The organism is Clostridium sp. CM028 (assembly GCF_030585565.1).
Lineage (GTDB): Bacteria > Bacillota > Clostridia > Clostridiales > Clostridiaceae > Clostridium_AD > Clostridium_AD estertheticum_B.
Map to the genome: position 1 here is coordinate 1268771 of NZ_CP077766.1, position 230686 is coordinate 1499456.

Annotated in this window: 187 protein-coding genes, 2 tRNA genes, 3 pseudogenes and 3 riboswitches (2 of these 195 cut by a window edge); of the genes and pseudogenes, 39 read left to right on the plus strand and 153 right to left on the minus strand. The window is 31.1% G+C overall.

Translation table 11 applies throughout. The annotated features are described in order from the left end of the window. The 5 genes from KTC94_RS06095 to KTC94_RS06115 form a co-directional block, all read right to left on the minus strand. Positions 1-528, minus strand: the beginning of a protein-coding gene (locus KTC94_RS06095; protein WP_220320538.1) for a sugar porter family MFS transporter. It extends 882 nt beyond the left edge of the window; the window shows 528 of its 1410 coding nt (coding positions 1-528); it begins with the start codon at positions 526-528; its stop codon lies beyond the left edge, outside the window. A gap of 146 nt (positions 529-674) precedes the next feature. Then, on the minus strand, positions 675-1571 hold the full coding sequence (gene iolE / locus KTC94_RS06100) for a myo-inosose-2 dehydratase (protein ID WP_220287598.1): 897 nt from the start codon (positions 1569-1571) through the stop codon (positions 675-677). A gap of 18 nt (positions 1572-1589) precedes the next feature. After that, the gene (iolG, locus tag KTC94_RS06105) at positions 1590-2603 is read right to left on the minus strand and encodes an inositol 2-dehydrogenase (protein ID WP_216304652.1); all 1014 of its coding nucleotides are present in this window, start codon (positions 2601-2603) and stop codon (positions 1590-1592) included. A gap of 40 nt (positions 2604-2643) precedes the next feature. Next, on the minus strand, positions 2644-3696 hold the full coding sequence (locus KTC94_RS06110; protein WP_220320517.1) for a zinc-binding dehydrogenase: 1053 nt from the start codon (positions 3694-3696) through the stop codon (positions 2644-2646). 85 nt (positions 3697-3781) lie between these two features. Beyond that, a complete protein-coding gene (locus tag KTC94_RS06115) occupies positions 3782-4609 on the minus strand; it encodes a sugar phosphate isomerase/epimerase (RefSeq protein ID WP_220320518.1) in 828 nt (275 codons plus the stop codon). Positions 4610-4884: 275 nt separating this feature from the next. Between KTC94_RS06115 and KTC94_RS06120 the strand changes: the two genes are divergently transcribed. Then, positions 4885-5529, plus strand: coding sequence for an AraC family transcriptional regulator (locus KTC94_RS06120; RefSeq protein WP_216304111.1), 645 nt, complete (start codon positions 4885-4887; stop codon positions 5527-5529). Positions 5530-5897: 368 nt separating this feature from the next. Here KTC94_RS06120 and KTC94_RS06125 read toward each other — a convergent pair whose 3' ends face one another. The 14 genes from KTC94_RS06125 to KTC94_RS06190 all read right to left on the minus strand — a co-directional run bounded on the left by KTC94_RS06125 (position 5898) and on the right by KTC94_RS06190 (position 18040). Continuing rightward, positions 5898-6389, minus strand: coding sequence for a hypothetical protein (locus KTC94_RS06125; RefSeq protein ID WP_220320519.1), 492 nt, complete (start codon positions 6387-6389; stop codon positions 5898-5900). A 218-nt stretch (positions 6390-6607) separates the two neighbouring features. Next, positions 6608-7054, minus strand: coding sequence for a PTS sugar transporter subunit IIA (locus KTC94_RS06130; RefSeq protein ID WP_258876465.1), 447 nt, complete (start codon positions 7052-7054; stop codon positions 6608-6610). Between the two features lie 27 nt (positions 7055-7081). Continuing rightward, entirely contained in the window at positions 7082-8497 is a 1416-nt protein-coding gene (locus KTC94_RS06135) for a PTS fructose transporter subunit IIC (RefSeq protein WP_253198271.1), read from the minus strand. Between the two features lie 287 nt (positions 8498-8784). Then, positions 8785-10719, minus strand: coding sequence for a BglG family transcription antiterminator (locus tag KTC94_RS06140; protein WP_220320520.1), 1935 nt, complete (start codon positions 10717-10719; stop codon positions 8785-8787). Positions 10720-11086: 367 nt separating this feature from the next. After that, a complete protein-coding gene (locus tag KTC94_RS06145; RefSeq protein ID WP_258876466.1) occupies positions 11087-11245 on the minus strand; it encodes a nucleotidyltransferase substrate binding protein in 159 nt (52 codons plus the stop codon). Continuing rightward, positions 11193-11387, minus strand: a complete 195-nt coding sequence (locus KTC94_RS06150) for a hypothetical protein (protein WP_220320521.1) — start codon at positions 11385-11387, stop codon at positions 11193-11195. The genes KTC94_RS06145 and KTC94_RS06150 overlap by 53 nt, the downstream gene beginning before the upstream one ends. 227 nt (positions 11388-11614) lie before the next feature. Next, on the minus strand, positions 11615-13369 hold the full coding sequence (locus tag KTC94_RS06155; RefSeq protein ID WP_220320522.1) for a lipopolysaccharide assembly protein LapB: 1755 nt from the start codon (positions 13367-13369) through the stop codon (positions 11615-11617). 20 nt (positions 13370-13389) lie between these two features. Beyond that, positions 13390-13758, minus strand: coding sequence for a hypothetical protein (locus tag KTC94_RS06160; protein WP_220287005.1), 369 nt, complete (start codon positions 13756-13758; stop codon positions 13390-13392). A gap of 185 nt (positions 13759-13943) precedes the next feature. Further along, positions 13944-14147, minus strand: a complete 204-nt coding sequence (locus KTC94_RS06165; protein ID WP_220320523.1) for a hypothetical protein — start codon at positions 14145-14147, stop codon at positions 13944-13946. A 267-nt stretch (positions 14148-14414) separates the two neighbouring features. Continuing rightward, positions 14415-14807: a nucleotidyltransferase substrate binding protein gene (locus KTC94_RS06170; protein ID WP_220287007.1), complete on the minus strand. Its 393-nt coding sequence runs from the start codon at positions 14805-14807 to the stop codon at positions 14415-14417. Next, the gene (locus tag KTC94_RS06175; RefSeq protein WP_220287008.1) at positions 14788-15093 is read right to left on the minus strand and encodes a nucleotidyltransferase domain-containing protein; all 306 of its coding nucleotides are present in this window, start codon (positions 15091-15093) and stop codon (positions 14788-14790) included. The genes KTC94_RS06170 and KTC94_RS06175 overlap by 20 nt, the downstream gene beginning before the upstream one ends. A 458-nt stretch (positions 15094-15551) precedes the next feature. Then, positions 15552-16643 carry a hypothetical protein gene (locus KTC94_RS06180; RefSeq protein ID WP_220320524.1) on the minus strand — a complete coding sequence of 364 codons (1092 nt, stop codon included), beginning with the start codon at positions 16641-16643 and terminating at the stop codon, positions 15552-15554. 2 nt (positions 16644-16645) lie between these two features. Continuing rightward, positions 16646-17344 (minus strand): DUF998 domain-containing protein, encoded by a 699-nt coding sequence (locus KTC94_RS06185; protein WP_258876468.1) that lies wholly within the window; start codon positions 17342-17344, stop codon positions 16646-16648. Positions 17345-17434: 90 nt separating this feature from the next. Beyond that, entirely contained in the window at positions 17435-18040 is a 606-nt protein-coding gene (locus KTC94_RS06190; RefSeq protein ID WP_220287010.1) for a sugar O-acetyltransferase, read from the minus strand. A gap of 441 nt (positions 18041-18481) precedes the next feature. Between KTC94_RS06190 and KTC94_RS06195 the strand changes: the two genes are divergently transcribed. Then, the gene (locus KTC94_RS06195; protein WP_220320525.1) at positions 18482-19834 is read left to right on the plus strand and encodes an APC family permease; all 1353 of its coding nucleotides are present in this window, start codon (positions 18482-18484) and stop codon (positions 19832-19834) included. Between the two features lie 182 nt (positions 19835-20016). On the opposite strand, the gene KTC94_RS06200 is transcribed toward KTC94_RS06195, so the two are convergent. From KTC94_RS06200 to KTC94_RS06225, 7 genes are all read right to left on the minus strand, one after another. After that, positions 20017-20463, minus strand: coding sequence for a hypothetical protein (locus KTC94_RS06200; RefSeq protein WP_220320526.1), 447 nt, complete (start codon positions 20461-20463; stop codon positions 20017-20019). A gap of 517 nt (positions 20464-20980) precedes the next feature. Continuing rightward, positions 20981-23413, minus strand: a complete 2433-nt coding sequence (locus KTC94_RS06205) for a S24 family peptidase (protein ID WP_220320527.1) — start codon at positions 23411-23413, stop codon at positions 20981-20983. Next, positions 23403-24035 (minus strand): NERD domain-containing protein, encoded by a 633-nt coding sequence (locus KTC94_RS06210; RefSeq protein WP_220320528.1) that lies wholly within the window; start codon positions 24033-24035, stop codon positions 23403-23405. Before KTC94_RS06210 ends, KTC94_RS06205 begins: the two co-directional genes overlap by 11 nt. Before the next feature lie 212 nt (positions 24036-24247). Further along, positions 24248-25657 (minus strand): group II intron reverse transcriptase/maturase, encoded by a 1410-nt coding sequence (gene ltrA, locus KTC94_RS06215; protein ID WP_258280593.1) that lies wholly within the window; start codon positions 25655-25657, stop codon positions 24248-24250. A 1114-nt stretch (positions 25658-26771) separates the two neighbouring features. Beyond that, positions 26772-26969, minus strand: a complete 198-nt coding sequence (locus tag KTC94_RS17740; RefSeq protein WP_369811886.1) for a nuclease domain-containing protein — start codon at positions 26967-26969, stop codon at positions 26772-26774. A 75-nt stretch (positions 26970-27044) separates the two neighbouring features. Next, positions 27045-27425, minus strand: a complete 381-nt coding sequence (locus KTC94_RS17745; RefSeq protein WP_220320427.1) for a DUF2357 domain-containing protein — start codon at positions 27423-27425, stop codon at positions 27045-27047. 217 nt (positions 27426-27642) lie between these two features. After that, entirely contained in the window at positions 27643-27768 is a 126-nt protein-coding gene (locus tag KTC94_RS06225) for a hypothetical protein (RefSeq protein WP_258876455.1), read from the minus strand. A gap of 1090 nt (positions 27769-28858) precedes the next feature. On the opposite strand from KTC94_RS06225, the gene KTC94_RS06230 reads away from it, so the two are divergent. Then, entirely contained in the window at positions 28859-29746 is an 888-nt protein-coding gene (locus tag KTC94_RS06230) for a hypothetical protein (RefSeq protein WP_220320423.1), read from the plus strand. Positions 29747-29836: 90 nt separating this feature from the next. On the opposite strand, the gene KTC94_RS06235 is transcribed toward KTC94_RS06230, so the two are convergent. The 13 genes from KTC94_RS06235 to KTC94_RS06295 all read right to left on the minus strand — a co-directional run bounded on the left by KTC94_RS06235 (position 29837) and on the right by KTC94_RS06295 (position 51400). Further along, positions 29837-30148, minus strand: coding sequence for a hypothetical protein (locus tag KTC94_RS06235; protein WP_220320422.1), 312 nt, complete (start codon positions 30146-30148; stop codon positions 29837-29839). A 542-nt stretch (positions 30149-30690) separates the two neighbouring features. Beyond that, positions 30691-36195, minus strand: a complete 5505-nt coding sequence (locus tag KTC94_RS06240) for an ATP-binding protein (protein WP_220320421.1) — start codon at positions 36193-36195, stop codon at positions 30691-30693. Between the two features lie 18 nt (positions 36196-36213). Next, positions 36214-37725, minus strand: coding sequence for a hypothetical protein (locus KTC94_RS06245; protein WP_220320420.1), 1512 nt, complete (start codon positions 37723-37725; stop codon positions 36214-36216). 14 nt (positions 37726-37739) lie between these two features. Next, the gene (locus KTC94_RS06250; RefSeq protein ID WP_220320419.1) at positions 37740-39632 is read right to left on the minus strand and encodes a hypothetical protein; all 1893 of its coding nucleotides are present in this window, start codon (positions 39630-39632) and stop codon (positions 37740-37742) included. Positions 39633-39652: 20 nt separating this feature from the next. Next, positions 39653-40807 (minus strand): aminotransferase class V-fold PLP-dependent enzyme, encoded by a 1155-nt coding sequence (locus KTC94_RS06255; RefSeq protein ID WP_220320418.1) that lies wholly within the window; start codon positions 40805-40807, stop codon positions 39653-39655. A 34-nt stretch (positions 40808-40841) separates the two neighbouring features. Continuing rightward, entirely contained in the window at positions 40842-44429 is a 3588-nt protein-coding gene (locus KTC94_RS06260) for a hypothetical protein (RefSeq protein ID WP_304518706.1), read from the minus strand. A 10-nt stretch (positions 44430-44439) separates the two neighbouring features. Further along, complete coding sequence (locus KTC94_RS06265; protein ID WP_220320416.1) at positions 44440-45342, minus strand: DUF4007 family protein; 903 nt, start codon at positions 45340-45342, stop codon at positions 44440-44442. 2 nt (positions 45343-45344) lie between these two features. Continuing rightward, positions 45345-47066 (minus strand): phosphoadenosine phosphosulfate reductase family protein, encoded by a 1722-nt coding sequence (locus tag KTC94_RS06270; RefSeq protein ID WP_220320415.1) that lies wholly within the window; start codon positions 47064-47066, stop codon positions 45345-45347. A gap of 467 nt (positions 47067-47533) precedes the next feature. Continuing rightward, positions 47534-48145: a phospholipase D-like domain-containing protein gene (locus KTC94_RS06275; RefSeq protein WP_220320414.1), complete on the minus strand. Its 612-nt coding sequence runs from the start codon at positions 48143-48145 to the stop codon at positions 47534-47536. Further along, a complete protein-coding gene (locus tag KTC94_RS06280) occupies positions 48135-48512 on the minus strand; it encodes an HIT family protein (protein ID WP_220320413.1) in 378 nt (125 codons plus the stop codon). The genes KTC94_RS06275 and KTC94_RS06280 overlap by 11 nt, the downstream gene beginning before the upstream one ends. A 392-nt stretch (positions 48513-48904) precedes the next feature. Further along, positions 48905-49783, minus strand: a complete 879-nt coding sequence (locus tag KTC94_RS06285) for a MerR family transcriptional regulator (RefSeq protein ID WP_220320412.1) — start codon at positions 49781-49783, stop codon at positions 48905-48907. A 226-nt stretch (positions 49784-50009) separates the two neighbouring features. Further along, the gene (locus KTC94_RS06290) at positions 50010-50243 is read right to left on the minus strand and encodes a PspC domain-containing protein (protein ID WP_220320411.1); all 234 of its coding nucleotides are present in this window, start codon (positions 50241-50243) and stop codon (positions 50010-50012) included. A gap of 359 nt (positions 50244-50602) precedes the next feature. Beyond that, positions 50603-51400 carry a nitroreductase family protein gene (locus KTC94_RS06295; protein ID WP_220320410.1) on the minus strand — a complete coding sequence of 266 codons (798 nt, stop codon included), beginning with the start codon at positions 51398-51400 and terminating at the stop codon, positions 50603-50605. A gap of 179 nt (positions 51401-51579) precedes the next feature. On the opposite strand from KTC94_RS06295, the gene KTC94_RS06300 reads away from it, so the two are divergent. Next, a complete protein-coding gene (locus KTC94_RS06300) occupies positions 51580-52155 on the plus strand; it encodes a C40 family peptidase (protein ID WP_220320409.1) in 576 nt (191 codons plus the stop codon). A 52-nt stretch (positions 52156-52207) separates the two neighbouring features. On the opposite strand, the gene KTC94_RS06305 is transcribed toward KTC94_RS06300, so the two are convergent. From KTC94_RS06305 to KTC94_RS06340, 8 genes are all read right to left on the minus strand, one after another. Beyond that, positions 52208-53392, minus strand: a complete 1185-nt coding sequence (locus KTC94_RS06305; protein WP_220320408.1) for an ABC transporter permease — start codon at positions 53390-53392, stop codon at positions 52208-52210. Further along, entirely contained in the window at positions 53385-54113 is a 729-nt protein-coding gene (locus KTC94_RS06310; RefSeq protein WP_220320407.1) for an ATP-binding cassette domain-containing protein, read from the minus strand. Before KTC94_RS06310 ends, KTC94_RS06305 begins: the two co-directional genes overlap by 8 nt. A 195-nt stretch (positions 54114-54308) precedes the next feature. Continuing rightward, a complete protein-coding gene (locus KTC94_RS06315; protein ID WP_220320406.1) occupies positions 54309-56054 on the minus strand; it encodes a PocR ligand-binding domain-containing protein in 1746 nt (581 codons plus the stop codon). A gap of 271 nt (positions 56055-56325) precedes the next feature. Further along, positions 56326-57081: a sulfite exporter TauE/SafE family protein gene (locus KTC94_RS06320; RefSeq protein ID WP_216302854.1), complete on the minus strand. Its 756-nt coding sequence runs from the start codon at positions 57079-57081 to the stop codon at positions 56326-56328. A 24-nt stretch (positions 57082-57105) separates the two neighbouring features. Then, positions 57106-58362, minus strand: coding sequence for a Bcr/CflA family efflux MFS transporter (locus tag KTC94_RS06325; protein WP_220320405.1), 1257 nt, complete (start codon positions 58360-58362; stop codon positions 57106-57108). A 373-nt stretch (positions 58363-58735) separates the two neighbouring features. Next, positions 58736-59335 (minus strand): acetylglutamate kinase, encoded by a 600-nt coding sequence (locus KTC94_RS06330; RefSeq protein WP_258876454.1) that lies wholly within the window; start codon positions 59333-59335, stop codon positions 58736-58738. A gap of 156 nt (positions 59336-59491) precedes the next feature. Further along, positions 59492-59803, minus strand: a complete 312-nt coding sequence (locus KTC94_RS06335; RefSeq protein ID WP_165413217.1) for a hypothetical protein — start codon at positions 59801-59803, stop codon at positions 59492-59494. Positions 59804-60060: 257 nt separating this feature from the next. Further along, entirely contained in the window at positions 60061-60672 is a 612-nt protein-coding gene (locus KTC94_RS06340; RefSeq protein WP_216302856.1) for a DNA-3-methyladenine glycosylase, read from the minus strand. Positions 60673-60960: 288 nt separating this feature from the next. On the opposite strand from KTC94_RS06340, the gene KTC94_RS06345 reads away from it, so the two are divergent. Next, positions 60961-62292: a complement C1q domain-containing protein gene (locus KTC94_RS06345; protein ID WP_220320404.1), complete on the plus strand. Its 1332-nt coding sequence runs from the start codon at positions 60961-60963 to the stop codon at positions 62290-62292. A gap of 189 nt (positions 62293-62481) precedes the next feature. On the opposite strand, the gene KTC94_RS06350 is transcribed toward KTC94_RS06345, so the two are convergent. Genes KTC94_RS06350 through KTC94_RS06365 form a run of 4 tightly spaced genes read right to left on the minus strand, consistent with a single transcriptional unit; the run spans position 62482 to position 65976 of the window. Next, positions 62482-62907 carry a hypothetical protein gene (locus KTC94_RS06350; RefSeq protein ID WP_220320403.1) on the minus strand — a complete coding sequence of 142 codons (426 nt, stop codon included), beginning with the start codon at positions 62905-62907 and terminating at the stop codon, positions 62482-62484. Positions 62908-62964: 57 nt separating this feature from the next. Beyond that, on the minus strand, positions 62965-64149 hold the full coding sequence (locus KTC94_RS06355; RefSeq protein ID WP_220320402.1) for an ABC transporter permease: 1185 nt from the start codon (positions 64147-64149) through the stop codon (positions 62965-62967). Positions 64150-64151: 2 nt separating this feature from the next. Beyond that, positions 64152-64841, minus strand: coding sequence for an ABC transporter ATP-binding protein (locus KTC94_RS06360; RefSeq protein ID WP_220320425.1), 690 nt, complete (start codon positions 64839-64841; stop codon positions 64152-64154). Further along, the gene (locus KTC94_RS06365; RefSeq protein WP_220320401.1) at positions 64831-65976 is read right to left on the minus strand and encodes an efflux RND transporter periplasmic adaptor subunit; all 1146 of its coding nucleotides are present in this window, start codon (positions 65974-65976) and stop codon (positions 64831-64833) included. The genes KTC94_RS06360 and KTC94_RS06365 overlap by 11 nt, the downstream gene beginning before the upstream one ends. A gap of 430 nt (positions 65977-66406) precedes the next feature. Here KTC94_RS06365 and istA point away from each other — a divergent pair, with 430 nt between their 5' ends. Both istA and istB read left to right on the plus strand, forming a co-directional pair. Then, positions 66407-67969 carry an IS21 family transposase gene (gene istA, locus KTC94_RS06370; protein ID WP_304518694.1) on the plus strand — a complete coding sequence of 521 codons (1563 nt, stop codon included), beginning with the start codon at positions 66407-66409 and terminating at the stop codon, positions 67967-67969. After that, positions 67957-68700: an IS21-like element helper ATPase IstB gene (gene istB / locus KTC94_RS06375; RefSeq protein ID WP_220320588.1), complete on the plus strand. Its 744-nt coding sequence runs from the start codon at positions 67957-67959 to the stop codon at positions 68698-68700. The genes istA and istB overlap by 13 nt, the downstream gene beginning before the upstream one ends. 158 nt (positions 68701-68858) lie before the next feature. Here the strand turns inward: istB and KTC94_RS06380 are convergent, their stop codons facing one another. Continuing rightward, the gene (locus KTC94_RS06380) at positions 68859-69551 is read right to left on the minus strand and encodes a DUF3793 family protein (protein ID WP_220320019.1); all 693 of its coding nucleotides are present in this window, start codon (positions 69549-69551) and stop codon (positions 68859-68861) included. Positions 69552-69613: 62 nt separating this feature from the next. Further along, complete coding sequence (locus KTC94_RS06385; protein WP_165413210.1) at positions 69614-70042, minus strand: flavodoxin; 429 nt, start codon at positions 70040-70042, stop codon at positions 69614-69616. Positions 70043-70231: 189 nt separating this feature from the next. Here KTC94_RS06385 and KTC94_RS06390 point away from each other — a divergent pair, with 189 nt between their 5' ends. After that, a complete protein-coding gene (locus tag KTC94_RS06390) occupies positions 70232-70876 on the plus strand; it encodes a helix-turn-helix transcriptional regulator (protein WP_220320018.1) in 645 nt (214 codons plus the stop codon). 221 nt (positions 70877-71097) lie between these two features. Here the strand turns inward: KTC94_RS06390 and KTC94_RS06395 are convergent, their stop codons facing one another. From KTC94_RS06395 to KTC94_RS06420, 6 genes are all read right to left on the minus strand, one after another. Further along, positions 71098-72033, minus strand: coding sequence for an AEC family transporter (locus tag KTC94_RS06395; RefSeq protein ID WP_165413204.1), 936 nt, complete (start codon positions 72031-72033; stop codon positions 71098-71100). A gap of 38 nt (positions 72034-72071) precedes the next feature. Beyond that, complete coding sequence (locus KTC94_RS06400; protein WP_220320017.1) at positions 72072-72434, minus strand: DUF1667 domain-containing protein; 363 nt, start codon at positions 72432-72434, stop codon at positions 72072-72074. After that, the gene (locus tag KTC94_RS06405; RefSeq protein ID WP_258876424.1) at positions 72431-73672 is read right to left on the minus strand and encodes an NAD(P)/FAD-dependent oxidoreductase; all 1242 of its coding nucleotides are present in this window, start codon (positions 73670-73672) and stop codon (positions 72431-72433) included. Before KTC94_RS06405 ends, KTC94_RS06400 begins: the two co-directional genes overlap by 4 nt. After that, a complete protein-coding gene (locus tag KTC94_RS06410) occupies positions 73663-75132 on the minus strand; it encodes an NAD(P)/FAD-dependent oxidoreductase (protein ID WP_220320016.1) in 1470 nt (489 codons plus the stop codon). Before KTC94_RS06410 ends, KTC94_RS06405 begins: the two co-directional genes overlap by 10 nt. Before the next feature lie 231 nt (positions 75133-75363). Further along, the gene (gene thrC, locus KTC94_RS06415) at positions 75364-76854 is read right to left on the minus strand and encodes a threonine synthase (RefSeq protein ID WP_220320015.1); all 1491 of its coding nucleotides are present in this window, start codon (positions 76852-76854) and stop codon (positions 75364-75366) included. A 14-nt stretch (positions 76855-76868) separates the two neighbouring features. Then, complete coding sequence (locus KTC94_RS06420; protein WP_216302872.1) at positions 76869-78086, minus strand: cofactor-independent phosphoglycerate mutase; 1218 nt, start codon at positions 78084-78086, stop codon at positions 76869-76871. Positions 78087-78323: 237 nt separating this feature from the next. Between KTC94_RS06420 and KTC94_RS06425 the strand changes: the two genes are divergently transcribed. Together KTC94_RS06425 and KTC94_RS06430 are read left to right on the plus strand one after the other, a co-directional pair. Further along, the gene (locus KTC94_RS06425) at positions 78324-78995 is read left to right on the plus strand and encodes a vitamin B12 dependent-methionine synthase activation domain-containing protein (protein ID WP_216302873.1); all 672 of its coding nucleotides are present in this window, start codon (positions 78324-78326) and stop codon (positions 78993-78995) included. Further along, entirely contained in the window at positions 78976-81357 is a 2382-nt protein-coding gene (locus tag KTC94_RS06430) for a homocysteine S-methyltransferase family protein (protein WP_216302933.1), read from the plus strand. The genes KTC94_RS06425 and KTC94_RS06430 overlap by 20 nt, the downstream gene beginning before the upstream one ends. Positions 81358-81707: 350 nt before the next feature. Here the strand turns inward: KTC94_RS06430 and KTC94_RS06435 are convergent, their stop codons facing one another. The 11 genes from KTC94_RS06435 to KTC94_RS06485 all read right to left on the minus strand — a co-directional run bounded on the left by KTC94_RS06435 (position 81708) and on the right by KTC94_RS06485 (position 95571). Continuing rightward, on the minus strand, positions 81708-82997 hold the full coding sequence (locus KTC94_RS06435; RefSeq protein ID WP_220320014.1) for a homoserine dehydrogenase: 1290 nt from the start codon (positions 82995-82997) through the stop codon (positions 81708-81710). Positions 82998-83064: 67 nt separating this feature from the next. Then, the gene (locus KTC94_RS06440) at positions 83065-84378 is read right to left on the minus strand and encodes an aspartate kinase (RefSeq protein WP_165414486.1); all 1314 of its coding nucleotides are present in this window, start codon (positions 84376-84378) and stop codon (positions 83065-83067) included. A 377-nt stretch (positions 84379-84755) separates the two neighbouring features. Further along, entirely contained in the window at positions 84756-85511 is a 756-nt protein-coding gene (locus tag KTC94_RS06445; RefSeq protein ID WP_165414485.1) for an NYN domain-containing protein, read from the minus strand. 146 nt (positions 85512-85657) lie between these two features. Beyond that, complete coding sequence (locus tag KTC94_RS06450; protein ID WP_165414484.1) at positions 85658-86821, minus strand: AI-2E family transporter; 1164 nt, start codon at positions 86819-86821, stop codon at positions 85658-85660. A gap of 80 nt (positions 86822-86901) precedes the next feature. Further along, positions 86902-86997, minus strand: a riboswitch (NiCo riboswitch). A gap of 84 nt (positions 86998-87081) precedes the next feature. Beyond that, positions 87082-88188 carry an alanine racemase gene (locus tag KTC94_RS06455; protein WP_220320013.1) on the minus strand — a complete coding sequence of 369 codons (1107 nt, stop codon included), beginning with the start codon at positions 88186-88188 and terminating at the stop codon, positions 87082-87084. A 168-nt stretch (positions 88189-88356) separates the two neighbouring features. Then, the gene (locus KTC94_RS06460; RefSeq protein WP_216302876.1) at positions 88357-89175 is read right to left on the minus strand and encodes a Cof-type HAD-IIB family hydrolase; all 819 of its coding nucleotides are present in this window, start codon (positions 89173-89175) and stop codon (positions 88357-88359) included. Further along, on the minus strand, positions 89162-89980 hold the full coding sequence (locus tag KTC94_RS06465; RefSeq protein ID WP_216302877.1) for a response regulator: 819 nt from the start codon (positions 89978-89980) through the stop codon (positions 89162-89164). The genes KTC94_RS06460 and KTC94_RS06465 overlap by 14 nt, the downstream gene beginning before the upstream one ends. Positions 89981-89983: 3 nt before the next feature. Continuing rightward, the gene (locus KTC94_RS06470; protein WP_220320012.1) at positions 89984-91669 is read right to left on the minus strand and encodes a sensor histidine kinase; all 1686 of its coding nucleotides are present in this window, start codon (positions 91667-91669) and stop codon (positions 89984-89986) included. Positions 91670-91692: 23 nt separating this feature from the next. After that, positions 91693-93357: an iron ABC transporter permease gene (locus tag KTC94_RS06475; RefSeq protein ID WP_216302879.1), complete on the minus strand. Its 1665-nt coding sequence runs from the start codon at positions 93355-93357 to the stop codon at positions 91693-91695. Then, positions 93347-94456 carry an ABC transporter ATP-binding protein gene (locus tag KTC94_RS06480; protein ID WP_216302880.1) on the minus strand — a complete coding sequence of 370 codons (1110 nt, stop codon included), beginning with the start codon at positions 94454-94456 and terminating at the stop codon, positions 93347-93349. The genes KTC94_RS06475 and KTC94_RS06480 overlap by 11 nt, the downstream gene beginning before the upstream one ends. A 95-nt stretch (positions 94457-94551) precedes the next feature. Continuing rightward, on the minus strand, positions 94552-95571 hold the full coding sequence (locus tag KTC94_RS06485; protein ID WP_216302881.1) for an ABC transporter substrate-binding protein: 1020 nt from the start codon (positions 95569-95571) through the stop codon (positions 94552-94554). Positions 95572-95946: 375 nt separating this feature from the next. Here KTC94_RS06485 and KTC94_RS06490 point away from each other — a divergent pair, with 375 nt between their 5' ends. The 7 genes from KTC94_RS06490 (at position 95947) to fetB (ending at position 102949) form a co-directional block, all read left to right on the plus strand. Next, a complete protein-coding gene (locus KTC94_RS06490) occupies positions 95947-96954 on the plus strand; it encodes an ABC transporter permease (RefSeq protein ID WP_369811887.1) in 1008 nt (335 codons plus the stop codon). Then, positions 96924-97829, plus strand: a complete 906-nt coding sequence (locus KTC94_RS06495) for an ABC transporter permease (protein WP_220320011.1) — start codon at positions 96924-96926, stop codon at positions 97827-97829. Before KTC94_RS06490 ends, KTC94_RS06495 begins: the two co-directional genes overlap by 31 nt. A 75-nt stretch (positions 97830-97904) precedes the next feature. Further along, complete coding sequence (locus KTC94_RS06500) at positions 97905-99464, plus strand: ABC transporter substrate-binding protein (RefSeq protein ID WP_220320010.1); 1560 nt, start codon at positions 97905-97907, stop codon at positions 99462-99464. A 75-nt stretch (positions 99465-99539) separates the two neighbouring features. Continuing rightward, positions 99540-100550, plus strand: coding sequence for an ABC transporter ATP-binding protein (locus KTC94_RS06505; RefSeq protein ID WP_220320009.1), 1011 nt, complete (start codon positions 99540-99542; stop codon positions 100548-100550). Positions 100551-100556: 6 nt separating this feature from the next. Next, the gene (locus tag KTC94_RS06510; RefSeq protein WP_220320008.1) at positions 100557-101459 is read left to right on the plus strand and encodes an ABC transporter ATP-binding protein; all 903 of its coding nucleotides are present in this window, start codon (positions 100557-100559) and stop codon (positions 101457-101459) included. A gap of 87 nt (positions 101460-101546) precedes the next feature. Continuing rightward, positions 101547-102176, plus strand: a complete 630-nt coding sequence (locus KTC94_RS06515; protein ID WP_220320007.1) for an ATP-binding cassette domain-containing protein — start codon at positions 101547-101549, stop codon at positions 102174-102176. Positions 102177-102178: 2 nt separating this feature from the next. Then, a complete protein-coding gene (gene fetB, locus KTC94_RS06520) occupies positions 102179-102949 on the plus strand; it encodes an iron export ABC transporter permease subunit FetB (protein WP_220320006.1) in 771 nt (256 codons plus the stop codon). Positions 102950-103052: 103 nt separating this feature from the next. Here the strand turns inward: fetB and KTC94_RS06525 are convergent, their stop codons facing one another. The 3 genes from KTC94_RS06525 to KTC94_RS06535 all read right to left on the minus strand — a co-directional run bounded on the left by KTC94_RS06525 (position 103053) and on the right by KTC94_RS06535 (position 107397). Further along, complete coding sequence (locus tag KTC94_RS06525) at positions 103053-104963, minus strand: family 20 glycosylhydrolase (RefSeq protein WP_216302889.1); 1911 nt, start codon at positions 104961-104963, stop codon at positions 103053-103055. A gap of 196 nt (positions 104964-105159) precedes the next feature. Further along, on the minus strand, positions 105160-106575 hold the full coding sequence (gndA, locus tag KTC94_RS06530; protein WP_220320005.1) for an NADP-dependent phosphogluconate dehydrogenase: 1416 nt from the start codon (positions 106573-106575) through the stop codon (positions 105160-105162). A 186-nt stretch (positions 106576-106761) separates the two neighbouring features. Further along, positions 106762-107397: a phosphoribosyltransferase gene (locus KTC94_RS06535; RefSeq protein ID WP_258876423.1), complete on the minus strand. Its 636-nt coding sequence runs from the start codon at positions 107395-107397 to the stop codon at positions 106762-106764. Positions 107398-107790: 393 nt separating this feature from the next. Between KTC94_RS06535 and KTC94_RS06540 the strand changes: the two genes are divergently transcribed. From KTC94_RS06540 to KTC94_RS06550, 3 genes are all read left to right on the plus strand, one after another. Then, on the plus strand, positions 107791-109230 hold the full coding sequence (locus KTC94_RS06540) for a PTS transporter subunit EIIC (protein ID WP_220320004.1): 1440 nt from the start codon (positions 107791-107793) through the stop codon (positions 109228-109230). 111 nt (positions 109231-109341) lie between these two features. After that, complete coding sequence (locus tag KTC94_RS06545; RefSeq protein WP_216302894.1) at positions 109342-110667, plus strand: 6-phospho-alpha-glucosidase; 1326 nt, start codon at positions 109342-109344, stop codon at positions 110665-110667. Between the two features lie 330 nt (positions 110668-110997). Continuing rightward, positions 110998-111753: a MurR/RpiR family transcriptional regulator gene (locus KTC94_RS06550; RefSeq protein WP_220320003.1), complete on the plus strand. Its 756-nt coding sequence runs from the start codon at positions 110998-111000 to the stop codon at positions 111751-111753. A 283-nt stretch (positions 111754-112036) separates the two neighbouring features. Here the strand turns inward: KTC94_RS06550 and KTC94_RS06555 are convergent, their stop codons facing one another. The 7 genes and pseudogenes from KTC94_RS06555 to KTC94_RS06585 form a co-directional block, all read right to left on the minus strand. Next, positions 112037-114454, minus strand: coding sequence for an ABC transporter permease (locus KTC94_RS06555; protein WP_258876422.1), 2418 nt, complete (start codon positions 114452-114454; stop codon positions 112037-112039). Positions 114455-114540: 86 nt separating this feature from the next. Further along, positions 114541-115245 carry an ABC transporter ATP-binding protein gene (locus KTC94_RS06560; RefSeq protein WP_216302897.1) on the minus strand — a complete coding sequence of 235 codons (705 nt, stop codon included), beginning with the start codon at positions 115243-115245 and terminating at the stop codon, positions 114541-114543. Between the two features lie 10 nt (positions 115246-115255). Then, on the minus strand, positions 115256-115861 hold the full coding sequence (locus tag KTC94_RS06565; protein ID WP_216302898.1) for a TetR/AcrR family transcriptional regulator: 606 nt from the start codon (positions 115859-115861) through the stop codon (positions 115256-115258). A gap of 218 nt (positions 115862-116079) precedes the next feature. Next, a pseudogene (locus tag KTC94_RS06570) lies at positions 116080-116499 on the minus strand (nucleotidyltransferase domain-containing protein). Positions 116500-116586: 87 nt separating this feature from the next. Continuing rightward, positions 116587-117387 (minus strand): hypothetical protein, encoded by an 801-nt coding sequence (locus KTC94_RS06575; RefSeq protein ID WP_220286494.1) that lies wholly within the window; start codon positions 117385-117387, stop codon positions 116587-116589. 271 nt (positions 117388-117658) lie between these two features. Next, a complete protein-coding gene (gene clpB / locus KTC94_RS06580) occupies positions 117659-120256 on the minus strand; it encodes an ATP-dependent chaperone ClpB (RefSeq protein ID WP_220320002.1) in 2598 nt (865 codons plus the stop codon). A 115-nt stretch (positions 120257-120371) separates the two neighbouring features. Next, positions 120372-120533, minus strand: a complete 162-nt coding sequence (locus KTC94_RS06585; protein ID WP_165413130.1) for a hypothetical protein — start codon at positions 120531-120533, stop codon at positions 120372-120374. A gap of 519 nt (positions 120534-121052) precedes the next feature. Here KTC94_RS06585 and KTC94_RS06590 point away from each other — a divergent pair. Beyond that, the gene (locus KTC94_RS06590; RefSeq protein WP_165413131.1) at positions 121053-121379 is read left to right on the plus strand and encodes a helix-turn-helix domain-containing protein; all 327 of its coding nucleotides are present in this window, start codon (positions 121053-121055) and stop codon (positions 121377-121379) included. A 50-nt stretch (positions 121380-121429) separates the two neighbouring features. Beyond that, entirely contained in the window at positions 121430-122923 is a 1494-nt protein-coding gene (locus KTC94_RS06595) for a DUF1538 domain-containing protein (RefSeq protein WP_216302902.1), read from the plus strand. Between the two features lie 107 nt (positions 122924-123030). Here the strand turns inward: KTC94_RS06595 and KTC94_RS06600 are convergent, their stop codons facing one another. The 4 genes from KTC94_RS06600 to KTC94_RS06615 form a co-directional block, all read right to left on the minus strand. Continuing rightward, complete coding sequence (locus KTC94_RS06600; protein WP_220320001.1) at positions 123031-124809, minus strand: penicillin-binding protein 2; 1779 nt, start codon at positions 124807-124809, stop codon at positions 123031-123033. Positions 124810-125329: 520 nt separating this feature from the next. Beyond that, positions 125330-126322, minus strand: a complete 993-nt coding sequence (add, locus tag KTC94_RS06605; RefSeq protein WP_216302904.1) for an adenosine deaminase — start codon at positions 126320-126322, stop codon at positions 125330-125332. A 92-nt stretch (positions 126323-126414) separates the two neighbouring features. Continuing rightward, a riboswitch (purine riboswitch) is annotated at positions 126415-126514 on the minus strand. 68 nt (positions 126515-126582) lie between these two features. Further along, positions 126583-127593 (minus strand): CPBP family intramembrane glutamic endopeptidase, encoded by a 1011-nt coding sequence (locus tag KTC94_RS06610; RefSeq protein WP_220320000.1) that lies wholly within the window; start codon positions 127591-127593, stop codon positions 126583-126585. Between the two features lie 243 nt (positions 127594-127836). Further along, entirely contained in the window at positions 127837-129948 is a 2112-nt protein-coding gene (locus KTC94_RS06615; protein WP_220319999.1) for a PAS domain-containing sensor histidine kinase, read from the minus strand. A gap of 281 nt (positions 129949-130229) precedes the next feature. Between KTC94_RS06615 and KTC94_RS06620 the strand changes: the two genes are divergently transcribed. Continuing rightward, positions 130230-131444 carry a DHHA1 domain-containing protein gene (locus tag KTC94_RS06620; RefSeq protein ID WP_220319998.1) on the plus strand — a complete coding sequence of 405 codons (1215 nt, stop codon included), beginning with the start codon at positions 130230-130232 and terminating at the stop codon, positions 131442-131444. Between the two features lie 177 nt (positions 131445-131621). Here the strand turns inward: KTC94_RS06620 and KTC94_RS06625 are convergent, their stop codons facing one another. The 5 genes from KTC94_RS06625 to glpK form a co-directional block, all read right to left on the minus strand. Then, a complete protein-coding gene (locus KTC94_RS06625) occupies positions 131622-132995 on the minus strand; it encodes an SH3 domain-containing protein (protein WP_220319997.1) in 1374 nt (457 codons plus the stop codon). 18 nt (positions 132996-133013) lie between these two features. After that, positions 133014-133643: a thiamine phosphate synthase gene (gene thiE, locus KTC94_RS06630; protein WP_216302909.1), complete on the minus strand. Its 630-nt coding sequence runs from the start codon at positions 133641-133643 to the stop codon at positions 133014-133016. Then, entirely contained in the window at positions 133633-134469 is an 837-nt protein-coding gene (thiM, locus tag KTC94_RS06635) for a hydroxyethylthiazole kinase (protein WP_216302910.1), read from the minus strand. Before thiM ends, thiE begins: the two co-directional genes overlap by 11 nt. Positions 134470-134674: 205 nt before the next feature. Then, positions 134675-135499 carry a bifunctional hydroxymethylpyrimidine kinase/phosphomethylpyrimidine kinase gene (gene thiD / locus KTC94_RS06640; RefSeq protein WP_216302911.1) on the minus strand — a complete coding sequence of 275 codons (825 nt, stop codon included), beginning with the start codon at positions 135497-135499 and terminating at the stop codon, positions 134675-134677. 146 nt (positions 135500-135645) lie between these two features. Beyond that, positions 135646-135756, minus strand: a riboswitch (TPP riboswitch). A gap of 69 nt (positions 135757-135825) precedes the next feature. Continuing rightward, positions 135826-137316: a glycerol kinase GlpK gene (gene glpK, locus KTC94_RS06645; RefSeq protein WP_216302912.1), complete on the minus strand. Its 1491-nt coding sequence runs from the start codon at positions 137314-137316 to the stop codon at positions 135826-135828. Positions 137317-137639: 323 nt separating this feature from the next. Here glpK and KTC94_RS06650 point away from each other — a divergent pair, with 323 nt between their 5' ends. Further along, positions 137640-137999, plus strand: a complete 360-nt coding sequence (locus tag KTC94_RS06650) for a hypothetical protein (protein ID WP_216302913.1) — start codon at positions 137640-137642, stop codon at positions 137997-137999. Between the two features lie 119 nt (positions 138000-138118). Here KTC94_RS06650 and KTC94_RS06655 read toward each other — a convergent pair whose 3' ends face one another. Next, positions 138119-138406, minus strand: a complete 288-nt coding sequence (locus tag KTC94_RS06655; protein WP_216302914.1) for a hypothetical protein — start codon at positions 138404-138406, stop codon at positions 138119-138121. 156 nt (positions 138407-138562) lie between these two features. Next, a complete protein-coding gene (locus KTC94_RS06660; protein ID WP_216302915.1) occupies positions 138563-139162 on the minus strand; it encodes a 50S ribosomal protein L25 in 600 nt (199 codons plus the stop codon). Between the two features lie 543 nt (positions 139163-139705). Between KTC94_RS06660 and KTC94_RS06665 the strand changes: the two genes are divergently transcribed. Beyond that, a complete protein-coding gene (locus KTC94_RS06665; RefSeq protein WP_220319996.1) occupies positions 139706-140824 on the plus strand; it encodes an AI-2E family transporter in 1119 nt (372 codons plus the stop codon). A gap of 1 nt (position 140825) precedes the next feature. Here KTC94_RS06665 and KTC94_RS06670 read toward each other — a convergent pair whose 3' ends face one another. The 11 genes from KTC94_RS06670 to KTC94_RS06720 form a co-directional block, all read right to left on the minus strand. Further along, positions 140826-142268 (minus strand): MDR family MFS transporter, encoded by a 1443-nt coding sequence (locus KTC94_RS06670; protein ID WP_220319995.1) that lies wholly within the window; start codon positions 142266-142268, stop codon positions 140826-140828. A 135-nt stretch (positions 142269-142403) separates the two neighbouring features. Continuing rightward, positions 142404-142769 (minus strand): DUF956 family protein, encoded by a 366-nt coding sequence (locus KTC94_RS06675; protein WP_220319994.1) that lies wholly within the window; start codon positions 142767-142769, stop codon positions 142404-142406. A gap of 245 nt (positions 142770-143014) precedes the next feature. After that, a complete protein-coding gene (locus tag KTC94_RS06680) occupies positions 143015-143926 on the minus strand; it encodes a PTS system mannose/fructose/sorbose family transporter subunit IID (RefSeq protein ID WP_220319993.1) in 912 nt (303 codons plus the stop codon). A 19-nt stretch (positions 143927-143945) separates the two neighbouring features. After that, the gene (locus KTC94_RS06685) at positions 143946-144752 is read right to left on the minus strand and encodes a PTS mannose/fructose/sorbose transporter subunit IIC (RefSeq protein ID WP_220319992.1); all 807 of its coding nucleotides are present in this window, start codon (positions 144750-144752) and stop codon (positions 143946-143948) included. A gap of 43 nt (positions 144753-144795) precedes the next feature. Beyond that, positions 144796-145773 (minus strand): mannose/fructose/sorbose PTS transporter subunit IIA, encoded by a 978-nt coding sequence (locus tag KTC94_RS06690; protein ID WP_220319991.1) that lies wholly within the window; start codon positions 145771-145773, stop codon positions 144796-144798. A 259-nt stretch (positions 145774-146032) separates the two neighbouring features. Continuing rightward, the gene (locus tag KTC94_RS06695; protein WP_216302922.1) at positions 146033-146506 is read right to left on the minus strand and encodes a mannose/fructose/sorbose PTS transporter subunit IIB; all 474 of its coding nucleotides are present in this window, start codon (positions 146504-146506) and stop codon (positions 146033-146035) included. A 356-nt stretch (positions 146507-146862) separates the two neighbouring features. Beyond that, positions 146863-149658: a sigma-54-dependent transcriptional regulator gene (locus KTC94_RS06700; protein WP_216302923.1), complete on the minus strand. Its 2796-nt coding sequence runs from the start codon at positions 149656-149658 to the stop codon at positions 146863-146865. A 214-nt stretch (positions 149659-149872) separates the two neighbouring features. Beyond that, positions 149873-150367 carry a TspO/MBR family protein gene (locus KTC94_RS06705; RefSeq protein ID WP_216302924.1) on the minus strand — a complete coding sequence of 165 codons (495 nt, stop codon included), beginning with the start codon at positions 150365-150367 and terminating at the stop codon, positions 149873-149875. A gap of 342 nt (positions 150368-150709) precedes the next feature. Beyond that, positions 150710-151264, minus strand: coding sequence for a GNAT family N-acetyltransferase (locus tag KTC94_RS06710; RefSeq protein ID WP_258280746.1), 555 nt, complete (start codon positions 151262-151264; stop codon positions 150710-150712). 119 nt (positions 151265-151383) lie between these two features. Continuing rightward, complete coding sequence (locus KTC94_RS06715) at positions 151384-152289, minus strand: DUF2156 domain-containing protein (protein WP_216302925.1); 906 nt, start codon at positions 152287-152289, stop codon at positions 151384-151386. Between the two features lie 274 nt (positions 152290-152563). Next, on the minus strand, positions 152564-155968 hold the full coding sequence (locus KTC94_RS06720) for an ATP-binding protein (RefSeq protein ID WP_220286505.1): 3405 nt from the start codon (positions 155966-155968) through the stop codon (positions 152564-152566). Between the two features lie 338 nt (positions 155969-156306). Between KTC94_RS06720 and KTC94_RS06725 the strand changes: the two genes are divergently transcribed. Further along, on the plus strand, positions 156307-157551 hold the full coding sequence (locus tag KTC94_RS06725; protein ID WP_165413161.1) for an HlyC/CorC family transporter: 1245 nt from the start codon (positions 156307-156309) through the stop codon (positions 157549-157551). A 62-nt stretch (positions 157552-157613) separates the two neighbouring features. Here KTC94_RS06725 and KTC94_RS06730 read toward each other — a convergent pair whose 3' ends face one another. The 3 genes from KTC94_RS06730 to KTC94_RS06740 form a co-directional block, all read right to left on the minus strand. After that, the gene (locus KTC94_RS06730) at positions 157614-158720 is read right to left on the minus strand and encodes a DEAD/DEAH box helicase (protein WP_216302927.1); all 1107 of its coding nucleotides are present in this window, start codon (positions 158718-158720) and stop codon (positions 157614-157616) included. 213 nt (positions 158721-158933) lie between these two features. Next, the gene (locus KTC94_RS06735) at positions 158934-159494 is read right to left on the minus strand and encodes a hypothetical protein (RefSeq protein WP_216302928.1); all 561 of its coding nucleotides are present in this window, start codon (positions 159492-159494) and stop codon (positions 158934-158936) included. A 317-nt stretch (positions 159495-159811) separates the two neighbouring features. Beyond that, positions 159812-160627, minus strand: a complete 816-nt coding sequence (locus tag KTC94_RS06740) for a ZIP family metal transporter (protein WP_216302929.1) — start codon at positions 160625-160627, stop codon at positions 159812-159814. A 164-nt stretch (positions 160628-160791) separates the two neighbouring features. Here KTC94_RS06740 and KTC94_RS06745 point away from each other — a divergent pair, with 164 nt between their 5' ends. Further along, positions 160792-161544: a lipopolysaccharide assembly protein LapB gene (locus KTC94_RS06745; protein WP_220286507.1), complete on the plus strand. Its 753-nt coding sequence runs from the start codon at positions 160792-160794 to the stop codon at positions 161542-161544. A 48-nt stretch (positions 161545-161592) separates the two neighbouring features. Here KTC94_RS06745 and KTC94_RS06750 read toward each other — a convergent pair whose 3' ends face one another. The 12 genes and pseudogenes from KTC94_RS06750 to KTC94_RS06805 all read right to left on the minus strand — a co-directional run bounded on the left by KTC94_RS06750 (position 161593) and on the right by KTC94_RS06805 (position 179596). Beyond that, complete coding sequence (locus KTC94_RS06750; RefSeq protein ID WP_220286508.1) at positions 161593-162039, minus strand: DUF2383 domain-containing protein; 447 nt, start codon at positions 162037-162039, stop codon at positions 161593-161595. An 83-nt stretch (positions 162040-162122) separates the two neighbouring features. After that, the gene (locus KTC94_RS06755; protein WP_220319989.1) at positions 162123-163253 is read right to left on the minus strand and encodes an ABC transporter permease; all 1131 of its coding nucleotides are present in this window, start codon (positions 163251-163253) and stop codon (positions 162123-162125) included. Further along, positions 163231-163935 (minus strand): ABC transporter ATP-binding protein, encoded by a 705-nt coding sequence (locus KTC94_RS06760; RefSeq protein WP_220319988.1) that lies wholly within the window; start codon positions 163933-163935, stop codon positions 163231-163233. Before KTC94_RS06760 ends, KTC94_RS06755 begins: the two co-directional genes overlap by 23 nt. A gap of 16 nt (positions 163936-163951) precedes the next feature. After that, the gene (locus tag KTC94_RS06765) at positions 163952-165091 is read right to left on the minus strand and encodes an ABC transporter permease (RefSeq protein ID WP_220319987.1); all 1140 of its coding nucleotides are present in this window, start codon (positions 165089-165091) and stop codon (positions 163952-163954) included. A gap of 126 nt (positions 165092-165217) precedes the next feature. Then, positions 165218-165892 (minus strand): response regulator transcription factor, encoded by a 675-nt coding sequence (locus KTC94_RS06770; RefSeq protein ID WP_220319986.1) that lies wholly within the window; start codon positions 165890-165892, stop codon positions 165218-165220. A 52-nt stretch (positions 165893-165944) separates the two neighbouring features. Then, the gene (locus KTC94_RS06775) at positions 165945-167135 is read right to left on the minus strand and encodes a sensor histidine kinase (protein ID WP_220319985.1); all 1191 of its coding nucleotides are present in this window, start codon (positions 167133-167135) and stop codon (positions 165945-165947) included. A gap of 70 nt (positions 167136-167205) precedes the next feature. Further along, complete coding sequence (locus tag KTC94_RS06780) at positions 167206-170457, minus strand: DEAD/DEAH box helicase (RefSeq protein WP_220319984.1); 3252 nt, start codon at positions 170455-170457, stop codon at positions 167206-167208. Between the two features lie 143 nt (positions 170458-170600). Continuing rightward, positions 170601-173654, minus strand: coding sequence for an insulinase family protein (locus KTC94_RS06785; protein ID WP_220319983.1), 3054 nt, complete (start codon positions 173652-173654; stop codon positions 170601-170603). 242 nt (positions 173655-173896) lie between these two features. Next, positions 173897-175144 (minus strand): annotated as a pseudogene (locus KTC94_RS06790) (IS1182 family transposase); the annotation flags it as partial. A gap of 172 nt (positions 175145-175316) precedes the next feature. Continuing rightward, positions 175317-176999 (minus strand): reverse transcriptase domain-containing protein, encoded by a 1683-nt coding sequence (locus tag KTC94_RS06795; protein WP_304518707.1) that lies wholly within the window; start codon positions 176997-176999, stop codon positions 175317-175319. Positions 177000-177801: 802 nt separating this feature from the next. Next, positions 177802-177984: pseudogene (locus tag KTC94_RS06800) on the minus strand (IS5/IS1182 family transposase); the annotation flags it as partial. Positions 177985-178168: 184 nt separating this feature from the next. Continuing rightward, positions 178169-179596: a Na+/H+ antiporter NhaC family protein gene (locus KTC94_RS06805; RefSeq protein WP_258876420.1), complete on the minus strand. Its 1428-nt coding sequence runs from the start codon at positions 179594-179596 to the stop codon at positions 178169-178171. Positions 179597-180388: 792 nt separating this feature from the next. Here KTC94_RS06805 and KTC94_RS06810 point away from each other — a divergent pair. Further along, on the plus strand, positions 180389-180673 hold the full coding sequence (locus KTC94_RS06810; RefSeq protein WP_220319981.1) for a hypothetical protein: 285 nt from the start codon (positions 180389-180391) through the stop codon (positions 180671-180673). 45 nt (positions 180674-180718) lie between these two features. Further along, positions 180719-181297, plus strand: a complete 579-nt coding sequence (locus KTC94_RS06815; protein ID WP_165413113.1) for an NUDIX hydrolase — start codon at positions 180719-180721, stop codon at positions 181295-181297. A gap of 68 nt (positions 181298-181365) precedes the next feature. On the opposite strand, the gene KTC94_RS06820 is transcribed toward KTC94_RS06815, so the two are convergent. The 9 genes from KTC94_RS06820 to KTC94_RS06860 all read right to left on the minus strand — a co-directional run bounded on the left by KTC94_RS06820 (position 181366) and on the right by KTC94_RS06860 (position 190869). Next, positions 181366-183588, minus strand: coding sequence for a flotillin family protein (locus KTC94_RS06820; RefSeq protein WP_220319980.1), 2223 nt, complete (start codon positions 183586-183588; stop codon positions 181366-181368). A 107-nt stretch (positions 183589-183695) separates the two neighbouring features. Beyond that, a tRNA-Lys gene (locus KTC94_RS06825) sits at positions 183696-183772 on the minus strand. Between the two features lie 259 nt (positions 183773-184031). Then, positions 184032-184592: a nitroreductase family protein gene (locus KTC94_RS06830; RefSeq protein WP_216303126.1), complete on the minus strand. Its 561-nt coding sequence runs from the start codon at positions 184590-184592 to the stop codon at positions 184032-184034. 210 nt (positions 184593-184802) lie between these two features. Beyond that, positions 184803-185153, minus strand: a complete 351-nt coding sequence (locus tag KTC94_RS06835; protein WP_216303127.1) for a hypothetical protein — start codon at positions 185151-185153, stop codon at positions 184803-184805. Positions 185154-185198: 45 nt separating this feature from the next. Beyond that, positions 185199-186167: an ABC transporter ATP-binding protein gene (locus KTC94_RS06840; RefSeq protein WP_216303128.1), complete on the minus strand. Its 969-nt coding sequence runs from the start codon at positions 186165-186167 to the stop codon at positions 185199-185201. Then, on the minus strand, positions 186164-187189 hold the full coding sequence (locus KTC94_RS06845) for an ABC transporter ATP-binding protein (RefSeq protein ID WP_220319979.1): 1026 nt from the start codon (positions 187187-187189) through the stop codon (positions 186164-186166). The genes KTC94_RS06840 and KTC94_RS06845 overlap by 4 nt, the downstream gene beginning before the upstream one ends. Before the next feature lie 13 nt (positions 187190-187202). Further along, positions 187203-188120, minus strand: coding sequence for an ABC transporter permease (locus tag KTC94_RS06850; protein WP_220319978.1), 918 nt, complete (start codon positions 188118-188120; stop codon positions 187203-187205). 15 nt (positions 188121-188135) lie between these two features. Beyond that, positions 188136-189197: an ABC transporter permease gene (locus KTC94_RS06855; RefSeq protein WP_309550865.1), complete on the minus strand. Its 1062-nt coding sequence runs from the start codon at positions 189195-189197 to the stop codon at positions 188136-188138. Further along, complete coding sequence (locus tag KTC94_RS06860) at positions 189160-190869, minus strand: peptide ABC transporter substrate-binding protein (RefSeq protein WP_220319977.1); 1710 nt, start codon at positions 190867-190869, stop codon at positions 189160-189162. Before KTC94_RS06860 ends, KTC94_RS06855 begins: the two co-directional genes overlap by 38 nt. A gap of 292 nt (positions 190870-191161) precedes the next feature. On the opposite strand from KTC94_RS06860, the gene KTC94_RS06865 reads away from it, so the two are divergent. Further along, a complete protein-coding gene (locus KTC94_RS06865) occupies positions 191162-192787 on the plus strand; it encodes a methyltransferase domain-containing protein (protein WP_220319976.1) in 1626 nt (541 codons plus the stop codon). Between the two features lie 87 nt (positions 192788-192874). Here the strand turns inward: KTC94_RS06865 and nadE are convergent, their stop codons facing one another. The 11 genes from nadE to zwf form a co-directional block, all read right to left on the minus strand. Continuing rightward, positions 192875-193678 (minus strand): NAD(+) synthase, encoded by an 804-nt coding sequence (gene nadE, locus KTC94_RS06870; protein ID WP_216303133.1) that lies wholly within the window; start codon positions 193676-193678, stop codon positions 192875-192877. A 130-nt stretch (positions 193679-193808) separates the two neighbouring features. Continuing rightward, positions 193809-194675: an RnfABCDGE type electron transport complex subunit B gene (rnfB, locus tag KTC94_RS06875; protein ID WP_165413126.1), complete on the minus strand. Its 867-nt coding sequence runs from the start codon at positions 194673-194675 to the stop codon at positions 193809-193811. Positions 194676-194704: 29 nt separating this feature from the next. Continuing rightward, the gene (locus tag KTC94_RS06880; RefSeq protein WP_165413102.1) at positions 194705-195286 is read right to left on the minus strand and encodes an electron transport complex protein RnfA; all 582 of its coding nucleotides are present in this window, start codon (positions 195284-195286) and stop codon (positions 194705-194707) included. After that, positions 195286-195909 carry an electron transport complex subunit RsxE gene (rsxE, locus tag KTC94_RS06885; RefSeq protein WP_165413101.1) on the minus strand — a complete coding sequence of 208 codons (624 nt, stop codon included), beginning with the start codon at positions 195907-195909 and terminating at the stop codon, positions 195286-195288. The genes KTC94_RS06880 and rsxE overlap by 1 nt, the downstream gene beginning before the upstream one ends. A gap of 1 nt (position 195910) precedes the next feature. Further along, positions 195911-196483 carry an RnfABCDGE type electron transport complex subunit G gene (locus tag KTC94_RS06890; protein WP_220286519.1) on the minus strand — a complete coding sequence of 191 codons (573 nt, stop codon included), beginning with the start codon at positions 196481-196483 and terminating at the stop codon, positions 195911-195913. A gap of 6 nt (positions 196484-196489) precedes the next feature. Then, the gene (locus KTC94_RS06895) at positions 196490-197482 is read right to left on the minus strand and encodes an RnfABCDGE type electron transport complex subunit D (protein WP_220286520.1); all 993 of its coding nucleotides are present in this window, start codon (positions 197480-197482) and stop codon (positions 196490-196492) included. Next, the gene (rsxC, locus tag KTC94_RS06900) at positions 197479-198816 is read right to left on the minus strand and encodes an electron transport complex subunit RsxC (RefSeq protein WP_220319975.1); all 1338 of its coding nucleotides are present in this window, start codon (positions 198814-198816) and stop codon (positions 197479-197481) included. Before rsxC ends, KTC94_RS06895 begins: the two co-directional genes overlap by 4 nt. A 72-nt stretch (positions 198817-198888) precedes the next feature. Next, complete coding sequence (locus KTC94_RS06905) at positions 198889-199308, minus strand: SoxR reducing system RseC family protein (protein ID WP_309137243.1); 420 nt, start codon at positions 199306-199308, stop codon at positions 198889-198891. 560 nt (positions 199309-199868) lie between these two features. Next, entirely contained in the window at positions 199869-201641 is a 1773-nt protein-coding gene (locus KTC94_RS06910; protein WP_220319974.1) for an aminopeptidase P family protein, read from the minus strand. 136 nt (positions 201642-201777) lie between these two features. Beyond that, positions 201778-202404, minus strand: a complete 627-nt coding sequence (locus KTC94_RS06915; RefSeq protein ID WP_220319973.1) for a cyclase family protein — start codon at positions 202402-202404, stop codon at positions 201778-201780. Positions 202405-202415: 11 nt separating this feature from the next. Then, positions 202416-203921 carry a glucose-6-phosphate dehydrogenase gene (gene zwf, locus KTC94_RS06920; protein ID WP_216303138.1) on the minus strand — a complete coding sequence of 502 codons (1506 nt, stop codon included), beginning with the start codon at positions 203919-203921 and terminating at the stop codon, positions 202416-202418. Between the two features lie 504 nt (positions 203922-204425). Between zwf and KTC94_RS06925 the strand changes: the two genes are divergently transcribed. Further along, the gene (locus tag KTC94_RS06925; RefSeq protein WP_220319972.1) at positions 204426-205793 is read left to right on the plus strand and encodes a hypothetical protein; all 1368 of its coding nucleotides are present in this window, start codon (positions 204426-204428) and stop codon (positions 205791-205793) included. A 165-nt stretch (positions 205794-205958) separates the two neighbouring features. On the opposite strand, the gene KTC94_RS06930 is transcribed toward KTC94_RS06925, so the two are convergent. The 3 genes from KTC94_RS06930 to KTC94_RS06940 form a co-directional block, all read right to left on the minus strand. Then, positions 205959-206417, minus strand: coding sequence for a hypothetical protein (locus KTC94_RS06930; RefSeq protein WP_165413093.1), 459 nt, complete (start codon positions 206415-206417; stop codon positions 205959-205961). Between the two features lie 143 nt (positions 206418-206560). Beyond that, positions 206561-207523: an aromatic acid exporter family protein gene (locus KTC94_RS06935; RefSeq protein WP_220319971.1), complete on the minus strand. Its 963-nt coding sequence runs from the start codon at positions 207521-207523 to the stop codon at positions 206561-206563. Between the two features lie 150 nt (positions 207524-207673). Beyond that, a complete protein-coding gene (locus tag KTC94_RS06940; RefSeq protein ID WP_165413091.1) occupies positions 207674-208363 on the minus strand; it encodes a transcriptional regulator in 690 nt (229 codons plus the stop codon). Between the two features lie 433 nt (positions 208364-208796). Here KTC94_RS06940 and KTC94_RS06945 point away from each other — a divergent pair, with 433 nt between their 5' ends. Continuing rightward, a complete protein-coding gene (locus KTC94_RS06945; RefSeq protein ID WP_216303142.1) occupies positions 208797-210182 on the plus strand; it encodes a tryptophanase in 1386 nt (461 codons plus the stop codon). Between the two features lie 49 nt (positions 210183-210231). Here KTC94_RS06945 and KTC94_RS06950 read toward each other — a convergent pair whose 3' ends face one another. Next, the gene (locus KTC94_RS06950) at positions 210232-211149 is read right to left on the minus strand and encodes an LD-carboxypeptidase (protein WP_216303143.1); all 918 of its coding nucleotides are present in this window, start codon (positions 211147-211149) and stop codon (positions 210232-210234) included. Between the two features lie 38 nt (positions 211150-211187). Beyond that, positions 211188-212051, minus strand: coding sequence for a YitT family protein (locus KTC94_RS06955; protein ID WP_220319970.1), 864 nt, complete (start codon positions 212049-212051; stop codon positions 211188-211190). A 326-nt stretch (positions 212052-212377) separates the two neighbouring features. Between KTC94_RS06955 and KTC94_RS06960 the strand changes: the two genes are divergently transcribed. The 4 genes from KTC94_RS06960 to KTC94_RS06975 all read left to right on the plus strand — a co-directional run bounded on the left by KTC94_RS06960 (position 212378) and on the right by KTC94_RS06975 (position 216268). Next, entirely contained in the window at positions 212378-213316 is a 939-nt protein-coding gene (locus tag KTC94_RS06960; protein ID WP_220286524.1) for an iron-hydroxamate ABC transporter substrate-binding protein, read from the plus strand. A 106-nt stretch (positions 213317-213422) separates the two neighbouring features. Continuing rightward, entirely contained in the window at positions 213423-214454 is a 1032-nt protein-coding gene (locus KTC94_RS06965) for an iron ABC transporter permease (protein ID WP_258280747.1), read from the plus strand. Beyond that, positions 214454-215470 (plus strand): iron ABC transporter permease, encoded by a 1017-nt coding sequence (locus KTC94_RS06970; RefSeq protein WP_216303146.1) that lies wholly within the window; start codon positions 214454-214456, stop codon positions 215468-215470. The genes KTC94_RS06965 and KTC94_RS06970 overlap by 1 nt, the downstream gene beginning before the upstream one ends. Positions 215471-215485: 15 nt before the next feature. Then, positions 215486-216268, plus strand: a complete 783-nt coding sequence (locus KTC94_RS06975; RefSeq protein WP_220286525.1) for an ABC transporter ATP-binding protein — start codon at positions 215486-215488, stop codon at positions 216266-216268. A 127-nt stretch (positions 216269-216395) separates the two neighbouring features. On the opposite strand, the gene KTC94_RS06980 is transcribed toward KTC94_RS06975, so the two are convergent. From KTC94_RS06980 to KTC94_RS07005, 6 genes are all read right to left on the minus strand, one after another. Next, positions 216396-217535 (minus strand): MFS transporter, encoded by a 1140-nt coding sequence (locus KTC94_RS06980; protein ID WP_220286526.1) that lies wholly within the window; start codon positions 217533-217535, stop codon positions 216396-216398. A 249-nt stretch (positions 217536-217784) separates the two neighbouring features. Next, the gene (locus KTC94_RS06985) at positions 217785-217979 is read right to left on the minus strand and encodes a hypothetical protein (protein ID WP_258280748.1); all 195 of its coding nucleotides are present in this window, start codon (positions 217977-217979) and stop codon (positions 217785-217787) included. 84 nt (positions 217980-218063) lie between these two features. Beyond that, positions 218064-219383 carry a hypothetical protein gene (locus tag KTC94_RS06990; protein ID WP_220286527.1) on the minus strand — a complete coding sequence of 440 codons (1320 nt, stop codon included), beginning with the start codon at positions 219381-219383 and terminating at the stop codon, positions 218064-218066. A gap of 86 nt (positions 219384-219469) precedes the next feature. Further along, positions 219470-220933 carry a cell wall metabolism sensor histidine kinase WalK gene (locus KTC94_RS06995; RefSeq protein ID WP_258876419.1) on the minus strand — a complete coding sequence of 488 codons (1464 nt, stop codon included), beginning with the start codon at positions 220931-220933 and terminating at the stop codon, positions 219470-219472. Then, complete coding sequence (locus KTC94_RS07000) at positions 220908-221609, minus strand: response regulator transcription factor (protein ID WP_220319969.1); 702 nt, start codon at positions 221607-221609, stop codon at positions 220908-220910. The genes KTC94_RS06995 and KTC94_RS07000 overlap by 26 nt, the downstream gene beginning before the upstream one ends. A gap of 469 nt (positions 221610-222078) precedes the next feature. After that, a tRNA-Ser gene (locus tag KTC94_RS07005) sits at positions 222079-222170 on the minus strand. A gap of 206 nt (positions 222171-222376) precedes the next feature. Between KTC94_RS07005 and KTC94_RS07010 the strand changes: the two genes are divergently transcribed. From KTC94_RS07010 to KTC94_RS07020, 3 genes are all read left to right on the plus strand, one after another. Continuing rightward, complete coding sequence (locus tag KTC94_RS07010) at positions 222377-223420, plus strand: iron ABC transporter permease (protein WP_220320021.1); 1044 nt, start codon at positions 222377-222379, stop codon at positions 223418-223420. Positions 223421-223506: 86 nt separating this feature from the next. Further along, a complete protein-coding gene (locus tag KTC94_RS07015) occupies positions 223507-224289 on the plus strand; it encodes an ABC transporter ATP-binding protein (protein ID WP_220319968.1) in 783 nt (260 codons plus the stop codon). 74 nt (positions 224290-224363) lie between these two features. After that, complete coding sequence (locus tag KTC94_RS07020) at positions 224364-225395, plus strand: ABC transporter substrate-binding protein (protein WP_258876418.1); 1032 nt, start codon at positions 224364-224366, stop codon at positions 225393-225395. A 174-nt stretch (positions 225396-225569) separates the two neighbouring features. On the opposite strand, the gene KTC94_RS07025 is transcribed toward KTC94_RS07020, so the two are convergent. The 5 genes in view from KTC94_RS07025 to KTC94_RS07045 are tightly spaced (at most 31 nt apart) and all read right to left on the minus strand, a layout consistent with a single transcriptional unit that may run on beyond the window. Further along, a complete protein-coding gene (locus tag KTC94_RS07025; protein ID WP_220286531.1) occupies positions 225570-227366 on the minus strand; it encodes an aldehyde ferredoxin oxidoreductase family protein in 1797 nt (598 codons plus the stop codon). A 31-nt stretch (positions 227367-227397) separates the two neighbouring features. Beyond that, positions 227398-227832: an MOSC domain-containing protein gene (locus KTC94_RS07030; protein WP_165411605.1), complete on the minus strand. Its 435-nt coding sequence runs from the start codon at positions 227830-227832 to the stop codon at positions 227398-227400. Next, the gene (gene moaC / locus KTC94_RS07035; protein ID WP_253198186.1) at positions 227832-228311 is read right to left on the minus strand and encodes a cyclic pyranopterin monophosphate synthase MoaC; all 480 of its coding nucleotides are present in this window, start codon (positions 228309-228311) and stop codon (positions 227832-227834) included. Before moaC ends, KTC94_RS07030 begins: the two co-directional genes overlap by 1 nt. Before the next feature lie 4 nt (positions 228312-228315). Then, complete coding sequence (gene moaA / locus KTC94_RS07040; protein ID WP_220286532.1) at positions 228316-229275, minus strand: GTP 3',8-cyclase MoaA; 960 nt, start codon at positions 229273-229275, stop codon at positions 228316-228318. A gap of 11 nt (positions 229276-229286) precedes the next feature. Beyond that, positions 229287-230686, minus strand: partial view of a molybdopterin biosynthesis protein gene (locus tag KTC94_RS07045; protein ID WP_220319967.1) — the 3' portion only. 508 nt of this gene lie beyond the right edge of the window; the window shows 1400 of its 1908 coding nt (coding positions 509-1908); its start codon lies beyond the right edge, outside the window — the gene reads right to left on this strand; it ends in the stop codon at positions 229287-229289.

The window sequence follows — 230686 nt, forward strand, 5'->3', positions numbered from 1 at the left end:
TATCATATAGCGCCAAATACCAGGAGTATCAAAAACATTTCCTAAAATAGCATTCAATATATAAGCTAATAGTTGTCCAATAACAATCATAACTTCATTTTGGGTGACAATACTTCCCCTTAAGTGCGTAGGAGATATTTCAGCTAAAAATGTTGGTACAATAACTGATGCTCCTCCCACCGCTAGTCCTAATATAAATCTACAAAAGATTAAAATTGATGCACTAGATGAAATTGAGCAACCTAAAGTTGCAAAGACGAAAACTATAGCAAGAAATTTAATTATTGTTTTTCTACCGTATCTATCAGATAAACGTCCTCCTACTACTGCACCTATAGCTGCACCAAATAATAATCCGCTTGTAACAAGTCCTTCAGTGATAGTGTTTAAATCCAATTGATCCTTTCTAGCCATATAACTTAAGGACCCATTGATTACCCCCGTATCATATCCAAATAAAAGTCCACCCAAAGTTGATATAAAAGCTATTTTGCTTAGGAATTTTTTTTTCTTAAGATTTTGTTCCATACTAATTCCTCCTACTTCATAATTAGTAGCTTGTTAAATTCAGAAAGCATTGGTTTCCCTAACTTTTAACCGGTAAACTTTTATATTTCCCTTCATTGTAGTATAGTAAAAATACACCACATAAATTTAATATACTTACAGGGAGATTATAGTCCGCATGTCTCTTTAATATATTTTCTTGCCTTTACTGCATATTCAAATGGATTTGCCTTTGCAGGGTCTTGTTCTGCTTCCACCAATAGCCAACCCTCATAATTGTTTTCTGCTAAAATTTTGAATATTGCATTAAAATCAATGCTTCCATCACCTGGTACTGTAAAAGCTCCTAATCGAACTCCTTTTAAGAAACTAAGTTTTTCATCTTTAACCTTTTTTGCTATCTCCGGTCTAATATCTTTTAAATGAACATGCTTGATTCTATTTATATATTTTTTAAGTATTTCTATATGCTCCTCACCTGAATATACTAAATGACCTGAATCAAACAACAAGTAAACTAACTTTTCATCAGTAATGCTCATAAGCTTGTCGATTTCTTCTGTTGTTTGTACTCCTGTTCCCATATGATGATGGTAAACGAGCTTCATTCCCTTATCTTGGGCCAACTTTCCTAGCTTGTTTAATCCATTTCCAAGCAGCTTCCATTCTTCCTCATTAAAATGGTACTTTTCATCAAACACTGGAGTATCTACTTCACCTTGTACGCTATGTCCCTGCTCAGCTACAACGATTATATTAGCTCCCAAAGCATGTAGAAAATCTCTATGCTTAATGAATTCCGCCTTAGTTTCTTCATATGGTTTCGTGGTTAAGAATGAACTAAACCAACCGCTTGCAATTTCCAACCCTCTAAGCTCTAAAGCCTTTTTTAAAACTTTAACATCCTTTGGATACTTATTTCCTACCTCTGTTCCTTGGAAACCAGCTAATGCGGCTTCACTCAAGCACTGATCAAAAGTGTTTTCTTTTCCTAAATCTGGCATATCATCATTTGTCCATGCAATTGGAGCAATACCTAATTTGACCTTTTTACTATCTAACATAATTAACACCCCTCATAATTAAAATTTAATTTCAGATAATTTAACTGGTCTGTTCTCATGTAATGATTTTGTAGCAGCTTCACCAATTAATACAGCTTGTAACCCATCTTCACCATCTACAGGTGTATCTGTATTATTTACAATTGCGTCAATAAATTCTGTTACTTCCTGCGCATAAGCCTGCATATATCTTTCTAGGAAGAAGAATAATGGTTTTTCTCCTGTAACACCATTTTCATTTGATATTACTGCCGATGAAGTGCTATCATTTGCTATTGAAACCTGACCTAATGATCCAAACACTTCAGCCCTTTGATCATATCCATAAGCTGACTGCCTTGAGTTATCAATTACTGCTAAAGTTCCGTTTTGCATCTTTAATGTTATAATAGCTGTATCAATGTCCCCAGCTTCGCCTATAGCGTTGTCTATCAATACATTACCGAGTGCATAAACTTCTTCAACTTCACTATCTAAAAGATATCTAGCCATATCAAAATCATGAATTGTCATATCTAAGAACATGCCACCAGAAATCTTCACATAATCTATTGAAGGTGGCTCAGGATCTCTTGAAGTTATTTTCAAAATATGAGGTTCTCCAATTTTTCCACTAGCAACCGCATTCTTAATTGATTTAAAGTTGTGGTCAAATCTTCTATTAAACCCTACTTGATACTTAACCTTAGATTTACCTAATTCATTAATGACTTCTTTTATTCTAGTTAAATCATGATCAATTGGTTTTTCACAGAAAACATGCTTTCCTGCTCTTATTGCTTCTATTGAGATTGGTGAGTGTGTATCTGTTGAGGAGCAAATTAATACTGCATCAATTTCTGGATCTTCTAATATTTTTTTATAGTCAGTATATACCTCAAGTATTCCCTTACTCTTTGCCCATTCTCTTGTAGCATCGTTTAAGTATGCATCAGCAATTGATTTAATTTCAGCATTTTTAACATATTTTGATATACTTTCTCCATGTACCTTCCCAATTCTTCCTACACCAATAATTCCAACCTTTAACATATTGCCCCGTACCCCCTCTTAATCAGCATATGATACTTGTTTATACTTGTAAATTTATCGCAATTTTAATATTATCTGATATTTTTAATCCATCAATAAACTCTTTTTCAACGTCGTCCAATGGTATTGTCTCAGTAATTACTTTTGAAATATTTTCACTGTTCTTCTCTATTATTTGTATTGCTTTTTCAAATCCTCCTGTACCGCCAATACTGCCATAAACACTTAATGCTTTTTTAATAACTGTTCCAAAATCTAAATCAATATAGTTCTGATGACCAATGCATATGACAGTTCCACATCTTTCAGCTAGAATAAGTGCTTTCTTAAACGCTTCTCCACTTCCAGTAGCCTCAATGATAAGATCATAACAATTATTTGACTCCCCTATACTATCCTTAAAATCCATGTTAACTGTATTTACATTAGAAAAATCAAATGAAGAAATCAACTCTAGTTTCTTGCTTTCTATATCTGCCACTGTAATATTAGGGATACCTATCTCTCGTAATACAAATAATGACATCACGCCTATCCCGCCGGCACCTAGTACCAAAGCATTATTAATTTTTTTTAATTTTGATTTTTCAATTCTGTTGGTTATTGCTTGTACAGCAACAGCCATAGGTTCTGCTAGAACAAACGCCTTATGTTTGCTAATTTTTGGGCAATGATAAATATACTTCTCATTTTCAATAATATATTGTGCACATGCTCCGTCAATTGTTATACCTCTTTTTTCTACATTGTCACATTGATTTTTATTCTCTTTACAGAGAGTACATTCATCACAATAGATAGAACAATCTCCAGTTACTAAATCTCCAATATTCCAATTTCCTTTTACATTTTCCCCAATAGAACTTATTTTTCCTACCCATTCATGTCCCAAAATGATGGGATAACTATGTGGACCTAAGTATTTTCCTTCATATAGTTTTATATCGGAACCACAAAGGGCTACATAATTAACCTTTATGAGTATTTCACCATCCTTGATTGGGTTCAATTTTATTTCTTTAACTTCTATCTTTTGGGGACCACTTAACATTACAGCTTTGTTTTTAAAAAGCTCCGTTTTTTCTAAAACCATATTTATTACCCTCTTCCTTTATTTGTTTATTTGTTTTGAGACCATCTATATATCCTTTTATATCTAATAATGCATTCCCACTATACTAAAAACTATCGATTACATTAGTTAGGTACTCTTTACTTTCCTTTAATGCCTTATCACACATTTCTGAATGGTTATATAACTCTACACTTACATAATCTTCATAGTTATATTTCTTTAGGATTTCAAACACCTTTTGAAAGTTTATATCTCCTTCTCCAGGTATTTGATGATAATGTACCTTATTCTTAATATCTTCTATATGAATATGGCGTGTATATTGCAAAGAATTTTCTAAAGCTCCATAAAAATCATTTTCACAGCAATAAACATGTCCAATATCTAAATTCAACCTAAATCTTGGATTATTTATCTTTTTAATTAATTCTACTGCAACCGCTGATGTACCGACAAAAAAATTAGGTTCTGGTTCTATTGCTAGTATTATTTTGTCATCTTCTTCTAATAAGGTATCAATTCCCTCACAAAGATACTCCATAGCTTTTTCTTTATCCATACCTTCTTTTAATTTTCCACTTGCAAAATTTAAAACAGGTACTTCTAAATATTTAGCTACAGCTATTGATTTTTTTAACAAATCAATTCTTTTTCTTCTGCCCTCCTTTTCAGTATTTATTAATGATGGTTCAAATGGTTCAGAACTTAATAACTTATCAGCGCCAGTAGCAATACATACGATATCTATATCTATATCTTTGCATATTTTTTTTACTTGCAATAATCGCTCTCTACTCACGTTTAATGGATTAATATGGTTATCGTGAAATGACATTTCTAAGCCATCGTAGCCAAAATTCTTTACCTTGTTGATGGCTTCAATCAACTCCAGTTTTCTTAATCCATTAGTGTTGTAACTTATTTTAGGCATACACAATCACCTCTTTCTTAGTTCCACTCCAATAAATAATTACTAATTTTTTCATTTTTTTCCTCCTCTTGATAATATTATGTACATTCATATTGCTATTGGTATAGTAACTGCTGATAACCCTTACCGTCCCTCTTCATTATGATAGGGAACAATTTTATTTACATTTTTTATTGTGTTGATATTGATTATCGTTCTTATTTACATTATAATGGTTTTAAATTAGATTTTTTTAACATTATTACTATATTTTTTTAAAATATTAAGGAGATGCTATGAAAAATTTACTCAATCACACAGAACTTGCCTTAAGCATTAAGAATAATAACTTAGAAAATGCCAATATGATATATATGAAAAAGGTAAAAGTACTTTTAGTATTATCCAGTAATACAAATGAATTAAGGAAACTGCTCTACTCAATTAACATCTTTATATACACCTATTTCTGCAACAACAATTCCATAACCTTGGAGGATTTATGCTATAAAAATCTTAATCTTATGGACAATTATCACTTAAAGGAAGATTTAATTTCTTTAGGGAAATCAATTATTAAGAGCTACATAAAAGCCATTCATCATGATAAATCAATATCAGAAAACGAAATTATAAAACATGCTTTGATCTATATTCATTCAAATATTGAAAAAAAGATAACCTTACAAAAAGTTGCAACTCACATTCATATAAGCAGAAACTACTTGTGTTATCTTTTTAAAGAGAATACTAGTTTTAAATTTTGTGAATACATAAACATATGTAGAACAAATGTAGCAAAAAATTTCTTAGACAACTCATCCTATCCACTAGATGTGATTTATTTTAAATCTGGTTTTAATAGTCAAAGTCATTTTTGTACTACATTTAAGAAATATGTGAATGTTTCCCCCAATGAATATAGAAAAAGAACGCGGTAGTAGACTTAAACATTAATATCTCATAATAAAATAGGCAGAATTTTATTGCATTAAATACAATTATCGTAAAATCTAAATAGAAAAGTAAATAAGAGGGGAATAGATATAACTATTTGTTCTTGCTGTGGCAGGGTGAAATGATTACAAAAGAGGAGAAAGATTTAATCTCCATAGTAGAGCTAACGCGGGATCGTTCAATAGCTCGTTTCAGACATTGAGCAACTTTCGTAGCTATCATCCCTTAAGTATATACTTAAGGTGATAGTTTTTATCGGCTCAACATCTGAATCCGAACCTGGTCATTTCATAACATTTTTATATATTAATATCGTTGCAATCGCGATAATTAGTTGGTTGATAATTTATTTTTATATCCACTTTTCATCGTCTGAAATCCATTCCATATTTATTAGATCAAAAGATCTTATATCGTCATGTAAACATAAGTACGAAGGAATGTTGATTTTTGTTCCAATAATTTTCTTCCACATTTCCGAGAACCATCTAATAAGTTCAAAAGAATCTTCTTCATAGGCATCGATCCCTACTTCCTCATAATGCTCGATCTCATCATAAGAAAATATATGTTCAACTTCTTGAAGCAAATCATATCCTCCTGAAAAATAAATATCTCCATCAATTTTTTCGTCATGGAAAAATTCATTAGCGTCTCTTGTCATAGAAAACATACGGATATAAAATCCAGATGTAAAGCCTTCATTAAAAATTTCGAAGTCCAAAACTTCGATTTCTGGATGAAAATTAAAATTTGATATCTTCATTAGTTCATCTGACAAAGCACCAGAAAGTTTATCAAGGTAGTTTCTCACTTTATTTCTATACATATATATATCTGACATCTTTATCAACTCCTTCTATCCACAATATTTTTCAATACTTCCATATTGCTTTATAGCCATTTTAGCAATCTTATCAATTGTAGTTTCCTTAGATTTTAAACGTTCAATAAATTCGTTATATTTATCTATACTCCCCCCCGCTTTTAATTATATCGTTATTATTATATAAAAAAGCTATGAATTTAGAAATTTTCTACATTCATAGCTTACTATTTTACTTATCCCTCTGTATTGTGATTTAATAATTCTTCTATAACTTTTTTATCTGTTGCATTTACTATTTCTTCTTTAATGTCATCGTCCATTAAGCTTATAGCAAGTCTTTGAAGAATCTTTAAGTGTTCATTCTTTCCATCTTCCGGTACTGCTATTAGGAATACAATGTTTACCGGCTCATCATCAAGACTTTCCCATTCTATTCCACTTGAACTTTTCCCCACAACAACTGTTGGTACTTTAACCCAGGCTGACTTTGCATGTGGAATAGCAACTCCATCACCTATTCCTGTTGTTGATATTGATTCTCTTGCATTAACATCTTCTACATATTTATCTACGTCTATTAATCTTTCATCTATTAAGTTTGCTAAATGTTTTATAGTTTCAAACTTTTCAGATGTATTTAAATCTAAATCCATATATTTCACATCAAATAATTTACTCATATTTTTTCTCCTTGTATTCCTTATTTTTTAAGCTTTTTGCTCTTTTCTTATTTTCATACCTTTTAGATAGTTAATCATTAATGCTGTAACAATTGAACCTACAATTATTGCTATTAAAAACATTAATATTCCGTCAATACCACCCATTAAAGCAACTATTGGGCCACCGTGTGGTACTCTATCAGCAACTCCACCTAACATAGCTATGTTAGCACCAACTATTGAACCTACCATTAATGATGGTATAACTCTTAAAGGATCAAGTGAAGCAAATGGAATTGCTCCTTCTGTTATTCCACAAAGCCCCATTGCAAATGCTGCTTTACCAGCATCTAATTCTTCACTACTGTAGTATTTCTTTTTTAAGAATGTTGCAATACCCATTCCTATTGGAGGAATTGCTATTGCTGCTGCAATAGGACCCATTATTTCTGGATTGCCTGCTGTTATCATTGAAACACCAAATAAGAATGCTGTTTTATTTACTGGTCCACCCATATCAAATGCGACCATTGCACCTAATATAGTAGCTAAAATTACTGAACTTGTGCCCGACAAACCTACTAGAAAACTTTTTAATGCTTCAAATGTTATTGTTATTGGTCCACCTACAACTAATATAAATACTAATCCCGTTACCAATGTTGATATAATTGGAATTACTATTATCGGCATTATTGGCTTAATCATGTCTGGAACTTTAATTGATTTTAATCCCTTAACTATATATCCAGCTAAAAATCCTGTTACTATACCGCCTAAAAATCCAGCATTCGCTTCTGACCCATAAAAAGATCCATTCGATGCAATATATCCACCAATTAGTCCTGGTACTAAACCTGGTCTATCACCTATTGAATACGCAATAAATCCAGACAATACTGGTACCATGAATAGGAATCCTGCTCCACCTATCTTCTCTATAATTTTCCAAAATGATTCATCTGGTATTACAAGTCCTGCATTAGTAGGTTTTCCACCAAATGCAAGTGCCATTGCTATTAATAGTCCTGCAACAACTACAACTGGAATCATATATGAAACGCCACCCATTAAGTGCTTATAAAAAGTTGGTTGCTTAGATTTTAATTCCTTCTTACTTTCATCAACACTCTTCATCCTTTTTTCTTTCTTCTTTTCTACTTTTCCATCTAAAAACATTTGTATTAGAACATCTGGTTCTTTAATAGCTCTAGTTATTGGACACTCTATCATTGGAAGCCCTTCAAATCTTTCTAAACTTACTGCTTTATCAGCTGCAATTATTATTCCATCAGCTTCTCTTATATCTTCTTCTGTTATTACATTTTCTGCGCCCGTTGCTCCTTGAGTTTCAACTTTAATTTCTACTCCCATTTTCTTTGCCATCTTACTTAACTTTGCTGCGGCTATATAAGTATGTGCAATTCCAACTGGACATGATGTAACTGCTAATAATTTCATATCTTTCATCCTCCGTTTACTTTATTAATTAAGAAACTTCAAATGCTTTATTCATTTCTTGTCTTTATTATATATTGGATGTAAACATATTCATAGATACACTTTTTCCTGTTATAGCGGAAATTAAATATCTACTTTTAGTTAATTACAATTCTTTTAAATCATCATCTTAGATGCTGCAAAAAGAAAACTTCAGAAGGAGATTTATCCTCCCACTGAAGTTTTCTTTTTGTTATAACACGGAGCTCCTACTTATAGAAATGAGAGGCTTTCCTTCTGAAATGTCGTTAAAATTTGCTTATTATCTTATTTAATTCTTCAAAATCATTACATTTAATAATATTTTTCACAACTTCAATGTCTATAATATTTTTATATAAATGCTCTAAACAATTTTTCCATTCATACCTATCTTTAACCGCCATACCTATAAGTAAAACTAATTGTACTTGTTCTTTACTCCAAGTAATTCCCTTCCTTAATACGGCAACAGCAATAAAAGACTCATTTATGTCCTCGCTCATATGATGTGGCACCGCAACTAATTCGCCTATTTCTGTACTAGCTATCTCTTCTCTTTTAAAAATACTCTCTCTTACATTTTCATTTATATACTCTCTTTTAATTAGTTCTTTTGTCATAAAATCTAGTAAATCGTCTCTATTACTAGCCACAACATTCTTAAAGAATAAATTTTCTTTAAGTTTACTTACAAGACCATTTGTATTATTAATGTTATTGTCTATCTTTTCTTCAATTAGCTTAATTTCTTCACTATCTAATAAGCTTTTAATATATATAACCTTATCTAATCTAATATCTAAAGGAACTGTAGATATTATTAAATCTGCTTTTTCTATTACGTCATCATTTAATTCATATCGCGGAATAGTATCTACGATATTTAACCTATTTTTAAAATGGGATTCTAACTTTACTTTAAGAAGCAGAGATGTCCCAACACCTGTTGTACATACTATTATGACTTTCTTTGCAGTAGATTCTCTGTTTTTATTTTTTCTTTCAATGGCTGCTGCAAAATGTAGAGCAATAAATCCAATATCATCTTCTGTTAAATTAAGGTCTGTTTCCTCTTTAATAATCTTGTTTGCGAGAAGTGAAAGCTCTAATGCAAAAGGATAGTTATTTTTTATTACACTCAGCATAGAATTTTCTACCCTAATTCCATATCTCGCTCTATTTATTGATACTTTAAGATGATGACCTAAGAAATTGATAAGTATATTATCATTAGTAAAATTGATATTAAAACTATTATTTATTGATGCTAATATTTTTCGTAGTATTGCATCTTCCTCTACATAATATTCTTCTGTTTCTTTGCTTGTTTCCATATGACTACTTGCCATTATATGTTTAGTCAGATATAACATTTCCTCTTCGATTAAATCAATTCCAAATTCATCCTTTATTTCATTACATATACTTTTAGCTATCTTAATTTTTGATTCTCTTTTTAACTTTTTTCTAATATCCGCATCATAAGAAATATTTTTATGATAATAGTTTCTAATAATCATTATTATTAAATAAGATTGTATATCTCTATATGCTATGTCCGATAATCTAAAATTAAATTTAGAAATATTATTTTTAATTATATAATTTATATACGTATTTTTTTCTCCTAAAATTTTCTTTATTTGGAAATGCATATTATTTTTTATTTCTTTATTACTAGCTAAAACATATCTATTGATGCAATAACGTATATTCTCTTCACTTCCAGTTATTTTAATTCCCTTATTACCAATCTTCTCTATATCAGCACTAAATTTTACTAGAGTATTTTTTGCAAGTTTAATATCATTCTTTAATGATGATAAACTTACATATAATTCATCTGCGAGTTCAATTTGAGTTATTCCTTCCATTCCTTTTAACTCATTTATTAATAACCTTGTTATTATATATTCTGCCCTTTCTATAGCTGTTAAATTATTAGATATATCCTTTTCTTCGTTCTCACTTAAGAACTCCTTAAATGTTTTCTCTTTAAGAATTTCAATTCTATACCCTCTTGATTTTTCAGATAAAATAATTGCACCTTTATCTTCTAATATATAGTTTAATTCCTTTATATCACTTCTTATAGTTCTAGATGATACGCCTAATGTATTACAGAGATATTCTCCAGTAACTATCTTATCAACACATAATAATATGTGTAAAATCTTTTGCAATCTTAAATTACATATCATGTTTACCACCCTTATATTAATATTTAATTGTTTTTTATTCCTCTCATTCTTAATCTTCTAAAATGTATACTTTTTATACATGATAACATATCTATTACACCTCACAAATTATATTATACCAAAACCCATCTTTATAATATCTCTAATATAAACATATTCAAATTTACACTTTTCCCATAAATCAGTATATTAAGATAATAAAAAAAGAACCTTCCAAACATTTGTTTTGTTTGCTTTGGTTCTTTTTTTATCTTAAATATAAAGATAAGTCATCTTCTATATAAAACAATTTCACAAAATTAAATGACGTTCTTGCTTCGCGACATCTCATTAATATGTTTGCAAAAAAGCTTTTAAATTATTAAATTCACTTCATAACTTTCCAACTTTGCTCAAATGTAAATTCAAATCTTTGAATAATTCCATCAATAATTATATCATCTGTAATATCCTTTTTTAATGCTTCGTCCAATCTAGCTAAGGCTTTTACAAAATCGCTTACTTTTTCGCCTAATCTCTTTCCCATTGTATATAACAACCCCTTCCTTTAATATATTCTTTATTAATTCTTCTTTATTTAACTCATTAAATGATAATATATCAAAACTTAAAGGCGTATTTATTCCCCTTATATCCATATTAATATTAGCTAATGTCAAGTGCATCATTCCTGCTCCAACTATACAAATATCTATATCTGAATTATATTTATTATTTTAGCACATATAAAATTATTTAAAACTAAAATATTGAAAAACACTTGAAAATAATAAACTATAAAAAGCTTTTAGGTGAATATATGAATGCTTTAATAACTTTTACACTATTGACTACATTCATTATTTGGTACTGGGCATAAATCACGTTAATTAAATTTTCTATCCATAAAAGATTTTTAATTGCATAACTTAATAGCAAAGGGCATTTCTTTTGTTCCATCAAGATTCGACCAACTACCAATGTACTCCCCGTTTGAAAAAATCTTCCCTTTGAATACGCCTGTAATGTTTTCATTATTATCCAACTCATTCATGGTAACATTATTGTCCATATCATAAACGCCTTTAAGTATAATGTCCGTTTTATACTTATCATAATAATATGTTCCTGAAACCTCATTGCTGTTAAAAAAAAGTTTCATATGAACATTTAGATTCCTATTTATCGCCCCACTCATAGATAACTCTTTTTGATCTAAATAAGATTCTTTTACTTCCCCATTGCTGTTATTATTCAACTTATTTGCTAAGGATACCTTTAACGCTATATTATCTTCTGCAATATTGCTATTAATTGTACTCTTCAATTTTTTAGCATCAGCACTCTTACTATCCAATTTTAAAAGTTCATTTATATATTTCTCAGCGTTATCATATTCCTTGCTACTTATAGCCTCATTTGCCAATGTTACATTTAACTTTATAAATTGTTTTTTACATTCTTCTATATTTTCTTGTGCATTAGAATAAAATTCAACATTTCCTTTTGTTATTTTATTGAAGTTTTCTATACTAATTAAGTAATCTTTATCATTCATTAATTTTCTACCAAATTGATAGTGTGTCTTATCTATTAGTTTTTTACTATCTTTATATTTCAATATTTGCTGCAACTGCGACAATGCTTTGTCAAATTCATTGCTTTTTAATAGCTCAGTTCCATATCTATAATGTGTTTCCTTAATTTCTTCATCAGCATTTTTATAATGTAGTAAATTTTCAAATATTAGTAATGCTTCGTTATACTTTCCATCGTTTAATAACTTTATTGCATTTCCATATTGTTGGTTTTTTATTACCATTGGTTTTATATACCTAATAGATGCAAAAATAATAAAAAATAATAATATTGTCAATAGAGAACTAACTTTAGCTGTTTGAATCATTTTGTATTTTTTCTTTTGTGCTATATCTTTTTGAATTTTAATTTGTTCTTCTCTTTCTTCCTCATCTCTTTGTTTTTCCTTTTTCACTTTTAACCTTATTTTTTCTTGGTAAATTTGATAATCATTATAGGACTTTTCTAAATACACTTTATTGATAATATCAAACTGCCATGTTTTATCTCGTCCACATCTGCAACACGCTAAGTTAGAGATATTATTTAATCTTCCGCAGCAACATAACCAACCTAACCCTTCTAAAGTTTCTGGAATGAACTCAATACCGAAAGAATTCCCTTCTAATTTAATTCTTTTTAATTCGCCGATTAACATGTCCCCTAAAACATTTATCCTAGTTCTTTCGGTTATTTTATTTAATTGACATTCTTTATTTATTTTCTTAATATCTCCATTTTTATAAACAACTTTTTGAACATGTATGTTAACTTTTCTTACATTTTTATTTATAAGTGGTACAGCCACATTTTCACCAAAAGTATTATTGGGTTTTACGTCCAAGTCTTGATAAGAATGTATAATGATATTATTGTTTTCATTCATTTTATCTCCAGCATCATCAAAACATTCAACTGAAATATATACTGATGAAATATTTTCATTTGATATATTACATATTTTCAACTGAAGAACAACATTATCGTAAGTAACATCATAAAGTAAAGAACCGTTAATTATTTCTATTGGCCAATCTTTAAACCAATAATTAAGATCTATATACCTGATATTTGTATATCTATTTCCAGCCATTATTGTCCCCCCCGGATTTATTAAAGTGGTGGTAGAGTATTATTTAAATTATCGTTTTTAGGTCCACTATTTTCGTTTAAACCCTCTAAAAGATTGATGATTCTCTCACTTTGCTTTATATTGCTGATTTTATCCAAATATCCAATCATAATGAAGCTAACTCCAAGGATAGCAAACATTGTTGCTAAGACAAAAAAAGAAGTTGCCCTAGTTCCATTAATAATATAATTGTATGCATCTCCTCCAACATAAGAATTTTTAGTTAAAGATGACACATCACTAGAGTAATAGTTTGTAAGTTTATCATATCCTAGATAAATCATAACTGATGACACAATGAACATAACTGCAGATAATAAATTCCACTTTTCTTGCTTACTTTTATTCATTTCTAATACTTCCCTTCACTCAAAACATATTATGAGGTCCCTCGAATAATATTTAAATATATAAAATAAATTATAACGACTATCTTAATACTATTTATAAGTAATTCTCAATATGCCATATATTACACCATACTAATATTTAGAAGCTAAAAACTTAGAATAACTTGGAGATGTGTTGGGGGGGGTTATTGCTTAATATATGAATCTATTTTTAAAAACAAAGCGAGATGTCCACCACTTAAATAATCACATATTTTCGGATTTGGCATTAGTTCAATCAATCCCTGCTTTATTCCCCCACTAAATGTCTCATCATCCTTGGATAGAATCAGTAATACTTTCCCATCGAGATATGCAAAATCATTTCTACTGCCTCTATTTAAATTCAATAAGTCTATCATTGGGCTACATATATGGCGCTCCTTCGATTAGTCAATCTATGAAACACTATCTCAAATAATTCTTGCATATACCCTTGCTCTTCTTCTGTGCATCAACATAAATCAGTATATTAATGTAATAAAAAAAGAACCAGAGCAAACATTTGTTTTGTTTGCTCTGGTTCAAGTTTATTTTTCTTAAATATAAAGATAAGTCATCTTCTATATAAAACAATTTCACAAAATTAAATGACGTTCTTGCTTCTCGATATCTCATTAATATGTTTGCAAAAAAACTTTTAAATTATTAAATTCAGTAATATAACTTTTTCTAATTCGCTCAACTATATTTCTAGCTATTGTTTCATCATACATATGTGATGTTCTATTCCTATCTAACATCATTTCGATCCAAATTTCCCCATCAACAATTATCCTATGCTTATATGCTATCTTAATAGTACTCCGTGGAGATATTGCCTCGTCTATTATACCCTGTTCTTCTAAATACGACTTCATAACTTTCCAACTTTGCTCAAATGTAAATTCAAATCTCTGAATAATTCCATCAATTATTATATCATCTGTAATATCCTTTTTTAATGCTTCGTCCAATCTAGCTAAGGCATTTACAAAATCGCTTACTTTTTCACCTAATCTCTTTCCCATTGTATATAACAACCCCTTCCTTTAATATATTCTTTATTAATTCTTCTTTATTTAACTCATTAAATGATAATATATCAAAACTTAAAGGCGTATTTATTTCGCTTATATCCATATTTATATTAGCTAATGTCAAGTGCATCATTCCTGCCCCAACTATACAAATATCTATATCTGAATTATATTTATTATCGCCCCTCGCTCTCGAGCCAAATAATATTACTTTTTCAATTTCTTTATACTTTTCAAAAATTTCTTTTAATTTAACAACCAATTTTTCATCAATCATTTTATTATTACCTTTCTAGATATATTTCTTGAATTTTATGCATTTTTTAGATACTAGTTTTCACCATATTTATTATTTTAGCACATATAAAATTATTTAAAACTAAAATATTGAAAAACACTTAAAAATAATAAACTATAAAAAGCTTTTAGGTGAATATATGAATGCTTTAATAATTTTTACACTATAAACTTAAAAACTATAATGGGTATTCTATAAATGTCATCAAATTATATTTTACGAAGAACTGAAGTTACAGCCTTCTAACCGCCTTGCTACTACACTATTGACTAACAGTTCTTCTAAATGTTAAGACCATTTTCAACTCAATTGTAACTTGTGACGGTAAATATTTCACTATAGTTTCATGCATTGTATAAGCAAATTTTTCTCATATTAATAGAACGCAGGTAAAATTTCATCAATACATAAAAAATAAGGTTTATCTATATTTACCTCTATTTAGTAAAAAATCCGGATACATAATAAAATAGGATATTTTTTCTCTTTGTATAAATATCAACATTGTTTATTAATTTAAAAGTTTTATTGTTAATACTGTAAACATATAAATATTCTCCATCCTTTGAATAAAGCTTATCATCTTTAATACTTATTTGTCCCAAATTGTTTTCAAGAGTTACAACATCTTGTTCATTAGTCCCGGGGTCATATATAGTAATTTTATTTCCTTGCATTTGAACTAAATCATAATGAGATATTATTAATTTATTTTTATAATTTAATATTTGAAATGGATACCTTTCTTTAAGCTTTATGTTTGAAACAGTTTTATTTTTAATATTAAATTTACTTAAATTATAGGATCCTCGCTCAGTATCAGATACTTCATATTGGTTAGTAAAATAAATATCATCACCTATTTTAGTTGAGTAATTGTGGCCTTCACCACTTTTACTTATATCTATTATATCTGTAATCTTAAAACTTTTTGTATCAATTAAATACAAATGAGATTTATTTCCATCGTTATCTTTCTCCATTGCAAAAGCATATAAAGTACCATTATACAAGTCAATACGGTCAATATAAATCCCTTCCTTCGATATTGTTTTTACATTTCCCGAACGCTTATCATACCAACTTATTATGGATTCATTACTTAAAGTGTTTGCGCTGTAGATTGCTTTATCATTAACAGCAAAACTATTTATACCGTGCTGCTTCATATCATATGTTTTATATTTACTAGTTTCAGTATTATATTCCATAATTACAGTTAACTCTTTCTGATTACCTATTCCTTTTGGAACAACATACATATTCTTACCATACATTCTTGGAAGGTCAAATGACGAACCCATGGACCCTAATTTAATTTTTTGTGTTCCAGTTTTTTTTAAATCTTTATTGTAAAAAGTTAAGTTGCTTTTATTATCTTGTTCAGTTGTTTCAATTACTCCTATGTTAAAGTCTTTATTAGAAGTTGCTTTCTCTCTAAATTGTTTCATATGGACTAAAAAAAGTAATACTAGTACTGATAACATTGATGCTATTATTAATATAAATGGTGATTTGAACTTACGCATAATCACAATTTCTCCTTCACCATAAACTTATAAAATACCCCCACTTTTAAATCTGAGGTATCCAAATAACTTTTCTCATCTTTATTGAAAGTATAATAATAGGATAGTGTAAACATCATAAATTGCAAGGAATAAATAACCAATCGTTCTGTTAATCCTAAAATATTAAGTCTCATACCCATTCCTATGGGATTGGTTGCTCCTGTTAGTGTTATAACAATGGACATTATTAAAACAAACCTTCCGAGTTTTTTTATTTTTTCTTGCTTTAAGTATCCAACTGCAAGTATAAAACAGGATGAAATTGTAGTGAACATTACCACAACTGTTACTACGATGTGCATCCTATTTTGAAAATTCATAACCGTTTTATCACCCGTCAATGGAAAAATGCTATAGCCAACCATGGAAACAATCTGCATAATCATCATCACAACATATCCTACTCGTGTTACCAAGTGATATTTTCTAAAAGATTTAATGATAAGTCCTGCCACAAATAAAATTGTGCAAATACCATATACACTTGTAAAAAATTTAAGGATTACAGCATTTGGAGCACCAACTGCTGTTAGAGAACTAATATCTGTTGTAATGGCATTATATTGTTTCCATAGCAAGTTTCCAATAATAGTATGTAGCATATATCCAATTACACCAACCATCCCCAGTGGCATAGATATTTTTTCAATTTTTTTCATTGGTTACACCCTCCCGATATTATCTTATTATTACATAACAAATTTATTAATTAATTATAATATTATTACCGTATACTGGATATTAAAAAATTACAGTAAGCTTAACTTTGAATCTTTTTCTGTAATTAATCTTATTGGCTTGCACGGATTACCGTATGCAATATAATTATCTGGGATATCTTTTGTAACAACGCTGCCAGCGCCGATGACTGCGTTATTTCCAATATGAACACCGCCACAAACCACCACGTTGCAAGCAATCCAAACATTGTTTCCAATGTAGATTTCCTTTGCGTATTCGGACATAGACACATGGCCATCCATATATTTCATGGCACTTCTCTCTTCCGAAATGAGTGGATGTGATGATGCCATGAGGGAAACGTTAGGTCCGAACATAACATTATTACCAATATAAATTTTACCATCATCTAAAATCGTGGTATTAAAGTTCGCAAAGAAATTCTCACCGATGAACGTATGACACCCATAATTAAATTGTATAGGGCCTTGGAAATAATATTTTTCTCCTATTTTTCCGATAAATTCTTTAATAATTGGCAGACGACTTTCATCATACTCTTCAAGCAAATTGAATTTCTGACAGAGAATATGTGCCTTATGCTTAATATCTCGAAGTTCTTTCGTACGGGCATCAAACAGCCTGCCCGCAAATATTTTTTCTTCTTCTTTCATAGTTTGCCTCCTAAAAATAATAGATTTAATTCACAGAATATAAAAGATTCATACGTCGTATCTTTTTACAACTTTGTCATAAAATATATATTTAATCATACCATAATTACCATGAATTATGTATATTTACAATTCTTTAAAAATGGGTAATAGCCTCAATATGAAAGTAACTCAATTGATATTGTGTTACTTTCAGAATATCAATACACTCTTAATAAAGTAAACCAATATCTAATGATATGAGCTGTCGCTTTGCTACCTTTTTTCAGGTTGCTGTCCAGGCCCCTTAGGCGATAGTATTTATCAAAATACAAATTTGAAGGATATACAAAGATGTAAATATTGGCAACAATAATATTGGTTTTATCCCTATAAAAAAGTAAAATATAATGATATAATCAATTATCTGAAAATTATAAATTACGAAAGGAATGGTTAATTATGAAGCCAAAATTAGAAAAAAAGTACGGGCTAATGACTGCAATAGCAATGGTTGTTGGCATCGTAATCGGCAGTGGTGTTTTTTTTAAGGCAGAAAAAGTATTAACTGCAACTGGAGGAAGTCTTCCACTAGGTATTTTGGCTTGGATTATTGGCGGTATTATTATGATTTCTTGCGCCTATACTTTTGCTGTAATGGCAACTAAATACGAGAAAGTAAATGGTATAGTTGATTATGCAGAAGCTGCTATGGGTGAGAAATATGGATATTATGTTGGCTGGTTTATGGCACTAATTTACTATCCAACATTGACATCGGTTTTATCATGGGTTTCAGCTAGATATACCTGCGTATTATTGGGATTTCCAATTACAGGTGGAGAGTGTATGACTATCGCATGTCTATATTTGATAGGTAGCTATGCTTTAAATGCATTATCACCAGTTTTAGCTGGTAAATTTCAAGTTAGTACAACTATTATAAAACTAATCCCACTGATTTTAATGGGTATAATTGGGACAATCGTAGGTATCAATAGTGGTATGACTATGTTTAATTTTACAACAGTAGTAAAAGAAGTAAATACTACGAATGCATTATTTACAGCAGTTGTTGCTACAGCTTTTGCATATGAGGGTTGGATTATTGCTACAAGTATCAATGCTGAATTAAAAGATGCAAAGAGAAATCTTCCACTTGCTCTTATTGGAGGAACTTTTCTAATTATGGCTGTTTATATTCTTTACTACATAGGACTAGCTGGAGCTGTAACAAACGAAGTTATGATGAAAGGCGGAGAAGCTGGAGCTAAATTGGCATTTCAAAAAACATTCTCCTCTACATTTGGTTCTCTAATATTTGTATTTGTTATTATTTCTTGCCTCGGAACTTTAAATGGATTAATGCTCGGATGTACTCGTGGTATTTATTCATTAGCAGCAAGGGGCTTTGGACCAAAACCAAAAATATTTAAACAAATAGATAGTGAGACTAATATGCCAACAAATTCATCTATACTGGGACTACTTCTTTGTGCTATATGGTTATTATACTTCTATGGCGCTAACTTAACAAACCCTTGGTTCGGATTCTTTTGTTTTGATTCATCAGAATTACCTATAGTTACTATTTATGCATTATATATTCCTATTTTTATTATGATAATGAAAAAAGAAAAGGATCTAAGCTCATTTAAAAGATTCGTAATGCCTATTATTTCATTAGCAGGATGCATATTCATGATAATTGCTGCTTGTTTTTCTCATAAAATGGCAGTTGTTGCATATCTAATTATCTTTGCAATTATAATGGCTATTGGTTCTATGTTTTCGAACAAAACAGAACTTAATTAGAAGCTAATATCTAATTAAAAGATGTTGTAATGAAGATAAGTTTCTAATCACGATTATTGATATACCATATTAACAAATAAGCAGAAGCCACTTCCTTTCGGAAGTGGCTTTTAAAGTATTTATATATGTATTAACAATAAAGCTTAGAGGTTGCTAATAATTTTATATGATACAAAGAATACCTAGTAATAAAACTTCACTATATTATCAATTTCTTTAGCAAAATTAGGATGTTTTAATTTATGTTTATTAATCACTCGCCGTACCCGTGGCCGATTATACCGCTGGACAATAATAGGGTATATGTTAAGAAATACATTAAAAAATATTAACCATATTGTTTGCTTAAATGAATATGCCATACAAACATATACGGTAATGATTGCAATTATAATAGCTATAATTACGTGTCCAAATTCAGAAGTCCGGGTTCTGTATTCATAATACTCTAATAAAATTAAAGATTTTCTGATAGGAGTTTCCTTTTTTCTACTTCTCTCCCAATTACTTAATACTAGTAATTTTCTAAAAAAACTAACACCAAGATACTTGTATATTTTACCTTCATCCTCAATACGGTGACAATTAAAATAAGATGATTTGAGTTCCGGCCTCAATAATGTTTCCACTATAGACATCCAAATCATCAGTAAGAGGTTTAGTGAAATACTATATGTTAAGGAGCTCATACTCATAAAAGGGAATAGAATTAAAAACCCTACCCCACCTGTGGTCATCACTACAATAACACACTCGAGAAATGTGTTTTGCTTTACTTTGATCATGTTGTATGCACCACCCTTCTTAATTTCTAAGTTAACGTCCAGCCAGATTTATGACCAGAGCCTCATAAGTTTGAAATAGTTTTTATAATTGCATCATAATTAAGGAGATTCCTTGTTAGGTTTTTCAATATATGCTACTTAACTAGTTTAGTTGGATCTTTTTTGTAAATACATTCTAATTATAGTCTTAATATCTATTATTTTCCACAATATTATACATGTTTTATTTTATTTTGAATTTACATACAATTAAAAAAGAGCCAACAAAATTGACTCATCATCACTTTGATTGGATCTTTTGAATCTTCTATTTATAACAGCATATCACTCACTACCATCAAAAGTAATATGCTTATTTTTTCTAATTACTACTCTTTACTACCCCAACAGCAACCCCTAAAATACTCATCTGAGTCTCTGCAACATTAATTGGTTCATAATTTGGATTTTCAGACATAAGAAGCACTGTGTCCCCCATTTTAACAAATCTTTTTAATGTAGTATTTCCATCCAAATCTACTGCTACAATTTCATAATTATTTGCAGTGTTTTGCTGTCGTATAACTACTAATTCGCCATCATTAATATTAGCATTTATCATACTATCCCCTCTTACTTTTATCATATAGTTAGTGCTATTTTTTTGGGTCCATATCTCAGGAATGTAAAATTGTTCATCAACAGTAGAGTTTAATAAAATAGGATCTCCAGCGGCTATTCCACTAAATACATTCAATTTTTTCATGTCCTTAAGTTCTGATACCTCTTCATTTTCAAAAATCAATTCACTAATATTATTGTAATCTCTCATAAATTTATGATTAACATTGTTTCTTAGATCCACGTAACAATAGTTTTCTAAACTAGAAGGCAGCATTGAAGCCTTAAATGGAGGCATATCCTCAATTACTTCCAAATCGCTATTTATGAATAACAAATCTACTCCATCTGTAGCTAACCCATACTTACAAGTTGGTGTCGTACTCATGTAACTCTTTAGTTGCTCAAAGCAATTTACAATCCCAGCACCCTGTCTTTTAACCTCAATGAAAATATAAGGAGTCTTTGTATTATTCCTATAAGTTGAAACAACTACATCCACGTACCCAATTTTAGAAAATATATTAACTTGATACTCTATATCTAAAAGCTTCTCAGGGTATTTATAGTTTTCCTTGAGTTCATTAATAATCCACTGTCTCACTTTTTCTTCGGCTGAATATACATCCGTAAGTTTTTCTTTAAATGAAAAATCTTCTTGCTTAAGGGAATAAAAATTACTCATTAATGTGCTTTCATCATGCTTTAAGAACTTAGGATTTATATCACTAATAAATTTTGAAGGTGTTCCATCCGCAGTCAAATAAAGCCTTTCAGTAGCCCTAGTCATACCAACATACATAAGTTTTCTTTCTCTCGTTTCAAAAGTTCCATCATCGTCAATACTAATACGTTTTAGTGGAATCGATTTAGAATTTAAACCAATCATTATTACAACTTTAAACTCTAGCCCTTTAATTGAATGCATGGTTAGAATTTTAACTTTATCATCACCAAATTCATAACCATCTTGCTTTGTCATAAGTTTAAAAGGTACATTGGCGGTTTCAAGGTAGGTGCTTAATTCTTTAATCTGACCATTAGTCCTTGCTATTATTGCTATATCTCCATACTCATAGTTTTTGAAAAGTTTAGAAATAAGTCTTGTTAAATAATTTGCTTCCAAAGGTTTGTCGGCAAATGCCCTAAATACAGGATAAACACCTTGTTTATCTAATAATGATGGCTTAACATAGTTTTCGTCCTCTATAATTAGTAAATCTTTCTCTAATAGGCTATAGGCCGCCTGAGCAATCTGGGTAGTGGTTCTATAATTTTTAGCAAGAGAATTGCTTCTACCTTTAACATCAAATCCTACGCTCAAAAAGCTTCTTCCTTTAACCAACCAAGATTGAGGGTAAATGCTTTGTGCATTATCGGATACAAACATGGTAGAAGAATAATCTTTTTTATTCATTAACTCATATATAAATTCTAACTGAACCCTAGTAAGGTCTTGGCTCTCATCTGAAATTATATGCGTATACTTTTTAATTGGTTTTTGCTTAATCTGTTCTAGTGCTAAAAGTGAAACATCATTAAAGTCAACTTTGTTATTTTCCCTCATACTAATATCATAGAGCTGCATTACTTTATAGATAGCACTTCTAGTCTTTGAATTTTTTTGGAGTTTTTGAGGTCCATCATGATTTGACATTCTACCAATTCTATCAGCACTCTGATATTCCTCCACATCTAGGTATCTACAAGCTTTAATCCATCCAATTTCTTCTGATATAAAATTTAAATTACTATGCTCTAGTATTTTAACATCAGAATAATATTGTTTGGCATCATAGATAGCTTTTATAATTATACTTGAGATAATCGCCTGTCTGCTCTCAACTTGTAATTGCAGATGATTAGACTTACAGTATTCCATAAAGTATCTATACATTAAAGCATCTATATTTTTAATTTCTAACTTACTCTTATCTATTTCAAAAAGAGAAATAACTTCATATCCCCTGTCTTTTTCAACCTTATCGTAAATATACTTAATATAACTTATTAAACTTTTATTATAAGTTACCATTAAAATTTTATCATCCTTATCAAAACAATAATTTTCTAATAAAAATGGTATTCTATACACTGCAACAGTGGTTTTTCCTGAACCTGCAACTCCCTTGATTAAGGAATGCCCAGCAGGTTTACTTTGAACGAGTTTTCTCTGTTCTACATTAAGTTGCATAATTCTCCCCCCTACACGTAAATCTTTTTATTATATTTATAATATCTTCACCATACTTCTCAAACTTAACTTCTCCAAATCCTTTAATTGCAATAAACTCCTGTTTATCTGTAGCTTTAGGATTTGTAAAAACTGTTAAAGAAACTACTGGCAACTTATCGAGACTATACACCTTTAATATTTTCTTTAAAACAATCTCAGCTTTCTTTACAAATCTTGAAAAATCACCTTGACTATCGATTTCAATGTTTCCCTGAAGACTCTTACACTTTATAATGTAACAGAACTGATGAGTAATCATTAAAAAGTCTATGTCCGCAATACCATCTCCCAGTCCTAACCTAATGTTATGTAATGCATAAAACGGTGCTGGTGAATTTTTAAGTTCAAAATACACTTTGCTAAGACCTTCTTGGACATATTTTTGAAGGTTAAGTTCATTATCAATTCTATTTTTTGCAACCTGATCAGTTGAATTGTTTAAAAGTTCCTTAAAATTAAGTATATTCTTACTTTCCTTGTTAAATTCCTTTATGAAAATTGGTGTAGTTATTGTTTTCATAAGTTTACTTTCGAAGCTAACACCAAGTATACTTTTCTTTATTACATCAAAAATACCCATAATACCCCACTTTTTTTCATTAATTGATTAATTATAACATATTGTGCTTAATTCCTCCATTACAGAATATTAATGGTAGTTCAATCTATTATTAACATGATTTTTTACATACTAAAATATTATCAAATCGAGTAGGAGCTAAATAATTAATTTATTTAGCGACCTCTCACACCACCGTGCATACCGTTCGGTACACGGCGGTTCAATAGAAATTAATGTTTTAATAAATATGTCTCAGATATAGAAACTAATCCTATATTTTTAAGGTATTTATTGGTCAATGTTTTGTTTAATATAGGGCTATTGGATGTTCTCCAATAGCCTTTCCTTGTATTTGCATATTGCAAAGCTTTATTGTTTGGTATTCCTAATTTAACAAGGTTCCCATATTTTGTTTTAATCTTTTTCCATTGTTTCCAAAAACACATTCTAATTCTTCGCCTTAACCATTCATCAAGTGTTTTAAGAATACTTTTAATGTCTGCAATAGCAAAATAATTTATCCATCCAACTATCACTTGCTTAAGTTTCATAAACCTATATTTCATGCTCATCGCATTACTTCTTGAAGTTAATTCTTTTAGCTTTGCTTTGAATTTGATTATAGGTTTTTGAGGAACTCTCATTCTGTATTCACCTTTTGCTCGGTAAAATGAAAATCCTAAAAATTTAAGTTTCCAAGGTCTATCTACTGTACTCTTTTCTTTATTCACTCTAAGCTTTAACTTTTCCTCAATAAATCTCGTAATACTCTTCATTACTCTATTTGCTGATTTCTCACTTTTGACGTATATATTCGCATCATCAGCATATCTACAAAAGTTTAGTCCTCGTTTTGTTAGTTCTACATCGAGTTCATGTAACATTACGTTACTTAATAATGGGGACAAAGGCCCGCCTTGAGGTGCTCCTTCTTCTGTATTCATAAATACCCCATTTATCATCACTCCACTTTGTAGATACTTTCGTATCAGAGAAATTACTCTACTATCTTTAATATCTTCCGATAGTATCCTTATTAATTTATCATGATTTATCGTATCAAAGTATTTAGAAAGGTCTATATTCACCGTCCATGTATGTCCAGCATTAATATATCCCCTACATTTTTCAACAGCTTGTTTTCCACTTCTTAAAGGTCTAAAACCGTAACTATTATCAGAAAATTTCTTTTCATATACTGGTATTAGAGTTTGTGATATCGCTTGTTGAATAACTCTATCTAATACAGTAGGTATTCCAAGTAGCCTAATTCCACCGTCAGGTTTTGGTATTTCTACCCTTCTTACGGCTAGAGGTCTATATCTACTTTCTAATAATGATTGCCTTAATTCTTGTCCATGCTCTTTTAGATAATGTAGAAGTTCATCTACTGTCAAACCATCAATCCCATGACTTCCTTTATTGGCTTTTACTCTTTTATATGCTTTATTCATATTATCTCTCGATAATATCTGCTCGAGTAAACCATTATCATATTCATTCACATCGTTTCTTCCTTCTTCTGACATAGAGGAAATACTATGCACTTCTACATTACCTTCGAGTTCCACTCTATTCTCTCGTAGAGAGCCTTCTTTATGAAGTTGTCTGCTTTTATCATATTTTCTCGTATCCTTCAAAATTCCAAAACCTCCTATTGTTCAGTCCTTCCCACGCTAACGCGTTTTGCATGGTACTATGACGTCTGCTGACTTCTGATAGTTCAGCCATACATCACTGTATGGGTTGTTATTTCTAAATTCATATCCACAACTTACCTATCAGATCTCCCCGGGTAAGAACGCAATCTTTCACTCCATCTATCTGCTACATTTACACCACTTGTTTCGAATAGTTTTGGGCTTCGTTTTGTATTGCAAACTTACCCACAAGCATATGCCTTATATGTAGTTTCTGTTCGTCAGACCGGAGTTTGGCCGCCAACTTCCTTCAGATTCCATCTCACGATGGACACCCTTGTCTTAAGCTATGCACTTGGCACTATTAACCCGTGCTAGGGACTTTCACCCATTAGATTGCGCCCATGCCGGGCGCACAATAAAAATCTAGCATTCTTTAAATGCTAGATTTAACTTCATATAGTATGTATTTATATCCTTTCCCCACTTGGTATCCCTTTACTTCGATTTTTCTTTAAAGCTTCTTCCATGTATCTATTTTAAAAACATAATAATCTATATCGGAATCACTTGGGATTTCCTTTATTGAATTTCTCTTCACAACTTTAATGTCTACTACCTTGCCATAATAAGTTACGCCAACTTCACCTACAAATTCGCTAAAGCTACAAACTTAATATTGTACTCTGCAAAATTTATGTTGCTGCATTTGGTGTGATAAAACTTCCCTTTTAAATTTATTTCAAGTTGCCCTTTATTTCTTAAGGATCCCACAAGAACTGTTCTATCCTTAAATCATCACCTGCGGTGCTGCAACATCTTTACAGAAGATGCATTGACGACTTCAGAAGGAGATTTATACCCCCACTTAGTTTTCTATTTGTTAGGGCAAGTTACTCCTACTTATAGTAGGTACTCCCACTTATGAAATTGGGAGACTTTCCTTCTGAAATGACTTTAAAGTATTCATCTTTTATATAATTCTCTCGTCCCATGGACTCAAGGGATCTTTCAAATGTTGAGTAAGAATATTCATTTATTAACTTATCTAAAAACTCTTCCATTAATCCAGTAGTTGATGGAACAAATAGAATGCCACCTGTATTTACTTCCTCTATACTCTTGTAAAAGTAATGATTTTTATATTCCCGCTCTTTCTGTTAACTGCTATAAAGTCTGTACTTATTAGTTTATATCTCTTCCTAAGTAAAGGGTTTATCTTTATAGAACACCAATACTCATATAGCAAACTAAGTTGCTTCATTGATAATGAAAATATATTACTATTAATGCACAGTCCCTTTTGTAACATCAATCATCACCTGCGGTGCTGCAATATTAATGCCTTCAGAAGGAAATTTAAACTATCACTTAAGTTTTATATTTGTTAAAGTATGTTACTCACACTTGTAAAAGTTGGATACTTTCCTTCTAAAATGTCATTAACACCTTTTAATATAGCTTCATAAGCTTCTTTATAATCAATTTTACTAGATAATACCTCTATAATTATTTTCATATGAGTATTTCCATTTACCTTTACATAAAGATCTGAATAACCTATATCTCCTCTGAAATTGATTATTCCACTTAAGATATTACCATCTCTACCTGTGGGTGGTACTTTATTTCTTATATTAGCATTTTCATGATAAAACTCTATGGTAGTTTTATTTTTTCGTTCAATAACTATTTCATAATTGCTATATTCCTTGTAGTAAAGGCACCGATCGATATTATCTACACGTTCTTTACCTTCTATTATGATAGTGAGTGATTTTGACTCACCGCATCTAACAGCGGCCTTATTTCCTTTTTAAAAAAATAAACTTCATCTGTTTCTATAAATAATAGCTCAGACTATTGCCAGAAGGTTGTGAATCCATCTCTCAAGGACCTCCTGATTATATACATAATATTTTCACTACACAATATATATTCACTGCGTACGCAAATATTTTCCATAATTCTTATTTGATTATCCTCTATGCATCCATCATTTTTATATTTCTTGTTTCCATAGACGAGAGAATATCACTGAAATAATACTCCATTCTTGCTAAATTCATTTCATCATGACATAGAAAATAAGGTTTATCTATGTTCTTCATGGCTTCATAGGCAGCCTCCATAATAATACCTGGAATAAACTTATTTTCAATATTTCTATATCCTAATAGATCTGTTGCATCTGACTAATCTGGTCTAGCTGGTATCAGCTTAATCATCACCTGCGTTGCTGTAATATTAACGACTTCAGAAGGAAATGTAGACTTCCACTGAATTTTTCTCTTTGTTATAGCATGTAACTACCATTTTTAAAAGTAGGAGACTTTCCTTCTGAAATGTCGTTAAATCTTTCATTATCCCTATTAGCACCAATTGCCTTTGCAAATAATTCTACTATTTTAATTTAGATATGTTTTAAGGGATTCCATGTTTTTAAATTCCTTTTACTATTTACTTAAACACTATGATTGATATTCTATAACTGTCATTGGATTATGTTTTAACGACGAAAAAGCTGCCAAAATATATGTTTCAGCAGTTTCCTCGCTGGCTGTAGCTTTGCCCCCTTTTTTTAGGTTGCTGTCCAGACCCCTTAGGCTGTAACTGAAAGTTACCGCCTTGCTAATAATGGTAGAATTTTATTTAAATACGCCTTTATAGAATGTTATGATATTCTACATGAATTTTATATTCCCTTTATTCCAAAATAAAATCCACCAATTGATCTTAATTTGTATAAGTGTGCGTTCCATTCTATAAAAAATAAAACAATACCGCACTGGGTTCCCCCTAGGTGCAGTATTGTTATTTTTATCTGTAATCTAAGAACTAAATCTTAAATAGTATCTACCTACTTAACTCATATTTGAGCTCATATAGCCTTTCAGATCCACTAATAAAACAAATTATATTTATGATTTGTTCACATCCCCCGATGGATTTTTTGAAGGAGCTTGCGACTGAGATTGCTAATTAAAACCATAATTAATGTAAAAGTTGACATACAAGTTTCCCACTTGAACTATATATACGTATCTAGTTCTACTAACTTCCTTTAATTCCTTTTAATATTATAAATTGCTTTACTAATCAAAAAAAGATCTCAGGAGATTCACTATTGAGCGTTTTTTCGTTTTATTGTATAATTATATATATATGTATATTATTATTAGATAAATTAGGAGGTTTGAAATGTTTGATTTAATTGATTCAGAAGAAACTATTGTATTAGCTAAAATGTCTAAGTTATTGACTAAATATTCCTCTAGAGTAATCCTAGAAAATGGTGATGGGAAGAGTTTGTTGGAATGCTCCGGCCTGTCATTATTAGTTGAAGAATATAATGAATATTTAACACCACATTCTTTTAATGGAAGTTGGAAAAATCCTAATACTACATTTAACCCGGGATTTGCAATAAATGAGATATGCGATAAAATTAAAAGTAATAAAAAGGCACTAGGTATGTTCTTAAATGAATTCTTAAGTAGGATAAGAGAAATTGATAACGCTGATATTGATAGTACAACAAATTATCTATCAGTATTAGGATATAACTTAGAAGTTACCGATAGAGATGGTAATTATAGTAACTCGTATCAATACTCTTTGTCTCCATATACAGAAGGCGCTTTTGAAAGACGGGAAGATGTTTCTTATTTAGTTAATATGATAAACCAAAAGCATAGTGAATTAATGACGTACTATACTGAAGCCATTTCTACATATGGGAATACTGAATATCAAGGTTGTATTGGTAATTGTAGAACATTATTTGAGAAGTTCTTTGAAAAGTTAGACGCTATTGATAATAATCATACTAAAGGAATTTTAAATGCAACAGAAGAAACTGTAACTGGTTCAAACATTCCAAAATTTTCAATTAAGGGAATTTTCACTTATTGGATTGAGCATAAAAAAGGATTCAATAGATATAGACTGTTTGTTTCTATGTATAGTTTACTGTCTGCATTAGGACCTCATGGCGAAGAGATACCGAGCAAAGAAGATGCATTAATGTGCCTAAGGCTTACTGAAGATGCTCTAATTTGGTGTTTTCAGAATAATATAGGTCGTTAATTATAAATAATAGTTAAAAAATAAAAAGAGCCTGAAGCTAGATTTCTCTAACCTCAGACTTTTATGGTTGTCCACTTTTATAATATTATTTTAAATATAAAGGATTGCTTGTCTGGGTATAAATGAATTTTTGGTAGCATCTACCTTACCTTTGTAGGTTAGAGATAGATTAATAGCCACTGTATATTTCTTAGTAGCTCTGCTTATCTTAACTGTTATTATTGCATTACCATTTAAACCAATCGTTGCTCCGTATGTAGTATTTGTATATTTATAATGGCAAACTATTTTAACAGAACCTTTTGTAGGACCATTTACAGTTGCCGATACTTTCACAATTTTTGCTATTACTTTAGATACTAACTTAGCAATTGACTTAGATGCATTTTCAAATAATATCATTTACAAGCACCAAATTCATATTTAAATTCATATCTTTTCTCAACATTTTCAGCTCAGCCCAGACAATCAAATAAAGTCATAATTTCATATTATTTTATTCAGTTTAAGATTAAGTGTAACCGCCAATCACAAATGAGTATATTTGGCAAGTAAAAAGGGTGAATTTCTTCCAGTTCAAAAACTAAGGTTGGCGTAGCGAACTATTTACATTGAGGATGGGTATGATAGTCTATCCACTGCAACGCCTTATTTATAAGGCGTTCTTAAGGGATCATATTCATACACATAGAGGCTTAATGTCAATAGCAACCTTTTTACTACTGGTAAAAATTCAGTAAATATAGTTGCCGAAAATTTGCCGGTAACAGCTTTCGCCAAGTTGTCGCTTTACCACCTTTTTAAGGTTGCTAGCCATACCCCTTAGGCGTTAAGTGAAAGTTACCGCCTTACTAATCTACTCCCTCTCATTTAAAACAACAGAAGTTTTAGTTTATCCCATGCTCATAAAAACAATGTACTAATTTTCAAATGAACTGAGCTTGTTATAAGAAATACTTTACAACTAACTTACCTGATTCAGTTAGTATATACTTATTATTAATTGATAATGATGTAAATTTCATTTTTTCTAGATGCATTAGTAGTTCATTTTGCATTTCAACCCTAACCCCCGCAATTATAGAATTAAAATCAACTGAACCATTTTTAAAAATTTCTATTAATATTAAAGCATGGGGATAAGATAAAGTTTCAACGAATGCTTTATTATATTGTCCATTAACAACAATTGAGTCAAAAAGTCCTAAATTTATAATTTTTTCTGTTGGTCCATCAAATCCTGTTACTTCTCTAATGGCATTTACATTCTCATCACTATTATCATTTCCATGTACAATTTTTGTTTCTAAGTTTCCACTTATTTCTTTAATATAATCTTTTGGGTATTGAGATGATAACCAAATTGCTAATCCATATGCTCTGCATTCTCTTATTAAAGTATTAAGCCTAGGTTCTTTTAAAAATCTATGAGCTTCATCAAATACAAAAACATTCTTTATTCTTTCACTATGCTCTAAAGTATTCAAATACTGATGAGCACTCACAATTATTAATTTAGATATTGCCATTTTAATTTCATCATTTGTTATAGAATTCAAACTCAAAACATAAGATTTACTCAATATATCTGATAAAGCTATTTGCCTAGATTCATTAGAGAATAATCCATAATTAAAAACTGGTTCTAATCTATTATAAGCTTTTATATCTTTTTCTTTAAGCAACTCACCAACTTCATCAAGTATAGGAAATTGCAATTTATTGTTAAACTCAATATTTTTACTATTCACACTAATTCCATGCTTTTCATAAATTTCTCTAAGGACATCTTTTAATGCCACTTCTTGTTGCGCCCCTAATTTATAAACATCTTTAAATACACCTGCAATTTCATACACATGTGCTCGAATATTAATAAACTTCTTACCCATATTATTTTTTTTTGGGGGTATTAAAGGATTGTAAGGCAATGATTTAAACTCTAAATCAACATACTCTAAATCTGCACCACTTAAAAATTCATCATCACCAAAGTCATTCTTAAAATCAAAAATTAAATAGTTTGCTCTTTTTTTTCTACCTTGAATTATCATTGATTTTAGTAATTGAGTTTTTCCTCTCCCTGAACTACCTGTTATCATTATATTCATATTTGATAACTTTGAACCTTCTCTTTTAGGATCATAAAATACCAACTCACCTGATGACGTTGACCTGCGCCCTATAAATATTTTAAACTCATTATTTAATCCATTTTTATCTTCATTTAAGTCCTCATATTTTTGTGCTTGATTTTCATTATCAACTTCCACTTCGATAGTTTGTACACATTTTTCATTTTTTTCAAAAATGATTAACTCATCATTTATGCCTTCAAATTTATCAGCAACTAAATTTTCATATTTAAATCCTGTAGTATAATTTTTAATATCATCTTTGCTAGTTTCTTCGCCCACAAGAGAGATTAATCTATCATTCTTAATTTTTAACTTAAACAATTCTAGAACTTTTTTATACGAAGCAACATTAAAATCACTATTATTAATTAATTTAATAAATGTATCTTCATTTACAGGTACATATTCTCTTATTGCATGACTTTCAATTTCATCAGTTAAATCTGGGGCATTAATATTCAAGAGAATTCCTTTTTCAATATTAAAGCTTACATCTCCATGATTGATTTTTTCAATAACTACTTTTAAATTTTCAGAAAATTCATCGCTCCACATAGAATTTATATCAAGGTAACTATCACTAAATATACAATATTTATTTCTATAATAAATCAGCCAGTCTACAATTTCCTTGGCTCTAAAATTTTTAACCCTATCGTCTACTTCAACAAATATTCTAGATAACATTTTCTCTGTAGCTTCCAATTGACCGAATCCTTTTTTTACATAATCTAGTATTTTAGAGTTTTTCACTTCAACTAATCGTAATTGAATATTTAATTTTGATTTATCATACTTAACATTTTTGGGTAAAGTTAAAATTGCCAAATCGTCACAGTATAGATTATCCCCTTCATCGTTAAATCTATCTTTCATTTTATTGGAGTATTCTGGTGATACACCAATGAACTGTTCAATACCAATTATTAAATGCCAATTTTCATTGTCTTCTTTTAAAATTCTTTGTAACAGTCTGAAAGCAGCAATAGTTCCAATTATTCCTTTTGTCTTATTAACATTATTAGCTCCCTTTAACAAATCCAATACCCAAAACCCATTTAACAAATTTAAGTCATTAAATAGGCCCTCTAAACTTTGTGTACTTGTATTTATTCCTTTATCCAAATAGCATTTCAGTGTATTCCTGAACATTTCCATAAATGGTTCTTTTTGATTTGTGATAGTTAAGAACTTTATATTATCTGTGCCATTAGGTTTTTCTGAATAATTCGAATAATCTACTAAAAATGGTCTTTCAATTTCCTTTATATTTTCTCTATTAAATATATCTATATTAATTTCTCGATCTAAGAAAATAACCATGAAAGCCTTTGAAAATAATTTAAAAGGTATATCTTTAGTTAACACATTAACCATTCTCAATGGATGTTTAGAATTAGAAATATTATTAGCGAAACTCTGTGTATAATATGCATTAGAGTTTATTAATAATTCTTCATATAAACTCATATTATCATATTGTCCAATTGTTTTATAATTACTATATGTTTTATAAGTAACAGAATTAGAGCCATATTCTGATTTTGTTAAAAAGCTAGAATTAAATCCATTATAAAAATAAGTATTAACATATTCACTCTCTTTATTTTTCATACTATCATCATTATTTGATACTTTAAAGATATCTTTGACGAATAAGAGATGATAAAAACTCTTATTCGTATTACTAAAATTATCATAATTCATTTTAGAATATGATAATTTTGATAATAATCCTTCTTCTTCTGAACTCTTATTTTCTTTTTCATAAAGTTTTTCTAATTCATTATAGAGAAATAAATCTTTTGCATTCATATACATCAATGTTATATGAAAGTCTGGCATACTATCAGTATTATCTTTGTAATTGTTTTTTATATAATCAATCATTCCATTAACTATAAATTTACAATCACCAGGATTTATTACTCCTATGTGAACAGTCTTTTTATTATCTATAAATAAATACTTATAAATCTGGGACAATTGTTTTATTTTATTTCCAAACACTGTATCTAAATACCTGTCTTTCCCATAAAAATCTCTAGCATCTTCTTTTACATAATATGTCCATAAAAAAGCAGGACTACTTTTTGCTATGTACCAGCAATTATCATCTCTAACATATTTAATTGCTTCAGAATTATCTATTAGCTTATTAAATAAGTTTGAAACTTTTTTATCAATATTATTTTTACCTACATAATTATCCCAACATAAAAGATAAAAAGCTAAATTAATTGGTGCAAAAGGGCTAAATACTCTTATTTCTCCTATTTCAATTATATCTAATTTTATAATATTTAAGTCTAAATTTAAATTATTAATAAATTCATGCAAATATGCTCTTACTACTTCATTAAATCTTTCTATCCTACAAACTAATTTTTCATTATTAAAATTCTCATATAATTGTATAAAGCATTTAATCATTTCTTTCCTTTTTAAAAGTACTTCTTCCGCGTCAGAAGATATCCAATTTTCAAAATCAACTTTCTCAATTTCATGTGTTATTTTAAAATAATGCTCATCTTTGTTATTAATAATTATCTTAAATAACTCATTCAAATTTTTTATATCATAAGAATCTAATAGATAAAGAAAATCAGGATCAATTTCATAGCTATAAAGATGATTTCTATAATTAAATGAAGTAAATTCAAAATCATTTAACTCTATTTCATTTAATACATCAACTCCGTTTTCAACAATAAAATGTAATAAATGCTTATAATTAACAACTTTTTCTTCGATGTTTTGAGCTATTATTCTTGTAACTTTCTTATTGTCATATATAACATCATATTTTATTCTCCCATCATCTAATGACTCGTCACTAACTAAATCACATTTAATTCTCTCTGTTTCTCCATTTCCCTTAACACATTCGCATATAATACTTTTAACATTAAATATATCATCAACTAAAACTGTTGGATAACTTTCACCTTTATCCCACTCAAATTGATCATCAATTTCTGGACAGACTACTACATTATTTGCTTCCTGAAGCATAAATCTACAAGTTAGAAGAGGCTTGGTTAATATTGATGGCATTTGATTTATGACTAAGTTTAATGTCTGAAATTTATCCATACTAGGTAAATTAATTCTAGTTGCACCACTAATTAGTGGCTCATCAATTATATTGTGATCAAAATTATTAAAATAATAATGTGCATAAAAATTATCGATTAAAGCAATTTGTCCCTTAAGTTTTATATCTAAGTATTTTAAATCATTTTTACATAAAATTGCATCCATTTTGTTCTTTTTATTACTCTTTATACTCATTTCATAAAAGACCTTATTATTAGGCTTGACTTCAATCCCATTAATTTTTGTACTAATTTCGCTTTCAAATATTTCATAAATAGCATCAAATTTAAGGCTTTTTAATTCATACAAATTTGATTCATACAAATTAACGTTATTTAGAATATCAACAAATTTTTCTTCAGATACATCATCAGGCAAGTAACTTGAATTAATGTTCTGTATAGTTTCTCTTTCAAAATTTTGTGTATATGGCTCTAATTTTTCATTGTTTATTTTACAAAACAATTCATAATTTAATTCAACATTACATTCTTTTTCACTAGTAACATAAAATAATGGTAATCGAAAATTATAAATATAAAAGTTCATTGAATTCTTAAACTCATCTTCCTTTATTTTCAATAGCATGTTTATCCTATCAAGCACATTCAAAGAATGAAGGTTTTTATCTTGTAAGAAGTGCTTTACTAAATCTAAATACCACTTTGGTACTTCTTCTTTTGATAAATCCCTTTTTATGTTTTCTTTACTAAAAATGTTATTTAAAGAATTCGTGTCTGTTGCGGTTCTTATTGTATCTATTGGATTATTATCAAATATGAGTATACATGTGTGATTTTTTCTTATGTTTTGATCATCTCTTAATTTACCAGCGTATCCTCTATTTCCAACATTAATTCTATCATCCTTAACTTCACTAACTAAATAAGGAATTATCTTATACTCTATTCCATCTGACCTAAAAATGATAGCCTTTAAGCCGTCATCAATATTAACTATATCTCCATCATTTATTTTCCAAATGCTCTTAAATATAGACTCATAAAAATCATTTTGTATTAGATCTAAATCATAATTTACAATTTTATTATTTTTGGAATTAATTAATCCCTTATTATATTCATAATTAAGAGTCTCTAAAATATTCGTAAAAAGTAAGAAACATTCTTCATTTTTAGTTTTAGATAACAGATCAATACATCTATCTGTAATTTTCTTTGCTATATATTTAATTATCGATTCAAGTTCCACATAATCATCTCCCTTATACTAAAAAATTGTATGCTCTACATATTGACTTTCCCCTGCATCGGATTTTCTTTCTAAATGACCTAATAACGAAAGTTGCTTTTCAATTATTTCCTTTTCTCTTACAGATGAACAAAAAAAGCCTCTTGTTTCCATCTGTTTCCAGAACCCTTCCAAAGGCATCTGTCGTTTGCCTTTTCCAATAATTATATTCGCTATAAAAGTCAAAAAATCAGAATTTAAGCAATAATAATTATTGACACCGTTTCGATTTATTTTTAAATAATTGCATCCCATCTTGTCGCCAGCAAGCTTATTATATACTTGCTTTGTTGCATTATCTGCTGAACTAGATTTCTTAGCCTGCGTCTTCTCATAGTACTTTTTATAAATTTCAAAAACACTACTAAAAATATTTTCACCGTTCTCTATTGATAATGAATTTATTTTTTCTTTTAATAATTCAATCTCATTTAACTTGTCAAATGTAGATAATCTTTTCTTTAATACTCTTAAAAATTGTTCAGGATTGCTATTATATAATAACAATACTTCAGAAATACTTTCAGGATATTTGCTTGTTATCTCTTTAAAGGTTTTAAATAATTGATTTAATGCAATGAATCTATAATATCCTTTAATTAAAATATTATTTACTAATTCTTTATATTGCGACTTAACAATATTTGCTTCTCGATTGTTGCCTGTAAGTGAGGATTTCACCATAATCTGTGACTTATATGGACATTCTTTTAGCCCATTACACCTAGAGCAATAATCAGATTTTTTAGTGTTAAATTTTTTTTCTTCAAGATTGATGACATAGAAAATCCTCATCATATATGTTGAAAAATGGAAATAAATTAAATTATTAACCCATCCTATTTTCTCTACTCTAGCTAGCGGTAAATCTAATACATAATCTAAATCAATTTGAAACTGTGCCGTCTGATGTGTACATTTGAATTTATGTAAATTATATCTTTTAAAATCCACATTAAATGCTTCTTCAGACTTTAATTTATAATTTACTGTTTTATATCCCAATTCTTTTATTCTTTTTAGTATTAATATTTCATAATAATTTAATTCATTATAATCTGAAAGAACATTCCACAATTTCTGTATTAACGAATAATTTATACCCTCGTTCTTCGAAAAAAAAGCTAACAAAAATTTTTTACTAAATCCTCTATTATCCATAGCTTTTGTCTCAGACATTATTTTAAAAGTACAAGGAATATCAATATGGAATGGCACAGGTAATATCCCCTTTCCTTTTCGACCTTCTTGTAATTTAATCAAATAATATTCTTTAAACGAATCGAGTACATCGTTATTGTTTGTTTTAAAATCTATATTTTTAAAAATTTCATTCCAATTTGTCTTATTGGATTCCTTTGTAAATTCTATGTCAACTGAGTTTGAACATAGTTCATTCCTAATAAAAAAATATAATATTTTTTCTGGTGCGTCAGCTGAAGTATTTTCCGGATAATAAAAATCATTAATATATTCATTCCATTCCGCCATTTTTTTCCCCCACTTTAATTTTCTCTAATCTTTTCAAATACAATGGTTCCTAAATCCTCATTAACCTTATAAATATCTTTATTTAGTTGATAAAATATCTCACTTTCATCTTTTAATCGTGGTGCAATTTTCTTGCTTAATAATGATAATTGATTAAATCTATCTAAATCCATACTAGTAATACTATATCCGCTCTTTGCTAATATAAGAAGCTGAAATATGTCTAAAGATACCTTCAAACATGCAGTCTTATTAATACGAACATTGAAATAATTCGGAAAAAAATCTAAAGCTTCAAGTATTTCAATATTTACAACATCAAATGTTTTTTCTAAACTATATTCAGGCACTATTTTAATATTACCTAACAATTTACCTTTACCCCTCGTAGATATTGTATCAAGTTGTATAATTTCATAATTAGATATTTTCTTACCAAAAGTATTTAATAAAACATCTCTAATTATTTTTAATACATCTTTATCAAATTTTTCATCAGAATTATTAATTAAAACTTTTTTTTGTTTAACTAAGCTATTAATAAACATAAAAAAATAATCATTATTAAATACTTGGCACTTATCTGTTGTAAGTATGTCTGGTACCTCACTTCCATTTTCATCTTTATAGAAAAAATAAAAATGTCTGCAGAATGTATTCATAAGTAAGTCAATTGCATTTACTTCATTTGATAAATTTTGTGTTGAATCAAAAATATTTTCAAGTGCATATTTATTTAATTCACAATTAATTATAAAGTTTTTATATTTTATTTTTTCATCAATTGTATCTATTAAATTTCTTGGATTTGACATTATTAAAATTTTTATTAATTCTAAGTCTATATTATTTATATAAATCGGATCAAATTCTTGAGATGACTCTTTTATAAATTTCAAAATATAGTTTTCACAATTGCTATCAAACAGATTATTATAAAATAAAAATTTACTGAAATGTTTTATTTCAAGATTTTTAAAACTATTACATAATCCACTTATATTCTTCTGTTTTTTAAATATTTCCAAATATTTATTTTCACCACCAGTTATCAAATGAAAAATTAAATCCCATACATTTCTTGGTGTTAAGTGAACTTTATTATGAAGAAATACTTTAAATAAAATGTTTTCAATTTTATCAACAATTTTTTTTTCTCTTAAAGCCATTATATTGAAGTAAATTGGACATTTGCAACTATTGCAACTATTACATTTATCAATATCAATTAATTCATATACTTTCTGAATCATTTCTTTAAAAAATGAATGATTCACTTTACCATCGCTGTTTAGATTTGGCTTTACTAGACATCTCAAGTCAAAATTCACTACTAAGATACTCCGTATTAATTCTTTATTTGCTAGTTTAATTTCTTCATCAATAACCTCAATGTTCAGTTCATTTAAAACTACTTTCTTTAATACAATGTATTTATTATCATCATTACATAAATCAATATATCGTTGTGAATTAAAAAATTTTATTGCAATACCTACATTCATTGCAATAACATAAGTATATGAACTTTCAATACTATAATCTTCAACGTACCTAATGAAAAAATCCATTAATTTTTCTATTATATCTTCATGTTGAGTATCTGTTTGAGTAGCGTCAGCATTTATTATTATTTTTTCATTTTCTATATTGTAAGTATTTATTAAACTTTCCTTTAACTTTAAAAGTGTCATTGACTTTCCATCACCAGCATTTCCTGATAAAACAATCAGACTAGTCTTGTTTTTTTTAATTGCACTTATAGAATATTCAATTAAAAATTTATCTAATTTAGTTTTAATATACAATTCATTTTGAATTTTTGATAAATTAGATTCTGAAACAACTGAATTTTTTGACGACGCTTTAAGCGCATAAATTGCAGTAATATTATCTAAGTCAACCATATAAATATTTCGCCTCCAACTTATATTTCATTTAAAGCTTTTATCAAACAATCAATTTCCGCTTCTGTATTAAAGTATCCCAAACTAATCCTTACAGTTCCGCCTATATTCTCTGTCTCTATAAAATTATGGATTATAGGGGCGCAGTGATACCCCGTCCTGACAGCAATATTAAAGTCCTGATCAAATATCTGCCCTAATTCATCGGGTTTATAATTTTCTATAGTAAATGAGACAATTCCAACATGATTATTAAGATTTCCTGGTAAATACATTTTCACTTCATCAATACCTTTTAAACCCTCTATTAATGCCTTAGTCAGTTTATCTTCTTTTTCCCTAATATTATCTATTCCAATATGATTAATCCACTCTAGCGCTGAATGCAATCCTGCAATTGATAATATATTAGGACTAGCAGCTTCATACTTTCCTGGATATACATCTGGCATTTTTAAATTCAAAGAATCTGAACCTGTTCCACCAATAATGACCTCTGAAAGTTCCACTCTACTGTTATCTATAAATCCGCCTATTCCAAATGGACCATATAGTGTTTTATGCCCTGCAAAAACAAAATAATCAGCCTTTATTTTCTTAACATCAATGGGTATTAATCCCATCGACTGTGAGCAGTCTAAAATGATTATAGAATCATATTTCTCTGAAGCCTCAATTATCTCCTGAACCGGCAAAATAAAACCAGTGACATTGCTTATATGAGACATAAAAATAAAATCAGGGAAATTTCTCGAAAACATTAAATTAAGTTCTACTATGTCTACCTCGAAGGTTACTGAATCAAATGGCATTATTTCAATTTTAATATTAAATTTCTCTTTTATATATTCTAATGGACGCATTACAGCATTATGTTCAAAAGGAGTTACATAAACCGTTTTACTTTCATTCCATTCTAATCCACTTATTATTTGATTTAATGCAATAGTAGCAGAAGGTGTAAAAATAACCTTTTCTACTCGGTCATAATTAACTAGAGAAGCTAATTTATTTCTTGTTTCAATAATCAGATTACTCGCTTCTCTAGCTAGTTTATAAGAACTTCTTCCTGCATTAACTCCAAATCCCCTATAGTACATATCCATATATTCATACACTTTATTTGGTTTTGGAAAAGTAGTCGCTGCATTATCAAGATAAATTGTTTTTTCCATATTATCACTTCTTTCAACATGCAAGGAGTAACCCCTACATGTATTTTTCTAAAAGTTTCATCAATATATTTCTCTTTTCATTTACATCAATTGACTCTGCATAGTCATCAAACGCTTCTTCTATATTATTATACAAGGTTCTCCCCGTTATTGATATATCAGTACTATCAAAGGTTTTGACCATTTTCTTGTCACTCACAAAAAAACTAACATCATAAGAATGAACACTCTTTATTTTCACTTCTTTTTTATAATTTGTAACAGTATCTTTAATTTGCTGTATATTATTCAAATAATTTTTTACAGTATGATCCTGCCAATCTTCAATACTTAAACCTGTAACAATTTTAGCTAATTTATCCAATATAAAATCATCATTTCGGTTTGATATTGACGTGATTAGACCCAATACATTATTTGCATTAGTATCATATAAATGTTCGATGTTAGCTTTATCTAATTCTTTGTACCAGTTTTCTAGAGTTGTTCTAAATTCACCTTTATAACCTTTTTCAAACACTTCTTTTGTTTCACATTTTAGATAGTTTTTAGTATTCATAATGAAATTATCAAGTTCCTTCTTAATAACAACTATTCTGTTAAAGCACTTTTGTAAATCATTCATTTTAAAAATCTTATTTTGCAATTTATTTGATATTAACTCCCTCGGGTTAATATCAAATTTTAGCAATTCTTTCCTAAAATCAATAATATCGGCATCAATATTTTTATCATTACTATAAGGTGCTATTTTACATTCCTTAGAATATTTAGGCAAGCTATATACCCAATTTTGCATTGCTTCAAGTATTGAAGTGTATCTGTTATACCCTACATTTTTCTTTGATTTATACTCACTAAATAAGTTATCAAGATTAGTTATATAGTCTTCATTATCCTTAGAACCTTCTTCCAATAAAATAAAGTATTTGTCTGGATTATCATTAATTCTATTTAAGGTTTCTATCGATAGTGGAACTTCTTTTTCTCCAAAATAAATTACTATTTTGTCCAAATAATCCTTCATTTTTAATGCAACATAGATTGGAATTAAACCAGTTCTTAGCCCATACTTATACTCTGAATCATAAAACATGTTATATAATTCAGAAAAATTCCTTTTCTTTTCTTCACTGCTTAATATGAAATTTTTAATCATCACCAAAATTTCATCTAATTTTTCATCATTACTTTCTTCTCCATCAAATAAACCTTTTCTCTTTATTGCAATTCTAAAGATTGTAGTTTCTGGTCCATTTCCTTCTGTAATAAAGTCATGCCCTTTTTCCATTTCATCAAAAATATATTGTATGATTTTATTTCTAGCCTTTAATATAGGGCTATTAATTCTGTTTTTGTTAATAAGTTCATTATTAATAACTGGTGTCTTACTAAATACTTCAAAACAAATATCAGAAATTTTTCTATTTATTTGATACCTTTTTTTTATATCTAAGCTTTCGCCATGATAATCATAATATCCAGAAAGTCCATTTTCAACATCATAATTAACATATATATAGTTTTCAATCTCTTCTATTATATCGTCCTCAAATATCTCCAACTCTTGTATCGCTAGTTCATTTTCATTAAATTGCACATCGTTTTTCAGAGATTTAATTGATAATAGCTCTCTGATCTTTTCATCTTTTGAAAAATCACTATTGAGAATACATAATAAAATTCTACTATCATTTAGCTCTATTAGTTTTTCTAAGGCTATTTTTTTTTCTTCTTTAGAGTAGTGAATTAAATAAAGAATTATCCCATCAGATTTACTTTCAAATGTTAAATCCTTTATTGTTCTAATATTTAAAAATTCATTTACTGTAATGAAATCTTTCTTAAAATATCTTACCATTTCTTTCTCGTCATTATATTTCTTTGGTAATTCATATCCTAAATTAACTATGCCCTCTAGTACCTCTTTTACATTTATTCTACTTGAATTAAGATTTTTTCTATCAGTAATTTTCTTGATTACATTTAGCTCGCTACCAGGTAAAAATCTGTAATTTCCGTTACTATTTTTCTTTAAAATTATCTGTTTTTTAACAAGCTGTATTATAGCTGCTTCAAATTTATCATTAGTTAATCCTAATGATGCTCTTATATATACGTCAGTTGGAGAAAGTCGTTCAAATTCCTTTACTATACCAATTACAGCTATACTTTTAATTATTTTCCGTTGAATTTCATCGTTAATTTTTAATAATGCACTGTTAGCCTTTGACCAAACTGTATGAACACTTTCATTAAAGACTTCTTTTTTAAATAATGTTTCAAAATAATCATATATTAAATCTACCGTTAGAAAATCAGCAGTCCCATTATTTGAGTTTATGAAATTAACTAAACTTCCTTTTTCATCTTTAGCTAAAAAAGTAAATAAAGTTCTTTCATTCTGTGCAACTTTTTCACTTACTCTAGGGAGTACATAACTACTAATTGGATTCAAAGGAAAACATCCATCGCCAATCAAGCTAGAATAATTATCTATATCACCAAATATTGCTGTACTTTCACATTCATTTAGAACCGCGGTGATTTTATCATTGTTAGTAGCTTTAAATTCTTCAAACTTTGTTGGATCTTTAATTATTGCATTAGCAATTAACTCATAATTTTGCTGAGATGACGAAGTGAAATATATCTCTTTGAATCTACCTTCTACCCCTCGCCAAGCATTTATTCTCTCTTTACTTAAATTTGATATATAATCATTTACACTTTTATGCGTAATACATGATAGATGTATTTGGTTTTTACCACTTCTATTAGCTAATTCAGCAAAATCCTGAATTAGTTTAATATCCCTCGTAGAATTTCTTGTAACACTAGCTTCAAGAAATTTACTAAATTCATCAAAAACAACAAATATGCCCTTAAAATTCTTTGATTCACATAACTTTGAATTTATTTCTTCATATAAGTTAATTACGTTTGAATTAATTAATGGATTAAATTCTGTACCTGAGGTAATTCCAGGGTGTATTCCCTTGAATATTTCATAAGCTTCGTCATCATAATTTTTAATTTTATCATTGAATTCTTTTATGCTTAATCCACTTTTTTTGAGCTTTTCTTTAAATATCTTATATGTTTCGCAATATTCTTTTTCCCATATTTTAATTGTCTCAAGTATTGATTCAAAATAAGTCTTAGGTCGTAATTGATTCAGGCCTTCACGCTCTAGTGCATCTTTAATACCAACTAAAAATGCTTGGTTTAAATCATAATAATTACTATTTATTATAACTGGAAGTAATTTTTTATTTTGATCTCTTAATTCAAAAATCATTTCTTTTACTTCATTATCTATATTTCCAATTTTATTGTTTAAAAATTCTATAGTATTCTGTTTCTCTCCATTATTTCCCATTGAAATAATGGCTAAAAGAATTAATAGCAAATGTGATTTCCCTTTTCCATAAGGGCCCACTAATATGGACGCTCTATCCTTACTATCATAGTAAATGCTAGTTAAATAGCTCCTTAAAATCTCGACTGATGCACTTGTAGGGATATACCCAGTTAACTTTGAATATTTGTTTAAATCATATTGAAGGTTAATAGAGTATTGAAATCCCTCGTCTGCATTTATAAAGTCTTTATATAACATCATCTGTCCCTCATTCCATTAATTGTTCATAATACTCTTTTATTATGTCTTGTTTAGACCATTTTTTTGGATATACTTGATTTAATCCAGCAGTTCTATTTATAGTAATATAATCTGTGTTTTTCAACAAATCTAAATATTCATTTAACAAATTTCTATCCAAATTCAAAACTTTGCCTGCATTACATTTATCAGTTAGAATTCTTTCTATACTAATGCTTTCTGCACCCTTTAAGTTATCTAAAATTATATAAAGTATTACTAATTTATCTAATTTATCCATTGAAGGCTTTATTTTTTGAATAACTTCTTTCCCTTGACTTAAAACGGTTCTTGATAATAATCCCAGTTCATTTAATGGGCAAGAAATATTGTCTTCTGGGTTCTTATTTCTTTTTTTATTATCAACATAAGTTGTTATTATACAGTCACAGTCACTAAAGAGTGAGCTTTCAGAAAACATTATATTATTTGTAAATCTGTTTAACGCATAAATCATTTCATTTTTTAATTCTTCTTTTGTAAACTCATTTGAATTAATTTCATTAAAAAACAAGTACCAAGAAGTACAATTTGAACTATTTGTAACTACATTATAATGAACAATCCATAAAGAAAATATGTCCTCAAAATAGGGATCTTTTTCGAAAATAATTTGACCAAGTTCTTTTGTAAGATGCTGCTCTCTTTTATTACCTTGAACTTTTACTTCTTCTGTAAGCCCACAAGCTTGTACCCAATATCTAAGAGCTTTAACCATACTAACTCCTATACCTAAAATATCTGTTGCGTCCTCGTTTATAAAGACTCTGCAATCATTATTAACATTCTTTGTTCCCTTTCTTAACCATCCTTCTCTAATATAGAAGCTCTCATGCGCTTTTAATCTAATTTTAACTACACCATCTTCCAATTTTACTCTCCCCTTTTTATCGCCAACACTTTTCTCATATAACAACCACCATCAAAATGATTAATACATTCACCACACCGAACACACTTAATATCATCAATAGTATATGATAAGCCACCATTTGGGCTTCCATTAGATTTTTTAATTGTTATAGCATTATGCTTACACACACTTTCACACCCAAGACAACCAATGCACATCTGGTATTTTGTGATTTGACATTCAATTTTTAATTTTGCATTCCTAATATTTTTAGTTTTAAGTAATGGCAGTTTTAGTATTGAAACCTTCAAAATATTACTTCCTTTTCGTCCTTGCAATCTTATTAATGGATTGTTTTCATTATCTAAAACAAAAACTTCCCCCAGCCTCTCATTACCCATTTCTTTTGAAATTTTACCAAAAGGTTTAAATAACTCATATAACTCTTCGGAAATACTTCGTTTTAATTCATAATTAAAAGAATTATCTTCTATAGCACAAGGTTTAAATGCGATAAATGCATTTTTACTGAAATCTACGCCATTTCCTCCTTGCCTTGCTTTCCAACTTCCTTCATCTATATAAACTTCTGCATCAGGCTTTCCAATTTTCTTAGCAAATCCAACTAGAAAGTTTCTCCATTCTTCATATTGCTCAGGCATATATATGCTCGATAGATATTGAGCCCAATTGCTATTGTTAGGGCAACACCAACACCCAACTCTAGCATACCCTAATCTGTAAGCATCATTAAAATCAACACCTGTTGCTAATATGTAGAGCCAAACATCAAAATCATACCAATCTATAATTGGGGACATAACTTTCTGTTTAGTAATTTTAGGGCTATTTGATTCTCTATCATATTTACTCCTACTATTAGATTCACTTCTCCTAATTCCATGAAAAGTAATAATTTTTTTCTTATCTCTAAATGTAGCACTCATCTTTCTAGTGATTGGCCCGGTTTTAAAAATAGTGCAGCACCATCTCATTACCCTACTTGGCGGGCCAAGTGTATCACATAAATTATAGAAATCCTTCTCTTTATTTTTAGCAGTAAGCATTGGAGTATATCCATTATTTTTTCTGAATCTTTTTAAATACTCATACGTAAGAGGAAATTCTAATGTTGTATCACCGAAAATATGAATTATCTTAGGTTCACTTAATGCCTTAACTACTAAATCCTGGGTAACTGTTGAGTCTTTCCCACCACTAAAAGATATAAAAAGTTCGTCTAATTCGTAACCAGCAGACACTTTATTAATAAACTCAGTAGCTTCTGATACATTTAAATTAAATCTTCTTCTATTTGCTCTAATAAATTTTTCTATGTTATTGTTAAAATAATCATAGTTATTTTGATTTTTGTATTTATTTAATTGTTCAATTACAATTTTAGAGTCTTTTTTTGTTAATTCAGTTATTGTTAACTTCAACCTCTCACCATCAACAATATATCTATTCCCAGTGCTATTCCAAACTGAGGAATTTATATATTTTAAAGGTTCTCCTATTAAAATCTCTAAAAGAAGTCTTTCTTCTGGAAAAACCGGTCTTAAATCCGTAGTTAATACTTCTGCATTTTCTCCACACTCATCACATTTTTCATCAAAAATTGGCACATTACAATGATTGCACCAATAAATTTTTGACTCAGCATTAGTCCTTCCATGACAAATTGGACATTCGCTTGTTTCACAATCTATATTACAACTTTTGCAAACATACTTAATCATATATAAATCTCCTTATTACGTACAGTTAAAAAACAAATATTTTATTTACAAATTGATTATCTCAAGCTGCCTTTTAAACAGCAATTTATATTTTCAAAGTATAAATTTAGTTTCTGCGTTAGAATTACAAATCACTTATAAAAAAATCAGCTAACTCCCATTTTTCTCCTTAAAAACATTGTCATTCATCATACTTTTCTAATCTTTATTTTTTGTAGAACATATGATCATTATATCAAAGTATAGTAGACATATAAAGCATAACATTTTTGGGATTAAGTATATATTAGTATATTCTAATCTTCTAAATCTAATTTATTGCACATAAAAGGTTGACTTAACCCATTGAAAAATATAGACTACTTAGCATTTGAATATGATAACTTCTACCAGAAGGAATTATATGTATTTTTCTATAATTACAATACTCATAAAATTTAGGAATATTTCATCATATAAATACATTCCTAAAAGCAATTAAAATAAAATGATGAATAACGCCGCATCTCATCATCACCATCATCAATAATTATAGAATGATTTAAAAATAAGTCTTCAAAAATGTTTTTAAAGTGTGTAAAATCTTCTAGGTTTTTATTTTTATTTAATCTATAATTCCATTCAATGCCACTAGTTAATGCAGAACTCGACATATTGGAAGATCCTATAAAAACATCTCCATCCTCTTCATATTCAAATATGTATGATTTAGGATGAAATGATTTATTATGAGTATTATAAAACCTTAAATCTACTTTATCACCTAGAGCATCCTTTACTAAATATAAAGCTTGAGGCTGAGTGATATTAAGATAATTTCCTGTTAAGATTCTAATTCTAACTCCTTTATCTGCTACCTGTTTTAAATCATTAATCAGCAATTTAACTCCTGATTCCATTAAAAATCCTACTATAATATCTATGCTCTTTGCCCTTTTTAATGAAGCTGTTAATTTAGGTAGTAAATAATCATTGTCTCCCGTAGAACAGTTTGAATCATAATCTTGAGTTGCCTCTTTAAACGCAATAGAATCACTGGTAATTATACCTTTATTAATTACATCTACTTCAACCATCATACTCAACCAAAGCCTCTTTCAAATTCCTTACTCCACCCCTTGGATTAGCTACATCACCTATATACCTAGGAATCAAGTGAACATGTAAATGGTTTATGGTTTGTCCAGCATAAGTCCCTACATTTATACCTATATTATATCCAGCTGGTTCATATTGAATATCAAACATTTCTTTTACCTCGTGCATTAATTTATATATTGATTTAACCTCTTCCTCAGTTGCCTCAAAGAAGTTTGCAAAATGCCTCTTTGGTATTATTAAACAATGACCATTATTTACTGGGAAATGATCTAATATAGCAAAGACCAATTTATTCTCTACTATTATTTCTGATTCATCGTAGTCGCAAAATATACATTCTGACATTAGTATCGCCGCCTTTATTTTGTATTAAGGTATGAATCCATACTGCTTTTTTCATTGTTAAAATCTATTATTAAATTTAGTTAAATTTAACTAAATTAAAAACTATACTTAACTCCATAGAATCAATGGTTTTAGCATGTTATTAGATAATGCAGTTAAGTGTTGAATTAAATTCTTGTTAAATTAACAAGATTCTAATTAAATCATATCAATACAATACCTCTAAAATTATCCGTTGGTCAAGCATATCTAAACTATTTATATATATCTGAAAACTCAACTTTTATTCTGAGTGCAAAATCGTTTATACTATTATCATAACTATAACAAATAAAAATAAAGGCAAGGATTATCCCTGCCTTATCATAATATAATCTTAAGAAAATGGGCACCTAATTTTCAGTGCTAGCTGAAGCACGTAAAATTTTATTGAACTTCTCAAATCTAGTGCTTAAAATACATAAATATATTTCAATCTCATTGAAAATAGGAGCTATATTATCCATCATAAACCGCTGAAATTTTAAATCTTTTTGATATTGAGGCGTTTTTTCGTATTCTACAATTTTTGCTTTGACCTCTTTTTTTACTTCCTCACTGACTTCCACATCTCGCTTTAATATTTTGTTTGTTACACTTTTCGATTTTTCATTTAATTCCATCAGATTTTTGTCGCTATACTTTCCAAACATTTCGTCAATTAGTTCTTTTATATTTTCTGCATATTGAACCTCTTCCTTAGCATCTAATAAATTTATAAGGCTCATCCAAGCCTTCTCTTTTTCTTTAGTATCTAGCGGTTCGTCCAAAAACTGTCCGTAATGAATCGCAAACATTTTCCCCATATTACCTGGTAGTATCCTATGAAGTTCCTTTTGCATATATCCAGCAATATTTTTAGATTTGGCTTCTAAACATTGAATTGACACCCTTAAATTATCAATATTTGAATCTATTCCTTGTTCAATCAAATTTTCTAACACTCCTTTACTGCTATCGAGCAGTTTAATTTTTTCATTGATGATGTCTAACTGTTTTTTTATAACTTGTGCAACATCCTGTTTTTCTAATAATATAAGTTGAATATCCTTAATAGAGAAATCCAATTTTCTTAAAGCATTAATAGTAATTAGTCTATTAATATCCTCCATAGTATAAATTCTATAATTGCTTTCTTCCTCTTTTTGGGGTCTAATAAGTCCCACCTCTTCATAATAATAAATTGCCTTTTTAGTTACTCCCGTTTCTTTCATCACTTCATTAATTTTCATTATCATCGCCTCCTAAAATTGAGTTTAAACTATCCTCTAAGGGAACTGTCAATAGGCAATTGACAAAAAAATAGTGGATAAGCACTAAATGCCTATCCATTATACTCAATTAAAGCTTCTTTTAAATTCCTTACCCCACCCCTTGGATCAGTCACATCACCTATATCTCTGGAAAACAAGTGCACATGTAGATAGTTTATAGTTTGTCCAGCATAAGTTCCTACATTTATAATTCTTTAAATTGAATTGTATCGTCATCATCATAATGAGTATTATTATGATTAACTGGCAAAACAACACAACATATTATATAAAATAATATACCTATACCATATATTAGCGTTAAAAGTACCCATGCTAATCTGATAACTGTAGCATCTATATCAAAATACTCAGCAATACCACCGCAAACGCCGTCTATTTGTTTATCTGTGGTAGACTTATATAATTTTTTTTGCATAATTATTCCTCCAATTTTTAATTTTTAGAAGGTCCCTATATTAACTTTTTTAATAATTTTATACTATATAAATAATTTAATTATACTACTATCAAAAATATCACCCATACTATAATATGTACCAATTATATCATAAATGTTTGTTATATAATTTTCAAAACTATAAAAACCACCAAAAATGATTTCTAAAGAGAATGTTTAAGCACACAGTACAATATATATAAGCCCTAATCAATGAAATTTATATTGTCCACTGATTAGGACTTTAACTTAAATTACTTTATTAACAGTTGAAAATTTAGAGTAAATGCTAATAAGCTCCTAAAATTGTATGTACCATACTTAATCTCCCTATAATATTATATATAAGTAACTTCTAATGGATTTCTATCAACTAATTTCTTATAACTATATTTAGGATATCCGACCATAACGGCAGCTGTTATCGTCTTTCCTTCTGGAATATTAAATAATTTAAGCATTGGTGAACCCTTAATGGATGCACAATACTCAAAAAATCCACCCCAACAAGTTCCAAGTCCTAGTGAAGGAGCAAATAATTCTAGATAAGTCAGACAAGAAATAGAATTAGCCCTCCCGTTTGAAAAGCCTTTGTCCGCAGTGGTTATAATTAAGTTTGGAGCACCTCGCAGAATTGAATCAATCCCGTCTTCCCTATAAGTACTGATTAATCCTTTTAATGCATCCTTTAGTGGAGATTTTTCTATCATTCGAATAGTAAGTTCAGCAGCTTTTTTAACTAATTGCTTGTCCTCAACTACAACAAATGATATACCTTGACTATTACTTCCAGTAGGTGCTAGCCTTGCAATATCAACTAATTTTGTTAATTTTTCTCTTGATACAGATTTGTCTTGATAATTTCTTATAGAACGACGTGACCTTAGAAAATGCTCCGCCTGTGCTGCATTTAACTTTGCAAAATCTTTTGCATCAACTTGTTGTGCGAGTGGTGTTTTTTTATTATCTATAGCTTCCCTCGGGCATATAGCAACACAATGTCCACAGGCAATGCAAGTGCTATTTGCTACTTCTTCTGGTCCCTTTTCTCCCATCGTTAGAACATATGCTGGACATTCCACAATGCATTGTTCGCATTTAATACATTTTTTTTCATTTACAGTTATAAAATCCATCTTGTTCATCCCCTTTTTAAAATTTCACATTTTATTATCTAAACCTTCATTCGACCCATTCTACCATATAATCTTTGCTAAATTAGGATTTTATTTTTCTAAACATTTTAGAATATTTTTAGAAATGATACAGTAATTTAATATAAGGTTATATTAAACATTGTAGTATGGGGGAAAATATGAGAAAATCTTTTAATAAAAGGAATCCAGTAATACTTTGGTTAATAATGTTAATTGTTTTAGTAGTAACAATAGTATATATGATTTTTGTTATTTTTTCGAATTTTGAAACTCCATTAAACAAAGCTAAATATATTAAAAATGGACAACAATATGAATCATTAATAACTGGTAATGATTTAGTGTCATATTCAAATACGTTTTTAGGAATGAAATACTTATTTGGTGGCACAACTCCCGCAATATTAGATGCTACAGGTAAATATGTAAAAGGTGGATTTGATTGTTCTGGGTTTATTCAGTATGCTTATAAACATTTTGGTATAAATTTACCCAGAACAACTATGGACCAAATAAATAAAGGTGTTTCTATTAATATAAATAATCTTGAAAATGGGGATTTAGTCTTTTTTATGACAAACCCAGATCTTCCATCTCAAGTATCCCATGTAGGAATTTATATTGGAAACAGCAAATTTATACATTCCCCTAAAACTGGTGATGTTATAAAAACATCTGAATTAACTGGATATTATAAAGAAAAATTTGTAATAGGTAAAAGGATAATAAAATAACTGTACAAATTTAAAACGGAAGTCAAAAATCGACTCCCTTTAATTTGCATTATTAAGATCTAAATATTACACTTTCCTTATTAAACATATGTTTTGCTAGCATAACAGCAACTATCGTATAAACTATTGACCATACTATTGTTATTCCTATATGACCATAATTATAAATTCCACTTGTAAGTTCCTTAACCACTGAGCTTACACTAAGCAATGGTATATTAAAATAAAGAAAAGGTATGTTTTTTGAATCCATAAACATAGTTCCATAAGCGGCAAAAATCGGAATTATTGAAAATGGTACCAAATAAGTTTGAGCTTCCTTGAATGATCGAGCATATATACTTACCGCTAGTTCAAGAGCACCAAAAAACATCGTTGTTATTATTGCTATTACTCCAATTAAGGCTATTGCTTTGTAACTTAGACCAACTGAAGAACTTCCGTTTCCGAACATTCCACCAGGTATTTTCATTGCAATTAGAATACCAATCATTGAACATACCGATACTATAAATCCCATTATTGTTATTGCAAAGAGTTTTCCTGTTAATATATAATGTCTCCCAGCTTTTGTTGTTAAAAGTGGTTCAAGTGTTCCTCTTTCCTTCTCACCTGCTCCTAGATCTGTGGCTGCTGCAATTGTTCCTGTTGCACTGTAAAGAAGTATAAGCATAGGAATCATCATACCTAATAACATTTGACTTTGTGCCTTGTCTTCTTTTTGAAAACTTGTTTCAGCAATTTTTATCGGGGTTAATATCTTTGCATTAATATTTATTTTTTTTAATCTATTTGCAACTATTTGTTTACTTAATTTATCTACTGTTTCCGTTACCTTGCTAAGTGCAATAGATGATTTTGTATTTGTATTATCATAAAAAATCTTTAAATCAGAAACATTACCACTTGAAATAGATTCATCAAAATCCTTTGGTATTTCTATAAAAAGTAGTGCTTCTCCATCCTTTACTGCGGCTTTCCCATCAATGCCCGTTTTAAATTTAATAGTTTTATCATTTTTTAATATCTTCCCAATGCTGCTATTTCCCTTATCGATCATCACAATATTTATATTTTTTTCAACAGAATCCTCAGCACTATTCATAGTTTTCCCCATAATAAAGCTAAGTATAGGCATTAATAAAAGAGGAATTAACAAACTTACTATTATTGTCTTTTTATCTCTAAGCATGTCCTTAAGTTCTTTAAACAGTATTACACTAACTAATTTATTCATGATTACCTCCAATAAGATTAACAAAAATATCTTCCATGTCTTCATTATTATATTTAGCCTTAAGCGAACTTATTGTTCCATGTTCCACAACTTTTCCCTTATGTATTATTACAACTCTATCACAAAGCTTTTCAACCTCTACCATACTGTGACTTGAGAAAACTATAGCCTTACCTTCTGACTTACACTTAAATATAAAATCTTGAATAAGTCTTGTGGCAGAAACATCAAGTCCGGTACTTGGCTCATCAAATAACATAACTGAAGGCTTATGGACAATACTTCTTGCAATTGCTACCTTTTGTTTCATACCTCTTGAAAATTTTCCTACCCTTTTATCTATAAATTCACTCATTTCAAGTTCTCGCGTAAGCTCTTCAATGCTTTTCTTGGCATCACATGCGTTCATCCCATTTAATTGAGCAAAATACATTATATTTTCTCTTGTTGTAAGCCTGTCATATAGGCCAACCTCTCCACCAAATAAAATTCCAATCTCCTCTCTAATGCTCTCAGGCTCACTTACTAAATCATGGCCTGAAATTTTCCCTTCGCCATCTGTTACCTTAAGCATAGTTGCAAGCATTCTCATTATAGTTGTTTTTCCAGCTCCATTTCCTCCGATGAGACCTAATATTTCTCCTTTATTAACTTCAAAAGAAACTCCATCCACCGCTGTAAAATCTTTAAACTTTTTAGTAAGGTTTTTTACCTCTAACAATTTAATTCCCCCTTGCGTAAAATCTTATTGATATATTTTTAAAATTGCCCCTTTCAACTGTTTACCTTCGTAAGTTCTGACAATTTGCAACAATTTATAAGTAAATTATACCATAGTTTACTATTTTAAGTTAACTCGTACATTCGTTATAATTAAAATTACATGGAATTTTAATGCGAGTATATTACAGTGAACCTATTTATATACATCTGAAAACTCAATTTTTATTCTTTGCTCAAAATCGTTTATTCTATTATCAATAGACTTAATACTTTCTTCTTTGCTATCATGCTTCGATACCTTAACAGGAAGTTTTATAAAAAACTTAGTACCAACTCCATATTTACTCTCAACTGTTATTGTCCCACCTTGTATTTCTACCAGCGATTTAACAAGCGATAATCCGATACCACTTCCTTCATATTTCCTTGTAAACGATTTATCCGCCTGCCGAAATCTATCGAATATTAGATTTACCTTGTCATCCGGTATACCTATGCCTGTGTCTTCAATCGAAATAGTTATGTATTCTTCACAATCAGATATATTAACAAATATGCTTCCACCAGGAGTTGTAAACTTTATAGCATTGGATAGCATGTTAAGCATTATTCTTTCAATTTTCTCTAGATCACAATCCACTATCTTTTCCTCTATATCAGTATCAAATATGAGACTTAAGCCATTATTATTAAAATGCTCTGCTACAGATAACGTAATTTCCTCCACTATATTAACAATGTTACAATTAACCATATTCAGTTCAAAAAAACCTACATCCAATTTAGTTAAATCAATTAAATTGTTTATTAATTTTAGCAATCTAAAGCAATTATGTTTTTCAATATTTATATTATTAATAATTTTTTCTCTATTAATAGGTTTTTTTTCATCATTAATACACATTTCAATGATTTTTATTGTACCTAATATTATATTCAACGGAGTCCTTAGCTCATGAGAAATATTAGCAAAAAATTCAGATCTTAACTTCTCTATTTCAGCAGCCTCATTCTGTAATGCTAATTCATTCTTTTTTCTTTCTGTAATATCCCGCACAGTTGCTATAATTACTTCATCTTCATGAATCTTTGTAGCATGAACATTAACTTCTACCCAAAAGTCTTTGTTACTTTTATTTTTAACTATAAACTCTTGTATCAGATGTTCCTTACCGTTTTTCTTATTACTTAATGCATCTATATAAAGCTCAATATTGTCCTGTTTTTTTGAGATAATATCATATACATTCATACTTATTAATTCATTTCGAGAATAACCAAACATAGTGGTAGCAGTTTCATTTACATCCGTTATATTTCCATAAACATCATGAATGAATATTGAATCACTTACGGAATTAAAAATTGCGCTTAGATATTTTTGGCTTTTTTCAAGTTCATTCTGAGAATTTTCATACGTAAGTTGCCTTAAACCACTTTCGGCAAGCGTCATAATAAGCCCTGAATAATACTCAATTATATGATCAACCTTCTTTTTAGAATAAACAGGCACCTTGCTTAACGCATCTAGATACTCTTTTTCATCAAACCCTAATTCTATTGCTTGTGCTGCAAAATATTCTTTATCTATTACTTCATCTTCATAAAAAAATTGGCTAAAAAAAATCGTAGCCAAATGTTCTCCGGAAATAACAATAGGTAATGCAATATCCCTCATATTATTTAGACACTTATAAGAGATATATGCACCATCCATAATATGGTCACTAATATATTGATCACTAATGGAACATTGCATGCATGTAACTGGATGAACTCTATGAAACTTAGTGCATATATCCTGCCATCCCGTTGCAATAATAATTGTGCCGTCTATATCAACAATTCCAAAATTAATGCCTACAGCAGCATAAATATTTTCAGCCATCTTTTTTAGTGAATCAATATTTATTAGTTCTGAAAATTTAACTTTCCTCATAAATAATTCCTCCTAAGTAACATACCCTCTTATTAAAAACATTCTATCATAGTAACTTTGCTAAATTAGGGGAATATTGTCGTATAGGATATTAAAAATTCTATATCTAATATTAAAAGCTGTGAAGTAATTACTTCACAGCTTTTTCATTTATTTAATAATTTTTATTTATCAAAATTGGGAAAAGAAAAAATTTCATCTAAATCATTAAATCTACTATATCCTTGTGCGTAGAATATGATTATAAATCGAATTACTGTTTTTTCTAAATTTATACCAATAGTCTTACTGCTGCTATAAATGTCATGATTATAATAATATATCTGAAGTTTTTTTCATTAATTTTTTTAATCATAAGCATCCCTAAAAGGGCTCCTAATGCAATTGCTGGCACCATACCAATGCTAAGTAAAACTGTCTTAAAGGCAATATTATGCCAGAATAAAATTTGCAATGGTAATTTGGCCAAATTAACAAGTAAGAAAAACCAAGCCGTTGTGCCCATAAAATCGTTTTTTTTGAAGTTCATAGTTAACAAATACACACTGAATATAGGTCCTGCAGCATTACCAATCATGGATGTAAAGCCAGTAGCAATTCCAGCCATTGCATAAAACCATTTATTTGTTGGGACTTTTATATTTTCACCTTTTTTTTCAGTATAAATTAAAGCGACTAAGCAAAGTAAAACTGAAATAGATATAACGGCCTTAAATTGTTTATCATTAATAAAGTTTCCAACTATAACACCTAGTAGTAACCCTATGATTGTCCATGGCAAAAGTTTTTTTATATTTTCCCACTTAGCATGTCTATTATAATAGTACACTGCAAAAACATCCCCTATTACTAATATAGGAAGTATAACACCTGTAGATTCCTTCCCTCCAAATACACTGGCAATAATTGGTATAACAGGCATCAAAAACCCGCTTATTCCGGTCTTTGAAACGCCTACTAAGACAGCCGATATTATTAAACATATCCATTGCATCGTTGATAAATTAAACATATGAATGATTCCCATTATTTTACCCCTCTTCTGAAATAATTACTCAGCATTTTTATTTGCTACCTCTATATGATAGGTTACCTGTTTAATATATGGTTTTTTAGAGATAATCAGCCATGCTATAAGGCTTATAATTCCTATTATTAAATGCATTAGTCCCATTACCACTATTTTATTAGAAAAATTCAAAGAAATTATAAACATACCAATACTACCATAAAAGGTCATTGCGCAACTCATTAATGAGGATGCTGCACCAATATCGCCCTGTAACTGTTCAAGCAAAAGGTTAGTTCTTGCAGGTGCCATAATGTTACCAAAGAGAGACGCAGGAATTAATGATAATGTAAAAAATAAAGGACTTAAATTACCTAGCGTACAAATGAATACCCCACTTATACTAAACACAATAAATGAGACAGTTATTATTGAATTACTATGATAATTTTTTGATAATTTAATGTATAGTAAAGGCCCTAGTAGGTAAAACACCGCGTTTAAAGCAAAATAATAACTATATACCTTTTCACTTAATCCAAAGCCATTTACATAAATATACGAGGAGGATGATATAAATGACATAGAAGCAGCAGATATCAGTGAAAGTATTATAAGAAGTGACATAAAGCTCTTATTTTTTGCAACTACGCCTAACCTTCCTATGGATTTAAATATACTTCCTGTATATCTTTTTTCTAGTGTCTCTTCCATGGCTATGCTTCCAGCTAAGGCTAAAGCTCCTATTATAGATAGCACCACAAATACTCCACGCCAAGAAAGAACACTTAGTATCATTGCTCCTATAACTGGAGAAATTATAGGTGATATCATTCCCATAGACTGAACTAAAGCTATTATGGTTACTCTCCTCCTACCACTATATACATCTTTTACTATAGCTGTTGCCACCGCTGTTGCAGCCCCACAACCAATTGATTGCAGAATACGATAAAAAATTAGTTGGTAAACATTTACAGAAAATATACATAAAATGCTTCCAATAGTATATACAGATAATCCTATAAGTAATACTCTTTTCCTTCCGTATTTATCACTAAGGGGTCCCCAAAATAGGGTTCCTACAGCGTAAAATATAAAGAAAAATATTAATGTAAGATTTACTAGACCTTCCGATGTGTTAAAGCTTTCAACCATCTTAGGAAGCGCTGGTAGATAGATATCTGTAGATAATGGGATAAATGCACTTAAAAAAGCTATAAACATTATGAAGCCCTTATCTCCCAAATATTTTTGTTTCTTTTCCTTTTTGTCACATATCTTTTCTTCGTTTTCCATTCTTTGCCTCCAAAAATAATAGCATATTACATCATTCAAGTTATTACATGTCCTTATAAACCTACACAAAAAAAAATACAGGATTTCTCCTGCTCCATTCCTGATAAACTTCAATTAGGATTTTCCTAAATTATCGCCTGTGGTGACAAAGCATTAACTTGACTTGAATTATTTATGTCATTAATATTAGCACTAGTATTAGCTTGTGTTAATAATTGTGATATTTGATTAATCTCCAAAATACTCCTCCTTTGTTTAACCATAAAGTGCCATATTTTTAATTTTACCCTATATGCCTTTAATTATCTATACTTTTTATAATTAAATTATCTCCTGCAGAGCTGCACAGCTTTGCAGAAGATGAATTGATAACTTATTTTGAAAATTGTTTAACAATGCCCTCTGCCATAACGTCTGCCATCTTTAGAGCTTGATTTTCAATTTCATCGTATACTGCGATGCTTCTTTCGTAATTGTTGGTAAGTATATCGATTGCCTCTGCTTTGGTCATAGCTAAGTGTTCATATAACATTATTTTCCAATTTTCTTGAGGCCAATAAGGATTGATTCTAGCAAGGAAAACTGCGATTTCATCTGCATTTGCGTACCATCTTTTCTCAGCATCTGCTGCCTCTTTACTATAGCCAGCTTTGGCTGCTTTAACAAGCTGTGCGGCGATGACAAGATGACTTTTAAATAACTCACTAAATTGAGAAGCAATTTCATCCCCATAGAAAGGTTTTAATACTAACTTAAAATCTGTTGGATTTCGAAGAAGTCGCTTAGTAACAAAATCTACATCTGGTAAATCTTTTATTATGCTTGTTATTGTCATCCTCGTCCAGACAATATGTTGTTCCCAAAGTATCCGCATAATATTTCTTAAATCTACTTCTGCTTCACTAATTATCCTAGGCTCAGTAATGTGCCGTTGCGCCACCATCCAAGATGCATCATATGGAAATAAATACATTGTTATCACCACTTTCTAATTTTTATACTATAATATGCTTATGTGAGCAATAAGTACCCATAAAAAAGGAATATAGAAGGGCATAACAAATTGAGGTTAGTATACGATATACTAACCTCTCTATTTTTTTCAATTCTTTTCATAATCTACATAAAATTACAAATAGTATATTGTCCCAGTGAAGTTTACTTCTGAATCTTCTTCATAGTCAATATACGCACCTTTAAGATCTACTACATTTTCATGTATATCAAATCCCTCTATGCTTATTGTTTCTATTACATTATTTTCATTAACACATGTTGCCAATGTATCATAATAATCTTCTTCATCATTATATATAATTGCAGTACTTAATATTCTAAATGTTGCCTCCCTTATAATTTTTCTATTTTTATTTATAATCTTCCCAAACTTAATTTCTTGTACCCCATCTTTTTTATCATTGTCTTTAAATAAAAAACTCATTCCGATTACTTCCCTTCATTTTTATTATAATGATTCAATATCAATATTATTATAGTCAATTTTCTTATCAAAAGAAACATTCCCTATTCAGCCAACTAACCAAGATTTAAATAATAATCATATAACTATAATAGAAGTTTTAATACTTATTAGCGAAAGGAAGTATATAAATGGTGGATATGCATTATAATCTTGTAAAGACAGGATTAAGAACCATTCAAAAAATACCAGATTAGTTTAGAGATGATGTAATTTCTCTATTTTACAGATACCCAAATATTGTTTTTAATGTAAAATCTCCATAGAAAGTCCTTTGCTTCTTCTGCATAATCAATTCCAATTCTCTTAGCTTCTATAATTTCAATTTTTTCTTTTTCCACTGCGTCTTCAATATATAGTTCACTTATGCACAAATCCTGTTTGTTATTTTCTTTATTTATATTCATAGCTATACAGAGCTTAGAGGGGCCTGTGGTTAAATTTTTAATTTGAGCTTTTGTCAATTCATTATAACCTTTTTTAAATCTTAGCTTTGACATTTCGTCTAGACCTTCTATTGGCTGAATAGCTCTAATTAAAACCCCTTCAGCAATTCCTTCTTCTTTTGTTATTACATTAAAGCAATGATACATCCCATAAATAAAATATACGTATGCGATGCCAGGCATACCATATAGAGTCTCAAGTCTTGGTGTATGTTTTCCCCCGTAAGCATGGCAAGCCTTATCTATTGATCCAATATATGCTTCTGTTTCAACTATCTTTCCTCTTAACTTTACTCCATTAACTTCATGTACAAGTGTTTTTCCTAAAAGTTCCTTAGCAACTTGCAAAGCTTCTCTGGCATAAAATTCTCTAATAAGTCTCATTCCAACTTCCTCCTAAAACCTATAATAAATATCTATTTTTAACCATATCTTTATATTATATATAAGTAACCATTTTTAATCAATGACGAACATAACTGTTTTTTGCAAAACACATAATTTTCACATCAATAATTGGAATAGTACTTTTTCAACTAAATTTTTAATGTATATCTTTAACACAAAACAAGGCATCTGCATATTATGTATAGAAAGTGTGAACATCTTAAATAAGAGAAAGTACAAGCTCTTTAAATAGAAAAAATATTATTAATAAGGAAGGTATCTATATTGAATAAATACAATGATTTTTCTTCTGAAAAATATCAATCTGACGATGAATATGAACCTTATGACTTTTTAATTCCTAAAAAGCACAATTGTGATGACAAACCACACTGTAATGATAAAGACCACTGTGACGATAGACCACACTGTGATGACAAACACGATCGTTGTCATCCTTGCTGTATAAAATGCATAGTTGGACCAACTGGAGCTACTGGAGCTACTGGACGAACCGGAGCAACCGGACGAACTGGTGCAACCGGTGCAACTGGACGAACTGGTGCAACTGGTGCAACTGGAGCTACTGGACGAACTGGTGCAACCGGTGCAACTGGACGAACTGGTGCAACTGGTGCAACTGGAGCTACTGGACGAACTGGTGCAACCGGAGCAACTGGAGCAACCGGAGCAACTGGACGAACTGGAGCAACTGGTGCAACTGGTGCAACTGGACGAACTGGAGCAACTGGTGCAACCGGAGCTACTGGACGAACTGGTGCAACTGGTGCAACTGGACGAACCGGAGCAACCGGAGCTACCGGAGCTACTGGACGAACTGGTGCAACTGGTGCAACTGGTGCAACCGGAGCTACTGGACGAACTGGAGCGACTGGTGCGACTGGACGAACCGGAGCAACTGGTGCAACTGGACGAACTGGAGCAACTGGGGCTACTGGTGCAACTGGAGCTACTGGACGAACTGGTGCAACCGGTGCTACTGGAGCAACCGGAGCAACTGGTGCAACCGGTGCAACTGGACGAACCGGAGCAACCGGAGCGACTGGTGCAACTGGACGAACTGGTGCAACTGGTGCAACCGGAGCTACCGGTGCAACTGGAGCTACCGGAGCTACTGGACGAACTGGAGCGACTGGTGCGACTGGACGAACCGGAGCAACTGGTGCTACTGGTCCAAGTTTTAATTCGTATGCAAATGGTGTTATAACAACAAATAAAATATCAATTCCAGTTGGCGGCACTATTATTTATGATACTGTAGATATTGTAGGACCTGATTTAAGTTATGATCCAACAACAGGTATATTTACAATTAATACAACGGGTGTTTATGTAATCGACTGGAAGTTTGCTGTTACTCCAGATCCTTTAACCTTTGCTTTACAACTTGATTTAGAAGAATCCCCTAGTGGAGTTGTTATTGGTGGTATATCTATTTTAGTAACAAATCCAACTGTAAATGGCTCTAACAAGGTTTATGCCGCAACAGCAGGACAATCTTTTAGATTTGCTAACAATTCAAATGGTCCTATTAGTATAGTACTTGCAGGTCTAGCTGGGGCTATTGGAACTATATCTGTCTTCAGAATTGTTTAACATCAACAGATTATAACTAATTTTATTACCTTAACTGGCTGCCTATCGACGGCAGCCTTTTTTGATTACTATTACATTATTTTCATTAACGCATATACAGTCAAATGCTAAAAATCCTGTTAACATAATGAGTTAACAGGATTTTCAGTCTAATATTTATTAATTTTTTGTTATTATTAATAACAGGTACTATACATCTATCTGTTCTGTTTTAGTGTCAGTACTAAATATTTCTCTTTTCTTCCAAATAAAGAATCCCATAAGTGCAGGCATTATTAAACTAACAAGTATCATCCAAGGTTTAGTTCCACCAGCTACAATTGTATATGCTATTTGAGCCACTGTAGCAATAAAATAGATATATATTCCTAATTCCTTTTTCATTAAAATCAAAATAACACTTATAGCTAATATTACTGAGAATACCAACCCAATAGTTAAACTTAAATTTGTGATTTCAGGCATACCTATATCCAATGCTTTATATGCAGCGTTAAGTTCATCTTTCTTAGAAAAGTTTTTTATACTAAATAATCCAATCGCACTAACAATCAATTGAATAATCGATATTGTTTTTATACCTGCTCCTACTTTTGGTTTTTTAACGTTTTCCATAATTCGCCTCCAATAAATATATTTTTAAAATAAGATAATAATGGCTTTCACCAAGATTTAATTGTAAATAGCCTCAATTGGATCCATTTTCGATGCATTAATTGCTGGTATAATTCCAAAAATTATTCCAATTATAACAGAGATTGCAGTTGCTCCTATAACGCTTTCTCCGCTCATAACTGGAGGGAATGGCATAAATATACCAATTATTTTACAAAAAATAAATCCGAATAATATACCAAGTAAACCACCAAGCCCTGTCACCATAATCGCTTCTATAAGAAATTGGAGTAATATACTTTTAGGTTTTGCCCCAATAGCCCTACGTATACCAATTTCTCGTTTCCGCTCAGTTACAGAAACATACATTATATTCATTACACCTATTCCCCCAACAAATAAGGAAATACCACTAATCAATGCTATGAAAGCAGTTAAATACCCAATAATCTGTCCAAACAACTTAGTCATTGCCTGAGGATCCTGAAGCTTATACTCACCTTTTAAATTAGGATGAGCCTTAACAAGTTCCTTTTTTACGTTTTCAAAAACCTTATCTTTATCTTCGCCATCTTTAAGATAAATATCTAAGCTTGAGATAAAGGTATCCGTATTCATATCTTCTTTTGATTCCTTTGAAATATAACTTATTCCACTTGTCAGATCGAATTCAGCCTTTTTTTCTAGAACTCCTACTACCTCGTAGATAATTCCATTTACTGTTATTCCACAACCTATGGCATTTTCTGGAGTTTCAAAAAGTTTTTCTGCAACTTTATAATCCAACATAATTAACTTTTTAGAATTCTCATCTTTTTTGAAAGAACGACCATACTTAATATTTATATCTTTACCATCATAATCCTCTATCCCACTTTGTGTGTCTTTATCAATATATGTACATTCTCCATATATAATTCCTCCGCTTCCTTGCATACCCTTCGATACCTCAGCCTTTTCTACTCCAGTCACTGTTTTAAGAGAATATGGATCAGATTTGCTAAAGGGTTCAATCAAGGTTAAATCCGCATCAACGTTTTCTGGTTCAAAATTAACATTTATTTTATTTGCGCTTGTATCCGCCATAGATTTATTTACCTCTACCTTTAACCCATTACCAACTGACATAATGGTTATTACAGAGCTTATACCTATGATTATTCCTATCATTGTGAGAAAAACCCTTAATTTATGTGATTTTAGACTGTATACTGAAGTTTTGATTAAATTTATTATAGACATATCTAATCCACCTTTGTTATCACTCCATCTTTTAAATGGATTACTTTGCTAGCATATTTAGTTAAATCGTCATCATGTGTTACCATTATTATTGTTTTATTTTCTTCATTAAGTTTCTTTAGTATATTCATAATTTCCTCTCTGGTTTTACTGTCTAGAGCGCCTGTTGGCTCATCAGCTAAAATCACGTAAGGATTGTTAATGAGAGCTCTTGCTATCGCAATACGCTGTTGCTGTCCTCCAGATAATTGTGAAGGTGATTGCTTCTCTTTATGAAGCAATCCTACCGTATCTAAATATTTTTCTACACGGTGTGCCCTTTCTTTTTTAGGTACATCAGTGCCTTCTTTATAAAGCAAAGGAAGTTCAACATTCTGACCAATAGTCAATGAATCTATCAAATGAAACTGTTGAAATATAAAACCCAGATAACTATTTCTAAGTTCTGATCTTTCATTTTCACTAAGATGAGTAACATCCTTGCCATTAAACGCATATTTTCCATTATCAAAATGATCAAGGAAACCAAGAAGGTTTAAAAGTGTAGTTTTTCCACTACCTGATTTCCCCATTATCATAACAAAGTCACCTTGCTCTATAGTTAAATTTATATCCTTCAATACGTGTAATTTGGAATCCTTTAACTTATAATACTTATTAATATTTGTTAACTCAATAAGATTACTCAACAGAAATACCTTCCTTCATATCTTTAGTAGTTTTCGCTATACTATCACTTTCTTTTAACCCACTAAGCACAACAACTTCTGGCGTTGTAGCTTTTTTATAAGCGATTGCTTGTTTTTTCAACTTTTTATCCACAACCTTGAACACGTATTGCTTTCCACCTTCCTCAAGTATTGCACTCTTTGGTATTTTCATCTCTTCTTCTTTAAGTTTCACTGTGGCTTGTACATGAAAGCCATTGATAACATCTGCTTGTGAATCCAAGGATACATTTGCATCATAATAAGATACAGCAGAAGCTCCACCTGTAGCACCTTGCGCTCCAGCCGCTACATCTGGCGCTGCTGGACTATTCCCTACACTTTTCACCTTTCCTGTTATAGTTTTATTTATAGCGAATATAAGTATATCCACTTTTTGATTTTCCTTTACCTTTGTTTGATCCTTTTCATTAATATTTCCTTTTACATAAACTGTAGTAGACTCTATTACAATATATGGTTTCGTCATATCTTTAGAATCATTTAATATTACTTTTCCATTTATCGGAGCTTTTATATAAGTGTACTCTTTCTCTTTTGAATTTTTAAGCATCCCTTTTGAAGTATCAATTTGTGCTTGCACAGCATCTATTTGATCTGAGTAGCCACTAATTTGAGCCTCAGTACCTGCTGCAGCCGATGCACCCATGGCAGCGGGATCGACACCAGCCTGTTCTGCTTGTTGTTTTGCTTCTTCCTTCTGCTTTTCTAAAAGTTTTTTTGCTTCTTCTTGTTTATCGACTAATTTCTTTTTTTGATTGTTAGCATTAGTAATTTCTTGGTTTCCCTTATCTATCTCATCCGTAACCAAACTGTTCCTGTATGTAAAAAGAGCATCGCCCTTATTTACTATTTGTCCATTCGTAACCGAAACCTTATTTATTGTTCCTTTTGTTTCATCTCTATATATATTTTCCGTTTTTTCAGGAACAACAACACCGTTTACAAATATTTTCTCTTTAGCCGGTATTGTATATAAAGCTACTTCTTTACCTTTATTACCTGCTGAATCTTTATTGTTCTTAACTACATAGGCAATGATTCCAAATAGTATTATTACACCAATAATGCTTAAAAAAATAATATGTTTCTTTTTCATAGATTTCCCCCCTATAAATACACTTTAAATAAAAAAATTTGTTAAATTAATAACAGCTTTCAGAATTAGTTTACCACATTCTTCTTTGATTTACAACATTTGCAGCAAAAACTTTGTTTTATGATTTTTTCGCATCCATAAATATGGTTTTATTCCTTATTTAAGCATGCTTTGTTTATATCATATTTCATAAAGATCTATAATTCAATACAAAATGCATTAATCGTCATTATTTAGACATAAACGGAATTTAATCTAATTATCTCCTTCTGAAGTCGATATTAAAATTAAATATATAAAAGTTGTTAGCGGTAAACTAAAAGGGTGATATTTCGGCAAACAAAAAAGGAGAATAATTTCCAGTTAAGTACAATAATAATTCCTTCTCTGATACAATTAGAGATATATTTTACAGAGGGGGAATTTAAAATTGAAAGGATGGAATATGTTTAGTGAAATAAAACAATATAAAGCACTTGGATTTAATAAATCACAGGTTGAAAGAGCTCTAAATATAAATTACAAAACAGTTCAAAAGTATTGGGACATGGATCCTGGTGAATATGCTAAAGTCACTATTCAATCGAAGAATAGACATAAAAAAATTGATATCTACAAAGATGATATTTTAGAATGGATTACTGATTTCAGAGATATGTCAGCAGCACAAGTACTTGATTGGATAAAGGAAAGATATGGTGATGTAAAATTTAAAGAAAGGTCTTTAAGGCTTTATATTAGTAATTTAAGGAAAGAATACAATCTGCCTAAGGCTTCGCCAATAAGACAATTTGAGGAAGTACATGAACTTCCCATGGGCTACCAAGCTCAGGTTGATATGGGTCAAATATGGCTCAAAAGATTAAATGGAAACAAAGTAAAAGTGTATTGCTTTGCAATGGTTTTATCACATTCAAGGTATAAATACATACTTTGGACAGACAAACCATTTACTACCGCCTCTTTTATTGATGCTCATAATCGAGCTTTTGAATATCTTGGTGGTATGCCTATTGAAATAGTGTATGACCAAGATCGTGTGCTTGCAGTAGCCGAGAATTCTGGAGACATTATTTATACCGAAGGTTTTCAAAATTATATTAATACTATGAAATATAAAGTTAGGCTTTGTAGAGGTTTTGATCCTCAAAGTAAGGGGAAAATAGAATCTGTGGTAAAATACTCAAAATATAACTTTGCTATAAACAGAGTATTTATAGATGTTGATTCCTTTAATGAAGACTCATTCAAATGGCTAGATAGAACAGGCAATGGTAAAAAACATGAAATAACGAAAAAAATACCGGCAGAAGTGTTTGCTCTCGAAAAGAAACACTTGCTACCAGTACCTGAACTCTTTGAAAAAAATTCATTTAATACTAGTTTAACTTATGCTGTACGAAAAAACAATGTAATTTTGTATAAACAGAACAGGTATCAAGTGCCCAAAGGAACTTATAGCCCAGGTAAAGAACTTAAATTAATGATAAAAGGCTCCAAAATGAATATAGTTGATTTTGATACAGGTGTATTAATAGCAAGTCATCAAGTAAGTACAAGGCAGGGTGAACTTATAAAAATAATTCATCCCGAAAGGGATATTCACAGTTCTATTGACCAAGTTTATGAAAGATTGTTTTTTGCCCTCGGTAAAACTGAAAATGCAAAAATGCTACTAGATGGCATAAAACGTGAAAAACCAAGATACTGCAAAGATCAATTTGGTTCAATACTAAATATAGTACATTCATATGAAGCTTCGCTAATAGAACAAGCATTGAATTATTGTGTTATACGAAACTTGTGGAGTGCTGGAATGTTTAAAGAAACCCTTGAATATCTTGCGATACAGGATATTGCAAAAGTTGATAAAAAATCTGTAATTGACAAGTTATCTATACCATCAAAGTATAGAGGGTTAAAACCGGAAGTAAGAAGTATAAGTGACTATATTGATGCTTTGAAGGAGGACAAGCAATCATGGAGAAATTAGAATTAATCAAAGAGTATGCCAAAAATCTTAAGCTAAACTATTTAAATGTAGATGCAGATAAAATTATTGAAAAAGGTGAGTTAGGTAATGTTTCCTATCAAGACTTTCTATTATCAATACTTAAAAATGAGGTTGTTTTGAAAGATCAGAAAACACAAGAAAAAAGACTTAAATATGCTGACTTTCCAGTTAAAAAGACAATGGAGGAATTTGATTTTCTATTTCAAAAATCAATAACAAAGAAACAAATAAACAGACTCATGGAAATGGAATGGATAGATAGGATGTATAATCTTATATTTTTAGGCCCACCGGGCGTTGGGAAGTCTCACACAGCTATTGCCTTGGGTTATAAAGCCGTTGAGGCAGGTTATAAGGTAAGTTTTGTAACTATGGATAATCTGATGCATGTTTTGAAAACTCAGCAGATATCAAGAAAAAGCAAAGGTAAACTAAATAGAATCCTTTCTTCAAGCCTCGTTATAATTGATGAGGTCGGATATCTTCCTATAACTAGAGATGAGGCTAATTTGTTCTTTCAATTAATATCATCCCTTCATGAACAGGCATCACTAATTATAACTTCTAACAAAGGATTCGAAGAATGGGTAGAGCTTTTAGGAGACCCAGCATTAACAACAGCTGTATTAGATAGAATATCTTATAGGTGCGAACTTTTTAACATGATTGGAAAGAGCTATAGGTTGGAGCACAGAAAATCTATATTTTAGCAGTTAAATGGGAAAAATATACTGGGATAAATTCAGTAAAATAGTTTGCCGAAATTTCTCCAAAAGTACTTGCCAATAACAAAAGTTAAAACGGTGAAATTTTATTTAAAAAATTTCACCGTTTATTTTACTCTAGATTCACTATATACTAATTAATATTATTGAACTCTATACATATCTTTGCTTTTGATATATTGAAATATAGATTCTCCACGCTTTTGTTCTTCTATTTGTTTTAATTGATTATCTTTATTTAATAGTTCTGTTGGTTTCATCCCTTTCATCATTAATCTCATGATGGTAAATTTAATTTCATCATATTTATTAAAAATAATTTCTGCTTTTTCAATATCATGATATACCTTCCAATAACCTACCATTTTACATTTAGCGTTCGGATAATCAACAAATGATACTACATCTTCTAGAGGATAGCCTAAAAAAATCCCAATTTCGTGAGGGCATATATTTTCGAATCTTTTGCCTAAAAGCAATAAACATTCCTTTATATTCATTTTTTCATTGTATCCAAATCTTTTTAAAAATTCCATGTTTTTATTATCGCTTATACTTAACTTGATTTTTTCTTTATTATAAAATAGTACAAACGTATTTGTTATATCCTTTTTTAATTCAAAGTAATCAATATCTAGTTTAGCTTTCACTTCATCTTTATATCTTTCCCATATGTTATTTAAGTTTCTATTACTATTACTAAAATTAATTAAAGATGATGTCTTATGCTTTTTAATAGTTGGTCCTGCATTACGTATTATTACTGAAAATAAATACTCCAAATCATCATAACCATCTACAATTTCTAACAATCCCCTTAACTCTACTATTCCCATAAAACACCCTCCATTAATTTCACAATAGTGTTAACACTATCAACTTCATATTAAGTTTACTTTTATTTTTTTGATAATAACGCACCTATTTCCTTACACCTTTCAATACCTTCTTTATCAGCATCGTTATTAATTATTAGTCCATCTACTATAATGTTAGCACCATATGTTTCCATTCTCTCTTGCCAATCCTCCATCCATTCTCCATTGCCCCATCCATAAGAACCAAATAAAATAGTGTTTTTGCCGCTTATCGCGTTCGCAATTGACTCAATAAATGGTTCCATTTCTGATTCCTCAAGCTGCTCTGAGCCCATAGATGGACATCCCAAAGCTACTCCATCTGCATTTATTACGTCCTCTACTTTTGCATCGTTCACATTAAGTAGTCTAACGTTTGCATCTACATTTTTTGCCCCTTCCATAATCCCTACTGCCATAGCCTCTGTATTCCCTGTTCCGCTCCAATAAATAATAACTACATTTTTCAAATCAATTTCCTCCTCATATAAAATATTTTGTACATTCATGTGGTAATAATTCCAATGCATTTTTAGACTTAATTTATATTATCTTATTGCATTGATATTGATTATCATTCTTGATTATATTATAATATATTTAAGTTAGAGGTTTTTTAAAATTATTACTATCTTTTTTAAAAATATTAAGGAGATGCGATGAAAAATTTACTCAATCACACTGAACTGGTCTTAAATATTGGAAATAACAACTTAGAAACTGCCAATGCCATATATATAAAAAAGATAAATATACTTTTATCTTCATCGAGTAGCCCAGATGAATTAAAAAAACTAATATATTCAATTAATATCTTTATATACACCTATTTCTGTATTAACAATTCAATCCCCTTGGAGGACTTATGCTATAAAAATCTTAAGCTCATGGACACTTGTCATTTGAAGGAAGACTTAATTTCTTTAGGAGAAAAAATTATTAAAAGCTACACGGAAGTCATTAATAATGGTAAAAAAGCATCAGAAAATGAAATTGTAAACAATGCTTTGGCCTATATTCACTCAAATATTGAGAAAAAAATAACCCTAGAAAAAGTTGCAACTCACATTCATATAAGTAGCAACTATCTATGTTATCTTTTTAAAGTGAACACCGGTTTTAAATTTTGTGAATATATAAACATATATAGAATAAATGTGGCAAAAGATATCCTAGATAATTCCTCTTATCCTTTAGATGTGATTTCTACCAAATCCGGGTTTAATAGTCAAAGTCATTTTTGTACCACCTTCAAGAAATATGTAAGTGTTTCACCTAATGAATATAGAAAAAGGAAATATTAATAGAAACCAGAATATTACATTTTTTATATTAGGAAATAAATTAGGAATTCTCGCTTATGGTATCTCGTCTATATCATTAATTATTTGGGCAATAATTTTCATTAATAAAAAAGAGAAAAACCTTTGAAACAAAGTAAAGTTTTATTAAAAAGCCTTCTTTCCACTTATTTAAATGAAAAGAAGGCTTTTTATATATTCTTTATTTTGTTTCATATATCTTATCAAAGGAGTATTTTATATATAGGAATTATAAATAGACTTAACAACGTGGATAGAGCAATCATAATAGCAGCATATTGGTAATCTGCATCGTAAGATTTAGACACTATAGCAGTAGTAGTCATTACTGGCATAGCTGCTTGAATAATAAATATATTTTTCATGATTTGAGGCAAAGGAATGAATTTACATATTAACACTACCAATAGTGGCGATATTATAAATCTTCCCAATAAAACGCCCCACATATCCTTATTAAAACGTATTCCTTTTAAATTTACATAATAAATTGTGTTACCTATAAATAACATAGATAAAGGGGTAGTTAAATTTCCGAAATATTTACAAGTATCCATTAGGAATGCAGGTACAGGAATAGCTAAAAGTATTAATATTATAGCTACTACAAATCCCATTAGAGGAGGTGAAAATATTCTTTTTAAAGTATCCGGTGATGCAAATTTATTAGATCCTCCATTCCCATCTTTACTTATTTCAAAAACACCTATAGTCCAAAAGAATGTAGTATTAACTATATAGTATATCAAAACATAAGGAACACATTTTGAACCAAATAGAGCTAAATTTACTGGCAATCCAATAAATATGCTATTAGATACAAAGAACATAGATGCAAAGGAACCACGTCTATTTTTCGTAACATTAAAAACTTTTACAAAGGTCTTGCCAATTAAATAAGTAAGAGCTATTGAAATTATTGGAACTATAATACCCTTCCCTAAACTTAAAAGCTTTGCTCTGTCAAAGTCCTTCATAAGATTGCTAATCATCAAAGCCGGTAACGCTACATTGATAACAATTTTTGCGAATAGCTTTGCACCGGACTTATCCATCCAATTTTTTTTCGTTAGCCACCATCCAATAGCTATCATTATAACAATACTAAATATACTACCAAAAGCATTTAAAAGTTCCATAAATACCCCCCTTTAATTGTCGTATTAATTATAATGATTTATTTCTTACATATAGACTTTGTAGCAATAATATCTACGCCAAGACCCAACACATTGTTAATAATCACTTGTTCAATTTCTATAGGTGCATCAGCTTCTATATTCTTAATTTCTTTCATAACATCAAATATCCTGTTTTTAGGAATAGATGTTGTTGTCCTTACACTAACCAGTGGCATTTCTCCATTATTTACTTTAACTAATGATGAAATAGTTCTCTTAGGATTTTGTATTTCTTGCGTTGCATATGCTATTCCTTTTTTACATGAAGCTCCAATTACATTTTTGATAATGTTTTCTTCTAGTTCTAAAGTTAATTCACAACCATTAGGACAAACTATACATGTCATTTCTCTATTCATTGTGATACCACCACCTTAATGTTTTCTTCACTAATAATATCCTCTTTTTTTAATGTTAAGCGTATCATTTCTGCAGGATTCAATTTTTTAAAGTTCCTTGATTTAATCACTTTTTCGCCCTGCACAATTTCTATAACGCCATCTCTTGAGGGCCTACTAACCCTTAAAGTTACTTCTACATCTTGCTTCCCACTTATTTTTTGTGGAACTACATTGTTAATAGTTTTATCTGTTGTTATTAAAATATGACTTTCATTTTGTTTTTCATTTCTTATATATTTTGCTGCTGCCCTAGCAAGCTTTTCTCCTTCATCAGATACAAAATCCACTAAATCATGCACATGAAGCACGTTGCCGGCTGCATAAATTCCTTCTACGTTAGTTTGTAAATTTTCGTCCACAATAGGTCCCTTAGTCCGTTCATCAATTTTTACTCCAGCTTTAAGAGATAACTCATTTTCAGGAATAAGACCAACAGATAGTATTAATGTATCACATTGATATTCTATTTCTGTGCCTGAAATAATTTGTCCATTCTTATCTAATTCACTCACTGTTACGGCTTGCAATCTTTCTTTTCCTTTGATGTTTGTTACCGTATGACCTAAATATAAGGGAATATTATAGTCATTTAAACATTGTTCTATATTTCTTGGCAATCCACTAGGATAAGGTAATTTTTCTATTACGGCCAATACTTTTGCTCCTTCTAGTGTGAGTCTCCTTGCCATTATAAGTCCGATATCTCCAGAACCTAGTATAACAATTCTTTTTCCAACCATAATATTTTTTAGGTTCATATAGCTTTGAACTACTCCAGCAGTAAATACACCTGCAGGTCTTGTCCCAGGTATGCTTATAGCTCCTCTTGTTCTTTCTCTACAACCCATGGTGAGCACCACTACTTTAGCTTTATATTTTTTTAGCCCTTCCCTTGTAACTGATATAACCTCCTTGTTATTTGTAATATTTATTACAGTCGCTCCTGTTTGTAATTCAATATTCGCTTTTTTTACCTGCTTTACAAATCTAGCCGCATATTCAGGACCGCTAAGCGCCTGCTTAAATCTTTGTAAACCAAAACCATCATGAATACATTGTTTTAATATTCCACCAAGCTTTTCTTCTCTTTCTAATATTAAAACATCTTCTATACCTTCTTCTTTTAGTTTTAGAGCTGCTGCAAGCCCAGCTGGGCCACCACCAATTATAACTGCTTCCTTTTGAATTACTTCCATTGTCTTACCTCCCCAGAAAACATTTTTCCATTTTCTCTTAAATAAGTTATTTCAGCTACTTTTTTATTTTTTTCTTTCATAATTATTTCTGCAATTCTAGTTTGACAATATCCACCTTGGCATCTTCCCATCATAGATCTTGTTCTATATTTAATGCCTGTTAATGTATCTACTCCTAATGGATTTCTTATTGCTTGTATAATTTCTGCTTTTGTAACGTTCTCACATCTACAAATAATTTCTCCATAATCTGAATTTTCTTTTATAAGTGCATCTTGTTTTTCTTCAGATTGTTCTATAAACTTTACTACTGCATTTCTTATAGGATTAAATTTTTTATTTTCTTTTAAATTCTCCTTGTTCTTAATTTTTTCTACTACATATTCTGCAATTGGGACTGCTGAAGTGAGTCCTGGCGATTCAATTCCAATTAAGTTAATTACATTAGGGATTTCCTTTCTTTCTTCTATTACAAAATCTGCATATCCACCTTTTTCTTTACTAACAAGCTTTGGTCTAATTCCTGTGAAATTTCTAATAAAATGTTCTCTTTTAATTTGAGGCAATATTTTTGTGCCTTCTTTTATAAGCATGTCCATAACATCCTCAGTTGATGAATAGTTATCATTTTCATCTATATACTGAGCACTTGGTCCGATAAATATATTGCCATGAATTGAAGGCGTAAGATGTACACCAAGACCTCCCTCTTTCTTATTAGGAACTGGATAGGCTGGAATTTCAAGAAACTTGCCTATGCTTTGATCAAGAATAAAATATTCTCCTCTACATGGATATATTGTATAATCTGTAACACCAACCAGACCTGCTATTTTATCAGAATTTAATCCAGCACTATTAATTACCCATCTACTATAATAAGTTTCTCCATTTTTTGTAGTAATTTTATAACAACTTTCTTTTTTTTCAATGTTAATTACTTCTCTACCTAAATAAAAATCCACACCATTTTGGCAAGCATTTTCTGCTAATGCAATTGTATATATAAATGGATCCAATACACCTGTCATTGGAGAATATAAAGCTGCTGTCCCTTCTACATTAGGTGCTAATTCTTTAATTTTTTCACGACCTACAATTTCAAGACCTGGAACTCCATTTTTTTCTCCTAGTGCTTTTAAATCTTTTAATCCTTCCATATCTTCTTCACTAAAGCCTATTACAAGTTTCCCCGTTCTTTTAAAGGGTATATCTAATTCTTTTGCAACTTTATCAAATCCTAAGCATCCTTGTACACAAAATTTTGCCATAAGTGTTCCAGGTTTGCTGTTAAATCCTGCATGAAGCACTCCACTATTCCTACCACTTGTCTCACATACTACATCTAGTTCTTTCTCTAATACACCTATATTAATTTCATATTTTGAAAGTTCCCTTGCAATTGCACTACCAACTACTCCTGACCCGATAACGATTACATCATATTGCTGCTTTTTCAATTACATCACCCCTTACTCTATTTTCAATAATATAAATATTTAAGTTTTCATATTAAGTTGATTGAGTATACTAAATTACCTCAATACTATTCTAACTATTTATAAATATATTGTCAATAAATCCTTTCAATATTTAACCAATTATGGCTAACCCTGTTATTAATAAAAGAAAAACCCTCAAACTAATTAAATAGTCTGAGGGAATGTAATATTAACAATAGGTTGATCCTACTATATTTTAAGAATCTTTTCAAGCTGTATTTGCATCTCATTCTTTGCGCATTTAGTTTTATGAAGTACTGGTCTTGTTTCTAAATCTTTTATCCCTACTGGAATATCGACCTTTGTTATTTTACTAAGTTCCACTATTAATTCAAAGTCATTTAGCCCTGTGTATTTTGCATCTATTGATTTCATAACATCTGGCGTAAATTTATATGGGCTTGCCGTCGACACAATAACTGTCTTCGCACTATCCTTTGATTCTTTTAAATATTTTTGATAAACCGCATAGGAAACTGCAGTATGTGTATCAATTACATAATTAGTAGTTTTATAAACCTCAGTTATTGCCTTTGCCGTATCCTCCTCACTTGCATATCCTCCAAAGAAATCCTTTAGCCCTTTTTTCATATCATCATCAATCTCATATTTACCATCTTTTTTAAGCTTATTCATAAGGTCTTTTATCTTACTTGAATCTTCCCCACTTATAGCATATAAAAGTCTTTCAAGGTTACTTGAAATCAATATATCCATTGAAGGGGACATAGTAATTACAAAATCCCTTACCCTATCATATGTGCCTGTATTTATAAAATCAAATAATACTTTATTTTCATTTGAAGCACAAATTAGCTTTTTAATTGGTAATCCCATTTTCTTTGCATAGTATCCTGCCAATATATCGCCAAAATTACCAGTAGGAACACAGAAATTTATCTCTTCCCCTATTTTTATGTCTCCCATATTACAAAGCTGAGCATATGCATAGAAATAATATACAACCTGTGGTATTAGTCTTCCAATATTTATTGAATTAGCTGATGAGAACATTTTATTATTTTCTTCTAATCTCTTGAGAAGGCCCTCATCTGTAAGCATCTGTTTAACTCCATTTTGTGCATCATCAAAGTTTCCATCAATTCCTATTACAAAAGTATTATCCCCAGATTGCGTTAACATCTGCCTTTTTTGAATCTCACTAACACCTTCCTGTGGGAAAAAGACTATTATCTTTGTGCCTTCTACATTTGCAAAACCTTCTAGTGCTGCTTTGCCTGTATCACCAGATGTGGCCGTAAGAATAACCATTTCTTTATCAATGTTTAACTTCTTTACTGCATTTTTTAAAAGATAAGGTAATATTGATAACGCCATATCCTTAAATGCTAAAGTTGGTCCATGGTATAATTCTAAAAAATATAATCCACCATTCTTTGAAATCGGCGCAATAGCTGACACATCAAACTTTTCATCATAAGCCATATCTATAGACTCTAATAAATCCTTTTCATCGTAATCAGTTAAAAATTCTTTCATTATAGTAAATGCTAATTCTTTATAATTCATATGACATAATTCGGCAAGTCCTATAGTTAACTTTGGTATTGATGTTGGTACAAAAAGTCCCCCATCCTCGCTTAGTCCTCTTGCAATAGCTTCTGCGGATTTTACTTCTTTTTCATTTCCGCGAGTACTCTTATAATATATTTGTTTCATAAATTTTTTTCCCCCTATATACTACCTTTTATAAAGTAATCCATTAACTTATATCCTTCCGGAAAATATAGTCCTGTCTCTTTAGCCGCGAATTCATTATAAGAGCCATTTAGGTTGTCCTTTTCTTTATTACTTTCATATATTAAAAACGGAACCGGCTCTCCTGTATGAGTCCTAAGTACAAGTGGTGTAAGATGATCTGGGAGTATTATCATTTTATAATCTTCACCGGTTCTATCCATTTCATCTTTTATAACCTTTACTATTTGATTGTCTATATACTCTATGGCTTTATATTTATTTTCTATTTCACATCTATGTCCACATTCATCTGGAGCTTCAACATGAATATAAACAAAATCATTCCCCTTTGCCATTTCGCCTAGAGCGGCCTCTGCTTTACCTTTAAAATTAGTATTAATATTTCCAGTAGCCCCTTCTACATCAATAATGTCCATCCCTGCACACATTCCTATTCCTTTTATTAAATCAACAGCAGAAATTACTGAGCCTTTTAAATTATATTTTTTATAAAAGCTAGATAAGAGCGGTTTCTTTCCTTCACCCCAGATCCATATTGAATTAGCTGGCTTTAATCCCCTTGCTACTCTCTTTTTATTTATATCATGCCCTGATAAAAATTCGAAACTTTTTTTCATCATTTCTTCAAATATTTCACTACCAAGTCCTTTAGGCATATAATCCTTTACCTTTTTATCTAGAATGTCATGTGGTGGTGTAAGTTTCCAAGAGTATGGTCCGTTATCCCATATCATAAGATGCCTATAGCCAATACCTGGATAAAACTTTATTGCCTCAGCGTTTAAATACTCACTTAATTCTTTTATTAATATTCCTGCCTCTTGCGTTGTAATTTCATCAGAACTATGGTCAATCATAGTTTTTTCCTCATAGGGCTGGTCGTCAGATACCGTTACCAAATTACATCTAAATGTTACATCTGTATCTAACATTTGGACTCCCATGCTTGCTGCTTCAAATGGTGAACGTCCACTATAGTACACAAATGGATCATATCCCAAAACAGCCATGTTTGCTGTATCGCTGCCTGCCGGCATACCCTCTGGCACAGTTTTAGCTAATCCTTGAGTGCCGTGCTTTGCCATATAATCTATAGTAGGCGTATTAGCGTATTGAAGAGGTGTTTTGTCGTTAAGTTCCTTCACAGGATAATCTGCCATTCCATCTCCTAGTACTACAATATATTTCATATTAATACTCCTTTTTATTATTATTTATTATATGTATTCACCATAAGCATCTGACTATCATTCTTTATACTACTATACGTAAAAAAGAGCTTTATCAAATTATTGTTTTTTATTGTAACTCATATAAAATCAAATGTCAATGCAAACATACATTTCATAAATATTCATAAAATATATTATATTTGCAATTATTGTATTTATACTTTATTCTAAAAGTAAAACTGATTGGAGCGTACTATGGTAATTGATAAACAAGAAGTATTAAGATATTTGGGCTATAAAAATCAAATTATTAATAAGAGTATAATTGATTTAGTTGATGAATGTTGCGGTGAGATTATTGACATATGTAAAGAAAATTTTGTATATGAAATTTTTGATATTGAAAGAAAAAATGATCAGATTTTCCTCTTGGGTAGTACGTTAGTTTTAAAAGATGCAGATATAATAAATCTCCTAGTAAATTCAAGAAAATGTGTGGTTATGGCCGCAACATTAGGGATAAATGTGGATAGTAGAATATCTTACTATTCAAGATTTAATATTACAAAGGGTTTAATTATGGACGCCTGTGCAACCACCGCAATAGAAACCTTATGTAATGAGTTGCAAGATGAGATTATGAAAAATGCCTTAATAGATAATTTGCATATTACAACTAGATATAGCCCTGGATATGGAGACTTCTCTATTGATAATGGGTCAGAAATATTAAATGTTTTAGATGCTTATAAAAAAATAGGACTATCTATTACTGAAAATAGTATCATGATACCAAGAAAATCGGTAACAGCACTTATAGGTCTTAGTGAAGTTGCAAGTTTAAAATCAATTGACAAATTACAAAAATGTAAAATTTGTAAAAATAAAAATTGTGAATTCAGAAAGGATGGTAGATATTGTGTGTAGAAAAATAAACTTTAATAATTTTTTATTATTTGATGGAGCTATGGGAACAATGCTGCAAAAATACGGAATTAAGATGGGTGAATTACCAGAAAGCTATAATATATTGCACCCAGAAATCATTGAAAAAATACATGGAGAATACTTAGATGCAGGAAGTGACGTTATTACCACAAATACATTTGGTGCCAATAGTTATAAGCTTAAAGACACGCAATATACCGTTGAAGGTATTGTTGGAAGTGCTGTGAGAATTGCAAGAAAAGCGGCTGGTGATAATCTTGTTGCACTTGATATTGGCCCTATTGGTCAATTAATGGAGCCACTTGGAACATTATCATTCAATAATGCATATGAGGCTTTTGCAGAGCAGATTAAAATTGGCTCTAGGGAAGGCGCTGATATAATTCTTATTGAGACAATGTCAGATATTTATGAAGCGAAGGCTGCCATTCTTGCGGCAAAAGAAAATAGTTCTCTTCCAATAGTATGTACAATGTCGTATCAAGGTGACGAGCGCACATTAACGGGAACAGACCCAATAACTATGGTGAACGTACTTCAAGGCCTTGGAGTAGATGCAATTGGGGTAAATTGTTCTTTAGGACCAAATGAAATGCTTCCAATAATAACAAAAATACTTAAGTACTCAAGTATTCCTGTTATAGTCCAACCTAATGCAGGTCTTCCTAAACTTGTAAATGGAGACGCAGTTTTCGATGTTCAGGCCCATGAATTTGCGCAGTATGCAAAAATTATGGCAGAAATGGGTGTTACGATTTTCGGTGGATGCTGTGGTACCGCTTGCGAGCATATAACAGCTATAAAGGCTGAGCTTAAAAAATTAAAGCCTGTACGCCGTGATGTTAAAAGAATAACGGCAGTAAGTTCCCCCTCTTTAACAGTAGTCCTTGGAGGACAAATAAAAATTATCGGTGAGCGAATAAATCCTACAGGCAAAAAGAAACTTAAAGAGGCTTTAAAAAATAATAATATGGACTATATACTCTATGAAGCTATTAATCAAAGAGATGCAGGAGCAGATATACTAGATGTAAATGTGGGACTTCCTGAAATCGACGAGCATGAGGTTATGATACGAACAATAAAAGAATTACAAAGTGTAATAAATCTTCCCCTTCAAATTGATAGTGTTAGATGTGACGTAATTGAGTCAGCAGTGAGAATATATAACGGAAAACCACTAATAAACTCTGTTAATGGTAAAGACGAAGTAATGGCTTCCATATTTCCAATTGTTAAAAAATATGGTGCATGTGTAATAGGCTTAACTATTGACAAGGATGGCATTCCAAAAACGGCTGAAGGCAGGCTTAAAATAGCCCAGAAAATTGTACAAAAGGCTGAAGCGTACGGAATAGATAAATCAGATATTATAATAGATTGTCTTGTTTTAACTGCATCAGCGCAGCAAAGTGAAATTAAAGAGACAATTCGAGCAGTTGAACTTGTTAAATCTAAGCTAGGAGTTAAAACTACTCTTGGAGTAAGCAATGTATCATTTGGTTTACCACAAAGAGAACTATTAAATAGAACGTTCCTTGCTGCAGCATTAACCGCTGGCCTTGATGCACCAATACTCAATCCTCTATCCCCCGATATGATGGCGACTATTAATGCATTTAATGTTTTATGGAATAAAGATAAAGCTTCAAAAAAATATATAGATGCTTATTCATCCTTTGAAGGGAAACCAGTTGGTAAAGAAGTTGTAAATGCTAAAGATTTAAATCAAACTATTATTGATGGTTTGAAAGAAGAATCTTCGAAAATAACAAAAGAACTTTTGAAAACTATGTCAGAACTTGAAGTTGTAAACAAATATCTAATTCCATCACTTGATATTGTGGGCCAAAAATATGAAAGCGGAGAAATATTTCTTCCTCAATTATTACAATCTGCAGAAGCAGTAAAGAAATCTTTTGAGGTAATCAAAGAAAGAATGATGGCAAGCACGGATAAAAAACTTAGCAAAGGTACAATTGTGCTTGCCACTGTTAAAGGAGATATACACGATATAGGAAAAAACATAGTGAAAATCCTACTCGAAAACTATGGATTTGAGGTAATTGACCTTGGTAAAGATGTACACGAGGATATAGTTGTTAATGCAGTTCGCAGCGGAAACATTAAATTAGTTGGTTTAAGTGCACTTATGACCACAACAGTTAGGAGCATGGGTGAAACAATAAAAGCACTTAGAGACAATAACTTGGATTGCACTGTTCTTGTTGGAGGCGCTGTCTTAAATGAAGAGTATGCAAAAATGATAGGAGCAGATTATTATGCAAAAGATGCAACTCAAACTGTAAAATTTGCGAGAAAATTATTCAAGTGTGAATAAGAGTGCATCCTATGAACTTTCGACCGCGTGACTCGAAATAAGAGCTTGAAACGTGAAATTCCATTAAGAAATTCTAATCTTTTGCAAATATTAAATTCTCTGACGCTCACATTCGGCTTACGGCCGGTTCACTAGCCTGACTTCCTGTCAGGCTCACGAGTATTTAATATTGGCAAAACAAGAATTTCTAAATGGAATTTCAATGTTTCTGCGCTTCTTATTTCGAGTCACTCTGGTCGATAGTTCATACCATTATGCATATCTATATTCAATGTCGGGACCCTTGCTCGACCCTGGAAGGAAATCGAAGGACGAAAAAATCCATTAAATTGTTGATTGTTTTTATTCTATTAATTAAATGATTCTATTCTTATTATACTTTCTATTTTGTTTACATTTTCTAGTTCTTTTATTTTTTCTAATGAATTTCGTATATTCTTTTCTTCACTCTTATGTGTAATAAATGCCAATATTACATAATTTTCAAGCATTACATCTTGAGTAACTGATACGATGCTAACATTGTTATTTCCAAAAATTTTTGCTGTATCTCCTAAAACTCCTGCCTTATCTTTAACGTTAAGTCTGATATAGAATTCTGATTCATTTTCTTCTGATTTTTTCACTCTTTTAAAATCACCTTCGTCACTTAGGGCCCTTGCATCAGAAGGCTTCACATTGTTTCTTAATATGGATATTATATCACCTACAACTGCACTCCCAGTTGGTAAATCTCCAGCGCCTTTTCCATATAGCATTAATTCTCCAACTGCATTTCCTTTTATCATAATCGCATTAAATGCATCGGCTACATTTGCCATTGGGTGGCTCGAAGGTATCATTGTTGGATGTACTCTTAACTCTAATTTGTTATTTTCTTCTTTAGCTATTGCTAAAAGCTTTATTGTATAACCAAATTTTTTAGCATATTCTATATCTATGTCACTAATACTTCTTATTCCTTCTCTGTAAATACAATCGTGATCTACCTTAGTTCCAAATGCTAGAGAAGACATTATCGCAAGCTTATATACAGCATCAAAGCTATCAACATCAGAGGTTGGATTTGCTTCAGCATAACCCTTTTCTTGAGCCTCTTTTAGTGCCTCATCAAAACTAATTCCATCCATTGTCATTTTGCTTAATATGTAATTAGTTGTTCCATTTATAATTCCAATTATCTGTTCAATCCTATTGGCTGTAAGACTCTCATTTATTTCACGTATTATTGGAATTCCACCAGCCACACTTGCTTCATAATAAAATAATACGTTTTCTTCCTCTGCTGTTTTAAATAACTCTTCGCTCCAGTTCGCGATAACTAATTTGTTAGCAGTTACAATATGTTTTTTAGCTTTCATTGCGCGTATCATATACTCCTTAGCTTCTTTTCTTCCACCAATAAGCTCAACCACAATTTTTATACTTTCATCATTTATAATATCATCAATATTATCTGTTAATATTTCCTTAGGTACACCTATATCTCTTTTTTTATTTATATCTTTTACGAGTATTTTAGCAACTTCTATTTCATAATTTGAACGTTTCATTATTTCTTTTCTATTTTCGTGAAGTATTTTCCATACACCTGTCCCAACATTTCCAAAACCTAAAATCGCTATTTTTACCTTTTCCATATTAATTTCCCCCTTTTAAATTGTCTCTTGCGGCTCTTAAATATTATTTCTTATCCACAGGTAATTATTAATTTTCAAATGCTTTATAAACTGCCCTAATTGCATTTTCAAGATCCTCATTTTCTATACCAATAATTATGCTTAACTCACTTGACCCTTGATTGATCATTCTAATATTTATATCATATTTTGATAATGCGCTAAGTACTTTAGCAGATATCCCCTTCGTTCTTATAATACCCTCTCCAACCACTGACATTAAAGCCATATTTGGGTGAATTATTAATGAATCTGGACTACATTGATTTTCAATTTCTTCTAATATTTCATCAATTTTATTCTCTAATTCAGAATCGTCAATTACCAATGAAATTGAATCTATCCCTGATGGGATATGCTCAAAAGATACATTATTACTTTCTAGAATTGAAAGAATCCTGCGACGATATCCTATATCTTTGTTCATAAGTGTCTTTTCCATTGCTATTACTGTAAAATCTTTTTTTCCTGCTATCCCTGTAATATTTCCAACTTTAATTTCTGATTTATTACTTAAAATAAAGGTTCCATTATCTGTTGGCTTATTAGTATTTTTTATGTTTATTGCGATTCCATGATTTTTAACTGGAAAAACTGCCTCTTCATGAAAAACATTTGCACCCATATATGAAAGTTCCCTAAGTTCTTTATATGTTACCTCTTCAATAAGTTTGGGATTATTAACAATACTAGGATCCGCCATTAAGAGACCTGACACATCTGTCCAGTTTTCATATAGCTTCGCACCTACACCTCTAGCAATTATTGCCCCGGTAATGTCTGAACCACCTCTTGAAAAGGTTCTTATTTCACCATCCTTGGAAGAACCATAAAATCCTGGAATTACCGCTTTTTCTACTTTTGATAACCTAGTCTTTACGGCGTCGTAGGTTGCCTTTTCATCCAATCGTCCACTTTTCTTTAAAAAAATAATCTCAGCAGCATCAATAAATTCGTACCCCAAATATTCAGCTAATATTAAAGCATTAAAATATTCTCCCCTACTTGCTACAAATTCTTCTGAAGCTCCATTAATTATTTTTTCTTTAAGTTCTCTTAAATGTTTTGACATATCAATAGAAATCTTTAATTCACTACATAAAACAGTATATCTTTCTTCAATTAATTTAAATAATTCATCAAATGGTAGTGATTTTTTTACATGCTCATGGCACAAATATAAAAGATCTGTAATCTTATAATCACCTTTATTTCTTTTCCCTGGAGCCGATGGCACAACATAACGCCGCCTAACATCCGACAAGACAATATCTTTTACTTTTTGAAATTGTTTACTATCGCATACTGAACTCCCACCAAATTTTGCAACTATAACCTCCATAATTTTTACCCCCTAAATGTCTTAACTTAAAAAAACTTATGAATTCCAACTTACAGAAGGCACCCATATAAATTACCTTTTATAATAAAAATTTATTAACCCATATCCTGCAGAGCTGAAATATTCACTTATATTCCTTTCAGAAAATATCGCCCTGTTTCCTGTACTATGAATTAATGGTAATTTAGTATTGAATTAATTATACTCGTTTTTTACAAAATGTCACCTGATTTTCGACATTTTTATACCACATAATCTATTTTTTTTTAAATAATAAAAGCTGTGAAGTTAAACTTCACAGCTTTTATTATTATTTTGATTATAAAACTACATACAATTACTGGATATGAAATTCTTCAAACCCATTCCTCCTTGGGTTAGCACTCTTTATTTCTAATATATTTAAGACTTATACTTGGATTGCTAGTTTTTGTTGATCTAATCTCAAAATATTTTAAAGAGGCTACAAAAGGTGTAAGCTTTGCATAACCATAGTTTCTAGTGTCAAAATCAGGATACCTCTTATTAAGGGTGCTACCTAGCTCTCCTAAAAATGCCCAACCATCTTCATCTGAAATCTCAGTTATAATAGTTTTTATAGCCTCTACTAATTTACCGGGACTTATCATACCACCTTTTGATTCTTCTTGTATTTGTGCTCCTTTAACAGTCGCTATTTCAGTATGTCTTGGCGCCATTGAAGCTAATACTTCAAGATATTTAAATTTCTCACAAGCTGAAATGAAAGGTTTTGGAGTTTTCTTTTCTCCCATACCAATTACATACATACCGGCTTCGCGAAGTCGAGCCGCTAGTTTAGTAAAATCACTATCACTCGATACAATGCAAAATCCGTCAACATTGCTTGAATAGAGTATATCCATAGCATCTATTATTAGGGCTGCATCCGTAGAATTTTTGCCTGTAGTATAACTATATTGTTGTATTGGACTAATAGAATAATTAAGCAATACATTCTTCCATGAAGCTAGTTGAGGCTTGGTCCAATCCCCATAAATTCTTTTATATGTAGGTGTTCCATGATTTGAAATTTCGTCAATTATATACCTTATATATTTATCAGACACATTGTCAGCATCAATCAAAACTGCAATTTTCATATCCTTTTCCATCTTTATCTCCTTTACACCTTAATGTCTTTAAATTATTTTATAATAAATCTATTAACTCATTACTTTAAAATAACATACTAATTATAACATTCTACAAAATTCCAAATATTCCTTCTATATTTCAATAATTAACTATTATCCTGGTTTTAAACTTCGCTACTCGTTTCATCTGTTCGCTTTCTTATAATTTTTATTAAAAATAGTTTAATTATGCCGGCAATAGGTACAGATAAAAGCATTCCAATTATACCTGCTAAACTTCCCCCTATAGTTATTGCCATGATTATGAAAATCGGATGTAGACCCATGCTATCTCCTACAATTTTTGGTGATATAACGGCACCATCAAGTTGTTGAACCGCAAGAAGTAGAAGTACTGCCCATAAAGCCTGCATAGGGTTCGGGCTAAGAATACCTACAATAATTGCTGGAATACAACCAATTAGTGGACCAACATAGGGTATAATATTTGCAATACCTGCAGTAAATCCAATAAGAATAGCAAAATCAATGCCTACAAAAGACAGGCCAATACTGCTAATTAATCCAACTATTAAACCATCAAGGAGCTGTCCTCTTATGAACCTAGATACAATATAATTAATTTCAAGAAGGGTTTTATTAAGGCTCTTAAATTTACTTTCCTTCATTATAAGACTCACATAATTTAAATATATCTTTTTAAAAAATTCATAATCCTTTAATAAATAGAAGGAAATAAACAAACCAATAAAACTATTTATAATACTGTTGCTTATACCTGCAAATATTTTGATTGTACTATTTATAGAAAGTGATAAATATGAGTATATCTGCTGTATAGCTTGTGATAAATACCCCTTTATATCGAGAGAGAGACCACTTTGCGTGATTTTTCTGTTAATATAATCATAGAGCTCATTATAGCGTTTTATATAATCACTAATAGTTTCGAACATAACTGATAAGGTTTCATTGTGACTAATTTGTCCACCAATCATCGCATAGATGCTATAAATAAGTATAATAAATAATAAAATCACTACTAAGTATGTTAGTATAATGCTGATTAAATGGGGCTTATATTTAAGTTTTAAGTGCTTAACAAGAAAAGCATTTATAATCTTTGATAATGGATATAATAGATAAGCAATTATACAACCAATAATGAGTGGAGAAATCATTGAAAATAAAGAATTGATTGTACTAGTAATATTACTAAAAACCTCTTTGAAATTAAATACTACATTATAGCTTATAAAAATCAAGGTTGCCGTGAGGGCAACATATAGTACATACTTAAGATACTTTCTGTCTAATCTGTTTTTCATGATTATATCCTCCTTAGTAATTAATTATCTTTGCATTTGTCATATTTATTGATACAAATAAAAAAGCCCGTAGAACTATAAACTGTCCCACAGGTGTATAATTTTAATCCTATTGCCATTTAGGCCCAACTTCACGAACTTTTTTACAAGTTCATCACCTGATCAGTTTGTACTGTTATTTATATACAATACAAAGAGATTCCCTTAAATTTATCATACAAGGCTATTATATGTCAATATTTTTATTTTTTGTACATGGCTTATATTAAAACCTTTGATATACCTGAATATCCACTTAAACACATCATTGGCGGGTAGTACATTTGAAAATCAAGTATGTCCCCTAATTTAATTTCACTATCACACTCTTCAATATCTACAATTAAGTGATCTGAACTACTTCCTATAATTTTAACACCTTGTTTTTGCGGTATTAGCTTGTCGTGTAACCCAAAATCCTGTTTTCCCACTGCAAGTAACGCCTTTTTTCTTATTCCTTTATCCTCATAGGTTGGTTTATTGCCAAAAGCATCAATAAACACTTTCCCAACAGGATGTGTAGGCTTATCTTTTATTTCCACAACCTGCGCTTTTAGCACAAAAGTATCCTTATGCATATGTCTCATATCATATCCCCAGTACTCATCTAAATCTTGTGCTAATAGTACTCCCTCGCCTATTCTTAAATTATTTACTCTTTTAGGCATTTTCCCATCTATTACTAAAGGCAGTGAACTTGTAGCTCCCCCTGAAATCATTTCTAGTCTCCTGTTTATTTTACCCTCAATTATTTTAGCAATATTACAAAGCCTTCCTAAATTCTCTTCTGTAGGCATTATCGCTCCATAACAACCTAAATTTGTTCCTACTCCATATAACTCTATATTTTCAAGATGATTTTCCACATATTCCGCTAAATTTATGAATTCGTTTTCATAGAAGACGCCTTCCCTTAAATCTCCAAGGTCAAGCATTAAAATCACCTTATGTTTTTTACCTTGTAATTCACATTCATTTTCAATCATATTCAATGTTTCCATTTCAGAATTTAGACTAATATCAGCATATTGTACCAAGTCTTTTATTTCACTAAACATTGGAATTCTAATCATCATAAAAGGTTTCTCTATTCCATATTCCTTTAGTTTAATTATTTGGTCCATTCTTGAACTTGCTATATATGTACACCCTGCATATGCAAACTGTTCTACGACCTCTGGTATTGCATTAAACCCCTTAACTACTCCAGCAATGCTTATCCCCTGAGATCTACATAAATCTACCATGTATTCAATATTTTCGCGTACATTTTTTAAGTTAATTTCTAATATTGGATATTTAATACTTGGATAAGTTTTTTGTTTCATGCCAATTCCCCCTAAAATATTTTATGTTTAGAATATATTTACTAGGTTTTAAATAAGTTTTTTATATGAACTTAATTATCTTAACTTGCAACTAGTATAAACCATAATAGGAATAATTTAAATAAGCCAGTCAAAATGAATATACATCATCTCAACTGGGCAATTATTTTAAAGATGGATTAACTCATCACAAGCATATGCAAATCCATTCTCATCGTTTGATTTTGTTATAAAACTAGCATACTTTTTCAACTCCTCATGAGCATTTTCTACTGCTACACCAAATCCAGAGTTTTTTATCATATCTAAATCATTAAGGTTATCCCCTATTGCCATTACATTGGATATATCTATGTCCTTTAATTTACAAAGTTTTACTAGAGCATTGCCCTTCGAAACGCCTGTTTTAACAATTTCCAAAAAATAATCATGGCTTTTAAAAAAATTAAATTTTTTAGAATCGATTTCTGCTAACTTACTATGTATATCATCTACTATGCATTTTTCTCCAATTATCATTAGCTTTGCATATTTTTTATTTATTGCTCTACTAAAATCGCTTATCTCACTTACACCATATCCATTTACTTCACATTCGATATCTGTATAAGTAGTTTTTTTATTACAAATCAAACAATTACCCTCATGGACTGCAAATGAGACATCATAATCTTTATAAGCATTATAAACTTCATTAATAATTTCCTCATCTACATACCCGAAATCGTAGGTTTCCCTAGATTTAGTATCGAAAATACTTACTCCATTCATGCTTATAATATAATCCACTTCATCTATCAATTGATATTTCCCTAGAAATTTACACAGAGAGCTTCTTGACCTTCCAGTAGCAACAGCAAACTTAATATTATTTCTTTTAAGTTTTTTAATAAAGGACAGGTTCTTTCCTGATATTTTGCTATCATTATCTAATAATGTTTTATCCATATCTGTAATTACTAATGAAATATTTTTACTCTTCATCATTTTCATTATCCCCCTTGATGTATAAATTAGCTTTAGCAAACTCTAATGGTGAAGCTTTTATATATTTTTTAAATACAGTAGAATAGTGTTTATAATCAGTAAAACCTACCATAGAAGATATCTCATAAACCCTATACTCCCCCCTCATAAGTAATTCAATTGACTTTTGTACTCTATATCTATTTAAAAAGTCATGAAATGTTTGATTTGTCTGTTCCTTTAAATTTCTACTGAGGTAGCTTGAGCTTACTGCTAACTTTTCTGCAATATCCTCAATACTAATCTTTTTTGCGTAATTGTCTTTTACATAGTTAATTACTGATTCAGTATATTGAGATTTTTTTTTATCAGATTTTAAATAGTACTCCAAATTTAGAACATCAATATTTTTGTAACCCTTAATACTATTTTTAAATTCATTATATATTTTTTTCTCATCAATTTTATTCTTAACCTTTCCGATTATCTCTTTAAATTTATCTTCATCAATTGGTTTTAGTACATAATCAAAGACTTTCAGATCTATAGCTCTTTTTGCATATGGAAATTCTCCGTAGCTAGTTAAGATAATCTTTTCAAAATCATAAATTTCACTAGCTTTCTCCAACATATCCACGCCGTTCATTATTGGCATTTTAATATCTGTAATGACTAAATCGGGCTTGATTTCTATAATCGTTTTTAGTCCTTCTTCGCCGTTTGCAGCTTCCCCTGAAATAATACAATCCATACTCAGCCAGTCGATAGTGTTGATTAATCCTTTTCTTATAAAATTTTCATCTTCTACAATAAGCACTTTAATCATAATCTACTCCTCACTTTTATGTACTGGAAGGTTAATAACTATTTTAGTACCTTCATATAGTTTACTATATATATTTATACCGTATTCCATACCATACATAAGATTGATTCTCTTTTGAACATTATAAAGTCCTATATGGTTTGTATCGTTTTTACTTTTGTTAATGAGTTTTAATATCCCAGATAATTTTTCATAACTCATTCCTTCTCCGTTATCCACAATTGATATTACTAAATTATCATTTTCAACCCTACAGTCTATATTTATTTTTAAATATTGTTTTGTTTCAAATCCATATTTTATACTATTTTCAATAATAGGTTGTATTATAAGTTTTGGTATCAAGCATTCTCCTACTTCTTTATTTAAATTAAAAATGTAATCAAAATTATCATCAAATCTAAATTTTTGTATTATTAGATAATCCTCTATGTATTTAACGTCATCATTAAGCTTTACCTTATTAAAATTTTTATTTATGCTGTATCTTAACAAGTTAGCCATTGAAACAATGATCTTTGAGGCACTCTTCTCATCTGTTTTTATCATGTATTTAAGCATTTCAAGTGTATTAAATAAGAAGTGAGGGTTAAATTGTGCTTCTAGCTGCTTAAGCTCTGATAATGCATTTCTTCTTGCCTCTTCTTTGTTTCTTTCTACAAGCTCGTTTATTCTTATTATCATTTTATTGCAATACTGCCCTATAACTTCAAACTCATCATTAGAGTTTATACTGACAACAGTGTTCAAATTGCCCTCTTGAACACTGTTAATAGCAGACAATAATTTATCAATTGACTTTGTCTTACTTATAGATATTTTCTTAGCAATGAATAACATAGAAAACACTAAAATTAAAAACACTAAGATTAAAAATATTTCACCTATTAAATAGATGTTTTTTATAAAGCCCACATATGTAATTGTATGAATATAAACATTACCTTCTATTATAGAATTATTAAATACATAGTTATTCTCTTTATCCAAAAATGGCTTCAATTTACCTATACCATCTAAAAGTGCATTATTAGTTGAAACTATATTATTGTTATATCTATCAGTTATTACAGCATGATGATTGCTACTACTGTAAACTATTTTGTTCATCTCATTTTCTAAAATATCGAAAACAATAAACCCTGCAACGTGGTTATTGTCGTCAGTAATAGCTTCTCCTATAGAGTATACAGTTCTTGTATTCACATCGAGTTGAGCCCTATTAAGCATCATAACAGATTTATTAGGATTGTCTTTCATTTTCTTAAAAACTCCACCCATAAATAAATCATCACTTTTAGCGTATTGAGGGTCCCCTTTAGCATTTGTTATTATAGACTCTCCTTTTTCATTAAAAACATAAAAAACACTTCTTATATTATGATTATTAACGGTATTATAAAGCCTTTCATATACCATTGCTTCGTCATGTTGATTATAAAAAGCCTTTTTTATTTCATCCCATTTTACTAAATGCTCTACTTCCACTTTGTAACTTACAAACTCATTACTTATAATATTTGATATACTATTGTTATATTTTTTATTACTTCTCTCGACGGCTTTACTGCTATACAAAAATAATAAATTATAAAAAATAAAGGACGAAATTATAATAGGAGTCAGTGCATATAATATAAAAGTTTTTCTTATTTCTTCCTTGAAAAATTTTCTTTTTATATTTTTCATACGCAAATCCTCCTATTAGGTTTTTATAAACTTATTTCTTTCTTACCTGTGAATTTAAAGAAAACTATTAGTGATATGATAGTTGTAGCCGTTAATATAGATGATAAAGCAGCTGCTGTACCATAACTTGCCCTTATAACGTCTGTGTATATTGCAACTGATAATGTTCTTGTAGTTCCTGTATATAGAATAATTGAAGAACTTAATTCATTTATTACTGTTATCCAGCTTAAGATTGCTCCTGCAAATACCCCTGGTATCATCATAATTGCAGTAACCTTAAAGAATGTTTTCATTTCAGAATAACCTAAACTAATTGATGCTTCTTCAAGACTTGGACTAAGTTGCAATAGTATTGCTGCACTGGATCTAATGGTATAAGGTAGTTTTCTTATAACAAATGCAATTATCATTATAATGAAAGTACCACTTAGCACCATTGGTTTCTTGTTGAATGCTAATAATAATGTAATACCTAAAACAGATCCTGGAATAATATATGGGAACATAGTTAATGTATCTAGGAAGGAGGTTAAGGCACTTTTTCTTCGTACAGATACGTAAGATATAAGCATTCCCAATAATATTATTATTATTATAGCTATTATACCATATACATAGGTATTCAGAATTGAATTACCCAGTTTTGAAAGCACTGTTTTATAGCTATTTAGTGAAAACCCTTTAACAAACATTGAGCCACTTGTTTTTAAGAACGAGGTATATATTACTGTTACCTGAGGAATTGCAGCTAGTGCTACAACAATATAAACATATAAATGTGCTAAAAGGTTCTTGCATCCCTTAACCTTTTTAGCAGATATAGGCTTTAATGAGTTCATAACATATGACTTTCTATTAACTACATATTTTTGTCCTAAAAAAATAACCGCTGTTATAATTACCATTATTGTACTTAGTGCAGCGGCAAAATTTGCTTGACCGCCTACCTCAGATACAAACTCTGAGTAAATTAAAACTGGCATAACTCTAAACCCTTCACCTATAAGCATTGGAGTTCCAAAATCAGCAAGACAATTCATGAATACCAATAATGACGCTGCCATTATTGTAGGAAGCATCAGTGGTAATATAATAGTAAATACTTTTTTAACTCCACTACAGCCTAAACTTTCTGCTGCTTCACTTAGTGAAACGTCTATTTTCTTTAGTGCTCCTGAAACATACAAATATATAAACGGAAATAATTTCAAGGTAAACACTAGTAAAATCCCTTTAAACCCATAAATACTAGGAAGATGTATTCCTAAGGTTTTCAAGAAGAAATTTGTAATAACTCCGTTTCTTCCAAGTAGTAATATCCATGAATATGCTCCTATAAAAGGTGGAGATAATACAGATATTATAATAAGTACCTCTACGATTGATTTAAATTTAATTTTTACTGTAGTCATGATATAAGCTAAGGGAGCACCAATTAAAATAGCTAGTAAGGTTACTATAATACTTACAGTAAAACTATTTATAAGTGTTCCATAATAATACTTTTTAGTGAAAAACTTAGCGAAATTGTCTAAAGTGTATTTTCCGGTCTCCACATCTTGAAAACTAGTTAAAAACAATGAACCTAGTGGATAAATTAGAAATACTGAGAATATTAAAAATGAAATAAGAATTATTATTGTCCAAAAATCAAATTTTATCTTTTTAACTTTTTTATTCTTCATATTTTCCCACTCCAGTAATAAGACTTATATCCCCATCCTTGTTAAAAACATTAATTTTTTTATTGTATACTTGTAGATATAGCTCTTGTCCAATTTCATGGAAAGTATCATTAGTACTAGTATCTTGTGTTAGTTCAATTATTTCCCCATTATCAAGTTTTACTTCATAATTTATATATTTCCCGAGGAATGTATTAAAGTGAACTACACCTCTAATCCCATAATTGTTATTGCTTATTATAAATTCCTCTGGCCTTACGGATATTTTAATTTCTTTTCCGTTTTCCGCTCCGCTATTCAAATTATTCATAGACACTTTATATCCATTCTCAAATACAACGTATTGCTTTTCCTCTTCTACTAATATTTTTCCATTAAATATATTAGAGTGACCAATAAATGTAGCAACAAAGACATTTGAAGGTCTTAAATAAATTCTTTGTGGTGTATCTATTTGCTGAATAACACCTTTGTTCATAATTGCAATTCTATCTGATATAGCAAGTGCTTCTTCTTGATCATGAGTTACATATACTGTGGTTATTCCTACTTTCTTTTGTATTTCTCTTATAGCACTTCTCATTTCTATTCTAAGTTTTGCATCTAAATTTGAAAGAGGCTCATCCATAAGCAATACTGTTGGATGAATTACAATAGCCCTCGCTAGTGCAACGCGTTGCTGCTGTCCTCCTGAAAGTTTGTCTGGTGATCTATCCTTATACTCATATATCTTTACAACTTTTAAAATTTCCTCAAGTTTTTTATTTGATTCTTCTTTGCTAAATTTTCTTAGCTTTAACCCATATTCAACATTTTCTGATACTGTCATATGAGGGAATATAGCATAATTCTGAAACACCATACCTATATTTCTTTTATGTGCGGGAATATCATTAATTACCTTTGAGTTAAACTTAATCTCTCCCTCTTCAATTGTATTAAATCCTGCTACCATTCTTAAAAGAGTTGTTTTACCACAACCTGAAGGTCCTAGCAATGTGAAAAATTCACCCTCCTTAATTTTAAGTGAAAGCTTTGGAATTACTGTATTATCATCATATCTTTTTACTATATTTGTGAATTCAATGGATGTACTCATATTTTAATTTCCTTTCTAATACAAATTTTTTTATAAAAAAAACCCTAGGGCTTTTTAATAATATAATATTTAAAAGTCCTAGGGGCCCATCTTTTTTAGTTGCTTGTAAATATATCTTTATATTTATCTAAAATCATCTGTTTATTTTCTTTAAGCCATGCTTCATCATCCTTTATTACCTTAATTTTATCTAATGGTTTAAGCCCTTCAGCCGCTGGAGCATCTTTTCTAACTGAACGTCTATTTAATTTATTAGCTACTAAAGTCTGTCCTTCCTTACTAGTTACATAATCAATGAATTTCTTAGCATTTCCCATATTTTTAGCACCTTTTATAATAACGACACCATCTGCTTTAGCAATAGTACCCTCTTTAGGGTAAACTATTTCAACTGGCGCCCCATCTTTTACATACTTTGCAGCAGCTTCTTCAAATGTTAATCCTACAGTATATTCTCCATCACCTACACCTTTATAAACGGCTGAAGAACCACTTAATAGTTTACCATCTAAATTTTTTGTTAATGCTTTTTCATAATCCCAACCCTTTTCTGGATCTCCATTTCCCATAGCATATAAATGATTTATTACCTGTTCAAAAGCTGAAGAAGATTTCGATGGATCTGCATTAGCTATTTTTCCTTTTAACTCAGGATTTAATAGATCTTGGAAACCTTCTACCTTTATCTTTCCTATAAGGTTTTTATTGATCATAATTACACTTGGTATAGCAGTAAATCTTGTTATTTGACCATCTTTATTTTTATAATCATCATAAACATCTTTTTCATTTATAGATTGATATTTTTCAAATAAATCCTTCTTTGGTTCTAGAGTAGACAATGAGCCTCCCCATAGAATATCTCCTAATGGGTTTTCTCCTTCTGCTTCAACTCTCTTTAAGAGTTCTCCTGTTCCTGCTGCTACAACCTCAACCTTAATTCCTGTCCGGTTTTCAAATTCATTAACTACTGGGTCGATAAATTCTATTGGATGTGGTGAATAAACAGTTAATTTATCCGATGCTTTTGGGGCTGTTGTCTCATTTTTTGATCCACATGCGCTTAAAGATAACATCATAAAAGATGCCAATAAAATTGATACTGCTTTTTTCATTAATTAACCCCCCATTTCTTCATGTAAACGTTTTGTTATTGATTAAATGTTATCATAACATCTACTTGTCAACAATACCTAAAAACAGGAATAATATACTTAAAAATGAACACGTAATTTTATATATTCATTTCAATATAATATATAAAATGATTTTATTTGACTAAATTAGAAATATAATATAGACTTAATATGCAAGACGAATCTTGCATCTTTATTTAGAAGAATAATTTTTTATAGTAAAAATTTATTTTTAAAATTTAATAACTATTAAAATTAAACCACGAAGGTTTCGACTCTTTTCTTTTTTGAAGAAGGAGCTGAATTTTCGTGGTTCTTATGTTATTTATGTTATTTAGGAAAGGATCGAATGTTATGAATAATGTGATTTACATAGAAAAAAAAATAGTACAGTTCATCTTTGTTATATTTCTGCTGTCTATCATTGTCTTTTATATGGCAAGGTTATCACCTGGAGATCCTTTAATGTCTTATTATGGCGAAGGCGTTGAGAGGATGAATACTACACAAAAACTGGATGCAATGAAAAAGCTCGGATTAAACGACCCTATATATAGGCAATATATTAGCTGGTTAGCAAATGCGGCTCATGGTGAATATGGTATATCTTACAAATATAAACAAAGCGTTACGACAGTAATTAAAGATGTTTATATAAATACAATTATACTAGGGGGGCTTGCTTATATATTAACCTTTTTATTTGCTCTACTTTTAGGAATTTTTTGCACCTTACATGAGGACAAGCTCATAGATAAAATTATTTGCAAAATAGGTGTTATAACCACTTGTATCCCATCGTTTTGGGTATCTCTTATACTGATTTTAATTTTTAGTATTAATTTAGAGATATTACCTTCAAGTGGTGCCTATGGGCTGGGGCAATCCAGCAACATTGGAAGTCGAGTAGAGCATCTTCTACTTCCTTTAATTGTTCTGATATTGAGTCACCTTTGGTATTACACATACATGATTAGAAATAAATTAGTAGAAGAAACCAGACAAGATTATGTGTTATTATGCAAAGTTAAGGGTTTAAGTAAAAAGAAAATTGTATATAAACATTGTTTGAAAAATATTATGCCATCTTATATTAGTATTATGTCAATATCCGTTTCTCATATTTTAGGAGGAACTTATGTGGTAGAAAAAGTTTTTTCTTATCCTGGACTTGGCTCTTTATCCTTTGAGAGCGCTAAATATCATGATTATAATATGCTGATGGTACTTTGCTTAATAACAGGGATATTGGTGGTTTTCGTAAATATGTTAGCACAAGTAATTAATGATAAAATAGATCCAAGAATGAAACATGATCGGGGTGAGAATTGTTGGAAAGACAATATAGGGACTTTAAAATAGTTGGAGAAAATTATGTTCCAGAAACGATAAAAGTAGCTAAAAGAAAAAGCTTTAAAAAACACATAAACGAAAGACCTTATATCTCAATAGGAATGTTACTTACAATCATCCTTGGATGTATTTTTTACGGGATAATAACGAAAGTTGATCCTTCTTATATGGACCTAGGTAATATTAATGTAGCTCCTAACAGCAACTTTTATTTCGGCACAGATTCTTTAGGAAGAAATATTTTTACTATGATTTGGTATGGTGGTAGAATCTCTTTGTTTATCGGGGTATTAGCTACGATCATATCAACTACAATCGCAATTGTAGTTGGAAGCCTCAGTGGTGTTGCATCTGAATTAGTAGATGATATTATGATGCGTTTTACTGAAATCGCACTTAGTATACCATCGATTTTGGCCATGATTTTCATTCAAGCAATGATAGGACAAGCAAATCCAGTATCCCTCTCCATTGTAATTGGGCTTACTAGTTGGATGAACATTTCTAAGATTGTACGAAGTGAAGTAAGGCAAATTAGAAATAGTGGTTATATTTTAGCAGCGAAATGTGCTGGAGGTAAATTCTTTTATATTTTAAAAAAGCATCTGCTACCAAATTTCATTTCATCAATAATGTTTATGGTGGTTATTAATATTGGAAGTGCCATTGCAATAGAATCAACTTTGAGTTTTTTAGGGATTGGACTTCCACTTGAAATTATTTCATGGGGTAGTATGCTCTCCCTTTCGGAAAAGGCATTGTTATCAAATTATTGGTGGATTATCTTGATTCCGGGTATATTTTTAGTGGTTACATTGGTTTGCATAACGAATATAGGCAACTATGTAAGGAAGAAAAACAATAAAGAATTTAGTAATTTATAAAGATATAAAGCATCAATATTTCTAATATAAATATTGATGCTTTATATAAAACAATAAATATTAAGGAGAAAAATTATGCAATTAAAAAAACAGATGATTTTAGGAGTGGCGCTGATTATGAGCATGGTTTTATTGGTAGGCTGTGGCGGTGATAGTAGTACTGATAAGAAAACAGCGTCGAATGAAAAGGTTTTAGTTTATGGAAGTGGGGATTATTCAAGTATTAATCCCGCATTATATGAACATGGAGAAATTAATTCCCTGATTTTTAGTGGACTTACGACTCATGACAAAAACAATAAGATTGTTCCAGGACTTGCAAAAAGTTGGGAATATGATAAAGCTACAAAAACATACACTTTTACATTAAGAAATGATGTTAAATGGCATGATAATGAACCTTTTTCGGCAGAGGATGTAAAATTTACTTTAGATACAATTATGGATCCTAAAAATGCTTCAGAAATAGCCTCCAACTATGAAGATATTACCAATATTAAAGTGGTAGACAAGACTACGGTAAAAATAACTTTAAAGGCACCAAATATTGCGATGCTGGATTATTTGACAATTGGTATTTTACCTAAGCACCTCTTAGAAGGAAAAGATATTGCAACAGATAAATTTAATCAATTTCCAATCGGAACTGGTCCATTTAAAATGGAGAGCTGGGATAAAGGACAAAGTATTACTCTTGTAAAAAATAAAGATTTCTATGTAAAAGAACCACAAATTGATAAAATAATCTTTAAAATTATAGAGGATACAAAGGCAAGAGCCCTGCAATTAAAATCCGGAGAATTGGATTTAGCGCAGGTTACACCACATGATGCAGGTCAATTTCAAAGTAATAAGGATCTTGTTGTTTATGATATGAAAACATCAGACTACAGAGGACTTATGTATAATTTTAATAGTCCCTTATTTAAGTTAAATCCAGAACTGCCCAATGCCTTAAGTTACGCTATTGATCGATTAGCTATTTTGGACAGTGTTCTATTAGGACAGGGTAAAGTAGCATATTCACCACTTCAGGCCGGAGAATATAACAACCCTGATATGGAAAAATTTAATTATAATCCTAAAAAAGCGAAGCAAGAGCTTGAAAAAGCGGGCTGGAAGCTTGGCAAGGACAAAATATATGAAAAGAACAATAAGAAAATATCATTTACTGTCAACTGCAATGAAGGAGACCAGGTTAGAGTTGATATGGCGAACGTTTGTGCTCAACAGTTTAAAGCAATTGGGGTTGATATGAAGGTTGCGCTGCAGCCAAAAATCGATTGGGAGAATCAAGACGCATTCCTGATTGGCTGGGGAAGTCCATTTGATCCGGACGATCATACTTATAAAGTGTTTGTAACAGGTAAAGGTAGTAATTTCAACAGCTATTCAAATGCCAAAGTTGATGAGTTATTACAGAAAGCAAGAGAAACTGATGTCGAAGCTGAAAGATTAAAATATTACAAAGAATTCCAAATTGAATTAGCTAAAGATATGCCATATACATTTATCACATACATCGATGCCTTATATGTTGCAAAACCTAATATAAAAGGGATTACCCCAGAAACAGTATTAGGCCACCATGGCGTCGGAATATTCCGGAATATTACAGACTGGACAATTCAGTAGAAAATTTAAAAAATAAAGAGAAACTACAAAGGCGCCATAATGTTGTTTTGTGGTTATTAATGAATAGGAGCGAATATGGACAATTTGTTAGAAGTAAATAATTTAGTCGTAAGCTTTTCAACTAAAGCGGGTGAAGTGAAGGTGGTTAGAGATGTTTCTTTTTCTCTGAAAAAAGGAGAAGTTTTAGCGATACTTGGAGAATCAGGATCTGGAAAATCAGTATTATGTAAAAGCATTTTACGCATACTTCCCGAAAATGGCTGTATAAAAAGTGGAGAAGTTATTCTTAATGGAGAGAACATAACAAATTTATCGGAAAAATCTATGAATAAGGTGAGAGGCAAGGACATATCTATGGTATTTCAAGATTCTACGACTTCTTTAAATCCCACTATGTCTATTGGCAAACAGATCATGGAAGCGGTACTCATTCATCAAAAAATTAGCAAAAGGGAAGCGAAAAGGAAAAGCATAGAATTTATGGAACTTGTTGGGATAGATCATGCAGAAAAAAGATTTAATCAGTATCCGTATCATTTCTCTGGGGGAATGATACAACGAAGTGTTATTGCAATAGCACTGGCCTGTAGCCCTGAGGTATTAATTGCTGATGAACCAACCACTGCTTTAGATGTAACTATCCAAGCACAAATATTAGATCTTATTCAAGAGTTACAAGTAAAAACTGGTATATCAATCATATTTATCACGCATGATTTAGGTGTTGTTGCAAATATTGCCCAAAGAATTGCAATTATGTATGCAGGTAAATTTGTTGAGATTGGCACAGCTAAAGATATTTTTTATGATCCAAGGCATCCCTATACTTGGGGATTAATGTCCTCTTTACCTAAAATTGATTCTGATGAGGAATTTTTGAATTTCATACCAGGAATGCCACCTAATTTACTGAACCTGCCAAAGGGTGATGCTTTTGCGGTGAGAAACAAATATGCTTTGAAGATGGATTATCTAGCTGAATCACCAATGTTTAAAATCAGTGATACACATAGTGCTGCAACTTGGCTTTTACACAAAGATGCGCCAAAAATAAATCCCCCATTAAATTTGAGAAATGTGGAGTGATATGAAATGAAAACCGAAAAAATATTGGAAGTGAGAAATTTAAAGCAATATTTCAAATTAGATAGAAATACTTTAATTAAAGCAGTTGATGATATATCTTTTGGAATTTATAAAGGAGAAGTATTTGGCTTGGTGGGTGAATCCGGTTCCGGTAAATCAACTACTGGCAGAAGCATTATTAATATCCATAAGCCAACAGAGGGAGAAATCTATTATAGGGGAAATCTTATATCAGATCCTAAAATTTACAGAGCTCAAAAGAGACTTATAAATAGAAATATGCAAATTATATTTCAAGATTCAACATCATCTCTAAATTCACGGATGACTATAAAAGAAATTATTGAGGAACCTCTTATAATCCAAAAAGTGTATAAGGAGAAAGAAGAACGCATGGATAAAGTTTATAAGCTTATGAACTTGGTAGGCCTTGATAAAATCTATAAAGACTATTATCCATTTGAATGCTCAGGCGGACAGAGACAACGTGTAGGAATTGCACGAGCGCTTAGTCTTGATCCGGAATTCATCATTGCTGATGAACCAATTGCATCTTTAGATGTTTCAATTCAAGCTCAAATTATCAATTTATTTAAAAAGCTTCAAAGAGAAAATGGTATGACGTGTTTATTTATTTCACATGACTTATCAATGGTAAGGTATGTCTGCAACCGAGTAGGGGTTATGTATCATGGAAAAATTGTTGAACTCGCTGAAACTTGCGAATTATATCGCAATCCAATTCATCCTTATACTAAGGCACTGTTTTCATCAATACTTGTCCCTGATCCAGCTTGTGCAGAAAATAGAGCCCGTATCAAGTATAATCCGATTGTAGATGTTCATTTAGAAGAAAAAGGTCAGTTGGTAGAAGTATCAGAAGGTCACTTTGTATATTGTTGCATTTAATTTTATCCAGTGATATTCTTAATTGATAAACTTGTTATCGAATTTGTATATCTATTTTAGATATTATTTTTTTGGAGGTCATTTTAAATGAATGAATTATTATTTCAAGCAAGCAATCTTATTTACAAATCCAATTTAACTTATAATGACGTAAAAGTTCAAAAGGGAATGATTAATTTTATCGTTGGGGAAAGTGGATGTGGCAAAAGCACTTTTTTAAAACTGTTAAACCAATCTATAACCCCAATATCTGGTGAATTATTATATAAAGGTACACCAATTGGTGCATATGACCCTATTGCTCTAAGACGTGAAGTAAGCCTAGTTTCTCAGGATGTTTTCCTATTTGATGAAAGCATAATAGACAATTTTAAAACCTTTTATTCACTAAGACAAAAAACTATGCCTAGCTTAGAATATATTACCTACATTACCGATCTTTGCTGCGTAAATGTTCCACTTGACCAAAATACATCTACCCTTTCTGGTGGAGAACGTCAAAGGGTTTATATATCTATTTTTTTATCATTATGTCCTGATATTATATTACTCGACGAGCCAACTTCAGCATTAGATGAAAAAAACAGTCATGAAATGATGATAAATATAATAAATTTCTGCAAGGCAAAAAACATTGAAATTGTAATTGTAAGCCACAATAAAACTATTGTTGATGAGTTTTGTGAAAATAAAGTTGAAATAGTTAAGGAGGCATAAATATGAAAGGAGCAGTACAGCTAAGTATTTTCCAATTTTCACTTATTTATTTACTTCTAATTATAGTGCTCATAATTATGAAAAAATCAAAGGTTAATCAAACAAAACTTCTTATAGTTGCAAGTTTAAGAATGACAGTTCAACTTGTAATTGTGGGTTATATACTTCAATATGTCTTTAGTAATCCAAAGCCTATATTTACTATAATTTTTTTAGTAATTATGATAGTATTTTCTATTGATAGAGTAATTAAAAGTAAAAAAGACTTAAATCAAAATTTCAAAATTGCAATAGGAGCTTCTTTAACATTTTCGGGACTTTTTATTCTAGTCTTTTTTGTAACTGTAGTTGTTGGTAAATCCATATTCAACCCTCAATACACTATACCTTTAGCTGGTATGATTATTGGTAACTCTATGACGGGAGTAAACATTGCAATAAAAACCTTTATGGATGATATAAGCAAAGAAAAAAATAAAATTAATACTTTACTCAATTTAGGAGTGGAGCCTAGAGATATTTTAAAGCCTTTTGCTAATAATGCTTTAGAAACCGCCTTAATTCCTACAATGAATTCCATGCTAGGAATGGGAATAATTTTTTTACCGGGAATGATGACAGGACAGATGTTGTCAGGTACACTACCTACCACAGCGATTATGTACCAAATAGCCATTATGATTGCAGTTTGTACTTCTGTTTGTATAACAGTTTTTTTATCCCTAAACTTAGGTTATAAGTCTTTATACAATAATAGGAAACAGTTCTTATAGAATGACATTTCAGAAGATGATTATATAATAAAAGCTGTGAAATTAATTTCACAGCTTTTATTATATAATTTTTGAAGAATCATCGCTCTGTTTGAATCCATCATCAACTGTGTAACTTTGTATCGTATTTTCGCAGGATGGAGCAGATTTGCCAAACAAATTCTTTTATTCGATACAATTCACTCTCGCGACTGACAGTCCTCCACTCCGTACAGTAATCCATCAGCCAATATTCTAGCTTACTAGCCAATTCATAAGGAGTATCCAGTGGCTGTACATCCTGAGCATACTCACGCTTTTTAATTATCAGCGTCAACTCCTGCATAAGTGCTACACCACGAGCAGCAAGATAATACTCTAGCATTTCTTCTTGGCGTTCTGCATATGAACCACTATCATTTTGTTTAAGGAAATTTATGATTTCGCTGCATTTGGTAACTGCACCCTTAAGTTGATTCTCTGAAACCAACATCATTTCATTTTTAGCTTTTTCATATAGCGAGGTTCCACGATCATTGTATGTCTGATTGTACACCTTATAATCCCTGAAAAATGCCATATCGTTAAAAGTAATTATATCTTGACGAGAAAGTTCACGTAACAGCCCTACCAGATTTTTCCCGCGATCTTCATATTCAACCAGTGAAATAGCCTTGTCTATGGTGCTAAAATCCCTGTCGTCCTCAACGTTCCAACCCTGTGCTGCGCCATAAATCATGCAGGGAATGGCAAGTGCCGGCATATTAATATGTCCACAATCTCCCCAGTCTGTATTCAAAAATCCCACCGCATGATACTGATTACCTAACTTAGCCATCTCTCTTATATTAGTAAAACTCATGTCATATGCATTCACCAACCTACTGTAACCTGATACACTAGGACATACATATTGCTTCAAACCGATATCTGCAAAAATTTTAACAACTTCTTCCTTAGCACCATAATTATAATACCAGTTAAGGCAAGTAACTTGCGAATTAAGTTTACCCATCTGTTCGTGATGATTCTGCAGAATATCACCCCAAATCATTACCTTTTTTCCCTTACTTTGAAGATATTCCACTAACCTATTCACATAAGAAAGATACATCTCTCCGTAAACCATTCCCTTTGCCATAGGAGCACTCTTCCCCTTACCCAAATCAAATGTCTCATCGCAACAAATGTTTATTTTATCACTGCGAAACAATGGCATGTATTGGTCAAGAATTCCTGTGATAAGAGCAAAACTATCGGGGTCAGACACATTAATGATATGGTATCTCATACGGTTATACCAAGTAAATGCCTCACCCTGACCGGTATTCATTTCTCTGTATTTACCAAAGCTCTCTGAACGGAGTAAATCATACAAATGTCCAAATGATGCTATGCAAGGTACCAGTTCAATGCCTCTTTTATTGCAGTAAGAATCTAGTTCCAAAATTTCTTCCGGAGTAAAAGGATCAGTCTGCGACCAAATTTCCTCAAATCCATCTAGTCGTAAACAGTTTTCCATATACAGTTGAAGTTGATTGATTTTATACAATGACAACCGATCAACCAGCACTTTCAGACTGTTCATAGTAGGCACCCTTCCGCGGCTAACATCAAGCATATATCCTCTGTTTGAATAAGATGGTTCATCTTCAATATCTGTGCATCCAATTTCCGCACGTGATATCTTACATAGCTGAATTAGCGTAGCTACTCCATACAGGAATCCGCGGCTTGAACAGGCGGTAATTGTAATTTTATTTGATCTCACACTCAGCATATAAGCTTCTTTTCTTGTATCTATATTGTCATATTGAAAGCAAATGCAGTTTTCATAAAGATCCCCTGCACTCCGTAACACTTTTTTAATAGGAAGCGTAATTGCGATAACCTTTTTAATTTCCTGCTGTAACATCTTCGCCGTTTCCAAATCGTTATCATCCAATGCCACATCTAACACAATGGCAGTATTGTGGCCTATCAAAAATAATCCTTCGCGTTCTATGACTTTGCGTGGCAATGGGATCAAATACATGCCGATTCCCCCTTCTTATATTATAATCTTTTGTATTCAAATTATTAAAATATAAAAAAATATATATATACTATTATATACATATATAACTTTAATGTGATGACTTCTAGAATACAAATATAAAGTGCTAGGCATTATATCTTTTTAACAAAACAAACCTGCAGTCTAAAATATAAACTACAGGTTTTGATATTTATTATTTAGTTTTACTTACCCATTCATGATGGAATGTCCCTTCTTTATCAACTCTTTCAAATGTATGGGCACCAAAATAATCTCTCTGTGCCTGAAGTAAATTTGCTGGGAGATTTGCACTTCTATAACCGTCATAATACATTAGTGCACTAGAAAATCCCGGAACTGGCACACCTAAATTTACAGCTGTGGACACTACAAATCGCCAATCCTTTTGGTAACTACTAATGATATTTTTGAAATAAGAATCTAACATTAGATTTTTAATATTAGCATCATTTTCATAGGCAACGTTAATCTTGTTAAGGAACTGAGCGCGAATAATACACCCACCTCTAAATATTTTAGCAATTTCGCCATATTTAAGGTCCCAGTTATATTCTACTGCTGCAGCTTTCATAAGCGCGAATCCCTGTGCATATGAACATATTTTACTTGTATAAAGAGCTCTTCTTACTGATTCTATAAACTCATTTATATCCCCTTCAAATAATTCATCTGGCCCTTTTAGTATATCACTTGCCAACACTCGTTCATCTTTTATTTTCGAAATGCAACGTGCAAAAACAGCCTCTGTTATTGTAGGTATTGGCAGCGCTAAATCTAGAGCGCTTTGACTCGTCCATTTCCCGGTTCCCTTTTGGCCTGCTTTATCTAAAATAATATCAACCATGTGCTTTCCGGACTCATTATCTTTTTGTGCAAATATTTCACTAGTTATTTCCATTAAATAACCATTCAGCTCACCTTTATTCCACTGCGCAAACACATCATGAATTTTATCATTAGAAAGTCCAAGAACTCCTTTTAAAAGTGCATAAGCTTCACAAATAAGCTGCATGTCTGCATACTCAATACCATTATGAACCATCTTTACATAATGTCCTGCCCCATTTGATCCAATGTAAGTACAACACGATTCTCCATCTACTTTTGCAGATATAGCTGTTAAAATTGGTTCTACTATTTTATAAGCATCAATCTGGCCTCCTGGCATAATCGCTGGGCCTTTTAAAGCCCCTTTTTCTCCTCCTGAAACTCCTGCCCCTATAAATTTAAAACCCAAATCTTCAAGTTTCTTACTTCTACGTATTGTATCCATAAAAAATGAATTGCCGCCATCAATTATTATGTCACCCTTTGATATATATGGTATTAATTCTTCTATTGCTTCATCCACAGGCTTTCCTGCTTTAATCATAATCAATATTTTTCTCGGAATTTCAATAGAGTTCACAAACTCTTCTATAGAGTATGTTCCCACAATATTTTTTTCTTTCACCTCTATTAATAACTTATCTGTGGCAATTTTACTTCGATCATAAACCGAAACAGATATCCCCCTGCTTTCAACGTTTATTGCTAAATTTTTACCCATAACACCAACGCCTATAACTCCAAATTGTTGTTTATTCATAAGATAAATTCCCCCTTAAAAAAGTTTCTCTCGTTGAATAATATATAGTTTATATTATACTATATATTATTCAATTGCATAAGCAAAAACGCTATTGTACATTTTGAAGCATAATGCGTTTATTTATACTAGTCATGACTACCCTTAAACGTCACAATCTATCGCAACGAGCTTATACTCCCTAATTTATCCCCTCAATTCATTCATGATTTTAAATACTTCTTCATCTATAACTTGCTTAAAATCCTTATAATATGAACCTACTGCATAAAATTCATCTGGTATATATAGGCATATTACCTCATCTACAAGTTCTTTGAATTCTTCAATAACTTCCATAGGACCTACAGGAATAGCTAGAATGATTTTTTTAGCTCCTTGCTTTTTAACAGATTTTATTACAGCCAGGATAGTAAATCCCGTAGCAATCCCATCATCAATAATTATAACTGTTTTATCTTTAACCTCAGGAAATGTATCCTTTCCACGGTACTCTTTCATTCTTCTTTTAATTTCTTTTGTTTGCTCTAAAACTTCCTTCTCGATATACTCTTGTGATATACCAATCATTTTCACGTAATGATTATTTATAAAATAACTACCATCCACAGACACTGCACCTATTGCAAACTCCTTGTTATGTGGTGCCCCTATTTTTCTTGGAATAATCAAATCCCATTTAAACCCAAATCTTTTTACTGTATCATAAGCTATTTCGAGTCCACCTCTTGGCACCGCAAGTACAATTACATCTTCATCTTTAAATTTTTCAAGACTATCAGTTAGCTTTTCCCCTGCATCTTTTCTGTCTAAAAACATCATTCTAATGCACCACACCTTTTAACTTAATTTTTATTTATAAGTCTCTACCGTTTTTTTTAGGTTTTCCTATATATACTTCCAAACATTGAGATAAATTATCCCTGCTGCAGATCAAGCTTTTTTAAATTGAAGATAACTCAAAATATAATTTAACGCAAAGAAAAAAGGCCCATGGAAAATCACAAATTATTTCCCGGGCATATTTTTATATTTGTATAAAAAACAGGTTATCAATTGACTTAACCTGTTTTTTAATAGGGCTTGCCTGTTTAAATTCATACAAAAATTTGTTAAAATGTAAGTAATAACAAATCGTTACAAAAGACGGCATATACAAGAAGTAAATGATTACATTCAAAAGCTTTCAATAAAATTGAAAAGGAGAATTTTCAAATGAAAGAAAAAATAGTAAGTGGAATGCAAGTTTTTGCAAGAGCTATAGTAGTTCCAGTATTGTTTTTACCTATTGTTGGTATTTCTATGGGTATGGCAAAAGACAAAAAAGCAGAAGCGGCTCTTGTGGCATTACTTTCATTTTTAATATTTTTAGGAGCTAATAATGAGTGGCTTACTTTAACAGGAAAATTAGTAAATTACAAAACCGCTTCAGATTTATATGGGACAGGTCAAACTATAATTTTGGGATTTCAAGTAATAGATATGGGTGTTTTCTTAGGAATAATTCTTGGTGTAGTAGTAGCACTTACTCATAATAAATTTAGTAATAAAGAATTTCCAGGTGCATTTGCGTTTTATGGAAACACAAAATTAGTTCTTTTAGTTTTAGTACCTATTTTACTAATCCTTGGGATAGCATTTAGCTATGTTTGGCCCGTTATTGCAATCGGTATCAGTGGTCTAACAGGTTTTATAAATGTATCAGGTTATGTTGGTGTATTCTTATATGGATTTTTAAATAGAGTGTTAATTCCAACCGGATTACATCACTTGATATGGACTCCATTTTCTTACTCTAATATTGGTGGAACATTAGAAATCGGTGGGAAAACAGTTTTTGGAGCTTATAATATTTTTTTAGCACAGTTAACAGATTCATCAATAAAAGTTTTTGATCCTTCTGCAAAATATTTACAGTATGGTATGGTTAAAATGTTTGGTTTAGTAGGAGCAGCTTTAGCATTTTACAAAACAGCTAAACCAGAGAATAAGGTTAAATTAAAGGCTATTTTAATACCAGCAGTAGCAACATCAGTTTTGGTTGGTATTACAGAACCTTTAGAATTTACATTTTTATTTATAGCACCAGCTTTATGGGTAGCTTACTCTGTATTTGATGGGATATTTCAAACTATTGTAGTAGCACTCGGAGTTAGAACTTATTCAGCAGGTGGTATTATAGATTTCTTAACATATAATTTACCAGCCGGAATTAGTAGGACTAGATGGCCTATAGCTATAGGTGTAGGTTTAGTTGAACTAATCGCATTTTACTTTTTATTTAATTTTTTAATTATCAAGTTTAATCTAAAAACTCCAGGTAGAGAAGATAGTGAAGTGAAATTATATACTAAAAAAGATTATAAAGATAAGGTTAGTACTAGTTCATTGCATGAAGCAGAAGTTAAAACCCAAGGTGCTGATTTATCATCAGTAATAGTGGGAGCTCTTGGAGGAAAGAAAAATATAGAAACTGTGGATAATTGCTTTTCTCGTTTAAGGATAAAAATAACAGAGGCCGATAAAGTTGATGAAGTAGTTTTGAAATCCACAGGAGCTTTAGGTGTAATAAAACATGGTAGTAACATTCAAGTTATATATGGACCTAAAGTAAGTGGAGTAAGAAGTGACATTGATAAATATCTTAGTGTTTAAAAAAATTTTTCTGTAAATAATCATGGAGTTAAATACTGTGGATAGGTAAATAAACGGAATATAATTCACCTATTTATAGATTATATATAAAATTAGAAAGAAGGAATAAAAATGAGTAAATTTTCAGTAACAATAGCTGGTGGTGGAAGTACATTTACACCTGGAATAATATTAATGCTTTTAGACAACTTAGATAAGTTTCCTATAAGAAAACTAACATTATATGACAACGATAAGGAAAGACAGGCAATAGTGGCTGGAGCATGTGCTGTTGTTTTGAAGGAGAAAGCACCAGAAATTGAATTTACTGTAACAACAGATCCAAAAGAAGCATTTACAGATACAGACTTTGTTATGGCCCATATAAGAGTAGGTAAATATGCAATGCGTGAATTAGATGAGAAAATCCCATTGAAGTATGATGTACTTGGACAAGAAACTTGTGGTCCAGGAGGTATTTCTTATGGAATGAGATCCATTGGTGGAGTTATTGAAATACTTGACTATATGGAGAAATATTCACCAGATGCATGGATGTTAAACTACTCCAACCCCGCAGCAATAGTTGCAGAAGCAACCAGAAAATTAAGGCCTAATTCGAAGATATTAAACATATGTGATATGCCAATAGGTACAGAAGTACGCATGGCTGAAATTTTAGGACTAAAATCTAGAAAAGATATGAAAGTTCGCTATTATGGTCTTAATCATTTTGGTTGGTGGACAGACATACGCGATACTGCTGGAAATGACTTAATGCCAAAAATAAAAGAACATGTTGCTAAATATGGTTATATAATTGGTGAAGGAGGTACTCAAGAAACTGAGACAAGTTGGTACGATACCTTTGCAAAAGCAAAAGATGTATATGCATTAGACCCAAATACGTTGCCTAATACTTATTTAAAATATTATTTATTTCAGGATTATGTTGTTAAACATTCAAATAAAGAATATACAAGAGCTAATGAAGTAATGGATGGAAGAGAAAAGTTTGTGTTTGGTGAGTGTAGAAAAATTATTGAACAACAATCTACACAAGGATGTGAATTGCATGTCGATGATCATGCATCATATATAGTTGATCTAGCAACAGCTATAGCATATAATTCACAGGAAAGAATGCTATTAATTGTAGAGAATAATGGTGCCATTGAAAACTTTGATCCAACAGCTATGGTTGAAATACCTTGTATGGTTGGAAGCAATGGACCAGAACCATTAGTAGTAGGAAAAATCCCCCAATTCCAGAAGGGATTAATGCAGCAACAAGTTTCTGTAGAAAAATTAGTAGTTGAAGCTTGGATAGAGAAATCCTATCTAAAATTGTGGCAAGCTATTACACTTTCTAAAACTGTACCTAGTGCAAGTGTTGCTAAGAATATTTTAGATGATTTAATTAAAGTAAACAAAGAATATTGGCCTGAATTAAAATAGTTGTTGAAGTGAATATAATTTAGTGTTTTAAAAGTTGGGACTGTCTTAAAAATAGATTTTAGATCTATTTTGGGCAGTCTCTTTTTTATTTTTAATTATTTTGTGAGATAATTAGAATTCAACTACATTTACTACAGAAAGTCTCCCGTTGGCATGTTGTGGGGATATTTAACTTTGTTTAATTATTAAATATGCAAGTAAAAAAATCTATAAAATTAAATGTAGAAATTTCTTAATTTATTGTCCAGAATATAAGGTATAATATAGTAGTGAAAATAATACAACATTTATTAAACAAATTATATAATATTTATAGTAGGTGAAAAACGCATGAACTTAGATATTAGCAAAATGGTGGATAAATATCAGTTAAGTGGTACAGATGAAAACATATTAATTTATATTATAAATAATATAGAGAATGTTAAAGAAATAGGGGTAAGAGGTATAGCAAAGGAAAATTATACATCTACTACTACTATTATGAATCTAGCAAAAAAAATAGGTTATTCCGGATTTTTAGATATGTATTATAATTTGAATTTTACATTGAAAGATAAAAAATCGCATTTTTCAGGGCAAAAAAATAATAAATACTATGGCGTGGACTTAGACGAATTGTTATCATTGATAGAATCTAAAAAAATAAGTGACTTTATAGATTTATTAATGGAAAATAAAGGTCAAATCATATATACCTGTGGACAAGGATTTTCAGAATCTATTGCAAAATATATTACTAGAAAATTATTAGTTCTTGGTTTTAATTGTATTTTTTCTGAATCTTATGAAAGCTATGATGTAAATGCCATTAAAGCAAAGCTATTTATAAGTGTCTCAAAGTCAGGGGAAACAGACTTTTTAGTAAAAGTTTCTGAATCAGCTAAAAAAAACGGGATAAAAATAGTTTCCTTTACAGGAGATGTAGATAATACATTAGCTAAAATATCAGATATAAACTTTAAATTATATGATATGAATACTATGGATGATCGTAATAAATTAGCAACTTCCTTCTATTCTAATATTTTAATTTTATTTGAATTTTTAATAGGTATATATTTAGAAAAAAGCCAAGAAAATTGAGCTTAATACCAAGACTTTTAGTTTCATTTTCAAGTACTATAAGTACAGATTCGTTAACGCTTAGGCAAGGAAGTATATTAGGAAGTATTTATCTTTCTATTATTATTACACAACCTATAATGTATACAGTAGAAGTCTAAATCTATAAAAGCTGTGAAATTAATTTCACAGCTTTTATAATATAATTTGCAGATCCTCCCATGACAAAGAAAGCTATTATTTTCTATGTCATTCATAATATCAATATCTCTAAAGTACAACGCATTTACTTGAATTAGTAGTGTTATTCTGCACTTTTAAGTGATTCTATCATATCTATATTACCAAATTCTCTGTACATAACTAAATTTACAATTATAGAAAATGAAATTGTAAGTAACACTGAATATAGAAAATAAATAGGGTCAATTTTCCTCATAAACATCATTACATTAGTCTCTGAAGTGTTAATTACAAACCCACATAGGAGTATTCCCACAGCTATTCCAGTTAGGCTTCCTATTACCGTTAATATAATATTTTCACGGTATATATATAGTGCAAGTTCACTATCATAAAATCCTAAAAGTTTTATTGTAGACAACTCTCTTTTTCTTTCATTTACATTTATATTTGTAAGGTTATATATTACAACAAAAGCAAGGACTCCTGCGGATACTATTAGAACGAGCACCACTGAATTTATACTCTTCGTGGTTTTATTAAAATCAAAATGTGCTTTGTTTTTGTAATTTATAGATCCTATATTTTGAGTCCGTGTTAGTACCTTTGTGGTGTTATCTTCTGCACTATCTGATGTTGATTTTAAAAGTCCATAAAACCCATTAAATTTAAGATTTTCCCCAGTTATTTTTTTATAATAATCAGAGCTTATATAAATATAATGTTGCAGATAATGCTCTGTTATGCCTGAGATTCTAGCTTTTACCACCTTATCATTTATGGTTATCTCAAATATGTCTCCAATTTTTTTATTCATAAGTTTCGATAATTTTTCAGTAATAATTACACCATCTTCTTTAAGGCTTAGATCTGTACCTTTCATTGTAAGATTAATATACTTATTAAGTTCCTTCTTATCTTCTGTAACCACTAAATATGCATCTTCTCTACCAGATTTATAAAGATCCACCGTTCCATTTTTTGTATATGAAAATAAAACTGATTTTACGTTATCATCTTTCATTATTTTATTTTGTGTGATATCTTTTTGATTATCGTCTATGTCTTTCCTAAGTGTTGACTGCATATCATATCTATATATATTTGTAAACTGACTTTCCACAGCACCCATTATTCCTGATTTAAGTCCAAATCCTGTTATCATAAGTCCTGTACACACCGCGATGCCTATTACGGTCATGAAAAACCTTTGTTTATATCTAAATATATTTCTTGCAGTAACTTTACTTGTAAAACTCAACTTTTTCCATATAAAAGTTATTTTTTCGAGTAATATAGTCTTTCCAGCCTTTGGCGGTTTTGGTCTCATCAAAGATGCTGGTGCTTCTCTTAATTCCTCAAGTGTCGCCGCTCCCGCTGCAAGAGTTGTAAATAGTATAGCGATTAATGAAGATTGAAGCGCTAAACTAGGGTTAAAAGGAGTTAAAGAACTTGGAATAGAATAAAGCGAGCTATAAGCATTCATTATAAGTGGAGGAAAAAGTCTAAATCCGAAAGACACACCTACTATGCTACCTGTTATACTAGCTAAAAGTGCATATATTAAATAGTGAGTAGTTATGGCCATTCTTGAATATCCTAAAGCTTTTAAAGTTCCTATTTCAATTCTATTTTCTTGAACCATTCTCGTCATAGTTGTAAGGCTAACTAAAGCTGCCACTAAGAAAAATATAAGTGGGAAGGCCTTGCCTATGTTATCTATTCTTTCACTATCTTGTCTATATGTTTCATATCCCAGATTAGCATCTCTTCCAAGAACATACCATTCTGGTTTTTTAATATCATTATTTTCTGCTATGTTTATTTTACCTTTCGTAGCTTTCAATATTTGCGAATACCTTACTTTACTTCTTATAACTCCAATGTCCTTAAGATCTTGCTTCATATTGTTAGAAGTTTTTTTATAATCTTCACTTAATATAAGACTATCTTTTGATTCTTCACTATCATCTTTTACATATATTTCTGTATAAACATCGCTTTTAAATACATCAGGTAGTATATAAATAAATCCCCGAACAGTTCCATTACCAACTGAACTTAGCTGTCTTTGAGCTGATAAGTATAAAGGTGACAGCGCTGTTCCTACTATTTTAAATCTGCTATTTTTTAGGTCATTATCTATTAAAGCATCTTTTCCTGATTTAAGTTCTATAACATCCCCTATTTTAAGTTTATTTTCTTTTAAAAATCCTTCTTCCACTACAACTTCATTGTTAACTTTTGCTATTCTTCCTGTGACGATTTTTATCTTATTTATGCCACTTTCAGGATGAATTGAATTAACATTAATCACCAGGGAATGTTTATCTTTTTCAACTACTGCGTCTATTGAAAATGAACCCTCAGCCTTTTTTACACCTTTTAGTTTTTGGACCTCAGCTAAGTCATCCTTTGTAAGTCCAAGTGTAGATATAAGTTTAAAATCCATAAACTCAGTTTGATTAAAATAAAAATCCGCTGATTTTTTCATATCTGGACTAGTAGCTCGAACTCCAGCATAAAAAGCTACTCCCATTGCAATGATTATTACTATAGATAAAAACCTCGAAAGTGTCTTTTTTATGTCTCTAAATAAATTTTAAAAAAATGTTTTCTTCACTTCTACCACTCCAAGCTTTCGATAGACATTGGATTATCATTTTTCATTACGCTTTCAACTTTACCACTTTTAACTGTTATTATCTTGTCAGCAATAGGGGTTATAGCGGAATTATGTGTAATGACTATGACAGTCATGCCATGCTTTTTTGAAGTATCAGATAGTAACTTAAGTATCGACTTACCAGTATTATAATCCAGTGCTCCTGTAGGCTCATCACAAAGAAGTAACTTAGGATTTTTTGCAAGGGCCCTCGCTATGGAAACTCTTTGCTGTTCTCCTCCAGAAAGCTGCGACGGGAAATTCCGCATTCTATTTTCAAGGCCTACATTTTTAAGTACTTCTTCAGGATTCATTGGGTTTTTACAAATTTCAACTGCAAGCTCTACATTCTCAATTGCATTTAAATTTTGTACTAAATTATAGAACTGAAATACAAATCCTATTTCGTCACGCCTATATTTTGTGAGCATTTTTTTATTGTATTCACTTATATCATTGCCATCCACAATAATATTTCCAGTAGTAACCTGGTCCATACCTCCCAAAAGGTTAAGTATTGTTGTTTTACCTGCACCACTAGCACCAATAACCACAACAAATTCACCCTTTTCTATAGAAAATGAAACATCATCTACTGCTTTGATGATAACTTCTCCCATGGTATAAGTTTTTTTCACATTTTTTAGTTCTATAAAATTCTTCATTTTTTATCTCCTAACTTATATTTTCACAATCTAACTTGCTCATAATATTTTTATAAAATATATCTATTATATCAATAATAAGTTTTCTCACCTGAGCTCCGTCGTCTTTCTCTCTTAAAATGATAGAAATACTCTCCACAAGGTTATATGATATAAGATAAATAATAAAATTATTTTTAAGTCTTTTCCCCTGGAGTGACAGCTCATATTTCATTTTCTCTGAAACTATTCTAGTTACGAACTCAACGAAGGTCTTTTTACAATTTCCATATTTCGATCCTTCGCTTTTATTAAGTAATATTGTAATTTCTATGCTATTTTCTTTAAATATCTCCATTATCTTTTCCATTAATTTATAAAAAATATCATCTGCTTCTTCGTTTATTTCTACTTCATTAAACTGATTAATGTAATCCATTAGTCTATCATATACAGGTCCAATTAATTTTTCATACAAATCATCTTTACTATGAAAATATTTATAAAAATTCCCCACTGATGTTTCAGAGTTTTTAGCTATCCCCCTTATTGATGTGCCTTTGTATCCCCTTTGTTTAAATTCCTTTAGAGATTCTTCTACTATATTATTTCTTACCTCTTCCTTCAAATATTGCATTAGAAAACCTCCGTTCTCTTTTATAGTATACTCTATTTTTAAAAAAACTCAACTGTTGTATTATTTAAAGGTGTCGCATCTTTCTTATACAGTGAATCAAAAATTATAAACAAATAACTAAGAAGAAAAAAGGTAACAACAATGAATTTAATCATTGTTGTTACCTTTTTCTCTTGAATTTTTATGGTTATATTTTCATTTAAATACATCCTACACTATCATTCCCCATACACATTGCCTCTCTTCTTTATATTTTCCAATATAGCTGCTCTTTCTTCATTTAATAAAGCGTATTCCTTAAATGTATACATTTCAAAATACATTCTTCTCGTATCATTATTACAATAAATCGTTTTACCTGTTCCTACTACTTGTGATTTAAATACTGTAGATGATTTTCTTAAATCTACAAGATCTATTTCTCTATTAAGTAAACTTGCAATCTCTTGTGAAATCATAAATATTTCATATTAACTAAAAGCTTCATCACCTAAAAATGCTATGTCTATATCACTATTTGCGCGTGAAGTTCCTTTTGCATATGATCCAAATATATATATAAGAAATGGTTTTATTTTTTTTATTAAAACTTCTTTTATAATATCCTTATCTTTATCCTCTAGTTCCAAAACCTTCACATCCTTTATAACAATTATATTTATTGTATCAAATTTTTAATTAATATACTAGGCTCTAGCTAAATAACAAACAGTGCTTTCATTGCATTATATTTTTATTAATGATATTAGTAAACTTACAATGTAAGTTATACTTGAAAAAATCAATGATACTATGAGAAATCCTATTAATACAATGTTATATTTCAATATATCTTCAGCCATAACAAATCTCGAAATGCCAAGGGTATTGAGACCTAATATTATTAGGAATATTATAAATAATCCCTTAGAGGCCCCTTTAATATCCGCAGAGCTTAACGATATATGAGATGAAATACATATAGCTAAAAATAAAAACAATATAAAATAGGGATTAGTAAAATTCTTAATTGAAAAGATTATTTTTATTAAATTAACATAAGAAGTCATTATTCCATTCAGAGCTATACCGTTTAATTTAGTTACATTTAAATTATTAATAGATATAGTTATAAATTCATTATATGTCTTAGGAATTATGACGTACATTAAAGCTATTATAGACGCGATTCCTCCGAATATAGGTGCAGTGCCTATGAAAAAATTACCTATCTGTTGATATACACTATTAGGATTATAGGCATGCTTTACATACCCAAGTACACCATTTTCGTCTCTCTTTTGTATTAGTACCACTTTTGTAATTTTGTGCCCAAAGAGAAAACAAAAAATAGCATGAGAAATTTCATGTATGGGAACACCTACAATAGCGGTAATAGCAACTGCCTTCCACCCAAAACTCCTTTGCAAATTTTCTATTGAATGCTCCCTTAAAAAGCCAAGGATGAATCCTACAAGAATTATCATCCCTGTCAAATATAATGTATCTACCGATGTCTTTATTATTAAGTTTACTAAGAAATTCATTTAATCACCCTCACAAATCTTGGCTCAATCTACACCATACAAATCAGCTTCTTTAGTTATATTATATCACTAACTAAACTTTCAATGCTAGATGTTATCACCGCCACTTGTTAGCCATGACACCTAATATTTAGTGATTTTATATAAAAATAATAATAAAAGCACCTACCTAAGTAAGTGCTTTTATTATTATCTTTTAGATTCTCTTGCTTTTACCGTTATCTGTCAAAATCCACCTCAATGAAAAGTGACTTTTAATAGCTCTATTAAGTTAAATTTTTTCTATTATAATTTGATTATCCTTTGCATCTACACCGATGATAGAACCATCATTTATATCTCCCCTAATAATTTTCTTTGCAATAGATGTTTCTAAAACATTTTCAATATATCTCTTTAACGGACGTGCACCGTAGATCGGATCGTAGCCTTCTTCTGCCATAAGTTCCTTAGCATCCGTAGTTACTTTCATTGATATGTTTTTATCTTTAAGCCTATTTTGAATATCTGCTAGGAATATATCAACTATTCCTTCTATTTCTTTTGTTTCTAATGGTTTAAATAATATTATATCATCTAATCTATTTAAAAATTCCGGTTTAAATTTGGATTTTAGCTCGCCCATAACTCTATCACGGATATGCTGTTCTATGCCTCCACTTTCTTTGTTTTCCAAGAGGTAGTTGCTTCCGATATTTGAAGTCATAATTATTATGCAGTTTTTGAAATTCACAATCTTGCCCTGATTATCAGTTAGGCGTCCATCGTCTAGTATTTGAAGAAATATGTTAAACACATCCTCGTGAGCTTTTTCTATTTCATCAAATAATACTACGCTATAAGGTTTACGCCTAACAGCTTCTGTAAGCTGACCGCCCTCTTCATAACCTACATATCCTGGTGGTGCCCCTATAAGTCTTGACACAGAATATTTCTCCATATATTCCGACATATCTATCCTTATTATGTTTTCACCACTCTCAAATAAAATTTTAGCTAAAGTTTTAGCAAGTTCAGTTTTTCCGACACCAGTAGGCCCAAGGAATATAAATGAACCAATAGGTCTTCTTGGATCCTTCATACCGGCCCTCGCCCTTATTACTGCATTTGACACTGCAGTTACTGCTTCTTTTTGACCAATTACCCGCTCAGATAATTCATCTTCAAGTCTTAGGAGCTTCTTCCTCTCGCTTTCTTGGAGATTTGTTACAGGTATACCAGTCCACTTTGATACTATCTGTGAAATTTCATTTTCGGTTACTTCTTCTTTAAGCATGGCTGTTTCATTATTTTTATGAATTTCTTTTTCTTTTTCTTTTATCTGAGCTTCTAGCTTAGGAATTACTCCATATTTAAGCTCTGCCACTTTATTTAAATCATATTCTCTTTCTGATTTTTCTATGTCCCCCCTTGAAGCATCGAGCTCTGCTTTCAAATTTCTAATTTCAACTATCTTAGACTTTTCTTTCTCATATTTTGCTGTCATCTCATTATCTTTATCTTTTAAATTACTTAGCTCTTTTTCGAGTATTATGAGCCTTTTCTTTGAAGCCTCATCCTTTTCTTTAGATAAAGCCTTCTTTTCAATTTCTAACTGAAATATCTTACGTTTAGCCATGTCCATATCTGTAGGCATACTATCTATATCAGTCCTTATCATAGCACAAGCTTCATCTATAAGATCTATTGCCTTATCTGGAAGAAATCTCGCCGTTATATATCTATTCGAAAGCTTTGCTGCAGCAATAATGGCTGAATCATGAATCCTTATACCATGATATATTTCAAATTTTTCTTTAAGACCTCTAAGTATTGACACAGAATCTTCAACTGTAGGTTCTTCTACAGTTACTGGTTGGAACCTTCGCTCTAAGGCTTTATCCTTCTCCAAATATTTCCTATACTCATCAAAAGTGGTCGCCCCAATGCAATGAAGGCTTCCTCTGGCTAGCAGTGGCTTTATCATGTTTCCAGCATCCATAGAACCCTCTGATTTCCCTGCTCCCACTATATTATGAATTTCATCTATAAATAAAATTATTCTACCTTCACTATTTTGTACTTCTTTAAGCACTGCTTTAAGTCTTTCTTCAAACTCACCTTTAAATTTGGCCCCCGCAATAAGTGCTCCCATATCTAAAGAAAATATTATTTTATTTTTAAGCCCTTCTGGTACGTCTCCCTTTACAATTCTTTGAGCTAGCCCTTCTACTATAGCAGTTTTACCTACTCCAGGTTCTCCTATAAGCACTGGATTATTTTTAGTTCTTCTAGAAAGTATTCTTATAACTCGCCTAATTTCCTCATCTCTTCCTATCACTGGATCTAGTTTATGTTTTTTAGCTTGTTCCACAAGGTTTGTTCCATATTTCACTAATGCCTCATAAGTGCCCTCTGGATCAGCATTTTCCACTCTCTGATTTCCCCTAACGGTCGATAACACATTTAAAAAAGCTTCTTTAGTTATATTAAATTTCTTTAAAATATCTCGAATGTCTTTAGAATTCACATCTATAAGTCCAAGCATTACATGTTCGACACTTATAAAAGAATCTTTAAACTTTTTAGCTTCATCTTCGGCCCGTGCAAAAACTTCTTCAAACCTTCTAGTAGCATAAACTGATCCACTATCTGCACCACTTCCTGTAACTTTTGGCATACTATTTATTTCTTTGTTAATCTCCTCATTAAGCTTTGCTGTATTCACTCCCATTTTACTAAATATATTAGGAATAAGACCGTCCTCTTGAGCTATAAGTGCTGCAAATAAATGCACAGTATCTACCTGTTGATGATTATTTTTTACAGCTAATAATTGAGCCTCATTTAAGGATTGTTGAACCTTTACCGTTAATTTTTCTACATCCATGTAAATAACCCTCCCTTTAGTTTTTTAAATTATTACCCACTATTTAATTATAACTAAAAAACACCCATAACTCTTTAAATAAATTACTTTTATTTAACAAATTTGTTTTGTAATTTTATTTGAGTACTGCCTGTGCTATTCTAACAAGTTGCTCTTTACTTAAAGCTTCAAGATACCTTTGACGTTCCATAAAAGTACACTCTTCTAAAAGTTTTCTTACTCTATGAGTTTCTATATAAATACCTGAAAGCATTAAATCTTTACTACTCGAATCCATGTAATGCCTCCTCCAAATGTTATAATATATTGTTGCAGACCCTTCGCTGTAGCCCTTATCTATTAATTTAACAATACATGCTTTTCTATCTTGCTTTTCAAAACATTCACAAAGATTATATATTTTCTGAAGCATTATCATCTTTCTTTTCCTTCCTTCTTAATCATCCAGGAAACATACAAAATACAAGTTTTTCGTATGTTTTTTCATCCGCGCTTAATTTCCAATCACTTTATATTATACCATATTTTATATAAAAAAACAGCAATCCGTATACAAATCGCTGTTTTTTTTTGGAAAACCACTAACAAAGCACCAATTTATTGTAAATCAGTGCTTTGTTAGTAAGGATATATAATTAACCACATCCTTCATGATTTATTTCCTTCCATTTCAACATTTATTCCCTCTATTCTTCAATAATTACGGAACCTATGAGAACCGAAATGCATGATATTGTTGCTTTTAGGTTACAATTATGTTATACTTACAATATATTATTTTAATGGAGGTATTATCGTGAGCGATATTGGGAAATTTATTTTTGAACATAGAACTTCAAGAAATTTATCTAGTCGTAAGCTAGCTTCACTTGCAGACATAAGTCATACGGAGATACATCGACTTGAAAATGGAGAAAGAAAGAATCCATCACCACTGGTATTAAAATGCATAGCAAGAGCTCTTGAGATGCCCTACGATGATATTATGAAAGCGGCAGGATATATGGATAGCACCCATTCTCCTATTACCACTGTACACCTTACTGGCACTGATGATCTAACCGACCAAGAACTCGAGCAAGTGAACAATTTCATTGAATTTTTACATATTAAACGCAAATAAATAACAATATATATCCTAATTTTTAGACTTTAAATGGAGGTGTCTTATATTTGAATATCATTATTAAAAAATTTAAAGAAGTTTTATTTTCTGTACTCCCAATTACTTTAATAGTATTACTATTGAATTTTACAATCATCCCTCTTGAAACACATCTAATACTTAGATTTTTAATAGGCGCAATTTTCATAATATTTGGACTGTCTATATTTTTACTTGGTGTGGACACTGGAGTTACCCCTATTGGTACTTTAATGGGAAGTTCTCTTGCTAAAAACAGTAAAGTATTGGTCTTAGTTTTTTCGGGATTAATACTCGGTTTTTTTATTACAATTGCTGAACCAGATTTGCAAATTCTTGCTTCTCAAGTTAGTACTGTAACATCGGGATCAATAACTAAACTTTCGATTTTAGTTGTTGTATCTATTGGTATTGCAATTATGCTATCTATAGGTTTATTAAGAATAATTTATAATAAATCATTAAAGAAAATGTTAACTGCAATATATTTGATTATTTTTGTTCTATCTTTATTTACATCTTCTGAATTTTTAGCAATATCATTTGATGCTTCTGGTGCTACTACGGGCGCAATGACCGTTCCATTTATATTAGCACTTGCGTTAGGAGTGTCTTCAATAAAAAAAGATGGAATATCCTCGGAAGAAGATAGTTTCGGACTAGTAGCAGTAGCATCCACAGGCGCTATTTTATCCGTTATTATTATGAGCCTTATATCAAAGTCTGATAAAATTGTTGGCGACCTAAGCACTAGTACTGTCAGCTCAACCTCAATTATAAATCCATTTATTGAAAAATTGCCAACTATGATAAGTGAAGTTTTTTTCACCTTGCTTCCATTATTATTATTATTTTTTATATTCAATAAAATATCATTTAAGCTTTCAAAAAAGGAATTTTCAAAGATATTGAGAGGTATTCTATATTCTTTTATTGGACTGATATTATTTTTAACAGGAGTAAATGCTGGTTTTATAGAGATTGGAACTGTAGTCGGACACAGTATTGCTTCCCTACATAGTAGTTGGATTCTTGTCATTGTTGGGTTCATACTTGGATTAGTGGTAATATTAGCTGAACCGGCTGTGCATGTACTTACAGATCAGATAGAAATTGTTACTCATGGATATATAAAAAAGAAGGCAGTAATTTTTACTCTTTCTATCGGAGTTGCCTTTGCAGTAGCATTATCAATGTTAAGAATAGTTGTACCCGGGATTCAGTTGTGGCATTTTCTTTTACCAGGATACGCAATTTCAATTATTATGTCATATTTTGTGCCGAAACTATTCGTAGGAATAGCATTTGACTCTGGCGGTGTAGCTTCTGGTCCAATGGCAGCAACTTTTATTTTAGCCTTTGCACAAGGTGCCGCTGAGGCCATTGAAGGAGCGAATGTATTAATTGATGGATTTGGCGTAATTGCCATGGTTGCTTTAACTCCATTAATTGCTTTGCAAATTTTAGGTTTGATCTTTCAACATAAGGCTAAAAAAGAAGGAATAAAAATAAATGCAAAATAATTCTAACACATGTGAATGTTAATTAATATTCGATACTTATTCAAAAAACAAAGAGCAGATCTCATCCCTAACATGGGCTGAAATCTGCTCTTTATTTTCATTTAGTATCAATTTGTATCACTCACATTATCCGTAGACATGTTAAGTATTCTAAACAACCCTGAAAATAACTTACGTGCTGCCGGTACTGCTGTCTGGGCAGCATAATATTTTTCCGGGTTTGGCTCTTCTATTGTAACTATCAATGTTACCTCTGGATTATTAGCAGGAGCCATACCTGCAAAGGATGCTACATATTTACCAGAACCGTAACCCCCTTCAGTACTGTTAACCTTATTTGCAGTTCCTGTCTTTCCAGCTATGCGGTACCCCTCCATATAGGTATCCTTTCCAGTTCCCTCCTTAACAGCCCTTTCCAAATACATTCTTAATTCAGCTGCTTTTTCTTTGCTGGTTATAACCTTTTCACCAAGATTATCATATTTTTTATCCACAACTTTTTTATCTTCCACCATATGTGATATCTCTTTCATAACATGGGGTCTTATCCATGTACCTCCATTAGCTATTGCATTGAAGGCAGCGATATACTGCACTTGGCTAACCGCTACACCTTGACCATAAGCCATTGTAGCAAGATCAATAGGTTTAATACTATTTAAATCCTTTATTAATCCAGTACTTTCACCTGGCAAATCTATACCGGTTTTCTGTCCAAAGTTAGCCGCCTTTAAAAATTTATAAAAATTTTCCTCTCCAATTTTTTGTCCCAGGTTAACAAATCCAACATTATCGGAATTTTTTATTATATCTGAAAAAGTCTCAACCCCATGATTTTCTTTATTATCATTATACAATGTTGTACTTCCAACCTTAATGCTTCCATTACTTACAAATCGGTCCTGGTCCGTCACCACGTTATTTTCAAGTGCAGCAGCAGCTGTTATAACCTTGAAAATTGATCCTGGCTCAAATACATTACTGATAGCTCTATTCTTCCATATTTCCTGTACTTCACTATCTGTTTTCCCTTCTACATAAGGCTTATTTAGATTATATCCCGGTGTATTAACCATAGCCAAAATTTCACCATTTTGCGGATTCATAATTATTATGCTTACAGACTTTGCACTATTTTCATCCAATGTTTCTTTTGCTACTTTTTCAGCTAAATTTTGAATTTGTTCATCTATAGTTAATGTTAAATCCTTTCCATTTACAGGTTGAACCGTGGTTGCTTCTTTATAGGGCAATTCATTATTATTCCTATCCACTTCTGTCACTTTTACCCCGGGAATACCTGCTAATTCATTATTATAACTCTGTTCTACTCCACTTATTCCATTTCCCTCCAAATTGGTATGTCCGATAACCTGGGATAAAACGCTATCATTTGGATACATTCTCTCTACATCGTTTGAAATTATTATGCCATTATATTTTAAATCTTTAACCGCATCTGCACCCTTCTTATCAACCTTTCTCTTCAATGATACAAATTTAAGTAGCTTGCCATTGCCATCTTTGCTATCTAATATTTTTTCAAATTCGCTCTTTTTAACATCCAGTTTCTGCGACAATTGTTCAATGGCTTGTTCTTCAGGTATTTTTTTAACTTCTAAGTATCTTTTAAATACATTTAAATCAACATCAACCCTGTAAACATCTGCACTTAATGCCAATTTTGAACCGTTTCTGCTCAGAATCTCCCCCCTTTGGGGAGCTATTTTTATAGTTTTTGTCCAATTGTTTAATGCCAGCTGTTTATAATCTGGCCCATTAATAACCATTAAATAAACCATTCTACTCACAAGACCCATAAATGCTATGGAAAATAACATACCTGCAAAAAAAATCCTTTTACTTCTCACCCTTTTTCTTTTCAATTTGCTCACCAACCTATTTAAATAATTTCTTCCGATGTTTACGCACTTCCCTCCTCTTTGTAAGTTACCAATATATTAGAATTTATTCTAACATTTATTCGCGTGAATTTTAGTTTAACATAAGTATATAGAAAATACCCAAGTATTATATTTTGTATAATATACAATTAAGGGATAAAAATAAATGTAAAATAATTCTAACACGTGTGAAAGTTAATTAATATTCGAAACTTATTTAAAAACAAAGAGTAGATTTCATCCCTAAATATGGGATGAAATCTGCTCTTTATTTAAAAAACTTAATTTGTAATCTAGTCTTCTATTTCGCTCATTTCTTTTTTTAATAAATCTATAGGATTGACATATCCTAGTGTTCCACACATCAAATTGCCCGCCCATATATTAAGTTCTACTAAATTTAGATTATCACTTGGTATGTATTTAACCTTATTTAAATAATATCACTTATAATAATATTATTCTACCAAATTTTTGATTAATATACTAGGGTATTAATCACTTAGATATATTTCCTTAACCATTCCTTTGTTTCTAAATCAGCAAATGCTGCATCAACACTATTAAGATAAATTTGTTTATATTCCTCAAACGTAATGTTAAATTCTCTTAATAATACATCGCATTCCTTAGTCATATTTGTGTCAGATACAGTTCTATTATCAGTATTGACGCTCACCCTTATTCCATCATTAAAAAAATCATAAATTGGGTGTTTTTCAAAAGTATCAATTGCTTTAGTCTGGATGTTACTTGTTGGACACATTTCAAGAGTAATTCCTTTATCTTTTACAATGTTATAGGCTTCAATGCAGTCTTTAATAAATACTCCATGACCTATCCTTTCTGCCCCCAAAAGTTCCACTGCTTCAAGGACATTTTTTCCTATTCCTGTTTCACCTGCATGGATAGTTACTCTATATCCATATTCTTTAGCTAAGGATATAGGTTCTATAAATTTTTCACAAAAGCCTTCTCCTTCAGATCCACATAAATCTATTGCAACTACACCTTTCAAGAGGTACTTTCTGCCAGCTTTTACAACCTCAAATGCTTTATCAATAGACATAAATCTCATGCAGCAAAGTATTACATTTCCTTTTATATCATATTTCTCTTCTGCATATTTGATCCCAGATATTACACTCTCTATTACGTCTTCTACACTTAAACCCTTTGTTATATGAAGTAGTGGTGCAAATCTAACTTCAATATATTTTACATTTTCTTTTGCACAATCGCAAAGAAGTTCAAATGTAATTCTTCTTAAACTCTCCTTTGATTGCATTACTAAATTCGGAATTTCAAACCTTTTTAAATACTCATCAAGAGATTTACATTCTGCTGGGGCTGTAACTTCTTTTCTAATATTTTCAATATCATAGTAGGGAATACTTATACCCTCTTCTTTTGCTATATCAATTATTGTTCCCGGTCTTACACTTCCATCCAAATGACAATGTAAATCAATTTTAGGTAAATTTTTAAATTCCATATTGTCCTCCTTTTAATTTTAATGACATTTCAGCTCCACAGGAGATGATTTAATTAGCAAAAAATAAAAAATCCTGACCACAAAGAAGATAAACATAGTTATATCTTCTTCGTAATCAGGAATTATAGGTTCCTGGTAGAAACCCCCAAACCATATTATTGGGGTTATACGATTTAACATTTATATTTTTTATATTCTATCATAAAGAAAAAAATTGTCAAGCTGTAAATTCCCCGATACGCATCTTCGCAGAAGATGCTTTAATACCTTAGAACAACCAGCACAGTCATAGAAATAAAATATATAACTAATGGAATATAATGTCTTCTATCTATATCTATAATTTCTTCTTTTCTTGCTATATATTTTCCTTCAATGTCCTTTTCTTCTTCAATGAGATCTAATCCATCTTTTTCCTCTTTATATTCTTTTAATTTTCTTAAGTTTATAAATAATATAGATCCTCCGATTAGTAAAAATATTGAAGCTCTAAGTAAAATCACAGTTAAACTAGCATTCATTGCATCAGTTGTCGCAGCTGCTTGTACTTGTGTTTGATCTATCACACCATTCTTTATTCCATTATTCACAAGCTTCATATAATTCATTACGACTTTACTTAAAATAAAAGATATTGCATTATTTACTGCATGAAGTGTCATACTCCCTACAAGCGATCCTGTATATTCCCTTACCTTTAATAGAACAAGTCCTAAAAACATTACGTAAATAATTTGCATTACATTACCATGAAAGGTTGCAAAGATTGCAGTTATTATAAAAAATTTAATTTTTTTATTTATCCCCTCATAAGCATCTAAGAAAATTCCTCTAAAAAATATTTCCTCAAAAAATGCTGGCACCAAAACTATCACCACTAACCCTAATAATGTTGAACTACTGTTTAGTAATTTAGATATTGCCATACTATCCTTTATTGCAATGGGAAATAACTTCATGCTTATCATATTAACGCCTATTGCAAAAATATAAGTACCGACTGATATAGACATAATTAAAAAAACTTGCTTTAGAGATATCTTCTTTATTACCATTACCTTATTAAAGCTTCTTTTAGTAATCCTGCAATATAATAAAGCAATTCCACCAAGTGCTATAACACTTGACCCTCCAGAAAGTAGAAGTGAGGTATCCCCGCTTATAGAACCCTGTAATCTAAATACCTTTATTGCTATTAAGGGTATTGAAATAAATAACAATAACGCTCCTAATAATAAACTATTCGCTAGTAGTATTCTTTTATCTTTCATAAATTTTCTCCTTAAAACATAAGATTTTCTTCGAATTAATACTTTTTTAAGCACGGCATTAATTTCACTAAATACTAATACCCCAATATATATAATAAGCTAATCACCTAAAATAATCAAATTCTTAAATTCCACTATCTGTTACAGGATTTTCACTTAAAAAACCTACCTTGCAGGGTGGCTTATAAAAAAAACCATGCTATTTATAGCACGGTTTCCTGTATAACCCTAAGGTAGTAGACATTAATATATATCTGAAAACTCAATCTTAATCTTTTCAATATTACTATTAACACTCAAATTATTATCAACAAAAACTTCCTCAATATCTAGTAACTTTTTTATAGGAAGTTCAAAACTAAATTTACTTCCTATATTAATCTCGCTTTCTAAAAACATTTTACCTCCATGCATTTCTACTAACGACTTAACTAAAGATAATCCTATGCCACTCCCTTCTCTATTTCTCGTAAGTGACTTATCAACTTGAATAAATCTTTCGAAAATACATTGTTGCTTTTCTTTTTCTATTCCAATACCTGTATCCTTAACAGAGATAACAACACTATCTTTTTTTTCAAAAATATATACTAAAATATTTCCACCTGAATTTGTGAATTTTATTGCATTTGAAATGAGATTCAACATTATTCTTTCTATTTTATCTTTATCACAAGCTATTATTTTTTCTTCCATTTCTGTATCAAATAAAAGTGATATTCCTTTATTTGATACATACTCAGCTACAGACAAAGTTATTTCCTCTATAATACTAACAATATTACAATTACCTAAATGAATTTCAAAATATCCCGCATCTATTTTTGTTACATCTATTAAGTTGTCAGTCAATCTTATTAATCTATAACAGTTTTGTTTCATAGTTTTTAAATATTCCTTGCTTTTACCCTCATTTCCATTAAAGAGTTCCTTGAATTTAAGTTCCATAAGCTGGATAGTACCAGAAATAACATTGATCGGTGTTCTTAATTCATGAGATATATTCGCAAAAAAATCCGTCCTAAATCTATCATATTTTATTGCTTGATTTAAAAATCTTGTCTTTTCCTCATTTTCTTTCATTATCCCTTCGTTTTCAAGTCGCTTAGTAATATCTCTTGATGACAATATTAAGGCTTTAACTTTATTATTATCATCTAATAATTTACTACCACAAATCTCTAACCATACAATATCTCCATTTGCATGCAAGCATCTACATTTGAATTTTTCATTTGTAGTTGAAGTAATTAGTTTTCTAATTTCCCTTAATACATTTTTCTTATCATCCCCGTAAACAAAATCAAAAACGTGCCTTTCAATGACATTATCTGTAGCATACCCAAGTATCGCCTTTTGAGCAGCTGTAATATATTTAATTCTACCATCAGTATCTGTTTTTATAATCATATCAGAAGTATTTTCAGTTATCTCCCTTAATAGTGTTTCACTCTCCCTTAGATTTCTCTCCATCTTTTTTCTTTTGTCAATATTGCGAGTCACTATTAAAACTGCTAGCTCCCCCTTATACTTAAAAGCAGCTGTGCCTAACTCAACATCAATAACAGACCCACCACTTGTAAGAAATTTCTCTTCAATAAATGGTGTCGTCATTCCGCCTTCATATATTATATTTATTCTACTCCTAGCAATATCAATGTAATCAAGATGAACAAACTCCATAATACTTCTTCCAATTATATCCTTAGAGTCCTTCACATCGAACAATCCTTCAGTCGCAGGATTAGCTAAGACTATTTTCCCACCGCTGAGCACACATATAGCATCAGGAGATAATTCAAATAACTTTTTATATTCTTCTTCACTTTCAATTTTCTGAACTTTAGCCTCTTCTATACTTATTCTTTCCATAACAGCCGCAACCTGAAAGCAAATTAGCTTAAGCATTTTTAAATCCATATTACTATATTCAAGATTTTTCTCTATGTATATAATTTCTAATAACTCTTCCTTGTAAATCAATGGGTAAAAAACTTCAAAACCTTCACTACCTTTATTAATTACTTTTTCTTTTTTGCAATCACAGACTTCTTCTATAATGCCTCTAAATATATTAGAGGTGCCTCTAAATATATTAGAGGTGTCTTTAATATTTCTTTCATTATAAAAAATTGCTTCACCACACTGCTCTTTCCATTCTATTACTACTTCAAAATTTCTATTTACACACTCTAAAATTAATACCCTTTTAACTTTAAAATAACTATTTATTATATTAATTAACTTGCTATGCAAAGCATTTCTATCATTTTCAAATAACAAAACCTTTGATAACTCAATAACTTTATCAATATCTGTTTCTTGTAATACATTATCATTAACATATTCACTCATTTTAATTTCCCCTTTAAAAATCCATTGAAATGTCGTTAACTTTATAACTGAATTGACTTATTTTTAGAACATTCTCAAAATATTATATTCTACAAAATATAGTGTAAACCTTTTTTTTTCGGATTTTTTTTTGTATAATTTAGAATTTATTACTAATTTATGACAAAATCAAAGTAAAAACCCGGTATTATTTTGTAGCATAATATTTTTATGGTACAATTAGATTAAAAACACATCATGTATTCTATTGAAGCCTAGCTCGCAAAAGGAGATGCAAAACTTTGGAAAAGTTATATTACGAAAATCCATATCAAGCAGAATTTACAGCTGAAGTCATAAACGTAATCCAAAAAGAAAACAAGTATCACGTTGAACTTGACAAAACCTATTTTTACCCTGAAGGTGGTGGTCAACCAAGTGATACTGGATATATAAATGGTGCTGCTGTAACCTATGTGTATGAAGAAGATGAAAAAATTTATCATGTAGTTGCCGTGAACCCTTTAAAAATTCATAGGGTTAAATGCATCATAGACTTTGATAAACGGTTTGACTATATGCAACAGCATCTAGGGCAGCATATACTTTCTGCTGCTATTTCTGATCTATTTAATGCAACTACTATTGGGTTTCACCTTGGCACGGATTCTACAACTATTGATATTGATAAAGTTATTGGCAATAATGAAATTAAAATTGCCGAAAAAAAAGCTAACAAAATTGTATTAGACAATATTAAAGTAGAAGTACTATATCCAACTAACTCTGAACTAAAAAAATTATCGCTTAAAAAACTCCCAATAAAGGCTGGTGAAAAAGTAAGAATAGTTAAGATAGGTGATATTGATATAAACCCATGTTGTGGTATACATCCTAGTTCAACTATTGAGGTTCAATTAATTAAGGTTACAAAATTTGAAAAGTATAAGACTGGAATAAGAATTGAATTTATATGTGGACAAAGGGCTGTTTCTGATTATGCCTTAAAACATGAATCCATGGAAAAAATGTCTAAACTTTTTTCCTGCAATAATGCTACAGTTTTGTCCGTTGTAGAACGACTTTCAGATGAACTTAATAAAGCACTTACTGAAAAAAGGGCCCTAAAGTCAGAGGTTGCGCAGTACGAAGTTCAAAATATGTTAGAGGCAGCCCCAAAAATAGAAGATATCAGGATGCTTAAATGCATTTATGATAATGGGGATTTAAAATATACTAATATGTTAGCAACAAAATTAGTATCCTCTCCAAAGGTTATAGTCTTATTTGGAGTAAAATCTCAAGATAAAGCAAATCTTTTATTTATGTGCTCGAAGGATTTGAATATAATTAGCATGAGCTCTATTTTAAAAGATGCCATAACTCTAATAGACGGCAAAGGTGGTGGAAGTGCCTTTTCTGCACAAGGTGGTGGTAAGAATAATAATAATTTAGATTCTGCGCTAGATTATGCATGGAGTAAAATCCACGCTGATATAATTTCTAGGAACAAATAATAGTGCAATCCTATGAAGTTTCTCCTACGTGACTTGAAATAAGAGATTGAAACGTGGAATTTCAATGTTTCTGCTCTTCTTATTTCAAAACACTATGGATAAACTTCATACTATATCGTATATCTATATTTATTGGAGGAGCTCTTGCTTTTCGCTGGACCGAAATGGTCAGGCTAATTAATCCACATTAACAAAATCTCTAGCTCCGTATAATCCTTCAATATATGTTTTACCATCCTCTGATAATACTATACACAATGGAGAAACCATCACTTCGCGTACCTTATAATATTTTAAGCTCCCATCCTGCTGTGGTTTATAAAAGCCTGAAAAATCATGAATAGCATAATATTGACCTTTTTCTTTACCTATATAAATCATCGCATGCCCATTCATAAATACTGGCGTTCCAGGCTTCAATTTATTCAGTAACTTTTCTCTGTCTCCCATAGTCATATTTTCCGGCATTTCATAGAAATTGCCCACTGCGAGTTTTCCCTGATCCTCGGAATTCCTAGGAAGCTTAATACCCATAGTTCTATAAACATCCATTATAAAACTTGCACAATCTCTAGAATTGAACATTCCACCCCATCCGTATCTTTCGCCTAAAAATTTAAAGGCATTAACTATGATATTTCTTCTGGTATAAGGTAAGTACCCTAATGAGATATCTTCATTTTTTGCAATCAGAGCTTTTTTGAATTCTACATTTCCCTTATTATCTCTTGTTGGAAGCTTAACCACATAATTACCTGCGGAATTTTGACCATAAATATCCCCTTCTATTTCCTTAATATCTGCAAGTGGTATTTTAATTCCCATGTCAAATTTCACTTCTGATAATTGCTCATTTAATGGGTTATAATTTGTAAATACTCTTTTCCCTGTAGTTACTAAGAAATTTTCTGTTTTAAGATAATCAAAAATTTCTTCTTTACTAGATATTGCCACATCTTTTTCGGGTATCCATGCTAAATAATTATACATCTGTGCAAAATACCACTTTTTATCCACACTTGATAGCAGAATTACAATTGGTTCAACAGGATAAACAGCGGTCTCCTGAAATCTGTCAAATTCATAGTTATCTCCAGTTTTAAATATTTTATCATAGGTTGGGAATGTCCTCATCACAGTCTTTCTAATGGTTATTGCATATTTGATATCCAATAAGTCCATTAATTTTTCAATATTGCAATTCTTTATTAACTTATTATAATATTCTTGAACTACTAATTTCCCATCCTCATGGAATCTTTCAGATTTTGGCATAGAACTAATAGTATTTATCTTGTTTATTAATTCTTGCATGCTAAAGGATTCTTCGTAATTTTCTAAGTCCACAATTGATCCAACAGTTGTTAAACTACTCTTGTTGTATGCTTCAATCTCCTGTACATTCATAATATCTTTATTCATGCCACTCAATTTTGTCCAATAGTTCATGCAAAGCATTTTTTCCTTTAATCCTGGAATATTTGAATAGATTACCTTATCTACCTCGTTTCCAGATAGGTTCTTTTCGAATCCAGTCGGCTTGATAAACATTATAAATCCCCCCCACTATTATTTCTGCTTTATGGAAGAACATAGTTTTTCTGCTGATGACCTTACAGATTTTTTCCCAAGAATATCTGAAACAACAGCTATTCCATCAATATTTGCTATCTTTAATAAATTTACATTTTTTTCATTAATTCCACCAATAGCAACTACAGGGATAGAAATTTTTTCTTTTATTTCTTTTAAACTTAATACAGAAACTGCACTTGCATCATCTTTAGTAGTTGTAGGAAACATCGCTCCAACACCCACATAATCTGCTCCTTGTTTTTCTGCCCTTTGTGCTTCCTTAAGTGTTGCAGTAGAAACCCCTAGTATCTTATTATCTCCTATTATACTTCTCGCGATAGTCGCTGGCATATCACTTTGACCTATGTGTACCCCCGCTGCATCTATGGCCTGTGCAATATCAATTCTATCGTTTATTATTAGGGGAATCTTATATTTATCTGTAATAATTTTTATTTTCACTGCAATATTATAAAACTCTAAAGTACTTAATCTCTTTTCTCTAAGCTGGACTAATGTAACCCCGCCTTTTATTGCTTCCTCCACCGCTGCAAATATATCTAAATCCACTAACACATCTCTATCTGTAACGAGATAAAGGCTATAATTCACATTATTCTTCATTTATTTTACTCCTTTCCATTATTAGAGCTTCAGATAAACTGTAAATAGCATCTAGCATTTTCACTTTAAATGTTCCTGATCCTTCGCTATTTTTATCTAAGCTTTCATAAGCTGTTTCTCCTGCAATACCCATTGAAACAATTCCTGCGAGTGCTGCTATTAAATTATTATCTCCAGCGCCTAAATAACAACCAATAACGGAAGTACACATACATCCTGTACCTGTAACCCTAGACATTATTTTATGACCGTTAGATGCGGTGTAAAGAGTCTTACCATCTGATATAATGTCTACAGCACCTGTTATAACTACTACCGTATTAAATTTAACAGCAAAATTCCTTGCCATTTCTTTCTCTCTTGTAAATTCATTACTATCTACAGAAAAACTCTCACTAGCATCTACACCTCTTGTTATAGTTTTAATACCATAAATTGTTTTTATTTCAGATAAATTCCCTCTAATAACTGCTAATTTCACTTCATTTATAATTCTTTTGCAAGTTTCTGTTCTATAAGTTGTTGCACCTACTCCGACAGGATCTAAGATAACAGGTATGTTTAATTCATTTGCCATCTTTCCTGCCTCAATCATAGCCTCTATAATTACACTATTTAATGTTCCTATATTTATAACAAGTGAAGATGCAAGTGATACCATCTCGCGAACTTCATGAATATCCTCCGCCATAACCGGTGACCCACCTATTGCTAGTGTAATATTGGCACAATCATTAACGGTAACATAATTTGTTATTTGGTGCACCAATGGGGTTTTTTCTCTTAAATTGTTTAGTAATTTAATTATTTTCTTATTAATTTCCATTTTGACATCATCCTCCAAATTATTGTTTATATAAATCCTGTAATAATCATAACGGGCATTGTAGCTCCAAGTAATAAATAACGTTTTATAAAGTAATATCTACTGCTATAAATATGATACATACTAATACATTATTTACTCCCCTTAAACTTTGTGTTATTAAGTTTACAGAACTCGCTGCTAAAAATCCAGTTTTTCACTATCCTTAATCATTTGCCATCCCTGCTTTTTTATATAATTCGTAGAAATGATTTGTAGGTCCCACCCCATGCCCAATATCTAAAGAATGCTTTATAGCAGTTGTTATATACTGCTTTGAATTTTTTATTGAATCCTTCATGCTATAGCCAAGCGCCAAATTTGCAGCTATGGCTGAAGACAAAGTACATCCAGTTCCATGAGTATTTTTTGTATTTATTCTCTCAGACGTAAAATGTGTAATTTCACTTCCATCATAAAACACATCTACGGCTTCCCCCTGCATATGTCCTCCCTTTAAAAGCACATTTTTGCATCCTAGCTTGTACATTTCTTTTGCTGCACTTTCCATATCTACTACTGTTTCAATGCTCGTAATATCTGAATTTACTTCTTTTAAAATTTCTTCAGCCTCTGGGACATTAGGTGTAATAATTGACGCTAGTGGAATTAATTTTTTAACCAAAGCCGTTTTTGACTCTGGCTTTAACAGTGAATAACCGCTTTTTGAGATCATTACGGGATCGAGTACTACGTTTTTAGGCTTGTATTGTTTTAATTTCTCACTTATCACATCAATAGTTGAGATCACAGAAACCATACCAATTTTAACCGCATCTACAACTATGTCTGTAAAAATAGCATCAATTTGTGCCTTGATGATTTCTTCGCCCAAGTCTTGCACTGCAAAAACCCCCATAGTATTTTGTGCTGTTATCGCTGTAATTACACTCATCCCGTATACGCCACTCGCACTTAAGCTTTTTAAATCTGCCTGTACACCTGCTCCTCCTGAGCTGTCAGAACCTGCTATAGTTAAAACTTTTTTCATATCAATTCCCTCCTAAAATAATTATTTTTTAAATGTTAAATCATCACCTGCGGCACTATTCATCCATTTTATTTATAAAACAAAAAACACAAACCCATAGGATTCGTGTTTAAATTATCTTGATATATAAAAATATATACATATATAATACACCAATAAACAACTTCCTACGCTGGCATTATCCAGATCAGGTTATAGGGTCAAAGAATTAAAGTTCTTTCTCTCAGTTGGCCTATCCAACTCCCCTGTGTTAGGTTATTCTTTTATATTTCATATGTTAATAATAGCATAACAAATTATTATTAACAATTAATATTTCGTTACTACTATTCAAGTTTTATGCCTGATCTTTTAACAGCTATATGCCATCCATGAAGTAATTCTTTTCTTTTTTCTTCTGTCATACTAGGTTTGAAACTTCTTGATATTGCCCAATGCTTTGCTACTTCATCTTTGCTCTTCCAATATCCTACTGCTAGCCCTGCAAGATAAGCCGCACCGAGTGCTGTAGTTTCAGTAACCTCTGGTCTGTCTACTTGAACGTTTAAAATATCAGATTGAAACTGCATTAAGAAATTGTTATTGCAAGCTCCTCCATCTACTTTAAGTTCTGTAAGTATAATTCCAGAATCTTCTTGCATTGCTTTTAAAACATCATGTGTTTGGTAAGCAAGCGCTTCGAGAGTTGCTCTTATTAAATGTTCTTTCTTTGCTCCTCTTGTAAGACCTACAATTGTTCCTCTTGCATAAGGATCCCAATATGGTGCTCCAAGTCCAACAAAAGCCGGAACTACATATACTCCATTTGTATCTTCTACCGCATTAGCATATTCTTCGCAATCAGCAGCATTGTCAATCATGCGTAGCTCATCTCTTAACCATTGTATAGCTGCTCCAGCTATAAATACACTACCCTCAAGAGCATACTCTACTTTTCCATCTATTCCCCAAGCAATCGTTGTAAGTAATCCCTGTTTAGATTGAATTGCTTTGTCTCCTGTATTCATAAGCATGAAGCAGCCTGTCCCATATGTGTTTTTAGCTGTTCCTGGTGAATAGCAAGTTTGTCCAAATAATGCCGCTTGTTGGTCTCCAGCCGCTCCAGCAATTGGAATTTCCCCTCCAAACAATGAAATATCGGTGTTGCCATATACACAACTTGAAGGTTTTACTTCTGGGAGCATTGATTTTGGTATGTTCAATGTTTCTAAAATTTCGTCATCCCATGTAAGTTCATGAATATTAAATAGCATTGTTCTTGAAGCATTAGAATAGTCTGTTACATATGTTTTTCCTTTTGTTAAATTCCAAATTAACCAAGTATCTATATTGCCAAACAATAAATTTCCTGCTTCAGCTTCTGCTCTAGCGCCTTCTACATTGTCCAATATCCATTTTATTTTTGTTCCAGAAAAATAAGCGTCTAAAATCAATCCCGTTTTAGCTCTAACAATTTTATCAAATCCTTTTTGTGTTAATTCATCACAAGTCTCTGCAGTTCTTCTACATTGCCATACAATTGCATTGTATACCGGAACTCCCGTTCGTCTATCCCAAACTACAGTAGTTTCTCTTTGATTTGTAATACCTATTGCTGCTATATCAGACGCCGTAGCATTAACTTCAGCCATCGCTTCTGTTGCAACGCTAATTTGACTTGACCATATCTCCATTGGGTCATGTTCTACCCACCCTCCTTTTGGGAAAATCTGAGTAAATTCTTTTTGAGCGGACGTTACAATAAGTCCCCTTTCATTGAATAGAATACACCTTGAACTGGTTGTACCTTGATCAAGTGCCATTATATATTTAGCCATTTTAGCAAAACTCCTTTTTGAAATTAGTCTTATTGAATCGTTTACACATTAATAAATAAAAAAATACGTTAAAATATCATTATATTTAGTATAACTGATTATTATATTTATTGCAATATAACTTATAAACTTCACTATTTAGATTTATTTTTTAAATATCACATCGTCGCTGCTACAATATATAATAAGATCTTAAAATTTTTACAATCCTAAAATTTCAAGTAAAAATTCTCAATATTTTCATCTATATTTTAAGATAAAATGGGTAAACTATATACTGTACTTGATTAGTGTAATTTTTATATTAGAAGGGAGAGATACTTATGAATAACAATTTAGAAGAAACAAAAGAATTAAATAAACAATCAGCAGCTAATGGAGGTTCAAGCTCTTACTCAAATGCTGGTATGTCTAGTAGCACTAGTGCTTCCACTCTACAAGAAACAATTCAATTAAATAATGAATCAGCTTCAAATAAAGGTACTAGTGGTGTTTCAAATTCTGCTATGTCAAATATGTCTAGCAGCACTAGTGACTCTACTTTAGCAGAAACAAAACAATTAAATAGTCAATCAAGTGCTGGTATGTCTAATATGAGTAGTAGCAATAGTGATGCTGCTTTAGAAGAGACAAAAAAGCTAAATAATCAATCCTATGCAAATAAAGGTACTAGTTCAAAATAAACTTTTATTTATATGTTCTTTAGATTCCATTTAATAATTTTTCGATGATATGATACTTTTTAAAGGAAGCCATTTAATTAAATGGCTTCCTTTAATATTTATTTTATTGTTATAATAACCTATTCTTCTATATAAGTAATATTACCATCAAAAATGTAATTCAAAGAAGTTTTTGTACCTTCTAGTGCATACATCATTTTTTCAATTACCACTTGTTCTTCTTTGCTAGTTGTTATAGAAAGTTTATCTACTTCATTAACTTCAGACTTTAGTTCAAATTCATATATAAAATCGTTTATTAGTCTTATCCACTCGGATGTGTCATTAGAACCTATATTTTCTCTCTTTCCGAAATCTTTTAATGTTCTATCTAATTGTTTTTTTGAATATCTCAATATATTTGCCATTCTTTAGCCTCCTAATTTTACTCACAATAATAAGTATCTATTTGCTTATATTCTTTTTCTTACCTCATCATCAAAACATTTTAAATTTTATCCATAATAGATAAAAGGATGAACTTTTCATGTTCATCCTTTTATTATTATATAATTACTATTTTATTATTTAGCTTCAGTTTCAGCAACAACTGCTTCAGCTGTAACTTCTTCAGTCACTTCTTCTTTCATTTGTGCTATAGCTGCGTAAATTTGATTTTCATCATCAGTAACTTTTATTTGATTATTTAAATCAAAGTCCTTTATTGTAATTGTATCTCCAAGTATTTTTTGTGATATATCAATACTTATTCCATCAGGTAATATACCCATGCTTCCAACAACATCTATCTCAGCTTTATAAATCTTCAACTCAAGTAGATTGGCTGCTACATTCTCTTCTCCCTTGAAAGAAATAGGTAATTGCATTTTTATTTCACGATCTTTAGAAACAAGTTGTACGTCTATGTGATTAATTTTTGCTGTTACAGGATGTCTTTGAATTTCTTTTATAAATCCAAATTTTTTATCTTCTCCGTATTTAATCCATATTTTAGCATTAGAACCATGTTTTTTAAGAATCTTTATTAATTCAACGTCTTGAACCTTTATTGAAGTTGCTTCCTTAACGCCATCGCCATACATTACACCTGCAATAAAACCTTCCTCTACAAATCTTTTATTTGTTGGAATTCTTTCAAATGCATCTAAAATCATTTCTTCCATAATAATTCGCTCCTCTTGGCTTATAAAGCCTTTCTGTTTATTATTTTATGTACATATGTTACCACTAATAATTTTCACTAAAATTTGTGTTGAACTTTAAAATGATATGATTTTTTTAACTACAAGTATCTGAAAATTCAATGTATATAATTACAAACATTAAAAGACAACATGAATTACCCTGCTGTCTTTCATGTTTTCATAAATATATTTTCCATGTTATATCCATTATTTATACAAATAAATAAAAAAATCAGCATCACTACCTAAAAGATAACATTAGTATTTAAATATAACTATATTATAGCACATTATTGCACATGTTTGCAAACAGAAATTGTAAGGTGTGTTACCTATTTCTGTAACCTACTATTATTACGCAATATGTGGTTAATTTTTTTAAAAATGAATATTAATAAATTGTTTTAAGAATGATATAATTAAATAAGCTACAATCATCTTCTTCTAATCTACAATATTACAATTACATAATACTACATTGATCTTATAACAAGCGGCTAAATATTGACTGGAGGAATTGCATTGATTAAATATAAAAAGATACCATATATACAGCTTGTCCCTATTATTATAATTGCCCTTCTACTTTATAGAATAGTAAATAACGTTGAAAATATAGGTTCAATATTAAATAATTTTTTTTCTTTACTTACTTATTTTATTTGGGGTTTCGTCATAGCTTATTTACTTAACCCGCTTATGGTGTTTATTGAAAAGAGAACAAAAATGAAAAGGATTTATAGTATATGCATAATTTACACATTATTTATAGGCATAATAATTTTTATAATCACTTTAGTTACTCCTAATATTATTAAAAGCTCCGTTGATTTATTTAATAATATCCCTCACTTTGCAAATAAAGCGTATAAATGGTCTACCAATTTTTTATCTAAAAATGAACTACTAAACAAATTTGATGCTACTTCTTACTTAGATAGTTACCTTAGTTCTTTTAATAAGGATGTATCTGCATATTTTAGCCCCGGTTTTCAACTTATAATTGATTACCTAATGGGTTTGGGTTCTTTTTTTATGAAATTAATGTCTGGAATCGTAATTTCAATTTACTTCTTGATGGATAAAGAATCTATTATTTTTAATCTTAAAAAATTTGTTTATTCTGTTTTAAATGAAACAGTTGCTATTAAAATAATTGATTTTTTTAAGATAGTTAATACTACTTTTAAGAAATATTTTGTTGGGAAAATGATTGACTCTATTATTTTTGGTATTATTACTTTTATAGGATTTACGATATTAAAAATACCTTACGCTTTACCTTTTAGTTTAGTAATAGGTGTAACAAATATGATCCCTTATTTTGGAAATATTATAGGGATGGTTCCCGCTGTTATAATAACAATATTCTTTAGCCCAATGAAATGTGTTCAGTTGGTACTATTTATTACAACCTTAAGTAATATTGATGGGTGGTTCATATCTCCAAAGATTATTGGAGATAAGGTTGGGATTAGTCCACTACTTATAATACTAGGAATTGTTCTTGGGGGAGGTTTTTTTGGTGTTTTAGGAATGTTACTTGGAGTTCCCACTATAGCCTTAATAAAGACCCTACTAGAAAATTTTATGAATAAACAAATTAATGATAAACAAATTGAAGAAAAATTAATTAAATAACTTACTGTTCACATGAATTATTTTTTAATTTTGAGTCAAATATAAAAGAAAGTGCCAATGATGCTAAAGCAATTATGATAAATATTATAAATACTTCATGAAGCCCTGAATTTAAAGCTTGCTTTATCTGGTGCAAACTTACTCCACTACTCAAAGTTGCCTTGGAATACAAATTGTTAGGTTCTATTCCCTTTCTTCCTATATTATTGAAATATTTAATTATATTCATATTTAATATAATTCCAAAAACACTTACTCCTATAGTTTGACCTAGTGTACGCACCAGGGAATTCGCTGCTGTAGCTGCTCCTCTTTTGTTATATCCCACTGACTCTTGTACCATTATTGTTAATGTAGTAAAAGCTCCTCCAAATCCAAATCCCATAATGAACCCATAAACTATAACTGATACTAATAGAGATTCACTACTTAAAGTAGACAAAAACACACAACTAATAAGCAAAATTAGAGTAGATACGCCAATCACTATTCTTCCACCATATTTAGGGATAGCTTTAGACAAAACAAATGAAGATAAGAACCAAGCAATAGACATAGGTGCCATAGACACTCCAGCAACTGTAGGACTAAATCCTAAAACATTTTGCATATATATAGGTAAATAAACCTCTATTCCTATTAAAATCCCTGCGGCTAAAAATGTTATTATATTTACAATGGTGCTACTTTTTGTGAAAATTTCAAAAGGTATAATAGGCTCATCCGCTCTTTTTTCCACATAATAAAACACAATCATCACTGCAATTGTAACTACTAAAGCTAGTATAATATTATTTCTTCCACCGGCTAAGCTACCCAGTAAAAACGTTATAATTGCAACTGAAAATAATAAAGCACCTACATAATCTATCTTATGTTTCTTTTTCTCAAAAGTTTCAATTAGGTTTCTTTGTAAAATCACTATAGATATTATTCCAAAAGGTAGGTTTATAAAGAAAATCCAATGCCATGAGAAATTGTCTATTAAAAATCCCCCTAAAAAAGGACCAGCTAAACTTGCTATCCCCCATACTGTACTTAACCATCCTTGGATCTTTGGCCTTTCTTCAACAGTAAAAATGTCACCCAATATAGTATAAGTAACCGTAAATATTGCTCCTGCTCCCATTCCTTGAACTGCACGAAAAGCTATAAGCTGATACATGTTTTGTGATAACCCACAAAGACAGCTCCCAACTAAAAAAATTATTATTCCAATAGAAAGAATGTTTTTTCTTCCATATAAATCAGCTAATTTTCCGTATATTGGTGTAGAAATGGCTGTTGTCAATAAATAAGCAGAAAAAACCCAACTTATAAGTTCAAACCCATTTAGCTCTTTAACTATTGTTGGTATCGCAGTAGTCACAACTGTTCCCTCTACAGCTGCAAGGAACATTGACACCATTAATGCAATGACTATACTTCTTTTTTTTGATTTCATCCTTTGTTACACTTCCTTTAATGTGATGATTATCATCTATATTTAACCTAAAGTACAAATAAACGACAAATATCATTTTACCATTAATTATAAATATCTGCACAGTAAATTAAAAACTGCCAATTAGTTAAATCATCACCTGCGGTGCTGCACCGCTCGTTTGAGCACATCAAAAAAACTTAACGAATTAACCATATGATTTGGCTGAACATATTTTCGAACAGCACGAAGCACTTTTTTTGCTTCTTTAGAAGAAAAAGTATAGGTAACATTTTTCTTCGTTTGGATTGCATATCGAGGAATCCACTTTCCTTTTAGCAATACGGACGCAATGACATAGTCAACCTCTTCCCAAGGAATTTGAATATATTTGCGAGAATCACGAGAATTATAAAACTCAAAACCTTTGTCGCCGATCATAATTTTCCCATAATCTGCAAACCCCGTAAAAGCTGTTGCATCAATTACTAGATCCACCTTTGTATTTAGTGATTGAACCATACGATCTACCTCTTTTCTATTTATACACACATTTGTTTCTATTAATTAATAAATCATTGTACAATGATTGTTGACTATAGTATATAATATACATTCTGAAGATGAAATAATCAAGTTCCGCAAAGCACAACCGTCAAAAACAGTTTTACTAGACATAAAATTAAATCATCTCCTGGGTCGCTGCAATATTAACATAGAAAGTAATAAAAAAACCCAGGCCAAAAGCCCAGGTTGAGTAAAAAATATTACATTAAACCGATTAAGTGGAAAACAATCCCGACTGCGAACAGCCCAAAAATAATTGTAATTGGAGATACTTTCTTCTTAAGCAACCACATACAAAGTAATGTCAATCCTAATCCTGCAATTCCAGGAATCAAAGAATCCAAGTTATTTTGCAATGTTGTAACCTTATCAGAAGTTAATGACAAACCACTTGTTTGTTGCAACAAAGCTTGTTTAATACCTTCTGCTCCAGCAGGAAGTTTGTCCCAAACAATGAAGGCACCCTTAGCTAACTTAACGGTTGATACTACAGGTGTAAATACAACGGTTACCCATCGGTTAACTAATGATCCCAAAATGAACATACCAAGGATGGATGCTCCTTTTGTAACATCTTGTAGTAAATTACCTGATACATCATCGGTAATACGAGAGCCTGCTTTGTAACCAAACTCTTGTGTATACCACATAAATGACATACGGATGATATTCCAAGCGAAGAAAAAGATAATTGGTCCAAGGATGTTACCAGCCATAGCAAGAGAACCAGCTAATGCCCCTAAAATTGGCCTAACAGTAAACCAGAAAACTGGATCACCGACACCAGCTAAAGGTCCCATCATACCAACTTTAACACCCTGAATAGTTATGTCATCTATTGGTAAACCATTTGCACGGTCTTCCTCTAAGGCTAATGTTACACCAATGACTGGTGAAGCTACATATGGGTGAGTGTTAAAGAACTCCAAGTGACGTTTCAATGCAGCTGCACGATCTTCTTTAGTCTTATATAATTTTTTGATTGCGGGAATCAATGCGTATGTCCAACCACCGTTTTGCATTCTTTCGTAGTTCCAAGAACCTTGAAGGAAAAATGAACGGAACCAAACAGAAATACGATCTTTCTTTGTTAATTTTAATTTATTTGCCATTTTCGTGTTCTCTCCCTTCTTAGTAAGTGTCAATAATATCGCCTAATGGATCACCAGTATTTGAGCTTCCACCATTACCTGAGCCGCCTTGTTTAGTAAGCTTTAAGTAAATAAGAGCCACACATACACCGATTGCCCCTAGTCCGATAAGTGTAATTTCTGAAATAGTTGCTAACACAAAACCAATTCCAAAGAATGGCCATACTTCTTTTGTAGCCATCATGTTGATTACCATTGCATAACCAACAGCTACGACCATTCCACCACCAATTGCTAAACCACCTGTTAACCAAGTAGGCATAGCTTCAAGTACTGAACGAATCGGACCAGCACCAATTGCTAAGATCAAGACTGCTGGAATTGCAATACGTACACCCTGCATACAAATAGCAATGATATGCCACATTTCAACTTTTCTGATATTTCCTTGTTTAGCAGCAGCATCCATAAAATGTACAAACACTGTAGCGATGGTACGACAAATAATTGTTAATAATAGCCCTGCAACTGCTAGCGGAACAGCAATAGCGATAGCTGAAGAAACTCCTGCTGTACCTTGGCCACCAAGAACTAGAATAATTGCAGATGCAACAGATGCAAGCGCTGCATCTGGTGCTACGGCAGCACCGATATTTGCCCAACCTAAAGCAATCATTTGAAGAGTACCACCTAAGATTAGGCATGGTACTAAGTTACCTGTAACTAAGCCGATTAACGTACACGCAATTACTGGTTGGTGGAATTGAAATTCATCCAAGATACCTTCCATACCAGCTATAAATGCCACGATAACGACTAATATCATTTGGACAATATTTATATCCATGATTATTAATCCCCCTTTTTCATTTAAATAGTTAAATTATAAATTATTTCAGTTTATTTAATTCCACTTGTGCTTTTTTGAGGATTTCGGCCATATTTCCTTTTGAATCATTTGGAACTTTACGAACATCAAAATCCAGTCCAGCTTCTTTAAGCTTATTGAAGGTATCAATATCTTCTTGATTGAAAGCAAGTACTTTGTTTGGTTGAACTTTACCCAGAGAGTGAGCCATAGATCCAACATTGATTGTCTTCAAAGGTACTCCACCTTCTACCGCTCTAAGTACATCTTGTGAATTTTCAAAAAGAAGCAATGCACGTTGTCCGCCAAAATGTTGATCATTTTTTGCAAGTTTAATCATTTGATTAATTGGAACAACATGAGCTTTAACACCCGGAGGAGCAGCCTGTTGGATCAATTTCCTACGAAGCTCATCTTTTGCTACCGCATCTGACACGACAATAATCCGGGTCGGTTGCACAGCTTTTGTCCAAGCAGTCGCTACTTGTCCATGAAGTAAACGAGAGTCAATACGAGCTAAAACATATTCGAATGATCCAGGTGCACCTACACTCGATTGATCCGCCGAAGTTGCAGAAGATTTACCATTATCTTCTGGTTCTAATTCTTCAGGCTTAACTTTAACTCCTTCTTTAGCTGCTTTTAAAATATAAGCCGCCATTTCCTGTGCGGATTCCATTGAAGAACGTGAAGCATAAGCTTCAATCACCATTGGTAGATTCATACCAGCTACGATTGCCCATTTATCTTTGTGTTCTTCAAATAGACTATTTGCTTGGTTGAATGGTGTACCGCCCCAAAGATCAACTAAGAATAAAACCTCATCTTGGTTGTCAAAGGATGCGATTGCATCTTTCATTTTTGCTTTAACATCATCTGGGCCTTCACTAGACATCAACGTAACAGCTTGTACATTTTCTTGTTCTCCGAAAATCATCGCACCAGATTGCAAGATGCCTTTAGCAAATTCTCCGTGACTAGCAAGAATAATTCCTACCATCTTTTATACCTCCAATTTTTTATTTATTACAGTAAAATTTATATAAAAGTTTTGAAAAACCTGTAACCAAAATTAATAATTATGATATATTTAAATAATTTACGAATTGTAATGACATTTGATTTCACTCCAGGTGGAGATGCTTAACAAAAATTTTTGGAGCTCATCGCAAGCAATCATAACGTTTACAACTAAAACCCATTCAACCTTAGTTTCTTTGGCACGTACTATACACTAATAGAAGTTAATATGGTGAATCTTATAGTTTTGACATTAAATCTACTTTTGAATCTGAAGAAATTTTTCTTATTTCTAGTTCAATGCCTTTTTCATTTAATTTTTTGAAAGCTTCAATATCTGTATCATTTACCGATATTGCACTAGTTATTTGTTTCTTTCCATCTTTAAATGACATACCACCAATATTTACACTCTTTATGGCTACTCCACCTTCAACCATTCTTACAACATCAGTTGGATTAGTGAATAGAAATAGCACTCTATCATCTTGGTATTTTGGATTATTATAAACTCTTATTGCCTCATCAATTCCTACAATGCTTGATTTAATTCCTGGAGGTCCAACTTGCTCCAAAAGTGTCTTTCTAATTGAGTCCTTTGTTACATCATCATTACATACAATTATTCTTTGACATTTTGTGTCTTTTGACCAAATTGTTGCTACTTGACCATGTATTAATCTGTCATCAATTCTTGCTAACACTATATTCATTATAAATCATCCTCCTAATCAGCACTTTCACCTAAGTTGTCACACTATTATATATAGCAATTGTCGCGCCAAAATAGTGTATTGTTTTTTATGTTTGTGTTAAATCATCTCCTGCGGAGCTGCAACATCTTCGCAGGAGATGCATTTACGACTTCAGAAGGAGACTTATACTCCCACTTATAGAAGTGGGAGACTTTCATTCTCAAATGTCGTTAAATCTTTTAAAATAGCCATTTTTTATTTTAATATTTTTTATTTTTTTATTTTGATACACTTCTTCTATAGTTTCAATACTAATTTTAATTTTCGGCTGATAAAAAGTGTATCAAAAGAGAAGTGTATCAGTATATTTTCTCCTATTCTATCATTTCTGCTATAAATAATATTTCATCTTGAGTTAAACTTATGTTTATTGCATCTTTAAATACTTTATTTGCCCCTGTAATAATCTCTACCAAGTGTGAATTTATCTTAGCTTTTTCCCTCTTGTACTTTAACCCATCCTTTATTATCATTCTTTCTAGTGCACAACCTACATGCACCATTATTCTTATTTTGGTTGCATTGTTAAAGCTTATTTTTGTGTTTTCTTCTAAAAGACTTACAAATTGATACAATACACTTATTATTTTAGAAGGATTTAAATAAGTTAAAAATTGATTTAAGCTGTCTTTACATAAATCCTTAACTACTGTATTTTCATGGCCTTTTTCAATTTTAAAGTCTTTTCTCTGTATTATACTTATTAAAATATTTTCACCATAACCACTAATCAACTCTTCGAGGGAGATAAACGGAGCTTCAATTTTAGGATTTAAAATACCTACAGAGGCTATAATACTATAGTTATTTTTTATTTTTATCATTTTCCTTTTTATGTCTTTTATGCTTATTGGTAAAATTTCAATTTCTTTTTCATCTGTACTTCTAACAATGTTCTCCACAAGTCCTTTTAGCTTTACTGCAGTCCCCTCACCTGTGGAGCATATTGTTATTATTGCCCTTTTCTTATTTGCATCATCTTCATTAATCACTTTCTCTTCTTCCTCAATCTTTGAAGACCCTCTAAATTGCTTTAGAGAATTATATAAGGTATTTAAATTCATATCTAAAATAGTTGCTTTCCTTATGGCTTCTAATACTAATGAGGTGGTAACCATATCTAGTGTCTTAACCTTTATATCTGTTTTTTCCATTATTATAGACTCAAAGTTAACAAGTGAACCCATATCCACAAGTAATAGAACCCCCTTACCCATGTCTATTTCCCTAACCTTTTCAATAATTTCATCTAAAGTTTGAGTAGGACTAACTTCTAATGGCATATCTATTGCTTCGATTACACCCTCCCCTAGAAGCTGCTTTGCCACATTAACCATACTACTTGCTGTGCTGCTTCCATGTGCCGCTACAATTATTGCCACATGCTGATTTGTTTGTTCCTCCATAATAGAACTGATTAACAATGTAAGATATATAACTTCAATCTTTGGGACAACCACATTATATTTTTTTTCAACCATTCCCTTTACGTCTACTGCAATATTGAATTCTGTGCGTTTATCATCTATTATACCTTCTATATTTTTATACTTAAGATTTTGATGATTACTTAATCTGTTTAAAAATGAACTTAAATGTAGACTTAATGCATATAAAAATCTATCCGTTAGTGTTTTATCAAGCTTTTTTTCAATCATGTCCATTATTTCTTCTGAAAATTCAAGAATATCTTCATCTACTATTTTTAATATTTTACTTCTACCATCCTCATCATTTTTAACCTTGTTATAAAAGGATTTAATATGCACATTAATATCAGTTGTAATAAAATTGTTTATATACTCCTCATCTGCACCTCCTTTTTTCAAAAAGGCTGCCTTATCTTCTATTATCTTGTATAAATTAAAAGGTGGATCATAAGGATCTTTTTCAATTAATACACTGTGACCTTCTGGAGTAACTATTAGTTGCGAATCTAAATAGCCAGATATTTCTTCCATTTCTTTACGTTTGCCACTTAGATAAAATAATCCGCTTTTAATATCTGAAGGCAACGAATTAAAATCTATTTCTATAAAATCCTTATTATTGATACTATTTAAAAAACCCTTAGCGCAAATAAGTTGAATATTTGATTTCATCTTACCAATATTCCCATTAGACGTACTTCCAATAATTGCCTTAACTGCTTTATCTTCAATTTTTATTACTTTGCTTACTCTATGTGCCTCATTGGCTAATAAAAATTTGATAAAATCAACTTTATCACTGGCTGTCCTTTTATCAAAGCTAGGAATAGTTATAATTATTGGTATTCTTCTTACAAATGTCTTTAGTAGTGATGAATTGGGATCCTCCGTAGTGGCTCCAATTATTAAAACGCAGGATTTTCTGTTTCTCTCTGTCTCACCTAATCTATTAAACATACCTGTATCCATAAAATAAAACAACATTTCCTGTCCTTCTGGTGGTAATCTGTGTATTTCATCTAGAAATAATATACCGCTATCTGCTTTTTCAACAATTCCAGCCTTTTCGCTATCAGCACCGGTGTATGCTCCTTTAATATGTCCAAACAGATGTGAGGTTAAAAGTTGAGGATTGTTATAATAATCAGCACAATTAAATACTATAAATGGTGATTTTTCATCCAATTTTTTCGAATACTTTGCTTGTTTGTACATCATATTTGCAAACAAGGTTTTACCAACTCCTGTTTGACCAACAATTAATGTGTGCAAACCATTTGGAGGATAAAGTATTGCAGCTTTTGCCTGTTCAATTTGATTTTTAAGACTAGTTTGTGCTCCAATAAGTTTATCAAAAGGACATTCTTCCTGACTATTTTCATTTTTTCCCAATAATAACTCATTTAATTTTTTTACTTCTATTGGCCCAGCTGGCAATTTTTTATTCAAAATCCTTTCTAAACAAGCATTATCAACGTATAACACAGGTCTAGATTTTATTTTTATTATTCTATCCTGTCTAAGCAATTCATTTAATTCCATACTTACGTTATTTCTTAAAATATCTAAACTCTGAGATATTTCAGCTGTGCTAAAACCGATTTTTTCCTCTAAGTTTTCACGATTAAATTTTTCTGTTTTTTCAGCAATATACTCATATATTTTTTCGCTTCTCTTCAAATTATCACTCCCAAATATTAATACACTTAATACGCTTAATACACTTCCCTTATTATAAACTCTATTGAAATAAATGTTCAAGTTTTAAGTATAAAAAAAGCTTCTTAGCATCAATATTTTAATTTCAATGCTAAAAAGTATTAATTTAAATTATTAAGTTATAAATTTGTTTATAGCTTTAGCTACTCAATCATTATCATTGTCACATTGATTTTTAGCTATTTAAAGACCAAATTGCAAAATTAAGAATACCTGCAAAAGAAACCCATACGATATAAGGTAGCATTAGATATCCTGCTGTCCTGTCAATTCTAAAAAATTCAAAAGTTGTAAGCAAAATAAAAATTAATAGCACCAACAACTCCACAAAAGCAAGTCCATATAATCTGAATTCGAAAAATATTATAGGCCATAAAAAATTCAGAAATAATTGCAGTGCATATAAAACCAGAGCTTTTTTAACATCTTGACCTTGTTTCCCTTGTTCCCATACCCTATATGCTGCAAGTCCCATTAGTATATATAGAATTGTCCATACAATTGGAAACACCCACCCTGGCGGTGAAAACACCGGTTTTGCAAATCCCTCATAATCTTTCATATTATCCATGCTTAAAAATCCACTGAGACCACCAACCCCAAGTGCTATAATAATACTTAGAATAGCAGCACCTATTTTAGTTTTATCCCCAACCTTCAAAATGTTCAATTTACCACACTCCCCATTATTCAGTGACAATTTAAAAGTGACAAATGAATGAAGCTTATCTGCTGATGCAGAAAGACCATTAAAGACAATACTTATTTTATTTTGCCCTAATGCAAAATCACCTTAATTTGCAACTTGTCACTTTCGCTTATACAGTATTATATACACATCCCAGCTGAACTATGCCTATATAAACCTGTTCTTTTCTCCAGTATAAAAAAAACGCATCTTAAAACTTAGGGCTGAAATATCAAAATTAGTTCTAAAAATAGTAATGAAAAGGAGGTGCCTCTTGAAATGATTTTTCAATCATTTTGAGACACCCCTATTTATATATTATATTTACTTTCCCTTTGAGGCCTCTTCCCACTCAGGTCTCAGTATTCCATACAAATACATATCATACCGTCTACCATCTCTGTGAATAAATTCCCTATAGACCCCTTCTCTTTTAAACCCTAATTTCTCATATAGCTTTATTGCAGGTTCATTGTATTCAAGCACAGTAAGATATATTCTATGAAAATTTAGTTCCTCAAATCCAAACTCTATAGTTAATTTAAGAGCTTCTTTTCCGTGCCCTTGTCCCCTATATTTTTCTTCCCCTATTCCTATATATATTAATGCAGTTCCATTATTCCAAGATATATTTTCAAATCCTGTAATACCAATAATTTCTTCCTGTTCACTGTCTTTAACAGCAAAAATATAAGCTCTATTACATTCTTTTGCCTCTCTTATTATCTCCTTTACCTCTTCCATGTTTTTAGGAATTGCGCTTACTACATCATAATTACGCATGAAGGACACATCATTATGCCACTTTTTAAGTTCCAAAATATCTTCTTCGTTTATAGACGTAAGTTTTATTTTTTTTCCAACCAAAAGATTTTTCACTCTATCACCTTTCCTCAGCTTTAATTTGGAATTGATTATATGTACTCTTTAAAAATAGACTAGCTGTACGCTAGTCTATTCTACTCTATTAAACCATCACCCGCGATGCTGAAATATCCTTAAGCATTACCAAAATTAAAAATATATTTTTTTTCTAATTTAAAAGGATGATAGGATAATTTAGATTTTCTAAGGCCTACGATTCCTAGGTCCTGTTCCCTATTGATTATCTTAACATCACTAAAACTCGTATCAACAAACGTTTTGTTAATAAAGCTATAGACTCCGCTATACTTTGTATCTGCCTTTTCTATATGAATCACTGCCAAATCATCATTTAATTTTTCTCCCAAACTAAACGCTACAATCTTTTCATCTACATAAACAGCTATCCCTTTATTATTAAAAATTCCCATATCTTTTACGATGTCTTTTATCCCCTGTAATTCGTAATAAAGTACATCATCATCATTATTACCTGCATACCATTTTTCTGCAGCTACTATTACGTCATTTACTACTTCTTCCCCTTTAATGTCTTTAACTTCATAGTTATACTTCTTTATAAAGGAATTATAATGATTTTTTTTCCCATGAAGCTTCTTACCCGAAAGCTTTATAAGCTTTTCTGCTTCATATAAATAATCAAAGTTATCTCTATCTTCCTTGATACAGATACCATGAGCATCATCATATATATCCCTTATCTCCTCCATAACACCCTCATCAAGATCTTTAAATAAGTATTCCATATTGTTTTCTGTTTTGTATTCTTTTAATGCATCTATTATTTCTTTAAGATTTTCTTTACTATATCCCAAAGGTTGCATAAAATAATATCTTCCTTCGAAATCCTTCTTTTTTATTATTAGAGCACCTTTATAAATAGTAAAACAAACATCACAAGCTTCTCTCCATATATATAAAGTTGTAAAAGAATATTCACAACTTAAAAATTTATATGGATATATAAATTTTTCAAATACATTCTTATCTTCAATCATAAGTCTTTTAAAAATCATCATCTCAACCTTTCCCCTTAGGATATACCATAAATATCATCATATTTTTATATTCTTCTATTATTTTAGACCGTTTACTCATTTTTTGCAAGTAGATACTTTTATGAACTTTAGTTACCATATAGATACTAATTAATTATAACATAAATACGTATTTTTTTATAATTCTATTAACTACATTTCTTATAAATATAATAACATTATATTTATAGTATTACCGAATAATATAATATTATTATATTATCAACCTGAAACAGATACGCAGGTAATGATTTAACTATTTATATATATCAGAGAATTCTATTGATAGATTTTGTTCATAGTTTGTTTCAAATACCTCTTTATTATTAAGATTGTTTTCTTCCTCTTCCCTGTCAACTGTTCTAACTGGGAGATTTATAATAAATTCGCTTCCTTTTCCCCCTTCACTATTTACACTAATGTTCCCCTCATGCATTTCTACAAGAGACTTTACTAATGCTAGTCCTATTCCACTACCTTCATTATGCCTTGATGTAGATTTATCGATTTGCGCAAAACGCTCAAAAACAAACTCTAACTTGCCTTTTGGAATTCCTATTCCTGTATCCTTTACAGATATTTCAATAAAACCACCTTTATCATAAATATTAACTAGAATACTTCCCTTTTTATCTGTAAATTTAACTGCATTGGATAGTAAATTCAACATAATTCTTTCAATTTTTTCTTCATCAAATGCAATTATTTTTTCTTCTACATCAGTATCAAATATGAGTGTTATTTCATGACTTTTTATATACTCAGCTACAGATTGCGATATTTCCTCTACAACATAAACTATGTCACCATTTTTCAAGTTAAGACTTATGTAATCTGCCTCTATTTTATTTGTGTCTATTATATTATTTATAAGTCTAAGTAACCTTAGAGAATTCTGATTCATTATATTAATATAATATTTAATCTTTTCATCCCCTAAGTTTTTTGCTCCATCAAGAGACTTTAATAACTGTATTGTGCTACAAATTACATTTAGAGGAGTTCTAAGTTCATGTGACATATTAGTTAAAAAATCCGTTTTCACTTTGTCATATGCTATAAGTTCTTCAACTTGTCTACTAGCTTCGGCATTTTGCACGCTAAGGGCTTCAACTTGGTTTTTAGCTACTCCAAGCTCATTTACTAATGCTAAGGCTTTTTTAACTGAATCCTTTAATGTTATCAAAGTGTTTATTCTACAGAGTAACTCATGCATATTAAAAGGTTTGCTTAAATAATCATTTGCACCACACTCAAAGGATATAACTAAGTGCTCTACATTGCTATCTGCAGTCATAATTAGCACAGGTAGTTCAAAAATCGATTGTTCTTCCCTAATAATCGCACATACTTCATTACCTGAAATATCTGGCATCATCATATCGAGAATTACTAAATCTAAATCTACATTTTCGTCGATTATTCTCAATGCTTCCTTACCACTGGATGCTTCTAAAACTTCAAAAGTGTCATTTGATAGATAATTTTTTAATACTTTAAGATTCACATACTCATCATCAACTATTAAAACTTTATACCTATCTTTCTTACTTGAATTTATATTTTCATTAATAATTTTTCTAACATTATCTATAGATACACTTACTATATCAGGTTTTAGTTCTAGATTATTTGAATACTGCGCTAATAGTTCTGCTGTCTCTTCATTTTCTTTATTATAAAGATTTTCATGAAGATTGCTCTTGAGCTCTTCCTCAGTGCATAATGGGAGAGTAAAAATAAATTTACTGCCTTCTCCTATAACAGAAGAAACCTTTATAGTCCCACCCTGTATTTGAATAAGTTCTTTGGTTACATAAAGCCCTACTCCAGTGCCGCCATACTTTTCTGCAATTCCATCCACCTGCTCATATCTACTGAAAATTTTATGAAGCTTCTGCTCTGGAATTCCTATTCCTGTGTCTGTAACACAAATCTCAACAAAAGAATTTTTTACGATATAGGATAATATTATCTCCCCCTCATGTGTGAATTTTATAGCATTACTAAGTAAATTATATAAAATTTGCTGTATCCTATCTTCATCCCCAAATACATAAGGTGTGTCTTTATCTATTAAATTTTTAAAAGTAACGTTTTTATTATTTATAGATATTTCACTAAATTTTATTACCATTTCTACCACATTGCTTATATTAACAAATTTCGTACGTAACACAATTTGATTATTTTTAAGCTTAGAAAATATCATCATATCGTTAACCAAGTTAGATAATCTTTTAGCACTAGAATTCACCAAAAATAGGTCCTCTCTGAGCTCAACATCTAAATCAGCATATTTATTATTTACTATTCCTTCAGTTAATCCAACAATTCCGTTCAATGGAGTTTTTAGTTCATGTGAAGTTACCGCTAGAAAATCGTCTTTTAATTCATTTAAAGATTTAAGTTTAGCACTACTACTTTCTATGTTAGAAAGTTCATTGGCTTGCCTCTTTGCTAAAACATAGTAATTTACAACAATAAATATTAATATGCCTTGAGATGCAAATGAGTCCGTAATTATTATACTGTATTCATACAAGATATCATTGATTCTTGTAATAAATAAAGCAAACAGTCCAACAACAACTATATGATCAGTTTGTTTGTTATTTATGCATATTTTACAAATCTTACACATCATATAAAATAGCAATGCAAGTGCAGATAATTCAAAAGGTGCTATAAAGTATAAATAATATTTAACCGGAGTAAAAATCACACTTAAAGTATATACCACTCCTAAATAATTGGATACTTTAACTACTTTACGTGACATTATTTTTTCATAAGATTTATCTATAAACAAGATAATAAAGGGAATGTATGCATAAAAGGTCCATATTTTCATTTTTGTAGAGAAAATATAATTAAGGTGAGGGAATAGTGAAAAAAAGAACCCTTGGCCAATAAATAGTGTTCTAATCGCAATGATTAAACAAATGATTGAAAAATATAATTGAGCCTTTTCTTTTCTTCTATTAATAAATAGTCCAAAACTATATATAGCTGCCATGATGGTGCATCCAATAATAAACAAGCTCAATGCTAGCTTCTGCTCTCTTATAGCTGTAATTTCCTTTGACTCCCCAAGTACTAATGTATCTACATATCCATATTTATTATAAAAATTACTAACCCGAAGGACTAAATAGGTTTCATCATTTTCTACATAGAATGAGCCGCTAGCTGGCTCATTTTCTGGAATCATTTCGTTTTTAGATTTGCCCACCCGTCCAGCCGATGTTATTAGTTTATTGTTAGCCCAAAGTTCATATGCATTTTGGATAAAATTTATTTTCACTGAATAAAGTTCCTTCTTATTGTCTATAAGTAGCTTTAATCTGTACGTACAATAGCCTTCTTGTCCAAATGTACCTGGTAACTTCTCATACCTAATAGCGTCTTCAGGAATACTTTGGAAATCCTGAGGCATGTGTAACTCATTGTCATAAAACTCCCATTCTCCATTAAGTTTTATCATACCATCCTTTTTAAAATCCCAATTTCTTAAGTCTAACACCCCCTTTGCTGCCAAGGGTATATTCTTTTTTGTATGGCTAATTCCACTACTTCCTTTTATTATTGTAATAAACATAATTAAAGTTATTGATAGTAACATAAATATTTTTATTTTGTGTGACTTAATTTCTTCCATGAATTATCTCCTTTATTAATTGTATTTATAGTAAAATCTTAAAATATACTCTTATAGTATATAATAACATATTAAATGTCATATATATGATAAATATCAACAAAATACTACTCATTATTCCATGTATTTTGTATTTTAAAAAATTATCTCAAGAAAACAGTTACTGGATAGTAGCTGGTACATTGCAAATGAAGATATGTACTCAAACAAATCAATTTATGTATAACATTTACATATTTGTGTAATCATTTAAAACATTAATGATAATTCCATTTAAATATTTCTTATCTTATGATATAATTTCCTTAGGTTATATCTTAAGGAGCGTGAAATATATTATGGACCCCGATGGTACGTGGCAAATTATATCTTTAGTAATTTTATTACTGTTTTCAGCCTTTTTCTCTGCTTCTGAAACTGCTTTGATGACTTTAAGCAAAATAAGGCTAAGGCATATGGTAGATTCAAAAGTTTGTGGTGCTGAGCGAATTAGTAAATTACTTGAAAATCCAAGTAAACTTTTAGGCGTTATTTTAGTAGGGAATAACATTTCCAATATAGGTGCTTCTGCACTAGCAACTTCCCTAGCCATTCACTATTATAAAGCCTCTGGGGTAGCTATTGCGACCGCTATTATGACAATTCTTGTATTGATTTTTGCGGAAATAACACCAAAATCATTAGCTGCACAAAATTCCGAAAAAATTGCTTTAAAAGTTGCTCGGCCATTAAGTCTAATTACCTTCATTTTAAATCCCCTTATTACAGTATTAATTTATATAACAAATACAATAATAAAAGTACTTGGTGGGGAAGTCACTAAGGTAAAACCTTTTATTACTGAAGAAGAGTTAAAAACAATGGTTAGTGTAAGTCATGAGGAAGGTGTTTTAGAAGGCGAAGAAAAGCAAATGATTTATAATGTATTTGAATTTGGAGATTCGCAAGCAAAAGATGTCATGACTCCAAGAACTGATATGATTGTAGCAAATGTAACCTCTACTTATGAAGAGCTCATAAAAATCTTCAGGGAAGAGCAATTTTCTAGATTGCCTATATATGAAGAGACTGTTGATAATATTATTGGCGTTTTATACATTAAAGATTTAATTTTCTTCGAAGATGGAAGAGAAGAATTCAGCATAGAGAAACATATGCGTGTCCCTTACTTTACGTATGAGTACAAAAGCACCGTAGATTTATTTGCAGATATGCGTGCAAAACGAGTTCCTATAGCCATTTTATTAGATGAATACGGTGGAACTTCTGGAATTGTTACAATCGAAGATTTAGTAGAAGAAATTGTGGGAGATATAGATGATGAATACGACGATGATACAGATAAAATCGAAGTTATCAAAGAAGATGAATATATTGTTGATGGTGACACAAAAATAAGCATGGTTAATGAAATGATAGGCCTCAATATAGAATCAGAGGATTTTGATTCCATAGGCGGTTTCGTTACCGGCATACTAGGACGACTTCCAAAGACAGGCGAGACAATAAATTATAATGACACAAAATTTATTATACAAAACACCAGTAAAAATCGTATAGTAAAACTAAAAATTATAACTTAATATAAATAAAAATACTTAAAGTTAATTTAAATTAGCTTTAAGTATTTTATCGTTTAAATTCACTACAAAATTTTTCTAGGAATTTTACCTTTTATTTTCTTTTCTATAGCATCTAAAAGAACTTTATCCTTTGGAGCTGAAAATAAATATGTATATCCTTCTTCGCCAGCTCTTCCTGTTCTTCCAATGCGGTGGATATATCCTTCTGCACTTTCAGGCATATCGTAGTTATAAACATGACTAACTCCATTTATATCAAGGCCTCTTGCTGCTACATCTGTGGCAATTAAATACTGAATATCACACTTCTTAAACTCTTTCATTATTTTTTCTCTTTTTGATTGAGTTACATCAGAATGTAGTTTTTTACAATTATAACCTTTTTTATAAAGAGCCATCTCAAGATCATCAACTCTTCTTTTAGTTCTACAAAAAATGATGGCCATAAACGGATTATCTTCGTCCATTACTTTACATAAATCTTCTTGTTTGCGTCTATCCGTAGTTTCTATTAAAAATTGTTTTATAGTTTTAAGTGTTGTCTCTTCTTTTTTAATAATTACTTCTTTAGGATCATTCATATACTTATATGCCATTTTTTTCACATCAGAGCTCATAGTTGCTGAAAAACATAGCGTCTGCCTGTTTTTGGGTGTTTTTTCTAAGATAGATTCCACATCATTTTTAAATCCCATAAGAAGCATTTGATCCGCCTCATCTAATACTATGGTTTTAAGGTTATCAAGCCTTACCGTACCTCGACTAAGATGGTCTAGTAATCTTCCTGGTGTTGCTATTACTAAATGAATATTTCCTTTTAATTTTTTCAGCTGTGCACCTATGTCCTTGCCACCATATGCTGCCAAAATATTTAAATTTTTACCTTCTGCAAGCTTTTTAGCTTCACTAGTTATCTGTATTGCAAGTTCTCTTGTAGGAGTCACTATTAATCCTTGAATCGTATTTATATCATTTGACATATTATCAAACATTGGCAGTAGAAACGCAAGTGTTTTTCCGGTGCCTGTTTGTGCCTCTGCTATAACATCCTTACCGTCTTTTATTAGCCTAATACTTTGCTCTTGTATAGGCGTTGGCTCAGTAATTCCTTGAATTTTAATCGTATTTAGTATATCGTCGCTAAGTCCTAGCTCTTTAAACTTTATCATTTTTATTTACCTTTCTATTTAAACATATTTTTGTTAACTTTTTATACAAACCAATTAATTATAGCAGACATTAATTATAATAAGAAGAGTTTTATAAATATTCTGCAATAAAGTGTAGATTGTGTTAAAAAAAAGCAGATGCCCATTAGTTTTACTAATGGATATCTGCCTTCAATTTGAGTACTTTTAAAAGTACAAATTATACTTTATACTTTATTTTTTCAATTCTTGAACTCCAGTTACTTTACTTTTATCATCCATTTTAAATGTAGATTTAGCTTCATCTGTAGTAAAATATACATTTCCGTCTACTGTAGCATCTTTTAACTGAAAGTTGCTTGCTGTTACATAAAGGTCACCTTTGAAAGTTCCATGTTCTATGCTTCCTGCAGGACTACTAAAAGTTAATTTTGGAGCAGTTAAAGTGAATCTAGCTGTTACTACATGTTTATCATCTTGTGTGTATAAACCTATTTTACGTTGTGCAACTGCTGGATCTTTAGTGTTTTTAAAATCACCTTCAACTACAAGCTCTTTATCAACAGTTAAATCCTTAAGCGTTGCAATAATCCATGTACCTTTACTGCTTATTGCATTTTCAAATGCTGCCTGAGTATCTACTATTGAAGCTGTTGTTACTACATCAGTTTTTGCTGGTTCTTTTGTTGCTACCTCAGTTGATGTTGGTTCTTTTTTTGCTTCTTCTTTAGCGCCACATCCTACTAATAAAGTAGCACCTACAGCTAGTGATAGTATTATTGCTTTAATTTTCATACGAATCTCCCCCTTATTTTTTAATTAGCATGTTACATTACTTAACAAAATCAGTATATCACATGTGATAAAAATATAACAAGATGAAATATGGGTATTATGTCGTAATTAGTAATTACAAAATGAACAAAATTAATAACTCCTAATTTAATCTTAATCTTATCTATAAATTCGTTTATTTCTGACATTTAAAATTGATATACTAAAAATAACACCTAGTTTTTTTAGAGAATTTAGATTACCACTAAACTTTTCCATAGCGCCGCCTTTATTTAAATGATATTTATATATCAGCATATTTTTATCATATTTTTACATTATCCCAAAGCTACATCCAATATCATCATAATTACAAACCCTACCATAGCACCTATAGTTGAAATATCTGTTTTTGAATCCTGTTGTGATTCAGGTATTAGTTCTTCAACAACTACGAAAATCATAGCACCTGCTGCAAAGGATAGTGCATAGGGAAGAATAGGTTTCATAGCTATTACTGCAAATGCACCTATCACTCCTGCTATAGGTTCAACTATCCCTGACGCCTGACCGTACATAAAGCTTTTAAACCTAGAGAAACCCTCTCGTCTTAATGGTATAGAAACGGCAGCCCCTTCTGGAAAGTTTTGAATACCAATACCAACTGCCAGTGCAACAGCTCCTGCTAATGAAGCTGAAGGAATGTTAGCTGCTACTGCTCCAAATGCAACCCCAACCGCAAGTCCTTCTGGTATGTTATGTAGCGTTATTGCAAGTACCAATAAAATACTTCTTTGCCAACTAGTTTTAATCCCTTCCGCCTGTTCTATTGGTTGATTAAGATGTAGATGTGGTAAAATTTTATCCACTGCCAAAAGGAAACCCCCACCTGCGAGGAACCCTACTGCCGCAGGAATCCACGATGGTGTACTTGTTAGTTCTGCCATCTCTATAGCAGGAGCTAGCAATGACCAAAAGCTGGCAGCAATCATAACTCCTGCTGCAAACCCAAGCATACCATTTAGCACCTTTCTGCTTATATTTTTAAAGAAAAATACTAAAGACGCTCCTAAAGCAGTTACACCCCAAGTAAATAATGTTGCAAAAAGAGCCTGAACTACGGGATCAAAGCCTTTAAGCCAGTCTATTATCATAAAAAATCCTCCATTCTAATACTTCTTGTATTTTTTCAATAGTACCTTTATTTACAGAATACTATACCCTTTTATGTTTGTAAATATTATCATTTAAGATAAAAACATTTATTTCATTCCAGTCACATGTATACCGTTTTCTTTTATGTCAATAATTTTAATGTGTGATTGCAATTGAAAGGAGCATGTTAATGAAAACTAGTATCCATTTAAGCGATGATGAAACCCTAATTAAAGAATATATAGAAAGAGGCAAGGGGCTTTTCAATGATGGGAAAATTGAAAAAGCATTCAAAAATTTTAATAAAGCCATTTTCCTCAACAATGAATATGCGCAGGCTTATTTTGTCAAAGCTCAAGCTTATATTGAAATGTACGAAGCTTACGAAGCTGAAAAATGCATAAATAAATATTTACAGTTAGTCCCTGGTGACCCAAAAGGCTACTGGAAGTTAATTGATATAAACGATTTAACTGGTGACTTTGATAAATGTATTTACTATTGTGAAAAACTTCTTGAGGCCGATAAACAAAATACAAACATATATTTAAAAAAAGCAGAATTTTTAGCTATTATTAACGATTTTGAAAAAGCTTTAGAATGTTTTGATGAATCCCTAAAACTAAGTCCTGATTTTTATGATGCACTATGTGGTAAAGGAAGTGCACTACTCTCTCTACATAAGGGTAAAGAGGCTCTTGTAATATATAATAAAGCCATTGAAGTTGATATCACTAGAAGTGTTGCATATTTTGGAAAATCAAAAGTATGTATGGCTATGGAAAATCGAATAATAGCCTTAAAATATGCAGCAAAAGCATATGAACTGGAACCTGAAAATGAATGGTATAAATGCCATTATACCGTATTAAAAAATATGTACATAGGTATTAAATCATCTCCTTCGCTGTTGTAATGTCGCTTAATAATAAAATGCTCCCACCTTATATGTGAGAGCACTTTACTATTTACATATTCTCATTGCTTCTTGTATTTTTCTTAAATGATTGTCATAATCGGCTACAACAGCTTTTACTTCGCTCATTAGACTAGCATCCAAATCCTTATTCTGCTCTATAAACTTTTTGCCTTGCTTTATTCCCATTTCCATAGCATCTATTGCATGCTCACACACTTCCAAATCAGTGTTTACGGGTATAAGTTTAATTTTCTCAAAAAAATCCGCCATAGTGCCCATTACCCCAAGAGTATCGGCAGCATTACCACCTAACTTTTCTATCCTATTGGTAATTGCCTCTTCATGTCTTTTAAATGATTCTATAATTTGAACTAGTTCATTTTTGAGCTCTTGCCCTTTAGCTTTACGGAGATAATCCTTAAAAGTAGTACCTCCCATGTGTATGCCCTTTAAAAATTTGTTCATTTCTTTTACATCATTATTTAAAGCCATAATCTCACCTCTGTTTATTGTGAGCATTAGTTAATTACATTATTCGTAATTTTGTCATACATAATTATTTACTTTAATATACCTTAACCTCCAATTACATCAATTGGGTCGGTTTTTCGAAGTTCCTTAATAGGTGCAATTAAACTTAAAAACGATACAATTATTGGTATAAACAGCGCTACCTTTGCACCAGAAATACTCCATAAAGGAATAAATTTACCAGTTGGATAAAGTACAGTTAAATTCAAAATAAAAGTTATAAACGTAGTTAATAGTATTCCACATATATATCCCAGTAAACATACCGTAAAATTTTCCTTCCAAAGTTTAAAATAAAGTGTACTTTTTTTATAACCTATAGCTAATAATACTCCAAATTCGTATTTTCTATTAAGGAAATTAATGTAATTCAAATTTCCAAGTGATATAAATAGCACTACTATTATTATCATATTAAGCATAAATGATAAACTATTCATTGGTTTAAGAATTTCATCATATTGCTTTGAAACACTGTAATAATCCCTAATCAAAATATTTTTAGGTGTGTCTTTAGATAAATAGTTAATTAAATTTTTATCTTTTATATTTTTAACATGAAACACTATAGAGTTCTTCATTACTGCACTTCTCGGAACATTATCCTTATTATCGCTGACTACTGCAAGCATTACTGGACCATCTGTAATTCCTGACACTTTAAATTTACCTTCTATTCCGTAGCTATCGGATACCTCTGAGCCAATATAATCTCCTGTTTTTAATTCGTTTTGCAGAGCATATTTTTTAGGGATAATGATTTCATTCTTATTGGGCCGTGGAAGTCTACCTTGAATTAGTTTCATATCAAGGGTAGTAATAATCCTTGATATATCTTTTTCATAAAAATTTATCACATCAATAGACATTCCACCCAAAAATCCACTATATTGAAGAAAACCATACTCACCAATTAATGGTACAATATAATCTACATTATTATCATTAGTTATTTTGTCTAAGTAATCTTTGGAAATAGGCTCTTCGCTATTGCTAGCTACTGTTGTGTATTTACTGAAAATATTGGTAGCTGTTATCTTTGTTAGCTCAGTAGCACTTTTATTTATTAGTGAATAAAAATAAATTAGTAAGACACCTACCATTATAGACATTAGTATTGGCAATATTTTAGAAGTATTATTTTTAATATACTTAAAGGGTGATAGCGGATTCATTATATCCCTCCATTCCTCTTTTTTTAATTGAGGTAACAGCGCCATCCCATATATTAATTATATCGTCTGCATTTTCAAGTATGGAAGCATCATGTGTTACAACTATAACTAAGGCATTATTTTTATATTCGTCCAATATCTTCATTACTTCCATTGCACTGGCATGGTCTAAGGATGCAGTAATCTCATCACCAAAAATTACTTTAGGGTCATTTATAAGTGCTCTAGCAATTGCAGCCTTTTGTCTTTGCCCACCGGATAATTGATGAGGCCTTTTATTGGCCAAATGCCCAATGCCAAGCTTTTTTAATAAACCCAACGCCTTTTCTTTTGCAGGAGTACTATTGTCATTTATTGGTGTTAATACGTTATCTACTATTGTCATATAATCTATAAGAAAATGTCTTTGAAAAATGAACCCAAAATCTTTACGCCTAAGCCCTGTACTTTTAGAAATAGATAATTCATTAAATTTCACATTATTGTAACTTATGGTTCCCGATGATGGGATTTTTAGTCCTGCTAAGGAATATAGCAATGAACTTTTACCACTACCAGATGGTCCCATTATGCCTATTAATCTATTTCCTTCCAATGAAAGATTAATATTTCTTAAAGCATATGTCTGAACCTCTTTTCCAATATCATATATTAAATTTAGATTTTCCACTTTAAATAACATAATAATTCACTCCTTTTTATATTCCTTCAATCATAACTATAGGATCTAGCTTACTTATCATTCTATTTACTGGTATTAATGTAAATAGCGTTGTAAATAGTGGTATATAAAGCGCCATTAAAAATGCTTTTGAAGAATAGTGTACTGAAACCCCACCAACGGCTCCAAATGCTCCATTATTAATTAATACAGAAGACAACCATCCAACTATTATCCCTAGAGTAAATCCTAGTAGATTTACAATAAACACTTCCCAAAATACTTTCTTCATTAATTCCACCTTGGTATACCCCATGGCGTTTAAAATACCAAGTTCCTGTTTTCTACTAAAAAACTCTACATATTTAGAGCTTCCAGTGGAAATAACCATTACAATAATCGCAAGTATACAAATCATATCTAATGTACGCATTATAGATGCTCCTTTATTATAAAGTTTAATCATTCCACTTAAAGTCATCACTGCTACCCCTTTTTTAGGGAAACTTAGTAGTAGTTTATCCACCTCTTTTATTTTGTTATTCTTTGGAAAAACTAATATGGATTTTTCCGCTGTAATTGCATCATTGGTATTTGTTGTTGCTACATCAGTGTTATAAGGCATAAATGATAAAAACCCGTCGCCTTTAACTATTCCTACCACTGTATACTCACCATTTAAGGCATCATTTGTTTCAATAGAATTTCCAATTTTATCTCCAATCACAACATTTTTATTTTTTGATACTCTATAATCTAGTGCCACTTCTTTATGATTTTCTAGTGGTAGCCTTCCCTCCTTTAATGTAATGTTGTTTTTTTTCATAACATACTCTATATTTTCAGGTCTTATACCTAAAATAAAAGCACTAGTGCTAGCTCCAGGTATAGTATAGACTGTTTCATATGAAACAAATGAAATTATGTTTTCTACATTAGAGTTGTCTTTAAGGATACTCATGATACTTTTTGGTATTGGTTTGTTTTTTCCAATACTTTGCACCGTCATATGATTTTTATATGGGTTTACTTTTAGATCTTGCAGTGAGTCCCCTATAGATTTTACAAATGTCTGAAAAATATATAAAAATGAAACAGCCACTAATATTGATATGGTAGAAGTAATAAGTTTTTTCTTGTTATTTTTGCAATAACTTAAAGCTGATAAAGGTTTCATTTTACTAACTCCTTTCAAAACTAAAATTTATAATTTCTTTAATAAAATACTACCAATTTTAGGAGTAATAAAAAAGTAACCCTGGTCACAAAATAAAGTGACCAGGGTTACTTTTTTAATGTATATCTATTCCATAAGTAAATCCTTAATATATATTGCCGCTGATGTTCTATCAGAAATGCCTATTTTACTATACAGATTACTTACATAGTTTTTTACTGTTCCACCAGATATGTATAGTGAAGATGCAATTTGCTTATTGGTAAAACCCTGAGCTAGCATTTTTGCAATTTCAGTTTCTTTTTCTGAAAGCCCAAAAGAATTTAATAATTTAGCTTCACTATTTTCATTATTTTTTTGATTGTCATTACTGTACTGTTTGACTATTTTACCAGCAAGCACTATAGCAATTTTAGAAGGCAATATAAAAGCACCCTTGTAAGCATCCTTCACTGATTTTATAAGTCCATCCCCCTCTATGTCCTTCAAAATATAACCAGAGGCACCATTGCTTAAAGCTTTAACTATGAATTCTTCATCATCAAAGGTGGTAAGAATGAGTATCACTATATTAGGGAATTTTTCCTTTATTAATTTGGTGCATTGTACTCCATCCATATTTGGCATTCTTATATCCATTAGCACCACCTGAGGTTTAGTTTCAGAGCATAATTCTAATGCCTCCACCCCATCCTTTGCAAGGGCCACTACTTCTATATTTTCCTCTAGTTCAAGTATTGTCTTAAGTCCATCCCTCATAAGGGTTTGATCATCTGCAATTAACACCCTTATCTTGTCCATAAAAGCCTCCCTCGAAAATAAAGCATTCAATATTATTATATTTTCCTAAAAGTTATTGCACGCAGGCTTTAGAATAAGGAAGCGTAATGAGAAGTTCTAATCCCTCTTGCACATCAGAGTTAATGTCAAAGTTTCCTTCTAAGTCATAAACTCTATCTCTCATAGCCCGAAGCCCGAATCCGTAGTTTAATATACCTGCACCTTCGCCATTATCTTCAAGAGAAAAACGTACTTTATCTTCTTTTTTTATAAGTTTAAACAAAAAAGCAGTACTTTTACCATGACGAATCCCATTTGTCAGCCCCTCTAGTAGAGAAGATAAAATTACATTTTTCGCTTCTTTAGTTAAATTTAATGAAGAGTCTATTTCAGTTTTAATTACCACTCCTGAATGTAGCTGGGTATCCTTTATTATCGTATCTAAAGAAGGATAAAACTCCAGTAATTCGTCACCTTTTTCAAGCACCCGCACAGAGGCACGAATATCATTAAGACCCTTTCTCACTTGACTTTGTGCTAGGCAAAGTTTTTCTAGTGATAAATTCGAATTCACCTTCATCAGTCTTTTGCTAGCCTCTATTTCGACTAGTACAGTTGTTAATGTATGTCCCACTGTATCATGAATTTCCCGTGCGATCTTATTTCTTTCTTTAATAACAGTCATCATCTCTAACTTTTCATATGCATCCTTTAAATTCATATATATGTATTCTTTTTCTAATTTCTCCATAGTTATTTTATTTAAAGAGACTTCAATTATTTCTGCTTGCTTTAATAAATATCTCACAAGGAAAAACATTAAATAAATCATAGAAAAAACTGATAGACTTAAAAGTATTTTCACGATGATTCTTGTAAATTCAAAATTCACCATAATACTTAAAGTTACGCAGTAAAGTACAAAGGAAAAAATTGAAACAACTATACCAACTGCTACTTTGAAATTTAGAACAATATCTTCCAACATAAAATAATATAAGCATAAAGATAGATGAGAGCTATCATATATATTAAGTATAAATATGAATATATAATCTATTGCTAAAGAAAAACAACTTAGATTTTTATGATTTTCACTATCATATATGAAAAATACTCTAATTGTGTAAGATGTTAAAAATAAAAAAGTTAAAGTAATAATTAACAATTGATTTTGAGCGTTATAAAGTGCAGTTATTAAAAAAATTCCGGTAAATAGTATATACTTGATAATAAGCAAAATGTCCTTAATCTTATTTTTCATAAAATACCTCATAATTTTTAAAATAGTATTATTACTCAACTTTACAATAAAAAGGATTTCCATGAAAGTTTTATTCCTTCATTTCAAATAATCCAAATATATCTTCCTCGCTCATTGCTGCAAATCCTTTGCCGCCGGATAGTTCATCCCCCATAAGCTCTGATATAAGCTTTTTCTTCTCTTCTTGAAGTGACAGAATTTTTTCCTCAATGGTGCCCTTAGCTATAATTTTTATAACACTCACCACATTCTTTTGCCCTATTCTATGGGCTCTGTCTGTGGCCTGCTCTTCTACTGCTGGATTCCACCAAGGATCAAAGTGAATTACTACATCTGCTGAAGTTAAATTTAGTCCTGTGCCTCCAGCCTTTAAGCTTATTAAAAACACAGAGTTTTCGCCATCATTGAAATCTTTTACCAAATTCATTCTCTTCTCTGAAGGCACCGCTCCATCTAAGTAACTAAAAGATATTGCCTCCACTATAAGTCTTTTTTGTATATTCTTAAGAACAGAAGTAAATTGGGAGAAAACAATTACTCTATGTCCCTCATCTATACTCTTATGAAGTTGTTCCACTAAAGCTTCTATTTTTGCGCTACCACCACTATAATCATTCATGAGTACTGTGGGATCTAAACATATTTGTCTTAACTTTGTAATATACGAAAGTATCTCTATTTTACTATTTTTAAACTCATCATTTTTTACCTTCTTTTCAATAAGTTCCATTGCATGGTTTGCATAGGTTTTATAAACCTTCTTTTGTTCCTGCTCTAAATTTACCAAAAGCGTTTTTTCTATTTTATCAGGTAATTCCTTTAAAACATCTTTTTTTCGACGCCTTAAAATAAAAGGTTTTATAAGCCTATTTAAATCTTCTAACACCTCCGGACTTTCCTTAAGCTTTTTATGATATCTCACACTAAATCTCTTTTGATCATATAGGTATCCTGGCATTATGAAATCAAATATAGACCATAAATCCATAAGAGAATTTTCTATCGGCGTGCCTGATAGTGCGAATCTTGTCTTCGCCCCTATCTCCTTTACAGCTATTGCATTTTGAGAGTTTGGATTTTTAATGTTCTGAGCTTCATCAAGTATGCAACAATCAAACTCTAATGGTTTGTAGCTTTCCAAGTCCCTCTTTAATAGATTATAGGTAGTTATAATCACATCATAATTTTCTATACTATTTATTATTTCTTCTCTCGCATCCTTTAACCCATTAACCGCAGCAACCTTTAACCTAGGTGCAAACTTTTCAAGTTCACTTATCCAGTTATATATTAGGGATGTAGGCGCTACAATTAAAGTCTTACTTCCCTTACTCGCTAATATAAAAGTAATAGCTTGAATGGTTTTACCAAGACCCATTTCGTCTCCTAAAATTCCACCAAACCCTAAATAATCTAAGGTTTTAAACCAATTATATCCGATCTTTTGATACTCTCTTAATTTCCCCTTGAAATCAACTGGCTCTTTAAAATTCAATTTCTCAATGTCCTTAATCTTATCTCTTACTTCTTTTAATTCTTTTTTTCCTTTTATATATCTAATGTTATTTTCCTTTAAATAACCATCTAGGAAAATGCCTTTACTATTAGATATTTCAATATGATTATTGTAACTATCAGATGATGTAATCACATCTAAAAGCTTTAAGAATTTATTAAGCTCTAATTCCTCCAAATCAAGGTACTCACCATTTTTCAGCTTATAATACTTAAGATTATTTCTAAAAGCTCTTAGTATATTTGTAGTTTCTCGTGGCTCAATATCCCCTATTTTGAAATCCATTTCAAAATAATTATACTTTCCGCTTTTAATATCTCCACTAATGCCCTTAGCACCTAATGATTTTATACCTTTAAAGTTTTCGGAGTAATATACTTCCCCTATTTCTTGAAGTCTCGCAATATCACTTTTAAAAAATTTGAATATATAGTCCTCTCCCTTTGAAAAATAAAACTTATTTTTTATTTCCTGAAAACCTAAGACTTTTAAACCCGAAGTAACTTGGGCTTCCTCTTTAGAATCCCTATATATTATTTTTTCTGCGCAATCCTCAAAGATATTAAACTCAAAATTTCCATACTTCACCTTTAATGTTAGAGTAATATCTTTCCCCTCCTGATTAAAGTAGAAATTAAACTGACTTTTACACATTACTATTTTATCTTTTATAGTCTTAGATAAGACAACATTCGGTGACAATAAATTAAGATCTGGAATTAGCCGCCTTAATATGTTTTCCTCCTCGAGGTTTGTCATAGTTACGACCTTTGCCTCATTAAAAACTTGAAGGTACGGACTTATCTTATAACAAAACTCATAATCTGGAAGATATATATTGGTACCATACAAAAAAACATCATTCTTAGATCCTAAAGATGCTGGCATTCCACTTGAAGATTTGAGCACATAATTATCCTTTATTATTTTCAAATCAAAATCTAGGGGTGGAGCCTCATATAAAATTTCTGTATCCACAGGTCTATAAAAAAAGCCATCATTTAAATAGACTCTATGCTTAATTATAATTTCGAAAAATTCCCTGGTTAGATATTTAGGAATATTTATGTTTTTTCCATCTACATACCGGTCTTCACGTCTGTTAACGTGCCTCCGAGTTCCCTCGATTGTCTTTAACATTTCAATAAAATCAATAATTCTTTTATCCTTTGTAGACATTTTTTGATTTTCCATATTAAAAGTGAAATTTTTGCTATAGTTTATAGGAATATTATTATAATACCCTAATAAAAAGTGATTGATATCCTTTAAAACATAAAGATTACTTGCACTCATAGAACTTAACCCTATTTTAAACTCAGCTGTAAGGTCGCTAGTCCACTGATTTTTATTTATGTACACCTCTATTTTAATTTCTTCTTTATGTCTTTCATCGCCCAAAAGCATAGATAGTACATTGCTACTATTTTTAAATATACTTGGATTCATAACATCATCTTCCCTTAAAAGTGGGTGACTTGATAAATCCTCTAATGCTTTATAAAATGTTGCTACTAAATGTTTGCAACAATAATTTTCTTTTTTAAACTCATTGCTTTCAAAATTAGAACAGCTACAGAATGTAGTAAAAATACTTCTCCGAACTGCATCCATCTCAATTTTCGTGTGATATTCATTAAAAAGTTTCTCTGAAATCACATTGCCATCTATACATATTAATTTATCTTCATTTGTAATATTTATAGAAGAAACCAAATCATTATTAAGGACCCTTTGCCCACTGGCATGATTTTTACCACTGGTTCCTTCATTAAATATTTGTAATATCATATCTTCTTTCAACATATTTTCTCCCTAGTTCTTAAGTTTTATAATCTTTTAATTATACCATAAACACAGAAAGAACATAAAACTTGCGCTTTATGTTCTTTTCTAAATGTATACTGCAATTTAAAGCATATTTAATCATCCCCTGCGGAGCTAAAATATTAATGTTTAGCCTTCTTAATAGGTACTATAATCCTATCGAATAAATCTTTATTTTGATTTACTTTAGTTTCACTACCAACAACGCAGTGTAATTTCTGTTTTTTTATAGTATCCAACAGATCCGCGAAGTTTCTTATGTCACCCGCGGTAGTCGCTAACACTTCATCACGTAGCTTTTGAATATCAGCTTGAGTAGTTCCTGTAAAATACATATTGTCCCCCATTAGACTTTTAGAAGATGGCCCTGCTAAAGAATCCATACTTCCTATCGTTCCTATTATATAATTAGTCATATCCTTTTCACTTGCTTTAAAGTTTTTTAAAAATTTTAAAGCATCATCAAATGTGTTTAATGTCTCCTTTAAATTTGGATCGCGGTAAGAATAGAACAATACCTCGTCCTTTGTAAAACTCATAGCCCCACCGTATGCACCGCCTTTCACTCTAACTTCCTGCCATAAATAATCACTATTTAAAATATTTTCAAGAACCTTCATATGTCCATTATAGTTGTACCCTGCTTTTTTAAAACAACCAGCCTTAACCACATATTGCACTTGAGATGGAATTACAAAAGCCTCATTCTTTTTCGAAAAATCAAACTCATATTTCTGCTTAGGAAATTTTTTATCCTTAATTCTTTCTCCTAATTTATTAAGACTAACAACAAAGTCTTCATAATTTTTTTCATCTCCAGTGTAACTTACAACCAAGTCCTCTTTGTTAAATACAATATCTTTAACATCATTTAAATTTTTTACCGTTTCTTCAAATTTCACATCAAAGTTATCATCCAAATCACAAATAAAATCATAGTAAGGCAAATAATCCAAATCAGTATACTTACCACTATATGATAAATAGGACAATGCACGTTTTATTGCAATTCGGTTACCTTCATTAACAAACATAGATTCATAATTTACTCTTATTTTTTTAATTAAATCTTTCATCCGTTCCTTATCATCAAACTTACTATGATTCATTATTTCATCTAATAGTTCCAAAGAATTTGGTAATGCATTATTAATAGAATTTACTGAAACACTCATTTTAGGAGAGTATTTATTACTATCAGTATTATTTTTAAATGATGTTGAATTAAAGGCAATTCCCCCGGTATACTTCATCATTTTATTTGAAAGTTGCATAATATTATATTTTTCAGTACTAACATTACCTAAAACGCTCGCAAGTAATTTCAAATATAATACTTTGTTTTGAGGAACCTTTGAACTGTCAAAATATAAATTAGAATAAGTAATTCCATCAGTGAACATAGGATGACTTAATACTTTTATACCTCCTTCTAGTTTTTCTATTGTTGGAATTTCTTCCGATTTTAAATTTAAATCCTTAAGAGTAAGTGTTGGTATTTTCGATAATTTTTCTTTTGAATCTGATGTTCCCTGCCATTTTTTTAATTCTTCTGCGTCTTTTTTAATTGTAGCTAATTCAATTTGCGATAGTGATTTTTTATACTCTGAAAGTTTCTTTTTTACCATTTCTTCTTTTATTTCATTTAATCCACTAGAAGGTTTTAAAACAACTAATGAATTATTTTTATTATCCAATAAATATTTTTGTACTAACTTTTCAAAATACCCATCGGATATTTTAGATTTTATTTTATTAAGTGCTGGGGTAATCTCTAGATATTCTGTAGGGCTCACATCATAATTCCAGCAATTTAAAGCTGAAGACATATAATTCATACCTCTGTTAGCATCCGAATTTTGAGTACGCAAACTTAGTTCTACAGCACTGAATACTGAATTTACTAATTCTTTATCAAACCCCTCTTTTACCACTTGTTTTAAGGAATCATCAACAAGACCTTTAAATTTATATTTCTCTGATTCATTTGCATTGGTAGCAATTATACTGAAAGTTGGTTGCTTAGTTGAGGGGTTAAAACTTGCATAGACATCCCCTCCAATCCCATTATTTAATAATGATTTCCTTAGAGGTGAAGTTTTAGTATTCAAAAGAATCTCTTGCAATATTTGAAAACCTAAAATATTTTCTACATCTGTTACCTTATCGATCATATAATTAGATGATAAGTACGTCATATCTGCTGTACCTACACCTTTAGCCACAGGATATAAAGCTGTTTTTTCAACCTTTTTTTCATTTTCATAAGGTTTCTGTAATTTAATTTTACTATCCACTGTTGTTTTTTTAAGTTTACTTAGATAATTATCATTCATAAATTTCAATGTATGTTCAATATCCAATTTTCCATATAAATATATAGAGCTATTTGATGGAACATAATATTTTTTATATGTTTCGATAAATTTGTCGTAGGTTAGGTCAGGAATATTATCTGGCTTACCTCCCGATTCAAAACTGTATGAATTTTCATTAAAAAGCGATTGATTAATAGTATTAGATAATATTACCTCTGGAGAAGAGTTATTCCCTTTCATTTCATTGTATACTATTCCATTATAATGTAACTCTCCTGTCTTACTATTAACCTCGTAATGCCACCCTTCTTGTTTAAGTATTTTAGGATTTTTAGATATATTTGGATAAAACACTGCATCCATGTATACACCCATCAAATTGTCAAAATCCTTTTCATTCTTACTTGCTACTGGATACATTGTAAAATCCGGTCCTGTAAACGCATTTATAAATGTACTTAGTGATTGCTTAGTCATAATTAAAAATGGGTCTTTAACAGGATACTTCTTTGAACCGCATAAAACTGAATGCTCAATAATGTGGTTAACACCAGTATTATCATTCACTGGAGTACGGAAACTTATTGAAAATACTTTGTTTTCATCCTCATTCTGTAAATAAATCAGTTTAGCCCCACTTTTAATATGCTTAAATATCATGGCAGTTGAGTGTACATCGGGAAGCCATTTTTTAGACTCTAACATAAAGCCTGATATACTTTTTCCTACTGACAATGAATTATTTAATTGTGCCTGCTTCGTTTGCGCAACTTGCGCACCTAGTACAACACTACTGAAGCTATTAAATAATAATCCAATTGCTACCAATATAGAAGTTATTTTTGTGAACCTCTTCATTTGATTCCCCCTTAACTATAAAATTTGTAATATTATAATTTTTTATGTTATAAGTAGTATGTTTTATTTACAACATTCGATGCATCAATTATTGTATATCCTAAATTTAACTTAGAAATAATCAAAAAAATAACTATAAGATTAAAATTTTACAATAAAAAAGAAGCTCACTTTTCAGTGAGCTTCAGGTTGTTTACAAACCCAGTATAATTTTTTTATTATACTGGGCTTTTTACATGCAATTATGCGATAGCATTTTGAGTTATGGATAAATGTAAAATAACAACTATCTTCTTAGTTAGAAAATCAAAAAACAGTAAAGATAGCAGGCTAGCTATCTTTTTCATATTCTGCACTGCTGCTGTAAGCAGACACTGCTCTTGCACATTTTCTAATCCACGCATATGGCAATAGCGAAGCCCATGCAGTTGTTTTGAATCTGCGAAGCTTCGCTCTATAGTTTCTTTTCTTCTTCTATATATATTTCTGCCTTTATCTGTTCTGGTGAACTTTACAACATCTTCTTTATACGTTTCCCAAACATGTCTTCTAATAGTTTTAAACTTGCTTTTTGCAGAAAAGCATTGAGCTCTATTTGGACATATCTCGCAATATTTTGCATTACCAACATATTCTTTATATCCTTCTCTTGTTGTCGTTTTATAATGTAAAGCCCTTAGGTCAGGGCATACGTAAATGTCCTGTTCTTTAAGATATTGGAATTTATTTTTTGTGTACATTCCTTTTGTATGTGGAGACCTACGGTATCCCATTACAGATTTTAATTCCCTCTCATATAGTTCTTTACATATAAGATTTGTAGCATAACCAGCATCTGCACCAACATATTTTGTATTAAAATTAAACTTTTTTATTTGCACATCTAATCTATCGATATAAGGATCAACATCATTTATGTTTCCAGGAGTAACATACACATCAGTAATTATATTATGTCTGCTATCGACAGTTCTGTGATCTAAATATGAGAAGCCTTCCGGCTTGCCATCTCTCATCATATATCCACTGTCAGGGTCGGTTGTGCTAACTTTAGTTTCTTTTATTTTGGTGACAGGTTCTTTTTCCTTTAAAGGTTTTTTACCATGGTTTATTCTATCTTCTTCCACTGCTTTATTAAGTTCAGCTACATATTCTTTCGGCGTTTTTTCAACTTCAATTTTCACAAGCTTTCGCTTATTAGCATTTGCTTTTAGGTGTGTAGAATCTGTGTAAAGTATTTTACCGGTTACCATCTTAAGATTTATAGCCTTAAATACTACTTCGTCAAATATTTTTTGAAACACATCTGTACCTTTAAATCGTCTACGCCTATTTTGGCTAAGTGTTGAATGATCTGGAATAGGATCAGTAAGACTTAGTCCTAGAAACCATCTATAAGCCACATTTACTTCAATGTCCTTTACAAGTTGTCGCTCAGATTTTATTCCAAATAAGTACCCAATAAACAGCATTTTAAAAAGTATAATAGGATATGAAGATAGGTAAGACTCTGATATTACTACCTCGGTCTTTTCCCCCTTCCCACACTGTACGGGCGACTTTCATCGCATACAGCGTTCCAACGTCTGACAAACTGAAAACTCAAATATATTTATAACCACTTTTGAAATCAAGTTTTTTTTTTTTTTTTTTTTTTTTTTTTTATAGCAAACTTATCAATTCTTCGACCCTTTTATGATACTTCTTTCCAACCACATCATATAATTTTGCTCTATTATTACTATGTAGTATGATATGTTGCTCCTTACTTAGTATGCATAGATTATTATAATCGTCTTTACCACCCTTATTACAAGGCACTATATGATGGCAATGATAATCTTCTACTGGAACTACTTCCCCAGAGATATGACTCAATCCATGTAACGAACTATATTTACTAATTCTAAATTGACTAAATCTACTTGCCTGACGAGATAATTTAGCACTCTCTACAAGGTACTTAATATCATTAAGAGATACACCAGGCTTATGGTTTTTCTTTTCACCATAATCGTACGGATTGATTCTACATATTTTACCTTTTATTGCACTCACTAATTTATATTCCCAATTAGCCCATTCTATATGAACAATTGGTATATCATACAACATGTAGTATCCTGTTTTACCCCAACTTTTATATGTACCCTTTCTAAAATTATTCTTGATTTTTTGTTCTGTTATAAACTTAATTCGACCTTCCATTGTATTATAAAACCTTTTGTAAATTCGCCATCCTAACTTTCCAAAACATTTATTAAACTCATTCATACCTTTATAGTAATTATGTAATCCTATAATATATACATTCCAAGCCATGATGTTCTCATAACTAGGTATTTTTTTAATATCATTAAGTCTTTTACAACATTCTTCTACTATTAAATTCCCCTTATCCTTTGGTAAGCTGTTAATTACCATTAGCTCCTTACCATTTCTTATTCTACTACGTTTTTGATAAAGCTTAAAATTATAGCCCAGATATTTCATCTTTTCTTTCTTTAAATCATAAATTTTAGTTTTATCTTCATTAATAATAAGTTTCATATTTTTTGTAAGATATTTCGTTACACTATATTTAAACTTTTCAGCATCACTCTTACTCTTACATAAAACTAAAATGTCATCAGCGTACCTTACATGGATACCAATTTTCAAATTAGTTCTTCTCATATTTGAACGTCTATTGTCTATATTATGAAACTTATTAACACTTTTATCATGCCAATCATCACCCTGATCTCGCAACCATACATCAAAACGATGAAGGTACACATTTGATAATAATGGTCCTATAATACTACCTTGTGCAGAACCCTTCGGGTCATAGATTTTGCACCCTGCTTCTAGGTAACCTTTCTTAATAAAACGATAAATATAGTTTAATATTACTTGGTCATGTATTCCCATATGCCATAGTTCCCTATACATAATATTAGGGTCTATAGTTCCAAAATAATCCTTCATGTCTACAGATAAGACATATGGCATAACATTAGTTTGGTTTTTAACTTTTGCTATTGCATTATGTGTTGATACTTGCTCCCTAAATCCAAAGGAACTAGGAACAAACTTAGTTTCACAGTACGGGTCTAATACTAGCTGAATACACTTCTCAACAAGCTTATCCCAGATTGTGCATATGCCAATAGGTCGTTTCTTACCATCACCTTTAGGAATATAAATACGTTTAACATAATCCATCTTTTTATTAAGTAAACGGTCTTTTACTATCATACCTAACTCAATAAAATTCGTTTTTGCTATGGTATCATAATTAGAACCATCTGGTCCTTTTGTCATTCTTCCTTTACCCTTGCTAAGTTGACGTACTGCTAGCATAACATTCTCTTCGGAATAAACTAAAGGACTTAAATTACGCAAATCTATATTTCCATTTTTAAAATCTTCAAATCTCTGTTTCATATCTATGAAGTAAATATTATTTATACTCGTTAGTCTGACTCTCCTCATTTCTGTACGAATAGTCTCTTTCATCTAATTTGGCGAATTAGAAATTTACAAATTATTTTATATACATCACACGTCTAAGGCTCTTTCCTCTCCTATATTTCTTAATATAGGATACTAACGGTACTACAGCCTCGCTGTTAACCCATTCATAATCTTTATTGATTTACCCTTTCGGTGCAATCAGTCCCCAATTATTATTACACGGAGTGTAATTAGGTCAATCACCTTTCCCAATATTTTCGCTTTATATATCATACTTAGGTCTCCTCTATATTCCGTTCTTTTCAGTTCTTACCTGGATACGTCTCACACGCATTCTCCAACCACCATAAGGTCGTCCCCCTTCTGCACGCGTAGACATACATTGAGGTAAAAAAATTTTTACACCCTCCCATCTGAACTAGGGATAGGGATTATCTGTTACGAAATTTAAATACAAGGAAATTATAACCATATATGACTGGACCCGAAGTGTAGCATTACTGCCAGTGTCTCCGTCTTCACCTATGCTTCGCAACGTTACATTACTGCAAGGCTGGCAGGAGTATTAGTCAGACTCAGTATCCATAAGATATTAGGCTCTCATGCTGGTCTCGAAAATATTAGTTACCTACAATAATAATTGTAGGTCTACAGCAGTGTTCACTCTACTACGAGGATATTATGCTGTAATTAAGGTCGCACCTACGCCAGGTCTTCCATTATCTAAGCAGTAATATTTTTTAGTCAGTTCTCTTATAAAAGAGAAATCCATGTATTTATCTATATTTCTCAGAATATGGTCTTTAGGAACTAAATCTTCTAAATACACCATTTCTAGTTTTTGTTGTGTGAAGTTCTTTTCATTAATCATAATAATGCCCTCCGAATTATAAAGTTTGTATACTATATATATTCGACATCGATGTCCTAAAATCCTTTTTGAATATGAAAAAAAACACTCCAATTTTAAATTAGAGTGTTTTACATTTTATGTTTGTCAACGGTCTGAAGCTCACTTTTCAGTGAGCTTTTTATAAAGATATGTTTATTTACTTTTATGCAGAACGTTCTTCTTTTACTTCCTCTTCTACATTTTTCTTTAATCTTACATCAGGTTCCCTTGGCAATTTGAAATGGGGTATAAATCTATCCCAACCTGTTATTGTAAGAACTAATAATGAAAATACTGCTACCATAGCCATAAAGTTATATTTTATTATATCAATTGGAGCAAATTTGTATAATGGATAAACTGCAGAGGCTATCCCTACATAAAATCCGATATATACGTGCCATGGAATAAGCTGAGATCCAAATACTCCAAGAGAACTTCCAAAGGTAGCATTTCTAAGCCGTAGCGTATATAAGTCTTCTTCACTACCTTCCACGTTGTCTTCAAGAAGATTTTTAATTATTGGTCCAACTGTTACGATTTGAGCCATTTCATCTGCTAATGCTGCATTCCCAAGAATTGAAAGCATACCGTTCCAAAACATAAGTTGTTTTACGTTGCATGACATTTTCGAAACCAATCTTGACAATGGTGCAAATGCATTTATTTTACCCATTATACCAGCAAAAGCTCCAATCCACATCATCATTACTATAACCCATGAACCCGCATCTGCGAATCCTTTTTTCATTAATTCTAAAAATTGAGGTATGTCTGTTATTGTTCCAGCTGTTAATCCAAGGATTAACGATGTTATTATTCCAAGTCCTAAACAAGCAAGTGTTGGCATTCCCTTTACCGCAACTACAAGTACTACCAATAGTGGAATAATCATGTAAACTGGAACTCCGGTTTTAACTTGATTTAATAGTACTACTGCTGATGGTTTAGCTACTTCAAGGGATTTCCACACACTTTCTGGGATTTGATCTATTGCTTGGGATGAACTTCCAACTATAGTTGGAAGGTTCATTGACACACTTACAAAGTAGAAAATACCTGCCGTTATTACTAACGTTATAAGAGCCCATACACCTTGATGTTTTATTCTATCAGTGACATCAACACTTTGAATACCAGAACTTACAACAGTTGTATCTGAAATAAGTCCTATATTATCTCCAAAGCAAGCTCCTCCTGCAATAGCAGCTGTAGTAAGCATTATATTTCCACCTGTTATATGATTTAGCCATAGGAAAATTGGAGCACAAGCTGCAAATGTTCCCCATGAAGATCCTGTTGCAATTGACAGAACAGCTGTTACTGAAAGGCCTGTAAGCGCTACTGTTCTACCCGTTATTCCAAGCGTAAGTGCTAAATTAATTATCGCAGCTCCAACACCTGTTGACATAAACGCTTCTGCTAGTGCATATGCTAGCATTAGTATAAAAAAAACTAATTGCATTTCTTTTACGTTCTCCACAGCAGAATCAACAATATCATTAAATTTGAACTTACAAGTTATTGCCGCTATTATAGCTGCATAAATTACTGAAATTGGAGCTGCAATTAATGCATCCATTCTGGACATCATCAATCCCGCCATTAAAAATACTGGTGATAGTTTTAATAAACTCATTAAACATATATGCTACTCAAAATATGGTCAAATATATTCACTAATAAATTAATAATTTCATTTACGCAGTTTTTTTAATATATATACAATTATAAATTAAATTTTCGTACGTTAATAATTACTGTTGAATAATTTGAGAGTAGCTCCCCCTTTCGATATTTTTTTAAAACTTCAACAAAATTTCAAAATAAAAATTATGTCTTAAATTTTGATAAAGAGTTAATTTTTCTTATGTAATTTTTGATCATACACATTAGTGTGTCATTTTAAACTTCCATATTTCCTTGAAAGTTTTCTTTGATTAGCTATTAGATTTCTAATATAATTTCACATTGCATAAATCATTAAAATTTTTTCATTTCTTTGTATGTATAACGATTACATTGCAAGTTATAAAAAATAAATATATAACGATTACACCGTAAGTTACAAAAAATAAATAACGTAAATATAAGTTTTAACTTGATTGATTTGATCACAAAACAAGCATAAAAGTATAACTTATTTCATCATATACGATTTTTTTACAATTTTTTTATTCCACTACAATCAGTATATAATACTATTTAATATAAATCAATCGAATTTATTTAAATTGAACATTTAGCTATTAATTGTACCTTCTCTCTTGAATATTGGTAAAATATTTCATATATTTCTTAATGATTACTTCTTCCTTTATTTGTTTTTATTCATTCAAAGTGCTACTATTAATTTATATACATTAATTAAGGAGGAATTAAAATGAACACAATGAAAGAATTTACTTTTGAACCTCGTTATTTGAGTTTAGCTGTCATAAATGATGTCAATGTAGGAAATAGAATATTGAATGAGCTTATTATAGATGACGAAAGCTGTTTAGGGCATAGACAGGTAGGTAGCAGAAGCTATCACATTTTCTATTTCAAAAATGATCGCTTTTCGGTTTATTATCATAAAGGCGGAGTAGACGCAATGTACTCCTCTAAATCACTAGATGCCGTTTTAGATTATGTGAATAATTTAAAATCAGAGGATTTTGAGTAACCTAATATAGATAGCATAAAATGAAGTATTACTGGAGATGAAATAATGAGTATAAAAAACATTACAACACTAGCAGATACAAAGTATTTAAAACTTTATAATGCAGAGTATACCAATAAAAGTGGAGAACCTAGAAATTGGTCCATAGCTTCTAGAAAAGATTTAGCTACATTAAAAAATAACTATTTTAATGGCGCAGAGGACAATATAGACGCTGTTATAATTGTAGCTACTCATGTAGCTCAAAATAAATTAGTGGTTATAAAGCAATTTAGGGTTCCTCTTAATAATTATGTTTATGAAATCCCAGCTGGACTTATAGATTGTGGAGAGGATTTTAAAACTACTGTAAGCCGCGAGCTAAAAGAAGAAACCGGCCTTGATTTGATTCAAATTGATTATGATAAGACCAAATCTAAGGCGTATATATCTACAGGTATGACAGACGAGTCTGCTGCCTTAGTGTATTGTACTTGCTCCGGCGAAATATCAAAAGATTATTTAGAACCAGATGAGGATATTGAAGTTATGTTATTATCCAAGGAAGAAGCTAGTATTTTAATCAGTTCTAATGAGAAGATAGATATTAAGGCTTTTCTTGCAATACAAAACTTTATAGGTTAGATGTTGTTAAATAAAAAAGCCATCAGAATAAATTAATTTATTCTGATGGTTTTTTTACATTAGTTTCTTTATTGTTTTATTACATCTTTAGTATTTACATTATCTATATCTTTAGGCATCACTACACTTTTATCATTTGCCATATTTGCAAGCACCATACTCATTATACCTTCCATTGCATTAGGTGTTTTCCCATCAGTTCCACCCATTATTATGGTTTGTGGTACTAGTGGAGATTTACTTATTTTTAACGCCTCTGCAAATGCTATCATAACGCTTTGCCTAACTTGTAAATCTGGGCCGCCATATGCCTCAACTAAAGCCCTCGCCGCTGTCCCCTTTGCGATACCTACCTTTGTTTCTTGCTCAGCAGTAGCATCTGCAACTGCTTTAATATTTAGTGCTGTTGCTTTACCTACTGTTTCAAGTTTGAATGATTCTGCTCTTGCCGCAAGTTCCACTTGTTTAGCATTAGCACCCGCAGTTAATTCAATGGTTTTGGCTTGTGCCGCTGCCTGGGCTTCTCTAGTATATCTTTCAGCATCAGCTTCTTGAGTTCTCTTATATTTGTCCGCTTCGGAAAGTTTCTGCGTTTTTAGTGCTAACTGTTCTGCCAATCTCAATTCAGATTTACCCTTATTATCCGCTACCTCTATGTCAATACTTGATTGCGTAAGAGCTGACTGTGCTGTTGCTTTTGCCTGAGCTTCATTTAATTCTCTTTGCTTTTCAGCAGATTTTTGTTTAGCTTCATTGGTCTTAATCTCTTCCATAGCTACTTGTCTATCTCTTAGCTGTGCAAGAATTTTTTCAATTCTTGTATCACTAGCAGAAGCTGCCGGTGTTCCAATTAATACTTCTTGTAGCTCTAAATCATATAGTTTAAACTTCTCTTTCATTTCATCTGATGCCTGCTTCTGAATTTCACTTCTATCTTGAACTAATTGTATAAGAGTCTTAGTTTGCCCAATATTCTTGAAGTAACCAGCTATCATTGGGTCGAGCGATTGTTCAATAAGCATTTTAATATCCCCAAACCTTTGTATAACTGATGATGCTTTTCTATAATCGATGTTAAATACTACGGTTAGTGGTAGATTAGGCTCGAAGGCATCCTTAGTTATTAAACTAATCTCTTTTAAATTATCATCTAACTTGTGCACTCCACTTTGACCAGTAATCCATTTTAATATTACATTAGTAGTAGGAACTGGTACAACTTTACCTGCATAAGTATTAAATGCATACTTTCCTGGCATCATGGAATCTCTCCAAATGCCTTTTTTACCTTGCTCTACAAGTTCTCCATGAGAATAACCTGTACCTGAAACATCTTCACCTTTATCACCAAAATAACTTACCACAACTCCTACATAACCAATATCTATTATACTTTTAGGCACTATATCAACACTTGCAAACATTCTATTAATGAAGTAAACTCCATCCGTAAGTACTTGCATCTGCTTACCTTTTCTGCCATCTGCAGCTAAAAACTTTTCTGGCTCTTGGAAGTTATTGTGATAGAACTCATTATTTATACTCTCACCAACAATAGGTGCTATAATTGCTCCATTGTCCGGTGTAGGCCCCTCATTGATAGTTACAATACCTATAGTATCCAGGTTACCGTCCTTATTCCTTCCTTTATTATATGAGGCTTCCATTTCACTACCATCATTCTGCTGAGTGTATTGCTCCGTAGTTTTTGAACTTGATATAATTACAGGATTAAACCCACCTTCTCTAGCTAAGTCACTTCGCATTGTTTCTATTTGTGCCGTCTCATCTTTTGACGTAAATATAGAGTGTACCTTGTCTTTCGTGATTATAATAAATTGTGCCAAGTTAAATGCATAAGTACCCTCACGAAGAATATGTCTCTGTGGACCTTTTTGTCCACCATTATTCAAAAATGCCACAACATCTTGAAATGACTTACTTTGTGGTATAACCTTACCTAAAGTTTGACCATCCCCTAAACTTTCCCCTGACCTTGAAAATACATAAGCTATTTGACCTTGTGGTATAGTTACGAGCCTTACCTTCTTAACCTTATACTTGAAAGGCGTTTTGAAATGAACACCAGCCCTTAGTACTTCTGGTTGATAACCCGCTTCTCCCTTTAGTGCTATAAGACTATCGGCCGGCACTGAGCCGCTTAAACTCCACCACTTCTCGACAATCCCTACCTCATCTGTTCCTATGCTTGTAAATCCTATGCCATAAGCAATTAAAATTAATGATACTACAATTATACCTACTGTAATTAACACTGTGTATGAACCCATAATTTCCCCCTTGTATAATTTATATTTTATTGTATTATATGTTAATATTTCAAAATTAGTCTATATAAAAAGAAACATCAAGATCACAAGATCTTGATGTTTCTTTATGGTGCTCCATCAGGGAATCGAACCCTGGACACCCTGATTAAGAGTCAGGTACTCTAACCAGCTGAGCTAATGAAGCATGTCCGACAACATCTTTATTATATATTGTTTTTACGTGTTTGTAAAGACTTATTTTATAAAACTAATAGATAACTAGTTATTTATTAGTTTTATAAGAATAGTAAATCCTATATATCCCCTACTATATTAACTATATTATTTATATTAACACTAAAATTCATAATTTTTACTTATAATCGTGAAGTTTCCTGTTTCCTATGCAAAAATTCATCAGAATTAATTTAGTCTGATGAATTTTTTGAAGGTGCCTTATATCATTATTTTATATAATTTACTGTATTTTCTTTTCTTACTGGCGCATTAGTTATCTCAATTTTTTTATATCCAAGGCAAAATGCATGTATTTGTCTAAATCCTTCTGGTATTTCAAGCTCCTTAACAAACTCTGCACCTTCTTCGCTATTTAATAGATGTGCAATAAGACCAATCCAACAAGAACCAATTTCTAAGGCTTCTGCTGCTATAAGCATATTTTCTACTGCCACTGCGCAATCAACTGAGGCGGAGTTGTTACTTTTGTCTCCTGAAACTAATACTACAGTTGGTGCATTGTAAAACACATGAAATTTTTCATTATCAGCAAATCTTCTAATATATTCATTATCAGATTTTTTAGCAATTTCTTTAAAAGCATCACTTAATCTGTCTATAATATCTTTTCTTTGTATTATCGTAAAATGCCATGGCTGCGTATTATTAGCACTCGGTGCATAAATACCTGCATCTATTATATCTGTCACATGTGCTCCATTAACTTGTTCTGGTAAAAACGCCCTTGTGCTTCTTCTATTTCTTATGTTTTTTAAAGTTTCATTCATTTTAAAGTCCTCCGTTTACTTATTTTTTTGAATACACCGCATTGTAAAGCCTTTTAATAACAGTATAATACCCTATTTGCCCTACATAAAACAAACATTTATTTTTATTGTCATTAGTTATAATAATACTACTGTATTAGTTTAATGTAAGTACGCACTTTTACAACATATAGTCACTAAAATAATACCATCATTATATTTAAGCTAACCCTACAGATAATATCTTATATTATCAATTACAATTCCAGAAACCAGAATCATGATATTTATAATAAGTAATACATTAACAAAGTTTATAACCTGAAATCTTTCTTTCCACTGCTTATCATTTCTAAGCGATCTTCTTGCGTTTCTCTTTAATATAAAGCCAGAATAAACAATTAAGCCAAGGCCTCCTACAATGAATAATGTACTACGTACAATTTCTAGTGTGACTTTAGTTCCACCGTGTTTTACTAAAATAGCTCCTAATATAGATATTAATATTAATATTAGAGATATTATTAATCCCAATATTATTGATTTAATAATATCCTTAATAAAAATTAAAATTTTGTCCATATGGTTATCCTCCCCTATACATTTATATTAAAATAACAAATCATTTTAATATAAATGGCAAGCTACAAAATGATTTGGAGCTACTTCTTTAAGAAGTGGTGTTTGCTCACTACATAAGGAAGTAGCATAGCTACATCTTGTCTTAAATCTACATCCAATTGGAGGATTTATTGGGCTTGGAACCTCACCTTTAAGCATTATCTTTTCCCTTGTTCTTTCAAGTCTTGGGTCAGGAATTGGAATTGCTGATAAAAGAGCTTTAGTATATGGATGAAGAGGATTTTTATAAAGCTCTCCACTCTCTGTAATTTCAGCTATAACACCTAGATACATAACAGCTACTCTGTCAGACATATGTTTAACCATTGAAAGATCATGGGCAATAAATAAATAAGTAAGTCCCATTTCTCTCTGAAGTTTAATAAGAAGATTTACAACCTGCGCCTGTATGGAAACATCAAGGGCTGATATAGGTTCATCGCACATTATAAATTTAGGTTCAACAGCTAATGCTCTTGCTATCCCTATTCTTTGTCTTTGTCCACCTGAGAACTCATGAACAAATCTATTACTATGTTCTTTATTAAGCCCAACTAGTTGTAAAAGATTCTGAATTCTATCTGTTCTATCTTTACCATTAGCCGCAATCTTATGGATATCAATTCCCTCTGCTATTATGTCTCCAACTGTCATTCTTGGATCTAATGATGCATATGGATCTTGAAAAATTGTTTGTACTTCTTTGTAAAATGCTTTCTTTTCAACCCCCTGTATTTTATGAACATCCCTTCCCTTATATAGGACACTACCGGAAGTTTTATTGTACATTCCTATACAAGTTCTACCACAAGTAGTCTTCCCGCAGCCAGATTCCCCAACAAGGCCTAAAGTTTCACCTTCTCTTATTACAAAACTCACATCATCAACTGCTTTTAAAACTGCATTTTTTCCTACATCAAAATATTTCTTTAAATTCTTAACTTCTAATACTACATCTTTTTTGTTTTCTGTCATTGTAACTCACCCCCACCAACTTCAAAAGGTAGATTTAACTTTGGAGCCATTTCATGATGAAGCCAACAAGATGCCCTATGTTCTCCTCCAAATTTGTATGTAGGAGGTTCCTTTGTTAAACATATCTTCATACAATATATACATCTTTGTGCAAATCCACAGCCCTTTGGAGGACAAACCATGTCAGGTGGTGTGCCTTTAATAGCTACTAATCTTTCCTTATTTTCAAGATCTAATCTTGGCACTGCTTTAAGTAATGCCCAAGTATAAGGATGCTTAGGGTTGTAGAATATTTCCTCAGAATTCCCTCCTTCAACTACCTTGCCAGCGTACATAACAAATATCCTGTTAGCTAGGTCAGCAACCACTCCAAGGTCATGAGTAATTAGTATAACCGATGTTCCTAGCTTTTGTTGAAGACTTTTAATTATATCTATAATCTGTGCTTGTATTGTAACGTCTAATGCTGTGGTTGGCTCGTCAGCTATTATCATGCTTGGATTACATGCAAGGGCTATAGCAATCATAACTCTTTGCCTCATACCACCTGAAAATTCATGTGGATATTGATTAAGTCTTCTATCCGCATTAGGAATTCCAACAAGTTCTAACATTTTTAAAGCCTCTTTTAAAGCCTCACTCTTATTCATTCCTCTGTGAATTATTAAATTTTCTGCGATTTGGTTGCCAACTTTCATAGTTGGATTTAAGGCTGTTAAAGCATCTTGAAAAATCATACTACATTGCTCACCCCTAAAATCTTGCCACTGCTTCTCAGTAAATTTTAATATATTTTCACCTTTATATATAATTTCACTACCTTCCTTAACAACTCCTTGTGGTGATTGTATTAATCCCATTATTGCCTTAGAAGTAACAGTTTTACCACATCCTGATTCTCCAACTATTGCTATACATTCTCCTTTATCTATGTCAAAGGACATTCCTCTTACCGCTTGTACTTCACCGGCATAAGTATTATATGATACTTTTAAATTTTTAACTTCTATTATCTTTTCCATAGTTTTCCTCCTACTATTGACGAAGTTTTGGATCAAGTGCATCTCTTAAGCCATCACCAAACAAATTAAATACTAACACCGTTAAACAAATTGCAAATGTTGGCAAAAATAATTGATATGGATAAAAAGCCATTGCACTTTGTCCATAGGATATAAGTACACCCCAGCTTGTATTTGGAGCCTGAAGTCCGAGTCCTAAAAAGCTTAGTCCTGCTTCTGCAAATATATATCCCGGTATGCTAGTTGCAATAGTTAATATCAATACTCCTATTGTATTTGGAATTAGATGTTTTATTATAACTCTTACCGGCGAAGCGCCTAATGCCTCAGCTGCAAGTATATATTCATTTTCCCTAAGTTGCATCAACTGCCCTCTTATCATTCTTGATGTACCACACCATGATGTAATGGTCAATGCAATAATTAAAGTTGTAATGCTATTACCTAAAACTACCATTATTAGTATTGTTAAAAGTAATGATGGGATACTAGTTAATACCTCTATAATTCTCATCATAACCTCATCTATCCATCCGCCAAAGTAAGCCATTACACCGCCGTATAAGCACCCAACAATTATTTGTATGCCTGTTGCAATCAACCCTATTGCAATGGATACTCTACCACCATACCAAATTCTTGCGAATAAATCTCTTCCTAATGCATCAGTTCCAAACCAATATTCACTACAGGGTGATATATTTTTTTTGCTTCCATTAACCGTCTTGAAATCCTTTCCATTTATATACGGACCAAAAATAACCATTAATATTAATGCTATTAATATCACTAACGATATCATTGCAATAGGATTTTTTTTAAGTCTTCTCCAAGCATCCTGCCAGTATGTTATATTGGGTCTTGTTATCATATCAGCATTTTGCTGTTCACAATCAATTAATTCAAACTCTTCTTTTTTAAATTTTGTCATTGATAACTCCCCCCTTTATTTTTTACCACCTGTAAGTCTTATTCTTGGATCAACAACTGTATACAATATATCGGACATAAATATACACAATATATACATAGCCGTAGTTAATATTGTTTGTCCCATAATTATCGGAAGATCTAGTCCTTGAACTGCCCCTATATAATACAGCCCCAGTCCTGGAATAGAAAATACTCTTTCAATAAAAAATGATCCCGTTATACACATTACAATAGTCATAGGAAGAAATGTAACTATTGGTATCATTGAGTTTCTCATTATATGCTTAGATATTAATCTTTTAGTTGATAATCCTTTAGATTTTGCAGTTAATACATAATCTTGATTAATAACATCAAGCATAGAAGTTTTTAAAAGTCTTGAATAATGTGCAATATAGCCAAAACATCCTGCTAATGTAGGTAGAACTGTATACTCCCATCCACCCAGCCACAAATCTTTACCTTTAGGCCATCCTATTACTGGAAACCACCCAAGATCTCCTGCAAACCATTTTTGAAGTAGTAATGCAAATACAAAGGATGGTATAGAAATAAGAAAAACAGCACTGGTTATTACGGTGTAGTCAACCCATGTACCTCTTTTCATAGCTGCAAGAATCCCCAGCATAATTCCAATAACCATTCCCAGTACCATTTGTTGTATTCCAAGCCTTGCAGATGCTGGTAGCTTGTCTTTTATTATACTTCCCATAGTTTGTCCAGGATAAACTATGGATTCACCAAAGTCGCCTCTTAACATACCCGTAATACACTTTACATATCTTTCACCAACCGGTTTATCATATCCGTATTTTATATAAACTTGTTCTTTTATATTTGTTGGTAATTTTTCCACTCTTGAAATTAGTGGATCACCTGGCACCGCTTGCAATAAAAAAAATGTAGCTGTTGCTATTATAAAAAGCGTGAGTAACATTTCCCCAAATCTTCTAATAGTATAATGAATCATGAAACTCTCTCCTTTTTTATAACGCGCAGGGCTCGCAATGAGCTCCTGTGCATTATTATTATGATTACTATTTTCTACCAGAAGTGTATGCCCATCTCCATTCATAAGTAGCTCCAAAATGAGGACTCATAAAATCTTTAACATAGTTTTGTGAAAATCTCCTTGTATCTTGATAAAAAATTGGAGCTAAAGCAACGTCATCTTTAACTAGCATCGCTTCAAGTTTTTGATATTTTTTCACTCTATTTGCAGGGTCTATCTCAGTTTCAAGATCTTTAATTATTTTATTATACTCTGGGTTATTATATTTAATTTTGTTATTGTCACCTTCACTAGCAAATACTTCAAAAAAGTTTATTGGATCATCAAAATCTGCTCCCCATCCACCGTAGCAAGCATCCCATTTTCTATCTTTTTTAGCTTGCTCTAAAAGTGGAGCAGTTCCAAATACTTCTACAGATAAATCTATTCCTAAATTCGTTTTAAATTGTTGCTGCCACCATTCATTAGTTTGTTTTGCAGCTGAGGAATCTCCCACAGTAATATATTTAATCTTTATCTTGCTTAAATCTTTATTTACCCCAAGCTCTTTAAGTCCTTCTTTAAATAATGCTTGAAGTTTTTCAGGCTTGTTTACATACTCAGTTGCTAAATCTTTTAATGGTTCCTTAACTTCATCCCTATATACATTTTTTCCTGATTGTAATGACTTTGGAATCCACCCATAGGCTGGAGAATATCTACTCAAAAGTGTATTTATATAGTCTTCTCTATCAAATGCTAATGACATTGCAAGTCTTATCTTTTTATTTGACATTAATCCACTTGGTCCACCATCATTGTTGAAGGCTAAATACCCAGTACTTGCTTTGTCCCCTTCTGCAAATTGAAATTTCCCTGCCTTTGCTTCGTCTTGCCACTTCTTAACATACTCTTGACTACATCCAGTAACATCTAGCTGTGAACTCTCAAATAATTGAGCTTGAGTTGAGAATTCTGGTATTGCATTCATCTCTGCCGTTTTAACGAATACGTTGTCAGCATCCCAATAGGTAGGATTCTTTTCAAAGGTCATGCTGTTATTCTTTACCCATTCCTTTATTTTATAAGGTCCACAATAAACCTGTTTTGCAATATCTGTTTTCCAGTTTTCTCCACCTTTTTTTATAACATCAAGTCTTATTGGTCCAAAATTAACAAATGGAAATTTCTTTTCAAAATATGGTGTAGGTTTAACTAAATTTATAACCAATGTCTTATCATCTTTTGCCACTACCCCAACATCTTCAGACTTTCCAGTACCCTTATTGAAATCTTCAGCACCTTTTATTTCATAGGCATAGTAAGCATATGAGAAGGCATTCTCCTTTTTCAACAATCTTTGGAATGAATCCACGTATTGCTGAGCCGTAACTTGCACTCCATCGCTCCATTTATAATCTCTTAAGTGAAAAGTCCAAGTTAATCCATCCTTAGATGTTTCCCAGCTTTTAGCTCCTGCTGGTTCAATTTTGTCTTTCCCATCTACAACCTTTATTCTTGCTAAGCCTTCTTGCATTTCATTTATTATTGTGAAAGAATCTACATCCGATGCTTCATTTGGATCTAGGGTCAAAGGTTCAAGTAAAAATAGATTTAAATGTTGATCATCATCTTTTTTAGTACTAGTATTCGTTGAAACTGTTGCTTTGTCTTTTTTGCATCCCACTAGGCCTGTTGCAACCGTTAACATCATTGTTGATGTCAGCAGCAAACTAAGTATCCTTTTTGTTTTCACTAAATAATCCCCCCTAAATATTAATAATTTCTATATAGACCTTATACTAAGTATAAGGGAATATATCCTTAACATTTTGGTGTTTTAATTCTTGTTTTATTCAATAAATCTTTATTGTTGACATTAATAGTATATGTATGTATTTTATATTATATTAATCTATAATTTGGTAATTTGCAATATATTTAAATATTTAAAATTACCCATCACACTAAAAAAATAAATGTATGATATAATTGTATTTAATAGATTAATTATAATTTAATAAATTTAAGCATAAGAGGTGTAACAAATGATAGAAAATACTGATAAGATATCAAGTTTAATAGAAAATCTAAAAACTTCAGATGATAAGCAAAGATCTGCGATAATAAATAAACTTTCCCTAGATTATAACAATGCAATCCCCATGTTATGGTCAAAAATAATAACTGAGGATGATCCAAGAGGAATACTTTCCGTTTTAAGGGATATTTTAAAAAAGGAAAAGCCCAAAGGAATGTTCAAAAGAACTATTGGTAATTCAAAAGAAAAACTTAGCGCTCTTCTTTCTCATTCAGATCCAAAGGTACGAAAGAATGTATGTGGCGTTATTGGAGAACTCGCAGACCCTGTGTATTTAGAAGCTTTATATAATGCCTATAACGCTGAGGATAAATTATTTGTAAGATACTCCTACGTACTTGCAATCGGGAACTGCGGCAGTGCAAATGACGCAGAAAAGTTAAAGAGAATGTTTGAAGATGTAGTAACAAATGAAAAAGCTTGTCAAGAAAATGACTCACTAGTAACAACTAATAAGCATATTAATGAGGAAAAGCTTGCACTAACAAGAGCCATAGATAAATTGTCTCCTACAGCGCGCCATGAGTTTAAAGGATTTGAAAGTCCTGTACCTATGCTGCTCACTGTTATGAATTATCAGTATCAGCTTACTTTAAAGGAACTAGATGATAAATGGATTGATGGTAGACTTGTAGATGACGGTATACTTATCTGCGAGAAGGATTTAGATAAGATTTACACCTGCAGGACCTTTTATGAACTTTTGTATCCTTTAGCTGAGTGTGAAGATTTAGACTTTGATTATAAGGCAATAGCTGATGCAATTATAAATGCAAATTTTGTAGATTTTTTAAATCAGTGTCATTATAATGATTCTAACGATCCTTTTGGGTATAGAGTTGAATTTAAAACAATGGATTCTAATAGAGAAAGGTCAGAGTTTGTAAAAAACCTATCTAGAGAATTAGATGAACTTTCTTGTGGAAACTTAAGAAACAGCCCTTCCTCATATGAAGTTGAAATTCGAATACTTGAAAGAAATAACCTCTGCAGTGTATTTGTCAAACTGTATTCTGTAAAGGATAATAGATTTGACTATAGAAAAAACGACTTAGCTACATCCATAAATCCTGTAACTGCGGCTATTGCAATAAAATCAATAGAAAAATGGCTAGACCCTAGTGCTAAAGTTATAGATCCCTTTTGTGGCGCTGGAACAATGCTTATTGAAAGAGCTAAATTAGAAGAATTTGGATCCTTAACAGGAGTTGATATATTTAGAACAGCTATAAACGCTGCAACAATAAATTCCAAATTAGCTAATGTGGATATAGACCTTATAGCTGAAGATATATTAGAATTTGTGCCTTACGGCCAATTTGATGAGATGATAACAAATATGCCTTTTGACAATAAGTCCACCACCCATAATAAGTACGCGGATTTGTATAGTGCATTTGTAAATAAAATCCCTGATTTTATAAGACCAGGAGGAATGGCATTTGTTTATACAATAGAAAAGCAATTATTTAGGGAAGTTCTGCTGGATAATGATAAGCTTGAATTACTTCAAGAGATAAAAATTGAAAGTGGTAGGCTTACACCTCATGTATTTGTGCTAAAAGTAAAATAATGCACATGAAATACATAATGAGTCTAATGTACTTATAAAAGAAATAGATACACCTATACATTAGGTGCATCTATTTTTTTTACAAATTTATTCAAGCCACCAAGTGTCTTTTGGAGAAACTGGTGAATGTCTTTTGTGTTTAGAAACTGTATATAATTTTAATATTTTCTCCTCGTATTCTTCTGAGATGTCTTTACCCCTTAAATACATACAAACCTGATGATTTAGTTCTGTTACTTCTTTTTGATTGGATCTATTGTCCCATACACCACTTGTAGAAATTTTATTAATTATAGATTTAGGTGCATTAAATATTTTTGCCATTTCGTAAACTATGCTTTTTGTTATTCCCTCAAGTGGTTGTATATCTGCTGCATCGTCACCATGTTTCGTCACCATTCCTAGAGTTAGCTCGGCTACATTCGTGTAGCCAGCAACTAGAACATCATAAACTTCAGCTACTCTATATAACACGGTCATTCTCACTCTAGAATTTGTATTCCCTATATCTACTTTTGAAGGAGGTAACCCACGAAGAAGCTCAATGGATTCAATTACGGGACCCATTACATCATAGGTTTGAAATACATCTGGCTTTATAATGTCTCTTGCAAGTTCTACATCTGCCATGTCTGATTTAATCCCAAATGGGAGAGATAGATTGATTAGATATATTCCTGATTTTTTTATAAGCATACTTGTAACAAAGCTATCTACTCCACCTGTAAGATGACAAACATAACCTTTTTTTCCGGTATGCATAGCATACTTTTTTAAGAAAGTACAAATTTCTTCTATCATTCTATATGCATACTTTTCATCTGACTCATTTTCAAGAGGACAAGGTATACCAAACTCATTCCTTATTTCTTGTTGTTTAATTTTATCCATATCTAGCCTCCTTAAACTTGTTTATATGTTTATTGTATCACATATAATCCCATATTAACCACAAATTATTAAAATGAAAGATTAAAATTAATATCCGTCCTTATTGATAAATCAGAAAAAACATCCCATTTTAATCAGAGAGAGTTTTATTTTCAGATAATTTAGCTGCTATTCTTGTCTGCGATATACTTTCTATAGACTTTTTAATTGCACCCGTTGGGCATTTATATAAGCAAGTAGATTCATTACATATTGAAACACATACATCACAATCTACTACAGCTAGATTGTTCTCAATTTTTATTGCACCATATGGACAATTCTTAACACAAATTCCACATCCAATGCAGCCTACTTTGCAAAGTTTACGTGTCACAACACCTTTGTCGTTTGAATTACAATTCAAAGATACATTAATTCCATTTGGAACTAATTCAATAACTTTTTTAGGACAAACTATTTTACATTTTCCACAACCCGTACACTTTTTATTGTTAATAATTGGTATGCCTTCTTTGCTCATTGTCATTGCATCAAAAGGACAATTTTTAACACATGTTCCAAAACCGAGGCAACCATATTTACATCCCTTTGGTCCTCCCTGTAGCACTGATGCTGCAACACAATCTTGAACACCTTGATACTTATAATCCTTAATAGCTTTACTTACTGTACCAGCACATTTTACAAAAGCCACTTTTGGCTCCATTTCTGCTGCCACTTTACCAGTTAGATTTGCTACCATTTTTGCAACAGGTGCTTTCCCTGGAATGCAAAGATTTGGTGCTACATCTGGGTTTATAACCACAGCTTCTGCATACGCCATACAACCAGCATATCCACAGGCTCCACACTGACCTTTTGGTAATATATCTTCAACAATATGAATCAATGGATTTACTTCAATGGCAAATTTCTTATTTGCAACCGCCAAAATTAAACCAAACACTAGCCCAACTGATGTCATTACAACTAAAACTGCAATCGCTATACTTATATTACTCATAATAATTTCTCAGCTCCTTTCTACGCTGCTATAATCCCAGAAAACCCCATGAAAGCTAATGCTAACATGCCCGCTAAAATAAACGCAATGCCGAGCCCCTCTAATGGTTTAGGGACATCTGCTAATCTTAGTTTTTCTCTTAAACTTGCCATAAGTATAATTGCCAAGGCAAACCCCAAACCAGATCCAACGGCAGATATTGCACTTTTTACAAATGAAAAATTTGATTCTACATTTAAAAGTGGTACGCCAAGTACAACACAATTTGTAGCAATTAGTAATAAATATATTCCCCACATATTATATAAGGTAGGTGCATATTTTTTAATAATCATTTCTAAAAGCTGCACAAAGCTAGCAATTAAAAGCACAAACACCGCCGTTGTTAAAAATGTTAAATGAAATGGAGCCAATATAAAATGGAATACCAACCATGCTAGCATGGAACTCAGAGTCATAACAGAAGTTACAGCCATTCCCATACCAATAGAGGCTTTTAAGCTCTTAGAAACCCCAAAAAAAATACAAAGCCCTAAAAACCTTGTTAAAACGAAGTTATTTACGACTACCACACTTACAAACAGAGTTAGATACTCACCCATTATGCTTCGCCTCTCTCAATTTTATTTTTTTCCATATGTTCAGTCAGCATCTTAAACCCGGCTACCATATAGCCAATGAGTATAAATGCACCTGGTGGTAAAATCATGATAAGTGCAGGATTATACCAAGAACCAAAAATTTTTATCCCAAATATAGCTCCTGTACCAAAAAGTTCACGTATCATCCCGATAGATAAAAGTGCAAGTGCAAAACCACATCCCATTCCTAGTCCATCAAAAAAGGATGGAATCACTGAATTTTTTGAAGCAAAAACTTCCGCTCTAGCTAAAATAATTGCAAAAACAACAATCAATGCTAAATATATTCCTAATGCCTTATAAAGCACTGGCGCATATGCTTGTAATACCAACTGTACTACCGTAACAATGGTTGCTATGGATGTAATATACACCGGTACACGGACCTTAGGATTCACTACTTTTCTACTAATAGATACAATAGTATTATTTGCAGTAATAACGAAGATAACTGCTAAACCCATAGTTAGAGAATTTATCGAGTTATTCGTTACCGCTAAAGCAGGACAAAGACTAAGTGCAAGAACAAAAATTGGATTTTCTTCAATAATCCCTTTTTTAAATATATTCCATAACTCTCTCATATTATTTCCCCCCTACAAACTGTGTAACCTGTTCCACAGCTTCTTTGATACCTTTCGTTACCGCTTTTGAAGAAATGGTAGCCCCAGTCATAGCTTGAATATTATTTTCTTTTGATTTATCTTTTACGACTTCTAAATCTTTGGTTTTTTTACCTTTAAATTGACATCTAAAAGGTTCTTTACCTGCATTTTCTCCAAGTCCGGGCGTTTCATTACTCTCTAATATAGCAAATTCAATAATTTTACCTTGTGGCGACACAGATACAATCATTTTTATTGCTCCCCCATATCCTTTACTCTCTGCTGGAACTATATATGCAATTACTTTCCCATTCTTTTCTGCAATAAACCATTCTTTCTTCCCCTTCACTGGCTCAAACTTTTCTGCATCCACCACCAATGACTTCATTGCATTAGTCTTCATCATAGCCGCTTTTTCTGCTGCAACTGGTGCTGTAAAAAAATAGGTTGAAGCAATAATTGCGCCTGATATGAAACAAGCAACTGTTAAATTCATAGCAATTTGAAAAATACTATACTCTTTATTATGCAAAACATTATTGTCATCTGACATTTTTCGCTACCTCCTTGCTCCAAATTTAACCGGCTTTATCACGCGATCTATAAGCGGTGTAACTGAATTCATTAACAAAATGGAATAACAAACCCCTTCTGGATATCCACCCTTTAACCGAATTAGAACAGTAAGCGCCCCAGCACCCATAGCAAAGATCACCTGCCCCTTCTTTGTAATAGGAATAGTAACCATATCTGTAGCCATAAAGAATGCTCCTATAACAAGGCCTCCAGCCATAATATGGAATAGCGGATCTCCGCTAAATAAACCTGTCGGTCCAAATATCCAAGTTAAAATACCTACAGTTCCAATCATAAATACAGGAACTTCCCAATTTACATATCCTTTATAAATTAAATATATGCCTCCAATCACTAGTAAAACTGTAGATGTCTCACCAATACTTCCACTGCGAGCACCAATGAACATAGCTTTATACATTTGAGGTGCACTTCCAAATGTATCAATGAGTTTTCCATATCCTTGTTGTTTTAAAATATTTAAAGGCGTTGCAGTAGTTACTACATCTACACTTGTACTCATTCTTGTCCAAGTTGTCATTGCAATAGGCCATGATACCATAAGAGCTGCCCTACCAATATGAGCTGGGTTAAAAATATTATACCCAAGACCACCCATAGAATGTTTTGCTATTACAATAGCAATAAATGAACCAACTATCGCCATATAAGGTGGAATCGTCGGTGGCAAACACATTGCAAGCAATAGTCCTGTTAGGAATGCACTTCCGTCAGTTATAGTTATTTTCTTTTTTCTAATTTTTTGCATTAGGCACTCGAATCCAACTGCTGACAGACTTCCCATAAGAAGTATAATTAAAGCAGGAATCCCAAAGTGATAAATCCCAAAAATTGCAGCTGGCGACAAAGCCAAATTCACAGTCCACATAATTTTAGAAATAGATGCTTCTGAACGTATATGTGGAGATGTTGAAATGGTAAAGAGATTATCTTGTAATTTTATTTCACTATTCATTTAGCTAACATCTCCTTTTTTTTTGCAGCATCCGCTGTATTTTGCATTTTACAATATCTAATGTATTGTACTATATTCCGCTTAGCGGGACATACATAAACACAACTTCCACATTCTGCACAATCAAAAAGATTTTGTTCAAGCTTTGCTTCTTCATACATGTTTTTTTCTCCCAATATACTTAGCATACTTGGATTAAGTCCACAAGGACAAATGCTTACACATTTCCCACAACGAATACAAGGAGATTGCTTTCCATTATTAATATCTTTTTTATTTAAACATAAAATTCCAGAAACGCCTTTAACAATAGAAATATTTAAATTTGATTGAGCAAATCCCATCATGGGACCACCCATAATAATTTTAGCTGGTGCCTCTACAAATCCACCACAATTTTCAATAGCATCTTTAAAACTTGTTCCAATTCTAAGCAAAAGATTTTTAGGTTCATTTACAGCACTTCCACTTACAGTTACTACTCTTTGTATCAAAGGAATTCCTTTTACCACAGCATCATATATTGCAATAACTGTTCCTACATTTTGAACAACGACTCCTACATCCATTGGCAAACTACCGGATGGAACCTCACGATCCACTAACACTTTAATAAGCATCTTTTCCGCACCTTGTGGATATTTAGTAGGAATTGCCTTAACTTCTACTGTGGTTCCTGCAAAAGCTTTTTGCATAGCACTAATTGCATCTGGCTTGTTATCCTCTATTCCCACATATGCTTTTTGAACACCGAGGACCTTCATTACTATTTTTACACCAGTAAGAATTTGCTGGGAATACTCTAGCATCATTCTGTGATCTGCGGTTAAAAACGGTTCACATTCGGCCGCATTTAAAATAAAAGCATCAATTTTCTTTTCTTTTGGTGGCGATAATTTTACATGAGTTGGAAAAGTTGCCCCTCCCATTCCAACGATACCAGCTTCTTTAATAATATCTTTTATTTCATTATCATTTAACTTCTCCCAATCTCTTTCAAATGGAATTCCTTCTATCCATTCATCGAAGCCATCATTTTCAATTACAATAGAAAGACACTTTCCAAATACCGGATGAGGGTATTCTGCCACATCTATAACAATACCGGATATTGATGCATGCACAGGGCTAGAGACAAAAACTGTGTTATTCGCTATAACCTGTCCTTTTTTTACAAAATCACCCTTAACTACAATAGGTGAACACGGCGCACCGATATGCTGCCTCACAGGAATAACAACCTTACTTGGCATTAGTGCTATTTCTATAGTCTTATCCGCGGTATAATTTTTATTATCATTTGGATGTATTCCTCCACGAAAACTTTTTATCACTTTCCCACCCCTCTTTTAGCATATTTTAAAATATATTGAATTATATAGATATCTTTAAATCAAAAAACTATTTTAAGATAGAATTCGAGTAATAACAAGTTGCATTTCGTCATTATTATGAGCAAATTCATCAAAAATTTTTATATTCAGTATGGACAATATAAATGTTAGTATTCCGCCTCCTATTTGAAAACCTCGCACAGAATAACCAATTTTTTTTGCTATTACTTGTCCAGCGATAACCCCCACTACAATAGCAATAAGAGGCACTATATATACAACAAAAGCTGCCATTAACATATTTGTTTCTTTCGTTTCAAAAGCAATTCGTTGTCCAGCCTTAGCCCCAATAAAATTTTGAGCCTGAATCACCAATGAACTATCACCTGGGCATGCACCACAATTTTTACATTCGTTATGCCTACCTACCTTGACTTTCGCCATGTTATCCTCAAATATTTCTATTATAATTCCTTCTTCCTCTTTTATCACCTTTACAGCTCCTCTCCTTGACTACAATATTAATTTTATTGTAAGGCTACGATAAAGTTTTTATATATTCCACATGTAAAATTATACACCGCCTGTTAAATTATATATTAATTTCAATTTCTACAACTTAAGATAGTTTTTTTTAGAGTAAAAGTCAATGATAATTAATTTTTTAACAAACAAATATATGGTGTTTTTCATTTTTTTTACTCGAAAACCATTCTTTTGTAAATGTATACAAAACATTTTGTCCACATTTTATTTTCACAATTCCTACTTATTCGTACTAATGTTTTGAACAATCCCTAGTCATATTACTGTGTTAAAGTATTAGCATAAGCTTTTATATATTCTTTTTTCAGTATTATTACAATTTTATTTAATAATATTTTTTTATTATAACTCAATTTAATATTATTGTTAAATCGTGTTAAAATATTAACAATTTCTTCTTATGATACTAAAACTAAAGGTAATCATGCGAAAGCATTGCTAATAAGGAACTAAAAAAGAGATGCATTTGCATCTCTTTAACCCTTATTAATTTATTAATCTTATATTTATATTGCTATTGTTGCACCCTTTAAATACTCTAGTTCTTCTCCTTTTAAATATGGGGAAAGTTTCTCAAATACGGTTCTATGATAATTATTTAGCCACGCCTTTTCGTCATATGTTAATAAAAGCGCATCTATAGCTTCTAAATCTATAGGGCAAAAGGTTAAAGTCTCAAACTTCATAAATTGTCCACCATATTGAGTTTTTTCATCTTCCTTAACAGTAACTAAGTTTTCTATTCTTATACCATGTTTTCCATCCTTATAAACCCCTGGTTCATTGGACACTATCATTCCTTTTGCAAGCTTAATAGTACTGGCAGCCATAGATATTCGATGTGGCCCCTCATGAACATTTAAAAAGAAACCTACTCCATGCCCTGTTCCATGTTTAAAATTCATACCTGCATTCCAAAGTGGAATTCTAGCTATAATATCCAAGTTTGAACCAGTGGTTCCATATAAAAATCTCTGCATACTTAAATCAATCATTCCTCTTAAAACTAGAGTGAAATCTGTTTTCTCTTCTTCCGTTAATGGGCCTACTGCTAGGGTCCTTGTAATATCTGTTGTTCCATCTAAGTACTGAGCACCAGAATCTAATAAATAAAGGCCTTCTTTCTTTATAGTAGCCTGATTTTTTTCTGTAGCAGTATAGTGAGGCATAGATGCATTTGCTCCGTAAGCTGAAATAGATGCGAAACTTAAATCATAAAAATTTTCTCCTGCTTTTCTTATTTCGCAAATTTTATCTGATGCCTCTATTTCAGTAATATTACGCGTTTTTATAGTTTTTTTCATCCAGTTTATAAATTTAACCATAGCAACGCCATCACGTACCATTGCCTTTCTAACATTTTGAATTTCAACATCATTTTTTATACCCTTAAATTTTGTAGTTATATCCATAGCTTCTACCGTTTTAATCTTTATGGCACTATATATCCAAGTACTGTTTTTCGCTGGATCAAATAATATTGTTCCGGCTTTAATATTTTTTAGAAATTCCCCTATGCTATCGTATGGCATTATTTCTACATTGGCCTTTTCAAGCTCAGATCTAACTTTTGAATTAATCTTTATATCATCTATAAATAAATAACATTTTTCCTCTGAGATAACTGTATAAGCTATTGTTAAGGGATTACATTTTACATCTCTTCCTCTAATGTTTAATAGCCATGCTATATCATCGAGTCCTGATATAACATAGTAATTTGCTCCCATATTCTTCATTTCCTGGACTACTTGCGCAAGTTTTGCTCCTCTTGACTTTCCTGCATACACTATATCGTGCAAAATCACCTCACTGGAGGGTCTTGCTGGTCTATCCTTCCATATTTTATCTATTAAATCTTCATTAACTTCAAATGAAAATTTCTTACTTTCTAACGCTTTCTCTACCCCTCTAAAATACTCTACTGAAATAACCTTGCCATCAAAAGCAATCTTTGCTCCTTCGCTAAGAGATTCCTTCAAAAATTCCTCAACAGTTGGAACATTACTCTCTCCCATTTTAAATAAAGTTACACCTGTACCTTGTAATTCACTTTCTGCTTGAATGAAATATCTTCCATCTGTCCAAAGATAAGCATCCGTAAGTGTTATAATTGCAGTACCAGCAGAACCTGTAAATCCTGTTATAAACGTTCTAGCAGTATAATGTTCTGCTACATATTCACTTTGATGTGGATCTGAACTAGGTACTATATATGCTTCTATGCCTCTTTCTCTCATACCATTTCTTAACTCTTCAATTCTTTCTTTTACATTCATCATATTCACCCCATTAATTTGCAAGCGTTTACTTACAATTTTTAAATTACTTGTTTAATTATACCATAAATAAGTTGGGATTATTAAAACAAAAACTGTAATTTTATATAATTTTTAAGTTTTGAACTATAAGTACTTATATTAAGTCTTTTATTAAAACTATCCTAGCAGGAGCACCATCTGCTCCCTTAATTCTAAGTGGCATAGCACACATGAAGTATTCATCTTCTTTTATTTCTTTTAGTCTAACACCTTCTATTATAGTTATTCCCTTGCTAAAAAGAATTTTATGGGTTTCATGTTCTGGCTGAGACCTTTCTATTCCAAGTGAATCTATTGCTACTCCAATTATTTCTCTTTCTGCTAGATACTCTGCTCCACTTTTTTCAAGAAAAACAAAATCAAATTCAAATTCATCTGTGAATGAGTTGCGAGTTTTAAGCAATAAGAATTCACCTGGCCTAATGTTTTTATCCATAAGATCTTCTTTTGTTATTCCATTTACTATTTTTGTTAAATCCAAAACTCTACACTTTGTAATCAATTTATTTAAATCAATAGCATCAATAGTAGCACCCATATCATCTACATGATACGGTGCATCAATATGAGTTCCTGTATGTAAGTTCATACATATACTAGATTCATTAATGCTATCCTTTGGGATTTTCCTTTCAAATTTAATCACTGGTCTTTTTCCCTCTATATTCTTGTATACTCCCATACTTTTTTCTATAGTCATAGATATATCATATATAATCATGTTACGCCTCCTTAATTTTGTGCTGTATTCCACCACTGTCCGCCATCCCGCTCAACTAAATGCATTGCTTCCTCTGGGCCTGAGGTCCCTGCTGAGTAATTAGGATAATTAGGTATATTATTTTCAAATCCTTTTTCAATGCTTTCAATAAATTTCCACGAGTATTCAAGTTCATCCCATCTAGTAAACAAAGATGAGTTATTTCTAATTGCTTCAAGCAATAGCCTCTCATAAGCCTCGGGTGAATCATTTAAATACTTACAGCTTTGACAATAATCTAATTCAACTTTTTCCATTTTAAATTCACTACCTGGCTTTTTAGCATTTATCTGAAAGAAAAAGCCCTCTTCTGGCTGAATTTTTAAGACTAAAAGATTATGACTAATCTGATTAAACTCCTTATAATAATTAATTCCAGGAAGTTTTTTAAACTGAATAACTATCTCTGTGCTTTTAGTATCCATTCTTTTTCCTGCTCTTATATATATGGGTACTCCTCCCCACCGGAAATTGTCAATATAAGTCTTAAGGGCTATAAAAGTATCTGTGTTTGACACTTTTGATACCCTATCTTCGTCTCTATACGCCACCTCTTTTATACCATTGACAAAGCCAGAGCCATATTGACCCCGAACAATATTTTCCGTGCAAGTCTCAGCGGTAAAAGGTCTGAGTGATCGTAATACCTTGACTTTTTCATCTCTTATAGATTCTGGTTGAAAGTCTACTGGAGGTTCCATCGCAATCATAGTCAATATTTGTAACAAATGATTTTGAAGCATATCTTTTAAAATACCAGCATTTTCATAATATCCGCCTCTGTTCTCTACGCCTAAAAGTTCATAGGACGTAATTTGAATATTATCAATATAATTTGCATTCCATAGTGGTTCAAATAATGAGTTACCAAATCTTATTGCTAATATGTTTTGGATCATTTCTTTTCCCAGATAGTGATCTATTCTAAATATATCCTCTTCAGGTATAAGCTTTGATATATTATCATTTAAAATCCTAGCCGTTTTCAAACTTGATCCAAAAGGCTTTTCGATCATTATCCTCTGCCAGCCAGTGTCTTTGCAAACCATAGCATTATTCTTTAAATTTCTAATTATCCCTTCAAAAAACTCTGGTGCAACTGCTAAATAATATAATCTTTTACCTCCAGTTAAATATTTAGTCTCCATTATTTCCAAAAATGAATCTAAATCCTTGTACGCTTCATTATCTGAAGTAAAATCAAAATTCTTATAAAAAATTTTCTTACTAAATTTATCCCATAGTTCTTCATTTAAAGAAAACCTAGAGAATTTTTTCACTGATTCATACATTTCTTCTCTATATTGCTGATTTGTTTTTTCCCGTCTTCCTATAGACACAATTGTAAAATTTTCAGGTAATTTCTCCTCGTACATCAAACTAAAAATAGCTGGAATAAGTTTTCTTTTTGTCAAATCACCAGTTCCACCAAAAATTATAAATATACTAGAAAGTTCTTCATCCATACTTTTCTCCATTAAAAGTGCTCCTTCCTGCAATTCTTTTCATACGCACTATTTCTTATTTTTTTGTTCTGATCATAGCATATTAATTAATAACTACATCTACGGGTTTACTTAAATGAAATAGCTATCATATTACAATTTCAATTAATAATAATATACCACAAACTCATGAAATGCGTAAAAGTATATTTGCAAGTACTTTTGTTGAATTTCTATATATTGTATTTTTCGGAAGATGCGCAGGGCTTTTGTAATCTATTAAAAGAAGTGGATGTAGCCGAAGTAAATCTATTACCCTTCCATCAATTTGGACAAAATAAATATTCCTTATTAAATAAGGAATACAAGTTCGCAGATGTTGCCCAACTACATGAAGAAGATTTAAACTCATATAAAGAGATATTTATTCAAAACGGCCTAAATTGTATAATATAATTTAGGCTATTTTTATTCCAGTTTGTTTCATAGAAATCAGGGAATGCTATCTATAAAAAGATAGATTGGTGGTATGAAATCATGATAAATATAAAAGTAAAGGTGGAAAGCCTAACAATTACAATGTTATTGCTAGCTGCTATTGGCATTACAAGCGGCTGTCCATCAAAAATCAGTAAAAGCGAAAAGAGCATAGGAACATTTAAATTACAAAATACTGCAATAAAAAAAACTCCAGACATTAAAAGTATGAACGCTGTGGTAATACGGAAAAATGAATTACTTTTAGTCTCGTTAAATGATAAAAATGATAATATCACATTAGATAGTGGAGGTACCTTTTCTCACCCACTCATATCTCCTGATAAAAGTCTGGTTTCATACATGAAGGATAGTGTTTTATATATTACAACGGATAAACTAGAACATATAAAAGTAGTCGATAATGCGTCACAGTTATCATTTGCATGGCAAGATAAAAATACTTTACTATACTCTCCTACCACTGGCGGCTTATATGTTTATGATGTTGTAAATAAAATCAGTAAACCTTACCTTCAAAATGAGTTTAATTACCAAAATATTACCTTAGATAGTAAAGGAAGAATATATGCAGAGCAGTACCTATACTATAAAAAAAATGGATCTAATTATAGAAATGATTATGGAATATTATTTTTTGATCCAATAGCAAAAACACAAAAAATAGTTATAAAATCAATCCCAAGTAAAATAGATACAGTTGACGATTTAGGAATGTATCCTATAATAATCGGTATATCAAATGATGATAAGTATCTGTATATATGGAAACATCCACATGCAGGCTCTCTTGCAGCAGATGGAGTTGATTTGGCAGTGTACGATATTTCACAAAATAAATTAATAGAATATACTAATCCAAATATAGTTTCACTAGGCTATAGTGATAATATATCCCCAAACCCTAAAAACAGTAACTCTTTAGCATTAATCTACGGTGGTGGTAGAGAGATGGGTAATAACAAAGATTTAGTTGTTTTAGATATCTTAACTGGCAAATTTCAGTCCTTATCCCCAAAGGGAGAAACAACCATGACACCTTATTACACAAATGATGGGAATACAATCCTATATGCTTCCTCTAAAGAACAAAAATATGTGCCTAGCGGCTTAACTCAATGGCTTTTAAACGGGCAACACCATATTTTCAGTATTGATACAACTACAAAACAAATAAAACAGCTTACAAATAACCAAAATTATTTCGATTTTTCACCAATATATATAAATAACAAAGACATCATATTCTTCCGTAGTGATAAATCTGAAAATGTGTCTATTTGGAAATATGCTAATGGCCAGGAAACTATGCTTGCAGATGGTTTAATATTTTATGATGATATGGATTATCCAGCCCAAAACTATTTTGGTCATTTTAACACCACTCAGTATACTGATATACGATAGCCAATTGAAGTTATCCCCTTTCTATGGATGATTTTTACGTAATATAAAATTTATTACTTTCATTTATGATAAATAAAGTTCAAAAAGGCTCTAGCAAAATTGCTAAAGCCCTTTATTTAATAGCGAGAAAAATATATATTAAAAATAAATAGACCTTTTGAATCTTTATAGATTAATTACTCCATTTAATGTTGGTTTGTTTTCATCTCTTGAATTTAGCTCTATTATATCTGGTAATTTCCAATTTCTTATTCCTCTATTAAATCTCCGTGGTAATAGATATCTAGCTGGCTTATACCCCTTTTTCCGGTGATTCATTATATCTTCCTCAAACATGTTTTTTACTTCGTTCATATGACAACTATTTATTTTAATTTGTTTAAACTTAAGTTCACTTACAATTTTCAAAAACCTATCTACTTCACTTTGAAAAACTTTAGCAAAAAAAGCATTTGCCTTATTGCCATCACAAATTAATATTGGATTTAATTGACTTTCATTTATAATAGCTTTCAATTTAAATACATCTTTTTTACTCTTCCCAATAAAATAACCATAATTAATATAATTAGGATCACTATCTTCGGGAAAAATCACATTATATAACAATTCTTCTTCTTTCATTTTAATCCTCACCTTTCTAATAAAATACTAGATTAATAAAACTAAAATTTTCAAAGCCTCTGATATATATATTCGTTGTAGTTATTATAGTAGTTAATTGTAAATAATATGTTATGAATTTGTTTAGACTTGACTACGTATTGTTAATTTTCAAAACATTCTTTAAATTCCTTCTTGATAATTAAAAAGTCCTCTAAATCATTTAAAAATAGAAATAATAATGCCCTATTTTCAAATTCATTTCTATTCTTTGGCAATGCCATAATTTCATAATCTTTCCTAAGTAAAGTGAGCTTATTAATAAGTTCGATACAATCATTATCTTCATGAATATTAGTTGCAACATCATTAGTAAATTCTGACAATATTATAGTTTGATCATAGGTTATATAAAATCTTGAAAAATGTCTTTTCATTCTTTTTATAGCCTCTAATTGTATTTTTCTCATATCTATATAACTTACATAATAATCATTACTCTTAAACAAATGATTATTATTTATTATTTGTACCATCAATTTAGTATTTTTAATTAGCTTTTCAACACTTGAAATTACTTCTTGCTCATAAATTGGTACAGCTTGTGAAATCAAACTTAATGCCATATCTGATAATATTAATCTATATTGTTCTTCTATCTTCTCTTTGTTCTTCTCAAAATCCTCTTCTAATGATTCTGTATATAAATTAAAAACCATTGCAACCCCAATACCTATTATAGTTAACTTTGCTTCATTTATAATCCAGAAAATATTAATATCTGTACTTATTAAAAGATGTGTTGATAATACTGCGCCAATAACCATACCCTCACTTGTTTTCAAAATATTAGTTATTGGTATAAATATAAGTAAAAATAGTCCAAATACAATAGGATTATTACCAAGTAAAATATATAGCATAAAAGATAAAAGTATAGCTACGGTGGATGCGATTATTCTCCTACCTGCAACTAATATAGATTCTTTCTTCGTATCTTGAATACTTAATATTGCAATTATACCCGAAGTTACTCCAAATTCTAATCCCATATAATTTGATATAATAATTGCTATTGTTGCAGACAAAGTTATCTTAACTGTTTTTGATTGTAAATATTTTATCATTTCACAACTTTCTCCTACTACCATAATTATATGGTATGTTCTTTATTTATAATTAACTTTTTTGCTTTTTATTTCAGTCAGGTTTCTTATTATGGTGCATCATATAACAAAAAACCTTTAAATTTCAAGGTTTTTTATTTGTTTTCTTTATCAAGTACAATCCATATTTCTATTGACTTTGCTGAGATAGCGATAGATACTAGGCTCTGAACAATAAAGTTGTTTTGCCACTTCACTTACAGCTCCCTTAAGCATAAAAACACCTTTTCGGTTTAATATATCAATGATATTTATCCGTTCATTCTTCGACAATCGATCAATAGGGATGTTATTGTCGTCTAATACCTTATTTAAAACAGTTTCTGTTACTTCAGCAATAGATCCCGAAAAGGTCTCAGTATTATCATTCAAAAGAGAATTAACAGATTCATATGTGCTATTTTGCTCAATTAATTTATCTGGGTGACAAAGCTTTAATATTTGGTCGCTTATATCTACATATTTTTTATCGTCGAAATTAATGCACAACATTCCCACAAGCTCATCGTTCTCGTCCTTAATAAACATGGTTGAAGATCTCAATATGCGTTGATCTTTAGAAACTCCATTATAGTTGAGTTTATAGTTGTTATTTTTATAACTCTTATCTGATATAATACTCAGTGCAAGATTAGTCATGGGAGCGCCAACTGTTCGTCCGCTAACATATCCATTCGCTATTGCAACTACGGAATTTGTATCATATCCAAAATCATGTAAAGCAACTTCATAATCTGGACCTAGGGACTTTCCTAAAAATTCTACAAGAATGCTATATTGTTTTAACATAATGTCATTCATTTTTCCACCTACTCTTATATATTTATTACACCACTTTATATGGAACTTCATAACTAGTGTATTTATTATAGAAATTTTAAAATCTAAATTTATAATATGCTATATAGATTATCACAATTATATAAAAGTTACAACGTAAACGTTATTTTTTAATAATTTATTATTAATAAAGTAATTACTTATCGACTACAAATTCATTTAAAGCTATAAAAAATCCTTAAATCAGGCAAATTAGTATAACAAATCCCATTTGCTAGTAATTGTTTCTATTTATTGTTAATAATTTTATTAAGACCATTGACTATATATTATTGCAGTGATAAAATCCTTCTATAGGGGGTTTAAAATATAAAAACCATTATATTACAGGGGGGCAATGATTTATTCATTCAACATAATTACATTTTAAATAAATAAAATGGAGGTTTTTATTATGAGCATAAAATATATACCAGAACCATTTAGAATTAAGATGGTAGAGACTCTTAAGATGCTTACACGTGAGGAAAGGAAACAAAAGATTGCTGAAGCAAAATACAATATGTTTAACCTTCGTGGTGAAGATGTTTATATTGACTTATTAACAGATAGTGGAACTAATGCAATGAGTCAAGAACAATGGGCTGGTATCATGAGAGGCGACGAAGCCTATGCCGGTTCATCAAGTTACTATAAACTTGTAGGAGCAGGTCAGGATATTTTTGGTTATAAATATATTCAGCCAGTTCATCAAGGTCGCGCAGCGGAGAAGGTTATGTTTGGATTATTAATGGAAAAAGGTAAATACTCTATCTCTAATACCTTCTTTGATACAACAAGAGCACACGTAGAAGCAACGGGTGCAAGAGCCATTGATTGTGTTGTTGCTGAGGCTAAAGATCCAGCTATAAGAGCACCTTTTAAAGGAAATATGGATGTTGAAAAATTAGAATCCTTAATTAAAGAGTACGGTGCTGATAAGATTGGTCTTGTTGTTATGACAGTTACAAATAATTCAGCAGGTGGCCAGCCAGTATCTGTACAAAACGTAAGAGAAACATCAAATGTTTGTAAAAAATACGGTATTAAATTATGTATCGATGCTGCACGTTATGCTGAAAACGCTTACTTAGTAAAATTAAGAGAAAAAGAGTTTGCAGATAAATCAATTAAAGAAATTGTAAAAGAAATGTTTAGTTATGCAGATATGTTTACAATGAGTGCTAAGAAAGATACAATTGTCAATATGGGTGGATTAATTGGCATTAAAGATGATGAAAAATTGTTCCAACTTTGTAAGGCACGTACAATTTTATTCGAAGGTTTTATTACTTATGGCGGTCTTTCAGGTCGTGATCTTGAGAGTTTAGCACTTGGTCTTTATGAAGGACTTGATGAAAATTACCTTAACTATCGTATTGGACAAATGGAGTATCTTGCAGCACGACTTGATGATGCAGGCGTTACGTACCAATCACCAGTAGGAGGCCATGGTGTATTTGTAGATGCAAAGGCGTTGTTACCTCAGATTCCATACTATGAATTCCCGGGGCAAGCCCTTGCGATTGAACTTTATATAGAAGCTGGAATTCGTACATGCGATATTGGATCTTATATGATGGGAAATGATCCTGATACAGGAAAACAAATAGAATCAGAATTTGAGTTTACACGTTTTGCAATTCCACGTCGTGTTTATACTCAATCCCATATCGATATTATGGCAGATGCCCTAATTGCAATTAAAAAAAGAGCAAGCGAAATAACAGGTTACCGAATTACATGGGAGCCAGCTGTTCTTAGACACTTCCAAGCAAGTCTCGAACCAGTTAAAAAATAAGATATTTTAAATAAAAGCTTGCAATTTTTTTAAGTTGCAAGCTTTTATATTACTCCACTACGCCTTCCATTACATGAATAACTCCAGCCTCAGCATCCATTTTCACCCTTGCCCCAATGGGAAGGGTTAGTTTTGGATAATCATGACCTGAGCAAAACCCTGAAAACATTGGGATACCTAACTTATATAATCTATCTTGAAAAACCTCTTCTAAAGTAAGGCTTCTTTGATAACTAGGTAAATCACAACCTTTAAATTGGCCTAGAATAATCCCCTTGCACTGTTGAAGTTTTTTAGCTAATAGGAGTTGTGTTAGCATCCTATCAACTCTATAAGGTTCTTCGCCAACCTCTTCCATAAAGAAGATTTTATCTTTCATATTAATTTCATAGGGAGTTCCAAGCAAGTTGCATAATAGCCCAAGATTACCACCTATAAGATTACCCTGAGCCTTACCTTTTGTAATACACTTAGTAGTAAATCCAGATGGGTTTTTAATAGTATAGGGCTTATACCCTTCCATAAATGTGAACATAAAACTTTTAAAAGTTTCAATATCTTCTAGATTAGAACTGCCCATTGGGCTATGAAATGTAGTTAGTTCACATTTCTCATAAAATGAATTTAGAAAAACTGTTATGTCACTAAAACCCGCAAATATCTTTGGATTTTTTTTTATTACATCAAAATCTAGATAAGGGAGTACTCTGCTTGAACCATATCCCCCTCTTATGCAGAGGATCATATCTACTGCTTGATTTTTGAACATTTCCATTATATCTGTTGCTCTGTCTTCATCCTTGCCAGCAAGATATCCCCACTTATCATATAGGTGTTTTCCTTCTATTATATTAAACCCTCTATTTTTTAGAAATGAAATTACCTTTTGTATTGCTTCAATATTTTCTGGGCTGGCAGGAGCAATGAGTCCAATAGTGTCTCCTAAACATAGTCTTTTTCCAAGCATTATTAACACTTCCTCTAATTAATTTGAGATAATATCTTTTATAAAATATTCGAATTAAATCCTCTACCATCTACTTCTGAAGCATCTATTATTGAAATTAAAGCATCCTCGTCTATTTTCTGCACTGAATATTTAAACTCTGGTAATTTTGATACATGTACTATGCAATAGATAACTTTTCTTTCTTTGCCTGTAAGTGCGTTGCCCTTTAGTATTGTAGCTCCACGGTGCTTAGAGTTTGTTATATACTCACAAACTTCCTCCTCTTTATCTGTAATTATAAGTAATACCTTTTTTCGTGATAAACCACGGATTATCTTATCTGTAACAAAAGCTGCTATATACATGCTCATTAACGTGTATAATGCAATAGTTATTCCATTTAATAGCATTCCTAAAAATACTATAACGCAATTTACAATAAAACCCAATTGACCTACATCAAAACTATCACATTTCTTTTTAATTAACATTACTATTATGTTCATACCACCCTCTGAACCGTGGTTTGAGTATGCAAGCCCTGCTCCTGCGCCCATTAATACCCCTCCATATACAGAAATTAGAAGCGCATCATGTACCGTAATAATACTGCTTAAACTTTTAGTCATTACTAAAAATAGAGATAGTGATACAGTCCCTATCATGCTGTATATAGTAAATCTTTTGTTTAATTTCCTATAACTTAATGATAATAAAGGTATATTAGCTAGTAGTACAGTATATCCTGCTGGAACCTTCAAAGCATACTGTATTAAAATTGCCATACCTGACAGACCTCCACTGAATAGTTTTGCATTTACTAAAAACATATTTACACCTATAGCAGATAATAAACACCCCAGTATCACAAAAAATGCATTCTTTATATTTTGCTTGTTTAATATTGTATTAACTTTCATACTAGCCTCTCCATTTTTATTTATTTTAATTATCTTTACTCATAAACGTAAATAGTTCTTCTTTATACCAATATATAGTCAAATTATTTTTTTGTACCGTTTCTAGGCTAAAGATTTATTTAGCCTTAAACTTTGCCCCCAATTTTGTCTTTATTAAAATTGAAAAGAAATTGTTGACATATTTAGTAGTTCTGATATAATGAAAATTGTGATTCACTGATAATGATTGTCATTTGCAATTATCACTCATATAAATAATTTATGATTCCGGTTAATCATTGGGTCGTATACATATCTAATTCAACTTAAACAAGGAGAGATTTATTATGAAGAAAAAAAGATTATTAGGATTAATAACATTAACAGTAATTTCCATTATAGCTTTTACAGGTTGTTCAAAAACCGTTGAAGAAGTTAAAGAAAAGAGTGTAACCAAGGTGGTTAGTACAATAAAAGGTGATGTAACAGTCCCTACTACCCCTAAACGTATTGTAGATATATCTGGATCAAGTGAGGAATTATTAATTTTAAACCATATCCCCGTAGGTACTGCAAATGCTGATTCTTATAAAACTACGGAAATACCAAGTTATCTAAAAGATAAAATGAGTACCTCTGAGCTTGTAGGCTTTTCCATGATGGATACTATGGATATGGAAGCTATACTAAAATTAGATCCAGATTTAATTTTAATGAGCGAAAGGCAAACAAAAATATATGATCAGTTAAAAGCTATTGCACCTGTCGTAATGCTTAAAGACTATGCTAACGATTGGCGGACCCGATTAACTGATGTTTCCAAGCTATTTGGGCAAGAAAAAGATGCTCAAAAATGGCTAGCGGCTTACGATAAAAAAGCTATAAGTATAGGATCTGAGATAAAGAAAAAAAATGGCCCGCAAACTTACCTTACGATACTTGCAAGTTCAGGCAAATTTTATATTTTCAGTGATGCAGGTATAGGTTCAATACTATTGTCAGATATGAAATTAGCTCAACCGTCTAACATGCCAAATCAAGAAGGAATAAGTTTACCAGTAGTAACTATGGAAGGTTTATCATCCATTGACGCAGATCATATTGTGGTTATAGCAACTGATGCTGATAAAAAAGATTTAGAGAGTAGTACTGTTTGGAAAAGCATGAGAGCTGTAAAAAATGGAAATGTTACAACGCTTGATAGCAGCCCATATTTTGCACAAGGTTATTCTCCAATAGGAAGAGAATTATTACTTGATTTGATAAAGAAAGAATTTATGAAATAATATATATTATATTTCTAGGTGATAAATGATATATTCCCATATACCGTTATCACCCTTTTATCCTAATACATTTTAATCTAAGGCTAATGTGAGGTGTACCGTTTTAATGGAAAAATCGATAGTTACAGAACATAAGAAAAAAATGAATAGACTAATCATAAGCTCATTATTAATTGTAATTGGACTTATTATATTATTTTTTGGTATGGTATTGTCCGTATCCCTGGGTGCAAAACATATAGACTTATATACAGTATTTAATAGCATATTTTCAGATGGCGTTGATATAAACTCAAAGATCATCCGTGATATAAGACTTCCCAGGATGATTGCAGCTGCTTTGGTTGGGGCTTTTTTAGCAGTGTCTGGTGCTATAATGCAAGGAATAACAAGGAATCCAATAGCTGACCCCTCTATAATGGGTATCACTCAAGGTGCAACTTTTACCATAGCTATAGCCTTTGCGATGAGGGCTAATATAGGGACTTCAGGACTGATGTTTTTTGCTTTTATCGGAGCTAGTTTAAGTGGTGTATTCGTGTATATATTAAGTTCAAAATCTAGCAAAGGTGTTAGTCCCATTAAACTTATTTTAGCAGGAACCGCTCTGGGAACTCTTTTAATATCTCTCGCAACCGCTATTGCAATGTATACTAATTTATCTCAGCAACTAAGCTTTTGGGTTGGTGGTGGATTTGTTACTGCAAAATGGCAAGGGGTAAAATTATTAGCCTCCGTTGGTGCCTTTGGTGTCATTGCCGCAATAATCATTTCTCCTAAAATAACCATTTTAAGCCTAGGGGAAGATATTGCCATAGGACTTGGTCAAAAGACAAATATCATAAGATTTATTGGTATAGTCATCGTAATATTACTTAGCGGTAGTTCAGTGGCTGTAGCCGGAAATATTTCTTTTCTTGGACTTATTGTGCCACAAATTGTAAGAAGTTTAGTTGGACCAGATTATAGATTTATAATCCCATGTTCACTAATACTCGGTGCGGATTTGCTAGTTTATAGCGATATAGCAGCTAGGATGATAAATCAGCCTTATGAAACTCCTATTGGGGCGCTAACAGCATTACTAGGTGTACCCTTCTTCATATATATTGTCAGAAAGGAGGCCAATTCATTATAATGCAAAACCATAAAAGAAAGAAAAAGCTAATTTTGATTATAATCATATTATTCGTTCTACTCTTTTCAATATTTATAATTAGTTTTAATATTGGAACTTTTGCTATAGGTCCTCTAGATGTAATTAAAACTTTATTTGGACAGGGAAATAAAAAGCATGAACTGGTACTCTTCACTATGAGGCTTCCACGAATAATTATAGCTATACTTGTGGCAAGTGCCTTAGCTATAGCAGGAACCGTACTTCAAGGCATAACTAAAAATGATCTTGCTGACCCTGGCATATTAGGAATAAGTTCTGGTGCAGCCTTGGCTGTAGTTATTTATATATATTTTATGAATGGAGAAGTATATTCTGATATAAGCATGCTAACGGTGTTTACCATGCCTATCGTAGCTTTGCTTGGAGCAGGTTTTGCAGCTTTCCTTATTTATACTTTAGCTTGGAAAAAGGGTCTAAATCCTACTAGATTGATTTTGATGGGGATAGGTATTAATTCTGCTTTCAACGCTATATTGATCCTATTTCAATTTAGATTTACAACTCAAGATTTCAACAAAATAATGGTTTGGACCTCAGGAAGTATTTGGGGAACCAATTGGAGTTATGTTATTGCAACTCTGCCATTTGTATTTATTTTTACCGGACTTATAATTTATAAAGCAAGATATCTAGATGTTTTAAGTTTAGGCGACGAACTGTCAGTTGGACTCGGCGTAAATATAGAAAAAGAAAGAAGATCACTACTTATATATACCGTGGCATTAGCTGGTACGGCTACAGCGGTTGCCGGAACCATATCATTCTTAGGGCTAATTTCGCCACACATAGCAAGGCGGCTTGTTGGGCCAAAGCACAAATTATTAATACCAACTGCAGCACTAGTTAGTTCAATAATTTTATTGTTGTCTGATACCATAGCTAAAAATATTTTAGCTCCTATTGAAATGCCCGTTGGAATAGTCATTTCAATTATTGGAGTACCCTATTTCATCTATTTAATTATGAAGGAATAACTTAGGAGGTTACATATGAACAGCATAAAAACCGAAAATTTATCTATATCTTATGGAGATTTTGACATAGTAAAAAATTTAAATTTGAACATACCTAAAGGAAAAATCACAACTATTATAGGCTCTAATGGATGTGGTAAATCAACTATATTAAAGACTATTGCAAGAATATTGAAGCCTAAAAGTGGAGTCATATACATAAATGATAATGACATTCAAGATTTAAGTTCTAATTTCATATCTAAAGAAATGGCAGTTTTGCCACAAAGTCCTCAAGCACCAAATGGATTAACTGTTGGTGAGCTCGTAGCCTACGGAAGATTTCCTCATCAAAGTGGATTCGGTAAACTAACGAGTCAAGATAAAGAAAAAATAGATTGGTCACTGAAAATAATTGGCATGCAAGAATTTAAGGACAGACCTATAGAGACATTGTCAGGTGGCCAAAGGCAAAGAGTATGGATAGCTATGGCACTCGCCCAAGAAACTGAAATATTATTATTAGACGAACCTACTACCTATTTAGATTTAGCACATCAACTAGAAATTCTACAATTACTAGAAAGTTTGAATAAGACGCAAGGACAAACCATTGTTATGGTTATTCATGATCTAAATAATGCCGCAAGATTTGCAGATTATATGGTAGGAATTAAAGATGGTAACATAGTTTGCACTGGTAGTCCTAAAGAAATAATGACTAAAGATAACTTAAGGAAAATATTTAATATAGATGCTGTAGTCATTAATGAGCCCCTAAATAATAAACCAGTTTGTATTACATATAACTTAATATAAAGTTAGTAATATGCTTTCCTATGTTTGATGCAAAGTGCGATTTCATAGGCATGCATAATAATCCATTGGTATTACTGATATTGTTGCATTATTTTAGAGGCTACTATTATAACTTGTTTTTTTGTATTTATTTCTTTGATGTTTTTTTATAGAGAAGCAATAATATATATGCACAAACACACATAATCACACAAGTTATAAATGCTGAGGACGTTGAAATATCAGCCGTCTTTCCAATAATTACATTTGCTCCTGCAGCAGTTAAATCTCCAAACATAGCAAATACTGATAAAAGGGTCGCCCTGCTAGCAGTACTTATATTTCTATTTTCAATATCTAAAACTATAGGTGAAATTATAGCTGCACTTCCACATATAACAATTATTGAAAGTATAGTTAATGCAGCGCTAGATGTAAATATAAGTATTGTACAACATATAGTAATAATCATATATATAATTTGAATACTTCTATTGGAACCTAGCTTAATGCTTACTTTATAAGCTTTAATTGAACTCAATCGAACTATTTGCATAACAACTGCCAATACTCCAAAATATTTAATACTTATTCCACAACGCACATATTGTGATTGATTTAAAAATACACCTACTACTTGAACTACTTCATTTATTAAGGCAAAAGAAATTACCAATATAATAATGCTTTTGTTTTTAAAAGCTGTTAGTAAACTTTGCTTAAACTTAGGCTTTTCGATTTGCTGCACATTAACCTCTTTTATAAACAAAGTTAATACTGCTGCCACTGCATAAGGTATAATAGTCCAAAATGCAGTACTATCCATGGACTGTTTTACGAGTATTGAAAACATAATAGAGGCAATTAAATAACCACCAGTTGAAAATGCATTATATATTCCAAATACTTTTTCACTCTCCTCTTGCTTAACTGATGAATATATTAGAGCAATGTCACAACCTGAAATTCCGGCTAATGATACTGCTAATAACACTCGTTCTATGAGGAACATCCCAAAGAAAGTTGATTTATAAAAAACTATTTTTGATATAAAAAATATAAAATTTGAGATAACAAGTGTTTTCTTATACCCAAATTTATCTGCAAACCATCCCCATGGGATTTCAAAAATAATCATTAATATCCAGGATATAGACTCTATTAAAAACATATTAGACAAAGATAAGTTTCTATTTTGCCTTATCAATGTAGCTATAGGCCCATAAAAAACAAATCCCTGTAGAAACACAATAATATACATTATATAAACGTTAGCCTTTTTATTCACTTTTAATACACCTCCAAAGTTGCACAACAAAAAAACCTTGTTTTAAAAGTTAATTTTGAAATGTTTTATAACTTTATTGTGTATTAAATAGGTGAATACATTTGCCTCGCTCCTTAACAATCAATTATTCTTCTATTTAATTGATAGTATATATATAAGCATAAATTAATTTTACATTCTAAAATTCTACCATATTAAGTATATCCATCTCTTCCAATATTGTTACAACTGAAATAACTCCTTTGATTTTTACTTATCCCCTATGGATTCAACCTGTTCATTTATTTCATCATAAAGATACACATTATTATTCCTCTCAAATGCTATCTTTGTTAGTTTAGTGTTAATCACTGTTTTATTCTGACCTATATTTTTATAGGTATTATCGCTTTTATGTGAATAAGCTACCAGGATAAATATGCTTAAAGATAAACATATTGCCATAATGAGTAACTTTAAAATTTTTTTATTATTTTATGATGGATATTCATATTTTTGCTCCTCTTTTAAATTATATGTAACCACATTCTATTTATCCAAACTAACAATATACGTATTTATTTCACTATTACCTGAACGATAATTTCCATAAGTAAATGATAAAGCAGTACTTGTACTATCCCAACAAATATTTGAAATTGCTATACATACAGGTATCTTCTTTTTTACATACTTACCGTTTTTGTCTATATAGTGAAATGTACGATATTCAATTTTTGCATCTTTATCTTTTAAACTAGTACCATTAACTATTTCTTTTATAGCACCTGTCTTAGTATCTATAATTTTAATAGATGTATCAGGGTCAGGTGGAGTATGGCCATCATGATTAACTCCTTCTTCATAAGCAACTTTACTTCCATCAGGTGATACTACGTAGGTATTATTAATTTTACCTTTAGGCAGTTTTATATCTTGCAGTTGTTTACCAGTTTCATCCATAATAATAGCTCCAAAAGTTCTATTTACAAATACTCCATCAGGTGATTGTTCACCATTATTATTAAAATGATCAATTATAATTGTTTTGCTTTTTTTATCGGCCATGCCAGCGTATTGATTTGAAAAAATAGTTTTTGTTTCCTTAGTTTTAACATCCGCTGTACATAATTTAACTCCTTCTTTTCCACTTTTGCTTTGAGTGTAATAGAATTTACCTTCTACAGTGGTTCCTAAATCTTTAATATCATCAACACCAGATATCCGGGCATTATCAAATTTACCAGCATTGTAGCTGCCATTTGCATATACTTTTCCAGTTGTATCAATGATTGCCCATTTTTCAAAATAATTTGCTAAAATTTTATTCTTACTTATCCATATAAATTGTGCATCACTATTAAGTCTTTCTGTATTTACATTCGTGATTTCGCCTGTAGATAAATTTAATAATTTTACGTTTTTATGAAGAAGCTCTCCTGAATCAAGAGCTTTTTGCCATTCCGGACTTTCACATTTAGGAATGGTTCTTGCCTCTGAATAAAGAACATACTTTTTATCAGGAGACACACCCATAAATTCATCTATATTTACCTCTTTAAAGTCTTTAGAACTTTTTGTATTTAAATTATAGATACTGCAGTAGTTTATAGGCACCATAGAATCCGGGGTTTTAAACTCTCCCTTTTTAGTTAATGTTAAAACCTCATTGTCATTAATCCAAGCAGCACTTTCAATATTTTGATATTTGTCGATTTGATAACCCTTTTCATTTGTTTGAGCAGATGGTTTGTATGCCATTACCTTTATGTTTTGCATAGATGAATTATGATAGTTTATTGCATATGCGCTAATGCCACCTACAACTCCTACCATTAAAATTAGGGATAAAATCTTTTTTCTAACCATTGAATTTCCCTCCTTTTTTCTTTGTAATCTTATAGTAACAAAAACTTTTCACAAAATTATAAACAAATGTCACAATTTTGTAAATTCTATATAGAAAATTCAATAAAAAAGATAGTACCTTCATCTAACTTGGACTCTACATTTATAGTTCCCTGTTGCTTTTCAACTAACTTTTTCACCAAGGCTAGCCCTAGCCCAGCTCCCCCTGTTTCACGACTTCTATGACTTTCAACTCTATAAAATGGTTCAAAAATTTTAAACAAATCATCCTCACAAATGCCTATTCCTGTATCCGCAACTGTTATAGTTATTTTATTACCATTTTTATGACATTCAATATCTATACTTCCATTAAGCCTATTATATTTTATAGCATTATCAATTAAATTAATAATAATATGTCTCAAGTTTTCTTCATCTATTGTAACAATAATATTTTCAACATCACATTTAAATGTTAAGTTGTTTTTCTTTATTTTCCCCATAATTCGCGCGCAAATTTCATCAAATGTTTCTTTTAAATTCACTTCTTTTTTCCGTACTTCAAAGTCGTATTTTTCTAGAGCAGACAAATTTAAAACCTTATCTACCATAGTTGCCAAGCGATCACATTCTTTTGATATATTTGTGGTTCCATCATTAATTAAACTTACGTCATTTTCATACATTCCGATTAATTCTGCATATGCTTTTATAATAGTAATTGGGGTCTTAAATTCATGAGTTACATTACCTATAAATTCCTTTTGTTCCTTGTCCATTTTTTGTAATTTTTCTATCGCCATACTCAAAGAATCTCTCTCAACTTTAAGATCTTCAATATTTTTTTCTATAGTATTACTCATGAATACTATACCTTTGCTTAATTCCCCTAATTCATCATTACGATTGACTAGTTTTATTTCATGAAAATCACCTTTTTGAATATTTTCTACTGAATCTTTCATCATATATATATCTCTGGTAAGGTTGAAAAAGTAAATAATGCCAAGGATTACACCAAATATCAAAGCTAGAAAACCTGTTCCATAAAACATTTTTTTTGTATTATCATAAAATAAACTGCTTTCTTTAATTGAATATTCAAGTTCTAAAATTGCTACTATATCATTTTTATATTTAATTGGTGAATAAAAGTAAATTACATCATTGTTTTTTATAAATGATACTTTACCTTTAATAGCATACTCAATCATAAGATTTTTATCTTTATTTTCATTCACTTTACCATCTACCTTAAATCCAGAAAGAAGCTCTCCTTTTGTATCATATACACTGGCAGGTATAGTTCTAAGCCATGGCTTGTTAAATACGCTTCCTCTAGCAAGTTGAGCCTTATCACTAGTTCCATTATCACCTAAGTTAGAGCGTTCACTAAAATATTGCTCAAACATATCTTTTTGCTTAAACAAAGTCGCTTGATCTTGCTTATCTTGATAATTTTTTATTCCGTTAAGTACAAAAATACTTAAAAACGATATAACAACTAATAAAAGTGAGGCTGTAAAAGCTATAAGTTTGAATTTAATCCCTATTTTCAAATAATTCATCAACCCCTTTATATCCTACACCATGAACAGTTTGTATTAATTTTTCATAAGTTTTACCCAACTTTTTTCTTATTCTTTGAACATGTGTATCAACCGTTCTTGTGCCACCAATATATTCCATGTCCCACACTATATCCAAAAGCCGTTCCCTTGAGTAAACTACATTGGGATTTAATAGGAGCAAATATAACAAATCAAATTCCATTTGTGTAAAATCTATTTTTAGTTTTTTTACACTTACGGTTCTTTGGTTTTTATTAATTTTAAAATCTTTAATATTAATTAGATTATCATTACGCTTCTCATCTGTAGTTTTTTTGAACCTTCTTGCCAGAGCCTTTACCCTTGCAAGAACTTCTCTTAGATCAAAAGGTTTTGTTAAAAAATCATCTGCTCCTAGTTCTAGTCCTACTAATTTATCTACAATATCATTTTTTGCTGTAAGCATAATAATGCCGATATTTTCACTTTCTAATTTTTTGCACACCTCATAACCATTTATTACAGGAATCATTAAATCCAGAATTATTATATGTGGGTTAAAGCTTTTTACTTTATCAAGGGCTTCTTGTCCATCATAAGCTCTTTCTATTGAATACCCCTCTCTTTTTAATGCATAAGTTAATACATCCAAAATGCTTTTTTCATCATCTACTACAAGTATTTTCTCGTTCAAATGTTACACCCCCATATTTTATAGTGAATAGCTGATTCACTATAGTACCTATTCTACATTTATCGACGAATTAAGTTATATTTTTCTCTTTAATAAAAACATTATATCAAATATTATAACTTTTATACAAATATGGAAATAAAGAGACTCAATGTTGGAATATAAAATAGCAAATAAAAATACTATAAATAGATTTATAACTTAAATCTATTTATAGTATTTTATTGTTTTCAAACTAAATTATCAAAGGTATTGTCATCTATTATTCACTTCTAAATTTTATATTTTGTAATTGAATTATACTTTACATAAATCAGTAACATTTTGTTATCCATTTTTATGTAATTCTAGTAGGGTCCTGTCTCCATAATCATAGCTAAAAACATTTTCTTACCGCTATGCTCCCTCACGTTCAAATCCCTATTATAATTGACGTAAAAGAACTCGCTTCTCAGCGAGTTCTTTATTTTGGCGGAGAAAGGGGGATTTGAACCCCCGGAACGGAATAACCCGTTCGCCTGTTTTCGAGGCAGGTACCATAGGCCACTCGGACATCTCTCCATGTATTAAATTGCTTTTTAATTATACCATATTTGAATTCTATTTAAAATACCTTTCTATCTTTAATTAAATATTTTCTGATAGTTCATGCTGGTAATTTAATAAAATATCCATTTGTGTTAATATAAAAGAGAAACTTAATAAGTTTTACATTTATCAGGGAGGAAAAATACTTGAATAATACGAAAAACATTGAAATAGCTGAAATGGACTATACTAAAAACGAAATTCAAAAGAGAACTGGACAAAATTTGATTATTTTTATTCTAATTGTGTTGTTAATTGCAACATTTATTGTTTCATTCACAATAGGCAGGTTTCCTATTTCATTAAACCAATTAATAAAGGCATTTTATCTAAGAATCACCGGAAATGAAGCTTTATTAAAGGATACAACTCAATCAGTCCTGTTCGATGTAAGACTTCCTAGAATTATTGCTGCAATTCTGGTTGGCGCAGCACTTTCCGTATCAGGAGCAACATTCCAGGGCTTATTTAAAAACCCGATGGTATCAGCTGATATACTAGGTGCATCTGCAGGAGCTGGTTTTGGTGCAGCAGTTGCAATTTTACTTTCCTTAGGAACAGTATGGATTCAGCTTTTATCATTTGTTTTTGGGTTTGCTGCAGTTGCATTAACTTATGCCATCAGCAAGGCTGTTGGTCGAGGTAGCAGTCAAATGTTGGTACTGATCCTGACGGGTATGGTTGTTCAAGCCTTATTTACCTCCTCTATTTCATTAACTAAATATGTAGCAGATCCTGACAGCAAACTACCCGCTATTACCTTCTGGCTTATGGGAGGACTATCTTCAATTACAATGAATGATATTAAAATCGTTCTTATTCCGATACTTTTAGGGGTTATACCTTTAATGTTAATAAGATGGAAACTTAATGTACTTTCATTTGGTGATGAAGAAGCCAAATCACTTGGCATTGATACAACGAAAATGAGAGCTATTACAATAGTTTGTTCTACTCTACTTACTGCCAGTACAGTTTCTATCTGCGGAATGATAGGCTGGGTAGGGTTAGTCATACCTCATTTGGCACGAATGATTGTAGGACCTAATTACAAAGTGCTGTTACCTGCTTCATTTTTGATTGGAGGCATTTTCATGTTAGCTGTCGATGATTTAGCAAGATGTTTATTTGCAGTGGAAATTCCTCTAGGTATTTTGACTGCTATGATTGGTGCACCATTCTTTATCTATTTGTTGTTAAATGGTAAGAAAGGTTGGCTATAAAGGAAAATGTGTAATTATTAAATTAATTTTTTTGTTTTATAATTTATTTTTTCTTTTAATAAAAAAAAGGAGGCGAAGTTCTGCATATGGAACTTGTTATTCGAAATGTTGCTTGTGGTTATGGCACTAAAAATGTTATTAAGGATATATCTATTAGTATAAAATCCGGAGAAATATTGTGTATCCTCGGTCCAAATGGAGTGGGAAAAACTACGTTATTTAAAACTATATTGGGATTTTTGAAGCTTCAAAGTGGAGAAATTTTATTGGATACTGAAAATATTAGAGCTTGGTCAAGAAAACGCTTTGCAAAAGCAATCAGCTATGTCCCACAAGCTCATACTCCTCCTTTCCCATTTAGTGTATTTGATGTCGTATTAATGGGGCGAACTGCACATTTAGACTTATTTGCTTCTCCATCAAAAAAAGATAAAGAAATTACGGAACAGGCAATTGATACATTAAATATTTCATATTTGAAGAACCGTATATATACACAGATAAGCGGTGGCGAAAGGCAGATGGTCTTAATTGCCAGAGCTCTGGCACAGCAGGCAAAAATAATGATAATGGACGAGCCTACCTCAAATTTAGATTTTGGAAATCAGATTAGAGTTTTAGAACAGATAAATAATCTTGCTAAAAAAGGTCTTGGGGTAATCATGACATCACATTTTCCTAACCATGCATTCCTTTGTTCTACTAAAGCGGCATTAATGCAAAAAAATAATAATTTTATTGTTGGAAATGTAGATGATGTTGTTACAGAGGAAAATCTCAAGTCTGCCTATGGCATAGATGTTAAAATTATTAGTTTAAAAAATAAAAATGGTGAAATTATTAAATCAGTAATACCACTTTTAAGTTAATTTTTTCAAAATAAAACATTAAAGGATGTGTTTTTATTAAAACGAAAAGAATTTTGCCATTAGCGATGGTACTTATGTTTATTTTTCTTATGATTGGATGTACTCAAAATACTGGTCCATCAACTGCAGTTCAAACACAAGTAGCAAAAAAAACAATTACTGACATGGCTAATAAAAAAGTTGAGATTCCTATTAAAATCGATAGAATTGCTGATTCTTGGCCAGCACATAATGAAGTTTTATGTATGTTGGGTCAAGGAAATAAAATCGTTTCTACAATACTTACTACAAAAGGAAGACCTTGGTTATATCAAATAAATCCACAGATGAATAAGGCAACAACTGCTTTTACTACAGCTGATGTCAATATTGAGGAAATGTTAAAGACGAAACCTGATATTGTTTTTTTAACTACTACTTCTAAATATGCAGATAAGGTAGCAAGCGTTGGTATACCCGCTGTACAGTTGACTTTTACGGATTTTAATGGATTAAAAAAATGTTTCCAAGTAACGGGAGATATTCTTGGCCCTGACGCCAGAAAAAAGGCTGATAAATTCAATTCCTATCTTGACAGTAAATTAAAAATTATTACAGATATCACATCTGCAATACCAACTGACAAGAAGCCAAAGGTTTTACATATCAACACCCTTTCACCTCTAACAGTAGATGGTAGTAATACAATTATCAATGCATGGATTGAAGCTGCAGGTGGAATTAATGTAGCATCAGAAATCAAAGGTAATATGAAAGAAGCTTCTATGGAACAAATTATAAAATGGAATCCGGATATTATAATATTGGGTGCTGATTCAAAAGATGCAAAAACTATAATGAACACTAGTTCATGGAGAAATGTTTCAGCAGTTAAAAATGAAAAGGTAGTTCAAAATCCTGACGGCGCATACATGTGGGATCGTTATAGCGCTGAAGAAGCATTACAGATACAGTGGGCTGCAAAATTAATAAATCCTGATAAATTTTCAAAGTTAAATATTGTTTCAGAGACAATAAATTTCTATAAGACATTTCTAAATTATGACCTTTCCGAAGCTGAAGCAAAGCTTATAATCAGCGGTAAGCCTCCAGTTAAAGCGCAGTAAGGTTTCATGTATTAATTATGACTTTTATAATGCATATGACGCAATTACTGATAAGGGAATCAGTTAAATCAGAACTGATTCCCTTATCATTAGTTGCGTCATATCTAGCTTTTTTCATTGAAATACATATACCTTGTCAAATTGTCTATCGCGTCCATTTATAACTAAATGTAACTATAGTCCCAATTCTTTTAATTTTTCTTCCGTTGGAATACCTTTTTCATTCCAGCCTCTTTCATTATAATATGATGGAAGAAGTTCAGATAATCTGTGCACATTCCCTTTTGAAGGTCCTTCTGGAATTGGCTCCTCTAGTAATCTTTTGGGTAGTGTATCCTGCGTCGCATCTATTCCAGCCTGTAAATTAAATTGTCTTTCAATGTTCCAAATTCTGTCTCCTGAATCAAGTATGGATTCTGCAGTGTGCTCTGTACCACATACTGCATTATACAAGTTAGCATAATCTTGAGCTCCCATAGCAAAAGACGTAAACAAACACAATCCAAGGGAATCTATAGATGCAGTTAAGTCTTGGAAAATCTTAACCCAAGTAGCTTTCCCTTCAAGTGAAAATCTATCCAATTTTTGTGGCAAGCCTAATATTTCTGGTGATATCATATATCCTCTAACATGGCATCCACCTCTGTTTGAAGTAGCAAATTGAAGCCCTTGCCCCATTATACCTCTTGGATCATAAGCAGGAATTTCAAGCTTTTTAACTGACATTGAAAACTCTGGTGCACCATAAGATGCGCATAGTCTGTATGAACCTTCAGACATTTTTGCTCCTAGTCCTTCAGCTTTACCTATTTTTATTGTCCAATCAACTACACCCTCTATGTTTCCAAATTCTAGAGGAGTCCCTCCAAGTTCTTCGTCTTTAATATATCCCTTTTCACGTAGTTCCATAGCCGCTGCAATAGTTGTACCTACAGAGATTGTATCCATACCATATTCATTACACCAGTAGTTCGCCTTGAAAGTTGTAACCATATCAGAAATACCACAATCTCCACTAAAAGCCCAAAGTGTTTCGTATTCAGGTCCGCCTACTTCTATACCCATATCCTCTATTTTTACATACCTGCCACAGGCAATGGGACATCTATAACAAGGGTTTTTACGAACAAGGTAATCCTTTGTCATTGCCTCTCCACTTACGTCATCAGCTTTTTCAAAGTAAGACTTTTGAAAATTATTGGTTGGATATATCCCATTTTCATTTAGTATATTTACAAGTACTGCAGTTCCGTATGTTGGGAGACCTGTGCCTGTAACCCCATTGGCTTTTATAGTCTTCAACCAAACTTTCGAAACCTCTTTTAGCGTTGTCGCATCTGCTACTTGTGGTTTTGAACTTCCTTTAACTACAATAGCTTTGAGATTTTTCGAACCCATAACAGCTCCGACACCAGAACGGGCCGCTGCTCTATCATAATCATTCATTATAGCAGCCATATTGGATAGTCCTTCTCCTGCCGGTCCAATGGTCATAACTCTTGATTTATCAGGCATTTCTTTCCTTAGAATATCTGTAGTTTCTGTAACAAGCTTTCCCCAAAGACTGCTAGCATCCTTTATTTCCACTTTATCATCTATTATAGTTAAGTAAACTGGTGCATCAGCCTTGTCCTCAAATATGATCATATCATAGCCTGTAGCTTTGAATTCAGCTCCCCAATAACCACCTGAATTTGAACAAGCAATTGTACCTGATTGTGGTGATTTTGTAACTACCATGTATCTTCCACCGGTTGGAACAGGCGTACCTGTTAATGGCCCTGTAATAATTATAAGTTTATTTTCAGGGCTTAATGGATCAACTCTCGGATCTACTTCATCCATAAATATTTTTGTTCCAAGCCCTCTACCACCAATAAATTTTTTAGCTTGCTTTAAATCAAGTACCTCAACTTTAATAGTCTTATCTTTTAAATTAATTCTTAATATTTTACCATTGTAACCGTACATTAAAATTCCCCCTTTTATTTTCTCTAAATACTTATTCCTCCACTACAATCTCATCTCCAGCCTGGATATACCCCTCCTCTAGTACCTTAGCAAATATCCCTTCTCTTGGCATTATACAGTCACCAACCAATTTCATAATTTCACAACCCTTATGACATTCCTTACCTATTTGTGTTACCTCTAAAACTACATTTCCTATTTTAAGTTTAGTTCCCACTGGCAGTTCATACAAAATTATTCCTTCGGTAGTAATATTTTCAGCAAACTTTCCTGAACATAAGCCCAGAGCTCCCTTAGCTTTCATTTTATCAATACTCTCAACACCAAGAAAACTCACCTGTCGATGCCAATTACCTGCATGTGCATCTCCCTCAAGTCCGTGATTGACTTTAAAAAAGCCTTTCTCTATAGGGTGTTTTATCACACCTTTTTTTTCACTTGTATTTATTGCAATAACCTTTGCCATTATAACGACTTCCTTTCGAATATTCCTGATTTTCCCCCGCTTTTTCTCACAAGCATAATATTATTTATAAGCATTTCCCTGTCAATTGCCTTACACATATCATAAATAGTTAATGCTGCGACAGATACCGCAGTTAGCGCTTCCATCTCAATGCCTGTCTTTCCTACAGTCCTTGTCGTTGCTTCTATTTCTATTTTAGTATTTTTAAAGTCAATTTTAAAACTTATATCACAAGCAGATATCATTATAGGATGGCACATTGGTATTATTTGCGAAGTACTTTTTGAACCCATAATTCCCCCTACTTGTGCTACAGCTAGTACGTCTCCTTTTGAAATAGACCCATCCCTTATTCTTTCAAGTGTTTCTCTTTTCATAGAAATTGACCCAACTGCTATAGCTTCCCGAACAGTGTCACACTTTTCAGATACATCAACCATTTTAGCTCTTCCTTCTTCATTTATATGCGTAAGTTCCATCACTTTATCCTCCTATCTGATACATCATCTTTTCACTTCTACTGGTTTTTTCCTCTTCAAGATGATGTTCGAGCGGTTTATTAAAAATTGCTTGTTTTAATACATTTGTAAGCATCTCTTCGTTATTTAGGTATTTCCTAATATTTATTTCTTCCTTTGAATGAAGACATGCTTTAATAGTTCCTGTAGATGTGAGCCTTATTTTATTACAATCCGCACAAAATTTACAACTTACTGGACTAATGAATCCAATTTTTCCTTTTGTCCCTTTAAGATTGTACAATTGAGCGGTGCTACTTTTAGGGGTTTCTATTTCAGTTAACTCAGGATGCAACTTTAGCATTTCCCTAAAACTTAATTTACTTTTTTCATAAAGTTTAATACCTTCACCTATTGGCATGAGTTCAATAAACCTTACTTCGATTGGCATTTCTCGAATTAAGGTTAAAAAGCCTTCAAACTCTGCATCATTAAAGCCTTTCATTAATACTGTGTTTATTTTGACCGGTTTTAACCCAAGGGTTAAACATTTATCTATACTTTCCATTACCTTATCTAGATTTCCTATTCTGGTTATACTTTTAAACTTTTCTTTATCTAAAGTATCAAGGCTAATATTTACCCTTTTAAGTCCAGCTTTTTTCAAATCTGATGCCATACCAGATAGCAAAATACCATTTGTGGTTATAGCAATATCATCTATTCCTGGCAGTTTTGAAGTTTCATATATAAGCTTGTCTAAATCTTTCATTACTAGTGGTTCCCCACCAGTGTATCTTACTTTATTAATACCTAATTTTTCTGCTGCCTTCACAATTTTTAATATCTCTTCAAAACGTAGAATATCCACATGATTCTTACTCTTAATTCCCTGCTCTGGCATGCAATATATACATCTTAAATTACATCTATCAGTTACCGATATCCTTAAATAATTGATATCTCTTCCATGACTATCCCTCATAAAACCGTCTCCTAAAGTTCAATTATTTCCCCTATTTGCGTATAATCATAGCCTCCAAGTTTATCAAGCTCACTTTTAAATTCATCTGTTTTAATTATTTTGATGAATTCCCTTATCATATCCATATCTATAAATTCCTTAGGCACAGCAAAATCATAATCCTCATCCCCAAGTTTTATAAAATCTAGACCCAAAAGCTTGGCTGCAGAATAAATTCCAAGTCCACAATCTGCATCTCCTGCTGCAACTACTGCTGCAACGGCAATATGGGTGAATTCTTCTCTTTCATATCCTGATATATTTTGTGGATTAATATGGAGCTTTTTTAAATTATAATCTAGAAATAACCTTGTACCTGAACCTCTTTGCCTATTTACAAATCTTTTACCTTTTATAACTATATCCTGTAAACATTTAATATCTAAAGGATTCCCTTTAGAAACCATAATTCCCTGAACTCTTTTAACACCTTTAATTAATACCATAGGTTTATTTGGTAAATACTTTTTAATATAAGAAATATTATAACTACCATTCTCCATATCCAATAAATGAATAGGTGCTATATGAGTTTCTGAACCTATTAATGCCATTATTCCTCCCATACTTCCAACATGAGCAGAAGAAAGAAAATACTTCCCGTTTTTTATATGAAAAAGATCCGAAGCTATATCAACTATTGGGTCATGGCTTCCAATACATACAACTGTATTTTTAATTTCTTCCTTGCTTCTTAAAAGTTTAACATTCACCGTAGTTCCTACTTCATAGCCCTCAATATTTTGTGGTATTTCTAATATACCATCTGCCCTTACTAATGACATTGTTGTTCCAGCTCCACGACCTATAGGTGTTGCAATATATTTTCCCGAAACAAATCCAATTTTAACTCTTACAAATTCTAAATATTTTAAAGTTGACATTATACGCCTAGTAAGTACAACCTCAACAGTGGTATATTCTTCTTCATTTATCCCTATATAAGCATGTACTATTTTCTTGCATATATTATCCATTACGACATAAGCAGATACTGGAAATCCAGGTATACCAATCACAGGCTTTCCCTCTATACTTCCAAGAATAACAGGTTTCCCAGGCTTTATAGCTATTCCATGTACATAAACCTCACCTAATTCTTCTATTACATTACAAGTAAAATCCTCTCTACCAGCTGAAGATCCTGCATTAATAAGTATAATATCGCATTGCTGGACTGCCTTTTTTACAGCATCTTTAATAAGTAAATAATCATCTTTTACTATGTCAAATCTTAGGGGTATACCTCCCCATTCCTTAACTTGGGCAGAAAATACTCTTGAATTGAACTCAATTATGTCTCCAATATTAAGTTCTTCACCTGGCTCCACCATCTCAGTTCCAGTCGGAATTATTCCAACCACCGGCCTTT

Coding starts and splice junctions, on each gene's coding strand:
- iolE (WP_220287598.1), bottom strand. CDS start 1,571: ATGTTAGATAGTAAAAAGGTCAAATTAGGTATTGCTCCAATTGCATGG.
- iolG (WP_216304652.1), bottom strand. CDS start 2,603: ATGTTAAAGGTTGGAATTATTGGTGTAGGAAGAATTGGGAAGGTACAT.
- KTC94_RS06110 (WP_220320517.1), bottom strand. CDS start 3,696: ATGGTTTTAGAAAAAACGGAGCTTTTTAAAAACAAAGCTGTAATGTTA.
- KTC94_RS06115 (WP_220320518.1), bottom strand. CDS start 4,609: ATGCCTAAAATAAGTTACAACACTAATGGATTAAGAAAACTGGAGTTG.
- KTC94_RS06120 (WP_216304111.1), top strand. CDS start 4,885: ATGAAAAATTTACTCAATCACACAGAACTTGCCTTAAGCATTAAGAAT.
- KTC94_RS06125 (WP_220320519.1), bottom strand. CDS start 6,389: ATGTCAGATATATATATGTATAGAAATAAAGTGAGAAACTACCTTGAT.
- KTC94_RS06130 (WP_258876465.1), bottom strand. CDS start 7,054: ATGAGTAAATTATTTGATGTGAAATATATGGATTTAGATTTAAATACA.
- KTC94_RS06135 (WP_253198271.1), bottom strand. CDS start 8,497: ATGAAATTATTAGCAGTTACATCATGTCCAGTTGGAATTGCACATACT.
- KTC94_RS06140 (WP_220320520.1), bottom strand. CDS start 10,719: ATGATATGTAATTTAAGATTGCAAAAGATTTTACACATATTATTATGT.
- KTC94_RS06145 (WP_258876466.1), bottom strand. CDS start 11,245: ATGGGAAAGAGATTAGGCGAAAAAGTAAGCGATTTTGTAAAAGCCTTA.
- KTC94_RS06150 (WP_220320521.1), bottom strand. CDS start 11,387: ATGATGCACTTGACATTAGCTAATATTAATATGGATATAAGGGGAATA.
- KTC94_RS06155 (WP_220320522.1), bottom strand. CDS start 13,369: ATGGCTGGAAATAGATATACAAATATCAGGTATATAGATCTTAATTAT.
- KTC94_RS06160 (WP_220287005.1), bottom strand. CDS start 13,758: ATGAATAAAAGTAAGCAAGAAAAGTGGAATTTATTATCTGCAGTTATG.
- KTC94_RS06170 (WP_220287007.1), bottom strand. CDS start 14,807: ATGGGAAAGAGATTAGGTGAAAAAGTAAGCGATTTTGTAAATGCCTTA.
- KTC94_RS06175 (WP_220287008.1), bottom strand. CDS start 15,093: ATGATTGATGAAAAATTGGTTGTTAAATTAAAAGAAATTTTTGAAAAG.
- KTC94_RS06180 (WP_220320524.1), bottom strand. CDS start 16,643: ATGCGTAAGTTCAAATCACCATTTATATTAATAATAGCATCAATGTTA.
- KTC94_RS06185 (WP_258876468.1), bottom strand. CDS start 17,344: ATGAAAAAAATTGAAAAAATATCTATGCCACTGGGGATGGTTGGTGTA.
- KTC94_RS06190 (WP_220287010.1), bottom strand. CDS start 18,040: ATGAAAGAAGAAGAAAAAATATTTGCGGGCAGGCTGTTTGATGCCCGT.
- KTC94_RS06195 (WP_220320525.1), top strand. CDS start 18,482: ATGAAGCCAAAATTAGAAAAAAAGTACGGGCTAATGACTGCAATAGCA.
- KTC94_RS06205 (WP_220320527.1), bottom strand. CDS start 23,413: ATGCAACTTAATGTAGAACAGAGAAAACTCGTTCAAAGTAAACCTGCT.
- KTC94_RS06210 (WP_220320528.1), bottom strand. CDS start 24,035: ATGGGTATTTTTGATGTAATAAAGAAAAGTATACTTGGTGTTAGCTTC.
- KTC94_RS17740 (WP_369811886.1), bottom strand. CDS start 26,969: ATGTTACAAAAGGGACTGTGCATTAATAGTAATATATTTTCATTATCA.
- KTC94_RS06225 (WP_258876455.1), bottom strand. CDS start 27,768: ATGAAGAACATAGATAAACCTTATTTTCTATGTCATGATGAAATGAAT.
- KTC94_RS06230 (WP_220320423.1), top strand. CDS start 28,859: ATGTTTGATTTAATTGATTCAGAAGAAACTATTGTATTAGCTAAAATG.
- KTC94_RS06235 (WP_220320422.1), bottom strand. CDS start 30,148: ATGATATTATTTGAAAATGCATCTAAGTCAATTGCTAAGTTAGTATCT.
- KTC94_RS06245 (WP_220320420.1), bottom strand. CDS start 37,725: ATGGCGGAATGGAATGAATATATTAATGATTTTTATTATCCGGAAAAT.
- KTC94_RS06250 (WP_220320419.1), bottom strand. CDS start 39,632: ATGGTTGACTTAGATAATATTACTGCAATTTATGCGCTTAAAGCGTCG.
- KTC94_RS06255 (WP_220320418.1), bottom strand. CDS start 40,807: ATGGAAAAAACAATTTATCTTGATAATGCAGCGACTACTTTTCCAAAA.
- KTC94_RS06260 (WP_304518706.1), bottom strand. CDS start 44,429: ATGTTATATAAAGACTTTATAAATGCAGACGAGGGATTTCAATACTCT.
- KTC94_RS06270 (WP_220320415.1), bottom strand. CDS start 47,066: ATGATTAAGTATGTTTGCAAAAGTTGTAATATAGATTGTGAAACAAGC.
- KTC94_RS06275 (WP_220320414.1), bottom strand. CDS start 48,145: ATGATGGTTGAAGTAGATGTAATTAATAAAGGTATAATTACCAGTGAT.
- KTC94_RS06280 (WP_220320413.1), bottom strand. CDS start 48,512: ATGTCAGAATGTATATTTTGCGACTACGATGAATCAGAAATAATAGTA.
- KTC94_RS06285 (WP_220320412.1), bottom strand. CDS start 49,783: ATGAAAATTAATGAAGTGATGAAAGAAACGGGAGTAACTAAAAAGGCA.
- KTC94_RS06290 (WP_220320411.1), bottom strand. CDS start 50,243: ATGCAAAAAAAATTATATAAGTCTACCACAGATAAACAAATAGACGGC.
- KTC94_RS06295 (WP_220320410.1), bottom strand. CDS start 51,400: ATGGATTTTATAACTGTAAATGAAAAAAAATGTATTAAATGCGAACAA.
- KTC94_RS06300 (WP_220320409.1), top strand. CDS start 51,580: ATGAGAAAATCTTTTAATAAAAGGAATCCAGTAATACTTTGGTTAATA.
- KTC94_RS06305 (WP_220320408.1), bottom strand. CDS start 53,392: ATGAATAAATTAGTTAGTGTAATACTGTTTAAAGAACTTAAGGACATG.
- KTC94_RS06315 (WP_220320406.1), bottom strand. CDS start 56,054: ATGAGGAAAGTTAAATTTTCAGAACTAATAAATATTGATTCACTAAAA.
- KTC94_RS06320 (WP_216302854.1), bottom strand. CDS start 57,081: ATGGGAATCATTCATATGTTTAATTTATCAACGATGCAATGGATATGT.
- KTC94_RS06325 (WP_220320405.1), bottom strand. CDS start 58,362: ATGGAAAACGAAGAAAAGATATGTGACAAAAAGGAAAAGAAACAAAAA.
- KTC94_RS06330 (WP_258876454.1), bottom strand. CDS start 59,335: ATGTATTTATTTCCATATGATGCATCTTGGATGGTGGCGCAACGGCAC.
- KTC94_RS06335 (WP_165413217.1), bottom strand. CDS start 59,803: ATGAGTTTTTTATTTAAAGACAATGATAAAAAAGATGGGGTACAAGAA.
- KTC94_RS06340 (WP_216302856.1), bottom strand. CDS start 60,672: ATGAGACTTATTAGAGAATTTTATGCCAGAGAAGCTTTGCAAGTTGCT.
- KTC94_RS06350 (WP_220320403.1), bottom strand. CDS start 62,907: ATGGAAAACGTTAAAAAACCAAAAGTAGGAGCAGGTATAAAAACAATA.
- KTC94_RS06355 (WP_220320402.1), bottom strand. CDS start 64,149: ATGTCTATAATAAATTTAATCAAAACTTCAGTATACAGTCTAAAATCA.
- KTC94_RS06365 (WP_220320401.1), bottom strand. CDS start 65,976: ATGAAAAAGAAACATATTATTTTTTTAAGCATTATTGGTGTAATAATA.
- istB (WP_220320588.1), top strand. CDS start 67,957: ATGGAGAAATTAGAATTAATCAAAGAGTATGCCAAAAATCTTAAGCTA.
- KTC94_RS06380 (WP_220320019.1), bottom strand. CDS start 69,551: ATGGGAATAGTAGAGTTAAGGGGATTGTTAGAAATTGTAGATGGTTAT.
- KTC94_RS06390 (WP_220320018.1), top strand. CDS start 70,232: ATGAAAAATTTACTCAATCACACTGAACTGGTCTTAAATATTGGAAAT.
- KTC94_RS06395 (WP_165413204.1), bottom strand. CDS start 72,033: ATGGAACTTTTAAATGCTTTTGGTAGTATATTTAGTATTGTTATAATG.
- KTC94_RS06400 (WP_220320017.1), bottom strand. CDS start 72,434: ATGAATAGAGAAATGACATGTATAGTTTGTCCTAATGGTTGTGAATTA.
- KTC94_RS06405 (WP_258876424.1), bottom strand. CDS start 73,672: ATGGAAGTAATTCAAAAGGAAGCAGTTATAATTGGTGGTGGCCCAGCT.
- thrC (WP_220320015.1), bottom strand. CDS start 76,854: ATGAAACAAATATATTATAAGAGTACTCGCGGAAATGAAAAAGAAGTA.
- KTC94_RS06420 (WP_216302872.1), bottom strand. CDS start 78,086: ATGAAATATATTGTAGTACTAGGAGATGGAATGGCAGATTATCCTGTG.
- KTC94_RS06425 (WP_216302873.1), top strand. CDS start 78,324: ATGGTAATTGATAAACAAGAAGTATTAAGATATTTGGGCTATAAAAAT.
- KTC94_RS06430 (WP_216302933.1), top strand. CDS start 78,976: ATGGTAGATATTGTGTGTAGAAAAATAAACTTTAATAATTTTTTATTA.
- KTC94_RS06435 (WP_220320014.1), bottom strand. CDS start 82,997: ATGGAAAAGGTAAAAATAGCGATTTTAGGTTTTGGAAATGTTGGGACA.
- KTC94_RS06440 (WP_165414486.1), bottom strand. CDS start 84,378: ATGGAGGTTATAGTTGCAAAATTTGGTGGGAGTTCAGTATGCGATAGT.
- KTC94_RS06445 (WP_165414485.1), bottom strand. CDS start 85,511: ATGGAAAAGGATATGAAAATTGCAGTTTTGATTGATGCTGACAATGTG.
- KTC94_RS06450 (WP_165414484.1), bottom strand. CDS start 86,821: ATGAAAAACAGATTAGACAGAAAGTATCTTAAGTATGTACTATATGTT.
- KTC94_RS06455 (WP_220320013.1), bottom strand. CDS start 88,188: ATGAAACAAAAAACTTATCCAAGTATTAAATATCCAATATTAGAAATT.
- KTC94_RS06460 (WP_216302876.1), bottom strand. CDS start 89,175: ATGATGAAGAGTAAAAATATTTCATTAGTAATTACAGATATGGATAAA.
- KTC94_RS06465 (WP_216302877.1), bottom strand. CDS start 89,980: ATGATTAAAGTGCTTATTGTAGAAGATGAAAATTTTATAAGAAAAGGA.
- KTC94_RS06470 (WP_220320012.1), bottom strand. CDS start 91,669: ATGAAAAATATAAAAAGAAAATTTTTCAAGGAAGAAATAAGAAAAACT.
- KTC94_RS06475 (WP_216302879.1), bottom strand. CDS start 93,357: ATGAAGAATAAAAAAGTTAAAAAGATAAAATTTGATTTTTGGACAATA.
- KTC94_RS06480 (WP_216302880.1), bottom strand. CDS start 94,456: ATGAGTACATCCATTGAATTCACAAATATAGTAAAAAGATATGATGAT.
- KTC94_RS06485 (WP_216302881.1), bottom strand. CDS start 95,571: ATGAAAAAAGCAGTATCAATTTTATTGGCATCTTTTATGATGTTATCT.
- KTC94_RS06490 (WP_369811887.1), top strand. CDS start 95,947: ATGAATAATGTGATTTACATAGAAAAAAAAATAGTACAGTTCATCTTT.
- KTC94_RS06500 (WP_220320010.1), top strand. CDS start 97,905: ATGCAATTAAAAAAACAGATGATTTTAGGAGTGGCGCTGATTATGAGC.
- KTC94_RS06505 (WP_220320009.1), top strand. CDS start 99,540: ATGGACAATTTGTTAGAAGTAAATAATTTAGTCGTAAGCTTTTCAACT.
- KTC94_RS06510 (WP_220320008.1), top strand. CDS start 100,557: ATGAAAACCGAAAAAATATTGGAAGTGAGAAATTTAAAGCAATATTTC.
- KTC94_RS06515 (WP_220320007.1), top strand. CDS start 101,547: ATGAATGAATTATTATTTCAAGCAAGCAATCTTATTTACAAATCCAAT.
- fetB (WP_220320006.1), top strand. CDS start 102,179: ATGAAAGGAGCAGTACAGCTAAGTATTTTCCAATTTTCACTTATTTAT.
- KTC94_RS06525 (WP_216302889.1), bottom strand. CDS start 104,963: ATGTATTTGATCCCATTGCCACGCAAAGTCATAGAACGCGAAGGATTA.
- gndA (WP_220320005.1), bottom strand. CDS start 106,575: ATGAATAAACAACAATTTGGAGTTATAGGCGTTGGTGTTATGGGTAAA.
- KTC94_RS06535 (WP_258876423.1), bottom strand. CDS start 107,397: ATGATGTTTTTAGACAGAAAAGATGCAGGGGAAAAGCTAACTGATAGT.
- KTC94_RS06540 (WP_220320004.1), top strand. CDS start 107,791: ATGAAAGAAAAAATAGTAAGTGGAATGCAAGTTTTTGCAAGAGCTATA.
- KTC94_RS06545 (WP_216302894.1), top strand. CDS start 109,342: ATGAGTAAATTTTCAGTAACAATAGCTGGTGGTGGAAGTACATTTACA.
- KTC94_RS06550 (WP_220320003.1), top strand. CDS start 110,998: ATGAACTTAGATATTAGCAAAATGGTGGATAAATATCAGTTAAGTGGT.
- KTC94_RS06555 (WP_258876422.1), bottom strand. CDS start 114,454: ATGGGAGTAGCTTTTTATGCTGGAGTTCGAGCTACTAGTCCAGATATG.
- KTC94_RS06560 (WP_216302897.1), bottom strand. CDS start 115,245: ATGAAGAATTTTATAGAACTAAAAAATGTGAAAAAAACTTATACCATG.
- KTC94_RS06565 (WP_216302898.1), bottom strand. CDS start 115,861: ATGCAATATTTGAAGGAAGAGGTAAGAAATAATATAGTAGAAGAATCT.
- KTC94_RS06575 (WP_220286494.1), bottom strand. CDS start 117,387: ATGAATTTCTTAGTAAACTTAATAATAAAGACATCGGTAGATACATTA.
- clpB (WP_220320002.1), bottom strand. CDS start 120,256: ATGGATGTAGAAAAATTAACGGTAAAGGTTCAACAATCCTTAAATGAG.
- KTC94_RS06585 (WP_165413130.1), bottom strand. CDS start 120,533: ATGGATTCGAGTAGTAAAGATTTAATGCTTTCAGGTATTTATATAGAA.
- add (WP_216302904.1), bottom strand. CDS start 126,322: ATGGAATTTAAAAATTTACCTAAAATTGATTTACATTGTCATTTGGAT.
- KTC94_RS06610 (WP_220320000.1), bottom strand. CDS start 127,593: ATGAAAGATAAAAGAATACTACTAGCGAATAGTTTATTATTAGGAGCG.
- KTC94_RS06615 (WP_220319999.1), bottom strand. CDS start 129,948: ATGAGTGAATATGTTAATGATAATGTATTACAAGAAACAGATATTGAT.
- KTC94_RS06625 (WP_220319997.1), bottom strand. CDS start 132,995: ATGTTTATCAAGCCGACTGGATTCGAAAAGAACCTATCTGGAAACGAG.
- thiE (WP_216302909.1), bottom strand. CDS start 133,643: ATGAAGAATAATGTGAATTATAGCCTTTATCTCGTTACAGATAGAGAT.
- thiM (WP_216302910.1), bottom strand. CDS start 134,469: ATGGAAATTAATAAGAAAATAATTAAATTACTAAACAATTTAAGAGAA.
- thiD (WP_216302911.1), bottom strand. CDS start 135,499: ATGAAAAAAGTTTTAACTATAGCAGGTTCTGACAGCTCAGGAGGAGCA.
- glpK (WP_216302912.1), bottom strand. CDS start 137,316: ATGGCTAAATATATAATGGCACTTGATCAAGGTACAACCAGTTCAAGG.
- KTC94_RS06650 (WP_216302913.1), top strand. CDS start 137,640: ATGAATAACAATTTAGAAGAAACAAAAGAATTAAATAAACAATCAGCA.
- KTC94_RS06655 (WP_216302914.1), bottom strand. CDS start 138,406: ATGGCAAATATATTGAGATATTCAAAAAAACAATTAGATAGAACATTA.
- KTC94_RS06660 (WP_216302915.1), bottom strand. CDS start 139,162: ATGGAAGAAATGATTTTAGATGCATTTGAAAGAATTCCAACAAATAAA.
- KTC94_RS06670 (WP_220319995.1), bottom strand. CDS start 142,268: ATGAAATCAAAAAAAAGAAGTATAGTCATTGCATTAATGGTGTCAATG.
- KTC94_RS06675 (WP_220319994.1), bottom strand. CDS start 142,769: ATGGTTCAATCACTAAATACAAAGGTGGATCTAGTAATTGATGCAACA.
- KTC94_RS06680 (WP_220319993.1), bottom strand. CDS start 143,926: ATGGCAAATAAATTAAAATTAACAAAGAAAGATCGTATTTCTGTTTGG.
- KTC94_RS06685 (WP_220319992.1), bottom strand. CDS start 144,752: ATGGATATAAATATTGTCCAAATGATATTAGTCGTTATCGTGGCATTT.
- KTC94_RS06690 (WP_220319991.1), bottom strand. CDS start 145,773: ATGGTAGGAATTATTCTTGCTAGTCACGGAGAATTTGCTAAAGGCATC.
- KTC94_RS06695 (WP_216302922.1), bottom strand. CDS start 146,506: ATGAATATAGTGTTAGCAAGAATTGATGACAGATTAATACATGGTCAA.
- KTC94_RS06715 (WP_216302925.1), bottom strand. CDS start 152,289: ATGATGATTTTTAAAAGACTTATGATTGAAGATAAGAATGTATTTGAA.
- KTC94_RS06720 (WP_220286505.1), bottom strand. CDS start 155,968: ATGGAAGAAATTAAGTCACACAAAATAAAAATATTTATGTTACTATCA.
- KTC94_RS06725 (WP_165413161.1), top strand. CDS start 156,307: ATGGACCCCGATGGTACGTGGCAAATTATATCTTTAGTAATTTTATTA.
- KTC94_RS06730 (WP_216302927.1), bottom strand. CDS start 158,720: ATGATAAAGTTTAAAGAGCTAGGACTTAGCGACGATATACTAAATACG.
- KTC94_RS06735 (WP_216302928.1), bottom strand. CDS start 159,494: ATGAAAATTAAAGCAATAATACTATCACTAGCTGTAGGTGCTACTTTA.
- KTC94_RS06740 (WP_216302929.1), bottom strand. CDS start 160,627: ATGATAATAGACTGGCTTAAAGGCTTTGATCCCGTAGTTCAGGCTCTT.
- KTC94_RS06750 (WP_220286508.1), bottom strand. CDS start 162,039: ATGGCTTTAAATAATGATGTAAAAGAAATGAACAAATTTTTAAAGGGC.
- KTC94_RS06755 (WP_220319989.1), bottom strand. CDS start 163,253: ATGAATCCGCTATCACCCTTTAAGTATATTAAAAATAATACTTCTAAA.
- KTC94_RS06760 (WP_220319988.1), bottom strand. CDS start 163,935: ATGTTATTTAAAGTGGAAAATCTAAATTTAATATATGATATTGGAAAA.
- KTC94_RS06765 (WP_220319987.1), bottom strand. CDS start 165,091: ATGAAACCTTTATCAGCTTTAAGTTATTGCAAAAATAACAAGAAAAAA.
- KTC94_RS06770 (WP_220319986.1), bottom strand. CDS start 165,892: ATGGACAAGATAAGGGTGTTAATTGCAGATGATCAAACCCTTATGAGG.
- KTC94_RS06775 (WP_220319985.1), bottom strand. CDS start 167,135: ATGAAAAATAAGATTAAGGACATTTTGCTTATTATCAAGTATATACTA.
- KTC94_RS06780 (WP_220319984.1), bottom strand. CDS start 170,457: ATGTTGAAAGAAGATATGATATTACAAATATTTAATGAAGGAACCAGT.
- KTC94_RS06785 (WP_220319983.1), bottom strand. CDS start 173,654: ATGAAGAGGTTCACAAAAATAACTTCTATATTGGTAGCAATTGGATTA.
- KTC94_RS06795 (WP_304518707.1), bottom strand. CDS start 176,999: ATGCTAGCAGTACGTCAACTTAGCAAGGGTAAAGGAAGAATGACAAAA.
- KTC94_RS06805 (WP_258876420.1), bottom strand. CDS start 179,596: ATGTCCAGAATGGATGCATTAATTGCAGCTCCAATTTCAGTAATTTAT.
- KTC94_RS06810 (WP_220319981.1), top strand. CDS start 180,389: ATGAACACAATGAAAGAATTTACTTTTGAACCTCGTTATTTGAGTTTA.
- KTC94_RS06815 (WP_165413113.1), top strand. CDS start 180,719: ATGAGTATAAAAAACATTACAACACTAGCAGATACAAAGTATTTAAAA.
- KTC94_RS06820 (WP_220319980.1), bottom strand. CDS start 183,588: ATGGGTTCATACACAGTGTTAATTACAGTAGGTATAATTGTAGTATCA.
- KTC94_RS06830 (WP_216303126.1), bottom strand. CDS start 184,592: ATGAATGAAACTTTAAAAAACATAAGAAATAGAAGAAGCACAAGGGCG.
- KTC94_RS06835 (WP_216303127.1), bottom strand. CDS start 185,153: ATGGACAAAATTTTAATTTTTATTAAGGATATTATTAAATCAATAATA.
- KTC94_RS06840 (WP_216303128.1), bottom strand. CDS start 186,167: ATGACAGAAAACAAAAAAGATGTAGTATTAGAAGTTAAGAATTTAAAG.
- KTC94_RS06845 (WP_220319979.1), bottom strand. CDS start 187,189: ATGGAAAAGATAATAGAAGTTAAAAATTTAAAAGTATCATATAATACT.
- KTC94_RS06850 (WP_220319978.1), bottom strand. CDS start 188,120: ATGACAAAATTTAAAAAAGAAGAGTTTGAATTAATTGATTGTGAACAG.
- KTC94_RS06855 (WP_309550865.1), bottom strand. CDS start 189,197: ATGAATGGAGATGGGCATACACTTCTGGTAGAAAATAGTAATCATAAT.
- KTC94_RS06865 (WP_220319976.1), top strand. CDS start 191,162: ATGATAGAAAATACTGATAAGATATCAAGTTTAATAGAAAATCTAAAA.
- nadE (WP_216303133.1), bottom strand. CDS start 193,678: ATGGATAAAATTAAACAACAAGAAATAAGGAATGAGTTTGGTATACCT.
- KTC94_RS06880 (WP_165413102.1), bottom strand. CDS start 195,286: ATGGGTGAGTATCTAACTCTGTTTGTAAGTGTGGTAGTCGTAAATAAC.
- rsxE (WP_165413101.1), bottom strand. CDS start 195,909: ATGAGAGAGTTATGGAATATATTTAAAAAAGGGATTATTGAAGAAAAT.
- KTC94_RS06890 (WP_220286519.1), bottom strand. CDS start 196,483: ATGTCAGATGACAATAATGTTTTGCATAATAAAGAGTATAGTATTTTT.
- KTC94_RS06895 (WP_220286520.1), bottom strand. CDS start 197,482: ATGAATAGTGAAATAAAATTACAAGATAATCTCTTTACCATTTCAACA.
- KTC94_RS06910 (WP_220319974.1), bottom strand. CDS start 201,641: ATGAATGTAAAAGAAAGAATTGAAGAGTTAAGAAATGGTATGAGAGAA.
- KTC94_RS06915 (WP_220319973.1), bottom strand. CDS start 202,404: ATGATTATATATGATATATCTATGACTATAGAAAAAAGTATGGGAGTA.
- zwf (WP_216303138.1), bottom strand. CDS start 203,921: ATGGAGAAAAGTATGGATGAAGAACTTTCTAGTATATTTATAATTTTT.
- KTC94_RS06925 (WP_220319972.1), top strand. CDS start 204,426: ATGATAAATATAAAAGTAAAGGTGGAAAGCCTAACAATTACAATGTTA.
- KTC94_RS06930 (WP_165413093.1), bottom strand. CDS start 206,417: ATGAAAGAAGAAGAATTGTTATATAATGTGATTTTTCCCGAAGATAGT.
- KTC94_RS06935 (WP_220319971.1), bottom strand. CDS start 207,523: ATGATAAAATATTTACAATCAAAAACAGTTAAGATAACTTTGTCTGCA.
- KTC94_RS06940 (WP_165413091.1), bottom strand. CDS start 208,363: ATGAATGACATTATGTTAAAACAATATAGCATTCTTGTAGAATTTTTA.
- KTC94_RS06945 (WP_216303142.1), top strand. CDS start 208,797: ATGAGCATAAAATATATACCAGAACCATTTAGAATTAAGATGGTAGAG.
- KTC94_RS06950 (WP_216303143.1), bottom strand. CDS start 211,149: ATGCTTGGAAAAAGACTATGTTTAGGAGACACTATTGGACTCATTGCT.
- KTC94_RS06955 (WP_220319970.1), bottom strand. CDS start 212,051: ATGAAAGTTAATACAATATTAAACAAGCAAAATATAAAGAATGCATTT.
- KTC94_RS06960 (WP_220286524.1), top strand. CDS start 212,378: ATGAAGAAAAAAAGATTATTAGGATTAATAACATTAACAGTAATTTCC.
- KTC94_RS06965 (WP_258280747.1), top strand. CDS start 213,423: ATGGAAAAATCGATAGTTACAGAACATAAGAAAAAAATGAATAGACTA.
- KTC94_RS06970 (WP_216303146.1), top strand. CDS start 214,454: ATGCAAAACCATAAAAGAAAGAAAAAGCTAATTTTGATTATAATCATA.
- KTC94_RS06975 (WP_220286525.1), top strand. CDS start 215,486: ATGAACAGCATAAAAACCGAAAATTTATCTATATCTTATGGAGATTTT.
- KTC94_RS06985 (WP_258280748.1), bottom strand. CDS start 217,979: ATGGCAATATGTTTATCTTTAAGCATATTTATCCTGGTAGCTTATTCA.
- KTC94_RS06990 (WP_220286527.1), bottom strand. CDS start 219,383: ATGGTTAGAAAAAAGATTTTATCCCTAATTTTAATGGTAGGAGTTGTA.
- KTC94_RS06995 (WP_258876419.1), bottom strand. CDS start 220,933: ATGAATTATTTGAAAATAGGGATTAAATTCAAACTTATAGCTTTTACA.
- KTC94_RS07010 (WP_220320021.1), top strand. CDS start 222,377: ATGGACTATACTAAAAACGAAATTCAAAAGAGAACTGGACAAAATTTG.
- KTC94_RS07015 (WP_220319968.1), top strand. CDS start 223,507: ATGGAACTTGTTATTCGAAATGTTGCTTGTGGTTATGGCACTAAAAAT.
- KTC94_RS07020 (WP_258876418.1), top strand. CDS start 224,364: ATGTTTATTTTTCTTATGATTGGATGTACTCAAAATACTGGTCCATCA.
- KTC94_RS07025 (WP_220286531.1), bottom strand. CDS start 227,366: ATGTACGGTTACAATGGTAAAATATTAAGAATTAATTTAAAAGATAAG.
- KTC94_RS07030 (WP_165411605.1), bottom strand. CDS start 227,832: ATGGCAAAGGTTATTGCAATAAATACAAGTGAAAAAAAAGGTGTGATA.
- moaC (WP_253198186.1), bottom strand. CDS start 228,311: ATGGAACTTACGCATATAAATGAAGAAGGAAGAGCTAAAATGGTTGAT.
- moaA (WP_220286532.1), bottom strand. CDS start 229,275: ATGAGGGATAGTCATGGAAGAGATATCAATTATTTAAGGATATCGGTA.